Source organism: Streptomyces sp. AA4 (assembly GCF_000158875.1).
Classification (GTDB): Bacteria; Actinomycetota; Actinomycetes; order Mycobacteriales; family Pseudonocardiaceae; genus Amycolatopsis.
The window spans coordinates 550,314-727,688 of sequence record NZ_GG657746.1 but is presented as its reverse complement, the minus strand read 5'-3'; the positions used below and the strand labels follow the sequence as shown (position 1 = coordinate 727,688).

The window sequence follows — 177,375 nt, the reverse complement described above, 5'->3', positions numbered from 1 at the left end:
CCCCGAACCGTCAGCACAATCGGCTTTCGGGGTGCCCCACCGCAACCGGGGACTGCAATGTCGCCCGCCAGGGCGACGAGAAGTCACCCCAAAAACGCCCTCAACACCTCAGCAACCCCCCGAATCTCCCCCACCCGAACATTCTCCTGCTGCGTATGCGCCAAAGTAGGATCCCCCGGCCCGAAATTCACCGCAGGCATCCCCAACGCAGCGAACCGAGCCACATCCGTCCACCCCAACTTAGCCGCCACCTTCCCCCCAGCCGCAGCCACAAGTTCCGAAGCCGCAGGCGAGGACAACCCAGGCAACGCCCCAGGCGACATATCCACCAACGTCACCTCAAACCCCTCAAACACCCCCCGAACATGCGCCTCAGCCTCTTCAGCGCTCCGGTCCGGCGCAAACCGATGATTAACCGTCAACACAGCCGCATCCGGAACGACATTCCCAGCCACCCCACCGGAAATCCCAGTAGCCTGCAGCCCTTCCCGATAAGTCAGCCCGTCAATATCGACCACCCGAGCCGAATAACGGGCCAACCGAGCCAACGGCTCCGCAAGAGCATGAATAGCGTTGTCACCCATCCAAGCCCGAGCAGTATGCGCCCGAGCCCCAGCCGTCCGAACCTCCACCCGCAAGGTCCCCTGACACCCAGCCTCAATCACCCCGTTGGACGGCTCCCCCACCACCGCGAGATCCCCGACCAGCCACTCAGGCAACTCCCGCTCAATCCGCCCGAGCCCGTTCCGAACAGCCTCAACCTCTTCATTGTCATAAAAAACAAACGTCACATCATGCCGAGGCTCCGGCAAAGTAGCGGCGAGATGCAAAAAGACCGCATCCCCGCCCTTCATATCCACCGACCCCAACCCATGCAACACAGCATCGTCCCCGGTACCGGTAAGCCGAGACGGCAGATTGGCATTCTCCGGCACCGTATCCAAATGCCCGGCAAGAATCACCCGGGAAGGTCGCCCCAAATTAGTCCGGGCCAGAACCGCGTCCCCATTGCGCACCACCTCCAGATGCGGCGCCTGTTCCACCAACGCTGCCTGCACCAGGTCGGCAAGCTTCCCCTCCTCCCCAGAGACGCTGAACACATCCACGAGGGCAGCAGTGAGCTCGGCCGGGTCGGCGCGCAGGTCAAGGGAGGTCATACCGGCACCGTACCCAGCCGGCGCGGGGGCTACCGTGAGGACGTGCGCACGCGAAGCTCCCTGGTCGCTCTCGGCGTCCTCGCCCTCGTCCTCACCGGCTGCGGCAACGAGGCCGGGCCGAAAGCCCGCCCTGGCGCCGGCGATCCGGGTCCGGACGCCCTGCCGACCAAGCTCGACGCGCTGTCGGCCGACGCCTGCTTCACCGGACCGCAGACGCAGCTGCCCAAGGGCTGTGAGAAATACGTCACCGAGGTCGGCAACACCGCCGGTTCGGTGCACAAGCTGGCGAAAGCGGGCAAGACGGTCAACCAGCCGCTGGACCGCGACGCGACCGCGATCGACCAGGCGGTCGGCGCGTTCCGCCAGGCGGGCTGCACGACCGTGCCGACCCCGGGCGGGGCGTGCACGCAGGCGCTCGTGTCGATCTCGGCCGCGCTGACCGAGGTCAAGCAGAAGGTGAACCAGCTGGCCACCACAGGTTGATCCGGCCCGCTTCGGCTACCGTGACCGGCGTGAGCGAGCAGACCCCTGACCCCGAAACGACCGGCGCCGTCGGCGTCGGGCTGGCCACCGTCACGTCCGACGGAACCGTGCTGGACACCTGGTACCCGCACCCCAAGCTGGTCGACGCAGGCGCCAGCCGCACCGAGCGGCTGACCGCGGAGCAGACCACCGAGCTGCTCGGCGAGTCCGCGGCCGCGCTGCTCGGCCCGGACACCGACCGCGGTGTCGAGGTCGTCGCGGTGCGCGTCACGATCGGCAGCCTGGCCACCGCGCCGGCCGACGCCCACGACGTCTACCTGCGCCTGCACCTGCTTTCGCACCGGCTGGTCCAGCCGCGCGGGCAAAGCCTCGACGGCATCTTCGGCCTGCTGGCCAACGTCGTGTGGACGAGCCACGGCCCGTGCCCGGTCGAGGGCTTCGAGCAGACCCGGCTGCGGCTGCGGTCGCGCGGCGCGGTCGCCGTGTACGGCGTGGACAAGTTCCCCCGGATGGTCGACTACGTGCTGCCGACCGGCGTCCGCATCGCCGACGCCGACCGCGTGCGGCTCGGCGCGCACCTCGCCTCCGGCACCACCGTGATGCACGAGGGCTTCGTGAACTACAACGCGGGCACGCTCGGCGCGTCGATGGTCGAGGGCCGCATCTCGGCGGGCGTGGTGGTCGGCGACGGCAGCGACGTCGGCGGCGGCGCGTCGATCATGGGCACCCTGTCCGGCGGCGGCACCGAGGTGATCTCGATCGGCGAACGCTGCCTGATCGGCGCGAACGGCGGCGCGGGCATCTCCCTCGGCGACGATTCGGTGATCGAGGCCGGGCTGTACGTCACCGCGGGCACCAAGGTCGAGGTCGACGGCAAGACGGTCAAGGCCCGCGAGCTGTCCGGCATCTCCGGCGCGGTCTTCCGGCGCAACTCGGCGACCGGCGCGGTCGAGGTCGTGCCGCGCGGCGGCGTCGGCATCCAGCTGAACGAGGCACTGCACGCCAACTGATCCAGCTGTTCGAGAGGGTGCGCTTCCCGCCGCGGAAGCGCACCCTCTCGCTGTTTCGGCGGGCTCCGCCGCGAACGTCGTTCACCTACCATTGACCAGGTGACTTCCGAAGCGACCAGCCGCCGCCGAACGCCGGAACCGACGACGCCGGCCGCTCTCGGGCTCCCCGCCGAACCGGCGAAAGCGGGGCCCGAGGCCCCGGCCGCCGCGCACGTCCGCGCCAAACTCGACCACGAACTGCGCGAGCTGCTGTCCCGCGAACCAGGCACCCGGGCCGGGACAGATCCGGAAGATCTGCACCAGATGCGCGTGGCGCAGCGGCGGATGCGGAGCGTGCTGAAATCGACCGGCGCGCTGATCGGGCCCACCGCCGAACCGGTGCGCGCCGACCTCGGCTGGCTGGGCCAGGTCCTCGGCGAGGTCCGCGACTACGACGTGCTGATCGGTCACCTGCGCGAGGTGATCGCCGAGTTCGACGTCCGGGACCAGCCCGCCGGACGACGCCTGGTGTCCCGTTTCGTCTCCGAACGCACCACCGCCCGCCGCCGGTTGAACCGCGCGCTGTCGAGCCCTCGGTACGCGACCCTGCTGCAGAGCATCGCCCAGCTGTCCCGCGCCGCCGAGCACGAGATCGACGAAACGCCGTCCGAGAAGCCCGGGCTGGCCGCCGACGTGCGAAAGCCGTACCGGAAACTCGCCCGCGCGGTCGCCGCTCTCCCCCCGAATCCTCCGGACGACGACCTGCACGCCTTGCGCATCCACGGCAAGAAACTCCGCTACACCGCCGAATTGGCGCGGTCCGCAGCTAAGAAGAAGCAGGCCGGGAAGCTGTCCGAACTGATCAAGGCGACCCGCAAATTCCAGACCGTGCTGGGCGATCACCAGGACGCGGTCTTCGCCGCGGAGAAGGTGCGCGGCGTGCTGACCGACGCGGATGCGGAGGTCGGTTTCGTAGCGGGCCGGATTGTCGAACACGAACTGGCCAAACGCGCCCGCGCCCGCGACACCTGGCTCGACGTCTGGCACCGCATCGAAGCCGCCGAGCACGCGGTCAGCTGACCGACCACACGTACCCGTCCGGCCGCACCAGAACCCGCTTCCCCGGCGCACCCTCATACGCCGCGTACGCGTGGCCGCCCGCGTCCACGAACTCACCCGCGGCCCCCTTCGGCAGGATCCGGTACGCCGGATGCTCCGTCCCGAGCGGCCCGTCGCCGAAGACCAGTTCTGTCGCATGTGGACCCTGGAACAGTTCGAACAGCCGCACGCTCTTGCCGTTCGCGTCCACGAGCGGCGCGTCCGGCGCCCGGTCCCCCGGCTGCAACGCCCCCGTGCCGGCCGGGGACAGCGGCCCGCCCCGGTAGGTCAGGTCGAGCTGCTGCGTCTCCGGGCCGCGTTCGTGCGCATCCTCGGCACCCTCCTTGTACTTCTCCAGCAACGCGGTGCTGACCCCCAACACCCGCGCCGCGACCGCGCGTCGTTCCGCCTCGTAGCTGTCCAGCAGCTCGGGCGAGCCGTCGGCTAGCTTCCAGCCGAGGTTGTACGCGTCCTGCACGCCGGTGTTCAGCCCCTGTCCGCCGGTCGGCGGGTGTACGTGCGCGGCGTCCCCGGCGAGGAACACCCGGCCCTTCCGGAACGCCGCGGCCAGCCGAATGTTCGGCCGCCACACCGTGGACCACGCCAGGTCGAGCAGCCGGATCCCGCCGCCGGACACCGCGTCGAGGTGCTCCTGCAACGCGCTCAGCGAGGTGCCCGCGTCGCCGTCGCCGAGCGGGGAGGCGAACTGGAAGTAGGGCGTGCCGGCAAGCGGCGTGAACGCGACGCCGGACATCGGCTCGTCCGCCTTCGCGAACCAGTACGCCGAGCCGTGGTCGAGCCCCTCCGCCGAGACGTCGCCCAGCAGCATCCGGATCGACTCGTCAGTGGTCCCCTCGAACGCGATCCCCAGCGCCTTGCGCACGAAGCTCTTCCCGCCGTCCGCGCCGACCAGGTAGTCCACGCGCAGTGTCTCGCCGGTCGACAGCTCCGCCGTGACGCCCTCCGCGTCCTGCGTGAAGCCGGTCAGCGCGGTGTTCAGCTCCACCCGCACGCCGAACTCGGCCAGCCGGTCCCGGAGGATGCCCTCGGTCTGCGACTGGCCGAGGAACCAGGCATTCGGATACGGCACCGCCGGCGTCGGCTCGACCGGCTCGGCCATCCGCCGCACCATCGTGAACTCCCCGTCGAGATACACCCGCATCTCGTGCGGCGGCGCACCCGCGGCGAGCACCGCGTCCAGCACGCCGAGGTCCTCGAAAACCTCCATCGTGCGCGGCTGCAGCCCGTCGCCGCGCGAGCCGACGAAGTACTCCGCCGCCTTGTCCACCACCCGCACGCCGACCCCGCACCGCGCCAGCTCGATCGCCAGCGTGAGCCCGGTCGGGCCCGCTCCCGCCACCAGCACCGTCATGTCCCTCGCCCTTTCGGTGAATTAGAATTCAGTGAATCTGAATTCAGAGTGCCCGCTGATAGCGTTCGCGTCAAGGGAGGTGCCGGATGACAGCGACGAGCCGCCGGGACAAAGCCGCCGAAACGGAAACGGCGTTGAAGGAAGCGGCCAAGCGCGTGTTCGCGGCCAAGGGCTACCTGAACACGAAGATCACCGACATCACCAAGGAAGCCGGCCGCGCCGCGGGGTCGTTCTACAACCACTTCGCGAGCAAGGAGGAACTGCTGGTCGCGCTGCTGGCCGACCTGGCGGCGGACAGCGACCAGCAGGCGGCGGGCGAGGGCCATCTGTCCGATTTCAGCGATCCCGCCGCGGTCCGCTGGCACGTGCGGCAGTACTGGGACTTCTACCGCGCCAACGCGCCCACGATGCTCGCGCTGCGCCAGGCGGCGATGGTGAACGAGGACTTCGCCGCGACGTACGCGAACTTCGGCGCCACCCAGGCCTCGGACGTCGAGGACCACCTCGAACACGTCACCGCGGCCGGCCTGCGGCTTCCGGCGAACACGCAGCTCACCATCGCGATGATGTACCAGCTGATCGACAACTTCGCCCAGATGTGGCTGCTGACCCCTCCGCCGGCGGGCTGGAACCAGCCGTCGGACGAGGAAGCGATCGAGGCGTTGACGCGGTTCGTCTACCGCGGTTTCACCGGCCGCGACTACTGAACCCACAAGCCCGGCAGTACCCGGCGCGGAGGTGCTGAACCGGCCGCACGGTGCCGCTGAGAAAACCCCAATGTGGCATTGGGTGCATGCGACGCACCCAATGTGGCGTTCGGTGCGTCAGATGCACCCAATGCCACATTGGGGCGCTTTGGACTGGACGGCGGATCAAGCGGGAGCGAGGCGCGGCTAGCCCTGAGCGAGCCGCTCCGCGGCTGCCTCGATGCGCTCGTCCGTGGACGTCAGCGCGACCCGCACGTGTTCCTTGCCCGCGGGCCCGTAGAACGTGCCCGGAGCGACCAGGATCCCGCGTTCGGCGAGCCACTCCACGGTCGCCTGCGCGGATTCCCCGCGCGTGGCCCAGAGATAGAGCCCGGCCTCGGAGTACGTGATCTCGAACCCGCTGTCCTGCAACGCCTTCCGCAGCACGACGCGCCGCGCGCGATAGCGTTCGCGTTGCGCGGCAAGGGCTTCGTCGTCGGTCAACGCGGCCACCATCGCCTGCTGCACCGGGCGCGGCACGATCATGCCGGCGTGCTTGCGCACCTCCAGCAACTGTGCGACCAGCTTGGCGTCTCCGGTCACGAATCCGGCGCGGTAGCTCGCGAGGTTCGCCGACTTGGACAGCGAATGCACCGCGAGCAGCCCGTCCGTCTGTCCACCGTGGACGGACGGATGCAGCACCGACAGCGGTTCCGCCTCCCAGCCGAGCGAGAGGTAGCACTCGTCGGACACCACGACGGTGCCGCGCTCGCGCGCCCATTCGACCACCTTGCGCAGGTGGTCGACGCCGAGCACGCGGCCGGTCGGGTTCGACGGCGAGTTCAGCCAGATCATCGCCGGGCGGCGCGGGCCGAGCTGGGTCAGCCCGTCCGCGCGCACCACCTCGGCACCCGCGAGCAGCGCGCCGACCTCGTACGTCGGGTACGCCAGCTCCGGGATGACCACCACGTCGCCCGGCCCGAAGCCGAGCAGCCGCGGCAGCCAGGCCACCGCCTCTTTCGAACCGATCGTCGGCAGCACGGCGTCCGATTCGACGCCGGTGATCCCGTATCGCCGCTGCAGCGCCGCGACCGCCGCTTCGCGCAGCTCAGGCGTGCCGTGCGTAGCCGGGTATCCGGGGATCTCCGACACCGACGCGAGCGCGGCGCGGATCGAGTCCGGCACCGGGTCGACGGGCGTGCCGACGGAAAGGTCGACGATGCCCCCGGGATGCGCCTGCGCGCGGGCCTTGACCTCGGCGAGCGAATCCCAGGGGAAGTCGGGCAGCCGGGTCATTCGCCCTGCGGGGGCAGAGCCTTGATGAACCCCGGGTCGTGCGCGGTCTTGCCGACCTTGGACGCGCCGCCGGGCGAGCCCAGCTCGTTGAAGAAGTCGACGTTCGCCTTGGTGTAGTCGGACCAGTTGTCCGGGACGTCGTCCTCGTAGTAGATGGCCTCGACCGGGCAGACCGGCTCGCAGGCGCCGCAGTCGACGCACTCGTCCGGGTGGATGTACAACATCCGCTCGCCCTCGTAGATGCAGTCCACGGGGCACTCGTCGATACACGCCTTGTCGAGCACGTCGACGCAGGGCTCGGCGATCACGTAGGTCACTGCGTACTCCTGGCTTCTCCTGCTGGGCCGGTCGGTGCGGACATTACGCGCTTCCCTGGCCCCCGGTGGTGGTTAGGCGACCCTTATCCCACCCCTGGAAACGGGGCGGATCCGCGCCGCTCAGCGCTCCCGGCGACGCGGTTTCGGCGCGTTCCGGGCATCGCCGGTAATCGTGAACGCGGGTCCGGCGGGCTTGCCGTCCTCGCGTTTCTCTTCGAGAGTCCGCTTGAACCCGTCGGCGATCTCGTCGACAAGCTCGTCGTTGTGCCGGTCGTCCTTGCGCGCGTAGCTCATGGGTTCTCCTGCGGAACGGGACAGCTCTCTCCGTCACAATCTAACCGTGAACTCCCGGGAAAAGCTCGAAATCGTGTGCGCGAAAGCGTGGCCGGCGGTGGTCGAGGAGCCGCTCGGAGAATGGACTTTGCGCTGGGCGGACGGCTTCACCGGGCGCGCGAACAGCGCACTCGCGGTCGGCGACCCCGGCCGTCCGGTCCCGGACGCGCTCGCCGCCGTATGTGACTTCGCCCACGCCCGCGGCATTCCGCCCGCGGTTCAGGTGCTGGAAGACAGCGAACTGGAGCGCGAAGTGGCCGCCGCGGGCTGGCGCGAGCAGGTCGAGCACGCCGCCGGGCACCGGGTGTCGGTGCTGACCGGTCCGCTGCCGTCCGGGCCTTCGCCGGACGCCGAGGTGCTCGACCAGGCGACGCCGGAATGGTGGGAATTGGCCGTGGACACTTCCGCGCCGAGTTCCGCCCAGCGGCACGTCGTGACCACCGGAAAGGTCGGCTACGGCGTCGTGCTGGCCGACGGGACGACCGCGGGGGCGGTGCGCGGCGCGGTCGTGGACGACTGGCTGCACGTCGCCCGGCTCGCGGTCGCGCCGGAGTTTCGCCGCCGCGGCCTGGCCACCACGGTGCTGCGCGCGCTCGCCGATTGGGGCCGCGCGCACGGCGCCGGCAAGTGGGTCCTGCAGGTGGCGGTGGGCAACGCCGGCGCGCTCGCGTTGTATTCCGCGCTGGGCTGTTCGGAGCACCACAGGTACCGGTACTGGGGCCCGGCACCGCGGACGTGCGAGGATCGCCAGTCGTGAAGATCGTCGTACTGGTTGGCGGGGTGGGCGGCGCCCGCTTCCTGCTCGGGGTCAAGACCGCACTCGGACTTCCCGCGATCGGCGCGGGAGAGTCCCCGCACGAAATCACCGCGCTGGTGAACACCGGCGACGACGTGTGGATGCACGGCCTGCGCATCTGCCCGGATCTCGACACCTGCATGTACACCCTCGGCGGCGGGATCGACACCGAACGCGGCTGGGGCCACGCGGGCGAGACCTGGACGGTCAAGGAGGAACTCGCCGCCTACGGCGCGGAGCCGACCTGGTTCGGGCTCGGCGACAAGGACATCGCGACGCACCTGATCCGGTCGCGGATGCTGCGCGCGGGCTATCCGCTGTCCCAGGTCACCGAGGCGCTGTGCGACCGCTGGCAGCCCGGCGTCCGGCTGCTGCCGATGTCGGACGACCGGGTCGAAACGCACGTCGTGATCGACGATCCGGAGAACCCGGAACAGCAGAAGGCCGTGCACTTCCAGGAGTGGTGGGTGCGGTACCGGGCCGGCGTGCCCGCGCATTCGATCGTCGCGGTCGGCAACGACGAGGCCAAACCCGGTCCGGGCGTGCTCGAAGCGCTGGCCGCGGCGGACGTCGTCCTGTTCGCGCCGTCGAACCCGGTCGTGTCGGTCGGCACGACGCTCGGGGTGCCCGGCGTGCGCGACGCGCTGCGGAAGTCTCGCGCGAAGGTCGTCGGGGTGTCGCCGATCATCGGCGGGAAAGCGTTGCGCGGCATGGCCGACGCGTGTCTCACCGCGATCGGCGTGGAGACCTCCGCGGAGGCGGTCGGCCGCCACTACGGCGCGCGTTCGGAAGGCGGCGTGCTCGACGGCTGGCTCGTCGCGCCGGAGGATCACGAGGTCACGGTGCCCGGCGTGGACGTGCGCGCGGTGCCGCTGCTGATGTCCGATGTGGACGCGACGGCGGACATGGTCCGCGCGGCGCTCGACGTGGCGGGGGTTTCCAGTGTCTGATCACGCTTCCCAGAAAATCGAGATCCTGCCGGTCCCCGGGCTTCCGGAGTTCCGTCCCGGCGACGACCTGACCGGCGCGATCGTGTCCGCCGCGCCGTGGCTGCGCTCTGGTGACGTCGTCGTGGTGACCAGCAAGGCGTTTTCGAAAATCGAGGGCAGGCTCGTGCGCGTGCCGAGCGACCCCGAGGAGCGCGACGCGGCCCGGCGCAAGCTGATCGAGGAAGAATCGGTGCGGGTGGTCGCCCGGATCGCGCGCACGATGATCACCGAGAACCAGCTGGGCATCGTCCAAGCCGCGGCCGGGATCGACGCGTCGAACGTGCGCGGCGACGAGGTAGCGCTGCTGCCCGCCGACCCGGACGCGTCGGCTTTGGCTCTGCGCAACGGTTTGCGGGAGCGGCTGGGCGTCGAGGTGGCCGTGGTCGTCACCGACACGATGGGCCGGGCCTGGCGGGTCGGCCAGACGGACGCCGCGATCGGCGCGTCCGGCCTGCGCGTGCTGCACGGGTACGCCGGACAGGTCGATTCGCAGGGAAACGAGCTGGCGGTCACGGAAATCGCGATCGCGGACGAGATCGCCGCCGCGGCGGATCTGGTGAAGGGCAAGCTCGGCGGGCTGCCGGTCGCGGTCGTGCGCGGCCTGGAGATCCACGACGACGGCTCCACCGCGCGGGATCTGATCCGCCCGATCGAAACCGACCTGTTTCGCTTGGGCACCAACGAATCCATCGCGCAGGGCCGCCGGGAAGCCGTGCCGCACCGGCGTTCCGTCCGGCAGTTCAGCGACGAGCCCGTCGACCCCGAGGCCCTGCGCCGCGCGGTCGCGTCCGCGCTCACCGCGCCCGCGCCGCACCACACGCACCCCGTGCGGTTCATCTGGCTGCGCGACGAAGGCCTGCGCCGCAAACTCCTCGACGCGATGCGCGCGTCCTGGGAAGCCGATCTGACCAGCGACGGCTTCACCCCCGAGCAGATCGCGAAACGCCTTTCCCGCGGCGACATTCTTTATCGGGCACCGGAACTGGTCATCCCGTTCCTGCTGCCCGAAGGCGCGCACATCTACCGCGACGACCGGCGAAACCGGCACGAGCGCACCATGTTCACCGTCGCCGCCGGCGCGGCCGTGCAGGGCCTGCTGGTCGCGCTGGCCGCCGAAGACCTGGGTTCGTGCTGGATCGGCTCGACCATCTTCGCCGCCGACCTGGTCCGGTCCACTTTGGATCTGGACGAGCAGTGGCATCCGCTCGGCGCGGTCGCGATCGGGCACCCGGCCGAGCCCGCTCCCCCGCGCGGACCGCTTTCCACCGGCGATTGGCTGATCGAACGATGACCCTGCACGAGTCCGCCGTCGCCGCGCTGACCGAGTGGAAACCGGAGTCCGCGGCGCAAGAGTCGCTGCGGCAAGCGTTTCTCGGCTTCCTGGCGGCGCGGCCGGACACCTGCCAGCGCTCCTGCGAGGCCGGGCACCTGACCGCGTCCGCGGTGGTCCTCGATTCGACCGGCACGCAGGTCCTGCTGACCCTGCACCCGCGCGTCGGCCGGTGGCTGCAACTCGGCGGGCACTGCGAACCGTCCGACGCGTCGCTGTCCGAAGCCGCGCTGCGCGAGGCGACCGAGGAGTCCGGCATGAGCGGCCTGGTGATCGGCGAAACGCCCGTGCACCTGGACGTCCACCCGATCACCTGCTCGCTCGGCGTCCCGACCCGGCATTTCGACGTCCGGTACGTGGTCCACGCGCCGCCCGGCGCGGAACCCGTGCGCAGCGAGGAATCCGACGACCTGCGCTGGTGGCCGGTCGACGCGCTGCCCGCGGGATCGGAAGATCTGGCCGAACTGATCGCGGCGGCCCGTTAACCTGGTCGCATGGACCTGGCGCGACCGCACCTGCACCCGGGCGACACCGGCGCGGCCATCAGCGGATGGGTGGTGCTGATCGGCTTCGCGGTGGCGTTCGCGCTGCTGGCGCTGGGCATTGTGGTGAGCGTTCGAAAGAAACGGCGGCAACGATGAGCATCACCTACGACCCGGCTTCCTCCGTTCCGCCGTTCGAACAGGTCCGGACGTCGCTGGCGAACCAGATCAACGACGGCACCCTGGCCGTCGGCACCAAACTCCCGACGGTGCGCGGACTGGCCGCGCAACTGGGCATCGCACCGAACACGGTCGCGCGTGCTTATCGAGAACTCGAGGAAGCCGGTCTGCTGGAAACCCGAGGCAGAGCAGGCACTTTCGTCGGCGCGACCGGCGACGAAACGCTGTCCCGAGCCCAAGCCGCCGCGGCGACGTACGCCGAGGTGATCCGGGGTCTGGGCCTGTCGCCCGAACAAGGCGTGGCGATCGCGGAGGCTGCCCTGCGCTGAAGGCGGCGAGGAATTAGCATCTGGTTTCGTCCGTGCCCGACCCGAGGGGAACCTCATGCTGAAATTCGTCCTGCCGGGCGCGCTGATCCTGCTGCTGGTGGTCATCCTGGTCCTGAAATTCACGATGGGACGGCCGAAGCAGCCGCCACAGGCCGGTCCGGGGCAGCATCCGGGGCAGCCTCCCTACGGCCAGCCTCCGTACGGGCAGCAGCCGCAGGGCCAGTACCCGCCGCAGCAGTTCCCGCCGCAAGGCCAGTACCCGCCGCAGGGGCAGTACCCGCCGCAGCCGGGCCAGCAGCAGTATCCGCCGCAGCCCGGGCAGCAGTACCCGCCGCAGCAGCCCCCGCAAGGCTGACGCGTTTCACCGCGCCTCCCCGCCTGCGCGGACTACGATGAGGTCTCGTTCAGGGGGAGGGTTTCACTGTGGCGTTGCAGCCTTGGCATCTCATGGTTCTGCTGCTGGCAGCGGGCCTGGTGGTCGCGATCGTCGTCGCCGTGCGGGCTTCGGCCAAGCGGAAACAGGGACCGCCGCCGGGTTATTTCCCGCCGCAGCCGGGCCAGCAGCAGTACCCGCCGCGGCACCCGCAGAACCCGTACCCGCCGCGCTGATTCACATCGCCCGGTAATCCCGCAGCTCGATCCGCGGCCCGAACCGGGGCCGTCGAGCCCCGGCCGCTCCGAGGTACCGGATCGCCCGCTGCCGTTGTGGCGCGTACGGCGCGAGCACCTCCGCCATCTCCTCGTCGTCGATCTTCCGCCCGAGCAGCGTGTGCCCGACCACCGCCGGGATGTTGTAGTCGCCGAAGCTGACCGCGTCCGGGTCGCCCCACGCGCGCTGGGCGATCTCCGCCGCCGTCCACACGCCGATGCCGCGCACCTTCCGCAGCCACGCGCGTCCCTCGACCCCGCGCAGTCGCACCGCTTCTTCCAGCCGCGGGGCCACGCGAGCCGCCTCGATCAAGGCCGCGCGGCGCTTCACGTCCACGCCGATCCGGTGCCAGTTCCAGTCCACAATGGACCGAATGGCGACCGGATCCGGCGGCACGCGCAGGAAGTCCGGGCCCGGGCCGGGGGCGCGCGTGCCGAACCACCGGCACAGCTCCGCCCACGACCGGATCGCTTCCTTGCCGCTCACCTTCTGTTCGAGGATCGCCAGCACCAGCGCGTCCCACACCCGCCCGGTCGACCCGAGCCGCAGCCCGGGAGTGTCTCGGCGGGCCGCGGCGATCACGTCGTGGTGCGCGACGAATCCGGTGTCGTCATCGTCCGCGCCGAGCAGCGCGGGCACGCCGTCGAGCAGGAAATCCGCGCCCTCGCCCCAGGCCTCGGCCTCGACGACCCCGTCCGGCCGGTGCAGCAGCGCCAGCGTCCCCTTGCCGCCGGGCGTGTTCGCGGCCAGCCACCAGACGCCCCGGTCGCGCCGGAAGTTCAGGGACCCGCGCCCACGGCTCAGCGGACCCAGCACCTCAGCCAGGTCCACCGGAAACCCCGGACGCCACTCCATCACGCGTCGCTCGAAAACCGGATGCCGCCGTCCGGCACCTCGACGCCGGGCCAGATCCGCACGCCGTCGAGCAGTTCGCAGCGAGCCCCCACCGACGCGCCGTCGCCGAGCACCACGCCGCGCAGCACCGCGCCCTCGCCGACCCGCGCGCCGCGGCCCAGCACCGAATTCTCCACAATCGCGTCCGCGCCGATCACCGCGTCGTCGAACACGACCGAACCGGACACCGTCGCGTCCTTCCCGACGACGGCTCGCGCACCGATCGTCGTCCCGCCGGCGAGTTTCGCTCCGGGGAAAACGGAAGCTCCGTCCAGCGCGAGAAACTCGCCGGTCGGCCCGGCCAGCGCGGACGTCGGCGCGACCCCGCGAACCAGATCCGCGCTGCCGCGGACGAACGCCTCCGGGGTGCCGACGTCGAGCCAGTAGGAAGAATCGACAAATCCGTGCAGATGCGCGCCGTTTTCGAGAAGACCGGGGAACGTCTCGCGTTCCACCGACACGCGGCGCCCGGCCGGGATGGTCTCGATCACCGGACGGCGGAAGACGTAGCAGCCGGCGTTGATCTGGTCCGTCGGCGGGTTCGGCGTCTTCTCCAGGAAAGCGGTGACGCGCCCGGCGGAGTCGGTCGGCACCGAACCGAACCGGCTCGGGTCGGCGACGCGCTGAAGGTGCAGCGTCACGTCCGCGCCGGAGTCGAGGTGGGTGCGCAACTGGGCGTGCAGGTCGGCCCCGGAGAGGATGTCGCCGTTGAAGACGATCGCGTGGTCGGCGCGCAGCCGGTCGTAGACGTTGCGGATGGCGCCGCCGGTGTCGAGCGGCTCCTCCTCCACGACGTACTCGATCTCGAGGCCGTGCGCGGACCCGTCGCCGAAGTACTCCTCGAACACCTCGGCCCGGTACGACGTGCCGAGCACCACATGCCGGATCCCGGCCGCGCGGATGCGGGAGAACAGGTGGCTCAGGTAGGGCGTTCCCGCCGTCGGCAGCATCGGCTTCGGCGCGGACAGCGTGAGCGGGCGCAGCCGCGTGCCCTGGCCGCCGACCAGTACGACGGCGTCGACCTCGACCTCGGACGTCACAGAAATCTCCTTTGTATCACGCACCGCTGAGCGACAAGCCGCGGGAAACGTGGGCGGCGCGGGCCCCGAGGGCCTACCCTAGACAGGAAACAGGCGGGCCTTTCCCTAGAGGCCCCGGGTCAGTCGGGAGGCCGAGGGGAATGGACCCCCGCGATCGCGCGGACGCTCTGCTCGCACGCGCACGATCCCGCGGCGCCTTCGTGGTGACGCCGGACAACATGACGTCTCCGATGGATTCCTCCAGCACTCAGCAGATCTCCGCCTCGGTGGTCTCCGGGCTGGACCCCGACACGACGACGCAGCTGCCCGCGTCGCTGATCGAAGAGAACGACCATCCGCTGGCGGCCGGCACGCGCACCCAGCCGTCGCCGCATCCGCTGGCCCAGCCGACGCCGACGCGGCCGCTCGAACTCCCCGGCGCGCAGAACACCCTGCCGCAGCCGACGGTGCCGAACCCGGCCGGTCCGCAGAAGACGACGCCGCTGGTCCCGCGCCCGCAGGCAAAGCCGGTGGCGAGCCCGCTGAAGGACCCGGCCGAGGAGGAAATGACCGGCCTGGTCCCGACGGTCAAGCAGAACAGCGGACGGTCCAATCTGTCCCGGCGGCTCGACGGGCTGTGATCCGCGCGGGATCTTGACGACCGCACAGTGCTGCGGCCGTTGCGCATCCGGACGCCTCGCGGAGGCAGCCCGGACGTCCTTTGCGGACTCCTCAGCCCTTGCGGGTCTCCAGCTTCACCCGCACCGCCAGCCCGAGCTTCACCGCCGCCAGCACCGGCTTCCACAGCAGACCCTGGTGCCGGTCGGCGAGGTAGCGGTAGGCGCTCGCGTGATGGGCGCGCAGCATCTTCGCCGACGCGCGCGACGTCGAGTGGCCACCGATGTGCATCACGCTCGACGACGGGGCGTAGACGTTCTGCCAGCCCGCCTTCGCCAGCCGGTCGCCGAGGTCGACGTCCTCGAAGTACATGAAGTAGCGGGTGTCGAAGCCGCCGACGGAGTCGAACGCCTCGCGCCGGAAGAGCTGGCAGGAGCCGGAGAGCCAGCCGGACGTGCGCTCGGCCGGCGCGGCGTTCTCCTGGCGGTATTCGCGGGTCCACGGGTTGCCCGGCCAGATCTTGCCGAACACCGCGTGCCCGATCCCGCGCCCGAACGACGGCAGCAGCCGCGCGGACGGGTAGACGGTCCCGTCGAGGTCGTGGATCAGCGGACCGAACGCGGCCCCGCGCGGCCAGCGCTGGGCGACCTCGAGCAGCGCGTCGAGCGAGCCCGGCTCCCATTCGAGGTCCGGGTTGACCACGACGACCCAGCCGTAGCTGTCGTCGAGCGCCGCGACGCCGCGGTTGGCGGCCGTCCCGTAGCCGACGTTCTCGCCGATGCTGACGAGCGTCACGTTCTCGCGTTCGGCGGCCTTCTCCGGAGCGCCGTCGGTGGACGCGTTGTCGGCGACGACGACGTGCACCTCGCGGTCAGTCGCCTTGTCGAGCGTGTCGAGGAACTTCTCGAGCGTTTCGCCGGGGAAGTAGGTCACGGTCACGACGCCGACGCGGTCACCATACGTGCGCTGCTCAGTCACCGCGCCATTGTCCACTGCTCACGGACGGCTACGTCAGCCCACCGGGCCGGTCACCCGCAGTGAACCTCGGTCACGCCTGCAGTTCCGCCAGTTCGTCGTCGATCAGCAGGCCCGGGTCGAACTTCATCCCGGTGAAATGCCCGGCCAGCTCGAGCGAAAGCACCCCGTGCAGCCGGGTCCAGAAGGACAGCGCGCGCCGCACCGCGCCGGTCCCGGCAGTGTCGCTCTCCACCCACTCGCGATGGGTTTCCAGGTGCACGTGGAAGGTGGTGGCCGACTTGGGTTCGCCCAGCGCCGAGTTCGCCTCGATCAGGACTTCCATGACCTCGTTGGAGATCGCCGTCGTGTCCGGCGGCGCGTGGTAGCCGGGCACTGGCGTGCCGTAGATGAGGAAGTAGCGCTGCGGATCGGTCTTGGCCCAGTCCCGGATGACGTGCGCGAGGGTCAGCAGGTCCGCGCCGGAATCCGCCGCCGCGCGGACGGTGTCGGCGAGGCTCCGGAAGGCGTCCCGGATCAGCGCGGTGATCAGCTCGTCCCGGCCGCGGTAGTACCGGTACAGCGCGGGCACGGTCATGCTCATTTGCTTGGCGATCGCGGTGAGCGACAGCGCGGGCAGCCCCGCTTCGGCGATCTGCTGCCGGGCGTGCTGCTTGATCTCCTCGCGCACCTGCGCGCGGTAGCGCTCCCGGGGTGCCTGTTCGGCCATCGGCTGGTTCCCTTCGTTCCTCTCCGGGCAGTGTAGTTAAGCCCCTTCACTCCCGCTATTGACGTTCACGTTCGCGGGCCGGTACGGTCGCCCTTGAAGTTAATACTATTAACTACAACTAATGGGGCTCACTTATGCCGAACCTGCGCGCTGCACTGTTGGCCGTTCCGCTCGCCGCCGGGCTGCTCGGTGCCGCACCCGCCCAAGCCGACACCGCGAATTCCCTTGCCTGCCAAGGAAAAGGCATTGACCCGACAGCTCAGCTGCACCACCGCGCGGAAACCTTCGTCAAGGCCCCGCTGAGCACTGTGTGGCGACTGCACACCCGCGTCGAAGGCTGGCCGCACTGGCAGAAGCCGGTGACGAGCATGAAGCGCCTCGACCCGGGTCAGTTGCGTCCCGGTTCGCGATTCCGCTGGACCACGCCCGCTCCGGCCACGCCGTCGACCCCGGCTACCACGCTGGTCATCACGTCGACCGTGCACCAGATCGAGCCCGGCCAGTGCGTCCGATGGTCCGGTCCGGCGATCGGGCAGGGCCTGCGGATCGACCGGGGAACCCACGTGTGGAACTTCGTCCCGGTGCGCGGCGGGGTCGTCGTCCGCACCGAGGAAAGCTGGACCGGCCAGCAGATCGAGGCCGACCCGGCCACCACGCTCAAGTACCTGGCCCCGGGGCTGGACCTCTGGCTCGCCGATCTCAAGACCGCCGCCGAAGCCCGCTGTCAGCACTGAATCCCTGGAGAATCGTCATGTCCGCTTCTCTCGCCGCACGGTAACCGCATTCTTCGTCGCGAGCGGAGTCGCGGTCGCAATAGCCCACCAGGTACGCGTAATCTCGAAAGCACAGCCGTAAAAGGGGGCCGATGAAAACCGTCGCCATCGAAGAGCACTGGACCACTCCCGGCATCGACCGGATGCTGCGCACCGAATCCGGCGACCCGAGCATCGCGCACAACGACCGGGGCGATCTCTCCGAGCGGCTGCTCGACATCGGCGACCAGCGCGTCGCGTGGATGGACGAGGCGGGCATCGATGTCCAAATCCTTTCGATCGCGCCGCCGGGAACGCACGGATGCCCGGCCCCGCAAGGCATCGAGCTGAGCCGCGAGGCGAACGACCTCGTCAGCGAGGCCGTCGCGAAGCACCCCGAGCGGTTCCGGGCCATGACGACGTTGCCGATGTCCGATCCGGACGCGGCGGTCGCCGAACTGCACCGGACCGCGAAGGATCCAGCGCACGTCGGGATCATGTCGTACGGGCGCAGCGGCGATCGCCTCCTCGACGATCCGGCGTACGACGAGTTGCTCGGCGCGGCCGCGGCGCTCGGCCGGCCGGTTTTCGTCCACCCGCAGATCCCGGTGGAGTCAGTCCGCCAGGCCTCTTACCGCGGCTTCAGCCCGGAGCTTGACCTCGGACTCGCCACGTACGGCCTTGGCTGGCATTACGAGGCCGGGCTCGCGGTCATCCGGCTGATCCTGCGCGGCGCCTTCGACCGCCACCCGGACCTGCAGGTCGTGCTCGGCCACTGGGGCGAGGTCGTCCTGTTCGCGCTGGACCGCATCGACAGCCTCTCGCATACGGCCACGCATCTCGAACGTCGCGTCTCCGAGTATTTCCGCACCAATATCCACCTGGCGACCAGCGGAATGCTCGTCCCGCGAATGCTGCGCAACGCACTCGAATACACCACCGCCGATCGGATCCTGCTGTCCGGCGATTATCCATTCCACCGGGTCCAGGCCGCGGCAATCGCGGAATTCCTGGAGCAATTGCCGGACGAAGAAGACCGGGAAAAGATCGCGCACGCCAACGCGGAAGCCCTTTACGGTCTCCGTTAACGGTTGCGCAACTGCTGGTACCAGGCTTTTCCGTAAGCCTCGCGATGCCGGTCCGCCGTGGTCGTCCACGAGAATTCCTTGGCGCGCCGCTGCGCCGCGGAAGCGAGCACTGAACGACGCGACGGATCGGCCAGCAGCTCCGTCAACGCCGCGGCGACATCGCCCGCCCCGACGCCGCAGTACGCGACCGCGTCGCCGCCGACCTCCGGCAGCGAAAGGCGGCGCGTGGTCAGTACCGCGGCACCGCAGGCCATCGCCTCGAGAACCGGCAGCCCGAAGCCTTCTCCGAGGCTCGGGTACGCCACGAGTTCCGCGCCGCCGAGGAAGCCGGCGAGCTTCCCGAACGGCAGATAACCCGCGCGAATCACCCGAAGCCGGTGCGGCACCGCATCCAGCGCACGCTCGACCTGCGTGTCCCAGCCAGGCTGACCGGCGAGCACGAGCGCCGGCGCGTCCCGCTGCCCGGCGACCGCGCGCGCGTAACCGCGGATCAGCGCGGGCACGTTCTTGCGAGGTTCGAGCGCCCCGAGGAACGCGATGTACGGCGTCGCCCCGAGCCCGACCGCCTTCCGCGCCGCCGCGATCTCCTCCGGCGACGGCGGATGGAATCGTTCGCTGTCGACGCCATGGTGGATGATCTCCAACTCCGCGTGCCGCACCGGGCTCACGCGCGCCAGCTCTACCGCTGTCGCGTGACTGGGGACTACGCAGAGTGTGGCCCGGCGCAGCGCGGTGGCGGTCCACGCGCGGAAGAACCGGGCCTTGACCGACGAGTGCAGGACCGCGTCGGTGAAGAACGTCGCGTCGTGCAGCGTGACCACCGAAGCGGCCGGGCTGGCGAGCGGCATCGTGTAGTGCGGCGAGTGCACGACGTCGGCGGCGAGCCGGCGCACGAGCCGCGGCAGAGTGGCTTGTTCCCAGGTCAGCCGGGCGGTGCGCGTCGAGGTCGCGGGCGACGCGGCGACGATCCGGGAACTGGGCGCGAGCTGGTCGTACAACGGCAGGTCGCGCGGCTGGCAGACCACCGTCAGCCGAGCCCCGTCCTGGTCGAGCGCGCCGACGAGCGAATCCACGTACCGGCCGACCCCGCCCCGATCCGCGGGCACCGCGGTCGCGTCGATCAGCACACGGGGATCACCGGTCACGAGTGCAGCGTACGGCGATCACCCACCGCACAGGTCACGAACCGGCAAACTGCCGCCGACTCCCGGCGCCAGCACCCTCGCCCACCTGCGCTCACCCGTCTGGGTTCACCCGTCCGTGTTACCGCAGTCGCACCATGAACCCGGCGCTCGGTGCCCGACGCGTCAGCGTCAGCTTGCCACAAGAACGTCCGCGGCCGCTCGTGCTCGCCGCCTCGTCCCTCCCCCATCGTCGCCCGGGACCGCCAGCCCGACCGACGCTGAGGCCTCGCCCAAACCGGCACGCCCCGAGCCTCGGCCGACCCCGCCGCCAAAGCCCCTGCCGCCTCCTCCGGACCCAGACCACCGCCAGCCCGCCCGCGGATGCGCCTCGCGGCTGCCAGGTGCACGCCGCTCCTGGCCCAGCCCCCGACAGTTCCGCCGCCTCGCCCGGCCCCCCGCACCACGCCGGACCGCCGACCAGCCGTCAGCTCACCCGCCGATGCGCCGCCCACACCGCCTCCGCGGCCGCCAGGTGCACGCCGCTCCCGACCCAGCCCCGACAATTCCGCCGCCGCACCCGGCCCCCCGCACCACACCGGACCGCCGACCAGCCGTCAGCTCACCCGCCGATGCGCCGCCCACACCGCCTCCGCGGCCGCCAGGTGCACGCCGCTCCCGGCCCAGCCCCGACAATTCCGCCGCCGCACCCGGCCCCCGCACCACGCCGGACCGCCGACCAGCCGTCAGCTCACCCGCCGATGCGCCGCCCACACCGCCTCCGCGGCCGCCCGCCACGTGAACGTCCGCGCCCGCTCGCGCCCCAGCTTCGACAGTTCCGCCGCCTTGTCCGGCGACAGCAGCACCTCTTTCAACGCCCGCGCCAGCGCGTCCACGTCCCCGCGCGGCGCCACCAGTCCCGCGCCGCCGGCGACCTCCACCAGGGCCGGGACGTCCGTGTGCACCACCGGCACCCCGATCGCCATCGCTTCCAGCAGCGGCAGCCCGAAGCCCTCGGCAAGGCTCGGCATCGCCAGCACGCTCGCGCCGCGCATCGCCGTCGCCAGTTGTGCGTCGGTCACTTTTCCCAGCACCCGCACCGATTTCAGGCCGCGGTCGGCCGCGAGCCGCACCGGGTCGATGCCGCCCCAGCCGGGCTGGCCCGCCAGCACCAGGCCGACGTCGCCGACCTCGTCCGTGCCGTCGAGCTGCGCCACCGCGTCGACCAGCACGTCCATGCCCTTGCGCGGTTCGATCGTCCCGACCGCCAGCACGTACCGCGACGGCAGGTCCAGCTGAGCGGACCCCTCCGGCACGGTCACCCCGTGCGGCACGACCCGCACCGGAACGTCCACGTCCAGCAGCACCGCCAGCTCGTCGGCGACCGCCCGCGTCGGCACGATCAGCCCGGACGACCGCCGCGCCGCCCGCGCGATCATCGACCGGTGCCAGCTGACGCCGCGCGCGGTCAGGGTCTCCGGATGCGTCCACGGCACCGTGTCATGCACCGTGACGGTCAGCGTTCGCCCAGCCGGGGCACGGGGCGGTGCGAACGGGGTCGGCGCGTGCACCGCGTCACCGCCCGGCCACCAGCGCAGGCCGAGCTGCCACAGCGCGACCAGCGCTCTCGGCGGCAGCGGCAGCACCCGCGGGCCCTCGACCCCTTCGATCTGGGCCGCGGACACGTCCGCGTGCCGCGCGACCACGCTGGACACGGTCCAGCCGGGCGGCGCGGTGCGGGCGAGCGCGGGCAGCAGTTCGGCGGTGTACCGGCCGGTGCCACCCGGAACGGGGGCGAGCAGTTGCTCGGCGATCACGACCAGTTCGGGCACGCCGCTATTCTCTCCCAGGTGACCAGCGCGGAATCCGGCACCACCGTCGTCGTGGTGACCTGGCGGGGGGCAGCCCACCTCGCCGCGTGCCTCGACGCGCTCGCCGCCCAGGACCGTCCACATCGGACACTCGTGGTCGACAACGCCTCAACCGACGGCACCGCAACGGTTCTCGCCGCGCACCCCAGCCGTCCGGAGGTCCTCCGGCTGCGCCGCAACACCGGTTACGCCGGTGCGATGGCGCACGCACTTTCCCGGATCGAGACCGCGCGTGTCGCGTGGCTCAACGACGACGCCGCCCCCGAACCGGACTGGCTCGCCGTCCTCGAAGACACCCTCGAGGACCAGCCGCTCGCCGCCGCCGTCACGTCGCGGCTCGAACTGCCCGACGGCAGCACCCAGTCCACCGGCGTCCGGCTCACCGCCGACGGCCACGGTGCCGACCTCACCGAGCCCAGCGACGAGGTCTTCGGCTTCTGCGGCGGCGCCGCGCTGCTGCGCACCGAGGCCGTGCGCGCGGTCGGCGGGGTCCCGGCGAGCTTCTTCTGTTACTACGAAGACACCGACACCGCGTGGCGGCTGCGGCTCGCCGGATGGCACGTCGTCTCCGCGCCGAAAGCCCGCGTCCAGCACCTGCACGGAGCCAGCACGCACCCCGGTTCACCGCAATTTCACCGCTGGAACGAACGCAACCGTTTGCTCATGCTGCTGCGCTGCGCACCCGCGGCGATCGCAGTCCGCGAAATGGCCCGTTTCGCCGCGATCACCGTTTTGCTTCCGCTGCGCCGGCACCGTCCGGACGCGGCGAATTTCGACCCCGCGCTGCGGCTGCGGGTGCTGGCGGAGGTCGTCCTCCGGCTCCCGCGCACGCTGCGGGAACGGGGTCGCGTAACGCGGATCTCGGCGCTGGGCCGAGGCGCGATCTGGGATGCCTGGGCTGGCCTTTAAGCTGGGCGGAAATTCGACGGAGGAGCTCGTCTTGGCAGTGGGGGACCCGCAACCGCTCGTCTCGGTGATCGTGGTGAATTACCGCGGCGCCGACGACACCATCACCTGCCTGCGGGCGCTGCGGACCGACCTGGACTACGCGAATGTCGAGCTGATCTGCGTCGACAACGCGTCCGGCGGCGACGACGCGGCCCGCATCCGCGCCGCGGTACCCGACGTGCGGCTCATCGAATCGCCGGTCAACACCGGGTTCGCCGGCGGCTGCAACCTCGGCGCCCAGCACGCGAACGGCACCGTCCTCGGCTTCCTCAACAACGACGCGCGCCCGGCTCCGGCGTGGGTCTCCGCGGCCGTCGCCGAACTGCGCGCGCAGCCGACCGTCGCCGCGGTGGCGAGCAAGGTCCTCGACTGGGACGGCACCGGCACCGATTTCGTGGACGCGGGTCTGACCTGGTTCGGCATGGGCTACAAACGCCACGCGGGCAGCCCGCTCGCGGACGTGCCCGCGGCCGAGCACGACGTCGCCAAGGACGTCCTCTTCGGCACCGGCTCGGCGCTGTTCGTGCGCGCGTCGGTGTTCGCCGAACTCGGCGGTTTCGACGAACGCTTCTTCATGTTCTACGAGGACGTCGACCTCGGCTGGCGGCTCAACCTGCGCGGCTGGCGCGTCCGCTACGTGCCGGAATCGCTCACCTACCACCGCCACCACGGCACCATGGCCGCGGTCGACGCGCCGGACACCGGTCGCGAAACCTTCCTTTTAGAACGCAACGCACTGGCGGCGCTCTACAAAAACCTCTCCGACGAATCCCTGGCCCGCGCACTTCCGGCGGCACTCGCGCTGGCCGTCCGCCGCGCGACCGCCCGCGGCAACCTCAATCCGGACCAGCTGGACCTCGAAAAGGGCGTCGGCCCGGTCGACACCTCGGACATCCCGGTCCCGCGCACCACGCTCGCCGGAGTGCTGGCGGTCGACCGATTCGTCGAGATGATGCCCTCGCTGGCCGAATCCCGCGCAGTCGAGCAAGCCGCCCGCGTACGCACCGACGCCGACCTGCTTCCGTTGCTGCGCAAGGCACTTGAGCCCGCGTACCCGCTGCCGGACTACCTTCGCGCACACGAAATCCTCGTCGAAGCGTTCGGCATCAAGGACGTCTTCGGCCAGCGCCGCAAGATCCTCGTGCTGACCGGCGATTCGATCACCGAGCGGATGGCCGGCCCGGCGATCCGGGCGTGGAACATCGCCTCGACGCTGTCCGCCGAGCACGACGTGCACCTCATGACCACCAACCCGCTGGTCTCGCCCCCGCCCGCGGCCTTCCGGGTCAGCTCGGGCAAGCACCGCGACCTCGACGGCCCGATCGAATGGGCGGACGTCGTGATCCTGCAGGGGCATGTGCTGGAGCTGGCGCCGTCGCTGAAGAAGCAGCACGAGCACAAGATCGTGGTCGCCGACGTCTACGACCCGATGCACCTGGAGCTGCTGGAACAGGGCAAGGACGCCCCCGACGACCAGCGCGCGCTCGACCTGGCCGGCGTCACCCGGGTCCTGGACGCCCAGCTCGAACGCGCCGACTTCTTCCTCTGCGCCTCCGAACGCCAGCGCCACTTCTGGCTGGGCCACCTCGCCGCGCTCGGCCGCCTGTCCCCGCGGCTCTACGACGCCGACCCGACCACCCAGTCGCTCCTCGCGGTCGTCCCGTTCGGCCTCTCCCCGCAGGCCCCGACCCGCACCGGCCCCGGCCTGCGGTCCGCGCTGGGCATCGGCGAATCGGACCGCGTCGTCCTGTGGGCGGGCGGCGTCTACAGCTGGTTCGACCCGCTGACCCTGATCCGCGCCTTCGACCTGCTTCGCCACCGCCGCGACGACGCCCGTCTCGTGTTCCTCGGCATGAAGCACCCGAACCCCGAGGTCGCCGAAATGGACATCGGCGCCCGGACGATCCGGCTCGCGGATTCGCTGGGCCTCACCGACAAGCACGTCTTCTTCAACGAACAGTGGGTCCCGTATTCGGACCGGCAGAACTGGCTGCTCGACGCCGACTGCGGGGTCACCACGCACTACGAACACGTCGAGACCACTTTCGCTTTCCGCACCCGGGTCCTCGACTACCTGTGGGCCGGTTTGCCGATCGTGACCACGGACGGGGATGCGTTCGCCGACCTCGTCCGCGCGGAAGGCCTCGGCGTCGTGGTTCCCGCCGAAGACGCGGGCGCGCTGGCGGACGCGCTGGAAAAGTCCTTGTACGACAGGGAATTCGCCGACGCCTGCGTCGAACGGATCCGAGTAGTCGCGCAGCGGTACGCCTGGCCGGAAGCGCTGAAACCGCTGGTGGAGTTCTGTCGCAATCCGCGTCCCGCGGCCGACCGGCTGCCCGGCGGCGCGGACCTGACCGTCAGCGACCCAGTACGCGGCACCGCGCTGGTACGGCGCGATTTGGCTCTGGTACGGGAATATCTCGCCGCCGGCGGCCCGGGCGAGCTGGCACGGCGAGCTGCGGGACGGGTCACGAAGGTGGCGCGGGAGCGGTTGCGCCGTGGCTGACCGTCCGCTCCGCGTCCTGTTGGACGGCACTCCCCTGCTCGGTTCCCGGACTGGCATCGGCCGGTATACCGCCGCGTTGAGCGAAGAGCTGGCTTCACTGTCCGAAGTGGACCTTCGCGCGGTAGCGTTCACTTTGCGCGGCTGGCGAAAGCTTCGGCATGTCCTGCCACACGGAGTACAAGCGCGGGGAATGCCAGTCTCGGCAAGGCTTTTGCGCGCGACCTGGCTGCATACCCAGCTGCCGCCGGTCGAATTGTTCGCCGGGCCGACCGATGTAGTGCACGGCACGAACTTCGTCCTCCCCGGCCGCCTCCGCGCCGCCGGAGTCCTGACGATCCACGACCTGGCTTTCATCGACGCCCCGCAGGAACTGGCCCACTCCGACCGAACCCTTCCGGAACTGGTCCGCCGCGGCGCGCACCGAGCGAACGTCATCTGCACCCCGACCGAGGCGGTCGCGGATTCGGTCGCGGAAAAGCTGGATGTCGACCGGTCGAAAATCATCGCCACCCCGCTCGGGGTGAATCCCGCGTGGTTCACCGCCCGCCCGCCCGACGACGGGGTGCGGGCGAAACTGCGGCTGCCGGAGAAATACCTGCTGTTCGCCGGTGCCGCCGGACCGCGCAAGGGCTTGGACTGGCTGGCCGCCGCCCATGCGGCCGCCCCGGACCTGCCCCCGCTGGTCTTCGCGGGCCCTGGCCCGTTCCCGAGGCTGCCCCGGTCCGGACAGACCGGCTATCTGTCCGATGTGGACCTTCGCACGGTCGTAGCCGGAGCCGCCGCCCTGGTGCTCCCTTCCCGGGACGAAGGCTTCGGCCTGCCTGTCCTGGAAGCCATGGCGTCGGACGTCCCCGTCGTCTGCACCGATATCCCGGCCCTGCGCGAAGTAGCGGGAGACTGCGCCACGCTGGTCCCCTACGACGACGTAGACGGCCTCGCCGAAGCCCTGCGTCAAGCCGTCACCGACCCGCACGGCCTGGCGACGTCCACCGCCCGCAGAACCCACGCGGCGAGCTTCACCTGGCACAACACGGCGTTGCGCACGCTGGACGCCTACCGGCAGGCAACCGAGTCTTAGAGCCTGCGGGTAAGGGGTTCGGGCGGTTAGTTGCTGTGGCGGGCGAGTCACCGAGCAGAAACCACGTCGAAAACCGAACCCGAAGCCGATCAGGCCAGCACGTCACGCCCGCGAAAGATCCGGGCTAATATGCGCCTCATGCTGACCCGGTGGCTTGGCCACGTGCGCAGGCACCCCCTGGCTGGCGCCGTCGAGGTGGCGTTGTCCTGGGAGTTCGCGATAGTCGGCTCCGCTAAGCTGTTGCCTGTCTTGGATACAGCCTGGTTCCCCGGGCTGGGAAGCGTCGCGGTCAATCTGATCGCCACCGGCGTCATGCTGGTGATCCTGCGGTCCTGGGGCTGGCTGCGGCCCGCAGGGGTGACCGCTTGGGGACGATTCGCCCGTTGGCCGGTTGTGCTGCCGCTGTTCTTTGTCGCCGCGCTGTCGGCGCTGCCGGGCATCGAGGGCAGCGCAACGCAGCTCGTCACGGGCGCGGCGGTCATGCTTTGTGTCGGGATCAGCGAAGAGATTTCCAGCCGGGCACTGGTACTGGAGGTCGCCCGTCCGCTGGGCTTGCTGCGTGCGTCCGCGCTGACGGCGGTTCTGTTTGGTGCTGGGCATCTCAAGAACTACCTGTTTTTCGGAGCATCGCTGAACAACACGCTGTGGCAGATGCTATCGGCGGGACTGTTCGGGTTCTGCCTGTGCGCGGCTCGGCTGGCGATCGGCACGGTGTGGCCGCTGGTGCTGCTGCACGCCTTGTCGGACTACCTCCAGATCTATTCTCCGGGCAAAGACCCGGACTGGCTGTGGACCCTGAACGCCATTGTCAACCTCGGGCTCGGGGCAGCACTGCTGCGCTGGGCGCGGAACGCGCCGGCTGCCGAATCTGCGAGCACGGCAGCCGCGAACTGAAGATCGGCAGCCCTCGCAAGCTCCGGCAAGGGATCGCTCCGCACATCGGCACCCCCTTTACCAACAAGAATGCCGCTGGGGCATTCTCCGGTCAGCCGTGGAGATACGAGTTCAAGGCCGTCCGCCAATCCCGCAACGGAGTCAGTCCCGCCTCCCGCCAAGAAGCGTTGGAAAGCAACGAGTAAGCAGGACGAGCGGCCGGACGCGGGAATTCCTCAGTGGTGCACGGCTTGACCCGGTCCGGATCCGCGCCGATCTCCTCGAAAATGGCCCGGGCGAATCCGTACCACGAAGTCTCGCCGCCGCCGGTGCAGTGCAAAACCTTCCCCGCGGGCCCCTGCCCAGCGGCAATCGCCCCGGCAAGCTCCCAGAGCCCCCGAGCCAGATCAGCCGACCAGGTAGGCGCCCCGATCTGATCGTCCACCACGGAAAGCTGATCCCGCTCCGACTCCAGCCGCCGCATGGTCTCGACGAAATTGGCCCCGGTTTTCCCGTAAACCCAGCTGGTCCGCACCACCCAGGCCGACGCGCCCGACCCGAGTACCGCATCCTCCCCCGCGGCCTTGGTCCGCCCGTAAGCATTCTTCGGCCCCAGCGCGTCGTCCACTTCGTACGGCCGATCCCCGTCCCCCGGAAAAACATAATCCGTGGAGACATGAATCAACGGCACCCGCCGCGAAGTACAAGCCGCCGCCAACACGCGCGGCCCGTCGACATTCACCGCGAACGCCCGCGCCTCGTCCGTTTCCGCGGCATCAACCGCCGTATAAGCCGCGGCATTGATCACCACCGGCACCGCCCCAGCAGCCGCGGCCCGCTCCGCCAGCTCCCCGACCGCGGCGATCACCTGGCCCGCGGCCGTGATGTCCAGCTCCGCCGACGAAGGCGCGAGCACCTCCGTTTCCGGGCCCGCGGTATTCACCAGGTCCCGGCCGAGCTGACCGGAACCGCCGGGCACGAGCACTGCCAGCCGCACCGGCGTACCTCCTACTGCGAAAGGGTTTTCAGGACGTGCCGAGCGCGGCGCGGGCCTTCAGCGGCTCCCACCACGCGCGGTTGTCGGCATACCAGCGCACGGTCTCCGCCAACCCGTCCTCGAACGACACCCGCGGAGCGTAACCGAGTTCGCCGCTGATCTTCGCGATGTCGACCGAGTACCGCCGGTCGTGGCCCTTGCGGTCGGCCACCGGTTCGACCATTTCCCAGCCGACGCCGACCGCGGCGAGCAGGCGTTCGGTCAGTTCGCGGTTGGTCAGTTCGGTGCCGCCGCCGATGTTGTAGATCTCGCCCGGGCGACCGCCGTCGGCGACCAGCTGGATTCCGTGGCAGTGGTCGTCCACGTGCAGCCAGTCCCGGACGTTCAGGCCGTCGCCGTAGAGCGGAACCTTCTTGCCGTCCAGCAGGTTCGTCGCGAAGAGCGGGATGACCTTTTCGGGGAACTGGTACGGCCCGTAGTTGTTCGAGCACCGCGTGACGCACACCGGCAGCCCGTGCGTCCGGAAGTACGAGCGGGCGATCAAATCCGACGACGCTTTCGAGGCCGAGTACGGCGAATTCGGCTCCAGTACGTGGTCTTCCGACCACGAACCGTCCTGGATGGACCCGTACACCTCGTCCGTCGAGACGTGCACGAACTTCCCGACCCGCGCCTCCAGCGCGGCTTGCAGCAACGTCTGCGTGCCGAGCACGTTGGTGAGCACGAAGTCCGCCGAACCGAGGATCGAGCGGTCCACATGGGACTCCGCGGCGAAGTGGACGACCAGATCGACGCCGTTCATCAGCTCGGTCACCTGCGCGGTGTCGCAGATGTCGCCGCGCACGAAGCGCAGCCGCGGGCTGTCGGCGACCGGGGCGAGGTTCGCCTCGTTGCCCGCGTAGGTGAGCTTGTCGAGCACCACGACCTCGGCGTCGGCCAGGGTCGGATACGCCCCCGACAACACCTGCCGCACGTAGTGCGAACCGATGAACCCGGCACCGCCCGTGACCAGGACCCGCATCCTCATCCACCCCTTCCGCCCGACCGGGCACTCTCGCCCCCAGCCTACGGGTGGCTTACCTCAGGCTCGGTAGAGTTCGGCAAAGCGCGAAACGCGCGGGGCATCCTGGGGAGGAACAGTGGCCGAATGGCCGGGTACGCCGCTGCCGGTGCACCGCGGTCGCGGCGTGGTCGTCGTGCTGCGGCGCGGCGGGAAAATCCTGCTGTCCGTCGTGTCCGTGGTCGTGCTGGCGCTGACCTGGTACGGCTGGCAGTTCATCGGCGACCCGCGGGCAGGCTTCTCCACCACGGCGATCTTCGGCGAGCAGGACGCGCACGCGAAACCGCTCGACGGAGCGATCGACATCCTCCTGGTCGGCCAGGACAGCCGCACCGACGCGCAGGGCAATCCGCTGCCCCGCGAGGTGCTCGACATGCTGCACGCCGGCGAAGCGGACGGCGAAAAACAGACCGACACGATGATTCTCGTGCACATCCCGCAGAACGGGGAGCACGCGATCGCCATCTCCTTCCCGCGCGACTCCTACGTCGAGATCACCGGCGGCTTCGGCAAGCACAAGCTGAACAGCGCGTACGTCTACGCCTACAACGACACCGCCAAGACCCTGCAGGCCAAGGGCAACACCGACCTCAAGGACGTCGACGAGAAAGCCAAGCTCGCCGGACGCAAGAACCTCGTCGCGACGCTCGAGAAGTTCATCGGCAAGCCGGGCATGATCGACCGCTACGCCGAGGTCAACCTGGCCAGCTTCTACGAGGTCACGAAGGCCATCGGCGGCGTCCAGGTGTGCCTCAAGAACCCGGTCAAGGAAAAGAAGTCGGGCGTCGACCTGCCCGCCGGGAAGCAGACCATCGAGGGCGTGCAGGCGCTCGCGTTCGTCCGCCAGCGCTACGGCCTGCAGAACGGCGACCTCGACCGGATCGCGCGCCAGCAGGCGTTCCTGTCCGGGCTGGCGAGCAAGGTGCTCTCGTCCGAAGTGCTGGCCAACCCGGTGCGGATCGCGCAGCTCATCGAGGCGGTGAAGAAGTCCGTGGTGCTGTCCGCGGGATGGGACCTGTCCGAGTTCGTCGAGCAGATGCGCGGGCTGACCGGCGGAAACGTCGAGTTCCACACGATCCCCACCGAGGGCAACGCGGTCATGGGCGGCGCGGACGTGCTCCGCGTCGACCCGGCGAAGGTCCGCGCCGAAGTCAACCGGCTGACCTCCGACGGCAGCGCCCCGACGCCCAGCAACGCGCCGTTGCCCGGAGCCGGGCAGATCACCGTCGAACTGTTCGACGGCTCCGGCACGGGCGCCGCCGACCAAATGCGGGGTCTGTTGCAGGAGAAGGGTTTCCAGCTCGGCACGAGCACGAAACTGTCCACCCGCGCGACGACCGTGCTGCGCTACCACCCATCCGACGAGGCCGCCGCCGACCTGGTCCGCCAGGCCCTCGGCAGCAATGCGCAGGCCGAACCGGACGCGGACGTCGCCGCCGGGCACGTCCGGGTGATCCTCGGCAAGGACGCGCGCGACGCCGCGCAAGCGCCGGCCACCACGTCCTCGGCTCCCCCTGCGGCCCCGCCCGCGTCGTCGCCGTCCGGGCCGCCTCCGTCGAGCTCCTCGACCTCACCCGCACCGGTCATCACGGCGGGCGATGTCCCCTGCGTCAACTAGAGTCGAGCACCCAGCGTCGCGGCGCGCCGCAGGCCGTACGCTGGTGAGCGGGGAGGTAACCGGGGTGAGCGAAAACCAGGACAAACCGGACCGGACGGCGGATTCCGCCGACAGTCCGGCGGTTTCCGACGCCTCGGACCGGAAATCCGACGAAACGCCGAAGCACGCCGCTGCCGAGGAAACCGCTGCGGAGGAGACTGAACCGGGTACCGAGGACACCGTCGCCGAGGAAGCCGCGCCCGTCGCCGACGGTGCCGGCACCGAGGATGGCGCGGCCGACGAGGAGGCCTCTGCCGACTGGAAGCCCTCGCCGCACCCGCGCGTCGACCTCCCCCAGCCGTCGAACCCGGCGCCGCCTGAACCGGAGGGCCGCACGGGCCGGGTCACCCGGATCACCCGCCGCGTGGCGATCGGCCTGGTCTCCCTGCTCGCGCTGAGCGGGACCGGCTACGCGTACGTCACCAAGGACAAGCTGCAGGACAATGTCGCGACTGCCGACATCCTCACGCCGCGCGAGGGCGAGCCCCCGGCCCCGCCCGCCGACGACGGCGGCACCGACATCCTGCTCGTCGGCAGCGACGCGCGCACCGACCAACAGGGCAACCCGCTCCCGCTGAGCATGCTGAAATCGCTGCGCACCGAGGACAAAGGCGGGATCAACACCGACACCATCATCCTGCTGCGGATCCCGAAGAACGGCGGCAAGGCGTCCGCGGTGTCGATCCCGCGCGACAGCTGGGTCGACGTGCCGGGCCGCGGCAAGGCGAAGATCAACTCCGCGTACGGCGTCGCCAAGGCGCGCGCCGAGCAGGAGGAACGGGCGCAGGGCGAGCACGACCAGGCGAAGATCTCGCGCGATTCGGACGCCGCCGGACGCCGCGCGCTGGTCCAGACGGTGCAGGACCTCACCCAGGCGCGCATCGACCACTACGCCGAGGTCAACCTGCTCGGGTTCTACCTGATCACCGAGGCGGTCGGCGGCGTGCCGGTGTGCCTCAACCACGCGACGTCGGACAAGGACTCCGGGGCGAACTTCCGCCGCGGCGTGCAGACGGTGAGCGGCGGCGAGGCGCTGTCCTTCGTGCGCCAGCGCAAGAACCTGCCGAACGGCGACCTCGACCGGATCAAGCGGCAGCAGGCGTTCCTGTCCTCGGCGATGCGCAAGGTGCTGTCCGCGGGCACGCTGACCAATCCGAGCACGCTGAACAGCCTGATGGACGCGGTGCACCGGTCGTTCGTTCTCGACGACAGCCTCGACGTGCTCGAATTCGCCCAGCAGGTCAAGGGCGTCGCGTCCGGCGACCTGACCTTCGCGACGATCCCGGTGATCACCACGAACGGCCGCAGCGAGGACGGGCAGAGCATCGTCGAGGTCGACCCGGCCGCGGTCCAGAAGTTCGTCGCGGGGCTGGCCGGACGCGCCGCTCCCGCGGTTACCGGGGGCGGCGGCGCGGCGGCCGGAGCGGTCCCGCAGGGCCTGGATTCCGGAATCCCGGGCGTGCCCTGCGTCGACTGACGCCGCGACTAGCCTGGGGGCATGAGCCTCACCGAGCAGCTGCTGCGCCCGCTTCTGGCCTCGCCGGCGAAACCGCTGATCACGCACTACGACGACCGGCTCGGCAGCCGCGTCGAACTGTCCGTGGCGACGACGCAGAACTGGGCCGCGAAAACGGCGAACTGGCTGGTCGACGAGTTCGACGTGGAGCCGGGCGACGCCGTCGCGGTGCGGCTGCCCGCGCACTGGCAGACCGTCGGCGTGCTGCTCGGCGCGTGGTGGTGCGGCGCCCGCGTGGTCGCGGAGCCGGACGGCGCGCGGGTGGTGTTCACCAGCCCGGACGAGGAGATCGACGCCCCGGCCGTCGCGGTGGTCTCGCTCGACCCGATGGGCCGCGGCCTGTCGGCCCCGCCGTCCGGCGGAGCGCTCGACTACCTCACCGAGGCGCGAATGTCCGGCGACCAGTTCGTCCCGATGCAGCCGACTCCTGGCGACACCCCCGCACTCGGCTCCTCCACTGTGGACGAAGTGTGGGCGGAAGCCACTGCGCGCGCGGCAAAACTCGGCCTGACCGCAGCAGACCGAGTTTTGTCCACGGTGGACTGGACGGTGCCGGACGGCGTACTCGACGGCCTGCTCGTCCCGCTCGCCGCCGGCGCGCACCTGGTCCAGGTGACGAACGCCGACCCGGCGAAACTGTCCGCCCGCCGCGAGGCCGAGCGCACCACCGCCGATCTGACCGCGTGAGTGCTGGCGCCGTCGGCAGCACTCCTCGCGGGTTTCAGGCGTTCTGCAGTTCGGCCGTGCCCTGGCGGCGACGCCAGAACAACACGTGGTCCAGGGACAGCCGGCCGCCGTTGAAGCCCAGCGCCAGCGCGGTGAGGCCGAGCACCAGCACCAGTTCGTAGCCGCCTTCGCCGGTGAGCCCGTGCGCCGCGTGGACCGAGATCAGCGCGCCGGCCATGTCGATCGCGTAGCCGATGGCGACCACCGGCAGCAGGAAACCGACGACGAACGCGATCGACCCGAGCAGTTCGAGCACGATCACGAGGAACGCGGACACGGTCGGCAGCGGGATGCCGATCTGGCCGAACATGTCGGCGGTCGCCCCCACCCCGCTGTTCCATTTCTGCAGGCCGTGGGCGAAGAACACCACCGCGACGCCGATCCGGCCGAGCAGCAGCGCGACGTCCTTGACTCGAGTCAACATGGAGACAGCTCCCCGATAGGTGAAAGTTCAACTGACCCGACCCACGGTAGGGCAGCGGACACCGCCGCGGGGGTGTCAGCCAGTGATCGACAGGAAACCGACAGGCACCGAAAACTCGCTGTACAGCGCGCCCGGCGCGGCGCTACCGTGCCGACAACCGCGGGTGAGTGCTGCTCGCGGCCGTGTTTTCCGCCTGGTTCGCCACCTGCGAGGAGCCCCGATGCGCCGACAGTCCGATCGACCCCAGTTCGGCCTGTCCCCCGCATCTGAGGATCTCCGCTCGCATGAAAGCACTGACCATCGGCATCCTGGCGCACATCGACGCAGGTAAAACCAGCCTCACCGAACGTCTGCTGTTCGAGACCGGCGTGCTCGACCACGCCGGCCGGGTCGACGACGGCGACACCCAGACCGATTCGCTCGACCTCGAACGCCGGCGCGGCATCACGATCAAGTCCGCCGTCGTGGCGGTCAGCACGCCCGGCCACCGGCTCAACCTCGTGGACACCCCCGGCCACCCCGATTTCATCGCGGAGGTCGAACGCGCCGTCGGCGTCCTCGACGGCGCGGTGCTCGTGGTGTCCGCGGTGGAAGGGGTGCAAGCCCAGACCCGCGTGCTGATGCGCACGCTCGTCCGGCTCGGCATTCCGGTGCTGGTGTTCGCGAACAAGATCGACCGCACCGGGGCGCGCGAGGCTTCCTTGCTGGAATCCTTGCGCACCAAGCTTTCCCCGCAATGTGTCGCGATGAGCACGGTGGCGGACATCGGCACCCCTGCCGCACGCCCGGTGCCGCTGCCGTTCGACGAACGACTTGCCGACGCACTGGCCGGGGATGACGCTTTTCTTGAGTCCTATGTAGCCGGAGTGGCGTCCACAATGGATTACCGGGCGGCGTTGGCGCGTCAGGTCGCTACCGCCTCGGTGTATCCGGTCTTCTTCGGCTCCGCCGTCACCGGCGCTGGCGTCTCTGATCTCATCGCCGGGATTTACGAGCTGTTGCCGTCCCGCGAACGCCGAGGGGACGGACCACTCGACGCCACCGTCTTCAAAATCGAACGCGGCCCTTCCGGCGAGAAAATCGCTTACGTGCGCATGTTTTCCGGCTCCCTTGCCGCCCGGCGACCAGTACCTTTCCGCCGATTGGGCGCGGAAGGCGTCGGCCGCCCGTCCGCGGTGCGAGTGTTCGAGCACGGCGCGACCCCGGTGTCCGGCGAGGCGCTAGCCGGGGATGTCGCCCGTGTCTGGGGTCTGCCAGACCTCCGCATCGGAGACCGGCTAGGCGAAAGCGCTGACCTGTCGCAGGACCGATTCTTCGCGCCGCCCAGCCTGGAAACGCTGGTGTACCCGGTCGATCCCGACCAGACCAGCGCGTTGTACACCGCGCTGACCCGACTGTCCGAACAGGACCCGTTGATCAGCATCCGCCGACAAGACCAGGAAATCACCGTGCGCTTGTACGGCGAAGTACAGAAAGAAGTAATCCGGACCACCCTCGCCGAAGAGTTCGGCATTGCCGCCGAATTCGAGGAATCGCGCCCGCTGCTGGTCGACCGTCTACATGGGACTGGGCACCGCGTGCGCCACCCCGCTCCGGACGAGCGCGTGTTCTTCTGGGCCACCGTCGGACTGCGCGTCGAACCGGGTCCACCGGGTTCCGGCCCCGACTACCGGCTGGAAGTCGAACTCGGCTCGCTGCCGCTTTCGTTCCACAAAGCCGTTGAAGACACTGTGCACGAGGTCCTGCACGAAGGCCTGCACGGCCGGGAAATCATCGACTGCGTAGTCACCCTCACCGACACCGCGTTCTACCCGCCAGCCAGCACTGCCGGTGATTTCCGCGGTATGACCCGCTTAGTGCTGCAGGAAGCCCTGCGACAGGCCGGAACCCGCGTGCATGAACCGGTCCACGCGTTCGAACTCGAAGCCCCGGCTTCCGCGATCAGCGCGGTATTGCGCAAGCTAGTCGAACTGCGCGCGGTGCCCGGGGAGCCAGTGATCACCGGCGACCGATGCACTGTGGACGGTCAGCTCCCGGCCGCCTCTGCACACGAACTGGAACAGGCGCTGCCCGCGCTCACGCAAGGCGAGGGCACGCTGGTCACCCATTTCGCGGAGTACCGGCTCAAGCCGGGTGGCGGCGGGCCAGGTCGAGTTCCGTCCAGCCGCCGTGGGCGGACAACAGCGTGAGCACGCGCTCCGCGAGGGCCGAAAACCGGCGCAGGTCCTCGTGGAGCGCCTTCGCGCGGGTCGCATCGAGGGGCGCGTGGTCGTCCCACCAAAGGCAGAGCACCGCGCTCGCGCACAGCACCAGCGGCTGCACGAGTTCCGTGAATTCCGCCGACGGTTCGGCCGTTTCCCGGCACGTGCTCTCGATTTCGTCGCACGCGTCGAGCAGCTCGCGCAACGGACCCACCGCGCCGGACGGGGTGCCGTCCCACGACGCGGTGGGCCACGCGCGGTCGCTCAGCTCGAGCCAGAGCCGCCATCCGGCGACCAGCTCGGCCTCGTCGTGCGGCGTCCAGGTGTCGGGGAGCAGCCAGAACATGTCACCGACTGTGACAGCGCGGCCGGACCCCGCACAACCGAGGAGAGGAAAATGTTCGCGTTTATACCCCGAGGCGGGGGTATCTCAGCTGATCACCGGGGGCACGAAGAAGCAGTTGGGCTTCTTCGCGTGCTGCGGGTCGAGGGCGTTGAGCACCTCGCGCTGCGCGATCGGGTCGTAGGTGATGCCGAGGTGATCGGTGTAGTCGAGCCCGCAGACGTCCTGGAGGACGAGGTTTTTCACGTTGGGCGCGCGCTTGAGGAAGGCGTTGGTGTACGGCGTGACAACGTCGTCATACCTGGTCTGGATGACCGTGTAGTCGACGCCCGGAACCGTGTCGCCGCCGGCGTTGAGGTCCTTGAGGAACGCGGACCCGGTGGACTGCTCGTTGCAGGCCGGACAGGGAACACCGAGGAGGTCGCGGGCGGGCGGAATCGCCTGGATGGCGGTCAGCAGCCCGAACAGGCTGGTGCCGTAATTGGACGGGGACAGTCCGATCAGCTTGCCGATCTTGCTCGCGCCGCCGAGGTACTTGATCCAGTAGCGCGGGTTCATGCCGCCCTGCGAATGCCCGACCACGTCGAGCTTCGCGGCCCCGGTCGCCTTGAGGATCTTGTCCCCGAAGGTCGCGAGCTGGCCCGCCGTCCCGGCCACCGGCCCGACCGTCTGCAGGAACGCCCCCGGCGACCCGCCGAAGTTGCCCGCGAACACGCAGTACCCCTCGTCGGCGAGCCGCTGGGAGAGATTCGCCCAGTTCTCATACGCGTTGGCCGTGGTGCCGTTGGACAGCAGCACCGGGTTCGGATGCTCCGCGGAGGGTTTGCAATTCCAGTCGTTGGCCCCCGGCGGCGCGATCGTCGGCTGCCCGGCCGCGTAAATCGCCGCGGCGATGATGTTCGGCTGCACCGGACCGGTCGGTTCTTTCCCGGTTGCCCCCGAGGCCACCGCAGTGCCGCCGCCGAGCGCGACCACCGTCGCCGCCAGGAGGACCATGCCCCGTCCGAAAGCGCGTACGCTCATTCCGTTTCACCTCTCTGTGAACCCGACGCAGTGGTTAACGCGGAACACGAGAAAGGGAAACGCGGTTACTAGTTTTTATCGCAAACCTACGAGTCTTCGGTTCACCGCATCGATCAAGGAGGCCCGGTTTCCCGGGTAGACACTGATCTGGGCCTCGCCGCCCCTGGTCGTCTGGAAGCTCAGCACCCGCCCGCGCCCACTGAGGTCGAGCACCGACAGCGGCGGGCTGTATCTCCGCTCGCCCCGCCCGTCCCGAACCGCGGCATGCAACTGATGCACCGCGTCGCGCGGCGCCCGCATCAGATACCGCAACTCGTCCGCGTCACCACCCTCCTCCGCGAGCGGGTCCGTGCTGGCACCCCCGTCGTAGTACTCCCGGCTGACGTGCATCACCCGAACCGCCGCCGGACGGCATTCCGGCATCGCCATGACCAAACAGGCCGCCAACTCGTCCGGCGACACCGGATCCAGCTGAACGAATTCCGAATCGGTGATCAACCGAACGGCTTCCGGTTTGGTCGCCGCGACGAGAATCGCGCCGTTGTCCTCCTGATGGGTGCCGAAGTCAGTCCACCCGTACACCTCATGCCGCGCGGTCGCGAGCAGCTTCAACGTGCTCCGCAACGCAGTTGCCGCCGTTTCCCCCAGCTGCGCAAGGAGATCCCGCGTCCGCTTCGCCCGCTCAGCCGCGCCTTCGTCGGTGAGGTACATCGGGGTGTCCTCGACCACCACCGGTGCTTTCCCGAGGTTTTCCTCGTGCCAAAGCGCCAAAAACACCGACCGCGGCATCCGCAGCGGTCTGTCGATGATCGTCATCGAGCCCCTCAACCACCAATCGTCGGGGGTGTCGGCGGCAATCCCGTGCGCGGATCGAGCGCCCGCTCGCCGTTCTCGTCGACGAGCGAGAACGCGGAGTCGTCTTCGATTCCGTACTTGCGCTGGTGTTCTTTGTCTTCCTCGCCCTTGCCTTTTCCGCCCGGGGCCATCCCGCCCATCCCCGGACTTCCCTTGGCTCCGGCAGTACCTTTTCCCGCGCTTCCCCGGGTGGCCGCTTCCTCAGCCGCGCCCGCTCCGGCTCCGGCTCCAGCCCCGACACCGGTGCCGCCGCCCAGCCGCGCCGCTATGCCACCGGTGCGGCCACCGGCTTCGGCCCCGCCCCCAACGCCGCCACCACCGCCGAGCGGCCCAAACCCGCCGCCCGACGACCAGTCGCTGTTGCCACTCCCGCCCCCGAAAGACGTCGGCACGGGCGGGGTCCAGTTCGCCCCGCCAACCCGATCTACCGACGGCGGAGTCCACCCGGCTGTCGAAGTCTCGTCCCCCGGCCGATACCCCGGAGACACCCCACCCCCCGGCGGCACCGCGACACCTCCCGGCGGGAACGAGCCCACTCCAGTACCCCCGTGGCCTCCCGGCCCGCTCACTCCCGGCCCGCTCACTCCCGGTCCGTTCGCCCCAGGCCCGGTAGCTCCAGGTCCGTTAGCTCCAGGCCAACTCCCGAGCCCGCCACTGGCCCCCGGCCCGCTGTCCGGCCCGCCAGAATCCCGCCCAGGCCCCCGATAAGCCCACTCGTGGATTCCGGCCTTGCTCGGGGCGTGATCGCCACCGGAGTCAATCTTGAGATTCTGCCCGTCGAACGCGGACACCTGCCCGTAATTGCTGTTAAGCCCTTGGCCGTTGGCCTTGGCCTGATCAGCGTACTTCTGATACCGCTCAACATTGTGATTGGCCGCGGCGTTGTACGCGTTGATCTGCTTCTCGGTATCGGTGTCCCAAGGAGTCCCCTGGTCCCAAAGATTCTTGTGCGGAGGCGTCGGAGGCATCGCCTGCAACGCGATCTTCATGTCGTTATAGCCGTGCGTGGTGTCGACCAGCTTCTGCCCGTTGACCACATAAGCCTGCGCGGAAGTGGACGAGGCGTCGGACAATGGCCTGAGCCGCGCCCGAGCCGCATCCGCCCCGTCTCCGGTCCAGACAGATTCCAGCATGGTGGTGATCTGCTGCGCGTCGTCGCTGTTCTGGTTGTGCTCCTGGATCATCTTCTGAACCGTGGAACTCCCGCTGTCCCACGACGAAGTCCCGGGCCCCTGCTGAACCTGCTGCACAATCGCCGGGGCCGGAAGGGCTTGATCACCGAGGTTCCCGTGGTACAAATCGGAAAACCAGTTGCCCGCATCCTTGAGCCGATCGTTGACCCAGTCATCCGCGTCGCCGATCCGGTCGCCGATCCACTTGGCTCCCTCTCCGAGGAATTCGAAGAATCCCACGGGTCACTCACCGGCCTTCTGCTTCAGGTTGGTGACCACCATGTCCGCAACGGTGGCCGCCGCGCCACACGGATCCTTCTTGCCGGTCTGCGAATCGCCGAGCGAGACTGATGCATCGACTGTTGTCTGATCGCTGACCCCAACGCTGACCTGGCAGAATGACTTCACGACTGATTCTTGCTTGAAGGTCGAGTGGGCTACGGCCGGAAACCCTCGCACAGGAGGCAGTTCTCGCCACAAAGTTGCCTGCGGTTTGCTATTCGCGTATACCGCGCTAAGTCCATCGGAAAGCTTTGTCGCGTACAAGACCGTTGCCAATGCCCCAGTCTCGTCGTTCGACCACTGGCACTCCGCACCGAGCGAGGGGTCATCTTTGTGCATCCCTTGCCGCGCACGCCCCAGGAGGCTCGCCACTTGGTCTGGCGTAAGCGCGCTATCGCACGGATGCGTCGACAACACCGATGCGGGCAATGGCCGTTCCACCTTCGGTGCACCTCCGTACGGCAATGTCTTCTCTGGCGCGGACGACTGCGCCGAGGAAGGGCCGGAACCAGCTGGCGGCGCAGGCGTCGAGCCTCCAGAACATCCTGCCGCGAACATGGCCACCGCCATGCCCGCAACCGATATCGAGAACCGCGCCTTCATCCGAGAAGCCCCTTACCCTGGTCGCTGTTGCCTGCGGTCTTCACATCCGCAGCTGCTTGGCTGTCCGATTCGCTGACAATGCCCAACGCTTTCTCAAGGCGGTCGACCAGCTCCGTCATGTACTGATACATCGCTTCCAGCGAATCCTTGCCGTTCGCGAAGGTCTTTACCGCTTGCTGGTTGAATCCTGTGCTGCCCGGGTCCGAAGCTGGCGGAGTAAGTCGCGTCAACACTTCCGCGTTCGGTATCATCCCCCGCGCATTGCGCTGGAGCCGCTTTGCCCGTTCGAGCAGCGACTGCGCCTCGTCGCGGCTCAGAGTGAACCCCGCCCCCGCCTTCGTGGCGGATGCCACGGCAGCAGCGTCCGACATCCCTTGGGCCACGTTCATCGCCGTCCCCACCACGGCGATCGGCAGCCCCGTCAGCCACCCTGTCGTTTCGATGTCCTGCCCTGGACCGCTCTCAACCATGCCCGCCCCTCCCCTGCACCGCACACTGCATCTCGACCAGGCAATCAGCCCCGAGACCCCTCCGGCTCTTACTGTAGCCAACCGCTCACAGCGGGGTGACCGAAACAGGCAAACTCACCCCACTGTGCATTGCGTCGAGCAGGGCCAACTTCCCCTTCGGGTCGGCACTGGCCGCACCCGCGCCACCTTGCCGACCTTCGCCTGGCCGAGGGTTATCGACACGTCGACCGTGTGGTTGTCGCTGACGCCAACACTTACCTGGCAGAAAGACTTGGGCCTTTCAGGACTGTAGGTCAAGTGAGCGACAGCAGGCAACGACCGCACCGGAGGAAGCGGTTGCCATGCCGCAGACTTCGGCTTTGTATTCTCATAGACCGCGCTCAGGCCATCAGAGGTCGTGCCGCCAGTACCGACTCCGGCAGTGGAGTCTCCACCTTCGGCGCGCCCGCGTACGGCATCATCTTTCCCGTAGCCGACAGCGAAGGGCTCGTCAGGCCAGCATCTTGGCTCGGCGTAGAGCCCCGCCACGAATGTGGTTGCAGCCGCGACGGCAGCAAGCTAACGACACACGCCCTCATCCCCCGGCGACTTCACGGTCTCCCAGCCACAACAGTAGTCAGTCGTGAGCCTGTGGGTGGCCGGTTCGGGAGCAAAAAGCGCCCCACCACCCGATCTGGGTAGTGGGGCGCTTTGGTGAGACCGCCGGGGAAGGTCAGCCCTTCAGCAGGGCTCGGGCCATGACGACCTTCTGGATTTGGTTCGTGCCTTCATAGATCTGCGTGATCTTCGCGTCGCGCATCATGCGTTCTACTGGGAAGTCCCGCGTGTAGCCTGCGCCGCCGAACAGCTGCACTGCGTCCGTGGTTACCGACATGGCTACGTCGGACGCGTAGGCCTTCGCGGCCGAGGCGGTGAAGCTGGCTCGCTTGTCGCCTCGTTCGGAGGCTGCCGCAGACGCGTACACCAGGTGGCGGGCGGCTTCGATTTTCGTTCCCATGTCGGCGAGCATGAACTGGATTCCCTGGAAATCCGCGATTGCTTTGCCGAACTGCTTGCGTTCCTTGACGTACGCGACGGCGGCGTCCAGAGCGCCTTGGGCGATTCCCAACGCTTGCGCGCCGATCGTCGGGCGGGTGTGGTCCAGGGTGCGCAGGGCGGTTTTCAGGCCGGTGCCCGGTTCGCCGATGATGCGGTCCGCGGGAATGGTGCAGTTTTCGAAGTAGATCTCGCGGGTCGGCGAGCCCTTGATGCCCAGTTTCTTTTCCTTCGGGCCCACCGAGAAGCCCGGGTCGTCCTTGTGCACGACGAAAGCCGAAATGCCGTTGGCTTTCTTTTCCGCGTTCGGGTCGGTTACGGCCATGACCGTGTACCACGACGATTCGCCTGCGTTGGTGATCCAGCACTTGGTTCCGTTGAGGACCCAGTGGTCACCGTCGAGGCGGGCGCGGGTGCGCATGGACGCGGTGTCCGAACCGGCCTCTCGTTCGGACAGTGCGTACGACGCCGAGGCTTCGCCCGCGGCGATCGACGGCAGGACCAGTTTCTTCAGGTCCTCCGAACCGGACAGGATGATCGGCTGCGTGCCCAGTTTGTTGACCGCCGGGATGAGGGATGCGGACGCGTCGACGCGCGCGACCTCCTCGATCACGATGCACGCGCCGATCGCGTCGGCGCCCTGGCCGTCGTACTCCTCGCCGATGTGGACGGCGTTGAAGCCTGCCTTGACGAGCGCTTGGTTGGCTTCGACCGGGTAGCGCTCCTGCTCGTCGACCTCCGCCGCGTAGGGCGCGATCTCCTTTTCGGCTAGAGCCCGGACCGCGGCGCGCAGTTCCTCGTGCTCTTCGGCCAGCTGATACAGGCCCTCGGCCACCTTCAGTCACCTCTTCTGCAGCGAAACGGGAGAAAGTCCCCCGATGTTAGCCCGCGTTCACTCCGAACGCGGCGGCTCGCTGCTTGTGTCCTCGGCCTCACCGTTCGTATGGTCAAGTGATGGCTGCCACTGCGTCGACCCCGCCGCCCGGATTGCCCGCTTCTCTTGACTACCCCGAAGTGCCGATCGGTTCGGTGCTCGCCGGAGCCGCGACGCGGTACGGCGACCGGGTCGCGTTCGCCATGGGCGACGACCAGCTCACGTTCACGCAGACCTGGCAGGCCGCTTGCCGCTTCGCCCATGCGCTGCTGGCGCGGGGCATCGGCCGGGGCGACGTGGTCGCGGTGCATCTGCCGAACTGTCTCGCGTATCCGATCGCCTATCACGGCATCCTGCTCGCGGGCGCGACGTTCAGTCCGACGAATCCGCTGCTTCCGCCGGACGACCTCGCCTTCCAGCTCACTGACTGCGGGGCGGCCGCAGTGGTGACCTTCGGGCCGGTCGCGGGAACGCTCGCCGCGGTGGCCGACCGGATTCCGGCGCGGCTGACCATCGTCGTTTCGCCTGCCGGCGAGCTTGGCGAGGGAAGCGTCGAGTTCCGCGAGTTCTTCGCCGGCCAGCCCGCGACCAGGCCCGACGTGTCGATCGACGTGGACCGCGACCTTGCTCATCTCGCCTACACGGGCGGCACGACCGGGCGGTCCAAGGGCGTCGAACTCACGCATCGCAACGTCGTCACCAACACCCTGCAGCACACCTGCTGGTCGACCGGGTCGGTGCCGGCGCTCGACGCGAACGGCGACGTGACGATCGACCAGATCGGCAGCCCGGACGAATGGCCGACCCGGCTCGGCACCGGCATCTCGATCAACCTGACGCCGTGGTTCCACGCGATGGGCGTGATCGCCGGCCTGAACGGTCCGTTGCTGGGCGGCGGAACGATCGTGCTGCACTCCCGGTTCGATCCGGCGGCGTACGTCGCGGACGCGGAACGGCTGCAGGTCACGACCATCGGCGGCGCGCCCGCGCTGTTCGCGGCGTTGCTGGCGACGCCCGCGTTCCATACCGCCGACCTAGCGTCGGTGCGCAACATCGGCTCCGGCGCCGCGCCGATGAGTCACGAGATGATCCGCGCGCTGCACGAGCGGTTCCCCGGCGTCGTGATCACCGAGGGATACGGGCTCACCGAGGTGACGATGGGCGCGGTGATCTCGCCGACGCACCGGTCCGGCGTGCGCAAGGTCGGCTCGGTCGGCAGGCCGATCTTCGACACCGAGGTCAAGCTCGTCGCGGACGGCAGCGAGGAGCCGTTGCCGCCCGGGCAGGAGGGCGAGGTGTGCTTGCGCGGGCCGCAGGTGATGCGCGGGTACCGGAACCGTCCGGAGGAGACCGCCGCCGCGCTGGTCGGCGGATGGCTGCACACCGGCGACATCGGCGTTCTCGACGAGGACGGCTATCTGTCCATTGTGGACCGAAAGAAGGACATGCTGCTGTACAAGGGATACAACGTCTTCCCGCGCGAACTCGAGGAGCTGCTGAGCGCGTCGCCGGGCGTGCTGTCCGCGGCGGTGGTCGGACGGCCGAGTCCCGAGGTCGGCGAGCTGCCGGTGGCGTTCGTGGTGCGGAAGCCGGACTCCTCAGTGGACGCCGAGCAGCTGATGGCGGCGGTGAACGAGAAGGTGCTGCCGTACAAACGCCTGCGGGAACTGCATTTCGTCGCGGAGATCCCAGTGTCGGCGGCGGGCAAGGTGCTCAAGCGCGAACTGCGGAAGCAACTGCCCGACCCGGCGTGAGCCGGCGGTGTGCGCGGATGCCGGTTCCGGAACCGGCATCCGCGCGCCCGGCCTACTTGCCCGCTTTTTCGCGGAGCTTGGCGTCCTTCTCCAAGACGAGCTGCTCCAGGTCCTCCTGGAACTGCGTCAGTTTCGCCTGCAGCTGCAGGTCGGCGGCGGCGAGGATGCGGACCGCGAGCAGACCGGCGTTGCGCGCCCCGCCGACCGACACGGTCGCGACCGGGATGCCGGCGGGCATCTGCACGATCGACAGCAGCGAGTCCATGCCGTCCAGGTACTTCAGCGGAACCGGCACGCCGATCACCGGCAGCACCGTCGCCGACGCGACCATGCCCGGCAGGTGCGCGGCACCGCCCGCGCCCGCGATGATCGTGCGGATCCCCCGGTCGGCCGCGGACTTCGCGTAGTCCAGCATCCGCTGCGGGGTGCGGTGCGCCGAGTAGACGCCGACCTCGTACTCGACGCCGAACTCGTCCAGCGCTTGACCCGCGGCCTCCATCACCGGCCAGTCGGAATCGCTGCCCATGATCACGCCCACCTGCGGCGCCATTGTGTTCCCCTTCAGTGGATCTCGTAGCCGTCGAGCCAGACGGCGTGGGACAGCCAGTGCGCGGACAGCAGCGCGCGGTTGCGCAGGTCCTCCATGCGGTCGCCGATGAAGTTGACGTGCCCGAGCTTGCGGCCGGGCCGGTCCTGCTTGCCGTAGAGGTGGATCTTCACCTCGGGGAACCGCGCGAACAGGTGGTGCACGCGCTCGTCCGGGCTCATCTGCGGCGAGACGTCCGCGCCGAGCACGTTCGCCATCACGCACGCCGGCGCGATCAGGTCGGTGCGGCCGAGCGGGTAGTCCAGAACGCCGCGCAGGTGCTGCTCGAACTGCGACGTGCGCGAACCGTCCATGGTCCAGTGGCCGGAGTTGTGCGGGCGCATCGCCAGTTCGTTGACCAGCAGGCCGTTCTCGGTCTCGAACAGCTCGACCGCGAGCAGGCCGGTGACGTCGAGCGTCGACGCGATGCGCAGGGCCAGCTCCTGCGCCTCGTGCACGCGCGACTCCGGCAGCTCCGGCGCCGGGGCGAGGACCTCGGTGTTGATGCCGTTCGACTGCACGGTCTCGACGACCGGGTACGCCGCGCCCTGTCCGAACGGGGAGCGCGCGACCAGCGCGGACAGCTCGCGCTTCATCGCGACCTTCTCCTCGACCAGCAGCTCGGTGCCTGCTTCGAGGAGTTCGGGAACGGTCTCGCGGGCCTGCTGTGCGGTGTCGAGCATCCAGACACCCCGGCCGTCGTACCCGCCGCGCGACGCCTTCAGCACCACCGGCCAGCCGTGCTCGCCGCCGAACGCCACCACGTCGTCCACAGTGGACACTTCGGCGAAGGCGGGGCCGGGCACGCCGAGACCGGCCATCATCTCGCGCATCACGAGCTTGTTCTGCGCGAACCCGAGCGCGGTGGGCGCGGGCCGGACGACGAAGCCCTCGGTGGCGAGGGTGAGCAGATGCTCGCCGGGCACGTGCTCGTGGTCGAAGGTGACGACGTCGACCTGACGGGCGAAGTCGATCAGCGCGTCGAGGTCGGTGTGGTGGCCGATGACGACGTCGCTCGCCACGAGGGCCGCCGCGTCGCCCTCGTCGGCCGCCAGCACCTTCAGCGACTGGCCGAGGGAAATCGCCGCCTGCTGCGTCATGCGGGCGAGCTGCCCGCCGCCCACCATGCCGACGATGGGAAGACCGGTTCGTTTGTCCATAGCGCCGCCCAGGTTACTGGGCGAGAACTGGCGGACCACCGGCGACCTGCGGCGAAGGCGGCCGGTGGGCCAGGTCGCGGGCGGGCTGGGCGGCGAGAGCCGGTCGAGACGGAGCGCACGCCCAGGACACCGGCCAGCCGACGCTCGAGTGGGCCGCGTTTCCACCGGAGCCGGTCGGCAGAAGCGCGGTGAAGCTGGCCGGTTGACCTGGCACGAGTCCAGAGCGGCTGGCTCAGCCGGACGGGACAGCTGAAAGCGCACCGCAGACTGGATCGCAAGTCCCCGGGCGGAGACGTCGCGAGGTCAGCCGGTGGGCATGGCACCGGCAGGTCAGGCGAGGCGATTGACCCCAGCTGCGCTTGCCCGACGGGAGCGGCGACCCCGAGCACGGCAGCACCGAGGCCCGGTGCGGCCACCAGCCACACACCCCGGCACCGTGCGACCTCCAGCCACGCAGCCCGGCGCGGTGCGGCGACCAGCCACGCAGCCCGGCGCGGTGCGGCGACCAGCCACCCAGCCCAGCACCGCGCGGCCACCAGCCACCCAGCCCAGCACCGTGCGACCTCCAGTCACACGGCCTTGCTCAGTACGACCTTCAGCCACAACTGCCCCTGCTGAACCCACCTGCCGAAACGCACCTCAGCAGCACCCACGCGACCTCAAGCAAGCAACACCCGCGCACCAAACCCCACCCCAGACCGTCCCGCTGCAGCAGGATGGCCGGATGGACTCTGTCACGCTCCCGCGGCCCGTTCTCCACGCTCTCCGCCAAGCGAGCCTCCCCGGAGTGGCCACCGGGATGCTCACCGGCGCACCCCGGCCGCTGGCCTTTCCGGCGGGTTTCGGCGACGTGCTCGCCTGGCTCTGGACCACCGACTCCAACGCGGCCGTGCTCTACCTCGCCGAACTGATGAAGCAGCTCCGCGAACGACACCCGCTCGCCAAGACCGTCACGCCGCCGTACCGGTTCGACGAGTTGCTCGCTGCCGCCCGCGCATGTCTTCCGGACGACTTCGCGCACGCCGAGCTGCTGATCCAGTACACCCGCACCGCGCTGGGCGATTTCTACGGCGGTTCGGCGGACTGACAAAGCTCACTATTCGGTTGATCTGCCCGCACCAGCTCCGGATCAGAACGAGGGCCGTGCCCGCCCGCGAGCCAAGGCTCCGGACGGCCGCGTAACCACCGCGCTCCAGACAGTAACCACCACCACCGACAAAAACCGTCGGCAAGCCCCTGACCAGCGCAAAGAAGCTAGGAAGACTCGACCGACTCCGCCCGGTGGCGAGCCCGCCGCTGCAGGCCCCACCGCGCCGCCAGCGCGACGGCCAGCACCACCGGCGTCAGGATGTACGCGTCGCCGAGAATGTTCTGCCACACCTTCCAATGCAGTTCGACATTCCGGCCGTTCGGCAAGATCAGCAGCACGCAGCTGACGAACACGAACGCGACCAGGAACGTCCCGACCCACCGTTTCCACGCCGTCGCCGGGGTGGTTTTCGGCAACCGGGAAACCAGGAGCACGACCAGCGGCGCGACCCAAACCCAGTGGTGCGACCAGGAAATCGGCGAGATCAGCAGGATCCAGAACGCGGTGACGAGCAGCGCGGCCAGCGCCTGTCCGCGCCGGTGGAAGCGGAACATCAGCCACAGCGCCGGAATGGCGAGCACCAGGCCGATCGCGGTCGCCGCGGTGGAGGACCACGGGGCCAGGTCCGTCGCGCGGTTCATCAGCGCGTTCAGCGACTGGTTGCCCGCCCAGTGCACCGGGCCGATCCGGCCGGTGTCGGGGAGCGTTTTGGTCCAGTATTTCCACGCGTCGTGCGGGTTGATCAGGAACAACAGCGCCTGCATGCCGACGAAGGTCGCCAAGCCGCGCAGGGCGTCTTTCCAGCGGCCGGTGACCAGCAGATGGCCGAGGAACACGATGGGGGTCAGCTTGATCGCCGCGGCGAGGCCCACCAGCACGCCGCCCCAGCGGCTGCCGCGCGCGCCGATGACCAGCATGTCCAGCAGGACCATCGCCATCAGGATCAGGTTGATCTGGCCGAGGAAGATCGTCCGCCACACCGGTTCGAAACCGAGGAACACCAGGAAGAACACGATGGTCGACCGGGCGGGCGAGGCCCACCAGCGGGGACCGTCGGCGGCCGGGCGGGGCAGCGCGCCGATCGCGATCCGGATCGACAGGGCGAGCGCGGCCAGCGAGACCACGGTCAGGAAACCCCAGGCCACCTGCACCGGAACGAGGGCGAGCGGGGCGAACAGGAGCGCCGCGGTCGGCGGGTAGGTGAACGGGAGCAGCGCCCAGCCCGGTTCGGTGGGCAGCGTGTTCGCGTCGTAGAGATTGTCCCCGCGCAGCAATTGCAGCGCGCCCGCCCGGTAGACCGCGCTGTCCACGCCGAGGTTCCAGTCGTGTGCCCAGCCCCAGAACCCGATCGCGATCGCCAGCAGCGGAAACACGGCGAAAATGAGCATCGACCGGGGGCGCACGGACAGCCGTGCCAGAGATCGGCGCAAAGCCAGCCGGGGCTGCCCGGATCGATTCACCGGAGCTTCGCCGTCGGCAGCGGAGGGTACGGTCCTGGTCACCACACCAGGAAAGCACAGTGCGGGAATGCTGGTCAGGAAGGGTGACCGGGGCTCAGCTGTGCGCCAATTCCGTCAGCAGCTCGCACGCCCGGTCGTGGGTCCCCGGCAGTCGGACGGCCGACACGAGCGGACGGGCGACGTCGCGCAGCTGCGGATCCACGGAAAGACGTTCGTTGAGCGCCCTGCGCAGCGCGACCCCGCGCGTGGCCAGGCGTTCGTTGCGTTCGGCCAGCACCGCGACCGCGGACGGGCCGATCGTCGCGTAGCACTCGCCGGTGTCGAAGACAGCTCGGACGGCGTCCGCGGCGAGGATCATCGCGGTCAGCCGAGGCCAGCCGGACACCGATGTCAGGTCCAGCGACACGGTGAGCAGCACGTTCGCTTCGCTGGCGCCGCCGCGGTAGATCTCGCCGAGCCGGGTCCGCAGGTACGCCGCGGACGGCAGGCCGGTGAGCGGGTCGGTGACCTCGGTGTGCACGAGCTGGTCGGTGGCGACGTCCGCCCAGGCCAGAGCGGTCACGCGGAGCAAGCGGGCCGGAGTGGCGTCGACATCTGGCGCGACGAATCCGTCGACCGCGTCCGGGTCGGCGAGCACCGCGTGCAAAGCGGCCAGGTCGGACAGCGTTTCCGAAAGCCCCGCGCCCGCCGCGGCCCGCGCCCTGCCCAGTCCGGCCAGCGCGTTTTCCGCGCCCGTCGAACCGTGCCGGACCACTGCCGCGCACACCGCGTCGACTTCGGGCAGTGCCCAATCGCTCGGGAAACGCCAGCCGGCCGCGAGACTGGCTGTTCGCCAGCGAGCTCGCAATGCCCGCAAATGGCGGTCCCGCTCGAACCGCGCACGCGTCTCGTCCCCCGACGAGTCGCCTGCGGAGCCGAACCGCGCCCCGGTCGCCGGTACGTCCACCGAACCCCCAGCTCCTTCCGGTTCCTGTCGATCTTGTCCCCAATCACGGAGGGGACGCCGCGGGACTCCCCTCGTGACGCGTTTTCCCCGATCTTTTTCGCGTAATCACCAGACGAGGAGGTGAACTTGCTGCGCCTACTGAGGCATCTGGCGGACCACGGCGTGACGAGTGTCGCCGCATCCGTCACACTTGGTGTGCGTTGTAGGGAGTAAAGCGCGTGGAGTCCGCCGCGCGCGCAGCAGTAAAAAGGAGCCCCGTGTCCACCGTTCCCGCCGATCTCTCCGGTAAGAGCGACGCCGAGCTGATCGCAGAGGTGCGCGCGGGAAAGATCGCGTCCTACGGTCCGCTTTACGAGCGGCACAGCGGTGCCGCGCACAACCTCGCCCGCCAGCTCGCGCGGTCCAGCTCCGAGGCCGACGACCTCGTGTCGGAGGCTTTCTCGAAGGTTCTGGACACGCTGCGTGGCGGGAAGGGACCGGACACCGCCTTTCGGGCGTACCTGCTTACCGCGCTTCGTCACACCGCGTATGACAAGACGCGCCGCGACCGCCGGATCGACCTCAACGAGGACATGAGCGACGTCGGCGGGGCCGCTGGCGAAGCACTCACCGTGCCGTTCTCCGACACCGCCGTCGCGGGACTCGAGCGCACGATGGCCGCGAAAGCGTTCGCGCGACTCCCGGAACGCTGGCAGGCAGTGCTGTGGCACACCGAAATCGAGCAGCAGAGCCCGGCTGAAGTCGCGCCGCTGCTCGGGTTGACCGCGAACGGCGTGTCCGCGCTCGCGTACCGCGCCCGGGAGGGGCTCCGGCAGGCGTATCTGCAGGTCCACCTGCAGGAAACCGGTGCGGACCGCTGCCGGGCGACGGCCGATCGGCTCGGGGCCTGGACGCGCGACGGGCTGTCCAAGCGCGAGCGTTCGCAAGTGGAGAACCACCTCGACGAATGCGAGAAGTGCCGGGTGCTGGCGGCCGAACTGGCCGACGTCAACGGCAGCCTGCGCGCGATCATCGCCCCGATCGTCCTGGGCGGCGCGGCTCTCGGTTACCTGGCCACGATCGGCGCGGCCAAGGCGAGCGCGGCGACCGCCGGGGCCGCTGTCGGCGCTGGCGCCGCCGCGGCAGGCGGGGCCAAGGCGGGTGCGGCGGCAGCTGCGTCCGCACCGCGGCAGTTCGCCGGGGTCGCCATGTCGGGGGCCGCGATGGTGGCCGCCGTGGCGGTCGCGCTGGCCGCCGGCGGTGGGACTCAGACCATTCCGGCTGCTCAGCAGGCCCCCGCACCTCCGCCGGCCGCCGCACCGGCACCCGCGCCGAAGCCTGCGCCTCCGGCTCCTCCGGCCGCGCCTCCCGCTCCCCCGGCGCCGCCGCCCGCGCAGCCCGCGCCTCCGGCTGCCCCGCCGCCCGCGGCTCCTCCGGCTGCTCCCCCGGCTGCTCCGCCGGCACAGCCGCCCGCCCAGAACCCACCTGTCAACGCGCCGCAGTTGTCCGCGTCTCTGCCCCCGAACGGGGTCGAACTCCAGCCGGGCGGCGGACCGGTCGCGCTGCCGATCACCGTGCGCAACAACGGCAACTCGGTGTCCGACCCGGTCCAGGCGACGCTGAACCTGCCGCCGGGAGTGCGAGCCGTGCAGGCGAACGGTGGTGGCGCGGTCGGCGCGTACTCCAGTGAAGCCGCTGCGCAGTCCGGTCCGACGCAGGTCGCGTGCCCGGGCGGCACGGGCACGGTCACGTGCAAGACCGGCAGCGGGTTGCAGCCTGGCCAGTCGGCGGTGCTGATGTTCCGCTTGCAGGCGGACGCGGACGCGAAGGGCGGCGAGGTCAAGGGTTCGGTTACTGCGGGTACTTCGTTGAAGGTCGACGTCGTTGTCCGGGTGAAGGTCAATCCTCCGAAGGATGCCCTGACGCTGGCTGCGAAAGCACACGGAGCGATGTGGAAATTGCAGCCGCTCGTCGAGGCTGACGTGCAGAACACCGGGCAGACCACGAAACCTGTCACGATCACCTTCGATCACCGGGCGACCGGACAGGTCAGCTTCAAGCAGTTCAAGTGCACGTCGACCGATTCGAGCATGAGCTGCACCAGCGCCAAACCGCTGGCACCCGGCGAATTGGCGTCGCTGTGGGTGCTGGTGGACCGCAAGCCGTTCGACGGCCCACTCACTGTCACCGTCAACGCGTCGCTCGGCGCTGCCTCGGCGCAGCCGGTCGCGGTCCCGCTCGGCTGCTGGTGGAACATGTGCCACGACCCGACGATCGGCCCGCTCTCCACCACGTCCGTGCCGCTGCCGACCACGACGTCAACCTCGAAGAGCCACACTCCGAGTTCGACGAAGCACCCGAAGCCGAGCGTCACCCTGCCGACCTCGACGTCGCCGGACGACGACACTCCGGACCCGACGTCGAGCAGCCCGGCCGCCACCACGAGCGCGCCGCCGGACCCCGGTTCGGACGGCAAGCCCGGCAAACCCGATAACCACGGCAAACGTCCGCCGGCGGTGGAACCCCGCGGGTTCTTCGGCTGGTTCACGGAGTAGCGTCCGCGAGGTGCGCGAACTCCTGGCGAAGCACCGCGAGCTGGTCCGTTTCGCCCTGGTCGGCGGCACGAGCTTCGTCATCACGCTGACGATCACCTACGTCCTCAAGTTCACCGTGCTGCGGACGCATCCGGTCACGGCGCTGATCGTCGGCGTGCTGATCGCCACGATCTTCTCCTACGTCGCGAACCGCGAATGGGCGTTCCGCACTCGCGGCGGCCGGGAGCGTGCGCACGAGGCCGCGCTGTTCTTCCTGATCAGCGGGGTCGCGCTGGGGCTGAACGCGTTGCCGCAGTGGGTTTCGCGGTACGTGCTGCAGCTGCAGGTGCCGCACGTGAGCCTGGTCGGCCAGGAAGTCGCGGATTTCGTCAGCGGAATGGTCATCGGCACTCTGCTCGGGACGCTGTTCCGCTGGTGGGCGTTCAAAAAGTGGGTGTTCCCCACGGAGGGCGCCCGGCCGGAATCAGCCCGGTATGACAATCCGGATATTCCGGACCGTAAGGCCGCCTGAGACCGGCCGTGACCTCGGATTCTCTAGACTGCGATACGTGACCGTCGTCGAAACCGTGCTCGCCCGGACGCCCGAGCCGTTGCGCTCCGTGCTCGTGAAGCACCGGGAGCTGCTGAAGTTCGCGATCGTGGGCGGCACGACCTTCCTGGTCGACAACGGCGTCTGGTACCTGCTGAAGCTCAGCGTGCTGGAGTCGAAACCGACCACGGCGAAGGCGATCGCGATCATCGTCGCGACGATCGTGTCGTACGTGCTCAACCGCGAATGGTCGTTCCGCACCCGGGGCGGCCGCGAACGCGCCCACGAGGCGACGCTGTTCTTCCTGATCAGCGGGGTCGCGGTGGTGGTGAACCTGATTCCGCTGCTGATCTCGCGCTATGGGCTGCACCTGGAAGTGCCGCACGTGTCGCGGCTGGTGCAGGAAATCGCGGACTTCGCGAGCGGGTCGATCATCGGCATGCTGCTGGCGATGGTGTTCCGGTTCTGGGGATTCAAGAAGTGGGTGTTCCCGGACGAACTGGGGGAACGGCGGAAGGACGGGGTCACCCGGCTTCCCCGGTGACCCGGCTGGCGCTGTTCGACCTCGACGACACGCTGACCGACCTCAGCGGCGCGTTTTCCCGCTGGGCGGCGGAATTCGCCGTACGGTACCGGCTTCCTGACGACGCGGCCGCCTGGCTGATCGCGGCGCGGCGCGGCGGTCCGATGGCCGGATTCTTCGCCAAAGTCCGGCAGAAGTTCGACCTGGCTGAGCCAGCTGAACAGTTGTGGGCGAGTTACCGCGCGAGAATTCCGCAACTGGTTCGGCTCTATCCGAACGCACTCGAAGATCTCGGCATCTTGCGGACCACCGGATGGCGAATCGGCATTGTCACCAATGGAATGCAGGACAATCAGCTGGCAAAGCTCCGTCGCACGGGTCTCGACAAAGCAGTCGACGGTTACTGCATTTCCGCCGCGGTCGGCCTTCGCAAACCCGATCCGCGCATCTTTCGTCTCGCCGCGCAGAACTGCGGGACCACACTGAGCCCCGACGATTGGGTCATCGGCGACAGCCCTGATCTCGACATCGCGGGCGGGCACAACGCCGGGCTGCGCACGCTTTGGATCAGCCACCACCGTGCGTGGCCACAAGGTCAGCCACCACACCGCGTCGCAACGGACCTGCGGGAAGCAGTCCAGATCCTCAGCGAGGAACCGGCTCCGCGGGCCACCGCAATTCGCCCACCTCGTCCGGTCTCGGAACCTTCAAGAACAGACTGAAAATCGCCGGACGCTTATTCGACAGTTCCAGCCGTCCGCCGTCCGCCTCGACGAGAGCACGCGCCAGAGCCAACCCCACACCCGTCGATCCCCCGCCGGAAAAACCGCGTTCGAAAATGTGCGGCGCGATTTCATCCGGCACCCCGGACCCGGTGTCCGCGACCTCGATCACCACTGTCCCCTCCGCATCGCCGCGGCGGGCGGACAGCGTGACCGTTCCCGCGCCATGACGGAGGGCGTTGTCCAGCAGCACTCCGATCACCTCGCGCAAACGCGCCGGAGTCACGCGCACCATCAAGCCGTCCGCGACCTTCAGGCGCAGGTTCCGGCCTTCGACCCGCAGCAGCTGACGCCATTCCTCCGCGACCGCGGGCAGCGCCACCGGCAGATCGACCGGCTCCGCGTCTACCTCGCGCGCGGCTCGGGCGGCGGCCAGCAGTTCGTCCAGGGCTTGGGCCAGGCGGTCCGCTTGCTCCTGCGCGGCCCGGGATTCCTCGACGACATCCGGATCCTCGTGTCCGGTCAGCGGTTCCAACCGGAGCTGCAGCGCGGTCAACCGGCTGCGCAGCTGGTGCGAGACGTCGCCGACCAGCTGCCGTTCCCGCTGCACGAGCTGCGCCAGGGCTGACCCCGACGTGTCCAGGGCCTCCGCGACCATGTCCAGCTCGGCCACGCGGTAGCGGCTCGGGTCGGGGCGGAAATCGCCGCCGCCCAGGCGGGAGGCGCGGTCGGCGACGTGCCGGAGGGGTTTGGCCAGGCGGCGCGCGGTCACCGTCGCCACCACCGTGCCGGTGCCGACCGACAGGACCACCAGCAGCACGACCAGCAGCGTCACCTGCGTCTGCTTCGTGCGCACCGGACCGCTCGGGATCGCCAGCAGGACCGTGCCGCTGCGCGCGGTCGGGACCGATTCGACCACCGGATCGGGGCCGGGGTTCGCGCCGAGATGTTTTTCGCTGAAGCCCTCCGCGCGCACGATCAGCATGCCGCCCTCGGGAACACCGACCCGGAATTGCTCCAGGTCGATTTCCTGGCCGTTCGCGACCTGCGTGTCCACCGTCGCGGCGATGTTGCGCGCGCGTTCGGCCAGGCTTTCCCGGTTGAGGTTCTCCACCAGCCGCCACGCGGTGACGCCGAGCGGGATGCCCAGCACGGCCGCGGTGACCAGCACGGCGAGGAGGATCGCCAGCAGGATCCGGCGGCGCATGCTCATCGGCGGCTACTCGACATTGAACCGGAACCCGACGCCGCGCACGGTCGCGATGCGCCGTTCGGCGTCGGAGTGCGCCGGTTTCGCCTGCCTGCCCGCTGCCTCGTCGGCGGCGACCGCGAGTTTGCGGCGCAGCCAGGACATGTGCATGTCGAGCGTTTTCGACGTCTTGGACTCGAGGTCGTTCCACACCTCGGCGAGGATCTCGTCGCGGCTGACGACCTGGCCGGCGCGGCTCATCAGCACGCGCAGCAGCTCGAACTCCTTGTTCGCCAGCTGCACCTCGTGCGAGTCCACTGTGACCAGTCGCGCGCCGAGGTCCATCCGCACGCCGCCGGCTTCCAGCACCTCCGGCACCCGGCGGCGCAGCAGCGCGCGGATCCGCGCGAGCAGTTCGGCGAGCCGGAACGGCTTGGCCACGTAATCGTCCGCGCCCGCGTCGAGGCCGACGACGAAGTCCACCTCGTCGGTGCGCGCGGTGAGCATCAGCACCGGCAGTTCGGTGCCGCTCGCGCGGAGTCTGCGGCACACCTCCAGCCCGTCCATCCCGGGCAGCCCGAGGTCGAGCACGAGCAGGTCGACCCGGTGCGCGGCGGTCGCGGCCAGCACCGCCGGGCCGTCGGTGACGACCTCGATCTCGTACCCCTCCCGGTGCAGCGCGCGGGACAGCGGCTCGGCGATGGCCGGATCGTCTTCGGCAAGTAGGACCATGCTCACCTGGCCAACCTTACGGCGAACGGGCGTGAAACCATCGTGACCGTGCCTGCCTACTCGGATGACCTCGCTCTCGCCACCCGGCTGGCGGACGCCGCCGACGCGCTGACCACTGCCCGCTTCCGCGCGCTCGACCTCGCGGTGTCCGCGAAACCGGACCGCACGCCGGTGACCGACGCCGACACCGCCGTGGAGGACGCGATCCGCGAAATCCTCGCGGCGGAACGGCCCGGCGACACGGTCGCGGGCGAGGAACGCGGCGGCTCGGCGGGCAGCGAGGGCCGCGCGTGGGTGATCGACCCGATCGACGGGACCAAGAACTTCCTGCGCGGCGTCCCGGTGTGGGCGACGCTGATCGCGCTCGTCGAGTACGGCACGCCGGTGGTCGGCATGATCAGCGCGCCGTTGCTGGGCCGGCGCTGGTGGGCGGCCCGCGGCGAGGGCGCGCACCTGCGCGACGCGGCGGGCGAACGGCGCATCTCCGTGTCGAAGGTGGCGACGCTCGGCGACGCCTATCTGTCCACGACGGACTTGAACAGCTGGACCGAGTACCACTCCCGCGAGAAATACCTCGCGCTCACCGAGGCGTGCTGGGAGTCCCGCGCGTTCGGCGATTTCTGGAGCCACTGCCTCGTCGCCGAGGGCGCGATGGACGTCGCGGCCGAGTGCATCGTGAACCCGTGGGACGTCGCCGCCGCGCAGGTGATCGTCACCGAGGCGGGCGGCCGGTTCACCGATCTTTCCGGCGCGGAGACCTACGAGGGCGGCTCAGCGCTGTCCACGAACGGCCTCCTGCACGACGAAGCGCTGGCCGTGCTGCGCCGTCAGTGAGCGCCGGGCAGCACGCCGACCGCGCCGCGCGCCACCTGTGACCAGGTCAGCCTGCCGAAGAGGTAGTGGCAGGCGACCCGTTCGGAGGTGAACGCGGCCCAGTCGTAGCGGTTGCCCTGCTCGCGCCAGAACACTTCCCAGCCGCCGTCGGAGGTCGGCAGCAGGCACCACGTGTTGTCGGCTTCCCGCCCGATCGATACCACTTCCGCGGGCACCCCGATGACGTCCAGCCATTTGCGGATCGACTGGGTGTTCATCGTGCCTCCCGCGTGACGTCGACCAGGAATCCCAGCGTGACCAGTTCGTCCGCGGAGAGCACCGCACGGTAGCGGATTCCGCCGCCCGGTCCGTCGAACCACTCCGCCGACGTGGCCTGCCACACCGGCATCGGCTTCAGCACGCGGTACCGGCGGTAGCCGGAACGCAGCGCGGCGGGCGGCAGGGCGCGCTGCGCGAACGGCGTGCCGTCCGGCGCGAACACCCGGCCGTGGTCGCTGCCGAAACGATCCAGCAGCGTGTTTTCCGGCAGTACCACCGGGTTCGGCTCTTCGACGCCGCCCTCCGCGGGCGGCCACACGTACTCGGCGCCGGCCACGAACCGGCGCTCCCATTCGGGACCCTCCGGCGGCGCATAGCCTTCGACGACCGCCTCGGGCGGCTCCGGATCCACCGGCGGCGCGGGCGACCGGCGGAAGCCCTGCTTGACGTAGCCGAGCACCGCGGTGTCGTCCAGCAACGCCGATTCCGGATGGTCGAACAGCGGACGCCGGGCGATCCCGTCCGAGGGCAGCGGCAACTGCCGGTCCGGACGGTCCGCCGCCACCGGCAAATGCCCGAGCGGGAACATGTGCACCGCGAACAGAGCCAGCACGCTTTCCCGGTCGGTGCGCGGAGAACCGAGCGGCGGACGGCTTTGCGCGGGCAGCACGCCGGTGCCCGACGGCGGGGTCGGCACCTCGTCGAAGCCGCGTTCGAGCAGCCCGCCGTACTGGGCGGGCACGCGCACCGGGCCGGTGGCGACGTCGGTGTCTGCCGGTTCGGGCTGGTCGGACACTGGCACCCTCTTCTCGGTCGTGCCGGCACCGGATCGGACGCTCGCTCGCGCCGGAAGGTTCCGGGCGAGCGGGAAACCCACCTTATCGGGCTACGGGGAGGCGCCGTCGCACCAACGCGCGGGCCAGGCCGCGCTTCTCGACCACCTCGAACCCCGCGTCGGCGAACATGCCGGTGGTGCCGTGGTAGAGGTCCGAGGAGGCGGACCGCGGCCCGGGTTCCACCGGATACCCCTCGACGGTTTCCGCGCCCTGCTCGGCGGCGTAGTCCACGGCAGCCCGCAGCAGCGCCGTCGCCAGCCCGCGCCGACGGCCGCGGCGGTGGAGGTAGAAGCACGTCACCGACCAGACCGCGCCCGGTTCGTCCGACGCCAGCACGCGCGACCGGGCCAGCCGCGGATTGTCCTTCCGCGGCGACACGGCCACCCAGCCGAGCGGTTCGCCGTCGACAATGCCCAAGAGCCCCAACGGTTTCCCGTCCTGAGCCTCGCCTCGGACGTGCTCTTTGCGGCCCTCGCGGCCAGCGGCCTTGAAGTCCGGGCCGCTGAGCCGGAAGAACGAACACCAGCAGCCGCCCTGCACCCCGCCGGGGCCGAAGAGCTGCTCGAACAACGGCCACGTCTCCGCGCTGAGCGGGACGAACTCGGGAGCGCTATCCGGCAAGCGCGTTCACTACCCGCGACGGCGACGGACGGCCCAGCTGCCCGGCCATCCACACGCTGGTCTCCACCAGCTTGCCGAGATCGACGCCGTGCTCCACGCCGAGGCCTTCCAGCAGCCAGACCAGGTCCTCGGTCGCCAGGTTGCCGGTCGCCGACTCGGCGTACGGGCAGCCGCCGAGCCCGCCCGCCGACGAGTCCACAGTGGACACCCCGGCGCGCAGCGCGGCCTCGGTGTTGGCCAGCGCCTGGCCGTAGGTGTCATGGAAGTGCACAGCCAGCTTGGAGACGTCGGCGGTGTCGCCGAACGCCTCGATCAGCCGGGTGACCTGGTTCGTGGTCGCGACGCCGATGGTGTCGCCGAGCGAGAGCTGCGAGCAGCCGAAGTCGAGCAGCCGCTTGCCCGCCCGCACGACCTGCTCCACGTCGACCACGCCTTCCCACGGGTCGCCGAAGCACATCGACAGGTAGCCGCGGACCTCGAGGCCCTCCTTGCGGGCCCGCGTGACCACCGGTTCGAACATGCCGAACTGGTCGTCGAAGGTCGAGTTCAGGTTGCGCTGGGCGAAGGTCTCGGTGGCGCTGGCGAAGATCGCGATGTGGTCTACGCCCGCGTCGAGCGCGCGGTTGAGACCGCGGTCGTTCGGGACCAGCACCGGGTAGCGGACGCCGTCGCGGCGGTCCAGCCCGGCGAGCAGCTGTTCGGCGTCGGCGAGCTGCGGCACCCACTTCGGGTGCACGAAGCTGGTCGCCTCGAGGGTGGTCAGCCCGGCGCCGGCGAGCCGGTCCAGGAATTCGAGCTTGACCTCGACCGGCACGACCGAGCTCTCGTTCTGCAGCCCGTCGCGCGCCCCGACCTCCCAGATCTCGACCCGCGGCGGCAACCCGCCCGCGGGGACCCGTTCCGGCAGGCCGACCTCTCGAGCACCCACGTCAGCGTCTCCTTCCGCGCGGTTCCCGGCCGCGCGGGGGCAGAGGTTCGGTGTCCTGCGGGCCGGGCGCGCCGTGGTAGTCGTCGTAGGGATTGTCGTTGACTTCGCGGTAAATGACCGTATGCACGTGCTCGACGTGGGGAATGTCATCGAAGCGCAGCGGTTCGTCCGAGGCCGACTCGATGATGAGCGTGCCGCACCCGAAGATCCGGTCGAGCAGGCCGTGCTCGAACTGCACGCTGTTGATCCGCGACAGCGGGATGTCGATGCCGGTGCGCTTGAGCACGCCCTCGCGCGCGATCAGCCGGTCGGTGGTCACGATGAAGTGCGTCGTGCGCCAGCGGACCAGCGGCGCGAGGAACAGCCACACCACGAAGATCAGCGCGACCGCGGCGACCGCGATCATCGTGATGTTGTTCCACGGCGCGGCGAAGTCCTTGGCGACCACGAGCAGCCACACCGCCGCTCCGACGGTGATCACGAACGCCAGGAACGGGAAGATCAGCATCTTGAAATGCGGGTGGCTGTGCACCACCACGCGTTCGTTCTGGCTGAGCAAATCGTCCGGATAGGCCACGGCGGGCGCTCCCCTGCGAATGTGTGCCGGTGTGGTGGATCCACCGTACCGGCGCGAGCCCCGCGCGGGCGCGCCCGTTCCGGTCAAGCAGGACGGACGTGCACCACATCGCCGGCGAAGACCGTCAGCCGCCTGCCGTCCGGGACGTCGACCTGCAACTGGCCGGACGCGTCCAGGTCCGCGGCGCGGCCGGTGAGCGTCGACCCGTCCGGAAGCTGCACCTGGACGTCCTGGCCGAGCGTCGCGCAGCGGGCGCGGTAGTCGCCGAGCAGCCCGGCCTCGGTGAGGTCCCCGCCCGCCGTGCGCCAGCGGCGTTCGAGGTCGTCGAACCTGGTCAGCAGGCCGAGCGCGACCTCGGTGCGGTCGGTGGTCGTCGCGCCCTGCTCGGCGAGCGAGGTCGCGGGCAGGCCTCCCGGACCGGCCGGGACGTCGTCGCCCAGCGGCAGGACGTTCAGTCCGATGCCCAGCACCACGGCCGGGTCACCGGTGCCGACGGCCTCGGCGAGGATGCCCGCGCACTTGGCCCGCTCGGGTCCGGCGAGCACGTCGTTAGGCCATTTGAGGGCGACGTCGACCCCCAGATCGGTGGCGAGCGCGTGCACCGCGAGACCGGCCACCACGGAAAGTGAACCGAGCGCGGAGAACGGCACGCCCACCGGGCGCAGCGCGATGCTCAAGTACAGCCCAGCACCCTTCGGCGAACTCCACGAGCGAGCCCGCCGTCCGACCCCGGCCGTCTGGTGTTCGGCCAGCAGAACCGTCCGGTCCTCGGCTCCCGCAAGGAGGGCTTCCCGCAGGTCAGCGTTGGTGGAACCGGTCGTCTCCACGACGTCGAGGCGGGCGTAGCAGCCGCCGAGTCCGTCCCGCAGCCGCGCCGCGTCGAGTTCAGCCATGTGCCCACAATATGAGAGTCCCCCTAACGTGCAAGCCGTTCGCTCGTTACCCAGAGGTGCGCTCTTCTAGATTGGACGCCGTGCCGCCGGAGACCCCCACCACGGACGCGCCGCCGAAGCCCCCCTGGGCCCGTGGCGCGCTGTATCGCGGGCTCGTGGCGTTGCCACTGGTCGCCGGCCTCGCCACCGCGGGCTGGCTGGTCGCCGGACGCGATCAGCCCGCGCCCGTTCCGACGCAGGCCGCGCTGACCGCGCCGGTGCCCACGCAGACGCCGGTCAGCGGTCCGTCCGTGCTGCAGGCGAGCGCTCCGGTGCAAGCGCAGGAACCGGCACAGGGCGCGGCCGGCGGAGGCGGCGGCCCGGCCCCGCTGCAGAAGTGGGCGGATTCGCTCGCCGGACCGTTGGACATTCCGGCCCCGGTGTTGCTCGGGTACGCCAACGGCGAGCTGACGATGCGCAAGGAGCGCCCGGACTGCCACCTGTCGTGGGTCACGCTGGCGGGCCTCGGCGTCGCCGGTAACAACCACGGCCGCGGCGCCGGCGAGCCGATGGGGCTTTCGACGCAGCAGTGGAAGAAGTACGGCGCGCAGATCCCGGGCATCGCGAACCCGGCGCTGTCCGACCCGTCGGCCGCGTCTGTCGCCGCCGGACGCGCACTGTGCGCGAGCGGCGTCGACCTGTCCGCGGGCAACGGCTGGTGGAAGGCCGTGGCCGGGTACCAGAACGGCAGCGGCATGGAACTGTTCCGGCAGCGAGTGCTCGGTTACGCCCAGCTGTACGCGACGCTTTCCCTGGACCCGGCGAAGGCGAACGCGCCGTCCGTGCACGCCGCGCGGTTCGCGCTCGGCCAGCTCGGCCTGCCGTACGTGTGGGGCGGCAACGGCCCCGAAGCGGGCGCGGCCGGGTTCGACTGCTCGGGTCTCACCAAGGCGTCGTACGACAGCGCCGGGGTTTCCTTGCCGCGCACGGCGGACAGCCAGTACCGGTCGGTGGCGCCGGTTCCGGGCGGGCAGGAACCACAGCTCGGCGACCTCGTCTTCTACGGCAGCCCGGCGTTCATCCACCACGTGGGGCTGTACCTCGGGAACGGCCTGATGATCAACGCGCCGACCGAGGGGCAGGCGATCCAGATCCACACGTTCCACCGGCCCGGGGACGACTACGCCGGGGCGGGGCGTCCGGCGAACTGACCGCCGGGTTCGGTGCAGAGCCGTCGCCAAGATTCCCGTTTCCGCACGCCACGCCCGTCTGTCGCTTATGCTCCGGAGCATTCTTCCTGACGGGAAAGGCACGCCATGTCCGCTCGCATCCTCTCCTTTTTCGCCGTGGGCGCTGCGCTCCTGATCACCAGCTGCTCCGGCGAAAGCGGCGGCACCGCCTCTCCCTCGCCCTCGAGCGCACCCGCGTCGTCGGCGGCGGCGGCGGTGCAGCCCTCGTCCGCACCGCCGTCCAGTTCGGCGGCACCGACGTCGTCCGCGGTGGCGGAGTCGACCGGCGGGGACGCGGTCGAGCGGTACGAGGCCTTCATGCACGCGGCGGGCCGGGAGGACCTCGCGACGGTGTGCGAGATCGCCGGTCCGGCCGCGAAGAAGGCGGAGGCCCAGGGCATGGGACCGTGCGAGAAGACGATGCCGATGGCGTTCCAGCTGATCTCCCCGGCGCAGAAGAAGGCCCTCCAGACCGCCACCGTCGACCGGTCCAAGATCAAGGAGGGGGCCAAGAAGGTCGAGATCCCGGCGCGGGCGGTGAAGGCTTCCGTCAAGTTCACCGACAGCGACCTCGGCGACGCGGTCATGGAGAATCGCGGCGGCAAATGGTACGTAGTCGACTGACCCAGTGTTCGGCGCCGGCGCGGCGGGCCACTTCGGCGGCCTTGCGGTAGTGCTCGTCGGGCGGCAACCCCAGCCGGACGGCCAATTCGCCCAGGTAATAGGCGACTGGACCCAGCGTCATGACGCCGGAACCGGCACCGGCCAGTTCGTTCTCCGCGGGGGCGAGCCGGGCGTAAAGCTCGCGCGCGTCGCCGGACGAGACGGTGAGGCAAGCGCGTAGTTCGAGGAACAGGTCCGGGCGATCCGGCGGCAGCGTGAAGTCCACTGTGGACTTAAGGCCGTGCTGGACATAGAGGCAATGCCGGGCCAGCGGCAGCAGGCCACGGTCTACTCCGGACATTCCGCTGCCGGACAACCGGGCCGCGGCACTGCGATAGGCGGCTTCCGCGGCGGCGACCGGGCCGGTGACGGCCAGGCGGAGCGCGCGATACCAGTCGGTGAACACGCTGACCAGCGGGAGGTCGTACTGCTCCCCCAGCCGGTCCGCCGCAGCCGCGTGGGCGTCCGCGGCGGCGAAGTCGGCGAGTGCTGAGCGGGCCTGCATCAGCACCAGGTGACCGAGGACTTCGAACGTCACCAACCGGTGCCGGGCGGCCAGTTCGACCAGTTCCTCCCCGATCCGGGCGCGCTCGGGAGCCAGTCCGGCGCGGGTGAAGGTCTGTGTCCAGCGAGCGTTCAACGCCAACGCCAGCAGCGCCGGATCCTCGGCGGCGCGCGCCAGTTTCTCCGCTTCGACAGCGGCGTCGTGGGCGCGTTGCCCGCCTTCGTTGCGCAGTTCCAACGCGATGGTGGCCAGCAGCCGGGCGCGCACGAGCGGGTCGGTCGCGGGCACGCGATCGGCGGCGTCGGCGATGCGACGGGCCAGCGCGGGGTCGTCGTTCTCGGTCCAGATTCCCGGTACGTCGAAAGCGGTCAACACTCGGATGGTCAACGCGGAATCGTCGGCAGCTAAGTCCAAGGCTTCAGCACGGTAGCGGCGCGCGGCGGCCAAGGAACCGGTGACCGCGGACGTCCGGGCGAGGCCCATCAGCAATTCCACGGTACGCGGGCCTTGCGCCAAAGCAGCCTGCCAGAGCCGAAGTGCTTCGTGGGGCGCGAAATCGCGTTCGGCACGTTCTGCGGCCGCCTGCGCGTAGGCAGTTCCGCGGTCGTCTCCGGCGAGCAGGAAATGGTGGGCCAGCAAGGAAATCTCGGACGGTCGGCGGCTCGCCAAAGCCTCGCCGACTTCTCGGTGCAGCTGTGCCCGCTGAGCGAGCGAAAGGTCGTCGTAGACCGCGTCGCGAACCAGCGCGTGCGCGAACCGGAACGCTCGTGGTCCGCTTTCGACCAGAAACCCTGCCTGCACAGCGGTTTCCAGCTCATCGAGAACGTCACCGAGCAGACCGAGGTCGACGTCCGCGCCGATCACCGCGGCCTTCCCGAGGACCGCGCGCACGTGATCGGGCAATGCGGAGATGCGGTTGCGGACGACGTCGCGTACGCCGTCCGGCAGGTCGCCTTCGGCATCCAGCGCGCGGGCGAGTTCCTTGACGAAGAACGGGTTTCCGCCGGACCGCCGGTGGATCACGGCGGCGGATTCCGGACCGACCAACTCGGCCACTGCCTCGACCGAAAGCCCGCCCAGGTACAGCCGGATCGGGTCGACGCGCGCGAGTCTGCCCAGTGCCGCAGTCAGTTCCGCGGAAACCTCGGTGGTCCGATACGTCGCGAGCAACAACACTGGAGCCGCGGTCATCGACGTCAGCAGCGCCAGGGTTTCCTCGCCCGCCCACTGTAAATCGTCCAGCACGAGCAGCAGCGGACCTCGGCGCGCCACGTCAGCGATCCGCGCGGTCATCGCCTGATGCCATTCGAAGCGCGCCACCGCCGGGTCGCCACCGGACGGCCGCGGCGGAACCGGTTCGCCCAGCGCAGCCAGGATCCGCGTCCACGGCCAGGCGGGCGGCACCCCAGCACCGTCCGGATTCACGCCCCAAGCCGTGGTCCAGCCCAGCCGTGCGGCGAATTCCTCGACCAGCGCCGTCTTGCCCGCACCTGCCTCGCCGGAGACCAGCACGAGCCGGAATCGCTTGCGGTCCGCCACTTCCGCCGCTACCTCGGCGAGCCGGGCCAGCTCCGCATCGCGGCCGGCCAACCGCCGGTTGACGGCAGGGGCCAGCTGCGGAGCCTGCGCGAGGATGTCCTGCTCCACCTGCCGCAACGCCGGACCAGGGTCGACCCCCAACTCCGCCGCCAACCCGGCACGCGCCCGGCGCAAGGCGGCAAGTGCGTCGCCCTGACGTCCCGCGCGGTACAACGCGAGCGCCAGCAACCGCCACGCTTCCTCGCGCAGCGGATGAGCGTCCACAAGGGACTCCAGATCCGGCACGGCTTCGGCGGCCCGGCCGAGATCCAGCAGGCCAGCCGCCCGCCGCTCCAGCGCGAGCAACCGCAGTTCGTCGAGCCGAGCCCGCTCGCTGCGCGCCCACGGTTCGTCGGCGAACTCCGCGTACGGCTCGCCGCGCCACCAGCCGAGCGCCTCATCGAGCTGCGCGACCGACGGCGTCCCCCGCAGCAACGCCTCGAAGCGCCATGCGTCGACTTGCTCCGGTTCCGCCCGCAGCGCATACCCTGGACCGGCCGTGACCAGCAGTTTCGCGGGTGTCCGCGGCGGCCGGTCCGGTTCGAGCGCCCGCCGCAACGCACCGACGAAGGTCTGCACCGCACCGACCGCCCCCGCCCGGTGCTCGGCCCACAACGCGTCGACCAGCGCGTCCGTCGACACCACCTGCCCGCGAGCGACGAGCAGGCGCGCGAGCACCGCACGATGCCGCGGTCCGGGCAACGCCACCGGCCCGCGCGCGTCGCAGGCCGCCAAGGGGCCCAGCACCGAGAACGAGATGGTCATCAGTCCCGTACTGTAATCAGCTCGCTCGTTGCTGATCGGTTGCTGATCGGCCCGGCGCACGCTGGGTCGCATGAACTTCGACTACCAGCGAGTGCCCGTCGCCGACGGCGTGTCCCTCAACGTGGCGGTCGCGGGCTCCGGCTCGCCCGTCGTCCTGCTGCACGGCTTCCCGCAGACCCACCTGATGTGGCGGCACGTCGCCGCCGACCTCGCCGCCGACCACACCGTCCTGTGTCCTGACCTGCGCGGATACGGCGACAGCGACAAGCCCGCCGACGACGGCGAGACCTACTCGAAGCGCACCATGGCCGCCGACGTCGTCGCCCTCGCCCGCGCGTTCGGCCACGAAAAGTTCGCGCTCGCCGGGCACGACCGCGGCGCGCTCGTCGCGATCCGCGCCGGCCTCGACCACCCGGACCACGTGTCCCACCTGGCCATCCTCGACGTGCTGCCGACGCTGGACATGTGGGACGTGCTGCACGGCGTCAGCGCGTCCGTCGCCTTTCACCTCTACCTGATGGCGCAGCCGCCCGGCCTGCCCGAGCAGCTGATCAGCGGCGCACCGGACGCGTTCTTCAGCTACTTCCTCGACCAGTGGGGCGCCGACCCCGAGGCCATCCCGGCCGACATCCGCGCCCGGTACCTCGAAGCGAGCCGGAACGCGGTCCCGTCGATCGTCGCCGACTACCGCGCCTCCGCGGGCATCGACGTCGAACACGACCGCGCCGACCGCGCCGCGGGCAATCGGCTGAAGATGCCGACCACGGTGGTGCAGCAGGATTGGGGTGTCGCGCTGGGCTACGACGCGGTCGCGCTCTGGCGGGCGTGGGCACCGGACCTTGTGCACGAAACCGTGCACAGTGGACATTTCATGGCCGAGACTTCCCCTGCCAGCGTTACGAAATCCCTGCGGGACCTGCTCGCGCGCTGACCCGCCGAAAGTCGTGCCCCGGACGAGTGGTCGCCAGTTATTCACCCACCGACCGCTCTCCGGGACACCTCCGCCGTGGCACGGTCGATGCCGCTCCCACCTGAGCGCATTTCCCGACCGATCTTGGAGGACCTGTGTTCCGCAAGCGGATCGTGGCCGCCGTCGCGACGGCGATTCTCGGTGCGGCGACCGCCGCCCAGCCCGCCTCAGCAGCGGCGTCCGTGCCCACCTTCGACCACATCGTGCTCGTGATGTTCGAGAACGAATCGGCGACGTCGATCGACTCGACCACCGCGCCCTACTTCGCCTCGCTCGCCGCGCAGGGCGCGAACTTCACCGACTCCCACGCGATCACGCACCCGAGCCAGCCGAACTACGTCGCGCTCTTCTCCGGCGACACCCAAGGCGTCACCGACGACACCTGCCCGCAAAACCTCGGTGCCGTGGACAACCTCGGTTCGCAGCTCGCCGGCGCGGGGAAGACCTTCACCGGCTACTCGGAGTCCATGCCGTCGGACGGCTACACCGGCTGCTCGTCCGGCGAGTACCGGCGCAAGCACAACAGCTGGGTCGACTTCTCGAACGTGCCCGCGTCGAGCAACCTGCGCTACTCCCGGTTCCCGACGGACTACTCGCAGCTGCCCAGCGTCGCGTTCGTGACCCCGAACATGTGCAACGACATGCACGACTGCTCGGTGGCCACCGGCGACACCTGGCTGAAGAACAACCTCGACGGCTACGCGCAGTGGGCGAAGACCCACAACAGCCTGCTGATCGTGACGTTCGACGAGGACGAAGGCACCTCGACGAACCAGATCTACACGTCGTTCACCGGCGAGCACGTGAAGCAGGGGGACTACTCGGAGACCATCAACCACTACACCGTGCTGCGCACCCTGGAGGCCGCCAACGGTCTCCCCGGCCTCGGCAACGCGACGAGCGAGTCGCCGATCACCGACGCCTGGCAGTGACGTGTCTCGGCCGCGGCCGCTTCGCCGGGGCCGCGGCCGGGGTGCGCCCAGCTGTGCCGAACTGGAATGTCAGACTTGTCCGACCAGCGGATCTGACAACCAGGGAGAGCGATGGGCGACGGGCAATCTGCCGCCGAGGTGCTCTCCGCGGAACTGGCCGCGCTGCGCGCGCGGGCCGGGAATCCGTCGTTCCGCAAGATGGCCGACCGCTCCGGCCGGATCTCGCACACCACCCTGCACGAGGCGGTCCGCGGCACCCGGTTCCCGTCGTGGGACACCACGCGCGAGTTCGTCCGGGCGTGCGACGCGGACGAACAGCAGTGGCGGCGACGCTGGGAAGAGCTGAAGGGCGTCCCGCCCGAGCCCGCGGTTCCGGTCGAGGTCGCTGTTGTCAACACAGCGGCGGAACCGGTGCTGATCACCGCGGAACCGGCCGCCCCGGAGAAGCCCCGCCGCCGCCGTAAATACGCGCTGGCCGCGGTCGCGTTCGTCGTCGTGCTTCTCGCCGTCGTCGCCGCGATCGTGGTGCCGAAGCTGAAGAGCGGTGCCCTGGTCGACGTCGGCGCGCGCATCCCCGGGGACAACTCCAAGTTCGTCGGCGACGTGACCGTGCCGGACGGCACCGTCATTCACGTCGGCGAGACCGTCCAGAAGGTGTGGGAGCTGCAGAACACCGGTTCGGTCGTCTGGCACCAGCGGTACCTGCAGCGGATGGACCTGCCCGCGAGCCCGGGCTCGTGCCGCACCCCGGACCGGGTGCTGATCGGCGACACCCCGCCCGGCGACCACGTGATGGTGAGCGTCCCGCTGACCGCTTCGCCCGCGCCGGGGCGCTGCTGGATCGGCTGGAAGATGGTCGACGCGGCCGGCGCGGAGCTCTTCTCGACCCGGCGTCCGGTGTATGTGCTGGTGACGGTCGTCTCCTGACGCGTGTCAGATTCTGTAAGACCTGGTCACCGGGGTACCGAACACCCCGCTTCGCTCGCCAGGATGAAGGCCGCTGGGGGTCGGTCCGTGGCAGTCGCGCACCGCGCTGCCACGGACCGCCGCGTTCAGGCCGGACGCCGGAAGGTGGTCCGGTAGGCGCTCGGCGACACCCCGAGCGCGGCCTGCAGGTGCTGGCGCAGCGACGCCGCCGTCCCGAAGCCGCACGCCGCGGCGACCCGGTCGACCGGCAGCTCCGATTCCTCCAGCAACTGCCGCGCGCGCTCCACTCGCTGCTGGGTCAGCCACTGCAGCGCGGACATCCCGACCTCGTCCCGGAACCTTCGCGTGAACGTCCGCGTGCTCATCGACTCGCGCATCGCCAGGTCACGCAGCGTGATCGGCTGGTCGAGATGCTCCAGCGCCCACGCCCGCGCGGCGGAGGTGGACGACGACCGCGGCTCCGGCACCGGACGGCGGATGAACTGGGCCTGTCCGCCCTCGCGATGCGGCGAGACGACCGTGCCGCGCGCGACCTCGTTGGCGACCGCCGCGCCGAAGTCCCGGCGGATCATGTGCAGGCAGAGGTCGATGCCGGAAGCGACGCCCGCCGAGGTCAGGACGTTGCCGTCCTCGGTGTAGAGCACGTCCGCGTCCAGGCGCACCCGCGGATACTCCAGCTGGAATTCGCAGGCCGAACGCCAGTGCGTGGTCGCGCGGCGGCCGTCGAGCAGCCCCATCGCGGCGAGCACGTACGCGCCGGTGCAGATCGAGGCGATCCGGCTGTCCGGGCGCACCAGGTTCATCGCGTGCTTGAGCTGCTCGGTCAGCTGGTGTCCGGCGGGCTCGTACTCGAGCGACGACGCGGGGACGATCACCGTGTCGGCCTCGGCCACTGCCTCCGGGCCCTGCTCGACCGGGATGGTGATGTCCGCGTCGGTGCGGATGTCGCCGGGCTCCGGCGTGCAGGTGACCACCTCGTACAACCGCTCGCCGGAAGCGGATTTGGCCTGGCCGAACAGCCGGTGGACGATGCCGAGCTCCATCACGAGCATGCCGTGCCGCACCAGCACCGCGACCTTGTGCCGCTCCGGATGACGGAAAACACCCATGGCCCGATTCTTGCACAAGGTGGCCATCGGGCCACTGGTTTGGCCGTTTCGCCGGTTGCACCCTGGCGTCATGAACGTCTTGTGGATCTACGCCCATCCGGACCCTGCCTCGCTCAACGGCGCGCTTCGCGACGAGGGCGTCGCGACCCTTCGCGATCTCGGCCATGACGTGCGCGAATCCGACCTCTACGCGATGCGCTGGAACCCGGTCGTCGACGAGATCGCGACCGTGCCCGAGGACGTCCGGATCGAGCACGAAAAACTCGACTGGGCGGACACCGTCGTCGTCCAATTCCCGCTCTGGTGGGCGGACACCCCGGCCATCCTGAAGGGCTGGTTCGACCGCGTTTTCGTGCAGGGATACGGCTACGACTACCGCGACGAAACCGGCCACACCCTGCGCTACGGCAACGGCGTCCTGGCCGGGAAACGCGCGATGGTCATCGTCACCGCCGGGGCGCACGAAGAAAGTCTCGGCCCGCGCGGCGCGCACGGTTCGCTGGACGACCTGCTGTTCAACGTCCAGCACGCGACGCTCTTCTACACCGGCATGACCGTCCTGCCGCCGCTCAAGGTGACCGGCACGAACCGGATGACGCCGGAGAAGTTCGAGTGCGTCGTCGAGCAGCTGCGCAAACGTTTGCACTCCCTGGAAACCACCGATCCGCTGCCGTACCGGACCCAGGACGGCGGCGACTACGACCGGCGGCTCGTCCTGCTTCCCGAGGTCGCCCCAGGTCAGACCGGGTACGCGGCGCACCTGACGGCTTGACCCGTATATACCTCCGTGGTTATATACGGGCATGGCGATCCTGCGAACCACCTCTGGCGGACGACCGAGCGTCAAACTCGAACGGACCCTGGCCCATCCGCCGGAGAAGGTGTGGCGCGCGGTCACCTCGCCGGACGAGCTGGCGCACTGGTTCCCGGCCGCGGTCGCGCTGCCGGAATCCCCGGCGCCGGGCGGGAAGATCACGTTCACCTTCACCGAAACCGGGGACGTCAGCGAGGGCGAGATCATCGGCTACCGGCCGCCGGAGGTCTTCGAGTTCACCTGGAACTCGGACCTGATCCGGATCGAGGTGTCCGCGGCGGGCGCGGGCAGCAAGCTCGCCTTCACCCACGTGTTCAACCGCGGCGAGCCGGACATCGCCCTGCTCGGCGCGGGACGGCACGTCACCGGCTGGGTCGCCTGCCTCGACTCCCTCGAAGCCGCGCTGGACGGCCGGGAGCCGGAGATGCCGACCGACTGGCACGCGCGGATGGTGCACTACATCGAGGAATTCGGCCTGGAAGACGGCGAAGTCCTGGACGACGGCACCATCCGCTTCCGCCGGGACCTGGTCTGGCCGCCCGCCGAGGACGTCTGGAAGCGGCTGCCCCAGCCGGAAGCCGGGGCGGAGGTGCTGGAGTCCCGGCCGCCGGAGGTGCTGGCCTACACCTGGCTGCACGACGGGAAACCGGCTGGTCGCGTCCGGTGGGAAGTGACGGCGGACCCGCTGGACGGGGTGCGGGTGGAGCTGACCCAGACCGTTCCGGAGGAGCTGGCCGAGCAGCGGCCGGACCTGCTGACGGCCCGGCATGAGCAGCTGAACGCGTTGTTCGCCGGGACGTTCAAGGTCGAGCTGGAGCCCTGGTCGGAGGAGCGGCGCGCCGAGGTCCGGAAGCGGTACAGCTCGTGAGTGTTCGCGCCGGTTCTAACCGGCCCAAACACTCACGAGCACGCTAGCCGAGAGCGGTGTTGTACGGCGAAAACCGCCTCTCGGCCGGGCCCGGCAACGCTTTCCCGTGGAGCACCAGCCGCGGGGCGGGAGCATGGACCCCGAGCCCGCGGGCCTCGCACCACGCCGACAACTCCGGGAACCGATGGTCGACCGCCAGCCGAAGATCGCCGGAGGTGGTGCGGGCGATGCCGCGGATCAGCGCGCGGGCCTGGTCCTCGTCCGCGGCCACCACCGGACCGATCACCAGCACCCCGGCCTGCGCGGTGCCGAGCGCGTAACCGTCGTCCGTCACGTGGACGTGCTCGGCCTCGAACAGCATGCGGTGCAACAACTCCCGGCGCGCGAAGCCCTGGGACGCACTGTCCAATTCGTACACTCGCGCCACGTCCGGCGGACCGATCGGGCGCGACGCCGGACCACCGTCGTCGACGAACCGGCCGCGATGGTCGTTGCAGCCGCCGTCGAACTCGAAGCCCATCGATTCGTACAGCGGACGCGCGTTTTCCGTGGTGTGCAAGGACACGACCGCGTCCCCAGCCTCTTCGAGCGCCTGTGCCGTGACGCGCCGGCCGAGCCCCTGCCGAGCGAACCGTTCCGCCACGACGACCATCGACACGCTCGCGGTCGGCCCGGTCCGGGTGAGCACCGCCGTCGCGGCGAGACCGCCGTCCGGGGCGTCGATGCCGAATCCGCGGCCGACGTCCAGCAGCATCGCCCATTTCCGTTCTTCGCGCGGCCACCCGCGATCGGTTCCGAGGTCGAGGCAAGCGGACAGGTCGGCGGGCCCGAGCGAGCGGACCGAGGCGTCGGCGAGCAGCACGTTCCCCACCCTAGGCCGGGGAACGGCCGCTTTGGCCAGCTCGACGCCGAAAATTCAACTGACGCCCGGCATAGGCTTCGCTGGTGACCGACTCCGAAGTGCTGACCGTCCAGCAGATTCTCGGCGACGGCCGGTTCGCCGAAGTCGGCGCGGTGCGGCTGACCGAGGCCGATTCCCGAACGGGCTATGTGGCCGTCGGGGGTTCGCTCGGGCGACCGGTGTGGGCCGGGAACAGCGTGGAGAGTTCGTCCGAGCCGACCGCGTGGAACAGCGTCGGCGTCTACCGCGCTGACCCGCTCGAATGCGTTCACCTCGTGCGCCTGCATTGGCCGGTCAATGCGTTGGCGTTCCATCCGGAGCTGCCGATCCTGGCCATCGGCTCCGGGTCATACGACGGCGGCTATTGCTACGAAGGCGAGCTGACCGTCCTCGACCTCGAATCCGGCCGTGCGACGTCTTTGCTGAAGGACCGCCGTGAGGTCACCGAACTTCGCTGGCGCGACCACCGGATTCTCGACGCGAAGGTCTCCGTGCTCGACGAGTACGAGGAAGAACAGTGCGGCTTCTCCACGATGGCCGTTGCCATCGACCTGCCGGACTGGCGAGCGGCGAAAGCCCGTTCGCTGCAGGTCGACGGCCCGGCTGCCGAACCGGCCGAACCACTCGCCGCGGTTGCCGACGGAAATCACCGGCGGCAAGTGTGGGCGGTCGCCGCGCTGGCCGACGGACGGATTCTCGCCAGCCTTGAACACGTCGCCGCGGAGTGCTGGTCGGCCACCGGCGAACGCCAATGGTCCGTGCCTACCTCGGGCGTCGGCTGCCAGCTCTACGTCGACCCTGCCGAGAACAGCGCCGCCTTCACCAACTCGTGGGGTGGCTGGACCCGTTCCGGCACGACGGTCGAACGCGTCGAACTGGCCGACGGATACTCCGAAGCGCTCCGAACCTTCGATCGCCCCGCCGTGGTCGTCACCGACGAAACCGGGCGGCTCGCGATCCGCCCGCAATCCGGGCCGACCGAGGTGCTGCCCTCGGAAAGCCGCGTCGACCTCGGCGGCTACGACCTGATCAACCACTTCTTCGACATCCGCCGGGCTCCCGCCCTCCTGTTCCTGCAAGGCCTGGGACACAAAGCGCACCAGGACAAATGGGTCGTCGCCTTCGATCCCGCACGGCGGCAAACCGAGCGCTTGTTTCCTCTCGAATGGGACCCGGCCCGGAACCGGCACCTCTTCGGCGGCCCCGGCGTGTTCGTCGACGGCTCGCTCGTCCACGCCACCGCGATCCACAACGGAGCCGGGCTCCTCCCCGGCAACTGCTGCGTCGTCCGGCGCTCCTATCCCGACGGAAAGGCCCAGTGGGTCTTCACCGCCGACCACCAGGTCACCGCGATGGACACCATCGGGTGCACCGTCTACGCCGCGTTCAACTCCGGCGAGATCGTCGCGCTCGACGCGACCGACGGACGCGTGCTCGGACGACAACATCTGCAGGTCAACGGCCATCCCGCCGTCCCGCTCTCGCTGAGCGCGCGAGCCCCGGGCCGGCTCGTCGTCGGCACGCTCGACGGTCGCGTGCTCGTTTGCGAGACGACGCCGAGAGAGTCCTACGCCACACGCGCGGCAACCGCGCAGTAGCTAAGCTCCGCCACATGAGCAGTGCGACGCAGCCGCTCGGGACGCCGCCCGAGGGAGAACCGGACATCCACACGACGGCCGGCAAGCTCGCGGATCTCTATCGCCGCTACGACGAGGCCGTGCACGCCGGTTCGGCGCGCGCGATCGAGAAACAGCACGCCAAGGGCAAGAAAACCGCCCGCGAGCGGATCGATCTGCTGCTCGACGAGGGCTCGTTCGTCGAACTGGACGAGCTGGCGCGGCACCGCTCCACGAACTTCGGGCTGGAGAAGAACCGTCCGTACGGCGACGGCGTCGTCACCGGCTACGGCACCGTCGACGGACGTCCGGTGTGCGTGTTCAGCCAGGACGTCACCGTGTTCGGCGGCGCGCTCGGCGAGGTCTACGGCGAGAAGATCGTCAAGGTGATGGACCTGGCGATCAAGACCGGCCGCCCGATCATCGGCATCAACGAGGGCGGCGGCGCGCGCATCCAGGAGGGCGTCGTCTCGCTCGGCCTGTACGGCGAGATCTTCCGCCGCAACACGATGGCGTCGGGCGTGATCCCGCAGATCTCGCTGATCATGGGCGCGAACGCGGGCGGGCACGTCTACTCCCCCGCGCTCACCGACTTCGTCGTGATGGTGGACGAGACGTCGCAGATGTTCATCACCGGACCGGACGTCGTGAAGACGGTGACCGGCGAGGACGTCACCTTCGAGGAACTCGGCGGCGGGCGCACGCACAACACCAAATCGGGCGTCGCGCACTACCTCGGCTCCGACGACGAGGACGCCATCGCCTACGTCAAGGAACTGCTCTCCTACCTGCCGCAGAACAACCTGTCCGAGCCGCCGGAGTTCGACGCGAACCAGCCGCCCGCCGGGTTCTTCGAGAACGTCACCGACACCGACCGCGAGCTGGACACCCTCATCCCGGACTCGCCGAACACGCCGTACGACATGCACGAGGTCGTCACCCGCGTGCTCGACGACGGCGAATTCCTCGAGGTGCACGAGCTGTTCGCGCCCAACATCCTGGTCGGGTTCGGCCGGGTCGACGGGCAGAGCGTCGGCGTCGTCGCGAACCAGCCGACGCAGTTCGCCGGCTGCCTCGACATCGACGCGTCCGAGAAGGCCGCCCGGTTCGTGCGCACCTGCGACGCGTTCAACATCCCGGTGCTGACCTTTGTGGACGTTCCCGGCTTCCTTCCCGGCACCGACCAGGAATGGAACGGCATCATCCGCCGCGGCGCGAAGCTGATCTACGCGTACGCGGAGGCGACCGTCCCGCTGATCACGGTGATCACGCGCAAGGCGTACGGCGGCGCGTACGACGTGATGGGTTCCAAGCACCTCGGCGCGGACGTCAACCTGGCCTGGCCCACCGCGCAGGTCGCGGTGATGGGCGCGCAGGGCGCGGCGAACATCGTGCACCGGAAGACGCTCGCGAACGCGGCGGCGGAAGGTCGCGACGTGGACGCGTTGCGCGCCGAGCTGATCCAGGAGTACGAGGACACGCTGCTGAACCCGTACGCGGCCGCCGAACGCGGCTACGTCGATTCGGTGATCGTGCCCGCGCACACCCGCGGCCACATCGCCAAGGCGCTGAGCCTGCTGCGCACCAAGCGCGAATCGCTGCCGCCCAAGAAGCACGGCAACATCCCCCTGTGAGGCCGCGATGACGGACACTCCCCTGCTCCGCGTAGTCCGCGGCAACCCGGACGACGCCGAACTCGCCGCACTCACCGCGCTGGTGGCCGCTGCCGCGTCGGCGCCCGGGCCCGCCCCCGCACGACGGCGCACGTCGTGGTGGGGCGACCGGGCAGCCGCGGTACACGCACCGGTGGCGGCGGGTGACGGGGCTTGGCGGGCCTCGTCGTTGCCTCGCTGAGGTTTTCGTGAATGGTGGCACCGGTTCTCATCGGTGCCACCACGCACCACCGGGGCCTCACCGCCCCCGCTGAGCCCACTCCGGCGCGTCCGCACCCGCGTGCGCCAGCAACTCCTCCCGGGTGATCGAACCCAGCGGTCCGACCCCGCGCAGCAGCAAGTAATCACCCGCGTCGGCCTGATCGTGCTCGATCTCGACGTCCTCGGCGTGGTAGTTGTCCGTCCAGACGATCCGGACCTGGCAGCCGCCGTTCTGGGTAAGGGCGTGCACCTGCTCGACGGTCGCGAGCCGCGCCATCGGTTCCGATTCCCAGCGCTGCTGCAGGAATCGCCAGCGCGAGGCCTGTTCGGCGGCGCGCAGCCGTTGGTCGAGCCCGCCTGCCCGGTCCCGGAAAACCCAGATCAACCCGGCCGCGACCGCGGCGGCGACAGCCAGCCCGACCAGCCACAAGACCGTTCCCATGTTTCCGGAAGCCTACTCGGGCCGATGCTCCCGGAGGAATCGCTCGACCAGGCCATTTGTGAACTCCGGCGGCACCGGCGCGCCGGTGACCAGCACGCGGTAGTGGATCGGCCCGACGAGCTGCTCGACCGCGCCGTCCAGGTCGAGATCCGACGGCAGTTCGCCGCGTTTCACGGCGCGTTCCAGCGGCAACCGATCGCGTCCGTGCTGGGCGCGGAGGTGTTCCTCGCGCAACTGGCGTGCCAGGTCCGGATCGTGCTGGGCCTGGCCGAGCAGCGCGCGCAACACCGCACCGGCGTCGGCGGTGGTCAGGAAGGACGCGATCGCGGCGAGGTGCGTACGGAGGTCCTCGCGCAGCTCGCCGGAGTCGGGCGGGGAGAGTTCCTCGACGAGGTCGTCGCCGAGGGCTTCGAGCAGAATGTCCACTTTGGACGGCCACCAGCGGTAGACGGTCTGCTTCCCGACCCCCGCCCTGGCCGCGATGCCCTCCATCGTGAGCCGGGCGAAACCGACCTCGACCAGCAGATCGTCGACCGCGTGCAGAACCGCGCGGCGCGCGTTCTCGCTGCGGCCGTAGCGGTTCCCGTGATGCCGGCGTCCGCCGGGCTCAGTGACGTCGACCACGTGCGGAAGTCTAGCCAAGACGCAACGTCTCGTCTAGCGTTACGAGCACCAGCTCACTAGGGGGTTCTCAGTCATGTGTTCCGCGTGCGGGGTGCCGGCGCACCAGCCCGAAGCCAAGGTTGCCGCGGCAGCCCCGCGCAAATTCGCGGCGCTGTACAACAAGGATTGCCGTCCGTATCTGATCGGCACCGGCCTGGCCATGATGGCCGACAATATCGAACACGTCATCACCTACTGGGTGCTGTGGGAGAAATTCCAGTCGCCCGCGCTGACCGGGTTCGAGGTGATCAGCCACTGGGTGCCGTTCCTGCTGTTCTCGGTGTATTTCGGCGGACTCGCCGACCGACACGACTGCCGCCGGATCATCCAGGCCGCGCAGGCGCTGTTCATGGCGGTGTCCGTGGCGTGGGGCGTCCTGATCGTCACCGACACGCTCGAAGTGTGGAACGCGTGCGTACTGCTGATTTTGCACGGCTGCGCGGGAGCGATCTGGGGACCCGGCGAACAGCTGATGCTGCACGATTTCGTCGGCCCGGCGGAATTGCCGAGCGCGGTCCGGCTCAACGCGACCTTCCGCAGCCTCGGCATTCTCTTCGGCCCGGTCGTCGGTTCAGCCCTGCTGCTCGGGCTGGGGCCGGTGGCGGGGATTTTCGTGAACGTCGCGTTCTACCTGCCGCTGACCATTTTCCTGTTCCGCACCAAGTTCACCGGACACACCCGAGACGGCGGAATCGTCCGCCGACCGCGCGTCGGACTGCGGGATTCGGTGCGGATCCTCAAGGAAATCAGCGGGAACCCGACGATGGTCGGGATGATCATCCTCGCCGGGCTCGGCGCGTTCTTCGTCGGCGCTTCGATGCAGAGTTCGATGCCGATCTTCGCCCAGGACCTCGGCGCGGGCAGCGCCGGAACCGCGTACGGCGTGCTGCTGTTCGCCAACGGCGCGGGCGGCGTGATCGGCGGAATCCTGCTGGAAGCGACCGGAAAGATCAAACCGAGCGTGTCCGCCGCGGTGTTCAGCACGGCGATTTACGGGATCTCGAGCCTGTTCTTCGCGATGACCGCCAGCTACCCGATCGCGGTGGCCCTGCTGGTGATCGGCGGGGTGGCGAACCTGGCGTCGATGTCGATCGGCCAGACCGTCGTGCAGTTGCTGGCGAAACCGGAGGAACGCGGCCGCGTGATCGGCGTGTACAGCGTGTCCGCCAACGGTCTTCGCGCGGGAAGCGGATTCACCGTGGGCCTGCTCGGGTCCGCGGTCGGGGTGCACTGGTCGCTGGGCCTCAGCGCGGCCGCGCTCACTGTCGGGACGGGGATCGCTGGTTGGTATTCGCTGGGCAGCCGCCGGGCTCGGCAGCTGCACCAGGTCACTGACTGAGCCTGCTCCGAAGACGATCTACCTCGCGGGTCGAGACTAAGAGGGCGTCTGAGAACTGATTTCACTGGTCTGTGTTGCGGGCGAGTCGTCGGGACATGGTCATGATCATGGCGATGTAGACCATGGTTTCGTGGTGTTCGGGGAGTGTCTCGTAGTCGCGGACGCAGCGGCGGTGTTTGGTGATCCATCCGAAGGTTCGCTCGACGACCCATCTGCGGGGCAGTACGACGAATCCGGTGGTGTCGTCGGTGCGTTTGACGATCTCGACGGTGAGGGAAAGGACCTGCTTGGCCCAGGCGACCAGGCGTCCGCTGTAGCCGCCGTCGGCCCAGACGTGGGCGATGGCGCCGAAGCGGGCGCGCAGTGCCGCCAGCAGCAGGTGGGCGCCGTCGCGGTCTTGGGTCGAGGCGGCTGTCACCACGACGGCGAGGAGCAAGCCGAGGGTGTCGGTGGCGATGTGTCGTTTGCGGCCTTTGGTTTTCTTCCCGGCGTCGTAGCCCGCGCTGGCGGCGGGCACGGTGTCGGCCCCGCGTACGGTCTGGGCGTCGATGATCGCGGCGGTGGGCAGCGGACGGCGACCGGCCCGCACTCGGACCTGATCGCGCAGTGCGTCATGAACCCGTTGCCACACACCGGTTTTGGTCCAGCGGCGGAAGATGTCGTACACCGTCATCGCGGGCGGGAAATCGCCGGGCATCTGCCGCCAGGCGATCCCGCCGCGGGCCAGGTAGAAGATCGCGTCCAGGACGAGACGCCGTGGATGTTTCTCGGGTCGGCCGCCCTTGTCGGTGATGTTGCCCGGCGGTGGCAGGAGGGGCTCGACGAGCGCCCACTGGGCGTCGGTCATCGACGAGGTCGGGTAAAACGGACACGGCGGCGATGGCGTGGCGCCCCGGTCGCCGTGGGCCGGGCACGACAAGCACGGGCACGTAAGCGACACTGACACACGAGCTCCTGGTAGGAACGGTTGGCGTAGGAACCACCAGTCCTACCGGGAGCTCACCCAACCTCAGGGCATCACCACGCCAACCGCCCTATCCAGTTCTCAGACGCCCTCTAAGACGGCTTCGCGGATGGCGGGTTGACGGCGGGCCAAAGCTGATTCGAGCAGCTCGGCTTGCTCTTCGACGCCCAGTGCTCGATACAGCGGAGGGACGGCTTCGGCCGAGAGGGCGCAGACGGCGGCGATGGTTCCGGGTCGACATCGGCCGTCGAACAGGCGATCGCCGGTTTTTGTCGGTGGTCGTGGTTACGCTCTCCCCATCTCGCAGCACCCATCACCGTCAGCGACAAGCTGCTCACCAGCATGGATTACCCTGGACCGCAGCTTGTTCCACACCGTATAGTCCACGTGGAATAACCCACGTGGGATCACCCGATTGGATCTTCTGGAGGACAGCGTCATGGTCGCGGCCAAGCTCACGGCACTGGGCGTCGCCGTGCTCGAGCTGCTGCACGAGCGGCCGATGCACCCGTACGAAATGGCTCAGCTCATGCGGGAACGGCACGTCGAAGCCCGCGTGAAGCTCAAGGCGGGGTCGCTCTACCACACAGTGGACCGGTTGCAGCGCAACGGTTTCGTCGACGTGGTGGAAACCCAGCGAGACGGCAAACGGCCGGAGCGCACGGTGTACGCCATGACGGCCGCGGGCAAAGACGCCTTCCAGGAACGAGCCCGGCAAATGCTGGGCGACGTGGTGCCGGACTACGGCGACATCCTCAGCGGGCTCGCCGTGATCGACGACCTCGGGCGCGACGTGGCGCTGCTCGAACTGGAGCACCGGATCACCCGGCTGCGCGCGGGCGTGGCCGCCGACGCGGTGCTCATCGAGCGGCTGGAATCCGACGGCACCCCCGAAATCTACTGGCTCGATTTCCGCTACAGCGCGGCGCAGCGGAAGTTCGAGCTCGCGTGGATCGAGCAGCTGTTCGCGGACCTCGACAGCGGCCGGATCCCTTTCCAGGACAACAAACTCAAGCTCAAGGAAGACGATGAACGCAAGACCGGTTAACCCGTGGGCCGCGCTCAGCGCGCTCTGCATCGGGTTCTTCATGATTCTGCTGGACACCACGATCGTGTCCATCGCGGTGCCCGCCATGCTGCAGCATCTCGGCGCCGGGCTGAACTCGGTGGTGTGGGTGATCAGCGTCTACCTGCTCACCTACGCCGTGCCGATGCTGTTCACCAGCCGCCTCGGCGACCGCTTCGGGCCGAAGCGCGTGTTCGTCGCCGGGCTCGTGGTGTTCACCGCGTCGTCGCTGTGGTGCGGCCTGTCCGGCAACGTCGAGATGCTGATCGCGGCCCGTGCCGTGCAAGGCCTCGGCGCCGCGCTGATGACGCCGCAGACGCTGGCATTCATCAGCCACCTGTTCCCGCCCGCGAAACGCGGCGCGGCGATGGGCGCGTGGGGCGGCGTGGCCGGCCTGGCCACGATCACCGGCCCGCTGCTGGGCGGCGTGCTGGTCCAGCACCTCGGCTGGGAGTGGATCTTCTACGTCAACGTCCCGATCGGTGTCATCGCCATCGCGCTGACGCTGTGGCTGGTGCCGGATTGGCAACCGAAGCACTCGCATTCGTTCGACCTGCTCGGCATCCTGCTGTCCGCGGCCGGGCTGTTCTGCGTCGTTTTCGGTGTCCAAAATGGACAGCAGTACGACTGGGGCACGGTCTTCGGCGGCATCACGGTCTTCGAAATCATCGGGGCCGGTGTGGTGCTGCTGATCGCCTTCGTGCTGTGGCAGCGCCGCAACCGCCGGGAACCGCTGGTGCCGCTGGCAGTGTTCGCGAACCGCAACTTCTCCGCGGGCACGCTCACCGCGACCACGGTCGGCTTCACGATGACCGGCATGTTCCTGCCGCTGATCATCTACATCCAGACGGTGCTCGGCCTCTCCCCCACCATGGCCGGTCTGCTCACCGCGCCGATGTCGCTGCTGTCCGGCGTGATCGCGCCCTTCGTCGGCCGGGCGTCGGACAAGATCAACGGCAAGTACCTGGTGATGGGCGGCCTGGCGCTGCTGGCCGCGGGCGTCGGCATCATCGCGCTGCAAGCGCGGCCGGACACGAGCCCGTGGGCGCTGATCCCGGCCCTGCTGGTGTGCGGCCTGGGCGTCGGCTGCATCTTCTCGCCGATGAGCAATCTGACGATGGCGTCGGTCGAACCGCGGCTCACCGGTACCGCGTCGGGCATCTTCAACACCGCCCGCCAGGTAGGCGGGGTCCTGGGCAGCGCCGCGATCGGCGTGCTCCTGCAGGCGAGGATCAGCGCGTCGATCACGAGCGAAGCCGCCACCGCCGCTGCGCGACTGCCCGAGCAGTACCGAGCGCCGTTCACCGAAGGCATCGCCCACGCCGCCGCCTCCACCGGCGAATTCGGCTCCTCCAGCGGCCCGGCTCCCATGCCCGGCCTTCCGGCGGACCTCGCCGAGCAAGCGGGCCGGCTCGCCAGCGAGGTCGTCCACAATGGACTCACCGACGCCGCCCGCGCCACGCTGATCCTGCCGATCGCGGTGCTGGTGCTGGGAGTCCTGTCGGCAGCGGCATTGCGCCGGGTGACCCCGCGGCCGCGCACGGCCGCGCCGCCCGCCCCGACTCCGGAACCGGCCCGATGACTGGCTGACCGGGAAGGCCGGAGAGCAGCAACGCGAACGGAGAGGGAGGGAGCGGGCGAACCCGGCGGAATCGGCGGCGTAGCACGCAATTCCGCCGGGTGGGCCGAGCGGGCAAGGACCGTGGCGAGACCTGAATTGGCCACGAGTGACAGGCATCGCCCGACGCGTCGATCGGCCGCTACCGGCTGTTCGGCGCGCTCTGGTCCGGCGGGCTCGATCGGGTCATGTCTCGGCAACGAAGCCGCGAGGTGATTCACTGCGTTGCCATCCGCGTACGGCCGGACGAGGGGGTCGAAGGCACCGGGGACCAGGAGAGCGGTCCGCGACGGCACGACCCGATCTGTGCCCAGCGAACGAGCGCGCCTCCCGTCGCCTGGCAGCCAGTGCGGATCCGCGCGTGGGGCCTCCCGATGCCCAGAAGCCCCCAGCGCTCCCCGGGTCCCGCCCGACCGAGGTAGCGTTCGACCGTGCGTCTAGTCCTCGCCTCCCAGTCCCCCGCCCGCCTCGCTGTGCTGCGCAGTGCCGGTCTCGATCCGGCCGTCGTCGTGTCCGGTGTCGACGAGGACGCCGTCGCGGCCGCGCTCACCGATCCCGAACCCGCCGAACTCGTCTTGGCGCTCGCGAAGGCCAAGGCCAACGCCGTGGTCGAGATGGTCTCCGAGCCGGACGCCGTGATCGTCGCGTGCGATTCCATGCTGTCCATCGGCGGCGAGATGGTCGGCAAGCCCGCCACCGCGGAGGTCGCGAAGGAGCGCTGGAGCCGGATGGCCGGTGGCTCCGGCGTCCTGCTCACCGGGCACGCCGTGGTCCGGCTCGACGGCGGGCAGCGCACCAAGGAAGCCTCCGGCACCCGGTCCACCACCGTGCACTTCGCCAACCCCAGCCAGGCCGAGATCGACGCGTACGTCGCCACCGGCGAACCGCTGCACGTCGCGGGGGCCTTCACGCTCGACGCGCTCGGCGGGTGGTTCGTCGAGGGCGTCGAAGGGGACCCGTCGAGTGTGATCGGGATCAGTCTTCCGCTGCTGCGCCAGCTCCTCGCCGAGGTGGGCGTCAGCGTCACCGAAATGTGGAAGTAGTTCACATATTGGGACGATGTGTCACTCGGACGAGTGATCGGGGAAAGTCGACTCCGGCCCGCACCCGGGTCAGCGGAAACTCTCGACCTCTCTGGGGTGGCACATGTCCTTCGTCAGGACGTACACCAAACCGCGCGTGTTCGCCGCGGCTGTCCTCGGCTCGCTTGTCGTGGGCGCCGGCCTCGGCGTGCTCGCGCGGACGACGGAAGCCGGCTGGCTGACCGACACCCTCGACCACATCGGCACGATCTTCACGACCCTGCTGCAGATCGCGGTGATCCCGCTGGTCTTCACGGCGATCGTGGTCGGCATCAACAGCCTCCGCGGCCTCGGCGGCGGCCGCACGGCCGCGCGGCTCGGCGGCAAGACCGTGCTGTGGTTCGCGATCACGTCGTTCATCGCCTCGCTGATCGGGATCGCGATCGGCAAGCTGTTCAACCCCGGCTCCGGCGGGCTCGGCGAGGGCGTCGCGGCCACCGCGAAGAACGCCGACAAGGCCGCGAAGAGCATGAGCCACTGGGGTTCCTGGGACGCCTTCATCAAGGGCCTGCTGCCGGAGAACTTCTTCTCCGCCTTCGCCGAGGGCAGCACGCTCCAGGTGCTCTTCCTCGCCGTCGTGATCGGCGCCGCCGCCTACAGCCTCGGCGAGAAAGCCAAGCCGTTCGTCGACTTCACCACCAGCGTCTTCGAAATCGTGCAGCGCTACCTCGGCTGGATCGTGCGTCTCGCGCCCATCGGCATCATCGGCCTGATCGGCGCCGCGGTCTCCAACTACGGCGACGCGCTGTTCCGCCCGCTGCTGTCGACCACGCTCGCGGTGTACGTCGGCTGCCTGCTGGTCCTGTTCGTCGTCTACCCGATCCTGCTGCAGTTCGTCGCGAAGGTGAGCCCGCTGACGTTCTTCGCCAAGGCGGGCACCGCGATCCAGTTCGCGTTCGCGTCGCAGTCGAGTTCGGCCACGCTGCCGCTGACCCGGCAGTCCGCGGTGAACCTCGGCGTCGACCCCGGATACGCCGCCTTCGCCACGCCGCTCGCCAGCGCGACCAAAATGGACGGTTGCGCCGCGGTGTTCCCGGCGATCGGCGCGATCTTCATCGCCAACCTCGCCGGGGTGCCGCTGAGCTTCGGGCAGTACGTCGGCATCGTGGTCGTCGCCGTCGTCGGCGCGCTGGCCACCGCGGGCACCACCGGCTGGCTGACCGCGCTCACCCTGACCACCGCGTTCATCGGCCTCGACGCCAAGCAGGTCGCGCTCGGCATCGCGCTGATCTACTCGGTGAACCCGATCATGGACATGATGCGCACCGCCACGAATGTCGCGGGCCAGATCGTGGTCCCGACGATCGTCGCGCGCAGCGAGGGCCTGCTCGACGACGAAATCCTCAGCACTCAGACCGCTCGGCCGAACCACCGCGACGAGGGCGGCGCCGCGCGGCCCGCCACCGCCTGACCGCTCAGGAGTTGCCGGAACACCGGCGCAGCTGGGATTTCTTCAGCTCGACGTCCGGCCAGCCGCGGAAATTCGACGGCGAGGTGACGGTGCTCGTGCAGCCCATCACCTCGCCGTCGAGTTCGTAGACCTCCGCCACCACCGGCGCCGCCTGGCAGCGCGGCGTGCCGGACACCGCCTGCGGGCATTCGTGCCGCACGACGATCACGTCCGGACGGCCGTCCTGGCTCACGTCATACAGCGACAACGAACCCGCGTCGGAGAAATACGGTTTCCCGTAGTCGCGCCACACCCCGCCGGACTCGGTGAGCAGTTCGCCGTACGAACCGCCGCCCGCGTCGCCGCGGATCAGGCACGCGGCGGTCGACCCGTCGAGGCAGCGCAAGGAAGTCGCCGTCAGCTTCGCGCCGAGGTTCGTGATCGCCAGTTCGAACGGCTGCTGCCCGACCTGGACCCGGCCCGATCCGCCCGCGGCATCCGCCAGCAACACGACCGGGGTACCGCCGACGCTCACCGCGGCCAACTGCCGGCACGGACCGTTTCCGCAGGTCGAAGACGGTCCCTCGACCGGAGCCGCCGCCGGCTCGCGCGGCGCCATGGTCACCGCGCCGTCCGGCTTCGGGCGCAGCACGACGACCACGACCAGCGCCGCCGCGGTGACCACCGCCGCGAGAACGGCGGTGAGCAGCGCGGATCGCGGGACGCGCTTCGGCCAAGTCCGCATAACCGAGACTGTAAGCGACCTTGCGCACCGTGGCCGTCTATGTTGTCGGAGTGACGAACCCCAACCTGCCCCCGGCCCTTTACCTGCCGACCGGGCCCGCCGGACCGACCACCGACGGCCAGACCGGAGCCAACGTCGAACTGCGCCGCACCCCGGACGGCCGCACCGCGCTGGTCGCGTTCACCGCGCTCGACCGGCTCGTCGACTGCTGCGGCGAACACCAGCCGTGGATCCTGGTCAACACCGAGAACCTGGCGCTGGTGCACCAGGTCAACCCCTACGACGTGATCGTGCTCGACTCCGAACTACCGGCCGAACTGCGGCATCAGGCCCCGGCCGGCCGGGTATAAACAGGACCGAACTGGGTGGTCCACCTCTCAATCCAGGCCCTGTCCTGGTCCGTAGACTCCCGGTTGACCAGCAGCGCCGCGACGGGCACGGGAGGTATGTGGTGAGCGAGCAGGACACCGCGAGCACAGGCGGTCCGGTGACCAAGGTCCTGATCGCGAACCGGGGCGAGATCGCGGTTCGCGTGATCCGGGCCGCGAAGGACGCGGGCCTGCAGAGCGTGGCCGTGTACGCGGACCCGGACCGCGACGCTCCGCACGTGCGCCTCGCCGACGAGGCGTTCGCCCTCGGCGGGAACACCGCGGCCGAGAGCTACCTCGCGATCGACAAGATCCTCGACGCGGCCAAGGGGTCCGGCGCCGATTCGGTCCACCCCGGGTACTGCTTCCTCTCCGAGAACGCCGACTTCGCCCAGGCCGTCCTCGACGCGGGCCTGACCTGGATCGGGCCGAGCCCGCAGTCGATCCGCGACCTCGGCGACAAGGTGACCGCGCGGCACATCGCGATGCGCGCGGGCGCGCCGCTGGTGCCCGGCACCAAGGAACCGGTGAAGGACGCCGACGAGATCATCGCGTTCGCCGACGAGCACGGCCTGCCGGTCGCGATCAAGGCGGCGTTCGGCGGTGGCGGCCGCGGCCTGAAGGTCGCCCGCACCCGCGAAGAAATCCCCGAGCTGTTCGAATCCGCGACGCGCGAGGCGGTGGCCGCGTTCGGCCGCGGCGAATGCTTCGTGGAGCGCTACCTGGACAAGCCGCGGCACGTCGAGGCGCAGGTGCTGGCCGACCAGCACGGCAACGCGATCGTCGTCGGCACCCGCGACTGCTCGCTGCAGCGCCGCCACCAGAAGCTGGTGGAAGAGGCCCCCGCGCCGTACCTGTCCGACGACCAGCGCGCCCGGATCCACGAGTCCGCCAAGGCCATCTGCAAGGAGGCCGGCTACTACGGCGCGGGCACCGTCGAGTACCTCGTCGCGGTCGACGGCACCATTTCCTTCCTCGAGGTGAACACCCGGCTGCAGGTCGAGCACCCGGTTTCGGAGGAGACCACCGGCATCGACCTCGTCCGCGAGATGTTCCGCATCGCGCGCGGCGAGAAGCTCCGGATCACCGAGGACCCGACGCCGCGCGGCCACTCGATCGAATTCCGCATCAACGGCGAGGACGCCGGCCGCGGCTTCCTGCCCGCGCCGGGCACGGTCACCAAGTTCGTCGCCCCGTCCGGTCCGGGCGTGCGCGTCGACTCCGGGGTCGAATCCGGCAGCGTGATCGGCGGGCAGTTCGACTCGATGCTGGCCAAGCTGATCGTCACCGGTTCGGACCGGCAGAACGCGCTCGAGCGCAGCCGCCGCGCGCTGGCCGAGTTCGAGGTCGAGGGCATGGCGACGGTGCTGCCGTTCGACCGCGCGATCGTGAACGACCCCGCGTTCGTCGGCGACGAAAACGGCTTCAGCGTGCACACCCGCTGGATCGAGACGGAGTTCGACAACCAGATCGAGCCGTTCACCGCGCCGGACGTCGAGGCCGAGGAAGAGGCGCCGCGGCAGAACGTCGTGGTCGAGGTCGGCGGACGCCGGCTCGAAGTGTCGCTGCCGGGCGGGTTCGCCCTCGAAGGCGGCGGCGCGCCCGCGGCGACGAAAGCCAAGCCGCGCAAGCGGGCCGGCGGCGCGAAGGCAGCGGTGAGCGGCGACGCGGTCACCGCGCCGATGCAGGGCACCATCGTGAAGATCGCGGTCGAGGAAGGCCAGCACGTCGAGGCGGGCGAGCTGATCGTGGTGCTCGAAGCGATGAAGATGGAGAACCCGGTCACCGCGCACAAAGCGGGCACCGTCACCGGGCTTTCGGTCGAGATCGGCTCCGCGGTCACGCAGGGAACGCAACTCTTGGAGCTCAAGGACTGAAGTTGTGCTGAATGTCGTGGGTGCCGCGCGCTCGCGCGGCCTACCATCGACTACGTGACTGAGGTTCCGTCTCCGCAGCTGCGGATCAGCGACCAGGAGCGCGAGTCCGCGCTGCACGCGCTCGGCGAGCACATGAGCGCGGGGCGGATCGACATCGACGAGTTCGGCGAGCGTTCCGCCCGGATCACCGCGGCCAAAACCCGGGGCGAGCTGGGCGAGTTGTTCACCGACCTCCCGGTGCCGCATCCGGTGTTCGGCGCGGGTGCGACCGCCGCGCCCGAACCGGCGGCACCGCCGGCACCCGTGCCGCGCGCTGCGTCCGGCGAGGTGGCCGCGCAGCAGCCGGAGTGGTCGGCAGGACAACGTGCCGTCGCCGCCTTGATCCCGCTGGTGTGGATCGCCGCGATCGCCCTGATCGCTACCGGCACCGCGGGATGGCCGGTGATCTTCGCGCCGATCGCGCTCACCGCGGTCGGCCGCGCGCTCTGGGGCAAGGGTTTCGAGCACCATGACCACCATCGCCACGACCGGCACCGCGAACGCCGCGAGGAGTTCCGGGCGATGCGCGACGAGCACCGGCGCCAGCGCCGGCTGGACCGCTGAGGCGGACCATGGCTGACCTGCGGCTGAGCGACGCCGAACGACAGGACGCGCTCGACGTCCTGTCCGAGCACGTCCGCACCGGACGCCTCGACATCGACGAGTACGGCAGCCGCTCGGCGAAGGTCACGTCAGCCAAACTGGTCAGCGAGCTGGTGCCGCTCTTCGACGACCTGCCGTCGCCGCGGCCGAGCGCGCTGCTGGCCACGGCCCGGCCGGAACCGGTCGTCCCGTCGGGCGGCAACGGCAAGCTGAGCGCGTTCGTGTGGCGGTATTCGGTGCCGCTTTCGATCGCGTTGGCGGTTCTCGTGCTCATCGTGACTCGCGGACGGTTGCTGATCGTGTTCGCGCTGCCGCTGCTGCTGATCCTGTTCAGCGGATGGCGGCGGCGCTGAGCGCGCCAGAACGCGCGTCGCGGCCGAGCCTGATGATGGGGCTGCGGCCGGGTTCGGTCGACCCGACGGCCGAGCGATGGGCGGGCCCGGTGTTCGCCGGGGTCGGGATTCTGGCGCTCGCGGTGTGCACGATCATCGCCGCCGGTCAGCCGCACGGCGACCCCGCGCAGTGGCGCACCACCCTGCTTCTCGCCGCGGCGAGCGGACTGTGGCTGCTGGTGCTGATTCCGGTTTTCCCGCGACGCACGCGCAAACCGTGGCTGGCCATCGGCTTCTTCCTCGTATTGCTGGCTGGCGCGACCGTGCTCACCTCGCGGCTGGACCCGTTCACCGCATTCGCTTCGGTCGGCTACCCGATCGCGTTCGTGTTGTTCCCGACGCGCTGGAGCATCTTCGCCGCGGCCGCGACGGCGGTAGTTCCGTTGCTGGCCAAGGGACTCTGGCAACCGTCACCACCCTGGATCACTGCGGTGTCGATCGTCGGGCCGATTCTGTACGTGGCGTGGTTCGTCGGCGCGGAGAATGAGCAACGCCGTCGTACCAACGAGAAACTCGCGCAAACGAACGCGCGCCTGGAAACGGCCTTAACGGAAAACGCCGCGCTGCACGCACAATTGCTCACCCAAGCCCGCCAGGCCGGAGTGCTTGACGAACGACAGCGGATGGCCCGCGAAATTCACGACACTGTCGCGCAGGGATTGACCGGCATTGTCACCCAGCTGCAGGCCGCCGACCGGGCCACCGAAGCCGCAGATCGGCAACGGCATCTCGCCCATGTGCACACGCTGGCGAAGGACAGTCTCACCGAAGCGCGCCGAGCGGTGCAGGCGTTACGACCGGAACCATTGGCGGACTCGCACCTGCCGGAAGCGTTGGCAGGCTTGGCAAATCGAGTGTCCGACACCTCTGGGACCAAGGTGACCGCTGATGTCGAAGGCGACGCGCGGCCGTTGCTGCCGGAGCTGGAAGTGACGCTGTACCGGGTGGCGCAGGAAGCCCTGGCCAACGCGGAAAAACACGCGCGCGCCAACCGGATCGGCATCACGCTGACCTACACCAGCGATCTGATCATGCTCGACATCCGGGACGACGGCCGGGGTTTCGCGCCTGGCGACCGCGGCGACGGCACCGGGTTCGGCCTGGAGGCGATGCGGCAACGCGTGCAACGAGTCGCGGGGTCGCTGACCATCGAGTCCGCGCGCGGGGAAGGGACCGTGGTGCACGCGGAGTGCCCGGCGATCCCTCCGCCCGCTTAGCCCAACCGCCACGCAGCGTCCCGGCGTGCTCGACGGCGAACTGGGTCAGCTTGTCCGGCGTTCCCGCAACGCGGCCAGGACGATCATCGCGGCTCGAAGCGGGCACGGATTTTTCACCCGGCCTCCGCCCCGGTCGTGACGCGGCACGCAGCCGTTTCGCGCCCGGAGACGGTTAGGCTCGAGGATGTGGAACCCGTGGAAATCAACGCGGGCGCGTACTACCTGCGTCAGCTGCGCGCGGACCGGAAGCTCGACGACCGGCCCGCGCTGATGGAGGCGTTCGCCGACCCGCAGCATCGGCGGTACGTGCTGAACTACCGGCTGCGCACCCCCGACGAAGCCACCGAATACGTGACCTTGCGCGCCGCGCAGTGGGCGTGCGACGAGCGCTGCTCGTGGGCGGTGGCCGAACCGGCGACCGGCCGCCTGCTCGGCGAGGTTGGGCTGCGCGACCTGGACCTCGCGTTCGGCACCGCCGAGGCGTCGGTGTGGACGCATCCGGCCGAACGGGGCAAAGGCATTGCGGCAGTAGCGCTTTCGGCCGCGATCCAGTTCGGCTTCGCCCGGCTGGGGCTCCAGGAAATCGCTTATCGGCACGACGAAAGCAACACCGCGTCCGCGGTGGTGGCGCGACGGGCCGGGTTCAGCCGCGTCGGGCCCGAGGAGCGGCCCTCGCCGACCGGGGAAACGCTCATCCGCTGGGTGCTCAAGCCCTCGTGAGTGCCTGCCCCGGTCAACCGCGACAGGCACTCCCGAGCAACCCTCAGCTGACCGGCTCGATCAAGCCCGCCCGGGCCTCCGGAGCCGCCGCCCGCAGCGCGTCCGCCGATTCGTCGGTCGGCTGCAGTTGCGAATCCCGCTCCGCCTCGACCCGCGCCCGGTAGACCTCGACCTCGCGCTTGGTCGTGTCCTCCGACCAGCCCAGCACGCCGGCCACCAGCTGTGCGACCTGCTCCGCGCAGTCGATGCCGCGGTGGGCGTACTCGATGGAGATCCGCGTGCGCCGCGCGAGGACGTCCTCCAGGTGCAGCGCGCCCTCGTGGCTGGCCGCGTACACGACCTCGACGCCGAGGTAGTCCGGGGCCGATTCGATCGGCTTGAGCAGCTCCGGCCGGTCCGCCGCGAGCGCCAGCACCTCGTGCACCAGCGAGCCGTAGCGGTCGAGCAGGTGCCGCACGCGGTACGGGTGCAGCCCGTGCTCGGCGGCCAGGTGATCGGCCTGGTTGACCAGCGCGTGGTAGCCGTCCGCGCCGAGCAGCGGGACCTTGTCCGTGATCGACGACGGCGGACGGCCGGGCAGGTCGACCACCGCGGCGTCGACGGCGTCGGCCGCCATCACCCGGTACGTCGTGTACTTGCCTCCCGCGATCGCGACCAGACCCGGCGCGACCCGCGCGACCGCGTGCTCGCGCGACAGCTTCGACGTCTCTTCGCTTTCTCCGGCCAGCAGCGGCCGCAGACCCGCGTACACGCCTTCGATGTCGTCGTGCGTCAGCGGCGTCGCGAGCACCGAGTTCACGTGTTCGAGCAGGTAGTCGATGTCGTGCTTGGTGGCTGCCGGGTGGGCGAGGTCGAGGTTCCAGTCGGTGTCGGTGGTGCCGACGATCCAGTGGTTGCGCCACGGGATCACGAACAGCACCGATTTCTCGGTGCGCAGGATCATCCCGGACTCCGACACGATCCGGTCGCGCGGAACCACGATGTGCACGCCCTTGCTCGCGCGCACGCGGAACCGGCCGCGTCCGCCGGAGAGCCGCTGCAGTTCGTCGGTCCACACGCCGGTGCAGTTGACCACGGCGCCGGCGTGGATCTCGGTCTCGCGGCCGTCCTCGACGTCGCGCACGCGCACGCCGGAAATCCGGTCCGCCTCGCGCAGGAAGCCGACGACCTGGGTGGAGGTCCGGACCACCGCGCCGTAATGCGCGGCGGTGCGCGCGACGGTCATCGTGTGCCGGGCGTCGTCCGCCTGCGCGTCGTAGTACCGGATGCCGCCGATCAGCGCGGACCGCTTGAGCGCGGGGACCATTCGGAGGGCACCCGCGCGGGTGAGATGTTTCTGGCCCGGCACTGACCGGGCGCCGCCCATCGTGTCGTACATCAGCAGCCCGGCGGCGGTGTACGGACGCTCCCAGATCCGGTGCGTCAGCGGGTACAGGAAGCTCACCGGCTTCACCAGGTGCGGCGCGATTTTCGTCAGCATCAGCTCGCGCTCGTGCAGGGCCTCGCGCACCAGGCCGAATTCGAGCTGCTCGAGATACCGCAGCCCGCCGTGGAAGAGCTTGCTCGACCGGCTCGACGTGCCGGACGCCAGGTCGCGGGCCTCGACGAGGGCCACCCGCAGGCCGCGGGTCGCCGCGTCCAGCGCGGTGCCCGCGCCGACGACGCCGCCGCCGATCACGACCAGGTCGAAGGTCTCGTCGCCGAAGCGCCGCCAGGATTCCTCCCGGCCTGCCGGACCCAGCCGGGCCGGGTCGCTGCCGTTCTGCGGGTTCGTCACCACTCGTTCCTCCTCGTGCTCCACCTTCCCCAGCATCGCACGCTTGCGTGATCGTCTGCTGACCCCGAGGTGACACGTGTGGCGGAACCCATGACGATCATGGTCACATTGGTTCGCCCGGCTTATGGATTGCGCGCGTACGCGGCGGTAACGTGCCGCGGACTGGGGTCGGCGACGGGGCTGTGGCCGGACGTGCTCGGCCCTGCACAGTCTGTCCAGTGTGGAGGTGCGGAGAGCGTGAGTCTGAGTCCGATAGCGATCATCGTCTGGGAGACGCTGGGGACAGCAGTGCTCCTGTTGCTGGGCAACGGCGTCGTGGCCAACGTCGTGCTGCGCAAGAACAACGGCCATCAAGCGGGAACTCTGTTCATCACCTTCGGGTGGGCTTTCGGCGTGTTCGCCGGGGCCAGCCTCGCCGCGCCGACCGGCGCGCACCTCAACCCCGCGGTCACGCTCGGCCTGGCCATTTCGGGCAAGGTTTCGTGGGCGGACGTGCCGTTCTACCTGATCGGCGAAATGCTCGGCGCGATTATCGGCGCGGTGCTGTGCTGGCTGACCTACAAACTGCAGTTCGACGACCATCCGAATCCGGAGGAAACGCTGGGCATTTTCTCCACCGCCCCGCAGATCCGGAACAAGGCGTGGAACCTGGTGACCGAGATCATCGGCACCTTCGTGCTGGTCGGCTGGATCCTGCTGACGCCGGCGTTCAAGACCGCCGCCGACGGGACGCCGACCTTCGGTAACACCGCGCTCGGCTACGCCGGGGTGTCGTTCGTCGTGCTGGTGATCGGCATTTCGCTCGGCGGGCCGACCGGCTACGCCATCAACCCGGCCCGCGACCTCGGCCCGCGCCTCGCGTACGCGTTCCTGTTGCCGATCAAGGGCAAGCGCGACCCCGACTGGAACTACTCGTGGGTGCCGGTTCTCGGGCCGCTCGTCGGCGCGGCGCTGGCGGCACTGGTGTACCTGGCCGTGCACAACCTGACCTGATCCAGCTTTCCGGAGGAAATCCATGACTTCGTATGTCGCCGCGATCGACCAGGGCACCACGTCGACGCGTTGCATGATCTTCGACCACTCCGGCCGTGTCGTCGCGGTCGACCAGCGCGAGCACGAGCAGATCTTCCCGCAGGCGGGCTGGGTCGAGCACAATGCCGAGGAGATCTGGGAAAACACCCGCGCGGTCGCGGCGGGCGCGCTCGCCAAGGCCGACCTGCGGCCGACCGACATCGCCGCGGTGGGCATCACCAACCAGCGCGAAACGGCGCTCGTGTGGGACCGCAAGACCGGGAAGCCGGTGTACAACGCGATTGTCTGGCAGGACACCCGCACCGACAAGATCGCCACTGAGCTGGGTGCGCTCGGCGGCGGCCAGGAGCGCTACCGCGCGAAGACCGGTCTCCCGCTCGCGACGTATTTCTCCGGCCCGAAGATCAAGTGGATCCTCGACAACGTCGAGGGCGCGCGGGCCAGGGCCGAGGCGGGCGACCTGGTGTTCGGGAACATGGACACCTGGGTGCTGTGGAACATGACCGGCGGCACCGACGGCGGCGTGCACGTGACGGACCCGACGAACGCGTCGCGCACGCTGCTGATGGACCTCGACACCTTGAAGTGGGACGAGGACATCGCGGCGGAGATGGGGATTCCGCTGTCGATGCTGCCGGAGATCCGGTCGTCGTCGGAGGTGTACGGCAAGGTCCGTCCGCGCGGAGCCCTGGCGGAGGTGCCGATCGCGGGCATCCTGGGCGACCAGCAGGCGGCGACGTTCGGCCAGGCGTGCCTTTCGCCGGGCGAGGCCAAGAACACTTACGGCACCGGCAACTTCGTGCTGCTGAACACCGGCACGGAGAAGGTCCTGTCGGAGAACGGCCTGCTGACGACGGTCTGCTACAAGATCGGCTCGAACGACACGGTGTACGCCCTGGAGGGTTCGGTCGCGGTCACCGGTTCGCTGGTGCAGTGGCTGCGAGACAACCTGGGGTTGATTTCGTCGGCGGCCCAGATCGAGGAATTCGCCCGAACGGTCGACGACAACGGCGGCGCGTACTTCGTACCGGCGTTCTCGGGCCTGTTCGCGCCGTACTGGCGCTCGGATGCGCGAGGAGCGATCGTCGGCCTGACGCGGTTCGTGAACAAGGGCCACATCTCGCGGGCCGTGCTGGAGGCGACGGCGTTCCAGTCGCGAGAGGTGATCGACGCGATGAACGCCGACTCGGGTGTCCCGCTGAAGTCCCTGAAGGTCGACGGCGGGATGGTCGTGAACGAGCTGCTGATGCAGTTCCAGGCGGACATCCTGGGAGTGCCGGTGATCCGCCCGGTGGTGAACGAAACGACCGCCCTGGGCGCGGCATACGCGGCCGGGCTGGCGGTCGGGTTCTGGGAGTCGGAGGACGACATCCGGACCAACTGGGCGAAGGACAAGCAGTGGGACCCGTCGATGGACGAGTCCCGGCGGGAGAAGGAATACCGCAACTGGAAGAAGGCGGTGACGAAGACCTTCGACTGGGTGGAGGACTGATCCTCGGGTTAGTGCTGTCGAGCCTGGTGAGGGGAACTTCGAGGGACGGATTCTCTCGGGGTTCCCCTCACGGCTGTTCGGGTCGCGCTGACTTCGCCGCCGGTTCCGGGACGAAGGGGCATCGCGCAGCGCTGGGGCACCACCTCGGTTCGGCGGATACTGGTTTGGTCCGCTCTGCTCAACGGCGTGAACCAGCACGCATCGGCACTCACTGGGCCCTCCCTGCAGGACGGCACGACGCAACACCGGCTCGGCTTCGCGGGCCCGCTGCAACATCGGCGCACTCAGCTCACTACCGCACAGCACCACCGAGCACGGGCTCGACTAACCCCATCGTCACGCCCGACCGAGAACGGTCCGCTCAGCGCAACACGGCGCGAACCAGCACGAAGCGGCACTCGCGCGGCCCACCCGCTGCAGGGCGCGACGCAACACCAGCCCGGCTCGGCCTAACGGCACCGCTGCAAGTCGGCGTGCACAGCTCACCGCCGCACCGCACCGCCAGGCACGGGCTCGATCAAGCCCATCACCCGCCCGGCAACGCACGGCCCGACGCCGCCAGCCCGACCGAGATCAGCCTGCACAGCTCAGCCTGAAGCCATGCCCGGCGACCTACAGCCCGGCCAAGATCAGCCTGCGCAGCTCAGCACCGCACGGCCATGTGGTCCAGCTCGGCTCGGCAGCACGTCCGGCCCGCCACCTCACCGCTCAACGCTCAGCACGCTCAGCGCTCGGCACGGCAACACCTCCGGCCTGCCACAGCACCGATCAGCCAGCTCCCCCGGCCAATCCCGCGAAGCTCGAATCATCCCCTCCCCAGCCTCACCCCCACCCGTCCTGGGTGCCGGACTGTGCATTCGGCGCCATCAGCGAGAACCCCGCCCCCTGGTCGTCCACCGCGACCACCATGCGGCCGTGTGGGGTGTCCACCGGCGGGCTCACCACTGTCCCGCCCAGTTGTCCGATTCGGGCGGCTGACTCGTCCGCGTCCGCGGTCCAGAAGTACGTCACCCAGCCGGGCGAGGCGGAGCTGTCCGCGGACAACTCGCCGAGGCCGCCGACCGGGCGGCCGTCGACGTCCAAGGTCGCGTAGGTGAAGCCTGGCCCGGACATGTCCCCGAAGCCGTATCCGAACACATCGCCGTAGAACTGCTTGGCCGCGCCGAAATCCCGGGTCATGCATTCGTTCCACGCGGGTGCCCCGGGCGTCAGGGTGGCCTGCGTGCCGGAGTGTCGTCCCGGTTGCCACAGGCCGAACGTGGCTCCGGTCGGGTCCGTCGCGATGGCCATCCGGCCTTCGGTCAGGACGTCCATCGGCGGCGCGACGACCTGGCCGCCCGCCTCGGCGATCGCGGCTACGGCTTTGTCCACATCGGACACTGACAGGTACGTCGTCCACATCGGCGGCATGCCCGCCTGCTCCGGCGGGATCTGGCCGATGCCCGCCACCGGTTTGCCCGCGATCTGCGCCATTCCGTAATAGCCGGTCTCCGGGCCGCCGGATTCGACCGTCCAGCCGAGCAGCGACTCGTAGAACGTGACCGCCTTGTCGCGGTCAGGCACCATCAAGTCGCCCCAGCACGGTGTGCCCTCGGGCCACGGTTCTGTCCTGGTGATCATGCGTGCCTCCCAGAATTGTGCCAACCGCCACAGTGTCGCACCGGGGACCGACAAAAACGGGGCGTCTTGTTCAACCGCGAGGTCAGCGCGCGCCGTTCACCAGATGGGCGTACACGATGATGTTGTCCACATAGCTGTGCTCGGACCGGTCGAAGGCACCGCCGCAGGTGATCAAGCGCAGTTCCGGGTCCGAAGTGTCCCCGTAGACCGCGTCGGTCGGGAAGGCGTCCTTGGGCACCTGGTCCACTTTGGTCACCTGGAAGTGCGCGGTGGTGCCGTCGCGGCGGGCGATGTCGACGTCGTCTCCCGGTTTCATTTCCTTGAGCCGGTAGAAGATCCCTTTTTGCTTGTTTCCGTCCACGTGCCCGAGCACGACCGCGGGGCCGATCTCCCCGGGGGTCGGGCCGTTTTCGTACCACCCGGCCTGCAATGGCTTGCTGACCGGCGGAACCTGCACCGAATTGTCGGGATTGAGGCCGAGCGGCACCAAAGTGGAATGCGCGTCGATGCGCGGGATGTCCAGCGACACCGGCTCCGATTTCGGCAGGGCGGCCGACGAAGCGGACGCAGCGCCGGCAACAGGCGCCGCGGTCGTCGAACCGGCCGAACATCCGGCCGCCAGCACGGCGAGCGCGACGGACGCCGCCGCGAGTGTCTTCCTGATCATCTTTCCCCCGATCCGCCTGGGTCTGGCCGCCCGAACCCGGCCAGGCCCAGGAGACTAGTCAGCCGCGCCGACGACGCGCCGCCACGAGCCCGGTGCCGCCGAGGGCGAGCACGCCCATCGCGCCGGCCGCGATCGGCAGGCCGAGGTTCGACTGGTCGTCCGCGACCGGGCCGTCCGTGCCGCCGGTCTGCGGCGCGCCGGACGGGACCTTGCTGACCTGCTTGGGCGCAGGCGCAGGCGTCGGCTTCGGGGCGGGCTTCGCGCCCAGCACGGTGAACTTCGTGGCGAGGTCAGCGCTGCCGCAGGAGAACGAAACCGGATACGCCCCGGGCTTCACCCCGCTGCGCACAGTCGCGGCGCCCTGCGAGATCGGGGCCTTCGACGGGTCGTTCTGCGCGCCGACCGGGTGCAGCTTGCCGAACTGCAACGCCGCCGACTTGAGGTTCTTGATCTCCGAGGCCTCACAGCCGATGCGCACCGTGACGCGGTCCCCCGCGTGGCCCGAGGACGGCAGCACCCGGATGAACGCCTTGGGCACGCCGGCGTTGTCGTCCGAATCCGGCCCAGCGGGCGAGGAGGACGGGGCGGCAGTGCTCGGCGCGCTGGGCGACTCGGCGGCGAAAGCCGGTGCGGCCGAAAGCATTCCGGCGGCGACCAGGGCGGAGAAAACAACGGTACGCTTCATGACGCTCCCCTTGCTGAAAATGCGATTCCCGCCGCAGGAAAACAGCGGCGAATCCGCGCCCAGCCGACAGTTCCCCCTGCGGCCCGGGCGTTTTCGTTCCGACACCCACCAAGACGTCTCCGCCCGCCGCGGGGTTGCCCGGGGAACGAAAAAACCGCCGGAAACGATTTTCCGGCGGTTTTCGAAGCGGGGGCGATCAGCTGGCGAGGCTCCCGTCGCCCGCTTTCGCCGCGCCCTGGGGCACCCGCGAAACCTGCGCGGCGGGCACGGTGAACGTCGCGTCGTATTGCTTCCCGCCACAGGTGACGGTGAGCGGATAGCTGCCGGGTTTCGTGCCCGGCACCAGGTTCGCGTGCGCGCTCATCGTGGCCTTCACGCCGACCATCTCGCCGTAGAAATACTGCGAGAACTGCAGCGCGGGCGAACTGAACGCCGCCGTGCCCGCCTTGGCTCCCGGGCAGTAAGCGAACGCCACGTTCGGGTCCGAGCCGCGCTGGTAGGCGTTCACCTGGCCGTGCAGCACCGCGGTGTCCTGGTTCAGCTGCACCGTCACCGGATCGGCGGCCGGACCGTCCGCCGCCATCGCCGGGACCGCGGTCCCGCCCAGTCCGATCGCCGCCGCCACCGCGAAAATCGCGCTCTTGCGCACCCTCGTTCCTTCCCCGTGCTACCCGTCTTCACCCCGCAAGACGCGGGGTGCCGCACGGGGTTGCCCGGACGCGGGAAATCAGTCCAGATCGTCGTGCCGCATGAGCTGACGGCCCGCTTCGGTGATCGATCCGGACAGCGACGGGTACACAGAGAACGTCAGCGCCAGGTGGTCCACCGTCAGCTGGTTCTGCACGGCCAGCGCGATCGGCAGGATCAGCTCGCTCGCCGACGGCGCGACCACCACGCCGCCGACCACCACGCCGGTGGCGGGGCGGCAGAACAGCTTCACGAAACCGCGGCGCAGGCCTTCCATCTTCGCGCGCGCGTTGGTGGCCAGCGGCAGCATGATCGTGCGCGCGGGCACCTCGCCGGAATCGATCGCCTGCTGGCTGATCCCGACGGTCGCGATTTCCGGGTGGGTGAACACGTTCGCCGCGACGGTCTTGAGCTTGATCGGCGCGACCCCCTCGCCCAGCGCGTGCCACATCGCGATGCGGCCCTGCATGCTCGCCACGGACGCGAGCATCAGCACGCCCGTGCAGTCGCCCGCCGCGTACACGCCGGGAACGCTCGTGCGCGACACCCGGTCCACCGCGATGAAACCGCCGGGGCCGGGCTCGATGCCGACGCGGTCGAGGCCGATGTCGGCGGTGTTCGGGATGGACCCGACGGTCATCAGCGCGTGGCTTGCCTCGATCACGCGACCGTCGGCCAGGTGAACTTCGACGCCCTTCTCGGTGCGCTCGACGCGTTCCGCACGGGCCTGCTTGGCCACCGTGGTGCCGCGCTGGGTGAAGACCTCTTCGAGCACCGCGGCCGCGTCCGCGTCCTCGTGCGGCAGCACGCGGTCGCGGCTCGACACGACGGTGACCTTCACGCCCATCTCGGTGTACGCGGAGGCGAACTCGGCGCCGGTGACGCCCGATCCGATCACCGCGAGGTGCTCGGGCAGTTCGGTGAGGTCGTACAGCTGCCGCCAGTCCAGGATCCGCTCGCCGTCCGGGACCGCGCCGGGCAGCACGCGCGGGGTGGCTCCGGTGGCGATCAGCACGACGTCCGCGGACAGCGATTCCACTTTCCCGTCCGAGTGCGTGACTTCCACCGTGTGGGTGGCCAGACCGGGCTCGTCGTCGGCGAACCGGGCTTCGGCGGTGATCACGCGCACGCCCTCGCGCTGCACGCGGGCGCGGATGTCGGCCGACTGCGCGAGCGCGAGGCCTTTCACCCGCCCGTGGACAGTCGGCAGGTCGACGGTGGTGTCCGCGAGATCGGTGTTGATGCCCAGCTCGCCGAGGTCGTGCATCTTCGCGAGCGCGCCGGACGAGGCGATGAACGTCTTCGAGGGCACGCAGTCGTAGAGGACACAGGCGCCGCCCAGGCCGTCCCGCTCGACGATCGTCACGTCGGCGCCGTGCTGCGCCGCGACCAAGGCGGCTTCGTAGCCCGCCGGGCCGCCACCCATGATCACGATCCTGGTCACCTGGGTCCTCCTATGTCACACGTGCTTGGCGGTGGCTCTGACCCTACGCGGCGAACCTGACCGGCAAGCGAAGTGCCCGGACACGGCATGTGCATCCCGGCGCGGCGGAGAGAGGTCGCTAGGCTGTGCCGCGTGCCGTTGTATGCCGCTTACGGATCCAACATGGAGCCCGCCCAGATGCTGGAGCGCGCCCCGCACTCGCCCATGGCGGGCACCGGCTGGCTGGAAGGCTGGCGGCTGACCTTCGGCGGCGAGGACATCGGGTGGGAAGGCGCGCTGGCCACCATCGTCGAGGACCCGTCGTCGCGGGTGTTCGTGGTGCTGTACGACGTGACCGCGCTCGACGAGGAACGGCTCGACCGCTGGGAAGGCGGCGAGCTGGGGATGCACACGAAGATCCGGCTGCGGGTCCAGACGATGGACGGCTCGGTGCTGGCCTGGCTGTACGTCCTGGACGCCTACGAGGGCGGCCTGCCCTCGGCGCGGTATCTCGGGGTGCTGGCGGACGCCGCGGAGGCGGCCGGGGCCCCGGCGGACTACGTGGACGATCTGCGCACCCGGCCGTGCACCGGGATCAGCGGCTGACGCTCACTGTCTTAACTGTCCGTGAAGGGCTCCTTGCGGGAATCTGATTCCCTCAAGGAGCCCTTCACGGACTTTCAGCCATTCGCTGGACGAACGACCGCGGCCGCTTCGACCTCGCCGCGGGCTGTCCGGAACGCTCTTTTCCGGAGTCATCCACACCCGCGGTAGCAGAGGGCCGAAAGTTGTCCCCAACGGTGTCGCCCTGTGGATAACTCCGTGCGACCGGGCCGTCCGCGGCCTCGCAGCACAGCCGCCCAATACCACACGGCAGAGGCTCACTCACACGGGCATCCGCCACCGCAGAGCGCAGGAAAAATAGCAGTCCGTCACCAAATATGACGGCAGAAATCAGGTCAGCGCAGCACCGCGAGCAGCCTCGGATTCCGCCAAAGCCGTTGCCGCACAACACGAAATCCACCGAAGGCAACCGACGGACCACCGGCCCACCCGGGTAGTGCAAAAGTCCGAAATTACTCTCGGTGAACGGGCCAGAGCAGTGGCTTTGGCGGTCTAGACCACAGTGGGTAATTCCCCGCTGACACCCCCGCACGAGGGGTACCTCTCACCCGCCTGAGTTATCCACATAGGCGCGATCCCTGTGGATAACTCAGGCCAGCGAGGCCAGTGCGGTGTGCACCAAAGTGCGGACTCCGACGAGCAGCGCACGCTCGTCGAGGACGAACGTCGGACGGTGGATGTCGGCCTGCGGAGCGGGCGGACCGGACCACACGCCGAGCCGGGCGAAGGCCCCGCCGACGTGCTCCAGATACCAGCCGAAGTCCTCGCCGCCGGACGACTGTTCCGTCCCGGCGAGCCCCGCTTCGCCGACCGCCGCCTCGACCCCGGCGCGCATCAGCGCGGTCGACTCCGCGTCGGAGACGACGGGCGGCACCCCGCGCCGGTAGTCCAGCGAGAAGCCGACGCCGGTCGGGGCCAGCAGCGATTCCACCGACGACGCGACGAGCGGCTCCAGCGCCTTCCACACCTCGTGGTCGGCCGTCCGCAGCGTGCCGCGCAGGACGCCGTCCTGCGGGACCGCGTTCGCGGCCTGTCCGGCGTGCACCGCGCCCCACACCAGCACCGTGCCGGAGCGCGGGTCGACGCGCCGGGACAGCACCGACGGCAGCGACGTAATGACCGTGCCGAGCGCGTACACCAGGTCCGCGGTGAGATGCGGCCGCGAGGTGTGCCCGCCGGGCGAGGTGAGGCGCAGTTCGATCAGGTCGGCGGCGGACGTCAGCGCGCCGACCCGGGTGCCGACCTTGCCCGCTTCGAGCCGCGGGTCGCAGTGCAGGCCGTAGATCCGCTCGACGCCCTCCAGCGCTCCCGCGGCGATCATGTCCAGCGCGCCGCCGGGCATGACCTCCTCCGCGGGCTGGAAGATCAGCCGCACGCGGCCGGGCAGCTCGGGCGCGCCGGCGAGCGCGCGGCCGGCGCCGAGCAGGATCGCGGTGTGCGCGTCGTGGCCGCACATGTGCGCCGCGCCCTCGGTGGTGGAGGAGTACGGCAGGCCGGTGTCCTCGGTCAGCGGCAGCGCGTCGATGTCCGCGCGCAGCGCCACGCAGCGCTCGCCCTTGCCGATGTCGCACACCACGCCGGTGCCGCCGGGCAGCACCCACGGCTTGAGCCCGACCCGGCGCAGCAGCGAGACGATCAGCTCGGTCGTCGCGAACTCGTCGCGCGACAGCTCGGGGTGGGCATGGATGTGCCGCCGCCACGCGAGCACGTCGGTCGCGTTCGCGCGCAGCCAGTCGTCCAGCCAGAACGGGCCGCGGCCCGCGCCAAGGTCTTCCACCGGAGCCATGCTGACGCCGACGTCCGTCAGCAGCGCGCCGGGCGCCGCGATCGGGTTGTGGTCACCTGGAACGTCCGGCCGTGAATCCAGCACCGTCACGCCGCACCTCCTCCTGCAACACGAGCGCAGGGGAACACGCAACGTGCCGATCGATCTGTCTTACGCATTGCAGTCGATCGTGCACCATGCAGGTGGCAAGCGGCGGTGCGCTGCGCTTCGACCAAGACGGCCGGTAGAAGATCTGCGGCGAACGGCTGATGAAGTTCGGCGTGGGTGAACGCCGGAAAGCTCAGCCGCCTTGGGCCTTGCGGCGCTTGATGCGGTGACGGCGGCCGAAGTACACGATGGCGAGCAGCACCACCGCGGCCCCGCCGGCGACGAGGTTCTTCTTCGTCTTGTCGGCGTTGGCCTTGTCGGTCTGCGACGGGTCCAGCACCGGTCCCGGCTGGACCTGGCGGTGCGCGTTCACCTGCGTGATCGCCGTCTCAGCCGACGCGGAGACCGAGGCCGGAGCCGGGGTCGCCGCGGAAGCCGCCGCCGGCAGCACCCCGGTGAGCAGCACGCCGAGCAGACCGGCCAGCAGCAGTCCCCGCACCTTCGCCATGACTTCCCTTCTACGCCGTCCCCGTGCATTGTGCCCGCCGAAGCGCGGACGCGTCAGCCGCCACGCGGTGGAGCCGGGTCCGCTCGCCTCGTGCTGACGACCGCCGGGCGCAGCAAGCCCCGGATACGGTCAAAAGGCACTTGCGCGCACGGCGGTTTTTCTTCTTGGACGACGTTCAAGAAGAGGGTTCCGCGAACGCGTCCAAGATCCGCTGCGCGGCCAGCGTGGCGGTGAGTTCCCCGTCGCGCACCGCCCGTTCCACGTCGGCGACCTGCGCGCGGACGGCCGGATGCGCGGTGAGCCGGTCGAGCAGCTGCTCGCGGACCATCGACCACGTCCAGTCGACCTGCTGCCGTTTGCGCCGCTCGCCAAGATCACCCGATTCGGTGAGCACCTCGCGGTGCCTCCCGATCGCCGCCCACACCTCGTCGAGTCCGCTGCCTTCGAGTCCGCTGCACGTGAGCACCGGCGGCGTCCACAGCGCGTCCTTGCCGTAGATCATCCGCAGCGCGCCCTGCAGCTCGCGCGCGGCACGTTTGGCGTCGCGTTCGTGCGGACCGTCGGCCTTGTTCACGGCGATCACGTCGGCGAGTTCCAGCACGCCCTTTTTGATGCCCTGCAACTGGTCGCCGGTGCGCGCGAGGGTCAGGAAGAGGAAGCAGTCGACCATGTTCGCCACGGTCACCTCGGACTGTCCGACCCCGACCGTCTCCACCAGCACGACGTCGAAGCCGGCCGCTTCCATCAGCACGATCGTCTCGCGCGTCGCGCGGGCGACGCCGCCGAGCGTGCCGGACGTCGGCGACGGCCGGATGAACGCCTTCGGGTCGACCGCCAGCCGCGCCATCCGGGTCTTGTCGCCGAGGATCGAACCGCCGGTGCGGGTCGACGACGGGTCGACGGCCAGCACCGCGACCCGGTGCCCGGCCGAGGTGAGGTCGGTGCCGAGCTGATCGATAAATGTCGACTTGCCGACTCCGGGCACGCCGGTGATGCCGACGCGTTTCGCCCCGCCCGCGTGCGGGAGCAGTTCGACCAGCAGCTCCTGCGCTTGCCGCCGGTGGTCCTCGCGATGCGATTCGACCAGCGTGATGGCCTTGGACAGGGTTCCCCGGTCGCCCGCGAGCACGCCCTTGGCGTATTCGCCGACGTCGATCCGCCGCGGCAAGGTTCAGGACTCCTGCGCGGCCAGCTGCTGGAGCAGGTCGATCGCGGCGTCCGCGAGCACCGTGCCCGGGCCGAAGATCGCCGCCGCACCCGCTTCGCGCAGTTCGGGGTAGTCCTGCGGCGGGATCACGCCGCCGACCACGACCATGATGTCCTCGCGGCCCAGCTCGGCCAGTTCGTGGCGCAGCGCGGGCACCAGCGACAGGTGCCCGGCGGCCAGCGAGGACACGCCGATCACGTGCACGTCGGCTTCCGACGCCTGGCGCGCGACCTCGGCCGGGGTAGAGAACAGCGGGCCGACGTCGACGTCGAAGCCGAGGTCGGCGAAGCCGGTGGCGATCACCTTCTGGCCGCGGTCGTGGCCGTCCTGGCCCATCTTCGCGACGAGGATCCGCGGGCGGCGGCCTTCCTCCTCGGCGAATTTATCGACCAGCTCGCGTGCCTTCTCGACGTTGTCCGACTTCCCCACCTCTTCCCGGTACACGCCGGAGATCGTGCGGATCTGGCCGGAGTGGCGGCCCCAGTTCTTTTCCAGGGCGTCGGAGATCTCGCCGACGGTGGCCTTCGCGCGCGCGGCGTTGATGGCCAGCTCGAGCAGGTTGCCGTTGTTCTGCGCGCCTTCGGTGAGGCGGCGCAGTGCGTCCTCGGTGGCCTGCGGGTCGCGTTCTTCGCGCAGCCGACGCAGCTTCTCCAGCTGCTGTGCGCGTACGCCCGCGTTGTCGACCTTCAGCACGTCGATCTGTTCGTCGTCGGTGACCTGGTACTTGTTCACGCCGATGACCGGCTGTCGTCCCGAGTCGATGCGCGCCTGCGTACGCGCAGCTGCCTCTTCGATGCGCAGCTTCGGGATGCCTTCATCGATCGCGCGCGCCATGCCGCCCGCGCCCTCGACTTCGGTGATGTGGCCCCACGCCTTGCGCGCGAGGTCGTAGGTGAGCTTCTCGACAAACGCGCTGCCGCCCCACGGGTCGATGACGCGCGTGGTGCCGGATTCCTGCTGCAGCAACAGCTGTGTGTTGCGCGCGATCCGTGCGGAGAAGTCGGTGGGCAGTGCGAGCGCTTCGTCGAGAGCGTTGGTGTGCAACGACTGCGTGTGCCCCTGGGTGGCTGCCATCGCCTCGACGCACGTACGCGTGACGTTGTTGAAGACGTCCTGCGCGGTGAGAGACCAGCCGGACGTCTGAGAGTGCGTACGCAGCGACAGCGACTTCTGCGACTTCGGGTCGAACTGCTTCACCAGCTTCGCCCACAGGAGGCGCGCCGCGCGGAGCTTCGCCACCTCCATGAAGAAGTTCATGCCGATGGCCCAGAAGAACGACAGCCGCGGCGCGAACTTGTCGACGTCCAGCCCGGCCTCGACGCCCGCGCGGATGTACTCGACGCCGTCCGCGAGCGTGTACGCCAGCTCCAGGTCGGCAGTCGCTCCGGCCTCCTGCATGTGGTAGCCGGAGATGGAGATCGAGTTGTACTTCGGCATGTGCTGCGAGGTGTAGGCGAAGATGTCGGAGATGATCCGCATCGACGGCTGCGGCGGGTAGATGTAGGTGTTGCGGACCATGAACTCCTTGAGGATGTCGTTCTGGATGGTCCCCGCGAGCTGCTCCGGCTTCACCCCCTGCTCCTCGGCCGCGACGACGTACAGCGCGAGCACCGGCAGCACCGCGCCGTTCATCGTCATCGAGACGGACATCTTGTCGAGCGGGATGCCGTCGAACAGCTGGCGCATGTCGTAGATCGAGTCGATCGCCACGCCGGCCATGCCGACGTCGCCGGACACACGCGGGTGGTCGGAGTCGTAGCCGCGGTGCGTGGCGAGGTCGAACGCGACCGACAGGCCCTTCTGCCCGGCCGCGAGGTTGCGGCGGTAGAAGGCGTTCGACTCCTGCGCGGTGGAGAACCCGGCGTACTGGCGGATCGTCCACGGCTGGTTGACGTACATCGTCGGGTACGGCCCGCGCAGGTACGGCGCGATGCCCGGGTACGTGCCGAGGAAGTCCACATCGGACAGATCGGCGGCGGTGTAGACCGGCTTCACGCCGATGCCCTCGGGCGTTTCCCAGGCCAGCGCGTCCGGACCCTTGCCAGTGGCGTCCTGCACGGCCTGTGCCCACGCCGCGCGGTCGCCCGGTTCCGGCGTGCCGAGCGGGATGTCGGCGAAATTCGGGATGCTCATGCGGAGACTCCCAGCTGTGCGTGGAGGCTGGTCAGGATTTCGAGCGCGTCGCACCCGGCGTACAGATTGCCGCTGATTCCGTCGTAGGTTCCCTTGCCCGCCAACAGCACGCTGTCCGCGCCGAGCGAAGCCGCGACGGATGCGGCCTGTTCCTCGTACGCGGCGTCAGTGCCGCAGACGCAGGCGATCTTCGCGCCGCTCTCGCGGAACGCGCCGGGCAGGTCGTCGGTCGCGCCGGGGTTCACCGCCTCGATGCCGCCCGCCTGCAGCAGGTTCGTCGCGAAGGACGCGCGAGCGGTGTGCGCGGCGACCGGCCCCAGCGTGGCCAGGAAAACCTTCGGCCGCTCGCCGTGCTCGGCGAGGTAGGCGTCGGACGCGTCGCGCAGCTTCTCGTACTCCTCGGCGTACCGGTGCCGCGGCAGGCCGCCGTCCACAGTGGACGGAAGCGGGTCGCGCACGACCGGCTTTTCCTCCAGGTTCGGGAACTCGCTGACGCCGGTGAGCGGGTCGCGCCGGGTGGCGAGGCGGCTCGCGCGCTTCTCCCAGGTCCGCGCCAGCCGTCCGGCCAGCGCGCCGGAGGCCAGTTCGGCCTCGATGCCGCCCGCCGCCTCGATCGCGGTGAACTCGCGCCACGCGGCTTCGGCGAGTTCGCCGGTGAGCTTCTCGACGTACCAGGAGCCGCCCGCCGGGTCGATCACGCTGCCCAGCTTCGACTCTTCGATGAGGATCGCGTTGGTGTTGCGGGCGATCCGCGAGGAAAACGCGTCCGGCAGGCCGATCGCCGCGTCGAACGGCAGCACGGTGACCGCGTCCGCGCCGCCGACCCCGGCCGCGAAGCAGGCGACGGTGGTGCGCAGCATGTTCACCCACGGGTCGCGCTGGGTGAACATCGACGGCGACGTGACCGCGTGCTGGTGCATCCCGCGCGCTTCCGCGGCCACCCCGGAGACCTCGAGGACGCGGTCCCACAGCCGGCGCGCGGCACGGAATTTGGCGATGGTCAGGAACTGGTCCGCGGTCGCGGCGAGCCGGAACTCGATCTGCGCGGCCGCCGCGGCGACGTCCAGGCCCGCCTCGGTGAGCGCACGCAGATAAGCGACGCCCGCCGCGATCGTCGCGCCGAGTTCCTGTGCGTCCGAGCCGCCTGCCTCGTGAAACGGCAGCCCGTCGGCGACGATCGTGCGGACCTTGGGGTACTTGGGGGCAACCTTCGCGGCCAATGCGGCGGCCGGACCGAGCGGCAGCGCCTGTCCGGTGCGCGCCGAGGCGCCGAGCGGATCCGCGCCGAGCGTGCCGACGGCTTCGCTGGCCGGGACCTCGCGTTCGGCGAAGAGGTCGAGAAGCGCCTGAGCAGCGGTTTCGTACTCCGCGCCGGCGTCGAGGACGATCGGCGCGAGGCCGACGTACACCTCGTTCAGCGCGTCCGCGAGCGCGGAGATCGGGAGCGAACCCTCGCCGAGCCGCAGCCAGACCGAGGACGCGCCGCCTTCGAGGTCGGCGAGGATCGCCGCGTTCGCCGCGCGGGCGTCTTCGCGCTGGTGCCGGACCCGGATGTCCCACCCGGTGCCGACGACGCCTTCCGGCCGGGAGCCGCGCACGAACGGCGGGAGCCCCGGGAAGCCGAGGTCGCCGCCCGCGTCGTCGGCGGTGTACAGCGGCTGGATCTCGATGCCGTCGTAGGTGCGGGAGACGAGCTTGCTCTCCGGCGCACCCGCGAAATCCTCGGGCAGTCTGCCGCTCTTGCGCAGCACTCCCGCCACCAGCTCCTGCCACTGGGCGCGGTCCGCGGTGGGGAACTCCGCCGCGAGCGCGAGCCGGGGCTCGGAGGTCGGCGCCGACTCCGGACCAGCCACGTTCGTCATAACCTGTGATGGTAGAGGCAGGCCACCACCCGCACCTGTGACTCTGCTCGCCCCCCGTACGGGTGAACTCAGGGGTAGCGGTGCTGGGTCGAAGACTGACGGCGGGGTGGGCCACAATCATGGGGTGCCCTCGGAGAGCAGCGACCTGGACCAGCCCGGCAACACCGACAGCACCGGCTCCGCGAACGCCGAGCCGTCGACCGGCGGCGACCAGCCGCGGGTAGTCGCCGGACGCTACCGGCTGCGGTCGGTTCTGGGGTCGGGGTCGATGGGCACGGTCTGGTCGGCCTACGACGAGTTCCTGCACCGCCCGGTCGCGGTCAAGGAGATGAAGGTGCCGCCGGGCATTCCCGCGGAGCAGGCGGACGAACTCCGCGAGCGCACGCTCCGCGAGGCCCGCGCGATCGCCGTCCTGTCGCACCCGAACGTCATCACGCTGCACGACGTCGCCCGCGAAAACGACGCCCCGTTCGTCGTGATGGAGCTGCTGCCGTCGCGAAGCCTCGCGCACCTGCTGCGCGACCACGGCCCGCTGACTGTCGAGCAGGCCGCCGCGGTCGGCATCGCGGTCGCCGCCGCCCTCGAAGCAGCCCACGACGCAGGCATCACGCACCGCGACGTCAAACCGGGCAATGTCCTGGTCGCAAGTGACGGCCGGATCAAGCTGACCGACTTCGGCATCGCCCGCAACGTCTCCGAAGCCACCATGACAAGAACCGGCATCATGCTCGGTTCGCCCGCGTACATCTCGCCGGAGGTCGCGTCCGGCGGTGCGGTCACCCCGAGCGCCGACCTGTGGGGCCTCGGCGCGACGCTCTTCGCGGCGGTGGAAGGCGCACCCCCGTACGACGCGGACGGCGACCCGCTGGAAACCGTCGGCAAGGTCGTGAACGGCAAGGTCCCGCGCCCGAAGCCGGGCCCGCTGGCCGACGTCATCACCGCGCTGATGAAGAAGGAGCCGGAAAAGCGGATCTCCCTGCGCGAGGTCCGCCACCGGTTGTATCCGAAGCAGACCAAGGCCACCGTGGACCTGTTCGGCCCAGAACTGTTCCGCACGCCAGACGGCAAGAAAACGGCCGCCCACCTGGACGCCACCGACACCCAGGTGATCAAGACGGTCGCCCCGAAGCCGGACTCGCCGGAGCAACCCGCCGCCCTCGCCGCGGACCCCGGCCCGCTGCCGTTCATGCGCTCGGGAAACACCGGCTCCTACCGCCCCGCTCCCGCCCTGCCGCCTCCGCCGCCGCTGCCTGCCCCGCTGCCGCCGCCACCCCCACGCCGCAGCACCAAAGCGACGGCCCTGCTGGCAGTGGCCTCCATGGTCCTGTTCGCCCTGGCCTGCGGCGGCGGTTTCGCACTGGCCCGGGTAGTGAGCGGCCAGAACCTGCTGCCGCCGCAAGCCCCGGAATCCGGAGTACTGGCCACCGTCGGCACAGTCGGCGGCTCGTCGCAGCCCCTGAAACTGGTCCCGCAACACGCGAACGCAAGCTCAACGGCAAACGTCACGCGCGACAGCGAATACACCCTCTCGGTGCCAGAAGGATGGCAACGCTTCATCGCCTCGAGGAAATCCACGTACGGCACCTCAACGGTAGTCCAGTACATCTCCCCGGACGGCCGCCAATCCCTGCGCCTGGAACGAATCCCGAACTTCTACGAAAAGTATTCCCTGGGCGACGCACTGAGCGCACTGCGCTCCTCAGGTTCCCAGGATTCATTCACCTTCGCCCGCGGCCCCGCACAAACCCCCAACGGCACCGAAGTCATGTTCCGCGCAGTAGAACGAGCGCAAAGCAACGCCAGCGCAATAACCCGAGCAACCTTCGCGCTGCTCAAGCAATCAGACAACACCTTGTGGCTACTGTCCCTGACAGCCCCCGCAGAACAAGAAGACACCGCATCAACAACCTTCAGCCAAATAGCACCAACTCTGTCTTTTCCAGCAACTTCATAAAAACCGCCACCGACGCACCCAAACAGCGAGGCACCCAGCCCCTCCCCCACCCCCGATACGAAGCCTCCCTGCGGTCTGGGGGTGCTTGTCAAGGCATCTTTCCCGCCTTGACAAGCACCCCCAGACCGTCAGCACAATAAAAATTCGGGGTGCCCCGCGCAACCCCAGACTGCAATGTCGCCCGCCAGGGCGACGAGCAGCCCACGAACTCACCCCACCGAATACCGCCGCGCAGTCTCCGCAGCCTGAGCCAACCTCCGCAACCCCTCAAACAACCGATCCCCCAATACAGTCCCCACCACCGCCGCCTCGACAATCCGATCCATAGACCCCACGGCGTCCAAAGTATCCAAATCAGCCCCAGCAATCCGATCAGCCAATTCCGCATACCGCTCCAGCTGATCCAGCAATGCCTGATGCCCCAACCCCCGAATCGCGCAAACCGTCCCCACCAGCGATTCCACCGCCGGATCACCCGCCCCGAACTTCCAGCCGCGCTCCCGGGCAATGGGCCCCAGCAACCCCACGGCCCACTCCCGGTCCTCGCCGGAAACCTCCACCGCGACCCCGGTCAACGCCCTCTGCATCACCCCCAGAACGTCGTAAGCGACCTGATCGGAATCCACCGCCGCGACCACCTCCCGCACGGTGGCCACCGAGAGCCCGCCGACGTCCACCAACGCCCGGATCAGCCGCAACCGCCGCACGTGCTCCTCGCCGTAGCGGGCCTGATTGGGACTGGTCCGCTCCCCGGCCGGAAGCAACCCCTCCCGCAGGTAGTACTTGATCGTCGCCACCGGAATCCCGGACTCGGCGCTCAGTTCAGCCATCCGCACCCGCACGACCCTACTTCCGGACTTCCGGGAAAAACCCTGAGGACCTCTCAGGATGGATAGTTTAACTTTCCAAAGTGGAGAGCAGCACTATCCATCCTGGGAGGACCTCATGACCAGCACCGTCGACCCACCCGCGACGACGTTGCCCACCGCACGGATGCGCACCTGGCACCGTCCGTCGCTGTGGTTCGCCGCCGCGATGGCCGTCGCGACCGTGCTGACCGTCGCGGCGATGCTGATCGACCAGCGGACCCTGCTCGGCGCTCCGGTGTGGGCGAAACCGTTCAAGTTCGCCGTGTCCGGCGCGCTGTACTACTTCACCTGGAGCTGGCTCGTCTCGCTGCTGCGCGGACGGTTGCGCAAGGTCGCGAGCGTCGCCACGACCGTCTCCGTCGTGCTGTTCGCCGGCGAATACGCGGCGATCGTGTTCCAAGCGGCCCGCGCCCGGCCGAGCCACTTCGCGAACACGTCGCCGTTCGACTCCGCCCTGTTCCAGGCCATGGGCATGATGGTGGCCGGAATCTGGCTCGCCACCCTCGTGGGCACCGTGGTGCTCATGTTCACCCGGATCGAGGACCGCCCGGTGTACTGGGCGGTGCGCACCAGCGCGGTCGTCGCGCTGATCGGCGCCGGGCTCGGCGCGACCATGACCCGGCCGACCCCGATCGAACGGGCCGCGATCGAGGCCACCGGCCATTCCGACCTCATCGGCGCGCACAGCGTCGGCGTCGCGGACGGCGGCCCCGGTCTGCCGCTGCTCGGCTGGAGCACCACCGGCGGCGACCTGCGCATCGCGCACTTCGTCGGCCTGCACGCCCTGCAGGCGTTGCCGCTCTTGGCGTTCGGGCTGGCGGTGCTCGCGACGCGGCTGCCCCGGCTGCGCGAGAGCGCGGTGCGCGTGCGGCTGGTGTGGACGGGTTCGGTCGGCTATGCGGGTCTCGTCGGCCTGCTCCTGTGGCAGGCCGAACGCGGCGAACCGCTCATCCACCCGAGCGGCACGACGCTGGCCGCCGCCGGACTGCTCGTCGGCGTCCTCGCGGCGGCCGCCGCGGCGTCGGTGCTGGTGCCGGTCCGGAAGGCGGTCCGGTGAGCGACCTCACCGTCTTCGCCTGGACGTTCCCGGTCGCGGTTCCGTTCTGGGCGCTGATGATCTTCCTGCCCGGCTGGCGCGGCACCCGCCGGATCCTGGCCTCGCCGTGGGTGCCGCTGCTGCCGCTGGTCTGGTACTTCGTGCTGGCGATCCCGCATTTCGGCGAACTGTGGCACGCCATGCAACGGCCGGATCTCGGGGTGCTGCAAGGGTTTCTGAGCAGTTCGTACGGGGCGGCGCTGGTCTGGGCGCACCTGATCGCGTTCGACCTGTTCATCGCGCGCTGGATGTTCTTCGAGGCGCGCACGCACCGGATCCCGTGGTGGGTGCTCAGCCCGCTGCTCCTGCTGACGATCTTCCTGTCGCCGTTCGGCCTGGTCGCGTTCCTCGTCGTGCGCAGCGCCCGGATACGCTCGGCGGCATGAGCAACCTGGAGGAGGCGGCCGCGGCCGTCATCGCCGAGCGCACCGGCGTCGAGAAGCACGACATCGCCGTGGTGCTGGGTTCGGGCTGGCGTCCGGCCGCGGACGTGATCGGAACCGCCGACGCGGAGATCCCGTTCGGCGAGCTGCCGGGCTTCACCCCGCCCGGAGCCGTCGGCCACGGCGGCACGGTGCGGTCGTTGCGGGTCGGCGACAAGCGCGCGCTGGTCCTGCTCGGCCGTACGCATTTCTACGAGGGCAAGGGCATCGAGCCGGTCGTGCAGAACGTGCGCACGGCCGCGGCGGCGGGCGCACGGACGGTGCTGCTCACCAACGCGGCGGGCGGGCTGCGCGCGGGCATGAACGTGGGGCAGCCGGTGCTGATCGCCGACCACCTCAACCTGACCGCGCGCTCCCCGATCGTCGGCGCGAACTTCGTCGACCTGACCGACCTCTACGCGAAGCGGCTGCGCGACCTGGCGCGGGAGATCGACGATTCGCTGGAGGAGGGCGTGTACGCGGGCCTGCCCGGGCCGCACTTCGAGACGCCCGCCGAGATCCGGATGCTGCGCAACATGGGCGCGGACCTGGTCGGGATGTCGACCGTGCTGGAGGCGATCGCCGCCCGCGCGGCCGGGCTCGAGGTGTTCGGGCTCTCGCTGGTCACCAACCTGGCCGCGGGCATGACCGGCCAGCCGCTCAACCACGAGGAAGTCCTCGAAGCCGGACGGCAGTCGGCGACGCGGATGGGCTCGCTGCTGAAGGAACTCGTCGCCCGCGCGTGAGTTTCGGCTAGCGCCCCAATGCCACATTGGGTGCATCCCACGCACCCAATGTGGCGTTCGGTGCGTTGAGCGCACCCAATGCCACATTGGGGCGCAAGCGGCTCAGGTGTACTGCGGCAGCTGCGCGGCCACTTCCTCCGGCGAGGGCATCCCCGAGACCTCCTCGGCCAGCCGACGCACCGCCTCCGCCACCGTGTGGTCGGCCAGCAATCGTCCGGCTGACTCGCGGACCGCGTCCGTCGTCAGTTCGTCGCCGACCAGTTTCGCGCCCGCACCGGCTTCGACCACCGCGTCCGCGTTGGTGAACTGGTCCGCGCCCTGCGGCAGCACCAGCTGCGGCACCCCCGCGCTGAATGCGCCGAGCGTCGTCCCGCTGCCGCCGTGATGCACCACCAGATCGACGTGCGGCAGCAGTTCCGACTGCGGCACCCACGCCTCCAGCCGCACATTCGACGGCACCTCGCCGAGCGCCGCGACGTCAACGGCCGGGCCGGTGGCCACCAGCACGTCCACGTCGAGTGCGGCCAGTCCCTGCAACGCCGAGGTCAGCAGGTGTGCCTGGCTGGCTCCGGTGGTGCCGAGCGTCAGGTACGCGAGCGGGCGGCTCCGGTCGCGGCCTTCGATGCCGGACGGCAGCTCGCCCGGTTCGCTCCAGCCGACCGGGCGCAGCGGCACGCGCCGGGCCTCGGCGAGGAACTCCGGTGCCTGCACCGACGGCGGGCAGATGTCCACGAACGGGTGGCCCCAGAACGACTTGTTGCTGCCGTCGAGGCCGACCTCGGCGGCGAACGCGTCGATCCGCTCGATGATGTGGCCCATCGGGCCGTCGGAGGAAACCCGGCCGAATCCGTGTGCGACCGCGGGAATCCCGGCCTGATGCGCGGCGAAAGCCCCGCCCGGGTTGCCCATTTCGTACACCACCAGGTCCGGTTTCCACTCCGCGAGAACCGGGGCGAGGTCGGTCATGAACCGGGTGGGCAGCAGGTGTCCGAAGGCTTTGCCGATCGCCTCGTTCAGCTCCTCCTGCGGGACCTCGTAGCGGCTGCGGGTGTCTCCGGCGAAGACCTGGCCGAACGCCTCCTGCAGCGTCAGCCCGGCGGCGGCGGGTTCGAGCCCGGCCTTCTCGAGAGTCGGGTGAAAATCGGACGCGGTCGCGAAAACCACCTCGTGTCCCGCGTCGCGCGCGGCGGAGGCGAGCGGCAGCAACGGATAGACGTGTCCGTAAGACGCGAGGGAAGTGAAAAGTATGCGCACCACCCGAGCGTATCGTCAGCCACCACCGGGTTTCCGGATCCGCGTAAGCTGGCCCGGGTGTCCGACAGCCTCGATTCCCGCCTCCGCGATTCCGTCTACCGCTGGATCACCGACGACCCGGATCCCGCGTCGCGCGAGGAACTGACCGCCGCCCTCGCCCGCGCGATGGGCAAGGAGCCCGGCGCGCTCGAGGAGATCGCCGACCGGATGGCCGGGCCGCTGGAGTTCGGGACCGCGGGTCTGCGCGGGCCGGTGCGCGCGGGGCCGAACGGGATGAACGTCGCGGTCGTCACGCGCACCACCGCGGGCGTCGCCGCGTGGCTCGCCGCGCAGGGGCACGCGGGCGGCGTGGTCGTGATCGGCCGCGACGCGCGGCACGGTTCGGAAGCGTTCGCCACCGCGGCGGCTGAGGTGCTGACCGCTGCCGGGTTCGCGGTGAAGGTGCTGCCGCAGCCGTTGCCGACGCCGTTGCTGGCCTTCTCGGTGCTGCACTACAGCGCGGTCGCCGGAATCCAGATCACCGCGTCGCACAACCCGCCCGCGGACAACGGGTACAAGCTGTACGACGCCACCGGCGGACAGATCGTGCCGCCGTCAGACGGCGAAATCGAGCGCGCGATCCAGTCGGCCCCGGCCGCCCGGAGCATTCCGCGGACGCCCGGAGCCGAGGTCGTCGACCCGCGCGAGGCGTACCTGTCCGCGGTCGGCGCGCTGCCGCGAGGCACGACGCGCGAGCTGCGGATCGCCGCGACGGCGCTGCACGGCGTCGGCGCGGAGACGTTGCAGGCCGCGCTGGCCCGCGCCGGATTCACTGACGTGCACCTGGTTTCCGCCCAGTCCGAACCAGACGCCGACTTCCCCACCGTCTCGTTCCCGAACCCCGAGGAACCCGGCGCGACCGACCTCCTGCTGGCGCTGGCGTCCGAAGTGGACGCTGACCTCGCGGTGGCGCTCGACCCCGACGCCGACCGGTGCGCGCTCGGCGTCCGCGGCCCGGACGGCTGGCGGATGCTGCGCGGCGACGAAACCGGCGTCCTGCTCGGCTCGCATCTTCTGTCCACAACGGACAATCCGGATCCGTTGGTGGCCACCACGATCGTGTCCTCGTCGCTGCTCGGCGAAGTGGCGAAGGAAAAGGGCGCGCGCTACGCGGAAACGCTCACCGGGTTCAAATGGCTGGTTCGCGCGGGCGAGGGCTTGGTGTTCGCGTACGAGGAGGCGCTCGGCCTCTGCGTGAACCCGAGCTTTGTCCGCGACAAGGACGGCATCGCCGCCGCGGTCGCGGGCGCGGACCTGGCCGCCACGCTCAAGGCCGAAGGCCGCACGCTGCTGGACGTCCTCGACGACATCGCGACCCGGCACGGCGTGCACCTGACCGATCAAGTGTCGTTGCGGGTCACCGACCTTTCCGTGCGCGGACGGCTCATGGCCGCGTTGCGCTCGGACCCGCCCGCCACGCTCGGCGGGGTGCCGGTAACGCTCGAAGACCTCCTGCCGGATGCCGACGTGCTCCGGCTGAGCGGCGACGGCGTGCGGGTCGTGGTGCGGCCGTCCGGCACGGAGCCGAAACTGAAGGCGTATCTGCAAGTGGTGGCTCCGGTGACCGGCGAACTCGCCGACGCGCGCCGCGACGCGACGGAAGTGCTCGACGCGGTTCGCGAGGAGATCACCGCGCTGCTGCGCTGACGGGAGAACCATGCCAACGTTGCTCATCGTGCACCACACGCCGTCGCCGTCGATGCAGGCGATGTTCGAGGCCGCGCTCGCCGGCGCGAAACATCCGGACATCGAAGGCGTCGACGTCGTCCGCCGTCCCGCGCTCGGCGCGACGGTGGCCGACGTGCTCGCCGCGGACGGCTATCTCCTGGGCACGCCGGCGAACCTCGGCAGCATGAGCGGTGCGTTGAAGCACTTCTTCGACACCGTGTACTACCCGTGCCTGGACGCGACGAAAGGCCGCCCGTTCGGGGCGTACGTGCACGGCAACAACGACACGTCCGGGACCGTGCGGCAACTCGACGCGATCACGACCGGGCTCGGCTGGACCCGGGTGGCCGAGCCCGTGCTCGTGACGGGCGAGCCGGACAAGGCGGCGTTGGAAGCGGTGACCGAACTCGGCGGGACGCTCGCCGCGACGCTCATGTGAGCAGCGCCCTCGAGAGAACGCGAAAGCCTTTCCAGGAAAAGTAAAGAGGCCTGTCACCGGAAGCCCTGGGGGTCGACCTCCGGCAACAGGCCAGATCGAGGGTTCGCAACGAAGGCGATCAACCTCGACTACGCAAGGGTACTACAAAGAACGGATCATGACGACCCCGCAATGACAACCAAGCGTGCTCGGTTCAACCCCGAGGGCGCCGACCAGGCCCGGGAAACCCGGGAAACCTGGATTCCGCACCGTTCGCGTCCCAGTCAGCGGATCACTCGCGCCCCGTCCGGACCAACGTGCCGCCCCACTACTGTCCACTGTGGACCGACAGGTGCGACGGCCGATTCACCGGCGGCCCACTGCGGTGGGTGACGAAACCGCACTTTGTTCGCCACTCGGCGAATAAAGAAGGCGGGCGCCGGTCCGGAGACCGACGCCCGCCTCGGGAAAATCAGGCAGGCGAGACCATCGCCCGCACCGCGGCCGGAACGTCGGCCACCACGACCTGCTGCTGTTCGCGGGTAGCCAGGCTCCGGACCGTCACCCGGCCGGCCGCCCAGTCCTCCTCGCCCACGATGACGACCGCGATCGCCCCCGCCTTGTCCGCGCGAGTGAGCTCCTTGCCCAGTTTGCGCAGTTCCAGCGGGGTCGACGTGCGCAGCCCCGCCTTCCGCAGCGCTGTCGCGACATCACGGGCCGGGTCGGCCAGCTCCTCGGTGACCGGGATGACCGTGACGTCGACCTCGCTGCGCGGCTGCGGCGTGAGGCCGTGCGTGTCGAGGAAGTCCATCAGCGTCACGTCGCCCATGCCGAACCCGATGCCGGAGATCTGCTCCTTCGTGAACATCGAGGCGAGGTTGCTGTACCGGCCGCCGCCGAACAGCGCCCGGCGGTTCTGCGGCGAGGTGTCGAAGACCTCGAACACGGTCGACGTGTAGTACGCCAGCCCGCGCACGATCAGCGGCTCGTACCGGACCAGGCTCGCCGCGCTGCTGGACAGCACCTTGACCAGGTTCGATTCGGCCTTGACCGCCTCGGGCAGCTCGTCGAGCAGCGCCGGGCCGGCGCCGAGGGCCTCGGCGAGCTTCTCGTACTGCTTGTCGGACAACCCGATCTCGGCGGCACTCGCCGCGTGCTCCTCGGCCGACGTCTTCTCCCACCGGTCGACGAGCGCGAACACCTGCGGCAGGTGGTCCGGCGAGATGCCGACGACGTCGGTCAGCGCCGACGACAGCAGGTTCCGGTCGTTGACGCGCACCGCGAACATGTCGGGAGTCGCGCCGACCGCGCCCATCAGGTCGTGGATCAGCTCGAACATCTCGATCTCGCAGTTCGCGCTTTCCGAACCGAAGATGTCGGCGTTGATCTGCCAGTGCTCGCGCACGCGGCCGCGCTGCGGACGCTCGTAACGGTGGCAGTTCGGGTGGCTGTACCAGCGCACCGGGAACGACAGCGATTTCGCGTGGCCGGCGATCATCCGGGCCACCGACGGCGTCATCTCCGGGCGCAGGGCGAGCCGCTCGCCGCCGCGCGTGGTGAGCGTGTACAGCTGCTGGTCGGCGATCTCCTGGCCGGACTTCCGCTCGTAGACCTCCGCCTGCTCCAGGATCGGGCCGTCGTAGCGGAGGTAGCCGTAGCGCTCCAGCACGTCGTAGAGATGGCCGAACACCTGCACGCGGACGGACATTTCGGCGGGGAGGAAGTCTCGGGTCCCCTTGACAGGCGCAGTCGACAGGTATTCAGGCACGTCATTCAGCTTAACGACCCGGCGCCAGCCGTTTTGTCAGGGGAACGCGATGCCGTACGCGGTGAGCAGCATCGCCGCGCCGAGCAGCACCGCGCCGCCGGTCGTGACACTCATGCCGACGCGGGTGCGCAGCATCGCGAGGAAGAACCCGCCGGACTGCGCGAGCACGCCGAACAGCAGCAGGAAGCAGACGATCCAGCGCGCGGTGTCGCCGAGACCGCCGTGCTCGACCAGCTGCAGCGCGGCGAGCGTGAGGACGAGCAGCACGCCGGCGTGCGCGTGTCCGGCGCGGAAGAACCCGCGCTGCTTCTCGGTGAGGTCGCCGCGGCGCAGGACGCCGCTCAGCGCGTAACCGCCGTACATGACGGTGGGCAGCGATACGAGCGCTATGACGGTGAACAACTGGACTGGGCCGTGCAGCATGGTCGCCTCCTTGGGGTGCGAAGCGATCATAACACTGTTTTAAAACACTGTCACGAAACTGGTGGGTCCCTCATGCCGGTGGCTGTCACCCGACGGTCGAGGGATTCGAGCGGCGGAGCGGGCAGCGATGCACTGCGCTGGAGTTCATGACTACGACCTCGATGCGGCGCCGCGCCCGATGGGCCGGTCTCGCCTTGTCCCTCGCCCTTGGCGGCCTCTGCGCGACTGCCCTGCCCGCTCAGGCCGCCCCGGACGCTCCGGCCGCGCACCAGGCGGCGAAGAAGAAACCAGTGCACCTCAAGGCCGGACCGGCGAAGGACAAGGTGCACAAGGGCGACCTGGTCCGGATCCACGGGCATTTCGCGACCGGCCCGGCGGGTCGAGGCGACGACGACGGGCTCCTGTACCTCCAGCAGCAAACCCAGGCCGGGGTCTGGGTGAACCTCGCCTCTACCTCGTGCTCGCCGGACAACGACTTCGACCTCGGCGTGCGGCTGACCGTGTCCGGGACCCTGACGCTGCGGGTCTTCCACCCCGAATCCACCCTGTTCACCGCCGCCGCCTCCGCGGTGTTCACGGTCGTCGTGTCCTAAAAACCGATCCAGTGGATGTCCGCGGCGGAGACCGGGCATCATGTCGGGCGTGAGCCAGCCCGGAGATCCCGCTTCGCCGCAGTTGGCTTATGCCGACCACCTCCGCCAGCAATCGGCGACCTGCCGGTTGCTGGCGGAGAAGCAGCGGGAGAACACCGCTGTGTTCGAAGGCTTCGCCGAACGCGGCCTTCCTGGGTCTGCCGAGATGGCAGTCCGGTCCGAACGTTCGGCGCGGTTTCTCGTGCTGCTCGCTTCAGTGATCGCGGAGCAGGCGATCGCGCACGACGAACTGATGGCCGCGGGCGGGCCGGAGAATTCCCGTGCGTACGTCGAGTATGAGGCGACCACCCGGCGGCTGCGGGCGTTGTTGCCGACGGACACTCTCACCGACTGAGCGTTACGGCCGCGGCGTTTGCGTGTTGGTCAACGCGCCCACGATGTCCTCCGCCAGCAGAAGACTCGCCAACCCGTGGCCGTGTTTTTCCCGGCGTACCAACGAAACCACGTTGTTGCTGAACGCGTCGCGCACCGGGCGGAAGACGAGCCGCCCGTCGCGGATTTCCTCGGCGATGTCGAATTCGCTGAGGAACGCGATGGCGTCCCCGGAGGCGGCGAGCCGTTTCATCGTCTCGATCGAGTTGGTGTGGAACGCCGGTTCGATCTCGAGGCCGGCTTTGGCGAAGGCCTCCGCGACGATGCCATGGATGACCATGGACCGGTCGGCGAAGATCAGCGGATAAGGCGGGCACTGGGCGAGCGGGATCGGCTCCGGCCCGGCGAGCGGGTGGTGCGGCGCGACGACGACGCCGAGCCGGGTGTTCATCTGCCAGCAGACCTCAAGCTGCGCGGACGGCGGGACGTTGAAGCCGAGTCCGAGATCGGCCTCGCTGGCCTCGACCGCGCGCAGGATTTCCTGCGTCGTCATCGTGCGGATGGAGATCCGGACTCGCGGATGCCTGCCCCGGAACGCCGCCGCGGCGGTCGCGACGACGCTGCTGGCCAGGCCGGTCATCGTGGCGATGACGACCTCGCCGCTGCCGAGCGCGTGCAGGTCGCGGATGTCGGCGACGGTCTCGCGGTACTGCTGGAGCGTGCGCCGGACGTGCGCGAGAAGCGCTTCCCCGGCCGGTGTCGGACGCATCCCGCGCGGCAGGCGGTCGAACAGCGGCTGGCCGAGTTCCGCTTCCAGCAGCAGGATCTGCCGGTTGATCGCCGACGGCGCGACGTGCAGTCGCGCGCCGGCCGCGCGGATGGACCCCAGGCGCGCCACCTCGTCGATGTACTGCAGCAACCGGGAGTGGAGCACGGGCAGACCTCCTCAGCGTACGAAAAAAGAGTACACGTCGTACGAAAATGAATGCTTGTCAGCAACGGTGGGCGCCGGGTTCTATCAGTGCACCAACGACAGCGAAGTGAGGAACACCGTGCTGGAATCGCCGACCTATCCCCCGCTCGCGGCGGAAGACGTTGCCGCGCAAGAAGATCACGTGCGGACGATCTTCGACATTCTCGCCGGCGAGCAGGAAGCGGACCTGCTGCTGCGCAATCTCCACATTGTCGACGTGCACACGGAAAGTGTCTATCCCGGCTCGCTTCTCGTTTACCGCCAGCGGATCATCGCGCTGAACCCCGACGAGTCGATCGTGCGCGTGCGCGAGGTTTTCGACGGCGAAGGCCTTTACGCGATCCCCGGGCTGATCGACGCGCATCTGCATTTCGAGTCGCAGCTCGCGCATCCGGCGGCGTTCGGCGAGGCGATCGTCCCGAGTGGAACGACCACGGTCTTCGGGGAGACCCTGGACTTCGCGAGCGCGGCCGGGGACGAGGCCGTGGAAGCAGTCCAGACCTTGTTCGCTGACCACGAAAAGCTGCCGTATCGGCTGTACGCCTTCGCGCCGGGGAAGAAGACCTCGACGGACGTCACCGAAGCCATGCTGAAGATGGATCCGGTGATCGGACTGGGCGAACTGGCGCACCTGTCGTACATGACCGGCGACGCCGACGATTTCCGCAAATCCGCGCTGGGCCGGGCGAATTCCGGGTTCGTGAACTGCCACTGGGGTGTCACGGCGCTGTCGGACATGCTGCTGAACTACATGCCCGCGATCGGCGTCGACAACAATCACGACGTCTGGAACGAGGACGACATCGAAAAGAGCGTCCGCTACGGTCTCAACACGCAGATCAAGTTCGGTGTCGGAAGTCCCGAGGTCATCCGGACCATGTTGCGCGCCATCGTGAAACGGCGCTGGCCCGCCGAGAACTTCCAGCTCTGCGCCGACAACATCTCGGTGGACCGGGTGTTGCGGCAGGGCCACATCGACTGGGTGATCTCGCTGGCGATCGAAATGGGGATGCCGCCGATCAAGGCGATCAAGATGGGCACGCTGTACGCCGCCCGTTCGTTCCGCAAGGACCGGGACCTCGGTTCGCTCAGCCCGGGCCGCTTCGCGGACATCGTCCTCACCGACAGTCTCGCGAAAATCAACCCGCGCTACGTGTTCAAGGGCGGCGAACTCGTGGCCCGCGATCGCAAGCTGCTCAATCGCGTCGGCATCGATTACTCCAGCCTCGCCAAGAAACCTCAGCCGGGCCTCGCCGACCTGACCGCCGAGCAACTCGACCTGACGCCGATCGAAATCTCTGCCGCGGGCGACCAGGCGAAGGTGCTGCTCTTCGATGTCTACGGACGCGGGCACCTCAAGTTCGCCCAAGAGATTTGGGTGCCCTACCGCGACGGCGTGGTCGTGCCCGAGCACGAAGGCGAACAGCTCAACCGGATTGCGGTCGTGCAGCGATACGCCGACGGGGAGCGGCACATTGTCACCGGGTTGTTCAAGGGCGTGTCGATCGACCGCGGCGCGGTATCGACGTTCTGGCCCGCGCCGTCGGCGTACTTCGTGAGCGTCGGCAGTGACAGCGCGGAAATGTGCGCCAATCTGAAGCAGTTGGACACGCTGGTCGGCGGCTGCCTCGTGACCGAGGACGGCGAGACGAAAGCCTGTCTGCCGCTGGAGTTCTACGGCGTGATGGCCGACATGAACCTCGCCGAACTCGTCGACGCGACCCGTTCGGTCGACGCCGCGCTCGAGAAACTGGGCAACCACAACGAGGGCGAGCCCGTCGTCAACAAACTCCTGACCCTGTTCATCTCGCTCGACCGTTTCGGATTCATGAAGTAACCCTCAACGAGGAGGTCGCGGTCGTGCCTTACGACAAAGACGCGGGAGTAATCGACACCGGAAACGTGGTGCGGCGGTGGATCACCTACATCGCGGGCATCTACCTGCTGACGCTCGGTCTCGGCCTGGCCATCCGGGCCGGGATCGGCATCTCCCCGCAAAGCAGCCTGACCCGCACGATGACGCTCGTGCTCCCGCCGCTCAGCCAGGGCACGTTCAATCTCATGCTCGAAGTGCTCATGCTCGGGCTGACTTTTCTTGTGCTGCCCCGGGCATTCAAACTCAAGAACCTCTTCTCGCTGGTTCCGGCGCTGATTCTCGCCGCGCTGCTCGACTTCAACCTGATGGCGACGAAGTGGATCTCGCTAACGCCCTACGCGGCCAATCTCGCGTTGCTGTTCCTCGCCGACGCGATGCTGGCGTTCGGGCTCTTCCTGATGATCCGCGCCAATCTGGTGCTGATGCCGATCGACCTGTTCGTCAACACCTTGCAGAAGAAGACCGGGCGCAAATGGGGAAATATCAAGACGGTCTTCGACTGCACGCTGCTGGCCATCTCGGCGGGCATCGGGCTGATCTTCCTCGGCGGACCGCATTTCATCCGCGAGGGCACGATCGTCAACGCCGTCCTGGTCGGCCAGTACATCAAGCTCTATTTCTTCCTGTACAAGAAGTTCCAGGCGCGCAAGCTCAAGCCCGTTGAAAGCGCAACGTGAACGTCGCGCCGGCCCCGGGCTTCCCGAAGGCGGCGATCGTCCCGCCGTGGCCGGCGACGACCTCCTGCACCAACGCCAGCCCCAGCCCGAACCGCCGTCCCTCGCCGTTCGACCCGTGCGCGAACCGTTCGAAAAGCCGTTCCGCCTCGTGCTGCGGGAAGCCCGTCCCGGTGTCGCACACCCGCAGTTCGACGTGCCGGGCGTCCGGATTGGCGAGAATCACCTCGATCGACCCGCCGGGCGGCGTGTGCCCGATCGCGTTGTCCAGCAACGCGGAAAGCACGCGCCGCAACGCGGTCGGCACGCCCGGCACGACGTCCTCCAGCCCCGGCGAACGGCGCAGCCGGAGGTCCACCTGCCGGTCGTTCGCGCGGACCGACTCCGCCGCCACGGCCTGTTCCGCCAGCACCGCCAGCTGCACCGGCTCCAGCTGCGGCCGCGCGGCACAGGCCTGGGCGGACAACAGCAAATCGTCGACCACCGCGCCGAGTTCGCGGGTGCCGGAGACCAGGGTTTCCAGGTCGGCCGGTCCCGCGCCGCCGCGGCGGGCCAGGAGCTGCGTGCGGGTGTGCAAGCGGGTCAACGGCGCACGCAGCTCGTGGGACGCGTCGGCGACGAACGTCCGTTGCCGCCGCAACGCCTCGCCCAACGGCCGGATCGCCCGCCCGGCCAGCAGATACCCGCTGAGCACCGACGCGAGCAGCACGACCAGCTCGGCCACCCCGAGCCCGAACAACAGGTGTTCACGGTCAGATATCAGGTAGTGCTCGTTGAAGTACGCCTGCCAGATCTCGCCGCCGCGGTTGACCGTGCGGATGGTGTACGTCGCGCCGTCCAGCACGCGCTCTTCGGTCACCACGTCGCCGTTGTTCGGCACCCGCGGCACCGGCGGGAGCGTGAACGGCAGCCGCCCGGCAGGCGCGTGTCCCTGGGGCGTCACCAGGTAGGTGCAGCCGGGCGGGGTGGCGGAAAGACCGTGTCCCAGCGCGAATTCCAGCTGCCGTTCGGTCTCCGCGACCTGCCCGCGCAGCAGCACCCAGTACGCGATCACCCCCGCGGCGAGCACGACCATCGTGATCACCACGGCGATCTGGCCCGCGATGGTCCGCCGCGCGCGCCGCAGCGCCCGCGCCTCGGGGGCGACGAGGGTGGTCACACCGCCCCGATCTGGTAGCCGAGGCCGTGCACCGTCTTCACCACGCCGCGCCCCAGCTTCCGCCGCAGGTAGTACACATAGGTGTCCACAATGGACTCCGCGGCGGACTCGGTGAACACTCCCGCGCGCAGCGACGCGCGCGGGTGGATTGCCTTGGGCCGCTGGGCAAGCGTGCGCAACAGCTCGAACTCGCGTCCGGACAGCGTTACCCGTTCGCCGCGCGGCAGCACGACCTCGTGCCGCTGCAGGTCGAGCGCCGCCGCGCCGAGCGGGAGGGATTCAGCGTGCTCGGAGTCGCGGCGGCACAACGCGCGCACCCGGGCGAGCAGTTCGTCGGTCTCGAACGGTTTCACCAGGTAGTCGTCGGCCCCGGTGTCGAGGCCGTGCACCCGGTCGGCCAGCTCGCCCAGTGCCGACAGCACCAGCACCCGCGCGGGCACCGCCCGGCGGCGCAGCTGGGCCAGCACCGAAAGGCCGTCGACCACCGGCAGCCGCCGGTCGAGAATCACCACCGCGTGCCTTCCGGTGAGCCCGAGGTGCAGGCCGCGCTGTCCGTCGTGGGCCACTTCGGTCTCGTAACCTTCTCCGGCGAGCAATTCGACGAGCATCCCGGCGAGATCGCGATCGTCCTCGACCAGGAGCACCCGGGAAGCCGCCGGGGTCTCTGCCTCATCGTGCACAGGTCCATACTCGCAGTGATCCGGCCATCCGACCCTCGACTTTCGTAGGCAATCGTTCAGCTTCGCCCGGTCAGGAGAAATTCGGGCATTTCCCCGTCCGCGTACCGGCGGGCGTCGCGTTTGTCCAGCCAGCCGAGCACCGGCGAGGTCATGATCGTGGTGACGAGCGCGACGAGCACCAGCACAGTGAACAGAGCGGGCGAAACGATTCCGGCGGACAGCCCAACGTTCAATGCCACCAATTGCATCAATCCACGCGCGTTCACCAGCACGCCGATCCGCAACGCGACCGGTTGCGGTTCGCCGGTCATTCGCGCCGCGCCCCACGAGGCACCGAGTTTGCCGACCACCGCGACCGCGATGCAAACCAGCGCGAACAGCAGCAGCTTCGGGTCGGCGAGGAGTGCGAATCGCGTGTTGAGGCCGGAATAGGTGAAGAACAGCGGCAGGAACACGACCCGGCCGACCGGCATGATCCGCGCGAGCACCGCGTCGGCCGCCTCGCCGCGCGGGAAAACCAACCCGAGCATGAACGCGCCGAACACCGCGTACAGGCCGATGACGTCGGTGAACCACGCGGCGCCGAACAGGAACATGGCGGTGACGAGCATCCGCTGATCCACCGGCACCCGCGGGTTGGCCATCACCCGCGCCACGATCCGGCGGACCACCAGCCACACCAGCAGCACGAACAGCACCCCGCCGCCGATGGCCGTCGCGACCGGACCGGCGGTGCCGGCGTGCATGCCGAGTACGACGGCGAGCAGGATCCAGGCGAGCACGTCGTCGAGCGCGCCGCAAGCGAGCGCGAGCGAGCCGAACCTGGTGCTGCCCAAGCCTCGTTCGGTGATTATCCGGGCCATCATCGGGAACGCCGTGATCGCGAGCGCCACCGCGACGAACGCCGCCGAAACCACCGGCGATACCCCGGGTTTCAGGATTCCGGCCCAGTTCGCGCCGAGCACGCTCACCCCCACGCCGAGCGCGAGCGGCACGACTGTGCCCGCGGCGGAGACCGCCGCGACGGTTTTCCTCCCTTCTTTGAGTGCACTCAGCCGGAATTCGTAACCCGCGCCGAACATGTAGATGACCAGCCCGATCTGGCCGCCGAGATACAGCAGCGTCCGCACCGAATCCGGGAACAGCCATTCCTGCCCGCCGGGAGCCACGAGCCCGAGCAGCGACGGGCCGAGCAGCACGCCGGTCACCATCTCGCCCACCACCGGCGGCTGCCCGAGCCGCACCGCGAGCGCGTTCACCGCCCGGCAGGCCACCAGGATCACGACCGCCGCCAGGAAAAACGCGGGTGCGGCTTCGACGGCACTCATCGGGTTCCTCCTTGGAAGTGTCTGGTGCACAACTTCAGCCGGCGCGCGTCGAGCACCATGTAGGTGCCGAACACCAGCTGCGCGAGGCTGCGCCACACGTCTTCCCAGCGATCGCGCACCGCCAGATAGGCCAATGCGGTGCGGGGATTTCTCCGCGATCCGCGCGGGGTGGCGAAAACCGGCCCGCGATTGGGAATCGACCGGGTGTGCGCGGCGCTCGTGGCGAGGGCGAACCGCCGCAGGAATTCCCTGGTGACCACGCGCATGGTCACCGGGGCGAGGCCGCGCGCCGGGCACGGCCGGTTCTGCGCGACGCCGAACGGCAAGAAATTTCTCTGCTGGTGCGCGGGGCAACCGGCCCAACGCTCCGGGTCGAACTCCTCCGGACGGTCCACTCCGGCGTGGTGGAACTCCGGATAGCTGAACAGCAGCACGGTACCCGCGTCGATAGTCCGGTCCGCGAGCTGGATGTCGCCGGTGGTGATGCGGTGTGCGATGCCGAAGAGCGGGTACGTGCGCAGGCATTCGTCCAGCACACGGTCGAAATACTCGTCGTCGTCCGGGTTTTCCGCGAGCCGCCGCTGCACTTGCGGGTGTTCGGCGAGCACCATCAGCAGGTGCGCCATCGCTTCGGACATCTGCACGACCGCGGTGTTGAAGAACGTCCCTTGCAGATAGAAGACCTGCTCCTCGCGGGTGAGCCGGGACGGCAGCGGATGCGGTACGTCGTCGAGGCGGCGGCGCAGGTACTCGGTGAGCCGGGCTCGACGGCGCATGTTGCGCGGGCGTACGCACTTCAGTGCGGACACGACGTCGTCAGCATGCCCGACGATCAGGTCCCGGGCCTCTGGCGGGCATTCTTCCTCGAACACCAGCTCGTAGTACAGCTCGGCCCAGACCGGCATCATCTCGTCGCGCAGCCGAAGCAGCCGTCCCGGCCCGGTTTCGATCCGGTCGAGTACGCGCGCGGCGACCCGTTCGGTCAGCGCCTGCGATTCGGCCTTCGACTTGACCAGGATGGCCCGGGTGGTTTTCGCGACCTCGTCGTAGCGCGGGCCCGGCTCCAGATGTTCCTGGTGCACCTGGGGTCCGGGTGCGAGCCAGTACCAGAACAGGTCGGACAGCGCGGCGCCCTCGCTGCGTCCGTCGGCCGCCGGATCGGCGTACACGCGGCGGAAGTCCTCGACCGGCACCTGGTAGCCCTCGTCTCCGTTGACCAGCGCGAAAATCCGGTTCCGCAGCGCGACGACCCGGCCGGGCAGCCACTTCGGGCTCGTGGCGACCAGCCCGGCCGCCGCGGCGAGCACGAGCCGTTTCATCGGACCAGGTCCGCGGTCAGCTCGCCGGGCGTACGCGCGCCGCACAGCCCGAGTGCGGTGTCGGTTTCCTCGCGCAGCCGTTCCAGCACCTCGGCGACTCCCTCCTGCCCCGCCGCGGCGAGCCCCCACAGCACCGGCCTGCCGACGCCGACCGCGTCCGCGCCGAGGGCGAGCGCCTTGACGACGTCCGCTCCGCTTCGCACGCCACCGTCGAGAAGCACCGGAATTTGACCGTCCACAACGGACACGATTTCGGGGAGTGCGGCCATGCTCGAAATTGCGCCGTCGAGCTGTCGGCCGCCGTGGTTGGACACGACGAGCCCGTCGATTCCCACTGCCACCGCGCGTCGGGCGTCTTCCGGATGCAGTACGCCCTTGAGCAGCACCGGCATTTTCGTGGCTTTACGCAACCAGGCGAGATCGTCCCAGGTCAGGTCGGCGGGCATCTCGATGTCGCGCACGCGGCCGGTGTTGTCGCGCATGTTCTCGGCGGCCAGCCCTGGCGGAAGGTCATGGAAACCGTGGCGGTATTCGCGTTCCCTCCGTCCGCGCACTGCGGAATCGACTGTCACCACCAAGGCTCGCGCGCCAGCGTTCTCCGCTCGGCTAATGACTGATTCGGTGAACTCCCGGTCCGACTGCGGATACAGCTGGAACCAGAACACGTCGGCGACCTTGGCGACATCCTCCACCGCCGTCGTCGAAGCCATGCTGCATACGAAGACTGTGCTCGCTTCCGCAGTGGCTTGTGCGGTCGCGAGTTCTCCGTCCGGATGCGCGAGGCGATGGAATGCTGTCGGGCAAACCAAAATCGGCATCGACAACGGCGACCCGGCGATTTCCACCCTCAGGTCGCGTTTGCCGACTCCGCGCAGTGCTCGCGGCACGAGCACCCGGCGGCGGAATTCTTCTTCGTTGGCGCGCAAGGTGGCTTCTTCGCCCGCGCCACCAGCGTAATAGTCGTAGTGCGCTGACTCCATCCGTTCGCGCGCGATGGCTTCCAGCTCCGCGATCGTGCGCATGTCAGAGCTGCTTGGTGAAGAAGGCCGTCAACGCGTCCACGTGCACCGGGCGGTTCCACTCGTTTTCGAGGTTCTCGGCGACATGGTGGGTCGCGACCAACTCACCGCCCTGGTAATGCCGGACGATCGGATGCAGGTAATGCCCCTCGCCGGAATCGTTCGCGACGTCCTGGCTCGCGCGCGTGACGGTGAAGTCGAACGGGTCGATCTTGTCGTGGTCCGGGCCGTAGTCGAGAGTGATCACGAACGCGTTGGCGCTCTGGCCCAGTTCCGTGTCCTTGAATCGGTCGACCGGGACTTCCTCGTAGTATCGGGCCTGGTCGCCGTCGACCACGAGAACGTCGGCGAGGAACCCGAACTGCTGGTACAGCGCGGAAGTGCGGTTGATCCGCTGAATGACCGCGTCGACCAGTTCGCTGGTCTTGTTGGCCACCACCGTGTTCGGCCATTCAGTGTCGTGGTAACGCTCGTCGAGCACCTTGGAAAGCGCGCGCACGCCGTAGCGGTAGCCGTGGATGAACGCGCTGGTCGCCTTCTTGAAATCGCGAGCCTGAGTGATCGTCCCGGCGAAGTAGAGCCCGGGCACGTTCACGGATTCCCACGACGAGGTCTGCGCCGGGAACCGGTCGTTGATCGTCATCTCCGGACGGCAGTCCTCGTCGAACATTGACGCATCGAACCGGAATCCGGTCGCGGCGATCACCCGGTCGTAGCGAATTTCCTTGACCAGCTCATTGGCGCGAGCGAAGGCGAATTTGACGTGGTAGCCGTCGTCGTCCTTGGTGATCTCGCGGACGTCGCCGTCGAGAATCGCGTGCTGCAGCTTGAGTTGGTACATGTCGAGCACCCCGGCGTTGAACGCGCGGAGGTGTCCGACGAAGTGCGTCCGCCAAGCAAGTTTGACCGGCCGCGGCCCTGCGACATGCAGCACCGCGGCGTAAGCGTTGATGCTGTCAGCGGTCTCGAAGGCGGAGTTTCCCTTGCCCAGCACGAGAACGCGCTGATTGATGAACTGCTCGGGATCCGTGTCGTAATCGGAGTACTGGTCGACCAGGTCCATCCCCGGCACGTCCGGGACGTACGGTTTGGTCACGCCGGTCGCCATGACCAGCCGCCGGGCGCGGAACGTTTCCCCGTCCGCGGCGGTGACCGTGAAGACGTCGTCCGCGCGCGAAATTCGCGTAACCTCGGTGTCGTACCGGATTTTGACGTCGTGTTTCGCCGCGTAATCGGCGGTGTAGCGGAGAAACGCCTCCGCGGGCGGGAACATCTCGGCGCTGTAGTCGGTGAACACGAGCGGGTCGGGCCCGTCGTCGAGCAACGAGTTCCAGTCGACCCGGAGGTTCAGCTCGGGGTCGGTCCAGCCGGTGTACTTTTTGTTGACCGAGATGAGCGTGCGATGCCGGGGAAAGCGCGTGAAGAACGCGGCGGGCACGGACCCGCGCTCCAGGACCAGGTAGCTGCGCCCGGCCCCGCCCAGCTGCCGCCCGAGCTGCAATCCCGCCGGCCCGGCTCCGACCACCAGGTAGTCCAGCACGTCCGCCATGACACCGACCTCCCGCTCGCCTTGATCTGACGGCGATCAGAGTGGTCGGAAGATCTCAGAAATCCCTCAGAACGTACCCGGTCTTCGGGACACCCGGTGCCCCGCGACGGAAGCGGGGCACCGGGTTCAGCCGCTACTTGCCGGTGACGCGCGCGAGCGCCTCCGGGTACCGCTCGCCCGCGACCGCTTCGGCCGGAGCGGCCTTCTCGATGGCCGCGATGTCCTCTTCGGACAGTTCCAGCTCGGCCGCGCCGACGTTCTCTTCCAGGTACTTCCGCCGCTTCGTCCCCGGGATCGGCACGACGTCGGCCCCCTGGGACTGCACCCAGGCGAGCGCGAGCTGCCCCGCCGTGACGCCCTTGTCGGCGGCCAGCGCGCGCAGCGCCTCGACGATCGCCATGTTGCGCGCGAAGTTGTCCTCGGCGAACCGCGGCAGGGTCCGGCGCATGTCCCCCTCGGGCAGCTCCTGCACCGAGGTGACCGCGCCGGTCAGGAATCCGCGGCCGAGCGGCGAGAACGGCACGATTCCGACTCCCAGTTCGCGGCAGGTGCCGAGGATCTCGTCCTCGATGCCGCGCGTCCACAGCGACCATTCGCTCTGCAGCGCGGTGACCGGATGCACCGCGTGCGCCCGGCGGATGGTGTCGGCGCCCGCCTCGGAAATCCCGGCGAAGCGGATCTTTCCGGCCTGGACCAGCTCGGCCAGCGCGCCCCAGGTCTCCTCGATCGGGACGTTCGGGTCGACGCGGTGCTGGTAGTAGAGGTCGATGTGGTCGATCCCGAGCCGCTGCAGCGATTCGTCGCAGCACTGCTTCACATACGCGGCGTCCCCGCGCGCGGTCATGCCCTCGGCGGTGTGCACGATGCCGAACTTCGTCGCGAGAACCACCTGGTCGCGACGGTCGGCGATGGCCTTGCCGACGAGCTTCTCGTTCTCCCCCGCGCCGTACACGTTGGCCGTGTCGAGCAGGGTCACCCCCAGCTCCAGCGCCCGGTGGATGGTGGCGATGGACTCGCTGTCGTTGTCGCGCACGCCGTAGGCCGCGCTCATCCCCATGCAGCCGAGCCCCTGTGCCCCGACCTCCAGTGCGCCGAGCTTCCTCGTACCGATCACGCGGAAATTCCCTCCATTTCGGGCGCTACGCCAAAGGCCTTGCGCTCGATCTGCTCGTAGTTGGCGATCTTGTAGTCCAGAATGTCGAGACAACCCTGCAGCTCGGCGATGCGGTCGGCGACCGATTGCCGTTGCTCCACCAGGATCGCCTTGCGCCGTCCCGCGCTGGCCACCCCGTGCCTGCGCAGCGAGGCGTACTCGCGCATGCTCTTGATCGGCATGCCGGTGAGCCGCAGCTTCGTGAGGAAGCCGAGCCAGTTCAGGTCCTCGTCGGAGTAGGCGCGCCGCCCCGCCGAATCGCGAGCGGGCGGTTCGAGAAGCTTGATCCGTTCGTAGTACCTGAGGGTGTCGATCGACAGGCCGCTACGTCGTGCGGCTTCCGCTATCGAGTAGCTCATGCGCTCGACAGTACGACCTGGAGTGCACTCCAGGTCAAATCTGAAACCGCCGGTCGCGGTCGCGTTTTATAACGTTGTTGCGTTACGCTGGGTACATGCCTCGCCCCCGTACGCACGACGAAACCCTCCGGCTGAAGCTCCTGGATCGGGCAGGCGAACTGATCTCCGCCGACGGCCCCAAGGCCCTGTCGCTGCGCAAACTGGCCGCCGACTCCGGCACGTCGACCACCGCGGTGTACTCGCTGTTCGGGAGCAAACCGGACCTGGTGAACGCCCTGTACGTGGAAGGCTTCCGCCGCTTCGGCGCCCGGCTGGCGAGGGTCCCCCTGTCCGGCGAGCCGGTACCCGACCTCGTGCGCCTGGGCGTCGCCTACCGCGAAAGCGCACTGGCCGACCCGCACCTGTACGCGATCATGTTCAGCCGCTCCGTGCCCGGCTTCGAACCGAACGCCGAGGCCGACGAGGTCGCCCAGGCCACCCTCGCCCCGCTGATGGGGGTAGTCCGCGCCGCCGTGACGTCCGGCCAGTTCCAGGACGTCGCACCGGAACTGATCACGGTGAGCCTGTGGGGTTTCGTGCACGGCCTGGTGTCCCTGGAACTCTCCGGCCGCTTGCCGGACGGCTTCAGCGTTTCCGACGCGTACGAGAAAGCCTTGCACGCCAACGCTTCCGGCTGGCTTACCTAGCGCCGTACTGCCGGTCTCCCGCGTCGCCGAGCCCCGGCACGATGAATCCGGAGTCGTTGAGCCGCTCGTCGATGCTCGACGTGACCACCCGAAGCGGCAGCCCAGTCTGCTCCAGATGCGCCAGCCCCTCCGGCGCGGCGAGCGCACAGATAGCGGTGACATCCGTAGCGCCCCGGTCGATGAGCAGACGAATCGTGTACTCCATCGAACCGCCAGTCGCGAGCATCGGATCGAGCACCAGCACCGGCCGGTCCGCAAGCGATTCGGGCAGCGATTCGAGGTACGGCGTCGGCTTGAGCGTCTCCTCGTCGCGAGCGAGACCGACGAACCCCATTTGCGCGTCCGGGATCAGCTTGTGCGCCTGGTCAGCCATCCCCAGCCCAGCCCGCAAAACAGGCACGAGCAACGGCGGACTGGCAAGCCGATAAGCATCAGTGCGCGCAACCGGAGTATGAATGCGCTCGGTCCGCACCGGAGCGTCCCGCGTGGCTTCGTAGACGAGCATGACAGTCAACTCATGCAACGCAGCCCGAAACGCAGCACTGTCCGTCCGAGCATCCCGCATAGTCGAAAGACGAGCCTTGGCCAGCGGGTGATCGACTACCTGCACATCCATGCCGACAACTTAGCTGCCAACGAGAAGCACGCCACCCTTTCCCCCTCACCTTCGTGGGCCCCATTACCCACCCACACCACCGCACCGATGCACCCAACTATCGAGGCACCCAGCCCCTCCCCCGCACCCCGATACGAAGCCGCCCTGCGGTCTGGGGGTGCTTGTCAAGGCATCTTTCCCGCCTTGACAAGCACCCCCAGACCGTCAGCACAATCAAGCTTCGGGGTGCCCCACGCAACCAGGGACGGCAATGTCGCCCGCCAGGGCGACGAGCCGAGACAGCCCCCCTACAAAGACTCCGCAAACCACCGAACCCACCGCCGCTGCCAAGGAGTCTCCACCGCCCGCGGATGATGCTCCCTCCGCACCCAAGCGACAGCCTCCCCCGGCCCCACCCCACCGACCGTCACCAAACAAGCCAGCACAGTCCCACTACGCCCGACCCCGCCAAGACAAGCCACCTCCACGGCCTCCCCAGCAACCGCCCGCTCGTGCAACCCCAAAATCTGCGACCGGGCGTCCTCCCGATCCCGCGGCAGCAAGAAGTCCGGCCAAAGCACCCACCGCCGCTCCCACCCCAGCAACGGGTCGTACCGTGCCCGCATCCGCCGCGACCCCAGATACAACCCGAACTCCGGCTCCGGCCCCTCCGGCCTCGGCTTCCCCAGCCCACGGGCCCGCACCCGAGCCCCGTCCGGAAGCACGAGAGTCCCCGCCAACGCAGCATCCATCACGCCATGATCCCCCTATCCACCGTTCGACGGACCCGAGCCGGACCCGACAGGGCTAGGCTGCCCCAGGTGAGTGAAGACCCAGCCACGCCGGGCCCGGACCAGATGCGCGTGTCGGACGCTGACCGGGAGCAGGTCGCGCAGGTACTGCACCAGGCGCTGTCCGAAGGCCGCATCACGATCGACGAGCTGGAGGAGCGGCTTTCCAGCGTCTACTCGGCGAAAACGTTCGCCGACCTGAAACCGGTGACCGCCGATCTGCCCGGCAGCGCCGCGCTCGCCGCCACCGCGTCGGCCTCGCTGCAACCCGCCCCCTCGCGCGCGCTCGGGCTGCCCGACAACCGCATCGGCGGGCATCCCGGTTCCGCGATGTCGATCGGCGTGATGTCCGGGGCGGTGCGCAAGGGCAGCTGGGTCCTGCCGCAGCAGCACACGACTTTCGCGTTCTGGGGCGGAGCCGAAATCGACCTGCGCAGCGCCCGGTTCGCCGAGAAATCGAGCACGATCACCGCCATCGCGATCATGGGCGGGATCGAGATCACCGTCCCCGACGACATCAACGTGAACGTCACCGGCATCGGCTTCATGGGCGCGTTCATGCTGGAGGACAAGTCCGGCGCGCCGCCCGCGCCGCCGACCGCCCCGACGGTGACGATCAACGGCCTCGGTTTCTGGGGCGGCGTCGTCGTGTACCGCAAGCCGGCCAAGGACCTGAACGCGCCGCAGATCGAGTCCTGAACCCGACTGCACACGGCACCGACAAAAACCGCCGCTCGCGCCGCGCGGCTGTGGACAACTCCGCGGCCGTGACCAGCTGTCCACAGATTCCGGTGAGCGCTCCGGCGCCTGCTGTCGCGCACCTACACTCAGCGGTATGACAGCTACCACCAGCCCGTCAGCGGCGCCGGAAACCCCGTCGCCGCTGACGGACGTCACTCGCGACGAAGCGAGCCTGCGGCGGTTCCTGCACGGGCTGCCCGGTGTCGACCAGGTCGGCGTCGAGCAGCGCGCGGCGGGACTCGCGACCCGGAGCATCAAAAAGGAAGCCAAGCGCTGGGCGATCGACACCGCGGTGTCGATGGTCGACCTGACCACGCTCGAGGGAGCCGACACCCGCGGCAAGGTCCGCGGGCTCGCCGCCAAAGCGATGCGGCCGGACCCCGAGCGGCAGGACTGCCCGCGCGTCGCGGCCGTGTGCGTGTACCCGGACCTGGTGGAGACGGCCGTCGAAGCGCTCGCGGGCAGCGGGGTGCGGGTGGCGAGCGTCGCCACCGGCTTCCCGGCGGGCCGCACGAGCCGCGAGGTGAAGCTCGCCGACACACGGCTGGCCGTCGAGGCGGGCGCGGACGAGGTCGACATGGTGATCGACCGCGGCGCGTTCCTCGAAGGCCGCTACCTGGAGGTGTTCGACGAGATCCGCGCGGTGAAGGCGGCCTGCGGCTCGGCGCACCTGAAGGTGATCCTCGAAACGGGCGAGCTGGCGACGTACGACAACGTCCGCCGCGCGTCCTGGCTCGCCCTGCTGGCCGGCGGGGACTTCATCAAGACGTCCACCGGCAAGGTGTCGCCCGCCGCGACGCTGCCGGTCACGCACGTGATGCTGCAGGCGGTGCACGACTGGCACGAGCGCACCGGCGAACTGCGCGGCGTCAAACCCGCGGGCGGGATCCGCACGACGAAGGACGCGATCAAGTACCTCGTCGCCGTGCACGAGGTCGCGGGCGAGCAGTGGCTCACGCCGGACCTGTTCCGGTTCGGCGCGTCGAGCCTGCTCAACGACCTGCTGCTGCAGCGGCGCACCCAGGTGGACGGCCACTACAGCGGCCCTGATTACGTGACGGTGGACTGACATGGGCATCTTCGAATACGCGCCCGCGCCGGAATCGCGCGCGCTGGCCAATCTGAAAGAGCATTACAAGCCCTTCGTCAACGGCGAGTTCGTCGACGGGTCCGGCGAGCCGCTCAAAACGATCAACCCGGCCACCGAGGAGATCCTCGCCGAGGTCGGCACGGCGTCTGTGTCCGATGTGGACACCGCGGTGAAGGCCGCGCGCAAGGCGTACACGTCGGTCTGGTCGAAAATGCCGGGCACGGAGCGGGCGAAGTACCTGTTCCGCATCGCGCGGCTGATCCAGGAACGCTCGCGCGAGCTGGCGGTGCTGGAAACGCTGGACAACGGGAAGCCGATCAAGGAGTCGCGCGATTCCGACGTGCCGACCGCGGCCGCGCATTTCTTCTACCACGCAGGCTGGGCGGACAAGCTCGGCTACGCGGGCTACGGGCCGGACCCGAAGCCGCTCGGCGTCGCCGGCCAGGTGATCCCGTGGAACTTCCCGCTGCTGATGCTGGCGTGGAAGATCGCACCGGCGCTGGCCACCGGTAACACCGTGGTGCTGAAGCCCGCCGAGACCACGCCGCTGAGCGCGCTGGTGTTCGCCGAGATCTGCCAGCAGGCGGAACTGCCGCCGGGCGTCGTGAACATCCTGCCCGGCGCCGGTGACATCGGTGCGTCCATTGTGGAGCATCCGGACGTCGACAAGATCGCGTTCACCGGTTCCACCGAGGTCGGCAAGCTGATCCAGCGCACCGTCGCGGGCACCCGCAAGAAGCTGACCCTGGAACTCGGCGGCAAGGCGGCGAACGTGGTGTTCGACGACGCTCCGCTGGACCAAGCGGTCGAGGGGATCGTCAACGGGATCTTCTTCAACCAGGGCCACGTCTGCTGCGCGGGCTCGCGGCTGCTGGTGCAGGAATCGGTGGCCGAGGAGGTGCTGGAGAAGCTGCGGTACCGGGTGTCGACGCTGCGGCTGGGCGACCCGCTGGACAAGAACACCGACGTCGGCGCGATCAACTCGGCCGAGCAGCTGGCGAAGATCCGCGGCCTGGTCGAATCCGGCGACGCGGAAGGCGCGCAACGCTGGACCAGCCCGTGCCCGGTGCCGGACCGCGGGTTCTTCTTCGCGCCGACGGTGTTCTCCGAAGTCCACCAGTCGATGCGGATCGCGCGCGAGGAGATCTTCGGCCCGGTGCTGTCGGTCCTCACCTTCCGCACGCCGGAAGAGGCCGTGGCGAAGGCGAACAACACGCCGTACGGACTGTCCGCGGGCATCTGGACCGAGAAGGGCTCGCGCATCCTGTGGATGGCGAACCAGCTCCGGGCCGGCGTGGTCTGGGCCAACACGTTCAACCGTTTCGACCCCGCCGCCCCGTTCGGGGGCTACCAGGAGTCCGGTTTCGGCCGCGAAGGCGGACGCACCGGTTTGGAGGCCTACCTCAATGTCTGACCGGATTTCCGTCGCCAAAACCTACAAGCTGTATGTCGGCGGCAAATTCCCGCGCTCGGAATCGGGCCGCGTCTACCCCGTCACCGATTCCAAGGGCGCTTTCCTGGCGAACGCGGCCCACGCCTCGCGCAAAGACCTGCGCGACGCGGTGTCCGCCGCCCGCAAGGCGTTCCCGGGTTGGTCGTCGGCAACCGCATACAACCGCGGCCAGGTGCTCTACCGCGTCGCCGAGGTGATGGAAGGCCGCCGCGCCCAGTTCGCCGCCGAGGTGGCCGCCTGCGAGGGCGTCGCCGCGAAGAAGGCCGAGTCCCTTGTGGACGCTGCCATCGACCGCTGGGTCTGGTACGCGGGCTGGACCGACAAGATCGCCTCGGTCCTCGGTGCCGCCAACCCGGTCGCCGGGCCGTATTTCTCCTTCACCACGCCCGAGCCCACCGGAGTCGTCGGCGTTCTCGCGCCGCAAGAGTCCTCCCTGCTCGGCCTGGTGACGGTGCTGGCCCCAGTGCTGGCCACCGGCTCGACGGCAGTCCTGGTCTCCAGCGCGGACCGCCCCCTGCCCGCCATCACGCTGTCCGAGGTGCTGGCCACCTCCGATGTCCCCGGCGGGGTCGCCAACATCCTCACCGGCCGCGCCGCGGAACTGGGCCCATGGCTGGCCTCCCACGGCGACGTCAACGCCCTGGACCCGACCGGCGCGACCCCCGAGGACCGCGTCACCCTGGCCCAGGAAGCCGCCGGAACGGTGAAACGAGTCCTGTCCGTCCCGGACGTCGAACCGGACTGGACGGCCGAACCAGACCTGTCCCGGCTCCGGCGATACCTGGAAGCGAAAACGGTCTGGCACCCCATCGGCGTCTGACCTTCGAGTCCATCGAGACCGCCGTTCCGGTTACCCCGGAACGGCGGTTTTGTTTGCCCGCAACCGAAACAGTGCGCGGTGGGCACACTTAGCACCGAAGACGACGAAGTGCGGCATCCGTAACGCGGCACACCTGATGCCGTGTGAGAGCCGGACGCACAGCCCTCCGCCGTTCGCGATCGACCTCCCCGGCCGCGGGCTCAGTTTCGGCAGCCCGGACAACAGCGGCGGACCGCAGCTCGACGCCTGCTCCCATCTCGTCGACGCACCGACGCTCACCCGCGCCGAAGTCGCCTGAGCGAGGACCACCGGACACCAACATTTCGCGCCACAGCCCTATCCTTTCGCGAAATTCTCTGCCAACATGAGCCATTGGGGAAATTTCGACAACCCCGTGTCCGGTACAGGCGCCGCCAGCACGTCAGGAGGACTTCGCATGACCCCGCAGCCCGCCCAGTCCGAAGAAGCACTCGCCCTCGAGTTCCTCGGCACCACCAGCGCCGGCGGCAACTGCCCCAACGCTTATCGCACCAACCGCGGCACGTTTGTCGTCCAGGGATACCGGGTCACCGACGAGCAGGCGCTGCGGCAGCTGCACGAACGCGGCATGCCGGACACCGAGACGGCCGTCGAAATCCCCGCCGGCCTGCTCAAGTTCTTCCCGCAGGAAGCCTGAGCACGACGACCGGCGCAGGCGAGGCAAGGGCAGCGCGGCGATTCAGACGCACTAGGCCCCCAGGATTTCTCGAAACTCGACCCCAGGTGTGGGAAGATGCCATCGGGTTCGAGGAATTCCGCATGCGATAGCGAGGGCGAGTGCCTACCAGTTTCGAGAAACGCCGGGCAGAGCTTGGCGACCGCCTGCGCCGGCTCCGGGTCGACGCGGGATACGAGACCGGAAAGGACTTCGCCAAGGCCATCGGCTGGAACGCGCCCAAGGTCAGCAAGATAGAAAACGGCAGGCAGACCGTCGGCGACGACGATCTCGACGCCTGGGTCGCCGCGGTCGGCGGGCCTCCGGAACTGGCCGCGGAACTGCGCGAGCAACTCGTCGAGGTCCGCGACGCGCACGCCAGCTGGAAAGACAAAGTCCGCGACGGACACCGGGCCAGACAAGAGGAATCCATAGCCCGCGAGGCCAGAGCGCTACGAATTCGTGCAGTAGATCTCCGAATTGTCTCCGGATTACTGCAAACCCCGGAGTACGCGCGGCATACGCTGCTCGCCCACGCCCGGATCCACGGCGGCGGACAGGACATCACCGAGGCCGTCCGGGCGCGGATGCAGCGCCAGCAGATCCTCTACGAACCCGGCCGCACCATCGAACTGCTCACCTCCGAGGCCGCGCTGCGCTATCCGAACGCGCCGCGGGAGGTGATGATCGCGCAGGTGCACAAGCTGCTCGCGCTGCTCGGCACCCCCAACATCCGCTTCGGCATCATCCCCGCGGACGTCGTCGTGCCCTACCCGATCACCGCGGACTTCTGGGTCGTCGACGACGTCGCGATGGTCGAGACCCCCGAGGGCGAGCACATCGCGAGCGACGTCGACCCGTACCACGAGGTCGCGGATCTACTGTGGACAGTCGCGGCCGAGGGCGACGCCGCCCGGGCGGTGCTGCTGCGGGTGCTCGATTCGCTGACCCGCGCAGCCCCGCCCGACTGAGCCGGAATCCGTTACGCCGCAGGCGCTTCGCCTGCCGTCAGCGTGCCGACGTCGAGGTTGTGGCTGTCCGCGCCGGCGTCTACCGCGCCGAAGGTCCAGTCCACCGTCACGTTCGGGTCGATCGGGTCCCCGTGCGGGTTCGAGTCGGCCGGAGCGGTCACGGTCAGCGCGTTCGGCGTCTGCTGCTCGTCGTCGGACCCGATCGCCGTCCAGTGCAGCGGCACGTATGCCGACGAACCGTTCGCGATCAGCACCGGCGGCGCGTCGGCCGGTGCCTCGTTGTTGACCAGGACGTTGTGCGCGCCGACCAGATTGACGTCGGCCCGGCCGGACAAGACGCACCGCTCGCCCTCGTTCGCGGTGAACTGCAGCGCGGCGTTGCGCTGGCCCGCGCCGGCCCCGCCGTAGACGAGCTTGGTGCTGAACTGGTTCGCCGTGCACGGAAGCGCCGACGAGTCCGCGGTCGCGGCACCAGCCGTCCCGGCGAAGACCGCGGTCGCGCCTCCGGCAACAGCGACCGCGATGGCGATTCGGCGGATGTTCTTCATGATTCGTCCCCTCTCGCGATTTCCGGCGGCTCCGCACCGGCTTCACGAGATAAGACGTCCCCGCCCGGAACGCGATGGCCCGTTGTGAGATCACCCCCGCCTGAGCAACCCCGCAGCGCCCGTCACGTCCAAAGAAGCAGTCAGAGCAAGTCTTCCTTGCCGATCGGCCGCCCCGGCAACGTGGTCGCCGGACCAGCGCGCAGGCCGTCGATCATGATGGCGATGTTGCGGGCCGTGGCCATCTCCGGCGATTTCAACCGGTGCGCGGGCAGCTGGCGGATCAGCCGGGCGAACAGCACCGCGACGTCTCCCGCGCCCACGTCCTTGCGCAGCGTCCCCTCGGCCTGCGCGCGGTCGACCAGCCCTTCGACCTCGAGCAGCACCGCTTCGCGCAGCTGAGCCACCTCGGGGTCGTCCTTGAGAATTTCGTGCGCCCGCTGCGACAACATGGCCAGCTGCATCGACAACTGCAGTTCCGCGCCGTGATACAGCAGCTGCACCAACGCTTCCCACGCCGTCGGCGCTTCCACCGACAGCCGCCGCGCGTGGTCCAGCACGCCCGCGAAGTTGTCCACCGCCACCGCGCGGATCAGCGCGTCGCGGTCCGGGAAGCGCCGGTAGAGCGTGCCCACGCCGACGCCCGCCGCGCGCGCGATCTCCTCCATCGGGACCTCGGGACCGTGGCTGGCGAAGATGACGCGAGCCGCGGCGATGATCTGGTCGCGGTTGCGTTGCGCGTCCGCCCGCAGCGGCGTCTCGGGGTCTGCACTCATGCCCGGCCTTCCCTCTTCCCGGTTGGCGCGCATTCTCGCACGCCGGGCCAGCAGCGCAAACGTGCCAGTGATCGGGAGCGGACAGCAATTGTCACCCCGTTGCTAGTGGACGGCGATCTTCCACTTCGGTACCTTGGGCACTGAACCGGAATGTAATCCTCCACATTCATTCCGTAACGGGGCAAACCCACCACAGGGGGTTCAGATGACCGAAGTCGCCCAGCCCAGCCGCACCCAGCCGGAGCAGGCCGCGTTCCCGATGAAGCGGACGTGCCCCTTCGCGCCGCCGCCGGAATACGACCGGTTCCGCGACGCTCGCGCGCACTACGTCGAGCTCGAACGCAGCGGTCAGCGCGCCTGGGTCCTGCATCGGCACGAGGACCTGCGAGCGATGCTGAACGACCCGCGGTTCAGTTCGGACCGCTTCAACCCCGGCTTCCCGGTCCTGTTCAAAGACGGTCTGCAGCGCCGCCCGAAGCTGCGTCCGTCGCTGATCGGGATGGACGCACCGGAGCACGGCCCGGCCCGGCGCGGGGTCGTCGGCGAGTTCACCGTCAAGCGGATGAAGGCTCTGCAGCCGCGCATCCAGGAAATCGTGGACGAACACCTCGACGCGATGCTGGCCGGCGACCAGACCGCCGACCTGGTGTCCGCGCTGTCGCTTCCGGTGCCGTCGCTGGTGATCTGCGAGCAGCTCGGCGTTCCGTACGCCGACCACGATTTCTTCCAGAAGCACAGCTCGCGGCTCCTCAACCGCGAGATCTCCGCCGACGAGCGCGGCGCCTCGGTCGAAGCGATGCAGAAATACCTGTCCGACCTGGTGTCCGCGAAGGAAACCGCACCGGCGGACGATCTGCTCAGCCGCCAGATCGAGAAGAAGCGCGAGGAAGGCTCCTACGACCACGACGACCTCGTGTCGCTGGCCTTCCTGCTGCTCATCGCCGGGCACGAGACCACCGCGAACATGATTTCGCTCGGCACCGTCGCGTTGCTCGAGAACCCGGACGCGCTCGCCGCGATCAAGGAAGACCCGGGCAAAACCCTCGACGCCGTCGAGGAATTGCTGCGCTATTTCACCATCGCGGAATTCGCCACCACCCGCGTCGCGCTCGAGGACGTGGACATCGCGGGCGTCACCATCAAAGCCGGCGAGGGCGTGCTCGGCCTGAGCTACGCGGCGAACTTCGACCCCGAGGTCTTCCCCGAGCCCGAACAGTTCGACATCTCCCGCGGCGGCCGCCACCACGTCGCGTTCGGCTTCGGCGCGCACCAGTGCCTCGGCCAGAACCTCGCGCGAATGGAACTGCAGATCGTCTTCGACACGCTCTTCCGCCGCATTCCGACGCTGCGTCTCGCCGCGCCGGTCGAGGCGTTGCCGTTCAAACACGACTCCGGCGTCTTCGGGCTGTACTGCCTCCCGGTGGCGTGGTGAAGGGGGAAACGATGACTGCCACTGAAGAACTCCGCATGCCGGTCGCCCGCACCTGCCCGTTCTCGCAGCCGGAGCAGTACGTCCGGATGCGCGAGGCGAGTGCGCTCACCCGCGTGCAGATCCCCGGGGGCAAAGAGGCCTGGGTGGCGTCGCGGCACGAGGAAGCGCGGCAGATCCTCGGCGACCGCCGGTTTTCCTCGGACCGGTTCCTGCCCAATTTCCCGTTCCTGGCCGAGGGCGGGGCCGCGATCCTGACCAACGCCAAGCAGAAGGCCATGATCGGGATGGACGCGCCCGAGCACGGCGAGGCCCGCCGGGAGGTGCTCGGCGAGTTCACCGTGAAGCGGGTCGAGGCGATGCGCCCGCGGATCCAGGAGATCGTCGACGGATTGATCGACGAACTGCTCGCCGGGCCGAAACCGGCGGACCTGGTGGAAAAGCTGTCGCTGCCGGTGCCGTCGCTGGTGATCTGCGAACTGCTCGGCGTCCCGTACGCCGACCACGACTACTTCCAGCAGCGCACGATGGCGCTCATCCGGCGCAGCACCACTGTCGAGGACCGCAAGAAGGCGTCCGAGGAACTGCGCGAGTACCTCAGCGGCCTGGTCTCGGCGAAGGAGAAGGACCCGACCGACGACCTGCTCGGCAGGCAGATCGTCAAACGCCGCGACCAAGGCAACTACGACCACGACGCGATGATCGGGCTGGCGTTCCTGTTGCTGGTCGCCGGGCACGAGACCACGGCGAACATGATTTCGCTCGGCACCATCGGGCTGCTGGAGAACCCCGGACAGCGCGCGACGATCGAGGCCGACCCGGGCAAAACGCTCCTCGCGGTCGAGGAACTGTTGCGCTACTTCACGATCGTCGAAGGCGCGACCGCGCGGGTCGCGACCGAGGACGTCGAGATCGGCGGCGTCACGATCAAAGCCGGCGAGGGCGTGCTCGTGCTGGGCTACGCCGCGAACTGGGATCCGGACGTGTTCGAGAGCCCGGAAAAGCTCGACCTCGAACGCGGCGCGCGCCACCACGTCGCGTTCGGCTTCGGTCCGCACCAGTGCCTCGGCCAGAACCTGGCGCGGATGGAGCTGCAGATCGTGTTCGACACGCTGTTCCGCCGCGTTCCGACGCTGAAGAGCGTGCTGCCGGTCGACGAGATCCCGGTGAAGGAAGACGCCACGATCTTCGGCCTGTACCAGTTGCCGGTGACCTGGTAGAGATCAGAGTGCTCCCACCACAAGCCAGGAAGAGGCCATCATGAAGATCATCGCGGACACCGGCAAGTGCGTCGGCGCGGGCCAGTGCGTGCTCACCGAGCCCGCGCTGTTCGACCAGAGCGAGGAAGACGGCACGGTCATCGTCCTCAACGACACCCCGGACGGCGAGCTGGTCGAGAAGGCGCGCGAGGCCGTGAACATCTGCCCGAGCCAAGCGCTTTCGCTGGAGGAGTGACCCCCTCGTGAGTGTTTATGCCGGTTCTCACCGGCATAAACACTCACGACATCCCTACCACCGCGGCACGCAAGCTGGCGGATGTGCGGGCTGGCGCGCGGGGTGCGGGCTGAGACGGCCCGTCATGCGCCGTCGGGTAGGGGCCTCGTGAGTGGCGATGCCGGTTCTAACCGGCATAAACACTCACGACGGAAGTCGGACGGCGGTCACCGCGGCGGTCGAGTAATTCGTCGTCAGGTGGCCGCCGCGCGCGTCGATCGCGGCGCCGACCTCGGCCAGAATCTGGTCGCGCTGCTCCGGCGTCGCCACGGTGACGCCGCCTTGGGTGGCGAGCAGGTCCAACCACTCGTCGCGGCGGTAATTCTGGGTCCAGTCGTAACGCCAGTTCTCGGCTTTGCCGAACGCGCCGGTCCCGGCCAACCCGACTGCGGCTTTGTCGAGCATCGGCTGATAGGCGTCGGCACTGGGGCTCTTCAGATAGTTGCCGCTGAACGGCGAGTCCGGCATCGCCCGGCGCAACGCGTCCGCCAGCGCGTGCGAAATTTCTTCCGGCGGCAGGAACACGTGCCAGAACGCGACGAACCGGCCGCCCGGACGCAGCACCTGCGCGGCTTTCGCGGCTCCCGCCGCCGGATCGACCCAGTGCCAGGCTTGCCCGGACACGAGCGCGTCGAAGGTTCGTCCGGCCGGGTCCCAATCCTCGAATTTCGCGACCTCGACCGGGAAATCGCGGCGGGCGAACTCCGCCATCCGCACGTCCGGCTCCACGCCGAGCACGACCGCGCCGCGGGCGTGGAATTGCCGCCCTTCGATGCCGGTCCCGCAGCCGACGTTGAGCAGTTCGTTCCCCGGGCTGGCCTCGAGAACGGCGGTCACCAGTTCGTCCGGGTAACGCGGGCGCGCCCGGTCGTAGCGCTCGGGATCGACGCCGAACGACTCCGCCATGGTCCGGTGCTGATGCGGTTCGGGACGGGGTAAAGTGGGCATGCGCCCACCATAGTGGGCAAGCGCCCACTATGGCCAGGAAGGACCGTTAAGTTGCCCACCGGGATCCATCTCCGCGACGTGCGCGCCCAGCTTTTCGACGCCGCGGAGCGGGTTTTGCTGCGCGACGGACCGAGCGGCCTCACCAGTCGCGCTGTCACCACCGAGGCGGATTGCGCGAAGGGCGTGCTGCACCGGCATTTCGAGGATTTCGACGCGTTTCTCGCCGCATTGGTGCTCGACCGGATCCAGCGCCTGGAAGCCCGGGCGGACGACCTGCACGCCGGGACCGGCGACCTGGTCGAGACGGTGGCCGAGGTGCTCACCGAAGTCTTCTCGTCGGTCGCGGTGTCGATCGTCGCCCTGATCACCTTCCGCGACGAACTCCGGCACCGGCTCCGTGCCGCACGGCCGGGTCCGGGGATTCCGCTGGCGACCGACGCGGCACACGTGCTCGCGGATTACCTTGCCGCGGAAAAGGAACTCGGCCGGCTGGCTCCGGATGCGGACGTGCAGACACTCGCCCCGACCCTCATCGGGGCCGGTCACCTGCTCTTCGCCGACCGCACCGGCGAGCCGCCCAGCGAGGAAGCCGTGCGCCAGATGGCGGCCACCGTCCTCGCCGGAGCCCTCCGCTGACTCACCCAATGCCCGTCGCGACCGCGGCCACCGACAGCGCCAACGCACCGAGTGCGCCGACCACTCCGTAACGCGTCAATGTGCGCCGGTCCGCGCAATGCCGGACGTACTGCGCGACGGCCCCGGCGAACGCGAGACCGCCTGCGAGGAACCACGGTCCCCAGAGGTAGAGATACCAGTTGATCAGCTCAGTTGGTTCAACGGCGAAGGCTCCGGTCTTGACCAGCACGCCCTGCACGACGAACAGCCCGCCGTGCCAGGTCAGCAGGATCGCGGCCCCACCGCCGCAGAACACCATCGCCCGGCTGAGCCACTGGCCGCGCGGACGCGTCAGGCCGACTCCGATCACCGCACCGAAAACCTTCAGCAGCCCGGTGATCACCAGGACGGCGACAAACCATGGCACCCGGTCCTGTGCGAGTTTCACCAGGGGCGGCGACACCGTGGACTGCGCACCGAAGGTGCTGCCGGTCGCCCAGACGAAGCTGGGGATCGCGAACACCACTCCCCAGATCGCGGCGGTGTAACCCGGCCACTTGCGCAATTCGGCTTGCTTCAACGACATGCGTCAAGCGTCGTCCGAACCGTGCGAGAAAGGATCGGACGCCAGGGGGAAGCGCCTCCCCCGTGAGAGCTAGGTGTCGGTGCCGGAGACCCGGCACCGACACTCCCGCTCAGCCCAACCGCAGCGTCGTCTTCGGATCGAACGCGTGCGTCTCGCCTTCGCCGCGCAGCGCCACCCGGACGTTGTCGCCGATCCGCGGCGGCGTCCGTCCGTCGACCCGGACCACGAACCGGTCGTCGCCGACCTTGCCGTGCAGGTACGCGTCCGCGCCCAGTTCCTCGACCAGCTCCACGACGAGTTCGAAGCCTTCCTCGGCCTCGCCGACCAGGCGCAGCGACTCCGGCCGGATGCCGAAGACGATCTCCGACAGCCCAGCCGCCGCCGTCCGCACCTCGGTCGGCAGCGGCACGACGAGGTCACCCAGTTGCACGCCACCGTCGGACAGCGGCAGCGTCGCCAGGTTCATCGCCGGCGACCCGATGAACCCGGCCACGAACGAGTTCGCCGGCTTCTCGTACAGCGACCGCGGCGCGTCACATTGCTGCAGCACCCCGTCCTTCAGCACGGCCACCCGGTCGCCCATCGTCATGGCCTCGACCTGGTCGTGGGTCACGTAGATGGTCGTCGTGCCGAGCCGTTGCTGGAGTTTCGCGATGTTGGCCCGGGTTTCGACGCGCAATTTCGCGTCCAGATTGGACAGCGGCTCGTCCATCAGGAACACGCTCGGCTCGCGCACGATCGCCCGGCCCATCGCGACCCGCTGCCGCTGCCCGCCGGACAACGCCTTCGGCTTGCGGTCGAGGAACTTCGACAGATCCAGCATCGCGGCCGCCTCGTCGACCCGCTTCTTGATGTCGGCCGACGAGAAACCGCGCAATTTCAACGCGAAACCCATGTTGTCGGCGACCGTCATGTGCGGGTACAGCGCGTAGGACTGGAACACCATCGCGATGTCCCGGTCCTTCGGCGGCAGGTCGGTGACGTCGCGGTCGCCGATCCGGATCGAGCCTTCGTTGACGTCCTCCAGCCCGGCGAGCATCCGCAGCGCGGTGGACTTGCCCGAGCCGGACGGGCCGACGAGCACGAGAAACTCGCCGTCCGGCACTTCGAGGCTCAACTGGTCGACCGCGCGGACGCCCGGGTTGCCGGGGTAGACACGCGACGCCTGGTCGTAAATCACTTCAGCGGACATCTGCGTTCTCCCTTACTTCACAGCGCCCATGGACAGGCCGCGCACCAGGTGGTTCTGCGCGATCCAGCCCACGATCATCACCGGCAGCGAGGCCAGCAGCGCGGCGGCGGACAGCTGGGCCCAGTACAGGCCCTCGCTGGTGATGAAGCCGACCAGGAACACCGGCACCGTGCCGGCCCGGGCGGCGGTGAGGTTGACCGCGTAGAAGAACTCCGTCCAGGAGAAGATCACGCAGATCAGCGCGGTCGCGGCGATTCCAGGCGCGACCACCGGCATGATGATCTTGCGCAGCAACGTCGGCAGGTTCGCCCCGTCGATCCGCGCCGCCTCGATCATTTCGCCGGGCACTTCCAGGAAGAAGGACCGCATCATCCAGATCGCGAGCGGCAGGTTCATCGCGGTGTACAGGATGATCAGCGCCCACACCGTGTCCAGCAGGTTGGTGTTCTGCGAGATCACGTACAGCGGGATGATCGCCGCGACGATCGGCAGCATTTTGGTCGACAGGAAGAAGCCCAGCGCGTTCTTCGTGCCCTTGACCGGGGCCAGCGACAGCGCGTACGCGGCCGGGATTCCCAGCAGCAGCACGAGCAGCGTCGAAATCACCGTGACGAACGCCGAATTTCCCAGATACGGCAGGAAACCGCTGTTGAGGACGTTCGAGATCTGGTCGAACGTCGGCGTGAAGAACAGCTTCGGCGGATCGGTGTACGCGTCGTTTTCCTGTTTGAACGCGGTGAGAATCATCCACAGCAACGGGAAAACGAACAGGATCGCGATGATCCAGGTCGCGACGGTCAGCGTGCCCGGACCGTAGCGGCGTTTGGTCCGGCGCGGCGGAGGCGGCGCGGTGCCGGTCGCGGCGGTCGAGGCGGTGGCGGTTGCGGTCACTTGACTCCTCCGTCCACGGAAAACGCGCGGAACATCAGCCGCAGCGCGAACGTCGCGACGATCATCGTCAGGATGACCACGACGACGCCCATCGCGGACGACTGTCCGATGTCGAAGCCCTCGAACGCGCGCTGGTAGATGTAGAACGGCAGGTTCGTGCTGGCCGTGCCCGGACCGCCTTGCGTCATCAGGAAAATCGCGTCGAAGCTGTTCACGATGTAGATCGCGCCGAGCAGCGTGGCCAGCTGCAGGAACCGCGACAGGTGCGGCAGAGTGATCGACCCGAAGGTGCGCCAGCGGCTCGCGCCGTCCACCGACGCCGCCTCCAGCACCTCCTTCGACTGGCTCTGCAGCCCGGCGAGGATCAGCAGCGTCATGAACGGCGTCCACTGCCAGATGATCTGCGCCATCACCGCGGCCAGCGGGAATTGCGAAAGCCAGTCGGTGTCGGTGCCGAACACGAAGTGCAGCAGACCGTACGTCGGGTCGAACACCGTGGTCTTCCACAGCAGCGCACCGGCCGCTGGGAGGATCAGGAACGGCGTGATCAGCAGCGTCCGGACGAACCCGCGGCCGAGGAACTTGCGGTCCAGCAGCACCGCGAGCCCGAGTCCGAGCAGCAGCGAAAGGAACACGCAAACCACGGTGAGCACGACGGTGTTCAGCAGTGCGCCGAGGAACGTCGTGTCGGTGAAGACGTCGACGTAGTTGCGGAAGCCGACGAAATGCCGCGAGCCCGGACGCACCAGGTTCCACGACTGGAACGAGTAGAACACGGTGAGCAGGAACGGAATCTGTGTCACCGCGATCACGAAGATCAGCGCGGGAAGCAGCGGCAGCCGCCGCTTCCCGGCCGAACCGGTCACCTTCTTCGCGGCGGGCTTCACGGTCGCCGGCGCGGTTCCGGCGGGGACGGAGAGGGTGCTCATCGCTGCACCTCCTGATACGACTTTCCGACGGATTCCGCGTATTTCTGCGATTGCGCGAGCGCGTCGGCGACGGAGGTCTGACCGGCGATCGCGGCGGACAGCTGCTGGCTGACCCGGGTGCCGAGGTCCTGGAACTCCGGGATCCCGACGAACTGGATGCCCGGGTACGGCACCGGGTTCGCCATCGTCGTCTGCTGGTTGGCCGCCGCGATGCCGTCCAGCGTGGGCTGGGCGTAGGCCTTCGCGGCTTCCTTGTACTGCGGGATCTCGTAGGTCGACTTGCGCGTGCCCGGCGGCACCCGGTTCCAGCCGTAGGTCTCGCCGACCTTCTTCGCGTACTCCTTGTTCGTCATCCACGCCATGAACTTCCAGGCGTCGTCCTTGTTCTTGCCGACCTTCGGGATGCCCAGCGCCCAGGTGTAGAGCCAGCCGCTCGCCTGCGTTTTGTCGACCGGCGCGGCGACGTAACCGTTCTTGCCGCCGACGTGGCTGCTCTTCGGGTCCTCGGTGGTGCCGGTCATCGACGTGGCGTCGTACCACATCGCGGCGTTGCCCTGGGCGTACTTCGTGCCGCATTCGGTGAACCCGGCGCTCGAAGCGCCGACCTCGCCGTGCTCGCGCAGCAGGTTCACGTAGAAGTTCGCCGCCTTGGTGAACTCCGGGCTGGTCAGCTTCGCGTTCCAGTTCTTGTCGAACCATTGCGCGCCGAAGGTGTTCGCGACCGTGGTGAACGGCGCGAGGCTTTCGCCCCAGCCCGGCTTGCCGCGCAGGCAGATTCCGGAAATACCGGCCTGCTTGTCGTCGAGTTTCGCGGCGAAATCGGCGATCTGCTGCCACGTCGGATGAGCCGGCATGGTCAGCCCGGCCTTCTGGAACAGGTCCTTGCGATAGACCACAAAGGACGATTCGCCGTAGAACGGCACCGCGTACATCTGGTTCTCGTACGACAGCGACTGCCGGATGCTCGGGATGAAGTCGGCCTCGTCGTAACCCGGCGTCGCCTTCATGTGCGGTTCGAGGTTCTCCAGCCAGCCGTTGGCCGCCCATTGCGGAGCCTCGTAATTGCTGATCATCACCACGTCGAACTCGCCGCCCTGGGTGGCGGTGGACGCGGTGATCTTCGCCCTGGCCTCGTTTTCCGGCAGGGAAACGAACTTGAGCTTGATCCCGGGGTTGGCCTGCTCGAACTCGCCCTTGAGCGAGATGGCGTCCTTCATCTGCGGATTGGACACGATCGCGACGACCAGTGTCCGCCCGCCGGTGCCGAGCGCCCCGGCTCCGGCGCATCCCGTCACTAACAACGCTGTCGCGGCAAGGAGGCACAGGAGTTTACGCACGGCCGCCACCTCCGGGCAGCACCTGGATCTTGAGGCCGGACCCGCTGCGCATTTTCGCCAGTGCCTCGGGGTACTGCTCGAGCGGCAGGGTGTCGGTGATCAGCGCTTCGGTGTCGATGTAGCCGTTCGCGACCAGGTCGAGCGCGTTGCCGTAGCTGTTCAGCACCGCCATCGAACCGACGATGGTGATCTCGTCGTTGTAGATGCGGAACGGCGAAAGCGCGACGCGTGCTTCGGCCGGAGCGACGCCGAACACGAGCAACCGGCCACCGCGGTGCAGCGCGTTGAAGGCGGCCTCGATGGCGGGTGCCGCACCGGTGCAGTCCACGGCTGCGTCGAAGCGTTCATCGTCCAATTCGGACACATCGGAAGCCACCGCGGCCGCGCCGAGGTCAGTCGCGCGAGGCAGCCGGTCGGCGTTGCGGTCGACCATCGTCACGTGCGCGCCCGCCCGGAGCAGGAGCTGCTGCATGATCAGGCCCATCGTGCCCGCGCCGACCACGAGGAAGCGTTCGCCCGCCTCCACGCCGATCCGGCGCACGCCGTGCACCGCGCAGGAAACGGGTTCGACCAGCGCGCCTTGTTCCCAGGTCATCGCGTCGGGTATCCGGTAGCAGGTGTCCGCGGGCACCGCCACGTACTCGGCGAACGCGCCGTTGACCGTGTCGCCGGTCGCGTTCCAGTTCGCGCAGAGGTTGCCGTGCCCGGACCGGCACGGCGTGCAGTATCCGCAGTAGATCGACGGGTCGACCGCGACCCGGTCGCCGACCTTCCATTCGGCGGGCACGTCCGCGCCCAGTTCGACGATCTCCCCGGAGAACTCGTGCCCGGGGACGATGGGATACGGGGTCGGGGGGAAATGCCCGTCGGCGATGTGCAGGTCCGTGCCGCAGATCCCGCAGGCACCCACCTTCACGACGACCTGGCGCTCCCCGGGCTTCGGATCGGGAACCTCGCCGACCCGGATCTCCCCGGGCCGGTCCACGATCGCGGCGCGCATGCCTCATCACCTTCCAAGATGCTCATTTGAGCGATATTGACTTATGCCGTAGGTAACATGCGTAGGCATTACAGGCCCCTGCCTGCGGATCCGTCAACCAGCAAAGCTCATTTTTGCGCTATCCTGCTCATGTGAGCAGGAAAAAGGGGCCACTGCCGCTGACCGAGACGCTGCTGCTGGCCACCATGGCCAGGCGGTTCTACGTGCAGGGCGCGTCGAAACTGGAGATCGCCGACGAGTTCGGCATGAGCCGGTTCAAGGTCGCGCGGATGCTGGACACGGCACTCGAGTCCGGGCTGGTGCGGATCGAGTTCGACCTGCCCGCTCCGATCGACGTGCAGCTGTCCGACGACCTCCGCCGCGCCTACCGGCTGGACCGCGTGCTCGTGCTCGAACGAGCATCCGAAAAGGAGCCGAGGGAGGTCGTCCGCAAGCAGGTCGGCGCGCTGGCCGCCCGGCTGCTGGAGGAGATCGCGACCCCGGACGACGTCATCGGGCTGGCCTGGGCGCGGTCGGTCAACGCGATGACCGAGGCGATCCGGACCCTGCCGCGCTGCCCGATCGTGCAGTTGTGCGGGGTGCAGGCCGGGATGGACATGCGCGGCCGTTCGGTGGAGACGGTCAGCCGCGTGACGTCGGTGTCCGGCGGCGATTCGTACCCGATCTTCGGCCCGCTCGTCCTGCCCGACCGGCGGACCACCGAGATCCTGCGCCACCAGCCGGGCATCGCGGAAACGTTCGCGCAGTTCGGAAAACTCACCAAGGCCGTGGTGAGCATCGGTTCCTGGGAGGCCGGGGAATCCACCGTGTACGACGCGCTGGACGAGGCCGAACGCGCCGCCATCGCGGCCCGGGGCGCGACCGCCGAGGTCGCCGCGCGGCTGTTCGACGCGGACGGCAACTCGCTCGGCACCGGGCTGGCGCACCACGTGCTCGCGATCAGCCACGAGGAGCTGATGGCGGTCCCCGAGGTGATCGCGATCGGTTACAGCCAGCCGAAAGCCGAGGCGGTGGACGCGGTGCTGCGGTCCGGGCTGGTTTCGACGCTGGTCACCGACGCCGCGGCGGCCGTGCCGCTGCTGGAGCTGGCGCGAGCCAGGCCGTTGCCCTCGTGAGCGAGCTGCGCTTCGAGCACCTGGTCGCCGTACTCCGCCGCCCAGCGCCCGAATCCCTCGATCGGACCGAGAAAACTCACGCCTAGCTCGGTGAGCTGATACGCCCCGTCCGCGCGTTCGACGAGCCCGTCGCGTTCCAGCTTGCGCACTGCTTCGGTGAGCACCTTCGCACTGATCCCGCCGATGCGCGTGCGCAGTTCACCGTGCCGCAGCGGGCCGTTCTTCAACGTCCACAGCACGACCGGATGCCAGGTGTTCGCCACCAGGTCGAACGCGAGCCGGGTACGGCAGTCGGCGATGAACTCCATGGTTACCTTTCGGTTCCTGCCCTGGTCCATAACGTCGCTTCCGTACAACCACGCGACGACAGGAGACCTTCCCATGCGCATCGCCCTCTTCGGCACCGGCGGCATGGCTTCCGCCCTCGGCGGCCAATGGACCCGGCACGACCTGACCGTTTCCGGCCGCTCCCCCGAGGGTGCGGCCGCCTTGGCCGCCGAACTCGGCGCCGAGGTCCTGGACTGGGCCGACGCCGCCGCCCGAGCGGACGCCATCCTGCTCGCCGTCCCCTCCACCGCCCTCGAAGCCCTGCTCACCCCGCTCGACCTCACCGGCAAAGTCCTCCTCGACTGCACCAACACCCCCGGCGCGACCGGTGAACCGGTGGCCGCGCGGATCGCCGAATACGCTCCCGGCGCTTCGGTGGTGAAGGCGTTCAACCTCGCCCATGTGGACGTCTGGCGGATGACTCCGCCGCTATTCGAAGGCCGTCCGCTCGGGGTCCCGCTGTGCGGTGCTCCCGAGGCGGTCGCCGTGGCAACGGAGCTGGTCCAGGATCTGGGCTGCACTCCCCTGCCCGCGGGCGGCCTGGAGCGGGCCGCCCTGTTGGAAGCCGCCGCGGGGCTGGCGATCGGTCTGTGGTTCGACGGGTTGGACGCGCGTTCCATGCTCATGGCGAGCTGATCGGCCTGCCCCGGACCAGATTTCCCTTGCTGTCAAAGGTGTTCGAGGCCGTGCGGGAGCGCTGGCTCAGGGTTCCCGCCCGGACCGCCCGAATCCCGGCCAAGCGTCCTCAGAACTGATTCACGTCCACGATCCGCACCACCGCACTGCCCACCTCGTCCGAGGCGCGCAGATCGACCTCCGCGCTGATCCCCCAGTCATGATCTCCGGCGGGATCGTCGAAGATCTGCCGCACCCGCCACACATCCGGTTCCTGCTCGATCAGCAGCAAAGCCGGACCACGCGCGTCCGGCCCAATACCGAGCGAATCGTGTTCGTCGAAATAGTCCTCGATCGCGTCTTCCCAGGCGTCGGCGTCCCAGCCGGATGCGGCGTCCAGCGCGCCCAGCTCGTCGTACGCCCGGCGCGAGGCCAGCTCCACCCGGCGGAACAGTTCGTTGCGCACCAGCACGCGGAACGCCCGCTCGTTGCGCGTGACCGCGGGCGGCTCGGGCGGCGGCCGGTGCGACACCGGGCCTTCCTCGTCCGGATGCCGCAGCGCTTCCCATTCGTCCAGCAGGCTCGAGTCGACCTGGCGCACCAATTCGCCGAGCCATTCGATGAGATCCTGCAGCGATTCGGTTTTCGCCTCGTCCGGCACGGTGTGCCGCAACGCGTCGTAGGTGTCGGCGAGGTAGCGCAGCACCAACCCCTCGGAACGCGCGAGCTGATAGAAGCCCACGTATTCCACGAAGTTCATCGCGCGCTCGTACATGTCGCGCACCACCGATTTCGGCGACAGCTCGTAATCCGCCACCCACGGATGTCCGGCGCGATACGACTGGTAGGCCGCGTTGAGCAGCTCCTCCAACGGTTTCGGATACGTGACGGACTCGAGCAGCTCCATCCGCTCGTCGTACTCGATGCCGTCGGCCTTCATCGCCTGCACGGCCTCGCCGCGCGCCTTGAACTGCTGCTGCGACAGCACCGGCCGCGGGTTGTCCACTGTGGATTCCACAATGGACACCACGTCCAGGGCGTACGACGGCGACTCCATGTCCAGCAGTTCGATGGCAGCCAAGGCGAACGGCGAAAGCGGCTGGTTCAACGCGAAATCGAACTGCAGGTCCACCGTCAAGCGGACAATGCGGCCTTCGGCGTCCGGTTCGGGCAGTTTTTCCACGACCCCGGCGGCGAGCAGCGAACGATAGATCTCGATCGCCCGCAGGATCAGCTTCCGCTGCGTCGGACGGTCCGAATGGTTGTCCTCCAGCAGGTGCCGCATCGCGTCGAACGCGTTGCCCGGCCGCGAAATCACGTTCAGCAGCATCGAGTGGCTGACCTGGAAGCTGGACGTGAGCGGTTCCGGCTCGGCCGCGATCAGCCGGTCGAACGTGCTCTCGGTCCAGTTGACGAAACCCTCCGGCGCTTTCTTCCGGACGATCTTCTTTTTCTTCTTCGGGTCGTCGCCCGCCTTCTCCAGCGCCTTCGCGTTCTCCACCACGTGATCCGGCGCCTGCACGACGACGTACCCGTCGGTGTCGTACCCGGCGCGGCCCGCGCGTCCGGCGATCTGGTGGAACTCGCGCGCCTTCAAATGCCGCTGCCGCACGCCGTCGTACTTCGTCAGCGCCGAGAACACCACGGTCCGGATCGGCACGTTGATGCCGACGCCGAGAGTGTCCGTCCCGCAGATCACCTTCAGCAGCCCGGACTGCGCGAGCGTTTCGACCAGCCGCCGGTACTTCGGCAGCATGCCCGCGTGGTGCACGCCGATGCCGTGCCGCACGAGCCGCGAGAGCGTCTTGCCGAACCCGGCGGAGAACCGGAAGTCGCCGAGCAGGTCGGCGATCGCCTCCTTCTCCGCCTTGGTGGTGACGTTGATGCTCATCAGCGTCTGCGCCCGCTCGATGGCCGCGGCCTGCGAGAAATGCACGACATACACCGGCGCCTGACCGCCGTTGAGCAGCTCGGACATCGTCTCGTGCAGCGGCGTGAGCGCGTACCGGAAGGTCAGCGGCACCGGCCGCTGCGCCGAAGTGACCACCGCGGTCGGCCGTCCGGTCCGCCGGGTCAGGTCCTTTTCGAAGAACGAAACGTCGCCGAGCGTGGCCGACATGAGCACGAACTGCGCGTTCGGCAGCTCGATCAGCGGGACCTGCCACGCCCAGCCGCGGTCCGGTTCCGAATAGAAGTGGAACTCGTCCGCGACGACCTGGCCGACCGGGGCGCCGGCGCCGTCGCGCAACGCGATGTTCGCCAAGATTTCCGCCGTGCAGCAGATGATCGGGGCGTCGGCGTTGACGCTCGAATCACCGGTCATCATGCCGACCTGATCAGCCCCGAAGATCTCGATGAGCTGGAAGAACTTCTCCGAGACCAGCGCCTTGATCGGCGCGGTGTAAAAACTGCGTTTGCCGTGGGCGAGCGCGGTGAAGTGGGCGCCGACCGCGACGAGGCTTTTGCCGGAACCGGTCGGGGTCGACAGGATGACGTTGGCCCCGGAGACGACCTCGATCACCGCCTCCTCCTGCGCCGGATACAGCTCGATCCCCCGTTCGGCCGTCCACGTCGTGAAGGCTTCGAACAGGGCATCTGCGTCGGGATCCGCTGGCAGGAGGTCGGTGAGAGTCATCGCGGGGCCTATCGTGCCATCCCGGGCCCGGCCGCAGGTGCAGGGGAGATCGCGGGCACTTGCCCCAACCCGTAGGCTTCCGGTACCGCGCGTCGCCGGAGGGGCCACAGGCAGGCGGGCGCGCACACGGGCGGTACTCGCGGAGGATTCGGCAATGGCACAGGACATCATCCCGATCGAGCTCGGGCTGCCGCAGGGCGACGTGGTCACCCTCTGGGCCCCGCGGTGGCGGGAGGACGGCGAGGAGTGGGAAGCGTTCCTCGGCGACGAGGACGACCTGTACGCCTTCCCGGACGCCGCCCACCTGGCCGCCTTCGTGCGCACGGCCGAGCAGCACGACCTGCTCGACCACCCGGCGTGGGACGCGGTGCCGGCGCTGAACGTGCCCGAGCTGATCCCGGACGACGACCACTCCTACGACCTCGTCGGCGTGCCCGAGCTGGTCGCCGAGGAGCCGGACTCGTGGACGATCGGCGAGCTGGCCGAGATCGTCGGCATCGTCCGTTCGCTCGCCGACGTGTGCGAGCTGGACGAGGTGCACGAGGTGCTCGACGCGTACGAGGGCTTCTCGCTGCTGGAGCAGGGCCGGCTGCCGTTCACCGGGCGCGAGGGCGAAGCGCTGTGGAACGACCTGTCGAAGGCCGTCTCCGAGAAGTGGGACACGGTGCTCGACGCGATCGACAACCTGGTGACCGTGCCGGACGTCGACGCCGCGGTGCTGGAGCAGACCGCCGAGGAGCTGGCCGCCTTCCACGAGGAATCCGCCGAGGCGGAGGCCGGGGAAGAGGACGGCGGACCGGAGGACCTCGAAGCGGTCGACGCCGACGACGAGGACGCCGAGGACGAGCCGGTCGGCTTCTGGGGCGAGGTCGGCATCGACCCGATCAAGATCGTCACGTCCGGCGCGGAGTACTACACGCTGCGCTGCTACCTCGACGACAAGCCGGTGTTCCTCGGCAGCGAGGGCGAGATCGACGTGTTCGGCTCGCCGAAGGCGCTGCTCAAGGCGATCAAGGCGGGCGACGAGCTGGCCGACACCGACCTCGCCGGCGTGTCCACTTGGGACGAGGTGCGCGAGAAGGCGGCGGCCGACGAACTGGAGATCGAGGTCGACCCGGACAACACCTACGTGTTCCCCGGCCTCGACGAGGACATCGCCGAGGGCCCGGAGTCGATCGACCCGACCCAGCTGGAACTGGCCGTCGAGCTGATCACCGACGCCGCCGAATGGGCGGGCGACGACACCGTCGAAACCGCGCTGGCGGCCAACGAAAGCCTCGGCTGGCTCGTGTCGTTCGTGCTCCGGCCGGACCCGAGCCGGCTCGAGCCGAGCGCGCCGTTCGACACCGAGCAGAGCGCCTGGCGCAAGCTGGTGGAGGACTTCGAGAACCGCCTCACGGTGGTCTGAACCTGCTAGAGGGCGTCGAACACGCTCTCGGCCGGGTCCCCGGCGGAGAACATCTTCCAGGCGACGCCGGCGATCGCATCCGGATTCAGGGTGTGACCGCCAGCGTCGCCGTATTTTTCCCGCTGCGACACGACCATCCGGTGGATGTCGCCGCGTTCGACCAGTCCGCCGATGATGAGGCTGCCCGCGTACACGCCGGTCCCGGCCAGCCTCTCGTGCAGCGTCCGCGCGTAGTTCCGCAGCGCCGCTGACGACACCGCGAGCGCGCCGAGCGCGGGCATCGGCCGCACCGCGCTGAGCCCGCCGGCGAACAGGAATCCGCCGCGGCCGCGCTCCAGCATGCCCGGCAGCAGGGTGCCGACCACCTCGACCGCCGGATACACCCAGCTCATCGCCTTCTCGACGGCATCGACGGTCGCGTCGGTGATGTCCGTGGGCATGCTGTCCGGTTCGATCGCGGCCGGGCCGTAGTAGGCGACGTCGATGCGGCCGAACCGTTCGGCGATCTGGTCGAGCGTCGCTCCGATTCCATTCCGGACGTCGCCGACGAACGCTTCCGCGTTGTCGAGTTCGGCCAGGTAGGCGGGATGCCGCTCAGCGGAACGCGAAACGAGCGCGATTTGGTACCCCTCGTCGGCGAACCGGCGGGCCATCGACATCCCGAGGCCGGGTCCGATTCCGAGCACGACAGCGGTCGGTCGGGTGGTCATGGCGTGGTTCCTTCCCCAGAGATAAACCGAGGGTGCCCTCGACTTCGTTCGCCAAGCTACCACAAAAACTGAGGACACCCTCGACTTTGTACGATGGGACCCATGGCCACCGGATCGAAGCCGTTGCGCGCGGACGCCGCCCGCAACCGCGACAAGCTGCTGGCCGCCGCGACGCGCGCGTTCGGCGAGCACGGCCTCGACGCGCCGCTGGAGCAGATCGCCCGCAGCGCCGGGGTCAGCATCGGCACGCTGTACGCGCACTTCCCGACCCGCGAAGCCTTCGTCGACGCGATCCTGCCCGCACAGCTCGCCGCGTTGGACGAGCTGGCGACGCAGGCGCTGGCGGAACCGGACCCGTGGCAGGGCTTCACCGGATTCCTCGACGGGCTGTTCGCGTTGCAGGCCAAGGACCACGGCCTCAGCGACGCGCTTGCCCGGCGGTTGCCGCTGAGCCCCACCGTGCTGGAGGCGTGCCGCGCCGGTTTCGAGCACGCCGCGCGAATCATCGACCGGGCAAAGGAATCCGGTCAGCTGCGCGCCGATTTCGAACCCGCGGACCTCGCCCCGCTGGTCTCCGCGATGTCGGCCTTGATCCGCGAATCACCCGAAACCTGGCGACGGCACCTGGCGTTCTTTCTCGACGGCGTGCGCGCTTAGTCCTTTTCGGACTCCGCGCGAACCGGAACCAAACCGATTGCCAGCAGCGGGAAAATCGCCGCCACGCAGTACGCCAGCGCGTACCGGCTGTCCCCGATCACCAAGCCCAGCAACGGCGGCGTCGCCGACGCGGCGATGTTCTGCGCGGTGTTCTGCGTCCCCATCGCGCGGCCGGACCACGCGACCCCGGCGAGCTCGGCCGACGCCGTGAAGCCGAGGCCGTTGTCCGCCACCGTGATCACCGCCGCCAGCACCAGCGCGGCCAGCACCAGCCACAGCCAAGTCGCGTCGCCGAGCGCGACCAGCAGCATCACGACGACACTGGCGACCGCGAGCTGCCGCATCGGCCGCAACCGGCTGCCGACCCGGTCCGACCAGTATCCGGACGCCAGCCGTCCGAGCGCGCCGAGCACCTGAGCCACCGCGACGAACACCCCGGCCTGCGCGGCGGTCCACTGATGCTGCGACACCAGATACACCGGCGCGAACGCGGACACGGCGAACTGCGGCACCACCAACAGCGCGCTCGCGCCGTGCACTCGCCACAGCCACGGCTTGCGATACGGCGACGGCGGCCGCTCCCCCTTCGCCGCGCGCGGCGGCCGCGGCGGGTCGATGACGAACACCGCCACCAGCAGCGCCACGCCGACCGCGAGCGCGGCCGGAAGCAGCATCGCCGCCTGGAACCCCCACTGCGCGGCCAGCGGCGGCAGCCCGAGCGCGGCCACTCCGACGCCCAGCGGCTGCGCCGTCTGCCGGATGCCCATCGCGACGCCGCGCTCGGATTTCGCGAACCAGCCCATCACGACCCGGCCGCTCGCCGCGTTCACCGAAGCTGTGCACGCACCGGCTACCAGAAACACTCCAAAGAGAAGTCCAACCGGGTGGTGCCACAGGGCGGCGTACACGAGGAGTAACCCCGAAACACCCAGGCCCAGCGCCATGATCAGGCGCTCTCCGTAACGGTCCGCAGCCGCGCCCCAGGCGATGAGCGTCAGCAGCAGGCCGATGCTCGGGGCCGCGACGACCGTGCCCGCCTGCGCCAGCGTCAGGCGGTCGGCCTCGCGCATGGCGGGCACGAGAAACGGCAGCCCGTAAAGGAAAGAGCAGCTGGCGGTCTGCGCGGCGAGGCCGAGCGCGAGGATCAGCCACCGTCGTGAGCTGCCTTTTTGCCGCACCTGCTCCCCGGTCTCGACCTGCGCCATTCCGTTCACCGTCTCACTATTTGAGAAATATGTCTTACATAGTGAACGATAGTTGGCATGGCTAACGAACGCAACCGCCTTTCCGGGCGGCCGCGGGCGGGAGCCGGGAATCAGCCGAGCGCCGCGTACCCGGGTTTGACGACCTTCTCGATCAGCTCGAGCCGCTCGTCGAAATCGAGGAACGCGGATTTCATGGCGTTGATCGTGAACCAGCGGAAGTCGTCGAGGCCGGAGCCGAACGTCTCGGCCAGCGCGGCGAATTCACTGGTCATCGTGCAGCCGCTCATCAGCCGGTTGTCGGTGTTGACGGTGACGCGGAAGCGCAGCCGGGCGAGCAGTCCGATGGGGTGCTCGGCCAGCGACGGCACGGTTCCCGTCTGGACATTCGACGAGGGGCAGATTTCCAGCGGGATCCGCCGGTCCCGGACGTAGGAGGCCAACCGTCCAAGGTGGACATTTCCGTCGGCGTCGGTGGCGATGTCGTCGATGATCCGCACGCCGTGCCCGAGCCGTTCCGCACCGCAGTACTGGATTGCCTCGCCGATCGACGGAAGGCCGAACGCTTCGCCGGCATGAATAGTGAAGTGCGCATTGTTCCGGCGCAAATAGTCGAATGCGTCCAGATTGCGAGTGGGCGGGAATCCGTCTTCCGGTCCGGCGATGTCGAATCCGGCCACCCCGGCGTCGCGGTAGCGCACCGCCAGTTCGGCGATCTCGAGCGCGCGGGCGTGCTGGCGCATCCCGCACAACAGGGTCCGCACCCGGATCCGGCCGCCGCCCGCGGCTACCCTCCGCATCCCCTCGGCGAAACCCTCCTGGACAGCCTCAACCACTGCATCGAGTGACAGCCCGCGTTCCACGAACAGCTCCGGCGCGTACCGCAGCTCGGCGTAGGCCACGCCGTCCGCGGCCAGGTCCTCGACCGCTTCCGCGGCAACCCTGACCAGCGCTTCCTCGGTCTGCATCACGCCACACGTATGGGCGAACGTTTCGAGGTACGACACGAGGGAACCGGAGTCCGCCGCGGCGCGGAACCAGCGGCCCAGCTCGTCCGGATCCGTCGCGGGAAGGTCCCGGTAGCCGAGATCCTCGGCGAGTTCGGCGACCGTGGCGGGCCGCAAGCCGCCGTCGAGATGGTCGTGGAGCAGGACCTTGGGCGCGCGGCGCAGGATCTCCGCGCTCAGCGGGGTTACGTCCGACATGCTCCAACGGTAGCCTCGCTGTCATTCCCCTACCTGGCCGTAACCGAGAGCACCGGAACAACCCTCTGCTCAGCACTGTGCGCAAGGAATCGGCCATCCGGGTGGCACGGTCGTTATCCGCGTTCCCCGGGGGCCATACGCACAGCAATTTTCTTCATCGATAAGCTCGGGTCAGTCCCTTCCATTTTCCCCGCCGACGAAGGACACCGCAGTGACCACTGACAACCACATTGCCGCTCCGTCGTTCGACCGGATGCGCAACATGCTGGTGCGCGCGGCCGAGGTTCGTGAGAGCGAGCAGCAGCAGATCTTCGACGCGCTCGACGACATCTACGCCCGGCTCGCGCCGGTGGACTCCCTGGGCGCGGTGCGCAAGCGGCTGTCGGAACTGCCGGACCGGACCGAGGTCGGGGTGCTGGCGGAACGCCTCGACGAGGCGATGACGCGGCTGGAGTCGCAGGACAACGCGATCGCCGCGCTCACGCACGCGGTGGAGAGCATCGTCGACAAGCTGGCGAAGCCCTTCGCCCAGCTCGACGGACGCCTCGACGGCGTGGCGGCGCGGTTCGAGGGCGTCGCGGGCCGGATGGACGGGCTCGAGGACAAGCTGCAGAACATCCACCGCCGGCTCGACGAGCTGGGCGGGCACCTGGACAAGCAGGACGCGAAGCTGGAGTCGCTGCCGCAGGCCACGCAGGGCCCGATCCGCGACCGGATCGAGATGGCCGAGACGTCGCTGCGCGAGCGGATCGAGACGACGGACCAGGAACTGCGCTCGCGCGTCGACGAACTCGACCGCGCGACGAAGGAACGCATCGCCACCGCGACCGACGCGCTGAAGAGCGCGGTCTCCGACACCGGGGAGATGATCGACCCGGCCGCCCGGCTCGACGCGGTGGGCACGAAGCTCGAAACGATCACCCAGCGTCTCGACGACCTGTCCAGCCGCATCGACAAGGTCGAAGACGACGTCACCGGACGCATCGGCGACCTGGACGGCTCGGTCCGCAGCGGTTTGTCGAAGGTCGAAGGCACGCTGTCGAAGCAGCCGGACACCGACGCGGTGGACTCGCTGGTGCGCCGCAGCAACGACGAGTCGGTGCGCCGCATCGGCGGACAGCTGGACGAAGCGATGGCGACCTTCGCGGAGCTGATGCTCGGCGGCGGGCCGGCGGTGCAGCAGATCGCCCCGCCGCCGCCCGCCCCGCGCCAGCCGCGCCGCGCCAGCTCGCGCAACGGCCGGTCGCCCAAGGCCGCGGACGCGAAGGCCAAGGCCGGTGGCGACTCGGACGAGTCGACCGACTGAGAGCGTTGAACGATGAAGCCCCCGTCCGGGACCCGGATGGGGGCTTCGTCGTCTCACCGCCGCCAGCCGCACGGCGTCACCGACTCGCACTTCCCCACCGTGGCCAGAGAATGCGACACCCGCTACGACCTGAAGACCATGCGCCTCGGCCAAACCTGAGCCGAAGCCCGCCCCCGAGACCCGGACCGAAGCCCGCTCCTCCGAAACCCGGACCGAAGCCCACCCCCGCCCTCCTCTGGGGGGCTGCCCATGCCCATTCTACCGGCGCTACCCGACGAACCCGGCGAGGAGAGCGCGCCGAGGCCGATTGCTCCACAACCCGGGACAGGTGTGGACAACCAGGCGTGAGAAGCAAGAACGAAGCCCCCGCCCAAACTCTGGGCAGGGGCTTCGTCGCTTCGAACCGGGTCAGGGCCGAACTGTCTCCAGCACGATCCCCCGCGCAACGGGAGCCTCCGCGCCCACCGAGAACCCGCCCTCCAAAGCAGCGAGAGCAGCGGGCACCGCGTCCGGAGTGTCCGTGTGCAGTTCCAGCAACGGCTCCCCCGCCACCACCGCATCCCCCGGCTTCGCGTGGCACAAGATCCCCGCCGCGGCCTGCACCGGGTCTTCCTTCCGCGCCCGGCCGGCCCCGAGTCGCCAAGCCGCGACGCCGACCGCGTAGGCGTCCAGCGAAGTCAGCACCCCCGAAGCAGGCGCCTCGACCACATGCACATGAGCAGGACGCGGCAAGGCGGCCGCAGGATCCCCACCCTGGGCGGTGATCATCCGAGCCCACACTTCGTAAGCCTCGCCAGACGCGAGCACCTCGGCCGGATCCACCGAAATCCCTGCCAAAGCAAGCATTTCCCGCGCCAACGCCACCGTCAACGAGACCACGTCCGAAGGACCACCACCGCGGAGAACCTCAACCGCCTCGGCGACCTCGACCGCATTCCCGACCGCCCGTCCGAGCGGCGTGCTCATGTCGGTGATCAACGCCGTGCAAGCCACGCCGTGCGCAGTGCCGATGTCCACGAGCGTCCGCGCCAGCAGCTGCGCCTCCGGCACGGTCTTCATGAACGCCCCGGAGCCAGCCTTCACATCCAGCACGAGGCCCGAAGCACCTTCGGCGATCTTCTTGCTCATGATCGAGCTGGCGATCAACGGCACCGACTCGACCGTCGACGTGACGTCCCGCAGCGCGTACAGCTTCTTGTCCGCCGGAGCCAGCCCCTCAGTCGCCGCGCAGACCACCGCGCCGACCGAGTTGAGCTGCGCTGCGATTTCGTCCAGAGACAGGGCCGCACGCCACCCGGGGATCGACTCGAGTTTGTCCAGCGTCCCACCGGTGTGGCCGAGTCCGCGACCGGACAGCTGCGGCACCGCGGCACCGCACGCGGCGACGAGCGGAGCCAGCGGCAAGGTGATCTTGTCGCCGACCCCGCCGGTCGAGTGCTTGTCCACGGTCGGGCGCGCGACGTCCAGCGACAGCCGCGAGCCCGAGTCGATCATCGCGCCCGTCCAGCGCGCGATCTCGCCCTCGTCCATGCCACGCAGGAAAATCGCCATGGCCAGCGCGGCCATCTGTTCTTCGGCGACCACTCCGTGGGTGTAGGCGTCGACGACCCAGTCGATCTGTTCGTCACTCAGCCGTCCGCCGTCGCGTTTGGTCCGAATGACGTCTACCGCAGTGAAAGTCACGGCAGATCCTCCGGCCCGAACGCGTCCGGAAGCACCTCCGACATCGGCAGCACCCCGCGCGGAGTGTCGACCAGGCAAGAAGAACCGCCGAGTTCGAACAGAATCTGGCGGCACCGTCCACATGGCATCAACAGCTCACCCGCGCCACTACGGCAAGCCACCGCGACCAAACGGCCACCGCCGGACAGTCGCAATTGTCCGGCCATTGTGCACTCAGCGCACAAACCCAAGCCGTACGAAGCGTTTTCGACGTTGCACCCGGTCACCTGCCGGCCATCGTCCACAATAGCCGCGACGCCGACGTGCAGTCCCGAGTAAGGCGCGTAAGCGTGCGAAGCAGCCGAAACCGCGGCCGCGCGCAAAGCTTCCCAGTCCACTTCGGACATCAGTCGCCCTCCCCTCGACGGTACTGCGCACCGTCCGCCTTGGGCGGCCGAAGTCGTTGCGACGCAACGGCTAGCACGATCAGCGTCACGAAATGCGCGGTGTACGGGATCAAGTCGCTCGGCAGCGTGTCGTTGGTCCAGTAGATCGCGTACAGAATCCCCGCGCCGACGACGCCCAGCGCGGCCGCGAGCCAGCGCTTCCGGATCAGCTGCACGATCACGATGATCGCCAGCAGGATCACCGCGCCGTACAGCAGCGCCAGCACCGCGTCGCCGCCGCCGGCGAGCTGCAGACCGTCGGAGTACCCGAACAGCGCGGCGCCGCCGAGCAGCCCGCCCGGCCGCCAGTTGCCGAAGATCATCGCGGCCAGACCGATGTACCCTCGGCCGTTGGTCTGGTTCTCCAGGTAGTCCGCGCCGCCCTTGAGCAGCACCAGCGACGCGCCGCCCATGCCGGCGAAACCGCCGGAGATCAGCACGCCGACGTACTTGTACCGGTACACGTTCACGCCGAGCGACTCCGCCGCGACCGGGTTCTCGCCGCACGAACGCAGCCGCAGGCCGAACCGCGTGCGCCAGAGAATCCAGTAGCTGACCGGGATCAGCACGATCGCGATCATGGTCAGCGGCGCGACCCCGGTCACCAGCCCGCGCAGAATGCCCGCGACGTCAGACAATCCGACACGCTGCTGGTTTTCCAGCGAGCCCAGCCAGTCCGACAATCCGGCCGCCGAATAGGTGTCGAACTTCGGCACCGGCGGCGACTGGCGAGGGTTTCCCGACAGCGGCTCGAAAATCAGGTTCGCCAGATACTTCGCGACGCCGAGCCCGAGCAGGTTGATCGCGACGCCGGAGACGATGTGGTTGACGTTGAACGTCACCGTCGCCACCGCGTGCAGCAGCCCGCCGAGCGCGCCGAAACCGATCGCGGCCAGCAGGCCGACCCACGCGCCGCCGTAATACGCACCCCAGGCCGCGCCCCAGGTGCCGAGGATCATCATGCCTTCGAGGCCGATGTTGATCACGCCCACGCGCTCGGCCCACAGCCCGCCCAGCGCGCACAGCAGGATCGGCAGCGCCAGCCGCAGCGCGGTCGACGCGGTGTTGCTGGACGTCAGCGCCGAAACACCGGTCGCGTACGACGCGGTCGACATGACCGCGATCGCGACCACGGCCCAGATCACGCCGCGCAGCCAGCCGGGGACCCGCGGCCGCTTGCGCTTGACCGGCATCGGCGTCCCGGACTCCGGCCCCGGCCGGGAGAACTCCGTCGTGGTGGTCACACCGCACCGCCTTCCGCGACCGAGGCGCCCTTGCGGCCGTTGCCGGCGAGCGCCCTGCCCACCCTGCGCTGTTCCGCGGCGAGGTCGGCCCGGCGCACGATCTCGTACGCCACGACGACCGAGAGCACGATGATGCCCTGCATGATCGTCGCGATCTCCTTGGACACGTTGATCTGCTCCAGCGACACCGCGGAGGTGTCCAGGAACGCCCACAGCAGCGCGCCGAACGCGATGCCGCCGGGGTGGTTGCGGCCGAGCAGCGCGACCGCGATGCCGGTGAAGCCGTACATCTGGGTCGCGGTGATGCCGTAGCTGTAGTCGCGGCCGAGCAGTTCCGGCATGGCGACCAGACCGGCCACCGCACCGGAGAGCAGCATCGCGATGAGCGTCATCTTCTTCGCGCTCACACCGCCGGCCGCGGCGGCCGTCGCGGACTCGCCGCTCGCCTTCAGCTCGAAGCCGAACCGGGTGCGGTTCAGCATGAACCAGTACGCGCCGCCGATCACGATCGCGATGAACACGAACCCGAACAGCGTGCCCGACCCGACCGGGATGCCCGGGATCCGGCCGGACGGCGCGATCACCCTGGTCCCGATGTTGTTGCCGGTCTGCACGCCGAACTGGTCGGCGTTGATGAGGAACGCGATGATGCCGGCGACGATCGAGTTCAGCATGATCGTCGAGATGACCTCGCTGACGCCGCGGGTCACCTTCAGCACGGCCGGGATCGTCGCGTACAGCGCGCCGGAAACGATGGCCACCAGCAGGATCACGATGGTGTGGATGACCGGCGGCAGCTGCAGCGCCCCGCCGATGATCGCGGCGACCACCGCGGCGAACCGGTACTGACCCTCGACGCCGATGTTGAACAGGTTCATCTGGAACCCGATCGCCACGGCGAGACCGGACAGGTAGTACACCGTCGCGAGGTTCACCGTGTCGACCGCGGTCGAGCCCTTGAACAGCTGGCCGATCATCGTCCCGTACGCCTGCAACGGGTCGGCGCCGGAGATGACGAGCGCGATCGCGGACAGGAGCACCGCGAACGCGATCGCGAGCAGAGGCGGCAGCAGCCGCGTGTGCCACGAACTCATGAGTCTTCACCTTCTTCGGCGCCGGTCATGGCGGAACCGAGTTCCTGCGGGGTGACGGTGGCCGGGTTCGCCTCGCTCACGAGCCGACCGCGCAGCATCACGCGAATGGTGTCGGACAACCCGATCAGCTCGTCGAGGTCCGCGGAGATCAGCAGCACGGCGAGACCGTCGGCACGCGCCTGGCGGATCTGTTCCCAGATCAGCGCCTGGGCGCCGACGTCGACGCCGCGCGTCGGGTGCGAAGCGATCAGCAGCACCGGATTGCCGGACAGCTCGCGGCCGACGATCAGCTTCTGCTGGTTCCCGCCGGACAGCGCGGCGGCCGGAACGTCGATGCCGGGCGTGCGGACGTCGTACTCGCGCACGATCCGCTCGGTGTCCTCGCGCGCGCCCGCGATGTTGAGCAGTTGCCCGCCGGACACCGGTTCCCGCGTCTGGTACCCGAGAATCCGGTTGACCCACAACGGTTGCGTGAGCAGGAGGCTGTGCCGCGTGCGGTCCTCGGCGATGTAGCCGATGCCCGCCTCGCGCCGGGCGAGCGTGCCCAGCTTGACCAGGTCGCGCGTCTCGCCGTCCGGCGGCGTCAGCTCGATGTGGCCGCCGCTCGCCTTGCGCATCCCCATGATCGTTTCGACCAGTTCGGTCTGGCCGTTGCCCTCGACGCCCGCGATGCCGAGCACCTCGCCCGCGTGCACGGTGAAGGAGATGTGGTCCAGCACGTTGCGCTCGGAGCCCTCGGCGGACAGCCGCAGTTCGCGTACCTGCAGGACCTCGCGGTCGGTCACCGTCGACTCGCGCGTCTCCGGGCTCGGCAGCTCCGAACCGACCATCATCTCGGCCAGTTCGCGGCTGGTGATCTTCTTCGGGTCCGCGGTGCCGACCGTGGTGCCGCGCCGGATCACGGTGACCGTGTCGGCGATCGCGCGCACCTCGTCCAGCTTGTGCGAGATGAAGAGGAACGTGTACCCGTCGGCCTGCATCTCGCGGACGGTCGCGAAGAGCGCGTCCACTTCCTGCGGCACGAGCACGGCGGTCGGCTCGTCCAGAATGATGATTTTCGCGCCGCGGTAAAGGACTTTGACGATCTCGACGCGCTGGCGGTCGGCGACGCCGAGTTCCTCCAGCAGCGCGTCCGGCTTCGCGTGCAGCCCGGTCCGCTTCGCCAGTTCCTGCAGCCGCGTCCGCGCCGCGCGGCCGATGCCGTGCAGCGATTCCGCGCCGAGGAACACGTTTTCCGCGACGGTCAGGTTGTCGGCGAGCATGAAGTGCTGGTGCACCATGCCGATCCCGGCGCGGATGGCGTCCTGCGGGTTGCGCAGTCTCACCTCGGCGCCGTTGATCGCGATGCTGCCCTCGTCGGGCTGCTGCATCCCGTACAGGATCTTCATCAGGGTCGACTTGCCCGCGCCGTTCTCGCCGCACAGCGCGTGCACCTCGCCCGCCGCGACGGTGAGGTTGACGTCGGAGTTCGCGACGACACCGGGGAACCGCTTGGTGATCCCGGTCAGCTGGACGGCCGGCACGCCCCGGTCGGGGACGGCTTCGGCCTCGATCTCGGTCATCGGAGGGGACATCCCGTTCTGTCGGAAACGCGTGAGGGCTCGGAAGGAAGATCCTTCCGAGCCCTGCCGCGTCGTGAGCGTTACTTGGCCGGCTTGTCCGAGACCTTGATGGCGCCGGAGACGATCTGGGCCTTGTACCCGTCCAGCACGTCCTTGATGTCGTCGACCTTGCCGCCCGAAGTGGAGTAGCCGACACCGTCGGACTTCAGGTCGAAACGCTTCGGCACCGTGCTCAGGTCGCCCTTCGCGACGGCCTGCAGGTACTCGAAGACCGCGACGTCGACGCGCTTGATCATCGAGGTGATGATGATGTCCTTGTCGGCGGCGACAGTCTTCTGGTTGTACTGGTCGGAGTCGACGCCGATGGCCAGCGCGTTGTTCTGCTTGGCCGCGTCGAACACGCCCTTGCCGGAGGCGCCGGCGGCGTGGTAGACGACGTCCGCGCCGCGCGAGATCTCCGCGGCCGCCTTCGCGTTGCCCTTCGGCGGGTCCTGGAAGCCGGAGAAGTCGCCGGCCGGCGTCAGGTACTCGTCCTCGATCTTGATCTTGCTCGAAACGGCCTTCGCGCCCTGCAGGAAGCCCGCCTCGAACTTCTGGATCAGCGGGGTGTTCACGCCGCCGACGAAGCCGACGTGGCACTTCTTGCTCTTGTACGCGGCGGCGACGCCGGCCAGGAACGAGCCCTGCTCCTCGGCGAACACCAGCGGCGTGACGTTCGGCAGGGTGATCGAGTCGTCGTCGACGATCGCGAACTTGGTGTTCGGGTACTTGGCGGCGACGGCCTTGACCGACTGCGCGTAGGCGAATCCGACCGCGACGATCGGGTTCAGGCCCTGCTGCGCCATCTGCTCGAGCCGCTGCTGCTTGGCGGCTTCGCTTTCGCTCGCGCTCGCGGTGCTCTCGTTGACGGTCGGGACGCCCAATTCGGACTTCGCCCGGTCGGTGCCCGCGGCGGCCGCGTCGTTGAAGGAAGCGTCACCGCGACCGCCGACGTCGAAGGCCAGGCCGACCTTGAGCTTGCTGCCGTCGACCTTGCCCGAGGCGGCGCTGCTGCTCGTGGCGGCGGCAGGCGCGGCGGGCGGCTTCGGGGCGGTGATGCAGTTCGAGCCCGCATTGCCGTCCGAACCGGACGCGTTGTTGTTGCTTCCCCCGGTGTCCTTCGCGCACCCGGCCAGTGCAAGCACCCCAGCCATGGTCGCGGCGGCCAGCGCGGTTCCACGCATGCGACGCAACGTGTGTCTCCCTCCCCGCTGATCCAGCGGACGATCCAGGAACGGCCCGGTCACGGTCGCCGGGCTCAACTGGCAGACCGTACCCAACCGCCGGGTAACCGCCATAGGAAAGGCACGCTACGTAACACAAACGTTTACTCGGAGGTCTGATCCGCGACCATTCCGGCGCCGACCGTGATCAACACCCTCCGCCCCGCCCGCCGCCGTCACGCACCGTGGCGCCCTTTTCGTCCGAGGAAGGTCCGTGAAGGACTCCTCGAGGGAATCTGATTCCCGGAAGGAGTCCTTCACGGCCAGCTCAGACGTGCGCCAGACCACACGACCGAGTGGTCTGGCGTGGTCACCGGTGTCTGGTCTGTCACAGAGAGGAACCCGGAGGTGAGCCGGGCGTATGGGTCGGGTCTAGCATCCATGCATCCACGCTCGATGGCCCCTGATCTCGGCACCGTCGCCGGAGTTGTCCCCAGTGGACCGACCCCGGCCGCGGGTGCGGACCTCACCGGTCACCCGGGCACGACAGTCATGACGTTGGAGGCCGTTCACCGATGTCCACCACGGCGAGCACTGCCACCGAAAGCGGGGCAGGAGCTAGCGATCGGGCGGGTGCCTCACGCCGGCAGGGAACCTTCTACCGGGGCGACCCCGGCATGTGGTCCTGGGTGCTTCACCGCATCACCGGCGTGCTGACCTTTTTCTTCCTGTTCGTGCACGTGCTCGACACCGCGCTCGTGCGCGTGTCGCCGAACACCTACGACCAGGTCATCGAGACGTACAAGACGCCGATCGTGAACCTGCTCGAGGTCGGTCTTGTCGGCGCGGTGCTGTACCACGCGCTCAACGGGCTGCGCGTCCTGCTGGTCGACTTCTGGGCCAAGGGCCCGAAGTACCAGAAGACGATGCTCTGGGTCATCGGCGTCGTGTGGGTGGTCGTGATGGTTCCGGGTGCGTTCTTCATGCTGAAGCGCACCGTCGAGACGCTTTTCGGGGGTGCCTGATCCCATGGCCGACGCTCTGATCCTCGACAAGCCGCGCTCGCCGCGGCGCCCGTCCGCCCGGCGCAGCAACTTCGAGCTCTACAGCTGGCTGTTCATGCGCATCTCCGGGCTCGCGCTGATCATCCTGGTGCTGGGCCACCTGTTCATCATGAACATCCTCGACGGCGGCGTGCACCGCATCAACTGGGGCTTCGTCGCCGGCCGCTGGGCCTCGCCGTTCTGGCAGTTCTGGGACCTGGCGATGCTGTGGCTCGCCGAGATCCACGGCGGCAACGGGCTGCGCACGATCATCGACGACTACGCGCGCAAGGACTCCACCCGGTTCTGGCTGAAGATCCTGCTCTACGTCTCGATGGCGCTCATCCTGGCCGTCGGCACGATGGTGATCTTCACGTTCGACCCCGAGATGCCCGCCTCCTAAGGGCGCACCCACCACTAGCTAGCGGAGTCTTTCCCTATGCAGTTCCACAAGTACGACGTGGTGATCGTCGGCGCGGGCGGCGCCGGCATGCGCGCGGCCATCGAGTCCGGTCAGCGCGCCCGCACCGCGGTCCTCACCAAGCTCTACCCGACCCGGTCCCACACCGGCGCGGCACAGGGCGGCATGTGCGCCGCGCTGGCGAACGTCGAAGAGGACAACTGGGAATGGCACACCTTCGACACCGTCAAGGGCGGTGACTACCTGGTCGACCAGGACGCCGCGGAGATCATGGCCAAGGAGGCCATCGACGCCGTCCTCGACCTGGAGAAGATGGGCCTCCCGTTCAACCGGACGCCCGAGGGCAAGATCGACCAGCGCCGGTTCGGCGGCCACACCCGCGACCACGGCAAGGCCGCGGTGCGCCGCGCCTGCTACGCCGCGGACCGCACCGGCCACATGATTCTCCAGACGCTGTACCAGAACTGCGTCAAGCACGGCACGGAGTTCTTCAACGAGTTCTACGTGCTCGACCTGATCCTGTCCGAGGGCGAGGACGGCACCCCGATCGCCTCCGGCGTGGTCGCCTACGAGCTGGCCACCGGCGAGCTGCACGTGTTCCAGGCGAAGTCGATCGTGTTCGCCACCGGCGGCGCGGGCAAGATCTTCAAGACCACCTCGAACGCGCACACCCTGACCGGCGACGGCCTCGGCATCATCTTCCGCAAGGGCCTTCCGCTGGAGGACATGGAGTTCTTCCAGTTCCACCCGACCGGCCTGGCCGGCCTCGGCATCCTGATCTCCGAGGCGGTGCGCGGCGAGGGCGGCATCCTCCGCAACGCCGACGGCGAGCGGTTCATGGAGCGCTACGCCCCCACCATCAAGGACCTCGCGCCGCGCGACATCGTCGCCCGGTCGATGGTCCAGGAGGTGCTGCAGGGCCGCGGCTGCGGGCCGAACAAGGACTACGTCGTCCTCGACGTGACCCACCTCCCGGTCGAGGTCCTCGAGACCAAGCTGCCGGACATCACCGAGTTCTCCCGCACCTACCTGGGCGTCGACCCGGTCAAGGAGCCGGTGCCGGTGTTCCCGACGTGCCACTACGTCATGGGCGGCATCCCGACGAACGTCCACGGCGAGGCGCTGCGCGACAACGAGCACGTCATCCCGGGCCTGTACGCCGCGGGCGAGGTCGCCTGCGTGTCGGTGCACGGGTCGAACCGGCTGGGCACGAACTCGCTGCTGGACATCAACGTGTTCGGCCGCCGCGCGGGCATCGCCGCCGCGGAGTACGCGCTGTCGCACGACCACGTCGAGCTGCCGGAGAACCCGACCGCACTGGTCGAGGACCAGCTGAAGCTGCTGCTGTCGGAGCACGGCGACGAGCGCGTCGCCGACATCCGCAAGGAAATGCAGCAGACAATGGACTCGCACGCTTCGGTGTACCGCACCGAGGACACGCTGAAGCAGGCGCTGACCGACATCCAGGCGCTCAAGGAGCGCTACCAGCGGATCACCGTGGCGGACAAGGGCAAGCGGTACAACACCGACCTGCTCGAGGCCGTCGAGCTCGGCTTCCTGCTGGAGCTGGCCGAGGTACTGGTCGTCGGCGCGATCGCGCGCAAGGAGTCCCGCGGCGGCCACGCCCGCGAGGACTACCCGAACCGCGACGACACGAACTTCATGCGGCACACCATGGCCTACAAGCAGGGCGAGGGGCTGTCGGCCGACATCCGGCTCGACTACAAGCCGGTCACCTTCACCCGCTACGAACCGATGGAGCGGAAGTACTGATGACGACGGCCACCCCAGAGGCGCCCTCCTCCAAGGCGTCCGACGAGCACACGCCGATCCAGGTCACGCTGAAGATCCTGCGGTTCAACCCCGAGGTCGACTCCGAACCGCACTGGGAGTCCTACGACGTCCCGGCGCAGCCGACCGACCGCGTGCTGAACCTGCTGTTCTACGTCAAGGACTACATCGACGGCACGTTCTCCTTCCGCCGCTCGTGCGCGCACGGCGTGTGCGGTTCGGACGCGATGCAGATCAACGGGATCAACCGGCTGGCCTGCAAGGTGCTGCTGAAGGACCTGCTGGAGAAGAACGGCAAGAAAACCGAGATCACCATCGCCCCGATCAAGGGCCTGACGACGTTGAAGGACCTCTACGTCGACATGGACCCGTTCTTCGAGGCGTACCGGGCGATCAAGCCGTACCTGATCACCTACGGCAACGAGCCGACCCGCGAGCGGATCCAGTCCCAGGCCGACCGCAACCGGTTCGACGACACCACCAAGTGCATCCTGTGCGCCTGCTGCACGTCGTCCTGCCCGGTCTACTGGAACGACGGCTCGTACTTCGGCCCGGCGGCGATCGTGAACGCCCACCGCTTCATCTTCGACTCCCGCGACGAGGGCGCCGAGGAGCGGCTGGACATCCTGAACGACGGCGAAGGCGTGTGGCGCTGCCGCACGACGTTCAACTGCACCGACGCCTGCCCGCGCGGCATCCAGGTGACGAAGGCGATCCAGGAAGTAAAACGCGCCCTCCTCTTCAAGCGCGTCTGATTCTTCTGGCGGTCCGTGAAGGGCTCCTTGAGGGAATTAGATTCCCTCAAGGAGCCCTTCACGTCTTTTAGCCCAGGTATCCACAAGTCTTGGGGTTGTTCACAGGTCGGCGCTGGACAGCCTTCCAACGCTGGCAACTGCGGCAGCATTGGTGAGATGCAGAGACAAGGCCGCTGGGCGAAGGGACCCGACGTACTCTCCCGGCACAGCACTAACCAAGTGATCCGAGCGATGACGCTGGAATCACTGGACATGAACAGCAAGGTCATCTATCGAAGATGCTTGCCTGGAGGCCCGTGGCGACGGCTGTTGCCCGGGATCATCCTCCTGCACAACAACGATCCGACACCGGACCAACTCGTGCACGCCGCCCTGCTTTACGCAGGTACTGCCGCGGTCGTCACGGGCGAAGAAGCATGCCGCCGATACGGGCTGCGCCTAGCCGTTTCCGCCGCGAGCGAGCAGCGGATTCACGTGCTGATCCCTCATCATCTCAAGAGGACCAGCTCCGACTTTGTCATCATCGAACGCACAAAACGTCTGCCTCGACCTTGGTTGCGCGCGGGTGTACCGCTTGCTCCGCTGGTCAGGGCGACAACGGATTTCGTTCGCCGAAATCGGACAGCCAACATCATCGGGCAAGCGCTGATCGAAGCAGTCCAACGAGGAGGATGCACCCCGCAGGCGCTCGCGGAAGAACTGGACCGCGGTACCAAACGCGGCACAGCACTTCCTCGCCGACTCCTCGCCGAATGGGCAAACGCCAGGTCTGTCGCCGAAGCCGAAGCGCAGAAACTGACTAGGACCCTCCCACACCCGCCGACTCACCAGAATGAAGCGCTGTACGACAGTGCCGGCAGCTATGCCGGCCGTCCGGACTTCTGGTGGGATGACGTGGGACTGGCCTGGGAAATCGATTCTCTGGATTTCCACTTCCGTTCAGCCGACTACGCGCAAACGTTGCGACGGAATACTCGCTACGCCTCGCTCGGGGTCGCAGTCGTCCAAACACTGCCGTCCAGGCTTCGCACCGAGCCGAATGCCGTCCTGGATGAACTGCGCGCCGCCTACGCTGCCGCACGTACTCGCCCTCGCCCACCAGTCTCCCTAGGCAAACCACCTGCGATGCCCGCCTAGCTTTGAAGTCCGTGAAGGGCTCCTTGAGGGAATTAGATTCCCTCAAGGAGCCCTTCACGGACGTAGGGCTGGGTCAGTGAACCGCGTCCAGAGCGTTGACTAGGCCACGCCCGTAGTACGAGTTGTTCTGCTTCGGCCCTTCACACGCCGACGCATCGCAAGCCACCGGATCCGCTTCCGCGGTAAGCAAAGCCGTCAAAGCCCGCGGCGGTGCGTTCCGATGCGTAGAAGCCAGCAAGGCCGCGACCCCGGCCGCGTGCGGCGAAGCCATCGAAGTACCGCACTTAGTGCCGTAAGCGCCGTTGAAAATCGTCGACAGCGGGCATCCCGCGCCTTGTCCGGCAGGCGGCTTCTGCCCCGAATCCCCACCCGGCGCGGTGACCGTGACTGAGCCGTAGTTGGAGTAGTAAGCCTTCGTACCCGCGTAACCAACCGCGGACACCGTCACGACCCCGTCGATCGCCTTCGGCAGGATGCCGCACGAAGAGTCGATCTTGTGTGGACGGTTCGGATCCACGGTCTGCGTACGAACGTCGAAGCCCGAGTTGCCCGCCGCAGCGATGTTGAGAGTTCCGCGCTGCGTCGAGTAAGTCACGGCCCGCCGTACGGCCTCGTACGCGGCAGCGTCGCCCGCTTCGTTGCGGCAGTAGAACATACCGGGGTCGATGTAGTAGCTGTTGTTCGTCACCTGGAAACCGTGCTGTGCGGCCCAGACAAAGCCACAGACCGCCGCCTCCGGGAAGATGTAACCGTCGTCGTTCACGACCTTCACCGAAGCCAACCGCACGCCCGGCGCGATGCCGGTGAAGCCGCGCGCCGGATCCTTGCCCGCGATGGTGCCGGCGACGTGCGTGCCGTGGTCGGAGTTCGTCGGGGTCCACGCGGAGGCGTCCGGCGCGCCGGTGACGCAGCCGGTGGAAGACTGCGCGTCCACCGCGTGCGCGAGCGCGGGGTGTTTGGCGTCGATGCCGGAATCCAGCACGCCGACGGTGACCGACCGCGAGCCAGGGTTGATCTTGTTCGCTTCCGGAGCGTGGATGGCGCGCATGTCCCACTGCTGAGTCGACAAATCGTCACCGACGGCGACGCTCTCCGTCTGCTCCAGCATGCCGATCGCCGAGCGCAGTCCGGCGCGGGCGGCGGCCTTCGCGGCGACGTCCTTGCCGCCCGAGTACGCCCGCTTCACGCCGAGCCGGTCGGCGAAGTCCGCGTTGCGCGAACTGGCGACCGCGACTCCGATCTCCGGGTAGTACGCGATCCGCTTGCCGCACTTGGCGGTCAGCTCCGCGTCGACCGAACGCTGGTTCTCGCCCGGTTGGTACAGCACGACGTAGCTGTACTGCTTGCTGGTGGTGTCACACGACGGCGCGGGCGCGGCGGACGCCGGCACGGCCACCGCACCGGCAGCGACCCCGGCTGCCGCGAGCGGGACGAGCAAACGACGTAAACGGGACATTTAGCCTCCATGGTCGGTCGCCCGAAACTAAGCCAGCCCGGACGCGCCGCGCCACCGACCAAAGGACTCATCCCCGCATCAGGTGTTCGCGCGGTCCCGGGAAGCCCCCGACGTCGCCCGGATGCCGCGCCAGCCGAGCACCCCGATGGCGGTACCGAGCACGAACGAGACCACCGTCAGGATCGCGTGCACGATGAAGTACCCCGTCGGGGAACCGTCGGCCGCCCACGACTGGTTGCTGGCCCACAGATTCTTCGCGAACGTGATCCAGATGATCCAGGACCAGATGCCGAAAGCGAACAAGGCCATCGCTGTACCTCGTGAAATGCGCATGTCTCGAGTATGCCGCCGGGCCATCGGCGCTAGATTGCGTGGGTGCACCCCGCTTTCGCCCGGTCGCTGCGAGCATTCGCCGCGACACTCGCCGCAGCCCTCGTAGCCCTTGCCGCGCCCGTCGCCCTCGCCGCGCCGGCGCTGGCGGAGCAATGCACCGACCACGCCGCGCCGCCGCCCCCGGTGGACACCTCGGAGAAGCCGAAGCCGGGCCAGTTCGTCCCGCCGCCGCTTCCGGTGCCCGCGCAGCCGGTCGGCGGCGACCGGCTGGGCGCCTGCGGCCCGATCCTCCCGCCCGGCGCGCCCCCGTTGCCCGCGGGCGACACCTCGGCGTCGTGGGTGCTGCAGGATCTCGACACCGGCGCGGTCGTCGCGGCGAAGGACCCGCACGCGCGGGAGCGGCCGGCGTCGCTGATCAAGACGCTGCTGGCGCTGGTGGTGGTCACCGAGCTGAAGCCGGAGCAGGTGATCGTCCCGACGAAGGAGGACGCCGAGCAGGAGTGCACCTGCGTCGGCATCACCGCGGGCGGGCACTACACGGTGGACCAGCTGCTGCACGGCCTGCTGATGCACTCGGGCAACGACGTGGCGCACGCCTTCGCGACCGCGCTGGGCGGCGTCGACGCGGCGGTCGTCAAGATGAACGCGCTCGCCGCCCGCATCGGCGCGACGGACACCCGCGCGGCGACCCCCTCCGGCCTCGACGGACCGGGCATGTCCACCTCGGCGTACGACCTGAGCCTGGTCTTCCACTACGCGATGAAGCAGCCGGAGTTCGCCAAGGTGGTGGCGACGAAGAATTTCACGATCCCGGCCGTCGACGGGAAGCCGCCGATCCCGGTGTTCAACGACAACAAGCTGCTCGGCGTGTATCCCGGTTTCCTCGGCGGGAAAACGGGCTTCACGGACGACGCGCGGCACACGTACGTCGGCGGCGCGGAACGCGACGGCCACCGCCTCGCGATCGTGATGATGCGGGCCGAACAGCGCCCGACGAAGGTGGTCGACCAGGCGGCGAAACTGCTCGACTACGGCTTCGCGCTGGAGAAGAGCGGCGCGCAGCCGGTCGGTCAGATCGCGTATCAGCCGCTGTCCGCCGACGCCGCCCCGATGTCCGACAAGGGCGTCACTCCCGCGGGAGCGACGACCGCGGCGGCGGAAAAGCCGGACCCGTTCGGAACGACCGGCTGGATCCTGACGGTCGTGGTGCTGCTCGTCATCGTGGCCGGATTCGTCCTCAGCCATCAGCGGAAGCGCAACGTCCGCGCGTAGCTCCCCACGAAAAAGGGCCTCCTCGATCCGCTCGAGGAGGCCCTTTTTTCGGGTGGTCAGCCCTTTCGCCTGCCTAGCCAGGCCAGCAACGCGCCAGCGCTGAACGCGCCCGCCACCGAGCCGATCCCGAGCCCGTGCTGCACCGTCACCCGCGGCTCCAGCACCACCGGAGCGGGCGGCTGCACGACGCGGCGCTGGTTCTCCCGCGCGGTCGCCGTCCAGGCCGTCACCAGCAGCAGGAACCGCGACACCAGGTTCGCGAACACCAGCAACCCGATCACCGGCCCGAA

The 177,375-nt window shown here is 69.1% G+C and carries 176 protein-coding genes and 1 pseudogene (1 of these 177 cut by a window edge); 88 read left to right on the top strand and 89 right to left on the bottom strand.

Going from position 1 to position 177,375, the window contains the following annotated elements; genetic code table 11:
• Positions 1–83: 83 nt before the first annotated feature.
• Positions 84–1,157 (bottom strand): succinyl-diaminopimelate desuccinylase, encoded by a 1,074-nt coding sequence (gene dapE / locus SSMG_RS03545; RefSeq protein WP_009072860.1) that lies wholly within the window; start codon positions 1,155–1,157, stop codon positions 84–86.
• A 42-nt stretch (positions 1,158–1,199) separates the two neighbouring features.
• Here dapE and SSMG_RS03540 point away from each other — a divergent pair, with 42 nt between their 5' ends.
• From SSMG_RS03540 to SSMG_RS03530, 3 genes are all read left to right on the top strand, one after another.
• Positions 1,200–1,640, top strand: a complete 441-nt coding sequence (locus SSMG_RS03540) for a hypothetical protein (RefSeq protein WP_037712423.1) — start codon at positions 1,200–1,202, stop codon at positions 1,638–1,640.
• 29 nt (positions 1,641–1,669) lie between these two features.
• Positions 1,670–2,650, top strand: coding sequence for a 2,3,4,5-tetrahydropyridine-2,6-dicarboxylate N-succinyltransferase (gene dapD, locus SSMG_RS03535; RefSeq protein WP_037716539.1), 981 nt, complete (start codon positions 1,670–1,672; stop codon positions 2,648–2,650).
• A gap of 99 nt (positions 2,651–2,749) precedes the next feature.
• Positions 2,750–3,709 (top strand): CHAD domain-containing protein, encoded by a 960-nt coding sequence (locus SSMG_RS03530; RefSeq protein WP_009072856.1) that lies wholly within the window; start codon positions 2,750–2,752, stop codon positions 3,707–3,709.
• Here SSMG_RS03530 and SSMG_RS03525 read toward each other — a convergent pair.
• Positions 3,702–5,099, bottom strand: coding sequence for an FAD-dependent monooxygenase (locus SSMG_RS03525; protein WP_009072854.1), 1,398 nt, complete (start codon positions 5,097–5,099; stop codon positions 3,702–3,704). The genes SSMG_RS03530 and SSMG_RS03525 overlap by 8 nt on opposite strands.
• Before the next feature lie 86 nt (positions 5,100–5,185).
• On the opposite strand from SSMG_RS03525, the gene SSMG_RS03520 reads away from it, so the two are divergent.
• A complete protein-coding gene (locus tag SSMG_RS03520; protein ID WP_009072852.1) occupies positions 5,186–5,806 on the top strand; it encodes a TetR/AcrR family transcriptional regulator in 621 nt (206 codons plus the stop codon).
• A gap of 186 nt (positions 5,807–5,992) precedes the next feature.
• On the opposite strand, the gene dapC is transcribed toward SSMG_RS03520, so the two are convergent.
• The 3 genes from dapC to SSMG_RS45935 all read right to left on the bottom strand — a co-directional run bounded on the left by dapC (position 5,993) and on the right by SSMG_RS45935 (position 7,692).
• Entirely contained in the window at positions 5,993–7,081 is a 1,089-nt protein-coding gene (gene dapC, locus SSMG_RS03515; protein ID WP_009072850.1) for a succinyldiaminopimelate transaminase, read from the bottom strand.
• Entirely contained in the window at positions 7,078–7,398 is a 321-nt protein-coding gene (fdxA, locus tag SSMG_RS03510) for a ferredoxin (RefSeq protein ID WP_009072848.1), read from the bottom strand. Before fdxA ends, dapC begins: the two co-directional genes overlap by 4 nt.
• Positions 7,399–7,518: 120 nt before the next feature.
• Positions 7,519–7,692, bottom strand: coding sequence for a hypothetical protein (locus tag SSMG_RS45935; protein WP_009072844.1), 174 nt, complete (start codon positions 7,690–7,692; stop codon positions 7,519–7,521).
• Between the two features lie 46 nt (positions 7,693–7,738).
• Between SSMG_RS45935 and SSMG_RS03505 the strand changes: the two genes are divergently transcribed.
• The 8 genes from SSMG_RS03505 to SSMG_RS45205 all read left to right on the top strand — a co-directional run bounded on the left by SSMG_RS03505 (position 7,739) and on the right by SSMG_RS45205 (position 12,446).
• Positions 7,739–8,488, top strand: coding sequence for an N-acetyltransferase (locus SSMG_RS03505; RefSeq protein ID WP_037712421.1), 750 nt, complete (start codon positions 7,739–7,741; stop codon positions 8,486–8,488).
• Positions 8,485–9,477 carry a 2-phospho-L-lactate transferase gene (gene cofD / locus SSMG_RS03500; RefSeq protein WP_009072843.1) on the top strand — a complete coding sequence of 331 codons (993 nt, stop codon included), beginning with the start codon at positions 8,485–8,487 and terminating at the stop codon, positions 9,475–9,477. Before SSMG_RS03505 ends, cofD begins: the two co-directional genes overlap by 4 nt.
• Positions 9,470–10,807: a coenzyme F420-0:L-glutamate ligase gene (locus SSMG_RS03495; protein ID WP_037712419.1), complete on the top strand. Its 1,338-nt coding sequence runs from the start codon at positions 9,470–9,472 to the stop codon at positions 10,805–10,807. Before cofD ends, SSMG_RS03495 begins: the two co-directional genes overlap by 8 nt.
• A complete protein-coding gene (locus tag SSMG_RS03490) occupies positions 10,804–11,331 on the top strand; it encodes an NUDIX hydrolase (protein ID WP_037712417.1) in 528 nt (175 codons plus the stop codon). The genes SSMG_RS03495 and SSMG_RS03490 overlap by 4 nt, the downstream gene beginning before the upstream one ends.
• Before the next feature lie 9 nt (positions 11,332–11,340).
• Positions 11,341–11,487: an LPXTG cell wall anchor domain-containing protein gene (locus tag SSMG_RS43160; protein ID WP_078560688.1), complete on the top strand. Its 147-nt coding sequence runs from the start codon at positions 11,341–11,343 to the stop codon at positions 11,485–11,487.
• Entirely contained in the window at positions 11,484–11,837 is a 354-nt protein-coding gene (locus SSMG_RS03485; protein WP_009072837.1) for a GntR family transcriptional regulator, read from the top strand. The genes SSMG_RS43160 and SSMG_RS03485 overlap by 4 nt, the downstream gene beginning before the upstream one ends.
• Before the next feature lie 55 nt (positions 11,838–11,892).
• Entirely contained in the window at positions 11,893–12,192 is a 300-nt protein-coding gene (locus SSMG_RS03480) for a hypothetical protein (RefSeq protein ID WP_009072835.1), read from the top strand.
• A 68-nt stretch (positions 12,193–12,260) separates the two neighbouring features.
• Positions 12,261–12,446 carry a hypothetical protein gene (locus tag SSMG_RS45205; RefSeq protein WP_009072833.1) on the top strand — a complete coding sequence of 62 codons (186 nt, stop codon included), beginning with the start codon at positions 12,261–12,263 and terminating at the stop codon, positions 12,444–12,446.
• 1 nt (position 12,447) lies between these two features.
• Here SSMG_RS45205 and SSMG_RS03475 read toward each other — a convergent pair whose 3' ends face one another.
• The gene (locus SSMG_RS03475; protein ID WP_037712415.1) at positions 12,448–13,341 is read right to left on the bottom strand and encodes a DNA-3-methyladenine glycosylase; all 894 of its coding nucleotides are present in this window, start codon (positions 13,339–13,341) and stop codon (positions 12,448–12,450) included.
• Positions 13,341–14,420: a sugar phosphate nucleotidyltransferase gene (locus SSMG_RS03470; protein WP_009072830.1), complete on the bottom strand. Its 1,080-nt coding sequence runs from the start codon at positions 14,418–14,420 to the stop codon at positions 13,341–13,343. Before SSMG_RS03470 ends, SSMG_RS03475 begins: the two co-directional genes overlap by 1 nt.
• A 140-nt stretch (positions 14,421–14,560) precedes the next feature.
• Between SSMG_RS03470 and SSMG_RS03465 the strand changes: the two genes are divergently transcribed.
• Positions 14,561–15,040 carry a hypothetical protein gene (locus SSMG_RS03465; protein ID WP_009072828.1) on the top strand — a complete coding sequence of 160 codons (480 nt, stop codon included), beginning with the start codon at positions 14,561–14,563 and terminating at the stop codon, positions 15,038–15,040.
• A 91-nt stretch (positions 15,041–15,131) separates the two neighbouring features.
• Here SSMG_RS03465 and SSMG_RS03460 read toward each other — a convergent pair whose 3' ends face one another.
• Together SSMG_RS03460 and SSMG_RS03455 are read right to left on the bottom strand one after the other, a co-directional pair.
• Complete coding sequence (locus tag SSMG_RS03460; protein ID WP_199785785.1) at positions 15,132–15,995, bottom strand: glycosyltransferase family 2 protein; 864 nt, start codon at positions 15,993–15,995, stop codon at positions 15,132–15,134.
• A 70-nt stretch (positions 15,996–16,065) separates the two neighbouring features.
• The gene (locus SSMG_RS03455; protein WP_009072824.1) at positions 16,066–16,701 is read right to left on the bottom strand and encodes a TetR/AcrR family transcriptional regulator; all 636 of its coding nucleotides are present in this window, start codon (positions 16,699–16,701) and stop codon (positions 16,066–16,068) included.
• A 134-nt stretch (positions 16,702–16,835) separates the two neighbouring features.
• Here SSMG_RS03455 and SSMG_RS03450 point away from each other — a divergent pair, with 134 nt between their 5' ends.
• Positions 16,836–17,435, top strand: coding sequence for an SRPBCC family protein (locus SSMG_RS03450; protein WP_009072823.1), 600 nt, complete (start codon positions 16,836–16,838; stop codon positions 17,433–17,435).
• A gap of 131 nt (positions 17,436–17,566) precedes the next feature.
• Positions 17,567–18,541 carry an amidohydrolase family protein gene (locus SSMG_RS03445; protein ID WP_009072821.1) on the top strand — a complete coding sequence of 325 codons (975 nt, stop codon included), beginning with the start codon at positions 17,567–17,569 and terminating at the stop codon, positions 18,539–18,541.
• Here SSMG_RS03445 and SSMG_RS03440 read toward each other — a convergent pair.
• Complete coding sequence (locus SSMG_RS03440) at positions 18,538–19,686, bottom strand: glycosyltransferase family 1 protein (RefSeq protein ID WP_286156929.1); 1,149 nt, start codon at positions 19,684–19,686, stop codon at positions 18,538–18,540. The genes SSMG_RS03445 and SSMG_RS03440 overlap by 4 nt on opposite strands.
• A 722-nt stretch (positions 19,687–20,408) precedes the next feature.
• On the bottom strand, positions 20,409–21,494 hold the full coding sequence (locus SSMG_RS03435) for a glycosyltransferase family 1 protein (RefSeq protein WP_009072819.1): 1,086 nt from the start codon (positions 21,492–21,494) through the stop codon (positions 20,409–20,411).
• An 18-nt stretch (positions 21,495–21,512) separates the two neighbouring features.
• On the opposite strand from SSMG_RS03435, the gene SSMG_RS03430 reads away from it, so the two are divergent.
• From SSMG_RS03430 to SSMG_RS03415, 4 genes are all read left to right on the top strand, one after another.
• Positions 21,513–22,442, top strand: a complete 930-nt coding sequence (locus SSMG_RS03430) for a glycosyltransferase family 2 protein (protein ID WP_009072818.1) — start codon at positions 21,513–21,515, stop codon at positions 22,440–22,442.
• 37 nt (positions 22,443–22,479) lie between these two features.
• Positions 22,480–24,987, top strand: a complete 2,508-nt coding sequence (locus tag SSMG_RS03425) for a glycosyltransferase (protein WP_286157021.1) — start codon at positions 22,480–22,482, stop codon at positions 24,985–24,987.
• Positions 24,980–26,065: a glycosyltransferase family 1 protein gene (locus tag SSMG_RS03420; protein WP_009072814.1), complete on the top strand. Its 1,086-nt coding sequence runs from the start codon at positions 24,980–24,982 to the stop codon at positions 26,063–26,065. The genes SSMG_RS03425 and SSMG_RS03420 overlap by 8 nt, the downstream gene beginning before the upstream one ends.
• A gap of 138 nt (positions 26,066–26,203) precedes the next feature.
• The gene (locus SSMG_RS03415) at positions 26,204–26,959 is read left to right on the top strand and encodes a CPBP family intramembrane glutamic endopeptidase (RefSeq protein ID WP_158687984.1); all 756 of its coding nucleotides are present in this window, start codon (positions 26,204–26,206) and stop codon (positions 26,957–26,959) included.
• A 91-nt stretch (positions 26,960–27,050) separates the two neighbouring features.
• Here the strand turns inward: SSMG_RS03415 and rfbD are convergent, their stop codons facing one another.
• The gene (rfbD, locus tag SSMG_RS03410) at positions 27,051–27,935 is read right to left on the bottom strand and encodes a dTDP-4-dehydrorhamnose reductase (RefSeq protein ID WP_009072810.1); all 885 of its coding nucleotides are present in this window, start codon (positions 27,933–27,935) and stop codon (positions 27,051–27,053) included.
• Positions 27,936–27,963: 28 nt separating this feature from the next.
• Entirely contained in the window at positions 27,964–28,956 is a 993-nt protein-coding gene (rfbB, locus tag SSMG_RS03405; RefSeq protein WP_009072808.1) for a dTDP-glucose 4,6-dehydratase, read from the bottom strand.
• Between the two features lie 118 nt (positions 28,957–29,074).
• Here rfbB and SSMG_RS03400 point away from each other — a divergent pair, with 118 nt between their 5' ends.
• The 3 genes from SSMG_RS03400 (at position 29,075) to SSMG_RS03390 (ending at position 32,855) form a co-directional block, all read left to right on the top strand.
• The gene (locus SSMG_RS03400; RefSeq protein ID WP_037712408.1) at positions 29,075–30,613 is read left to right on the top strand and encodes an LCP family protein; all 1,539 of its coding nucleotides are present in this window, start codon (positions 29,075–29,077) and stop codon (positions 30,611–30,613) included.
• 64 nt (positions 30,614–30,677) lie between these two features.
• Positions 30,678–32,129, top strand: coding sequence for an LCP family protein (locus SSMG_RS03395; protein WP_199785784.1), 1,452 nt, complete (start codon positions 30,678–30,680; stop codon positions 32,127–32,129).
• Between the two features lie 21 nt (positions 32,130–32,150).
• Positions 32,151–32,855, top strand: coding sequence for a TIGR03089 family protein (locus tag SSMG_RS03390; RefSeq protein ID WP_009072802.1), 705 nt, complete (start codon positions 32,151–32,153; stop codon positions 32,853–32,855).
• A 34-nt stretch (positions 32,856–32,889) separates the two neighbouring features.
• Here the strand turns inward: SSMG_RS03390 and SSMG_RS03385 are convergent, their stop codons facing one another.
• Positions 32,890–33,318: a DoxX family protein gene (locus SSMG_RS03385; protein WP_009072800.1), complete on the bottom strand. Its 429-nt coding sequence runs from the start codon at positions 33,316–33,318 to the stop codon at positions 32,890–32,892.
• Between the two features lie 284 nt (positions 33,319–33,602).
• On the opposite strand from SSMG_RS03385, the gene SSMG_RS03380 reads away from it, so the two are divergent.
• Positions 33,603–35,507, top strand: a complete 1,905-nt coding sequence (locus SSMG_RS03380; RefSeq protein WP_009072799.1) for a translation factor GTPase family protein — start codon at positions 33,603–33,605, stop codon at positions 35,505–35,507.
• Here SSMG_RS03380 and SSMG_RS03375 read toward each other — a convergent pair.
• The 7 genes from SSMG_RS03375 to SSMG_RS03350 all read right to left on the bottom strand — a co-directional run bounded on the left by SSMG_RS03375 (position 35,443) and on the right by SSMG_RS03350 (position 42,137).
• Positions 35,443–35,865 carry a hypothetical protein gene (locus SSMG_RS03375; protein ID WP_009072796.1) on the bottom strand — a complete coding sequence of 141 codons (423 nt, stop codon included), beginning with the start codon at positions 35,863–35,865 and terminating at the stop codon, positions 35,443–35,445. The two genes, SSMG_RS03380 and SSMG_RS03375, sit on opposite strands and share 65 nt — an antisense overlap.
• Positions 35,866–35,949: 84 nt before the next feature.
• On the bottom strand, positions 35,950–36,885 hold the full coding sequence (locus SSMG_RS03370; protein WP_063631933.1) for a triacylglycerol lipase: 936 nt from the start codon (positions 36,883–36,885) through the stop codon (positions 35,950–35,952).
• 75 nt (positions 36,886–36,960) lie between these two features.
• Positions 36,961–37,701, bottom strand: a complete 741-nt coding sequence (locus tag SSMG_RS03365) for an ESX secretion-associated protein EspG (RefSeq protein ID WP_009072793.1) — start codon at positions 37,699–37,701, stop codon at positions 36,961–36,963.
• 8 nt (positions 37,702–37,709) lie between these two features.
• The gene (locus tag SSMG_RS03360; RefSeq protein WP_009072792.1) at positions 37,710–39,152 is read right to left on the bottom strand and encodes a hypothetical protein; all 1,443 of its coding nucleotides are present in this window, start codon (positions 39,150–39,152) and stop codon (positions 37,710–37,712) included.
• A gap of 3 nt (positions 39,153–39,155) precedes the next feature.
• Positions 39,156–39,752, bottom strand: a complete 597-nt coding sequence (locus SSMG_RS43155) for a DUF3558 domain-containing protein (RefSeq protein WP_078561057.1) — start codon at positions 39,750–39,752, stop codon at positions 39,156–39,158.
• Between the two features lie 41 nt (positions 39,753–39,793).
• Positions 39,794–40,267 (bottom strand): hypothetical protein, encoded by a 474-nt coding sequence (locus tag SSMG_RS03355; RefSeq protein ID WP_009072788.1) that lies wholly within the window; start codon positions 40,265–40,267, stop codon positions 39,794–39,796.
• A 712-nt stretch (positions 40,268–40,979) separates the two neighbouring features.
• Positions 40,980–42,137 (bottom strand): acyl-CoA dehydrogenase family protein, encoded by a 1,158-nt coding sequence (locus SSMG_RS03350; protein WP_086024864.1) that lies wholly within the window; start codon positions 42,135–42,137, stop codon positions 40,980–40,982.
• A 119-nt stretch (positions 42,138–42,256) separates the two neighbouring features.
• Here SSMG_RS03350 and SSMG_RS03345 point away from each other — a divergent pair, with 119 nt between their 5' ends.
• Positions 42,257–43,930, top strand: a complete 1,674-nt coding sequence (locus tag SSMG_RS03345; RefSeq protein WP_199785782.1) for a class I adenylate-forming enzyme family protein — start codon at positions 42,257–42,259, stop codon at positions 43,928–43,930.
• 52 nt (positions 43,931–43,982) lie between these two features.
• Here the strand turns inward: SSMG_RS03345 and purE are convergent, their stop codons facing one another.
• Both purE and SSMG_RS03335 read right to left on the bottom strand, forming a co-directional pair.
• Positions 43,983–44,480 (bottom strand): 5-(carboxyamino)imidazole ribonucleotide mutase, encoded by a 498-nt coding sequence (purE, locus tag SSMG_RS03340; RefSeq protein WP_009072783.1) that lies wholly within the window; start codon positions 44,478–44,480, stop codon positions 43,983–43,985.
• Positions 44,481–44,491: 11 nt separating this feature from the next.
• Positions 44,492–45,676 (bottom strand): 5-(carboxyamino)imidazole ribonucleotide synthase, encoded by a 1,185-nt coding sequence (locus SSMG_RS03335; RefSeq protein ID WP_009072779.1) that lies wholly within the window; start codon positions 45,674–45,676, stop codon positions 44,492–44,494.
• A gap of 724 nt (positions 45,677–46,400) precedes the next feature.
• Between SSMG_RS03335 and SSMG_RS03330 the strand changes: the two genes are divergently transcribed.
• Positions 46,401–46,763, top strand: coding sequence for a hypothetical protein (locus SSMG_RS03330; RefSeq protein ID WP_009072777.1), 363 nt, complete (start codon positions 46,401–46,403; stop codon positions 46,761–46,763).
• Between the two features lie 167 nt (positions 46,764–46,930).
• Here SSMG_RS03330 and SSMG_RS03325 read toward each other — a convergent pair whose 3' ends face one another.
• Entirely contained in the window at positions 46,931–48,268 is a 1,338-nt protein-coding gene (locus tag SSMG_RS03325) for a glycosyltransferase 87 family protein (protein ID WP_037716525.1), read from the bottom strand.
• Positions 48,269–48,320: 52 nt separating this feature from the next.
• Positions 48,321–49,172, bottom strand: a complete 852-nt coding sequence (locus tag SSMG_RS03320; RefSeq protein ID WP_037712403.1) for a hypothetical protein — start codon at positions 49,170–49,172, stop codon at positions 48,321–48,323.
• 257 nt (positions 49,173–49,429) lie between these two features.
• Here SSMG_RS03320 and SSMG_RS03315 point away from each other — a divergent pair, with 257 nt between their 5' ends.
• From SSMG_RS03315 to SSMG_RS03300, 4 genes are read left to right on the top strand one after another with little or no spacing between them, the layout of a single operon-like run.
• Complete coding sequence (locus tag SSMG_RS03315) at positions 49,430–51,706, top strand: sigma-70 family RNA polymerase sigma factor (RefSeq protein ID WP_037712400.1); 2,277 nt, start codon at positions 49,430–49,432, stop codon at positions 51,704–51,706.
• Positions 51,707–51,716: 10 nt separating this feature from the next.
• Positions 51,717–52,217, top strand: coding sequence for a GtrA family protein (locus tag SSMG_RS03310; RefSeq protein WP_009072770.1), 501 nt, complete (start codon positions 51,717–51,719; stop codon positions 52,215–52,217).
• A 37-nt stretch (positions 52,218–52,254) separates the two neighbouring features.
• Complete coding sequence (locus SSMG_RS03305; protein WP_037712398.1) at positions 52,255–52,779, top strand: GtrA family protein; 525 nt, start codon at positions 52,255–52,257, stop codon at positions 52,777–52,779.
• Positions 52,776–53,480 carry an HAD family hydrolase gene (locus SSMG_RS03300; RefSeq protein ID WP_009072767.1) on the top strand — a complete coding sequence of 235 codons (705 nt, stop codon included), beginning with the start codon at positions 52,776–52,778 and terminating at the stop codon, positions 53,478–53,480. Before SSMG_RS03305 ends, SSMG_RS03300 begins: the two co-directional genes overlap by 4 nt.
• Here the strand turns inward: SSMG_RS03300 and SSMG_RS03295 are convergent.
• The gene (locus SSMG_RS03295) at positions 53,404–54,693 is read right to left on the bottom strand and encodes an ATP-binding protein (RefSeq protein ID WP_009072766.1); all 1,290 of its coding nucleotides are present in this window, start codon (positions 54,691–54,693) and stop codon (positions 53,404–53,406) included. The genes SSMG_RS03300 and SSMG_RS03295 overlap by 77 nt on opposite strands.
• 6 nt (positions 54,694–54,699) lie before the next feature.
• Positions 54,700–55,407, bottom strand: a complete 708-nt coding sequence (locus tag SSMG_RS03290) for a response regulator transcription factor (protein ID WP_199785781.1) — start codon at positions 55,405–55,407, stop codon at positions 54,700–54,702.
• Between the two features lie 42 nt (positions 55,408–55,449).
• On the opposite strand from SSMG_RS03290, the gene hisN reads away from it, so the two are divergent.
• Positions 55,450–56,235: a histidinol-phosphatase gene (gene hisN / locus SSMG_RS03285; protein WP_199785780.1), complete on the top strand. Its 786-nt coding sequence runs from the start codon at positions 55,450–55,452 to the stop codon at positions 56,233–56,235.
• On the opposite strand, the gene SSMG_RS03280 is transcribed toward hisN, so the two are convergent.
• The 6 genes from SSMG_RS03280 to SSMG_RS03255 form a co-directional block, all read right to left on the bottom strand.
• Positions 56,229–56,492 carry a hypothetical protein gene (locus SSMG_RS03280; protein ID WP_009072760.1) on the bottom strand — a complete coding sequence of 88 codons (264 nt, stop codon included), beginning with the start codon at positions 56,490–56,492 and terminating at the stop codon, positions 56,229–56,231. The genes hisN and SSMG_RS03280 overlap by 7 nt on opposite strands.
• On the bottom strand, positions 56,489–57,289 hold the full coding sequence (locus SSMG_RS03275) for a TNT domain-containing protein (protein ID WP_199785779.1): 801 nt from the start codon (positions 57,287–57,289) through the stop codon (positions 56,489–56,491). The genes SSMG_RS03280 and SSMG_RS03275 overlap by 4 nt, the downstream gene beginning before the upstream one ends.
• An 82-nt stretch (positions 57,290–57,371) precedes the next feature.
• Positions 57,372–57,950: a GNAT family N-acetyltransferase gene (locus tag SSMG_RS03270; protein ID WP_009072756.1), complete on the bottom strand. Its 579-nt coding sequence runs from the start codon at positions 57,948–57,950 to the stop codon at positions 57,372–57,374.
• On the bottom strand, positions 57,940–58,878 hold the full coding sequence (locus SSMG_RS03265; protein WP_009072755.1) for a hydroxymethylglutaryl-CoA lyase: 939 nt from the start codon (positions 58,876–58,878) through the stop codon (positions 57,940–57,942). The genes SSMG_RS03270 and SSMG_RS03265 overlap by 11 nt, the downstream gene beginning before the upstream one ends.
• 1 nt (position 58,879) lies before the next feature.
• Complete coding sequence (locus SSMG_RS03260) at positions 58,880–59,455, bottom strand: PH domain-containing protein (protein WP_009072753.1); 576 nt, start codon at positions 59,453–59,455, stop codon at positions 58,880–58,882.
• 83 nt (positions 59,456–59,538) lie between these two features.
• Positions 59,539–60,348, bottom strand: coding sequence for a biotin--[acetyl-CoA-carboxylase] ligase (locus SSMG_RS03255; protein WP_009072752.1), 810 nt, complete (start codon positions 60,346–60,348; stop codon positions 59,539–59,541).
• 80 nt (positions 60,349–60,428) lie between these two features.
• Here SSMG_RS03255 and SSMG_RS45930 point away from each other — a divergent pair, with 80 nt between their 5' ends.
• Together SSMG_RS45930 and SSMG_RS03245 are read left to right on the top strand one after the other, a co-directional pair.
• Positions 60,429–61,538: a C40 family peptidase gene (locus SSMG_RS45930; protein WP_037716517.1), complete on the top strand. Its 1,110-nt coding sequence runs from the start codon at positions 60,429–60,431 to the stop codon at positions 61,536–61,538.
• A 105-nt stretch (positions 61,539–61,643) separates the two neighbouring features.
• Positions 61,644–62,180, top strand: a complete 537-nt coding sequence (locus SSMG_RS03245; RefSeq protein WP_009072748.1) for a hypothetical protein — start codon at positions 61,644–61,646, stop codon at positions 62,178–62,180.
• On the opposite strand, the gene SSMG_RS03240 is transcribed toward SSMG_RS03245, so the two are convergent.
• Positions 62,140–65,067 carry a BTAD domain-containing putative transcriptional regulator gene (locus SSMG_RS03240; protein ID WP_050788108.1) on the bottom strand — a complete coding sequence of 976 codons (2,928 nt, stop codon included), beginning with the start codon at positions 65,065–65,067 and terminating at the stop codon, positions 62,140–62,142. The two genes, SSMG_RS03245 and SSMG_RS03240, sit on opposite strands and share 41 nt — an antisense overlap.
• Before the next feature lie 70 nt (positions 65,068–65,137).
• On the opposite strand from SSMG_RS03240, the gene SSMG_RS03235 reads away from it, so the two are divergent.
• The 3 genes from SSMG_RS03235 to SSMG_RS42210 all read left to right on the top strand — a co-directional run bounded on the left by SSMG_RS03235 (position 65,138) and on the right by SSMG_RS42210 (position 67,896).
• Positions 65,138–65,998, top strand: coding sequence for an alpha/beta fold hydrolase (locus tag SSMG_RS03235; protein ID WP_037712396.1), 861 nt, complete (start codon positions 65,138–65,140; stop codon positions 65,996–65,998).
• A gap of 134 nt (positions 65,999–66,132) precedes the next feature.
• Entirely contained in the window at positions 66,133–66,969 is an 837-nt protein-coding gene (locus tag SSMG_RS03230; protein WP_009072744.1) for an alkaline phosphatase family protein, read from the top strand.
• Between the two features lie 111 nt (positions 66,970–67,080).
• The gene (locus SSMG_RS42210) at positions 67,081–67,896 is read left to right on the top strand and encodes an NBR1-Ig-like domain-containing protein (protein WP_009072743.1); all 816 of its coding nucleotides are present in this window, start codon (positions 67,081–67,083) and stop codon (positions 67,894–67,896) included.
• Between the two features lie 125 nt (positions 67,897–68,021).
• Here SSMG_RS42210 and SSMG_RS03220 read toward each other — a convergent pair whose 3' ends face one another.
• Positions 68,022–69,032 carry a GlxA family transcriptional regulator gene (locus SSMG_RS03220; protein WP_009072741.1) on the bottom strand — a complete coding sequence of 337 codons (1,011 nt, stop codon included), beginning with the start codon at positions 69,030–69,032 and terminating at the stop codon, positions 68,022–68,024.
• A gap of 43 nt (positions 69,033–69,075) precedes the next feature.
• On the opposite strand from SSMG_RS03220, the gene SSMG_RS03215 reads away from it, so the two are divergent.
• Positions 69,076–69,777: an NAD(P)H-dependent oxidoreductase gene (locus SSMG_RS03215; protein ID WP_009072740.1), complete on the top strand. Its 702-nt coding sequence runs from the start codon at positions 69,076–69,078 to the stop codon at positions 69,775–69,777.
• Between the two features lie 31 nt (positions 69,778–69,808).
• Positions 69,809–70,687 carry an SRPBCC family protein gene (locus SSMG_RS03210; RefSeq protein ID WP_009072738.1) on the top strand — a complete coding sequence of 293 codons (879 nt, stop codon included), beginning with the start codon at positions 69,809–69,811 and terminating at the stop codon, positions 70,685–70,687.
• Between the two features lie 43 nt (positions 70,688–70,730).
• Here the strand turns inward: SSMG_RS03210 and SSMG_RS03205 are convergent, their stop codons facing one another.
• Complete coding sequence (locus tag SSMG_RS03205; protein ID WP_199785778.1) at positions 70,731–71,549, bottom strand: GNAT family N-acetyltransferase; 819 nt, start codon at positions 71,547–71,549, stop codon at positions 70,731–70,733.
• 83 nt (positions 71,550–71,632) lie between these two features.
• Here SSMG_RS03205 and SSMG_RS03200 point away from each other — a divergent pair, with 83 nt between their 5' ends.
• Genes SSMG_RS03200 through SSMG_RS43150 form a run of 3 tightly spaced genes read left to right on the top strand, consistent with a single transcriptional unit; the run spans position 71,633 to position 75,058 of the window.
• Positions 71,633–73,186, top strand: a complete 1,554-nt coding sequence (locus tag SSMG_RS03200; RefSeq protein WP_009072734.1) for a PQQ-binding-like beta-propeller repeat protein — start codon at positions 71,633–71,635, stop codon at positions 73,184–73,186.
• 14 nt (positions 73,187–73,200) lie between these two features.
• The gene (locus tag SSMG_RS03195) at positions 73,201–74,838 is read left to right on the top strand and encodes an acyl-CoA carboxylase subunit beta (RefSeq protein WP_009072732.1); all 1,638 of its coding nucleotides are present in this window, start codon (positions 73,201–73,203) and stop codon (positions 74,836–74,838) included.
• A gap of 7 nt (positions 74,839–74,845) precedes the next feature.
• A complete protein-coding gene (locus SSMG_RS43150; RefSeq protein WP_009072730.1) occupies positions 74,846–75,058 on the top strand; it encodes an acyl-CoA carboxylase epsilon subunit in 213 nt (70 codons plus the stop codon).
• Between the two features lie 57 nt (positions 75,059–75,115).
• On the opposite strand, the gene SSMG_RS03190 is transcribed toward SSMG_RS43150, so the two are convergent.
• Together SSMG_RS03190 and SSMG_RS03185 are read right to left on the bottom strand one after the other, a co-directional pair.
• A complete protein-coding gene (locus SSMG_RS03190) occupies positions 75,116–75,520 on the bottom strand; it encodes a hypothetical protein (protein WP_009072729.1) in 405 nt (134 codons plus the stop codon).
• A gap of 12 nt (positions 75,521–75,532) precedes the next feature.
• Positions 75,533–76,144, bottom strand: coding sequence for a TetR/AcrR family transcriptional regulator (locus SSMG_RS03185; RefSeq protein WP_009072727.1), 612 nt, complete (start codon positions 76,142–76,144; stop codon positions 75,533–75,535).
• Positions 76,145–76,217: 73 nt separating this feature from the next.
• Here SSMG_RS03185 and SSMG_RS03180 point away from each other — a divergent pair, with 73 nt between their 5' ends.
• Entirely contained in the window at positions 76,218–77,522 is a 1,305-nt protein-coding gene (locus tag SSMG_RS03180; RefSeq protein WP_009072725.1) for an MFS transporter, read from the top strand.
• 61 nt (positions 77,523–77,583) lie between these two features.
• On the opposite strand, the gene SSMG_RS03175 is transcribed toward SSMG_RS03180, so the two are convergent.
• Positions 77,584–78,369, bottom strand: a complete 786-nt coding sequence (locus tag SSMG_RS03175; RefSeq protein WP_037712391.1) for an IS5 family transposase — start codon at positions 78,367–78,369, stop codon at positions 77,584–77,586.
• Between the two features lie 532 nt (positions 78,370–78,901).
• On the opposite strand from SSMG_RS03175, the gene SSMG_RS03170 reads away from it, so the two are divergent.
• The 4 genes from SSMG_RS03170 (at position 78,902) to SSMG_RS03155 (ending at position 83,663) form a co-directional block, all read left to right on the top strand.
• Positions 78,902–79,534, top strand: a complete 633-nt coding sequence (locus tag SSMG_RS03170) for a PadR family transcriptional regulator (RefSeq protein ID WP_009072721.1) — start codon at positions 78,902–78,904, stop codon at positions 79,532–79,534.
• Positions 79,515–81,134 (top strand): DHA2 family efflux MFS transporter permease subunit, encoded by a 1,620-nt coding sequence (locus SSMG_RS03165; RefSeq protein WP_009072719.1) that lies wholly within the window; start codon positions 79,515–79,517, stop codon positions 81,132–81,134. The genes SSMG_RS03170 and SSMG_RS03165 overlap by 20 nt, the downstream gene beginning before the upstream one ends.
• A gap of 467 nt (positions 81,135–81,601) precedes the next feature.
• Complete coding sequence (locus SSMG_RS03160) at positions 81,602–82,213, top strand: nucleoside triphosphate pyrophosphatase (RefSeq protein WP_009072717.1); 612 nt, start codon at positions 81,602–81,604, stop codon at positions 82,211–82,213.
• A gap of 103 nt (positions 82,214–82,316) precedes the next feature.
• A complete protein-coding gene (locus tag SSMG_RS03155) occupies positions 82,317–83,663 on the top strand; it encodes a dicarboxylate/amino acid:cation symporter (RefSeq protein ID WP_009072715.1) in 1,347 nt (448 codons plus the stop codon).
• 4 nt (positions 83,664–83,667) lie between these two features.
• Here the strand turns inward: SSMG_RS03155 and SSMG_RS03150 are convergent, their stop codons facing one another.
• On the bottom strand, positions 83,668–84,387 hold the full coding sequence (locus SSMG_RS03150) for a hypothetical protein (RefSeq protein WP_009072714.1): 720 nt from the start codon (positions 84,385–84,387) through the stop codon (positions 83,668–83,670).
• A gap of 29 nt (positions 84,388–84,416) precedes the next feature.
• On the opposite strand from SSMG_RS03150, the gene SSMG_RS03145 reads away from it, so the two are divergent.
• The 6 genes from SSMG_RS03145 to SSMG_RS03120 all read left to right on the top strand — a co-directional run bounded on the left by SSMG_RS03145 (position 84,417) and on the right by SSMG_RS03120 (position 89,603).
• Complete coding sequence (locus SSMG_RS03145) at positions 84,417–84,737, top strand: SAV_915 family protein (protein WP_086024940.1); 321 nt, start codon at positions 84,417–84,419, stop codon at positions 84,735–84,737.
• A 137-nt stretch (positions 84,738–84,874) separates the two neighbouring features.
• Positions 84,875–86,632, top strand: a complete 1,758-nt coding sequence (locus SSMG_RS03140) for an acetyl/propionyl/methylcrotonyl-CoA carboxylase subunit alpha (RefSeq protein WP_199786144.1) — start codon at positions 84,875–84,877, stop codon at positions 86,630–86,632.
• Positions 86,633–86,686: 54 nt separating this feature from the next.
• Entirely contained in the window at positions 86,687–87,235 is a 549-nt protein-coding gene (locus SSMG_RS03135) for a DUF1707 domain-containing protein (protein WP_009072708.1), read from the top strand.
• 8 nt (positions 87,236–87,243) lie between these two features.
• On the top strand, positions 87,244–87,627 hold the full coding sequence (locus SSMG_RS03130; RefSeq protein WP_009072706.1) for a DUF1707 domain-containing protein: 384 nt from the start codon (positions 87,244–87,246) through the stop codon (positions 87,625–87,627).
• On the top strand, positions 87,612–88,883 hold the full coding sequence (locus SSMG_RS03125) for a sensor histidine kinase (protein WP_009072704.1): 1,272 nt from the start codon (positions 87,612–87,614) through the stop codon (positions 88,881–88,883). Before SSMG_RS03130 ends, SSMG_RS03125 begins: the two co-directional genes overlap by 16 nt.
• A gap of 186 nt (positions 88,884–89,069) precedes the next feature.
• A complete protein-coding gene (locus SSMG_RS03120) occupies positions 89,070–89,603 on the top strand; it encodes a GNAT family N-acetyltransferase (RefSeq protein ID WP_100266696.1) in 534 nt (177 codons plus the stop codon).
• A 43-nt stretch (positions 89,604–89,646) separates the two neighbouring features.
• Here SSMG_RS03120 and SSMG_RS03115 read toward each other — a convergent pair whose 3' ends face one another.
• The gene (locus SSMG_RS03115; RefSeq protein WP_286157019.1) at positions 89,647–91,344 is read right to left on the bottom strand and encodes a glycerol-3-phosphate dehydrogenase/oxidase; all 1,698 of its coding nucleotides are present in this window, start codon (positions 91,342–91,344) and stop codon (positions 89,647–89,649) included.
• 279 nt (positions 91,345–91,623) lie between these two features.
• Between SSMG_RS03115 and SSMG_RS03110 the strand changes: the two genes are divergently transcribed.
• Positions 91,624–92,373 (top strand): MIP/aquaporin family protein, encoded by a 750-nt coding sequence (locus tag SSMG_RS03110; protein WP_037716505.1) that lies wholly within the window; start codon positions 91,624–91,626, stop codon positions 92,371–92,373.
• 22 nt (positions 92,374–92,395) lie between these two features.
• Positions 92,396–93,904 carry a glycerol kinase GlpK gene (gene glpK / locus SSMG_RS03105; RefSeq protein ID WP_009072696.1) on the top strand — a complete coding sequence of 503 codons (1,509 nt, stop codon included), beginning with the start codon at positions 92,396–92,398 and terminating at the stop codon, positions 93,902–93,904.
• An 822-nt stretch (positions 93,905–94,726) separates the two neighbouring features.
• Here the strand turns inward: glpK and SSMG_RS03100 are convergent.
• From SSMG_RS03100 to SSMG_RS03080, 5 genes are all read right to left on the bottom strand, one after another.
• Positions 94,727–95,524: a VOC family protein gene (locus SSMG_RS03100; RefSeq protein ID WP_009072692.1), complete on the bottom strand. Its 798-nt coding sequence runs from the start codon at positions 95,522–95,524 to the stop codon at positions 94,727–94,729.
• A gap of 82 nt (positions 95,525–95,606) precedes the next feature.
• Positions 95,607–96,191 carry a class F sortase gene (locus tag SSMG_RS03095; RefSeq protein WP_009072690.1) on the bottom strand — a complete coding sequence of 195 codons (585 nt, stop codon included), beginning with the start codon at positions 96,189–96,191 and terminating at the stop codon, positions 95,607–95,609.
• Between the two features lie 58 nt (positions 96,192–96,249).
• Entirely contained in the window at positions 96,250–96,876 is a 627-nt protein-coding gene (locus SSMG_RS03090; RefSeq protein WP_037712384.1) for a hypothetical protein, read from the bottom strand.
• 196 nt (positions 96,877–97,072) lie between these two features.
• On the bottom strand, positions 97,073–97,525 hold the full coding sequence (locus tag SSMG_RS03085) for a hypothetical protein (RefSeq protein ID WP_009072686.1): 453 nt from the start codon (positions 97,523–97,525) through the stop codon (positions 97,073–97,075).
• Positions 97,526–97,603: 78 nt separating this feature from the next.
• Positions 97,604–99,007: an NAD(P)H-quinone dehydrogenase gene (locus tag SSMG_RS03080; protein WP_009072684.1), complete on the bottom strand. Its 1,404-nt coding sequence runs from the start codon at positions 99,005–99,007 to the stop codon at positions 97,604–97,606.
• A gap of 132 nt (positions 99,008–99,139) precedes the next feature.
• Between SSMG_RS03080 and SSMG_RS03075 the strand changes: the two genes are divergently transcribed.
• Entirely contained in the window at positions 99,140–99,592 is a 453-nt protein-coding gene (locus tag SSMG_RS03075; RefSeq protein WP_183124553.1) for a gamma-glutamylcyclotransferase, read from the top strand.
• Positions 99,593–100,199: 607 nt separating this feature from the next.
• Here the strand turns inward: SSMG_RS03075 and SSMG_RS03070 are convergent.
• The 5 genes from SSMG_RS03070 to SSMG_RS03050 all read right to left on the bottom strand — a co-directional run bounded on the left by SSMG_RS03070 (position 100,200) and on the right by SSMG_RS03050 (position 107,193).
• Positions 100,200–101,486 carry an amidohydrolase gene (locus SSMG_RS03070; RefSeq protein WP_037712382.1) on the bottom strand — a complete coding sequence of 429 codons (1,287 nt, stop codon included), beginning with the start codon at positions 101,484–101,486 and terminating at the stop codon, positions 100,200–100,202.
• Between the two features lie 190 nt (positions 101,487–101,676).
• Positions 101,677–101,991 (bottom strand): hypothetical protein, encoded by a 315-nt coding sequence (locus SSMG_RS03065; protein WP_009072678.1) that lies wholly within the window; start codon positions 101,989–101,991, stop codon positions 101,677–101,679.
• A 175-nt stretch (positions 101,992–102,166) separates the two neighbouring features.
• On the bottom strand, positions 102,167–103,159 hold the full coding sequence (gene meaB / locus SSMG_RS03060) for a methylmalonyl Co-A mutase-associated GTPase MeaB (RefSeq protein ID WP_037712379.1): 993 nt from the start codon (positions 103,157–103,159) through the stop codon (positions 102,167–102,169).
• A 3-nt stretch (positions 103,160–103,162) separates the two neighbouring features.
• Positions 103,163–105,331, bottom strand: coding sequence for a methylmalonyl-CoA mutase (gene scpA / locus SSMG_RS03055; protein ID WP_009072675.1), 2,169 nt, complete (start codon positions 105,329–105,331; stop codon positions 103,163–103,165).
• Entirely contained in the window at positions 105,328–107,193 is a 1,866-nt protein-coding gene (locus tag SSMG_RS03050; RefSeq protein ID WP_199785776.1) for a methylmalonyl-CoA mutase family protein, read from the bottom strand. The genes scpA and SSMG_RS03050 overlap by 4 nt, the downstream gene beginning before the upstream one ends.
• Before the next feature lie 124 nt (positions 107,194–107,317).
• Here SSMG_RS03050 and SSMG_RS03045 point away from each other — a divergent pair, with 124 nt between their 5' ends.
• Complete coding sequence (locus tag SSMG_RS03045) at positions 107,318–109,147, top strand: serine/threonine-protein kinase (protein WP_100266694.1); 1,830 nt, start codon at positions 107,318–107,320, stop codon at positions 109,145–109,147.
• 209 nt (positions 109,148–109,356) lie between these two features.
• On the opposite strand, the gene SSMG_RS03040 is transcribed toward SSMG_RS03045, so the two are convergent.
• The gene (locus SSMG_RS03040; RefSeq protein ID WP_050788385.1) at positions 109,357–109,977 is read right to left on the bottom strand and encodes a MerR family transcriptional regulator; all 621 of its coding nucleotides are present in this window, start codon (positions 109,975–109,977) and stop codon (positions 109,357–109,359) included.
• A 115-nt stretch (positions 109,978–110,092) separates the two neighbouring features.
• Between SSMG_RS03040 and SSMG_RS03035 the strand changes: the two genes are divergently transcribed.
• The 3 genes from SSMG_RS03035 to SSMG_RS03025 are packed head-to-tail and all read left to right on the top strand — an operon-like array spanning position 110,093 to position 112,280.
• Complete coding sequence (locus tag SSMG_RS03035) at positions 110,093–111,073, top strand: hypothetical protein (RefSeq protein WP_009072668.1); 981 nt, start codon at positions 110,093–110,095, stop codon at positions 111,071–111,073.
• A complete protein-coding gene (locus SSMG_RS03030; RefSeq protein WP_009072666.1) occupies positions 111,070–111,498 on the top strand; it encodes an ABA4-like family protein in 429 nt (142 codons plus the stop codon). Before SSMG_RS03035 ends, SSMG_RS03030 begins: the two co-directional genes overlap by 4 nt.
• Complete coding sequence (locus SSMG_RS03025) at positions 111,495–112,280, top strand: purine-nucleoside phosphorylase (RefSeq protein ID WP_009072664.1); 786 nt, start codon at positions 111,495–111,497, stop codon at positions 112,278–112,280. Before SSMG_RS03030 ends, SSMG_RS03025 begins: the two co-directional genes overlap by 4 nt.
• 102 nt (positions 112,281–112,382) lie before the next feature.
• On the opposite strand, the gene SSMG_RS03020 is transcribed toward SSMG_RS03025, so the two are convergent.
• On the bottom strand, positions 112,383–113,534 hold the full coding sequence (locus SSMG_RS03020; protein WP_037716496.1) for a glycosyltransferase: 1,152 nt from the start codon (positions 113,532–113,534) through the stop codon (positions 112,383–112,385).
• 57 nt (positions 113,535–113,591) lie between these two features.
• Here SSMG_RS03020 and SSMG_RS03015 point away from each other — a divergent pair, with 57 nt between their 5' ends.
• Entirely contained in the window at positions 113,592–115,220 is a 1,629-nt protein-coding gene (locus tag SSMG_RS03015) for a phospho-sugar mutase (RefSeq protein ID WP_037712377.1), read from the top strand.
• Between the two features lie 10 nt (positions 115,221–115,230).
• Positions 115,231–115,680: a flavodoxin family protein gene (locus SSMG_RS03010; protein WP_009072659.1), complete on the top strand. Its 450-nt coding sequence runs from the start codon at positions 115,231–115,233 to the stop codon at positions 115,678–115,680.
• A gap of 451 nt (positions 115,681–116,131) precedes the next feature.
• Here SSMG_RS03010 and hisS read toward each other — a convergent pair whose 3' ends face one another.
• Positions 116,132–117,427 carry a histidine--tRNA ligase gene (gene hisS, locus SSMG_RS03005; protein ID WP_037712375.1) on the bottom strand — a complete coding sequence of 432 codons (1,296 nt, stop codon included), beginning with the start codon at positions 117,425–117,427 and terminating at the stop codon, positions 116,132–116,134.
• A gap of 36 nt (positions 117,428–117,463) precedes the next feature.
• Positions 117,464–117,880: a hypothetical protein gene (locus SSMG_RS03000; RefSeq protein ID WP_009072655.1), complete on the bottom strand. Its 417-nt coding sequence runs from the start codon at positions 117,878–117,880 to the stop codon at positions 117,464–117,466.
• A gap of 116 nt (positions 117,881–117,996) precedes the next feature.
• Between SSMG_RS03000 and SSMG_RS02995 the strand changes: the two genes are divergently transcribed.
• Positions 117,997–118,443 carry a hypothetical protein gene (locus SSMG_RS02995; protein ID WP_009072652.1) on the top strand — a complete coding sequence of 149 codons (447 nt, stop codon included), beginning with the start codon at positions 117,997–117,999 and terminating at the stop codon, positions 118,441–118,443.
• Between the two features lie 49 nt (positions 118,444–118,492).
• Positions 118,493–118,837, top strand: a complete 345-nt coding sequence (locus tag SSMG_RS02990) for a hypothetical protein (RefSeq protein WP_199785775.1) — start codon at positions 118,493–118,495, stop codon at positions 118,835–118,837.
• 3 nt (positions 118,838–118,840) lie between these two features.
• Here SSMG_RS02990 and SSMG_RS02985 read toward each other — a convergent pair whose 3' ends face one another.
• The gene (locus SSMG_RS02985; protein WP_009072648.1) at positions 118,841–119,749 is read right to left on the bottom strand and encodes a LysR family transcriptional regulator; all 909 of its coding nucleotides are present in this window, start codon (positions 119,747–119,749) and stop codon (positions 118,841–118,843) included.
• Positions 119,750–119,855: 106 nt separating this feature from the next.
• On the opposite strand from SSMG_RS02985, the gene SSMG_RS02980 reads away from it, so the two are divergent.
• Together SSMG_RS02980 and SSMG_RS02975 are read left to right on the top strand one after the other, a co-directional pair.
• On the top strand, positions 119,856–121,625 hold the full coding sequence (locus SSMG_RS02980) for an adenine deaminase C-terminal domain-containing protein (protein ID WP_009072646.1): 1,770 nt from the start codon (positions 119,856–119,858) through the stop codon (positions 121,623–121,625).
• 23 nt (positions 121,626–121,648) lie between these two features.
• Positions 121,649–122,341, top strand: a complete 693-nt coding sequence (locus SSMG_RS02975) for a YitT family protein (protein WP_009072644.1) — start codon at positions 121,649–121,651, stop codon at positions 122,339–122,341.
• Here the strand turns inward: SSMG_RS02975 and SSMG_RS02970 are convergent.
• The 8 genes from SSMG_RS02970 to SSMG_RS02935 form a co-directional block, all read right to left on the bottom strand.
• Positions 122,316–123,497, bottom strand: a complete 1,182-nt coding sequence (locus SSMG_RS02970) for a sensor histidine kinase KdpD (RefSeq protein ID WP_009072642.1) — start codon at positions 123,495–123,497, stop codon at positions 122,316–122,318. The genes SSMG_RS02975 and SSMG_RS02970 overlap by 26 nt on opposite strands.
• Positions 123,494–124,177 (bottom strand): response regulator transcription factor, encoded by a 684-nt coding sequence (locus SSMG_RS02965; RefSeq protein WP_286156928.1) that lies wholly within the window; start codon positions 124,175–124,177, stop codon positions 123,494–123,496. The genes SSMG_RS02970 and SSMG_RS02965 overlap by 4 nt, the downstream gene beginning before the upstream one ends.
• Before the next feature lie 56 nt (positions 124,178–124,233).
• Positions 124,234–125,505 carry a cation:proton antiporter gene (locus SSMG_RS02960; protein ID WP_037712374.1) on the bottom strand — a complete coding sequence of 424 codons (1,272 nt, stop codon included), beginning with the start codon at positions 125,503–125,505 and terminating at the stop codon, positions 124,234–124,236.
• Positions 125,502–126,824: a cytochrome P450 gene (locus SSMG_RS02955; RefSeq protein ID WP_037712371.1), complete on the bottom strand. Its 1,323-nt coding sequence runs from the start codon at positions 126,822–126,824 to the stop codon at positions 125,502–125,504. Before SSMG_RS02955 ends, SSMG_RS02960 begins: the two co-directional genes overlap by 4 nt.
• Positions 126,821–127,846, bottom strand: coding sequence for an alpha-hydroxy acid oxidase (locus tag SSMG_RS02950; protein WP_037712369.1), 1,026 nt, complete (start codon positions 127,844–127,846; stop codon positions 126,821–126,823). The genes SSMG_RS02955 and SSMG_RS02950 overlap by 4 nt, the downstream gene beginning before the upstream one ends.
• A 1-nt stretch (position 127,847) precedes the next feature.
• A complete protein-coding gene (locus SSMG_RS02945) occupies positions 127,848–129,392 on the bottom strand; it encodes an NAD(P)-binding domain-containing protein (RefSeq protein ID WP_009072637.1) in 1,545 nt (514 codons plus the stop codon).
• Positions 129,393–129,525: 133 nt separating this feature from the next.
• Entirely contained in the window at positions 129,526–130,449 is a 924-nt protein-coding gene (locus tag SSMG_RS02940) for an aldo/keto reductase (protein ID WP_078561053.1), read from the bottom strand.
• A gap of 53 nt (positions 130,450–130,502) precedes the next feature.
• Complete coding sequence (locus SSMG_RS02935) at positions 130,503–130,904, bottom strand: MerR family transcriptional regulator (protein WP_009072633.1); 402 nt, start codon at positions 130,902–130,904, stop codon at positions 130,503–130,505.
• Positions 130,905–130,999: 95 nt separating this feature from the next.
• On the opposite strand from SSMG_RS02935, the gene SSMG_RS02930 reads away from it, so the two are divergent.
• Positions 131,000–131,590: a TetR/AcrR family transcriptional regulator gene (locus tag SSMG_RS02930; protein ID WP_009072631.1), complete on the top strand. Its 591-nt coding sequence runs from the start codon at positions 131,000–131,002 to the stop codon at positions 131,588–131,590.
• Here the strand turns inward: SSMG_RS02930 and upp are convergent.
• Together upp and SSMG_RS47880 are read right to left on the bottom strand one after the other, a co-directional pair.
• Positions 131,583–132,206, bottom strand: a complete 624-nt coding sequence (gene upp / locus SSMG_RS02925) for a uracil phosphoribosyltransferase (RefSeq protein WP_009072629.1) — start codon at positions 132,204–132,206, stop codon at positions 131,583–131,585. The two genes, SSMG_RS02930 and upp, sit on opposite strands and share 8 nt — an antisense overlap.
• A gap of 287 nt (positions 132,207–132,493) precedes the next feature.
• A complete protein-coding gene (locus SSMG_RS47880) occupies positions 132,494–132,937 on the bottom strand; it encodes a protein-tyrosine-phosphatase (RefSeq protein WP_009072628.1) in 444 nt (147 codons plus the stop codon).
• Between the two features lie 69 nt (positions 132,938–133,006).
• On the opposite strand from SSMG_RS47880, the gene SSMG_RS02915 reads away from it, so the two are divergent.
• The 7 genes from SSMG_RS02915 to SSMG_RS02890 all read left to right on the top strand — a co-directional run bounded on the left by SSMG_RS02915 (position 133,007) and on the right by SSMG_RS02890 (position 138,745).
• Complete coding sequence (locus SSMG_RS02915; protein WP_199785774.1) at positions 133,007–133,675, top strand: DUF1707 domain-containing protein; 669 nt, start codon at positions 133,007–133,009, stop codon at positions 133,673–133,675.
• Positions 133,676–133,811: 136 nt separating this feature from the next.
• The gene (gene deoC, locus SSMG_RS02910) at positions 133,812–134,786 is read left to right on the top strand and encodes a deoxyribose-phosphate aldolase (RefSeq protein ID WP_009072624.1); all 975 of its coding nucleotides are present in this window, start codon (positions 133,812–133,814) and stop codon (positions 134,784–134,786) included.
• A gap of 1 nt (position 134,787) precedes the next feature.
• Positions 134,788–136,221, top strand: a complete 1,434-nt coding sequence (locus SSMG_RS02905; protein WP_009072622.1) for an aldehyde dehydrogenase family protein — start codon at positions 134,788–134,790, stop codon at positions 136,219–136,221.
• Positions 136,214–137,080: an aldehyde dehydrogenase family protein gene (locus SSMG_RS02900; protein ID WP_009072620.1), complete on the top strand. Its 867-nt coding sequence runs from the start codon at positions 136,214–136,216 to the stop codon at positions 137,078–137,080. The genes SSMG_RS02905 and SSMG_RS02900 overlap by 8 nt, the downstream gene beginning before the upstream one ends.
• Before the next feature lie 136 nt (positions 137,081–137,216).
• The gene (locus SSMG_RS45200) at positions 137,217–137,378 is read left to right on the top strand and encodes a hypothetical protein (RefSeq protein ID WP_158687983.1); all 162 of its coding nucleotides are present in this window, start codon (positions 137,217–137,219) and stop codon (positions 137,376–137,378) included.
• A 138-nt stretch (positions 137,379–137,516) separates the two neighbouring features.
• A complete protein-coding gene (locus SSMG_RS02895) occupies positions 137,517–137,756 on the top strand; it encodes a hypothetical protein (RefSeq protein WP_037712366.1) in 240 nt (79 codons plus the stop codon).
• Positions 137,757–137,896: 140 nt separating this feature from the next.
• Complete coding sequence (locus SSMG_RS02890) at positions 137,897–138,745, top strand: helix-turn-helix transcriptional regulator (RefSeq protein ID WP_009072615.1); 849 nt, start codon at positions 137,897–137,899, stop codon at positions 138,743–138,745.
• A gap of 11 nt (positions 138,746–138,756) precedes the next feature.
• Here the strand turns inward: SSMG_RS02890 and SSMG_RS02885 are convergent, their stop codons facing one another.
• Together SSMG_RS02885 and SSMG_RS02880 are read right to left on the bottom strand one after the other, a co-directional pair.
• On the bottom strand, positions 138,757–139,293 hold the full coding sequence (locus SSMG_RS02885) for a DUF4232 domain-containing protein (protein ID WP_009072614.1): 537 nt from the start codon (positions 139,291–139,293) through the stop codon (positions 138,757–138,759).
• 140 nt (positions 139,294–139,433) lie between these two features.
• Positions 139,434–140,066, bottom strand: a complete 633-nt coding sequence (locus SSMG_RS02880; RefSeq protein WP_037712365.1) for a TetR/AcrR family transcriptional regulator — start codon at positions 140,064–140,066, stop codon at positions 139,434–139,436.
• Positions 140,067–140,271: 205 nt separating this feature from the next.
• Between SSMG_RS02880 and SSMG_RS02875 the strand changes: the two genes are divergently transcribed.
• Genes SSMG_RS02875 through SSMG_RS02865 form a run of 3 tightly spaced genes read left to right on the top strand, consistent with a single transcriptional unit; the run spans position 140,272 to position 142,950 of the window.
• Positions 140,272–141,498 carry a cytochrome P450 gene (locus SSMG_RS02875; protein WP_009072609.1) on the top strand — a complete coding sequence of 409 codons (1,227 nt, stop codon included), beginning with the start codon at positions 140,272–140,274 and terminating at the stop codon, positions 141,496–141,498.
• 11 nt (positions 141,499–141,509) lie between these two features.
• Entirely contained in the window at positions 141,510–142,715 is a 1,206-nt protein-coding gene (locus SSMG_RS02870) for a cytochrome P450 (RefSeq protein ID WP_037712364.1), read from the top strand.
• Between the two features lie 40 nt (positions 142,716–142,755).
• Complete coding sequence (locus tag SSMG_RS02865) at positions 142,756–142,950, top strand: ferredoxin (protein WP_009072605.1); 195 nt, start codon at positions 142,756–142,758, stop codon at positions 142,948–142,950.
• A 183-nt stretch (positions 142,951–143,133) separates the two neighbouring features.
• Here the strand turns inward: SSMG_RS02865 and SSMG_RS02860 are convergent, their stop codons facing one another.
• Positions 143,134–143,937 (bottom strand): class I SAM-dependent methyltransferase, encoded by an 804-nt coding sequence (locus SSMG_RS02860; RefSeq protein ID WP_009072603.1) that lies wholly within the window; start codon positions 143,935–143,937, stop codon positions 143,134–143,136.
• A 51-nt stretch (positions 143,938–143,988) separates the two neighbouring features.
• Between SSMG_RS02860 and SSMG_RS02855 the strand changes: the two genes are divergently transcribed.
• Positions 143,989–144,573, top strand: a complete 585-nt coding sequence (locus SSMG_RS02855; RefSeq protein ID WP_009072601.1) for a TetR/AcrR family transcriptional regulator — start codon at positions 143,989–143,991, stop codon at positions 144,571–144,573.
• A gap of 1 nt (position 144,574) precedes the next feature.
• On the opposite strand, the gene SSMG_RS02850 is transcribed toward SSMG_RS02855, so the two are convergent.
• The 6 genes from SSMG_RS02850 to SSMG_RS02825 form a co-directional block, all read right to left on the bottom strand.
• Positions 144,575–145,138, bottom strand: a complete 564-nt coding sequence (locus SSMG_RS02850) for a DUF3995 domain-containing protein (protein ID WP_009072599.1) — start codon at positions 145,136–145,138, stop codon at positions 144,575–144,577.
• Positions 145,139–145,247: 109 nt separating this feature from the next.
• Positions 145,248–146,330, bottom strand: coding sequence for an ABC transporter ATP-binding protein (locus SSMG_RS02845; RefSeq protein ID WP_009072597.1), 1,083 nt, complete (start codon positions 146,328–146,330; stop codon positions 145,248–145,250).
• Between the two features lie 12 nt (positions 146,331–146,342).
• Positions 146,343–147,221, bottom strand: coding sequence for a carbohydrate ABC transporter permease (locus tag SSMG_RS02840; RefSeq protein ID WP_009072595.1), 879 nt, complete (start codon positions 147,219–147,221; stop codon positions 146,343–146,345).
• Positions 147,218–148,150, bottom strand: a complete 933-nt coding sequence (locus SSMG_RS02835) for a carbohydrate ABC transporter permease (RefSeq protein WP_009072593.1) — start codon at positions 148,148–148,150, stop codon at positions 147,218–147,220. The genes SSMG_RS02840 and SSMG_RS02835 overlap by 4 nt, the downstream gene beginning before the upstream one ends.
• The gene (locus SSMG_RS02830; RefSeq protein WP_009072591.1) at positions 148,147–149,487 is read right to left on the bottom strand and encodes a sugar ABC transporter substrate-binding protein; all 1,341 of its coding nucleotides are present in this window, start codon (positions 149,485–149,487) and stop codon (positions 148,147–148,149) included. The genes SSMG_RS02835 and SSMG_RS02830 overlap by 4 nt, the downstream gene beginning before the upstream one ends.
• Positions 149,480–150,487: a zinc-dependent alcohol dehydrogenase family protein gene (locus SSMG_RS02825; protein ID WP_009072589.1), complete on the bottom strand. Its 1,008-nt coding sequence runs from the start codon at positions 150,485–150,487 to the stop codon at positions 149,480–149,482. The genes SSMG_RS02830 and SSMG_RS02825 overlap by 8 nt, the downstream gene beginning before the upstream one ends.
• Before the next feature lie 131 nt (positions 150,488–150,618).
• Here SSMG_RS02825 and SSMG_RS02820 point away from each other — a divergent pair, with 131 nt between their 5' ends.
• Positions 150,619–151,602: a sugar-binding transcriptional regulator gene (locus SSMG_RS02820; RefSeq protein WP_009072586.1), complete on the top strand. Its 984-nt coding sequence runs from the start codon at positions 150,619–150,621 to the stop codon at positions 151,600–151,602.
• Positions 151,603–151,634: 32 nt separating this feature from the next.
• Here SSMG_RS02820 and SSMG_RS46605 read toward each other — a convergent pair.
• Positions 151,635–151,910 (bottom strand): annotated as a pseudogene (locus SSMG_RS46605) (winged helix-turn-helix transcriptional regulator); the annotation flags it as partial.
• A 73-nt stretch (positions 151,911–151,983) separates the two neighbouring features.
• On the opposite strand from SSMG_RS46605, the gene SSMG_RS02815 reads away from it, so the two are divergent.
• On the top strand, positions 151,984–152,565 hold the full coding sequence (locus SSMG_RS02815) for an NAD(P)-binding domain-containing protein (RefSeq protein ID WP_009072583.1): 582 nt from the start codon (positions 151,984–151,986) through the stop codon (positions 152,563–152,565).
• A 109-nt stretch (positions 152,566–152,674) separates the two neighbouring features.
• Here SSMG_RS02815 and SSMG_RS02810 read toward each other — a convergent pair whose 3' ends face one another.
• On the bottom strand, positions 152,675–155,179 hold the full coding sequence (locus SSMG_RS02810) for an RNA helicase (RefSeq protein ID WP_037712360.1): 2,505 nt from the start codon (positions 155,177–155,179) through the stop codon (positions 152,675–152,677).
• Positions 155,180–155,333: 154 nt separating this feature from the next.
• Between SSMG_RS02810 and SSMG_RS02805 the strand changes: the two genes are divergently transcribed.
• A complete protein-coding gene (locus SSMG_RS02805; protein ID WP_009072581.1) occupies positions 155,334–156,587 on the top strand; it encodes a hypothetical protein in 1,254 nt (417 codons plus the stop codon).
• 5 nt (positions 156,588–156,592) lie between these two features.
• On the opposite strand, the gene SSMG_RS02800 is transcribed toward SSMG_RS02805, so the two are convergent.
• Entirely contained in the window at positions 156,593–157,297 is a 705-nt protein-coding gene (locus tag SSMG_RS02800) for an SDR family oxidoreductase (RefSeq protein ID WP_009072577.1), read from the bottom strand.
• 102 nt (positions 157,298–157,399) lie between these two features.
• Between SSMG_RS02800 and SSMG_RS02795 the strand changes: the two genes are divergently transcribed.
• Positions 157,400–157,954 (top strand): TetR/AcrR family transcriptional regulator, encoded by a 555-nt coding sequence (locus SSMG_RS02795; protein WP_037712358.1) that lies wholly within the window; start codon positions 157,400–157,402, stop codon positions 157,952–157,954.
• Here SSMG_RS02795 and SSMG_RS02790 read toward each other — a convergent pair.
• A complete protein-coding gene (locus tag SSMG_RS02790; protein WP_037712357.1) occupies positions 157,951–159,159 on the bottom strand; it encodes an MFS transporter in 1,209 nt (402 codons plus the stop codon). The two genes, SSMG_RS02795 and SSMG_RS02790, sit on opposite strands and share 4 nt — an antisense overlap.
• Before the next feature lie 110 nt (positions 159,160–159,269).
• Positions 159,270–160,361, bottom strand: coding sequence for an adenosine deaminase (locus tag SSMG_RS02785; RefSeq protein WP_009072571.1), 1,092 nt, complete (start codon positions 160,359–160,361; stop codon positions 159,270–159,272).
• A gap of 211 nt (positions 160,362–160,572) precedes the next feature.
• Here SSMG_RS02785 and SSMG_RS02780 point away from each other — a divergent pair, with 211 nt between their 5' ends.
• Both SSMG_RS02780 and SSMG_RS45195 read left to right on the top strand, forming a co-directional pair.
• On the top strand, positions 160,573–161,667 hold the full coding sequence (locus tag SSMG_RS02780; protein ID WP_009072569.1) for a hypothetical protein: 1,095 nt from the start codon (positions 160,573–160,575) through the stop codon (positions 161,665–161,667).
• A gap of 12 nt (positions 161,668–161,679) precedes the next feature.
• Positions 161,680–161,826, top strand: a complete 147-nt coding sequence (locus tag SSMG_RS45195; protein ID WP_158687982.1) for a hypothetical protein — start codon at positions 161,680–161,682, stop codon at positions 161,824–161,826.
• A gap of 249 nt (positions 161,827–162,075) precedes the next feature.
• On the opposite strand, the gene SSMG_RS02775 is transcribed toward SSMG_RS45195, so the two are convergent.
• The 6 genes from SSMG_RS02775 to SSMG_RS02750 all read right to left on the bottom strand — a co-directional run bounded on the left by SSMG_RS02775 (position 162,076) and on the right by SSMG_RS02750 (position 168,898).
• Complete coding sequence (locus tag SSMG_RS02775; RefSeq protein WP_009072567.1) at positions 162,076–163,350, bottom strand: thymidine phosphorylase; 1,275 nt, start codon at positions 163,348–163,350, stop codon at positions 162,076–162,078.
• Positions 163,347–163,736 (bottom strand): cytidine deaminase, encoded by a 390-nt coding sequence (locus tag SSMG_RS02770; RefSeq protein WP_009072565.1) that lies wholly within the window; start codon positions 163,734–163,736, stop codon positions 163,347–163,349. The genes SSMG_RS02775 and SSMG_RS02770 overlap by 4 nt, the downstream gene beginning before the upstream one ends.
• Complete coding sequence (locus SSMG_RS02765) at positions 163,736–165,019, bottom strand: ABC transporter permease (protein ID WP_009072563.1); 1,284 nt, start codon at positions 165,017–165,019, stop codon at positions 163,736–163,738. Before SSMG_RS02765 ends, SSMG_RS02770 begins: the two co-directional genes overlap by 1 nt.
• Entirely contained in the window at positions 165,016–166,113 is a 1,098-nt protein-coding gene (locus tag SSMG_RS02760; RefSeq protein WP_009072561.1) for an ABC transporter permease, read from the bottom strand. The genes SSMG_RS02765 and SSMG_RS02760 overlap by 4 nt, the downstream gene beginning before the upstream one ends.
• Positions 166,110–167,675 (bottom strand): ABC transporter ATP-binding protein, encoded by a 1,566-nt coding sequence (locus SSMG_RS02755; protein ID WP_037712355.1) that lies wholly within the window; start codon positions 167,673–167,675, stop codon positions 166,110–166,112. The genes SSMG_RS02760 and SSMG_RS02755 overlap by 4 nt, the downstream gene beginning before the upstream one ends.
• Positions 167,676–167,755: 80 nt before the next feature.
• Entirely contained in the window at positions 167,756–168,898 is a 1,143-nt protein-coding gene (locus SSMG_RS02750) for a BMP family protein (RefSeq protein ID WP_037712353.1), read from the bottom strand.
• A 554-nt stretch (positions 168,899–169,452) separates the two neighbouring features.
• Between SSMG_RS02750 and sdhC the strand changes: the two genes are divergently transcribed.
• The 5 genes from sdhC to SSMG_RS43140 all read left to right on the top strand — a co-directional run bounded on the left by sdhC (position 169,453) and on the right by SSMG_RS43140 (position 174,024).
• The gene (gene sdhC / locus SSMG_RS02745; RefSeq protein ID WP_009072553.1) at positions 169,453–169,902 is read left to right on the top strand and encodes a succinate dehydrogenase, cytochrome b556 subunit; all 450 of its coding nucleotides are present in this window, start codon (positions 169,453–169,455) and stop codon (positions 169,900–169,902) included.
• A 4-nt stretch (positions 169,903–169,906) separates the two neighbouring features.
• A complete protein-coding gene (locus SSMG_RS02740; protein ID WP_037712346.1) occupies positions 169,907–170,323 on the top strand; it encodes a succinate dehydrogenase hydrophobic membrane anchor subunit in 417 nt (138 codons plus the stop codon).
• 36 nt (positions 170,324–170,359) lie between these two features.
• On the top strand, positions 170,360–172,114 hold the full coding sequence (gene sdhA / locus SSMG_RS02735; RefSeq protein WP_009072549.1) for a succinate dehydrogenase flavoprotein subunit: 1,755 nt from the start codon (positions 170,360–170,362) through the stop codon (positions 172,112–172,114).
• On the top strand, positions 172,114–172,887 hold the full coding sequence (locus SSMG_RS02730) for a succinate dehydrogenase iron-sulfur subunit (RefSeq protein WP_009072547.1): 774 nt from the start codon (positions 172,114–172,116) through the stop codon (positions 172,885–172,887). Before sdhA ends, SSMG_RS02730 begins: the two co-directional genes overlap by 1 nt.
• Before the next feature lie 231 nt (positions 172,888–173,118).
• The gene (locus SSMG_RS43140; protein WP_199785772.1) at positions 173,119–174,024 is read left to right on the top strand and encodes a hypothetical protein; all 906 of its coding nucleotides are present in this window, start codon (positions 173,119–173,121) and stop codon (positions 174,022–174,024) included.
• A gap of 73 nt (positions 174,025–174,097) precedes the next feature.
• On the opposite strand, the gene SSMG_RS02725 is transcribed toward SSMG_RS43140, so the two are convergent.
• Together SSMG_RS02725 and SSMG_RS02720 are read right to left on the bottom strand one after the other, a co-directional pair.
• Positions 174,098–175,480, bottom strand: coding sequence for a S8 family serine peptidase (locus tag SSMG_RS02725; RefSeq protein WP_009072543.1), 1,383 nt, complete (start codon positions 175,478–175,480; stop codon positions 174,098–174,100).
• Between the two features lie 78 nt (positions 175,481–175,558).
• Positions 175,559–175,813 (bottom strand): SCO4848 family membrane protein, encoded by a 255-nt coding sequence (locus SSMG_RS02720; protein ID WP_009072540.1) that lies wholly within the window; start codon positions 175,811–175,813, stop codon positions 175,559–175,561.
• A gap of 42 nt (positions 175,814–175,855) precedes the next feature.
• Here SSMG_RS02720 and SSMG_RS02715 point away from each other — a divergent pair, with 42 nt between their 5' ends.
• On the top strand, positions 175,856–177,085 hold the full coding sequence (locus tag SSMG_RS02715) for a D-alanyl-D-alanine carboxypeptidase family protein (RefSeq protein WP_009072538.1): 1,230 nt from the start codon (positions 175,856–175,858) through the stop codon (positions 177,083–177,085).
• Positions 177,086–177,141: 56 nt separating this feature from the next.
• Here the strand turns inward: SSMG_RS02715 and yhjD are convergent, their stop codons facing one another.
• Positions 177,142–177,375: the 3' end of an inner membrane protein YhjD gene (gene yhjD, locus SSMG_RS02710; protein WP_009072536.1), read on the bottom strand. The gene runs 780 nt beyond the window's last position; the window shows 234 of its 1,014 coding nt (coding positions 781–1,014); its start codon lies off the right edge, out of view — the gene reads right to left on this strand; the stop codon is at positions 177,142–177,144.

Coding starts and splice junctions, on each gene's coding strand:
- SSMG_RS02760 (WP_009072561.1), bottom strand. CDS start 166,113: ATGAGTTCGTGGCACACGCGGCTGCTGCCGCCTCTGCTCGCGATCGCG.
- SSMG_RS03050 (WP_199785776.1), bottom strand. CDS start 107,193: ATGACGAACGTGGCTGGTCCGGAGTCGGCGCCGACCTCCGAGCCCCGG.
- SSMG_RS03125 (WP_009072704.1), top strand. CDS start 87,612: ATGGCGGCGGCGCTGAGCGCGCCAGAACGCGCGTCGCGGCCGAGCCTG.
- SSMG_RS47880 (WP_009072628.1), bottom strand. CDS start 132,937: ATGGATGCTGCGTTGGCGGGGACTCTCGTGCTTCCGGACGGGGCTCGG.
- SSMG_RS03100 (WP_009072692.1), bottom strand. CDS start 95,524: ATGATCACCAGGACAGAACCGTGGCCCGAGGGCACACCGTGCTGGGGC.
- SSMG_RS02995 (WP_009072652.1), top strand. CDS start 117,997: ATGACTACGACCTCGATGCGGCGCCGCGCCCGATGGGCCGGTCTCGCC.
- glpK (WP_009072696.1), top strand. CDS start 92,396: ATGACTTCGTATGTCGCCGCGATCGACCAGGGCACCACGTCGACGCGT.
- SSMG_RS02805 (WP_009072581.1), top strand. CDS start 155,334: ATGGCACAGGACATCATCCCGATCGAGCTCGGGCTGCCGCAGGGCGAC.
- SSMG_RS03280 (WP_009072760.1), bottom strand. CDS start 56,492: ATGAACACCCAGTCGATCCGCAAATGGCTGGACGTCATCGGGGTGCCC.
- SSMG_RS02750 (WP_037712353.1), bottom strand. CDS start 168,898: ATGCGTGGAACCGCGCTGGCCGCCGCGACCATGGCTGGGGTGCTTGCA.
- SSMG_RS03150 (WP_009072714.1), bottom strand. CDS start 84,387: ATGCGGACTTGGCCGAAGCGCGTCCCGCGATCCGCGCTGCTCACCGCC.
- SSMG_RS02930 (WP_009072631.1), top strand. CDS start 131,000: ATGCCTCGCCCCCGTACGCACGACGAAACCCTCCGGCTGAAGCTCCTG.
- SSMG_RS03010 (WP_009072659.1), top strand. CDS start 115,231: ATGCCAACGTTGCTCATCGTGCACCACACGCCGTCGCCGTCGATGCAG.
- SSMG_RS02935 (WP_009072633.1), bottom strand. CDS start 130,904: ATGAGCTACTCGATAGCGGAAGCCGCACGACGTAGCGGCCTGTCGATC.
- upp (WP_009072629.1), bottom strand. CDS start 132,206: ATGGATGTGCAGGTAGTCGATCACCCGCTGGCCAAGGCTCGTCTTTCG.
- SSMG_RS02870 (WP_037712364.1), top strand. CDS start 141,510: ATGACTGCCACTGAAGAACTCCGCATGCCGGTCGCCCGCACCTGCCCG.
- SSMG_RS03385 (WP_009072800.1), bottom strand. CDS start 33,318: ATGTTGACTCGAGTCAAGGACGTCGCGCTGCTGCTCGGCCGGATCGGC.
- SSMG_RS03155 (WP_009072715.1), top strand. CDS start 82,317: ATGTCCTTCGTCAGGACGTACACCAAACCGCGCGTGTTCGCCGCGGCT.
- SSMG_RS02885 (WP_009072614.1), bottom strand. CDS start 139,293: ATGAAGAACATCCGCCGAATCGCCATCGCGGTCGCTGTTGCCGGAGGC.
- SSMG_RS02945 (WP_009072637.1), bottom strand. CDS start 129,392: ATGGCGGACGTGCTGGACTACCTGGTGGTCGGAGCCGGGCCGGCGGGA.
- SSMG_RS03365 (WP_009072793.1), bottom strand. CDS start 37,701: ATGACGATCATCGACAGACCGCTGCGGATGCCGCGGTCGGTGTTTTTG.
- SSMG_RS03345 (WP_199785782.1), top strand. CDS start 42,257: ATGGCTGCCACTGCGTCGACCCCGCCGCCCGGATTGCCCGCTTCTCTT.
- SSMG_RS03095 (WP_009072690.1), bottom strand. CDS start 96,191: ATGATCAGGAAGACACTCGCGGCGGCGTCCGTCGCGCTCGCCGTGCTG.
- SSMG_RS45200 (WP_158687983.1), top strand. CDS start 137,217: ATGCCGTGTGAGAGCCGGACGCACAGCCCTCCGCCGTTCGCGATCGAC.
- SSMG_RS02940 (WP_078561053.1), bottom strand. CDS start 130,449: ATGGGGATGAGCGCGGCCTACGGCGTGCGCGACAACGACAGCGAGTCC.
- dapC (WP_009072850.1), bottom strand. CDS start 7,081: ATGACCCGGCTGCCCGACTTCCCCTGGGATTCGCTCGCCGAGGTCAAG.
- purE (WP_009072783.1), bottom strand. CDS start 44,480: ATGGCGCCGCAGGTGGGCGTGATCATGGGCAGCGATTCCGACTGGCCG.
- SSMG_RS43150 (WP_009072730.1), top strand. CDS start 74,846: ATGACGGACACTCCCCTGCTCCGCGTAGTCCGCGGCAACCCGGACGAC.
- SSMG_RS03335 (WP_009072779.1), bottom strand. CDS start 45,676: ATGGACAAACGAACCGGTCTTCCCATCGTCGGCATGGTGGGCGGCGGG.
- SSMG_RS03455 (WP_009072824.1), bottom strand. CDS start 16,701: ATGGCCGAACAGGCACCCCGGGAGCGCTACCGCGCGCAGGTGCGCGAG.
- SSMG_RS02815 (WP_009072583.1), top strand. CDS start 151,984: ATGCGCATCGCCCTCTTCGGCACCGGCGGCATGGCTTCCGCCCTCGGC.
- SSMG_RS02785 (WP_009072571.1), bottom strand. CDS start 160,361: ATGTCGGACGTAACCCCGCTGAGCGCGGAGATCCTGCGCCGCGCGCCC.
- SSMG_RS02950 (WP_037712369.1), bottom strand. CDS start 127,846: ATGCGCACGATCGCGGAGCTGGAAGCCATCGCGCGCGAACGGATGGAG.
- sdhA (WP_009072549.1), top strand. CDS start 170,360: ATGCAGTTCCACAAGTACGACGTGGTGATCGTCGGCGCGGGCGGCGCC.
- SSMG_RS03040 (WP_050788385.1), bottom strand. CDS start 109,977: ATGGCTGAACTGAGCGCCGAGTCCGGGATTCCGGTGGCGACGATCAAG.
- SSMG_RS03475 (WP_037712415.1), bottom strand. CDS start 13,341: ATGGAGTGGCGTCCGGGGTTTCCGGTGGACCTGGCTGAGGTGCTGGGT.
- SSMG_RS03235 (WP_037712396.1), top strand. CDS start 65,138: ATGAACTTCGACTACCAGCGAGTGCCCGTCGCCGACGGCGTGTCCCTC.
- SSMG_RS43155 (WP_078561057.1), bottom strand. CDS start 39,752: ATGTTCGCGGCAGGATGTTCTGGAGGCTCGACGCCTGCGCCGCCAGCT.
- SSMG_RS03190 (WP_009072729.1), bottom strand. CDS start 75,520: ATGGGAACGGTCTTGTGGCTGGTCGGGCTGGCTGTCGCCGCCGCGGTC.
- SSMG_RS03375 (WP_009072796.1), bottom strand. CDS start 35,865: ATGTTCTGGCTGCTCCCCGACACCTGGACGCCGCACGACGAGGCCGAG.
- SSMG_RS42210 (WP_009072743.1), top strand. CDS start 67,081: ATGGGCGACGGGCAATCTGCCGCCGAGGTGCTCTCCGCGGAACTGGCC.
- SSMG_RS03065 (WP_009072678.1), bottom strand. CDS start 101,991: ATGGCGAAGGTGCGGGGACTGCTGCTGGCCGGTCTGCTCGGCGTGCTG.
- SSMG_RS02955 (WP_037712371.1), bottom strand. CDS start 126,824: ATGAAACGGCTCGTGCTCGCCGCGGCGGCCGGGCTGGTCGCCACGAGC.
- SSMG_RS02880 (WP_037712365.1), bottom strand. CDS start 140,066: ATGAGTGCAGACCCCGAGACGCCGCTGCGGGCGGACGCGCAACGCAAC.
- SSMG_RS02895 (WP_037712366.1), top strand. CDS start 137,517: ATGACCCCGCAGCCCGCCCAGTCCGAAGAAGCACTCGCCCTCGAGTTC.
- SSMG_RS02800 (WP_009072577.1), bottom strand. CDS start 157,297: ATGACCACCCGACCGACCGCTGTCGTGCTCGGAATCGGACCCGGCCTC.
- SSMG_RS45195 (WP_158687982.1), top strand. CDS start 161,680: ATGAAGCCCCCGTCCGGGACCCGGATGGGGGCTTCGTCGTCTCACCGC.
- SSMG_RS03035 (WP_009072668.1), top strand. CDS start 110,093: ATGACCAGCACCGTCGACCCACCCGCGACGACGTTGCCCACCGCACGG.
- sdhC (WP_009072553.1), top strand. CDS start 169,453: ATGTCCACCACGGCGAGCACTGCCACCGAAAGCGGGGCAGGAGCTAGC.
- SSMG_RS03520 (WP_009072852.1), top strand. CDS start 5,186: ATGACAGCGACGAGCCGCCGGGACAAAGCCGCCGAAACGGAAACGGCG.
- SSMG_RS03180 (WP_009072725.1), top strand. CDS start 76,218: ATGTGTTCCGCGTGCGGGGTGCCGGCGCACCAGCCCGAAGCCAAGGTT.
- SSMG_RS03165 (WP_009072719.1), top strand. CDS start 79,515: ATGAACGCAAGACCGGTTAACCCGTGGGCCGCGCTCAGCGCGCTCTGC.
- SSMG_RS02900 (WP_009072620.1), top strand. CDS start 136,214: ATGTCTGACCGGATTTCCGTCGCCAAAACCTACAAGCTGTATGTCGGC.
- SSMG_RS03000 (WP_009072655.1), bottom strand. CDS start 117,880: ATGATCGCTTCGCACCCCAAGGAGGCGACCATGCTGCACGGCCCAGTC.
- SSMG_RS02730 (WP_009072547.1), top strand. CDS start 172,114: ATGACGACGGCCACCCCAGAGGCGCCCTCCTCCAAGGCGTCCGACGAG.
- SSMG_RS03415 (WP_158687984.1), top strand. CDS start 26,204: ATGCTGACCCGGTGGCTTGGCCACGTGCGCAGGCACCCCCTGGCTGGC.
- SSMG_RS03240 (WP_050788108.1), bottom strand. CDS start 65,067: ATGACCATCTCGTTCTCGGTGCTGGGCCCCTTGGCGGCCTGCGACGCG.
- SSMG_RS02860 (WP_009072603.1), bottom strand. CDS start 143,937: ATGCCCACTTTACCCCGTCCCGAACCGCATCAGCACCGGACCATGGCG.
- SSMG_RS03525 (WP_009072854.1), bottom strand. CDS start 5,099: ATGACGGTGCTGGTGGCGGGAGCGGGCCCGACCGGGCTCACGCTGGCG.
- SSMG_RS03330 (WP_009072777.1), top strand. CDS start 46,401: ATGGACTCTGTCACGCTCCCGCGGCCCGTTCTCCACGCTCTCCGCCAA.
- SSMG_RS02850 (WP_009072599.1), bottom strand. CDS start 145,138: ATGTCGTTGAAGCAAGCCGAATTGCGCAAGTGGCCGGGTTACACCGCC.
- SSMG_RS02865 (WP_009072605.1), top strand. CDS start 142,756: ATGAAGATCATCGCGGACACCGGCAAGTGCGTCGGCGCGGGCCAGTGC.
- SSMG_RS03090 (WP_037712384.1), bottom strand. CDS start 96,876: ATGAAGCGTACCGTTGTTTTCTCCGCCCTGGTCGCCGCCGGAATGCTT.
- SSMG_RS02740 (WP_037712346.1), top strand. CDS start 169,907: ATGGCCGACGCTCTGATCCTCGACAAGCCGCGCTCGCCGCGGCGCCCG.
- SSMG_RS43160 (WP_078560688.1), top strand. CDS start 11,341: ATGGACCTGGCGCGACCGCACCTGCACCCGGGCGACACCGGCGCGGCC.
- SSMG_RS03255 (WP_009072752.1), bottom strand. CDS start 60,348: ATGGCTGAACTCGACGCGGCGCGGCTGCGGGACGGACTCGGCGGCTGC.
- SSMG_RS03195 (WP_009072732.1), top strand. CDS start 73,201: ATGAGCAGTGCGACGCAGCCGCTCGGGACGCCGCCCGAGGGAGAACCG.
- SSMG_RS02835 (WP_009072593.1), bottom strand. CDS start 148,150: ATGAGCACCCTCTCCGTCCCCGCCGGAACCGCGCCGGCGACCGTGAAG.
- SSMG_RS03370 (WP_063631933.1), bottom strand. CDS start 36,885: ATGAGCGTACGCGCTTTCGGACGGGGCATGGTCCTCCTGGCGGCGACG.
- SSMG_RS02790 (WP_037712357.1), bottom strand. CDS start 159,159: ATGGCGCAGGTCGAGACCGGGGAGCAGGTGCGGCAAAAAGGCAGCTCA.
- SSMG_RS02795 (WP_037712358.1), top strand. CDS start 157,400: ATGGCCACCGGATCGAAGCCGTTGCGCGCGGACGCCGCCCGCAACCGC.
- SSMG_RS03390 (WP_009072802.1), top strand. CDS start 32,151: ATGAGCCTCACCGAGCAGCTGCTGCGCCCGCTTCTGGCCTCGCCGGCG.
- SSMG_RS43140 (WP_199785772.1), top strand. CDS start 173,119: ATGACGCTGGAATCACTGGACATGAACAGCAAGGTCATCTATCGAAGA.
- SSMG_RS02720 (WP_009072540.1), bottom strand. CDS start 175,813: ATGCGCATTTCACGAGGTACAGCGATGGCCTTGTTCGCTTTCGGCATC.
- SSMG_RS03485 (WP_009072837.1), top strand. CDS start 11,484: ATGAGCATCACCTACGACCCGGCTTCCTCCGTTCCGCCGTTCGAACAG.
- SSMG_RS03490 (WP_037712417.1), top strand. CDS start 10,804: ATGACCCTGCACGAGTCCGCCGTCGCCGCGCTGACCGAGTGGAAACCG.
- SSMG_RS03245 (WP_009072748.1), top strand. CDS start 61,644: ATGTCCGCTCGCATCCTCTCCTTTTTCGCCGTGGGCGCTGCGCTCCTG.
- SSMG_RS03175 (WP_037712391.1), bottom strand. CDS start 78,369: ATGACCGACGCCCAGTGGGCGCTCGTCGAGCCCCTCCTGCCACCGCCG.
- SSMG_RS02755 (WP_037712355.1), bottom strand. CDS start 167,675: ATGACCGAGATCGAGGCCGAAGCCGTCCCCGACCGGGGCGTGCCGGCC.
- deoC (WP_009072624.1), top strand. CDS start 133,812: ATGACAGCTACCACCAGCCCGTCAGCGGCGCCGGAAACCCCGTCGCCG.
- SSMG_RS03295 (WP_009072766.1), bottom strand. CDS start 54,693: ATGAGCATGCGCCGCCGGATCCTGCTGGCGATCCTCCTCGCCGTGCTG.
- SSMG_RS02825 (WP_009072589.1), bottom strand. CDS start 150,487: ATGCGCGCCGCGATCGTGGACCGGCCCGGGGAGATCCGGGTCGGCGAG.
- SSMG_RS03380 (WP_009072799.1), top strand. CDS start 33,603: ATGAAAGCACTGACCATCGGCATCCTGGCGCACATCGACGCAGGTAAA.
- SSMG_RS03025 (WP_009072664.1), top strand. CDS start 111,495: ATGAGCAACCTGGAGGAGGCGGCCGCGGCCGTCATCGCCGAGCGCACC.
- SSMG_RS02770 (WP_009072565.1), bottom strand. CDS start 163,736: ATGTCCGAAGTGGACTGGGAAGCTTTGCGCGCGGCCGCGGTTTCGGCT.
- SSMG_RS02810 (WP_037712360.1), bottom strand. CDS start 155,179: ATGACTCTCACCGACCTCCTGCCAGCGGATCCCGACGCAGATGCCCTG.
- SSMG_RS03445 (WP_009072821.1), top strand. CDS start 17,567: ATGAAAACCGTCGCCATCGAAGAGCACTGGACCACTCCCGGCATCGAC.
- SSMG_RS03480 (WP_009072835.1), top strand. CDS start 11,893: ATGCTGAAATTCGTCCTGCCGGGCGCGCTGATCCTGCTGCTGGTGGTC.
- dapE (WP_009072860.1), bottom strand. CDS start 1,157: ATGACCTCCCTTGACCTGCGCGCCGACCCGGCCGAGCTCACTGCTGCC.
- SSMG_RS03130 (WP_009072706.1), top strand. CDS start 87,244: ATGGCTGACCTGCGGCTGAGCGACGCCGAACGACAGGACGCGCTCGAC.
- SSMG_RS02960 (WP_037712374.1), bottom strand. CDS start 125,505: ATGAGTGCCGTCGAAGCCGCACCCGCGTTTTTCCTGGCGGCGGTCGTG.
- SSMG_RS03210 (WP_009072738.1), top strand. CDS start 69,809: ATGGCGATCCTGCGAACCACCTCTGGCGGACGACCGAGCGTCAAACTC.
- SSMG_RS02905 (WP_009072622.1), top strand. CDS start 134,788: ATGGGCATCTTCGAATACGCGCCCGCGCCGGAATCGCGCGCGCTGGCC.
- SSMG_RS03450 (WP_009072823.1), top strand. CDS start 16,836: ATGCCGAACCTGCGCGCTGCACTGTTGGCCGTTCCGCTCGCCGCCGGG.
- SSMG_RS02725 (WP_009072543.1), bottom strand. CDS start 175,480: ATGTCCCGTTTACGTCGTTTGCTCGTCCCGCTCGCGGCAGCCGGGGTC.
- SSMG_RS03220 (WP_009072741.1), bottom strand. CDS start 69,032: ATGGCCACCTTGTGCAAGAATCGGGCCATGGGTGTTTTCCGTCATCCG.
- SSMG_RS03355 (WP_009072788.1), bottom strand. CDS start 40,267: ATGGTTGAGAGCGGTCCAGGGCAGGACATCGAAACGACAGGGTGGCTG.
- scpA (WP_009072675.1), bottom strand. CDS start 105,331: ATGAGCATCCCGAATTTCGCCGACATCCCGCTCGGCACGCCGGAACCG.
- SSMG_RS02845 (WP_009072597.1), bottom strand. CDS start 146,330: ATGTCCGCTGAAGTGATTTACGACCAGGCGTCGCGTGTCTACCCCGGC.
- SSMG_RS03465 (WP_009072828.1), top strand. CDS start 14,561: ATGGACCCCCGCGATCGCGCGGACGCTCTGCTCGCACGCGCACGATCC.
- SSMG_RS02875 (WP_009072609.1), top strand. CDS start 140,272: ATGACCGAAGTCGCCCAGCCCAGCCGCACCCAGCCGGAGCAGGCCGCG.
- SSMG_RS03215 (WP_009072740.1), top strand. CDS start 69,076: ATGAACGTCTTGTGGATCTACGCCCATCCGGACCCTGCCTCGCTCAAC.
- SSMG_RS45935 (WP_009072844.1), bottom strand. CDS start 7,692: ATGAGCTACGCGCGCAAGGACGACCGGCACAACGACGAGCTTGTCGAC.
- rfbB (WP_009072808.1), bottom strand. CDS start 28,956: ATGCGGGTCCTGGTCACGGGCGGTGCCGGGTTCATCGGTTCGCACTAC.